The sequence below is a fragment of the Chryseobacterium daeguense DSM 19388 genome (genome assembly GCF_000430825.1).
GTDB lineage: Bacteria > Bacteroidota > Bacteroidia > Flavobacteriales > Weeksellaceae > Chryseobacterium > Chryseobacterium daeguense.
The window spans coordinates 114,574-345,259 of sequence record NZ_AUMT01000005.1 but is presented as its reverse complement, the minus strand read 5'-3'; the positions used below and the strand labels follow the sequence as shown (position 1 = coordinate 345,259).

Here is a 230,686-nt window from a genome sequence, read left to right as displayed (position 1 = left end):
TTTACGGGAGCAATGAATTATAAAATCAACAGGGAAAATGCGGTCTATGCCCGTTTTTCCAATGGTTTCAGGTCTCCGAACGAAGAAGCGTATTATAACAATATGAATAACCTGTCGGCCATAAAGCCGGTAACCACCAATCAGCTGGAAGTAGGATATAAATATTATTCAAGGACATTTGATGTGGCGGTAATTCCGTTCTATTCTACCCTGAATAATCTTTCATTTACAGATGTTTTCTCAGACGGAAGTTCGGAAAATAAATTCGCCAATACTACCAATTTCGGGGTGGAGTTGGAAGGTTACGCGAGATTGTTCAATAATATGCTGGAAATTACCTTCAACGGAACCGTTCAAAACCCAAAATATAAAGATTTTACGGGAAGAAATGCAGACGGATCCACATTCGATTATGATGGAAATACAGTAAGGAGAATGCCGAAGTTTTACTTTAATATTTCTCCGGCAGTGAATATCACCAAGCAATGGAGAGCTTATGTAAGCATGAATTATTATGGAAAACGTTTCCAGGATGAAAAAAATGCACAGACCCTGCCTTCATTTTCAGAAGTGGGAGCGGGAACGTCTTACCAGTTAGGAAAAATCCGTTTTGCGGTTGACGGAACCAATATCTTCAATACCATCGGAATTACAGAAGGTGATCCGAGAGCAGGATCTCCAACGGGCGACGGAATCATTATGGCCAGACCAATTATGGGTGCGGCGGTAAGAGCTTCCATTACTTTGGATTTCTAAATTTAATTTCTTCATAAAATTGATAAACCGCCGGATTTTTCTGGCGGTTTTTAATATCAATAGGGGCGGGCTTTAGCCCGCTTATTAAATTAATTATCCAAATGGGATTTAGCCAAAACCTGAATACATATCAATTTAAATCACCACACTCGAACCTTTTATTTAAAAAAAGGATTATACTCCTTTTCAAACCCAATCGTCGTAGGATTTCCATGTCCTGAAAAAACCTGCGTTTCACCATCAAGAACAAAAAGCTTGGATTTAATTCCTTCAATTAACTGTTCGTAGTTTCCTTTGTATAAATCGGTTCTTCCGATGCTTCCTTCAAACAAAACGTCACCGGAGATCATGAATTTCTGATTTTCGTTATGATAAACCACGCTTCCGGGAGAATGGCCGGGAACATGGTATATTTTGAATTTCTCACCGTCAAGCTCCAGTTCATCGCCCTCTTTAATATATTCAATATCCACTTGTACAGGATTAATCTGGAAGCCGAACCTCATTCCGCTGGCCTGAAGCATATCCAAAACCTCTTTATCATCCTGATGCATTGTAACTGGAACTTTAAATGTATCAAAAGCCCACTGCAGGCCGATTACATGATCAATATGGGCATGAGTCAGAAGGATTTTCTGAATTTTAAGGCCGTTTTCAGTAATGAAATTATGAATTGCCTTTGTTTCCTGATCATTCATATTTCCCGGATCAATAAGCCAGGCATTTTTATTTTCGTTATAAAGGATATAAGTATTTTCGCTCGCAAAATTGAATACGAAACCTTGAATCTGAAGCATACTCTGAATATTTTTATTGAGACAAATTTAACCACAAAAGTTGTGGTTTAAACAATTAAGTAATTTTTATCCTGAATAGTAAATCAATAGAGATGTAACACTGTTGAAAAGTCTCACCTTTGTGGCTAGTATTAGGGTTGTCATGCTGAGCGCGAAGCTGTCTCTAAAAATAATTACGAACTTGTCATGCAACAAGATCTCACATTTAGTCCTAATCAAAATAACTAAAACACAATTATCATATTAAAAATCCCAATTTTTCGTTATCTTCGTCATAATGAAAACTTTGCGAATACTTTTACTTTCTTTAGGCGGATTGGTTTTTGGACAGAACATCCAGAGCATCCAGTTATTTAATCCTCAGACGAATGACGAAACACCTGTTATTAATTTTAATCAGCAATTGGTTCTGAGTTTTGATGATCTTACCAATGCCAGCGAAATCTACAGGTATACCATCAAGCATTACAACAGAAACTGGGAAGATGATAATCTTTTCTTCACTGAGTTTGCTAATGGAAGCTTGAATGCGCTGTTGGATAAATTTCAATATTCCTTCAATACATTGCAGGCTTATACTCACTATAAACTGACTTTCCCTAATGAAAAGATGCAGCCCAAGATTTCAGGAAATTATGAAATCATTGTGTACAAAGATTCTGCGGAAAAACCATTGTTTAAAAGAAGATTTTATGTGGTGGAAGATGCAGCTACATTAGCTTTAAATATTTCAAGGATATCAGATGCAAGGAATCCTGATGCCAATCAGCGGGTAGAAGTAAAAGCGGTTCCTAAAGGCGGAGACCTTTCGGCTAACGTTAATTCTATGACGCTGAATGTGATGCAGAATAACAACCCGAATGTTACGATTAATAACCTCAAACCAAGCACTACATTAGGAAACCAGCTGCTCTTCCAGCAGATGTCGCTGGTTTTTCCCGGGAATAATGAATTTTATTATTTTGATAATAAAAACATGAATATGGCTGCAGATATGGTTCGTGCTACAGAGATTCTGGAAGGCGTAAACCAAACGTATCTTCATCCTGTCTGGGCATTTCCATTAAATTATCAGTACCAGCCGGATGTGAACGGAGCGTGGTATTACAGAAGAAATGATCTGGGAAGAGAAAGGGATGCGGAAAGGGAAGCGGATTATTCCTGGGTGTATTTTTCCCTGGATTCTGATCCTGTGGATAAAGATATTTATGTTTTGGGTGGTTTTAATAATTTCAAAGCAAGTAAGGAAAACCAGATGCAGTATGATGTTGCTGCAAAAAAGTATGTGGCAAAAATTTATCTGAAACAAGGGTTTTACAACTATATTCTTGCAACAAGACAAGGAAACGGCCCACTAAATTTCGGTGAAGTAAACGGTAATTTCTGGCAGACAGAAAATCTTTACCAGGCATTTTTATATTATGCTCCTTTCGGGCGTAATTATGACGGACTCATAGGATATGGGGAATTCAGAACGCCGGTAAGATAGATTAAATCAAAATAAAAAAACCTCCATCATCGGAGGTTTATATTTTTTTAAACAAGATAAAACTCATTAAGTTTCTCTTCACATAAAGTCTTTACAATCTCTATCCAGCGGTCTTCATCATTGAGGCAGGGGATATAATGGAAATTTTCTCCGCCTCCATGCAGAAACTGCTCCTTTCCTTCAACGGAAATTTCTTCCAGCGTTTCAAGGCAGTCTGAAACGAAGGCCGGACATACAATTGCAAGATTCTTGATGCCTTTCGCAGGGATAGTTTCCAGTGTTTCGTCGGTATAAGGTTCAATCCATTTATCTTTTCCTAATCTGGACTGGAAAGAAACAATAACTTTTTCCTTTGGTAAGCCCAGTTTTTCAATGACGGTTTCTGTTGTTTTAAAACATTGATGACGGTAGCAGAACTGATGGCTCGGATTGGTTTCTCTCGAACAGCAGTCATTTAAATTACACGTTTTTGTGGGATCGGTTTTATAAATATGCCTTTCCGGAACGCCGTGATAAGAGAACTGCAGCGCATCGAAATTTTCAGGAAGCTTTTCCCTGATGCTTTCTGCTAAACAATTAATGTAAATTTCCCTGTTATAAAACGGTTGAATATAATTGATCTTTACATCCGGGAATTTCTGTTTTCTTACCTCTTCTGCTTTTTCAATGACGGTTTCCGTTGTGCTCATCGCATATTGCGGATAGAGAGGGAAAAGAACAATCTCCGAAACACCTTTTTCCGTTAGCTTTCTGATTCCTGTTTCAATGCTCGGTTCCGCATATCTCATCCCGATTTCCACCGGAACATCCACCAGCTTCTGAAGTTTTTTCTGGATTTTTTCAGTAATGACAATTAGCGGCGATCCTTCATCTGTCCAAACCGTTTTGTATGCTTCGGCAGATTTTGGAGGTCTTGTTTTCAGAATAATTCCCTGCACAAGAAGCGCACGGAAAATCCATCGATAATCGATCACCCGCTCGTCCATCAAAAATTCGTCAAGATATTCCTTTACATCGTTTACTGCCGTAGACTTTGGCGAACCAAGATTTACTAATAAAATTCCTTTCATAAAATATAAGTAATGAGTAATTGGTAATGAGTAATTTTTAAAGCACATTACTCATTGCTCATGTTTTTATCCGTTTACAGCTTCCACTCTTTCTACAAGATCCGGAACGAATTGTTTTAAAATATTTTCAATACCGTTTTTCAGCGTAGCGGTGGAGCTCGGACAGCCTGAACATGCCCCCTGCAAAAGCATTTTTGCGGTTTTATTTTCCTGATCATATTCCATCAGGGAAATTTTTCCACCGTCATTTTCTACAGCCGGAGCAACGTATTCATTTAAAATGTCAGAAATTTTCTGTTCGTCTTCAGTATAATCTCTGTTGATGATTTTTTCTACGGGATTTTCGTGCTTTTGAGGCTCAAGGTTTGAGATATCGCCTCCGTTCTGAAGATATTCGGCGATCATTCCGCGTACAGCCATCATTACCTGATGCCATTCTACGGAATTATCTCTGGTAACCGCCACAAAATTATCAGAAATAAAAACTTCTTTAGCAAAATCAAATTCCTTGAAAACAGCTTCTGCTAAAGGAACTCCTTCTGCTGCATCTCTGGATTTTACTTCTACGAAACCGTCCAGTAATAATTTGCTTGAAACAAACTTCATTACATTAGGGTTGGGAGTCATCTCAGCATAGATCTGGTACATTTCTTTTTTCTTCTGAAGGTAAATTCTTGGATTGGCCAATAATTCATCCTCAATCACATTTTTCAGGCTTTCAGCTACATGTTCCCATTCTATGGTGTCCTGTTTGGCAACAGCTACAAAATTAGCCGTTATGAAAATTCTTTCCACAAAAGGATAATTAAACAGCTCCTGCGCCAAAGGAATTTCTGAAATATCTGAATCTCTGTCCAATTCCAACGATCCCGGGATTAGATTATAATCCGCAACAAATTTCATTACTTTCGGGTTTTCGGTTGGTTCTATAATTATGGTATGCATTTTTTCGTTAAATTTGAGATACAAAAATACGCAATTAGAAATTAGAAGCTGGAAATTAGCAGTTAGATTTTTGCTATCACTGTAATTTACAATTTGTGATTTCAAGGTTTAATTTCCAAATTAGCTCATTATCAAACTTTCAAATCAATAATATGGCACTTATAAAAGAACTTTTAGGAAAAGCCCCGCAAATAGGAGAGAATAGTTTTTTAGCTGAAACAGCGACTATCATAGGAGATGTAGTGATGGGAAAAGACTGCAGCATCTGGTATAATGCTGTGATCAGGGGGGATGTTCATTACATAAAAATGGGGGATAAGGTGAATGTTCAGGACAATGCAATGCTGCACTGTACGTACCAGAAGTATCCTTTAAATATAGGAAATAATGTATCCATAGGCCATAATGCCATTGTTCACGGATGTACTATTAAAGATAATGTTTTGATTGGGATGGGAGCTATTGTAATGGATGCCTGTCTGGTTGAAGAAAATTCTATTGTAGGTGCGGGTTCTGTAGTAACGCAGGGAACTCATATCAAATCCGGCGAAGTCTGGGGTGGTGTTCCGGCGAGAAAAATTAAAGATATTAATGCACAATTATTAGAAGGCGAGGTAAACAGAATTGCAGATAATTACGTAAAATATTCTTCCTGGTATAAGGAAAATGTGAATGCTCAATAGTGAATTTTGCTTAGTTGGTGAATCTTTCATTTTAAATGATTCATAACACAATTAATTGACTTGCGAGGCAAAATTCACTATTAACAATTCACATTCATAAAACAGTTTGGTCAGAAAATGGCCAAGCTGTTTTATGAATTGACAAGTTCAGCTTTTCCGTTTACACATTTAACGGAAGTCGGCGGCATGATCATCATACAGTCGGACACTACATTGTATTTTTTGTTGAAAGCTTTCACTTTTTCGGTGTAATCTTCTATTTTTGGAAGAATTTCGGCTTCCATTTTTTTAGGATAGGCGATATAGGATTGTGGTCCGCCACAAGCTTTCGAACCTATTGGAGCAAAGGTCCACTCGTTGGCGTCTGCACATTTTTCTTTTGCAATTTCAGATTCAATGGTGGCTTTTATTTTATCCAGCTGAGCCTGCTCGTATTTTTGACTGCTTTCATCGGCCGGCCTTTCAGAAATGTCTTTTGGAAGATTGGCCTCTGCATTTTTTGCTGAAGAGCATGAAGCCATTAAAACCGCTGTACTTACGGCTAAGAATAAGATTTTCATAAATTTTTTTCTCAAGTTACGTTCAAAATTTCTCAAAAGTTATGCCAAGGTACAGAATTAAATTTCATTTTCCGTAATTTTGACAGCGATGAACAATCATTTTTTTGACTTAATAGAACATACAAACCGAAGCGTTTTTTTAACGGGAAAAGCAGGGACAGGAAAGACTACTTTCCTCAATGATTTTGTAAAGCGGACACGCAAAAAACATATTGTTGTAGCGCCTACAGGGATAGCTGCGATCAATGCGGGAGGCGTTACCATTCACTCCATGTTTGGGCTTCCGCTGCGTACGTTTTTACCGACCACGGAGAGGATAGATACAAGTCTGGCCAATAATATTGCCGATCTGATGCCTCATTTCAAATACAGAAAAGATAAGCTTAAACTTCTTCGTGAGGTTGAGATTATCATTATTGATGAGGTTTCCATGCTGCGTGCCGATGTTCTGGATATGATGGATTTTTCCCTGCGTTTTATCAGAAGAAATAACCAGCGTTTCGGGGGAGTTCAGATGCTGTTCATCGGGGATCTTTACCAGCTTCCGCCGGTGGTGAGGGATGAGCATATTTTGAAAATGTATTACAATTCCCCGTTCTTTTTTGATAGTCTTGCGATTAAAGAAATTCCTTTGATTACAATTGAATTAACAAAAGTTTACCGCCAGACTGATCAGGGTTTTTTGGAAATATTAAATGCCATCCGTGACGGAGACATTGCGAATATCGACTTTAACCACCTGAATGAAAGATATGATCCGGACTTTGATATGGGTAAAGAACCCTACGTTTACCTTTGTTCGCACAACAAAATGGCGGACGAAATCAATCAGGAAAAATTAACTGAAATAAAAGTTGATGCAAAAACCTATGAAGCCAAGCTTTTCGGTGAATTCAAGGAAAACCAGTTTCCGAATGAGCAGTTTTTAGAACTAAAAATCGGGGCACAGGTAATGTTTATCCGAAACGATATCTCAGGAGAAAAAAAATATTTTAACGGGAAACTTGGCGAAATTTCTGCTTTAGACGAAAATGAAATAAAAGTAATCCTTGACGGAAGCGACCGGGAAATTACCGTAAAAAGGGAAGTCTGGGAACAGAAAAAATACTTTCTGGATACCGAAAAAAATATTAAAGAAGAGGTGTTGGGAAGCTTTGAGCAATTCCCGATTAAGCTGGCCTGGGCCGTAACGATTCATAAAAGTCAGGGATTAACGTTTGATAAAGTAATCATTGATGCCGGAAAAAGCTTTACAGCGGGGCAGGTGTATGTAGCTTTATCGCGTTGCAGGACATTGGAAGGAATTGTTTTAAAATCTAAAATCACTCCTGAAGTTATATTTAAAGACAACAGAATTCTGCATTTCCATATGGATACGGTGGCCAATGATCATGTTGAAAATATTTTAAATAAGGAAAAATATGACTACAGCATCAAAAAAGTTCTCAGAACCGTTGATTGCCAGTGGCTTTTGAATGAGCTGGAAGAATGGAATAAACTATCCCAGGTTACAAAAAGCATTGATATATTCAAGATCAATCAGCTGTATTCCCAATTAAAGCCGGAAATTGTAAATCTTGGTAAAATCTTTGAAAAATTAGACAGGATAATTTCTCAAAAGGTTAATAATTTTATCGAGCAAAAAGAAGAATGGTCCGAAATTGAAAGCAAAACAAAAGGTGCGGTTAATTTCTTTTTTATCGAAATAAGAGACAAAGTTTTCAGTCCGCTGAAAGACTTTTACGCTGAAATCAAAGGAGCGAAGGGATTAAAACAATACAATGAAGAATTCCGTGTCTGGCTGGAAGATATTGAAGAGTATCTGAACAGCTTAAAAGAAATTCATTTGCTGGAAACCAAGCTTCTGGATGAAAAAAACGACAAGGAAATCAGCATGAAAATAGCAAAAGTTCCGTCCCAGGTTCTTACTTTTCAATTATTTGAGCAGGGAAAAACCATTTCGGAAATTGCGCTGGAAAGGGGATTGGTAAAAGAAACGGTAATCGGTCACCTGGCGAAATTTGCAGAGCAGGGTCTGCTGGATATCTCAAGAGTAATTACTTCAGACAAAATCAAAGCTTTTGAAGAAGTTTTCTATAAAGACCCAAAAGAAACGCTTACGGAATGGAAAAACGTATTACCGAGCAATTTTGAATTTAATGAAATCCGGATTTTGATTAATCATTTTAATTATCTGAAGGAGAAAGCGAAATAAAATTTATTAAGGATATAATATCTGAACGATTGCAGAGTTTGTATTTAACCCAGTATTTATCGCATTTTTTAATGCTTCAAATTCGATGATAATGCATTCTGTTTCGTAAACTGATTCCATATAATATCCTTCTTGCTGTGAAATTTTAAGTTTTAAAATCTCATCTTCAAGTTTATTTTTAAGAGTTTCTATGGAAATTTTTGGTTTTTATACATTTGACAATTGTAAAGTATTTTTCATCAAGAATATTGAAATCAACTAATTTTAAATATTCCTCTATGCAATCGACATCAATCATAATTTTCCCACCTCCACACCAATTTCAATCTTTCATAAAGTCAGCTTTTATTTATGGCATCAAAATAAAGTTTTACATTATCCCAATCATTATCTCTTTTTGCATGATATCTAATAAATCTATTTTCACGATCTTCCAACTCATAAGGCATTTCAGCAAATTCACCTCCAATTTTATGAGTATCTTCTTCTTTTGCATAGAAAATTATTTCATACAAATTTTTGTGAAGAGTGATTCCAATAACTTTTATATCGGCAATTTTCATTATTTTTTGAATAATTTCGATCATTAAATTATGCAAATTTTGATCATCATTTTCAACATCATCAAATTTTTGCAACTCAACATACCAACACCAATTAAAATTAATTTTGGTTGGATCATCACTTAAACTTGTATTAATCAACAATTCAAAAGGATGATTATTTACATTGAAAACTTTTCTTGAGAAATTTACTTCTTCTTCCATCAATTTAGGATGTATTATTTTTTCAAATATAAGTTTTATTAGATTACCTTAAAAATTTCCAATAGTTTTTCCCTGAACTACACTATCAATCCTATGAATTACAAAAAGTAACTAATGTAATTTATTAGTCTTACATTTGTTTGGTTTTAAACCTAAAATTTAAAATATGAAGAATTTTGAAATATCAGTGCTTGATCTTGCGCCTGTAAAACAGGAGAAAAGCATTCATGATACGTATCAGGACAGTTTATCTTTAGCAAACCATACTGAAAATTTAAATTATAAAAGATTCTGGCTTGCAGAACATCACAATATGGAAAGTATTGCAAGCTCTGCAACTTCAGTTCTTATAGGCTTTATCGCCAATGGAACAAAAAAAATAAGAGTGGGATCGGGAGGGATTATGCTTCCCAATCACAGTTCACTGGTAATAGCCGAACAGTTCGGAACCCTGGAATCTCTTTTTCCGGGAAGAATTGACCTCGGTTTGGGGAGAGCACCGGGAACAGATGGATTGACGGCCCAGGCTTTGGGAAGAAATCCAGCCATTATCAACCAGCAGTTTCCAAGGCAAATTTTAGAACTTCAAAAATATTTTTCGAAAGAAAATCGTGATGCGCTGGTACGGGCCATACCGGGAGAAGGGTTGGATATTCCGCTGTATATTTTAGGATCAAGTACCGATAGTGCTTTTCTTCTTTTAATATTTACAGACAAAATTTTGAACCTTCAAAATATCTGGACCAGCCGTACATCATCGCTTGTGTAAATGGAGTAGCAGCCGAAACTTCGGAAGAAGCTCACAAAATTTCCACTACTTTATTTCAGGCATTTATTAATATTGTAAGAAATGACAGAAAGCCTTTTGCACCGCCTGTAGATGATATGGATGATATCTGGTCTCCTATGGAAAAGTCAATGGTTTTACAGAAATTGAAGTATACTTTAATCGGGAATCAAACCGAAATTGAGGAAAAGCTGAAAAGTTTTCAGGAAAAATTCAATGTTGATGAACTTATGATCAATTCTCATATTTACGATCATCAGAAAAGATTAGCGTCTTATGAAATTTTCAGAAACGCAAAAGACTCAATATTCAAAGCGTAACAAACCGTTTATATAAATTGGCAGATGCTTATTTTTATGAGTATCTTTGCACAAATTTAAAAAGTAAAAATGTCTGATATTAAATTAAATACTATTCCAGAGGCTATAGAAGACCTTAAAAATGGTAAAATAATCATAGTAGTAGATGATGAGGACAGAGAAAATGAAGGTGATTTTCTTTGTGCAGCAGAGCTTACAACACCTGAAATAATCAACTTTATGGCACTTCACGGAAGAGGGCTAATCTGTATGCCGCTTCCTGAAAAAAGATGTGATGAGCTTGGTCTTGAAGTAATGGTGAGCAGAAGCAGCGATCCGAAAGAGACAGCATTTACAGTATCTGTTGACCTTTTGGGGAATGGTACTTCTACCGGGATTTCTGCAGCAGACCGTGCCAAAACAATTTTAGCTTTGATGGATGAAAAATCGAAGCCTACTGACTTCATGAGGCCTGGGCACATTTTCCCGCTTCGCGCAAAAAAAGGAGGTGTTTTGAAAAGAGCAGGACATACTGAAGCGGCTATTGATCTTACTTGTCTGGCCGGTTTAAAAGAAGGTGGAGTTATTTGTGAGATCATGAACGAAGACGGAACCATGTCAAGACTTCCTGAATTGTATGCTTTCGCTCAGAAACATGATATGAAAATTGTTTCTATTGAAGATCTTATTCATTACCAGCTTAAAAAAGGAAATCTTATCGAAAGAATCGAAGAAAGAAAGGTAAAAACCGCTTATGGTGATTATGATTTCTTCGCCTTTAGAGAGACTTCAAATGACCAGATTCACTTTGCTTTAACGAAAGGCAGCTGGACGGTTGATGAGCCTGTTTTGGTAAGAGTTCAGTCTTCAGATTCTTATTTTGATGTTTTAACGAGATTAAATAACGGTGAAAAACCTTTACTGGAGAAAGTGACGAGCATGGTAAATGAAGCCGGAAAAGGTGCTATTATTTTCATTAATAACGTTTCAAATTCTGAAAATACATTAAGAAAGCTACAACAATTCCTGAATTATCAGGATGGCCAGGAACAACATCCAACATTGGCTTTCAACTACAGAGATTACGGAATCGGAACACAGATTTTAAAGAATCTTGGAATCAATAAGTTTAAAGTAATCACTCAGAATCCAAATATCAAACCTCAGGTTGGAGGATATGATGTTGAGGTGACGGAGATGGTGCAGCTATAAGAAGTGAATGGTCAATTGTGAATTAACTTCGTTGTCAATTTTGACATTTTTTTAAATTGACTTATTGACATTTCACAAAAAAATGGCTTGAGAGATCAAGCCATTTTTATTTCCTCAAAATTTCTGAACCCGTTCAGGAAATCTTTTACATTCATTCTTTTTTTACCCTCCAATTGTAATTCTGAAGGAAAATATATTCCGTCCCGGGTATAAATTTTAAATTCATTTTTTGAAATTTCTAAACTTCCAACAGGTTTTTTATGATCTGAAGGTTCAAATTTTCCTGCAAATATTTTTAGTCCTTTTTCCTCTTCCCCGATTTTCATTGTTGTAAAAGCAGCAGGATAAGGTGACATTCCCAGGATAAACTGATGAATATCTTTTGAATTTCCTGACCAGTTTATTCTTGTATCTTCTTTGAAAATTTTAAATGCATTTTTTGGATGTTCAACGTGCGGTTGAGGCTTTTCTGTGATTGAATTTTCTGCCAGTCCATCCAATGTTTTTACCACCAGTTTTGCTCCCATTTCCATGAGCCTGTTGTGAAGACTTCCTGCATTTTCATCCGGTAAAATCTCTAATTCTTCCTGAAGAAGAATATTTCCTTCATCTATTTTTTCATTGATAAAAAATGTAGTGGCACCAGTTTTTTCTTCCCCATTAATCACTGCGTAGTTGATGGGAGCAGCCCCTCTGTAATCGGGAAGCAGGGAAGCATGAAGGTTGAAGGTTCCCATTTTAGGCATTTCAAATAAAACTTTGGGCATCATTCTAAAAGCAACCACCACAAATACATCGGCATCCAATTTTTTCAATTCTTCCAGAAACTCCTGATTTCTTAATTTTTCGGGCTGAAAAACGGGAATGTTGTTTTCCACTGCAAAAATTTTAACAGGCGATTGGTTAATTTTCTGGCCGCGTCCGCTGGCTTTATCGGCCACCGTTACAACGCCTACTACTTCATGATTTGATTGATGAATGGCTTCAAGTGAAGTTTTTGCAAACTCCGGCGTGCCTAAAAAAACTACTTTCAATGATTTCATACTGCAAAGATAAGCCCTTTGATTTTAAGTTTAGAATTATGAATTATGAATTATGAATTATGAATTATGAAATTACCTATTGCTCATTACCCATCACCCATTACTCATGCAAGGCGTACGTCCTAAAATTCAGCATCTTTATTTTCCCTGAATCCAATAAGAATATCAGGTTTTCCAAGATGTTTTCTTTAGAATGATAGCTCATCTGCACAGAAAGCTCTTCAATAGTTGAAGGTTTTTTAGCTAATAAATTGATAATTTGATTAGAAATATTCTTTCCGAAAATGGATTGCTTATTTTTTTCACAAACCGAGCATTGGCCACAGTTTTTAGAATTTTTTTCTCCAAAATAAGCCAGGATTAATTTCATTTTACAATATTGCTGATCTTCAGTGTAAAATTTCATTTCCTCCCATTTCTGAATTTTATTTTTCTGGATGTGCTCAAAAAGCTTCCAGTAAACCGAGTTATTGACTCTTTCATCTCTTGGCTTTAGGAACTTAACGCTGGATAAAGCACCGTCGATATACTCTACATAGCCTTTTTGCTGGAGTTCCTTTAATCTTTCTTTAATCAGAAGAACACTCACCCCGATCTTATTGCTTACCTGCTGCTCACTGAACATCACTTTATGTGTAGTTATCCCAGAAACTGTACGAAGCATTAATTCAAGAAAATAAGCATCTTTCTGAGGAAGCTGGTCAATTTCATCTGCCTGCATCAGGAGCTGCAGTGATGAAAGGCTTTTGTTATCATTAAAATAAATAATTTCCTGATTATGCAGAAAACCTAAAACATTTTTTATCTTTGCGATAGATAGTTTTGTAAAGTTCTGAATGCCATTGATATTTAATTCGAAAACTTTCTCCGGTAATTCAAATTCGGCAACCTGAAAAATGGAATACAGATAGGTGATGATCTTTAAGAATTCAGTTTTACTGGGTATCTGATTTTTTAAAATCTGGTCAAAGTTTGATAATTCCTGCTTATCCCAAAGCAAAAAAGCGAAACTGTCTTTTCCGTCTCTTCCAGATCTTCCTATTTCTTGGTAATAATTTTCAATGGACGGAGAAGGCGAGTAGTGAATAACGAAGCGTACATTGTCTTTATCGATACCCATCCCGAATGCATTTGTTGAAACCAATACATTACTATCACTGTTATTCCAGATGGTCTGCTTGGCATTTTTCTCCTTTGTCGTTAATCCGGCGTGAAAGAAATCTACATTTGATAGCTGATTTTTTCTTAAAAATTCAGTAAGCAGTTCTGCCTCTTTCCTGGTTCTTACATAAATGATTCCTGACTCGTTAGTAAATTTCAGGATGTCAAAAATTCTTTGAAACTTATTGGAAACTTCTTCAGTGAAGATTTTTATATTTTCCCTTTTAAAACTTTTCTGAAAAACTTTTGGATCTTTCAGCTCTAGTTTTAGTTTAATTTCTTCTAATACTTTAGGAGTGGCGGTTGCTGTTAAAGCTAAACATGGAATTTTAGGATTGTTTTTCCTGAAATCTTTGATGTTCTGATAGCTTGGCCTGAAATCCTGCCCCCATTCTGAAATACAGTGAGCCTCATCCACAGCTATAAATGACAGCTGAATCTCTTCAATATTCTGTAAAAATTGCTTGTTTGTTAATCTTTCCGGTGAGATGTATAGCATCTTTGTTAACCCTTCCTTGCATCGGTCGTAGATAGTTTCTGCATCATACTCATCAAGCTCTGATGATAAATACTCGGCCTCAATTCCTCTTAATTTTAATTGATTCACCTGATCTTTCATCAGTGCAAGAAGTGGCGAAATAATGAGGCAGGTGCCTTCCTTTAATAAAGCAGGAAGCTGATAGCAAAGTGATTTTCCGGCTCCGGTGGGTAAAAGAACAAGAGTATCTTTTTCATTAATAACGGAATCAATAATCTCCTCCTGCGAATCACGGAAGCTGTCATATCCCCAGAAATATTTCAGGGTTTTGAATTTTAGCTCTTGAAAATCTTGTTGAGAAATCATAAGGTAAAATTAATAAATGTGTTTTTACGAAAAAAGTCACGCAATGCGTGACTTTGATATAATCTACTAATAAGTTTATTATTTAGCTTCAAAGTAAACTCTTCTGTTTGCTCTGTTTTTCCATTCAGGACATTTAGTAGCAGGGTCGCACTCAGGATATTTAAGGTCTTTTTCACCTCTACCGATTGCGTTAAGTTTACCAGACTGAACACCGTTTTGAATTAAATAATTTTTAACGTTGTTTGCTCTTCTTTCAGAAAGCTTTTGGTTGTAAGCATCAGAAGCTCTTGTATCTGTAGCTCCGATTACGTTATATTCGCCGCTTGAAGAGTTAATATAGTTAACTGCATTATTTAAGATAGGTGTATTAGAAGGTAAGATTCTGTCTGAGTTCAAGTCAAACTCGATACCGTCTAATTTAGTTTCTGTTTCAGTTACAGGTCCGGAAATAGGAGCTGTAGTTGTAGGACATCCTTGATTTTCTACAGGTCCAGGAACTGTTACACACTTATCATTTAAGTCGATAACACCGTCAAGGTCTGTATCAAGAGCAACACCAGCACCATCAACTCTTGCACCAGCAGGAGTATCAAGCTGTCTGTCCCAATCGTCACAAACACCATCATTATCAAGATCTCCTTTCTTACAAACTTCGATATCCTGGTTTTTGTTAGCCAATACATCTAATTTGTAATAGATTTCCTGAAGTGGGTCATGCCACATTAAGTGAGATTCGTGTTTCCCTAATTTTAAAGAGATGCCTAAAGTAGCGTTGAAGAAGTTATCAGAAACCTGCTCTTCACGTTGGTTGATATCGCTGTACTGGCTACCTCCACCATCGAATTCATCATCACCAGTCATTACATACATTACTCTACCTTCGATGTCTAACCTTCTGTTAACTTTGAATTTAAGACCAGCACCAGCCTGAGCGAACATAGATCCCAGTTTGAATGGCTTAATTTCAGTTACAAGTTTTTGCCCTGCAGCATTTTCCTGATAAGCTCTGTATGCTAAAGTACCAACACCCGCATATCCGTGTAAAGCCCATCTGAACGGAGAATGATTGTCAACTCTTCTTAATAGGTTCGAAAAATTAATATCCCCTAAGATTGAGATCGCATCATATTGAGTTCTGGCACCTACTTCCTGATATCCCGATCCGGCAGGAGCGGAATCCTTAGTATTGAACCATCCTTGTCTCGTTTCTCCTCTGTCATATTGCAAGTTTAATCCAAAAGCATGAGTAATAGCTTTATCAATACTTACATAAGCAGAATAACCAAAAAGGTTTTTACCGTTACCGTTTTTTATAGATGTTAAATCTGCAGATTGTACTAATGGTACACCAGCACCCACTGAGATTGACCAATCGTTGAATCTTTTTGATTTATTTGTAAAGGGGGAAACATTCGCAGAGCCTGAAGAAAATGTGTTTGGATATTCTCCATTTGAAACTACTGCAGTTGAGTCTTGTGCAAAGGCTACTGTCGGAACAGCTAACGCGAATGCAACAATTGCTAAACTTAATTTCATAATGTATTTTTTATTTAGTTAATTAAATGATTTTTATTTTGCTTGAAAGTAAACTCTTCTGTTTGCTTCGTTTTTTTCTTCAGAGCATTTAGAAGCCGGATCACATTCAGGGTATTTAAGGTCTGTTTTCCCTCTTCCCTCTGCAATAAGCATACCAGAAGCAACTCCTTTACTGTTAAGATATTTTACAACAGCATCAGCTCTTTTCTGAGATAATTTCATGTTATAAGCAGCAGAACCTCTTGCGTCAGTAGCTCCGATCACTAAAAATTTATCGTTAGAGTTTAAACTTTTAATTACGTCTGCAGCATGATCCAATTTACCATAAGATACGGGTCTGATTTTATCGCTGTTAAGCTCAAACTCAATACCTTCAAAGTTTTTATTGATTTCATCTACAGCAGTAGCAGGCGTTGAAACTGCAGCAGGCGTCGGAGGACAACCTTGGTTTTCTACAGGTCCCGGAACTGTTACACACTTATCGTATAAGTCAATAACACCATCAAGATCCATATCTAATGCAACACCGGCACCATCAACTCTTGCACCGGCAGGAGTATCAAGCTGTCTGTCCCAATCGTCACAAACACCGTCATTGTCATTATCACCTTTTTCGCAAACTACAAGTTCAGTTTGTTTATTTTCAAGAACGTTAGTTCTGTAATAAGCTTCCTGTAAAGGATCATGCCATGTAAGGTGGGATAGTTTATTACCCAACTTAAAGGTAAGTCCTAAATTTATAGTTAACATGTTATCAGATCTTCTCTTGTTGATCATGTTATACTTGGAAACTTTTGAAAGCGGATCATAGTCAGCAGGACCAGAGTATCCACCACCATCAAACTCATCATCACCACTGATAACATACATTGCTCTTGCTTCAATATCAATAAGTTTGGAAACATTATACTTCACCCCGGTACCAAATTGGTAATAGAATGAGCTGATGTCTAACTTTTGATTAATGAACAAAGGAACTCTTGCTGGAGAAGTACTCCATCTGAATTCATTATTATCATGTAAAGATGTGTTGAAGTTCATTAAACCGATACCAGCGTAACCATGTAATGCCCATCTATACGGAGAATGGTTATCCACTCTTCTCAAAAGATTTGAGAAGTTGATATCTCCCATTAAAGCAATTTGATTGTACTTAGTATTTGCTTCTGCAACTCCGGCAGCAATACCTGCAGCTCCTTCAAGCTGAGCTTTTTGTTTCGTTTCTCCTCTCTGGTAGATAAGGCTTAAGCCGAAAGCATGGCTGATTTGTTTGTCTAAACTCACGTAGGTGTTGTACCCCCAGTTAATCTTTTTGTCATAGATTGATCTAAGATCTGAGTGAACCATTAAAGCAGTACCACCACCGACTGAGATTGACCAGTCTCTAAATCTTCTAGCCTTGTTGTCGAAAGGTTGGACATTGGCGGAGCCTGATGAGAACGTATTCGGGTACTCGTTCGTTGAACTTACTGCGATACTGTCCTGAGCATAAGCTGCAATAGGCAATGTGGCCAATAATAATAAACCTAATTTCATACAATATGTTTTATGTTTTATTCAGATAACTCTTTTAATAATATTTTAGAAAATTCCCGTTCAAAAAGATGTTTTTTGTGAGGGATTTCTAATCTTTCTGAGACAAATTTCAAATCATCATATGTAACGATATCTATGTCTATAATTCTGTCTGCATACCCTGCAGTTTTCTTAGAGTCGTTAGTTCTGCCCATCTCAAATTCAATACTTTTAACAAAATCAAGCAGTTGAATAGGTGAAAGATTTGTAAATATTATTGATGCAATATTACAAAAAATATTGGAACTGACAAACTCTACGGGCTCAGATATCAAAAATTTACTTATTTGTAATATATCATTTCCCCCTTCTTTAATCTTTTCAAGGGCTGTTTCTAAATTTTTTTTTTGATCTCCAAGATTACTTCCGAGTAACAAAACTACCTTATGTTGCGACATATCGGGAAATGATTGATTTATGAAAAGTTTTTTTAAAAATGTACTGGCAAATATAGTGGCTATTGTCCTATTATGTGTCGTGTTTTTCTTCTTTTTCTTCATTATGCTTGTTTTTAGTGCAATGGGAAATGAGAAATCGGTAGTGGTGAAAAAGAATTCTATCCTTACGATTAATTTAAAAACAAATATTATAGACAGTCCTACAGAAGATCAGGGAGGATTGTTTAATCTTAATGATCAGACTAAAAATGTTTTGATCTACGATGCTATAGAAGCTATTAATAAAGCTAAAACTGATGATAATATTAAAGGTATAAGCATAGAAGCTGATGATTTGAATGCCGGAATTACCCAGATAGATGATATCAGAGCTGCAATCGCAGATTTTAAGAAAAGTGGAAAGTTTGTGTATGCATACGGAAATGGTGTTTCTCAGGGGGCTTATTATCTTGGATCCATTGCGGATCAGTACTTTCTTAATCCATCCGGTATGATTGAGCTTAAGGGTCTTGCAACCGAGGTTACTTTCTTTAAAGATTTTGCTGATAAATATGGAATAGGGATAGAAGTTATCCGTCACGGGAAATTTAAATCTGCGGTAGAGCCGTATTTAAGAAATGATATTTCACCGGAAAATAAAGAGCAGCTGGAAACACTGCTTAATGATATATGGAAAAATACTTCATCAAGAATTGCTGTTTCCAGAAAGATTGATACGGCACAGTTCAGAACGGTGGTGGATAGTCTGTATGGTATGATTCCTGAGTTGGGATTAAAGTATAAGCTTGCTGATAAATTAATTCAGAAAACAGAATATGACCAGCTGATTAAATCAAAATTAAGCCTGAAAGAAGATGAAAAATTAAATAAAATTTCTTTAGGAAAATATATTGCTTCTTATTCTGATGATGAAAAATCAGGAGATAAAGTGGCGGTGCTGTATGCTTCAGGTTCCATTACCGGTGGGAATGATTATAATGATATTCAATCAGAAAAGTATATTAAATACATTAAAGACCTTCAGGAAAATGATAAGGTAAAAGCTGTTGTATTCAGGGTTAATTCTCCGGGAGGAAGCGCTAATGCATCAGACGAAATTTTATTTGAGCTTAAGCAGCTAAAAAAGAAAAAGCCGCTTATTGTTTCTTTCGGGGATTATGCAGCTTCAGGAGGGTATTATATTGCGATGGCGGCGGATAAAATTTATTCGGAGCCGAATACAATTACAGGTTCTATCGGAGTTTTCGGGGTTATTCCTTACTTTAAAGATATCGCTAATAAAAATGGGATTCGTGGTGATATTGTTGCTACTAATGCTAACTCTATGTATTATTCTTCGTTAAACGGTGTTACACCATACGGGGTAAGTATGATTACAAGAAGCGTTGAGGGAACATACAAAAGATTCGTGCATTTCGTTACTCAAAACAGAAAGCAGACTTTCGAGCAGATTGATAATGTAGGCGGCGGAAGAGTTTGGAGTGGTGTGAGAGCTAAGCAGATTGGGCTTGTGGATGAATTGGGAACTTTAAATGATGCAGTGAAATTTGCAGCTCAGAAAGCAGGTCTAAAATCCTATGCAGTGTCTTCCTACCCGAAAAAAATGACTCCTTTTGAACAAATATTTAATGATCTGAATGAAGATGATATTTCAGCAAGAATCATTAAAAATAAAATAGGCAAGTCTAATTATGAAATCATGAATCAGATTGTGGAAAAAAGAAAATTACAGTCTGAGGTGAAAATGGAAATGCCTTACCAGATAAAAATCAACTAAACTAAATTATATTGTACAAAGAAACGGCGGATTTGAAATTTCAAATCCGCCGTTTTATTTATTTAAAATTATCAGGTATTTTTCCTTGTTGCCATACCGTAAATCCAGAGTATGATAAGTGCCCCGCCGATGGCTAAGATCCAGCTTCTGAAATTCCAGAAAGAATCCACATCACCCCAGTGAAGGACATACACCCCGATTGCTCCGCCAATAAAGGCTCCTAAAATCCCCAGAATAATTGTGATAAGCCAGCCGCCTCCCTGGTTTCCTGGCATAATCATTTTTGCGATTGCTCCGGCGATAAGCCCGAAGATAATCCATGTTAAAATTCCCATAGTTGCAAATTTTTTAAATTGTTAATATTTAATGAAGTTTGAGTATTGCTAAGTTTGGAAAATATGATTAATATCATCTTTTCTTGAAGAACGAATCTACAAATTCCGTACCATTGAATAATTGCAGATCCTGCATCTTTTCTCCGACACCAATATACTTTACAGGAATCTGGAACTGATCTGAAATACCGATCACCACGCCTCCTTTTGCGGTTCCGTCCAGTTTTGTAACTGCTAATGCATTCACTTCCGTGGCTGCCGTAAACTGTTTTGCCTGCTCAAAAGCATTTTGCCCTGTGGAGCCGTCAAGAACCAGTAAAATCTCATGAGGCGCATCAGGAATTACTTTCTGCATCACCCTTTTGATTTTGGATAGCTCATTCATCAGGTTTACTTTGTTGTGAAGTCGTCCGGCTGTATCTATAATAACAACATCTGCATTTTGTGCAACTGCACTCTGTACCGTATCAAAGGCCACGGATGCGGGATCAGAGCCCATATCCTGCTTTACGATAGGAACACCGACTCTTTCACTCCAGATGACTAATTGATCGACAGCTGCCGCTCTAAACGTGTCTGCTGCTCCCAAAATCACCTTTTTTCCTTCGGATTTAAACTGATGGGCAAGTTTTCCAATGGTTGTGGTTTTACCTACACCATTTACTCCTACAACCATGATTACATAAGGTTTTTTGGAAGTGTCAATATTTCCTGTTCCGGCATGTGGGTTTTCAAGAAGCAATCCTGAAATTTCGTCCCTGAGAATCTTATCCAGTTCGCTTACACCCACGTATTTGTCACGGGCAACACGTTCTTCAATTCTTTCTATAATTTTGATGGTGGTAGACGCGCCCACATCTGAAGCAATAAGTATTTCTTCCAGATCATCCAGAACTTCATCGTCTACTTTGCTTTTACCGACTACGGCTTTCGTCATTTTTTCGAAGAAACCCTGGCTGGATTTTTCCAGGCCTTTGTCTAAAGTTTCTTTCTCTTCTTTTTTAAAAATATTCTTAAACCAACTCATCTTATGAATTACGGAATTTTATGTTTAAATGATGGAAATTAGGAGCAGGAGCCTGAAGTTTACAATTTTATTTTTGTTTTAACTTTCAGCCTCCAGCTTCTGACTTCCAGCTAGATTAAAAGCAAAGATAACAAAAAAACTACCCAAAAAATGAGTAGTTTTTTATATTGTAAATAAAGTGTAGATTATTTTTTCAAATAACCGTCTACTTCGTCTGCATTCATTACTTTTTCTTCGAAAACGTAAGCTCCTGATTTAGAAGACTTCACCATTTTCACCACTTTAGTCATTTTTTTTGACTGTCCGCTTTGTAGGGTTGCTACTACTTTCTTTGCCATGGTAAATTATCTTTTATAAATTACTTAATTTCTTTGTGAACAGTTACCTTCTTAAGAACAGGATTGTACTTTTTCAATTCCAATCTTTCAGTTGTGTTCTTTTTATTTTTTGTAGAAATGTATCTTGACATTCCCGGCATACCGCTTTCTTTATGCTCTGTACATTCAAGGATTACTTGAACTCTGTTTCCTTTTTTTGCCATGATTTATTAATTCTTTTTAATCAATCCGTTTCTGGTAGCTCTTTCAATAGCTTCCTCGATTCCAATCTTGTTAATCACTCTCAATCCATGAGCTGATACTTTCAGTGTTACGTGCTTATCTTGCTCCGGAAGGTAAAACTTCTTCTCCAATAAGTTAATTTCAAAACGACGCTTCGTTTTGTTATTAGCGTGAGAAACGTTGTTACCAACCATTGCACGCTTTCCTGTTATTTGGCAAATTCTTGACATATCTCGATGTTCTTATTTGTACTATAATATTTGAGGTTGCAAAATAACGAAGAATTTTTTAGATAGACAAATCTTTTAGAAATTATTTGTAAATAACTTATTGATTCATAACAGCGATTTTCTTCCGAAACAACGCTTAACCGCCAAAGGCACTGATATGGAATGTTATCTGATAATTCTTTAAGCTTAAAAATAAATTTAAATATTATTTTCACAAAAGTTTCACAAAAGCCTTGTTTACTCTTTTAAGTAATTATTACAGTACTCATGCAACTCTTCCATCTTCGGCTTCATTCTTCCATTCCTTTTACGCCTTCTTTGTCTTATTCTGAAACCATTTAATTAATAAATAAAACAATAAAAACCCTAAAGCAAAAATCGAAAATCGGGAAAGCAGATCTCCGGCTCTCGTATAAAAAGTCATTTCATCATAAAGATTTATTCTTGCAAATAAAGCCGTTTGATCACCATAAAAAGTATCTGCAATTACTTCTCCTTTCGCATCAATATGAGCAGAAATTCCACTGTTTGCGGCACGGGCAATTTCTCTTCTGGTTTCAATGGCTCTTAATTTTGCGTAGGATAAAAGCTGTTTGTGGCCTTCTGTAACACCCCACCACGAGTCGTTGGTCATAATAGCGAGGAAGTTGGCTCCTTTTTTTACATAATCACCCGTAAACTCACCATAAATACTTTCATAGCAAATAATCGGAGCTATTTTTCCTTTATTATAAGGGTTCGAAAAAGCTACCCGTTCTTTATCTGTTCCCAATGAAGCCACCGTTCCTCCCAAATTAAGCATTGCATCGCCTAAAATAGGCTTTAAATAGTTCATATAAGGGAAAATTTCAACGCCCGGAACCAGTTTTCCTTTGTGGTAAACTTCCACTTTCTGATTTGGGATCACCTGAACGGCAGAATTAAAGCTTTCCACCCAAAGTCCCTGATTCAGCTGATAAGCTTCTTTGGGAAGATTTTCTTTGCTGGTGTAGAATTTATGAGAAGAAATTCCTGTTGAAAATACAGACCCCGGATGTTTTGAAAGGAAGTTTTTAAGATTATTCAAAATTACACTCTTTTCAAAAGCGGTTTCGGAGATGGAGCCTCTTCCGGGAAGCGCAGTTTCGGGAGCGATATAGTAATCTATCTTGCCTGCAGAATTTTTTTCTGCCAGATTTAAAAGATCATTTTCAATAACGATACTGTCTTTGGAATATTTTTCGGCGTAGGGGTCAAGATCCGGCTGAAGCAGCAATACATTGACCTGCCCGATTTGTTTCTCATTAAAATTGTTATATTTAATCAGGGAAATAACCATTGGAATAATGATTAAACCTGCAAGAATAGAAGAGTTTTTAATAAGATCCTTTCTTTTTCTTCCGGCTTCCCAGGTTCTCACTGTATAGAAAAATAATACATTCACCAATAAGATCCAGAAGCTTCCGCCTGTAGCACCTAAAGTATCATACCACTGAATAAATTTGGGATATTCTGAAAATACGTTTCCTAAATTAAGCCACGGCCATGTCAGTTCCCACCCCAGGTGAAATTTTTCAAAGCTCATCCATATAGCGATGAAAAAAGCCAGTCCCCAATAGGTTCCCTGAGCATTTTTGTACCAATGATAGCATTGAAAAACAAGGGAATATAGGAAAGAATTAACCAAAACAGGAAATACCACTGCCATCAGAGAATGGCTTCCATCCGGATTTTTGGATCCGTACAGCCATCCCGTTGTCACGATATTCCAAATCACAAAACACACGTAAGAAAGCCCGAAAACCACCCAGCTTTTTCTTTTGTAATCTGAAAATTTTGAAACCCCGTGCTCCATCATCAAAAGCGGAACAAGGGCAAAAAATATAAAAAAAGGAACCCCGTAGGTAGGCCATGATACAGACAGCAGCATCGCTGAAATGAGCGTAAGTAAGATGTATTTCATTAAATTTATTTAACATACAAATTTAATGTTTTTGAAATGAATAAATTTGCAATTGATGTTAAAGAAATTTTATAAAATTGTTATTGTTCCCTATACTTTATTTTTGCTCTACCTTCTGTTTCTGGGGATGGGCAGATTTCGGTATGATGATAACCTGCTGACCATTGAACCTATTGTTTCCACCATTAATTTTATCAAAGGTCCGGCCTCCTGGAAGGATATTGTGGTGATTGTGTTGGGAAACATTGTGATGTTTGTTCCTTTTGGGTTTTTAGGATGGGTTTTTCCGAAATTTAATGATCTGAAAAGTCTTCTTTTTGCCTTTATTTCAACGATTTTTATTGTTGAGGCGCTTCAGTATTTTACAAGAATGGGTATTTTTGAAATAGATGATGTTATTCTGAATACGTTTGGAGTGTATTTGGGATTTTTGATGAAAAAATTTATCGAAAGAAGATTTGATAATTGGATAGTCTGATAATAAAAAGAGATGCTTCGAGAGCCTCAGCATGACATTTCTAATACTATTCGCTTATAAATATGTTCCAATAAATTGTATAATATTAAAAACAGTTAGTATTTGCAATGTCATGCTGAGGCTCTCGAAGCACAAAAACTTATTTTTTCAATAAACTTTCGATTAATTTACTCTGGCTTTCCATCAATTTTGCCATTTGGTTTTGATTGTCCATTATTTGAGTAATTAATTCTGGAGACGTATAATTAATTGTATTGATTGTTGATTCAAAAATTAAACTTTGTGAATTTTCAAATTTTGCATTAGACATATCAATATTTGGAACTTGTGCTTGTAGTAAGTCTACAAAATCAACCTCAAAAACATCAGCTATTTTCTGTAGATTTTGTAAAGTTGGTTTCGCCTGTCCCGCTTCCCACTTATTATAAGCAGATTGGGAAATATCTAATTGATGAGCTACATCCATTTGTGACCAGCCTTTTTGTTCTCTTAGTTTGCGAAGTTTTGTTTCTAAACTCATAAAATATAGAATTTAGTGCTAAAGTAATACTTTTTAAAATGACAACCAACGGTTGTTGATTTTATAACTGTTGGTTGTTGTGGAATAAGTGAAGTGTAAATATCTTGGCGGTGTGAAATAAATATTTTATAACTTTAATTTTTAAAACAATGAAAAAATTTTTATTACTAGCAGCTTTCGGAGTTGCTGGATTTGTAAGTGCAAAAGGCAATTTTGAAACTAAAAATGTGAAGACTAAAAAAGCTACTGTAGTTTTTCAATTATGTGGAATTACCGTTACTTTTTATAACAGTCTAGGAGAAGTTACAGGTCAACAAATGTATACATCTGATCAGCCTAATCTTAATTCATGTATGGCTTATCAATCTGGTGTAATTGCAGGATTGAGGGCACAGGGTTATAGAGTCCAGCAGATGAGTAATGATGTAAATTAATTATTTATGAAGAAGTATCTTTTTATTTTTCTTATCTCTTTTTTTGGAATATTATCTTCTCAAAAAACAATTCATATACAGTATTTAAATGTACGTTCTCCCATTGCGAACGTTTATGAAGACCTTTACACAGATGGTGTAAATGTATTATCAAAACAGGATGGTAATATTATGTTTAGTGATGGTAGCGGGAAAAGTAAAGTACATAAAGATTTTTATTTTATTTCTAAAATAAGTTCTGAAAATAAAAATAGAGATTTTTTTTACACACAGTATATTGACAATGCTGATGATTATTTTATTCATGATAATGTTCCAAATATAAAATGGTCAATAGATTATAAGATTACTAAAAAGATACTTGGTTATGAATGCATCAAGGCAACTGCTATCTTCAGAGGCTCACCTATAACTGCATATTTTACGGAAGAAATTCCTTATTCAGTTGGCCCATTTAAGTTTTATGGTCTTCCAGGAGCAATTCTTGATGTGAGAGTAGATGGTAAAAATTATGATTTGTGGAAAGCTATTAAAGTAGATTATGACAATAAAACCAAAATTGATTATAATCCACAGTTTGATAATTTTACTAAAATCCAAATGAAAGATTATATTAAATTGAAAGATGATAAAGCTGCTAGCTATATGAATAAAGCTCAAGTAGCAGGAAGTACAGGTAAAATAGTCAGTTTGAGATTTGGAGTTGAAAAAACATTTGAATGGGAAAATGAATCATATGCTAAATAAGAATTTCCGCTATTCAGCGGAAATTTTAGTATAATAAATTCGATAAAGCATGTATCTACAAACTACCCATTCAATTCCTTCGCGCGTTTTTCAGCGTTCAGAATGCCGTTTTTCAAAATTTCTTTTAAATTATTTTCGTTAAAGGTTTTCAGTGCTGCTTCTGTGGTTCCGCCTTTTGAAGCAACGTCCTTGATGAGTTCTTCTAAATTTTTGTCAGAATTATTGATCAGATGATACGCGCCCAACATTGTTTGCTGTACAAAAAGTTTGGATAAATTTTCGTCGATTCCCATTTCCACACCAGCTTTGATCATTGCATCAATAATGTAATAGAAATATGCGGGCCCGCTTCCCGAAAGGGCTGTAACGCCATCCAGCAATTCTTCATTTTCCAGATAAACGGATCTTCCTGTGGAGTTCAGCAATCTTTCAATATTGATCAGCTGACTGAAAGAAATGCCTTCTGCAGAGGTGTAACCCGTAATTCCCATTCCTAAAAGGGTAGGAGAATTCGGCATCGCTCTTACAACCAGCGGATGCTGTAATAATTTTTGAATTTTCTCAATTTTAATTCCTGCCATAATGGACAGAACCATCTGGTTTTCTTTCAGCTTGCATTGGAAATTTTCCGCCACATGCTGGAAATCCTGTGGTTTTACAGCGATAATAATTAAGTCTGCATCCAATTCTTTCACCTCATCAAAAGTTGAAATTTTCGACTTTGGAAATTCTTCTGATATTTTTGAAAACTTAGTTTGATTTCTTGTAATTAAATGTAGATTTTCGGGCTTTATCAATTCATATTTAAGAAATGATTTCGAAAAAGACAAGCCCATATTTCCGGCTCCGAGAATAGTGATTTTCATACTGTGTTTTTATCTTTATGTGATTGTGAGAGTATTGATTAATTATTCAAACCTAACAGGTTTTTAAAACCTGTTAGGTTTACGCTGAACTTATTTTGCATAAACCTAGTAATAAATTGTAAGGCTTGTCATGAATGAAGTAAGAAAAATTTAAATGATATTCACCTCCCTCTCCAGCTCAATCCCGAATTTTTCTTTTACAGAATCAATAATCTGTGTTGAAAAATCGAAAATTTCCTTACCTGTTGCATTTCCTGTGGCATTGATAATAACCAGTGACTGCAATTTATGGGAAGCCACATTTCCAATCTGTTTTCCCTTCCATCCGCATTGCTCGATAAGCCATCCGGCGGGAACTTTTACAAAATCTCCATTCGGATATCCCTGGATATTTGGGAATTCCTGTTGCAGTTCTTCAAATTGAGTTAAAGTAATGGTAGGATTTTTAAAAAAGCTTCCTGCATTTCCGATTTCTTTCGGATCAGGTAATTTACTTTGTCTGATAGTGATGACGGCTTTTGAAATATCCTGAATGGTAGGTTTATCAACACCCATATTTTCCAATTCGGATTTTATGGCACCATATTCTGTTTTGATGTTGTGATTTTTTCTGGTTAATCTGAAGGTAACTTCCAGGATCACATATTTTCCTTTTCCTTCCTGCTTGAAAACGGAATCCCTGTACCCAAACTTACATTGTTCAAGGTTGAAGCTTTCCAGCTGAAGATTTTCAAGGTTTAAAACAGTACAGCTCACAAAAGTATCTTTAATTTCCGTGCCGTAAGCTCCGATATTCTGCATCGGTGAAGTTCCTACATTTCCCGGAATCAGGGAAAGGTTTTCCAGCCCGCCATAATTTTTTTCGAGGCAGAACAGTACAAATTCATGCCAGTTTTCACCTGATTTGGATGTCACCAATACTTCGTTCTCATCAATAAGATCTTCGTGGATTCCTTTTAAACTTAATTTAATAGCCAATCCTTCAAAGTCCTGTGTCAGCAAAATATTGCTTCCTCCACCCAGAAAAAGGAGAGGAAGATTTTCCGAGATTGAGAAGTTTAAAGCTTCTTTTAATTCTTCTACAGAGTGTATTTCGGTGAAGTATCTTGCTTTTGCATCCACTCCGAAAGTGTTGTAGGGCTTAAGTGAAAAATTTTCGTGCATCGGTTATTGGTATTCTTGAGGAAGAATATTTTGGATTTGATCTTTTAATTTTTGTAATTGCTTGTAATAGACCGTATCGGCAAAAGAATTTACGTAAGCGTGGTACTTTTTCCGTGTTCTGATCTGGAATGTTTCATCCATTCCGTCTACAGATTGTTTGCTGGGAGAGCTTTTGATTTTGTCTAAAGTTCCCACATCAATAGTTGATATTATCTGTTTCCAGGTTTGCGGTGCGATGGCAGATTTCCATTCTTTATGAATTTTATTCTGGGTAATTCCTGTTTCCAGATGAATAGAATCTTTAGTGACTTTTACGATTTTGTAATTTCCCAGCTCGCCTCCGATATCAGAGTAATTTACGGAAATAATTTCATTCGGACCGAAAGGTGCGGCCTCATTTTTCTTGCTGTCGCAGGAAAAAAATATCAGCAACAAAAATACCGGGAAAGATATTTTCAAACCTAGATTTTTTATTGCTGACATAGTAAGTTTTATTTTAAAATTAAAGTCCGAATTGAGATCTGTAAACTTCCAGAGCATCTCGCAAAATAGCGGCGCTTCTTCTCAGATCCTGCTCTTTTAAAACATAAGCAATTCTTACCTGCTTTTTACCTAATTCCGGATTGCTGTAAAAGCCTCCTGCCGGTGCTATCATAATTGTTTCTCCGTGGTTGGAATATACTTCCAGCAGCCACTGAGCAAATTTTTCTGTATCATCTACCGGAAGCTCTGCAACACAGTAGAAAGCTCCTTTCGGTTTCGGGCAGATAACACCCGGGATTTCGTTCAATAAATCAACTAGAACGTTTCTTCTGTGTGTATATTCTTCTCTTACGGATCTTATGTAGGCTCCGTCGTTCTGGTGAGCAGCAGTAGCGGCGATTTGTCCCAATAAAACAGGGCTCAGTCTTGCCTGTGCAAAAAGCATTGCCGCATCATGGATTTTTTTGGAACGGGTAATCATACACCCGATTCTCACCCCGCACATTGAGTAACGTTTTGATTCTGAATCTATAATGATGCAGTTTTCACTAAGCTCAGGGAAAGCAAGCATGGAAACCTGCTGTTTTCCGTCATAAACATATTCTCTGTATACCTCATCGGAGATTACTACAATGTCATGCTTCAGGGCTATATCGGCCAATTTTTGAAGCTCTTCGCGGGTGTAAAGATAACCTGTAGGGTTTCCCGGGTTACAGATAATAATAGCTCTCGTTTTATCCGTGATTTTTTTCTCGAATTCTTCAATCGGAGGAAGTGCAAATCCCGTATCTATTGTTGAAGGTACAGCAACTACATTCACATTGAAAGTACTTGTAAAACCGTTGTAATTTGCATAATAAGGTTCTGGAATAATTACCTCATCACCATCATCACATAATGTTGAGATGGCAAAGTTCAACGCTTCAGATCCACCGTTTGTAACAATGAAGTTATCCGGCGTAAGATCTGTAAAGTCCAGGGAGTGGTAATATTCCGTAAGTGCTTTTCTGTATTCAATATTTCCTTCAGAAAGAGCGTATTCCAATACTTTTAAATCAATATTTTTTAAAGCATTAAGGGCCGTTTCCGGAGTTTCAATATCAGGCTGCCCGATATTCAGGTGATATACTTTTATTCCTTTTTGTTTTGCTTTAAGGGCAAAAGGAACCAGTTTTCTTACCGGCGACGGCGGCATGTGTTGTGCTCTGTTTGAAATATTCGGCATTGTTCAAAAATTTGTATGGCAAAAATAAGATTTAATTTCCCAATATTAAAATTATGAATAGAGCGATATTTTTCGTTTTTAATTATTTTTAATTATTTGCCGTTTATGTATCGGTAAAATCCTTAATAACAGGTATTTTTTTATGATTAATTATTTCATGGAAAAGTGACTAAAAAGTATTTTATATAAAGTATTTTAAATTATTTTGAAAAAATTTTATTAAAATGCATTTTATCTTGTTTTTTTTATAAATTTACACCCATAACAACTAGTAAATATGAAATTAAAACTACTTTTTGGAACTTTTAATGCGATAGCTCTATTGACTGCCGGTTCAGTGGCAGCTCAAAATTTCCAGCAAATGCCTGTGAGTTCAGGTTTTTCAGCAGATGTGATTGCTAACGGAGTAGGGCCGCCCTTAATTCTACAACTACGGATGTAGACGGAGTTTCCTTTGCGTTTGTATCTACAGATTTCCAGGCAACGGCCGCCAGTACACCACTTACTTATGGTATTCCGAGTAATGGGATTATTAATTCTGCGCAGGCAACAACGCCCGGGTTGAGTTTCCAGTTGGGGAATTTAAGTGCAAATAACTCTTTGAGGTTAGCTGCTGCGAATGACTCAGGAACCCTTACTTTTACTACACCAAAAGCAGCTTTTTCGCTATACATGCTTTCTACAAGCGGTAGCGGAACTTCGGTTGTGAATGTTGTGGCTAATTTTACGGATGGTACTTCCCAGACATTCTCTAATATCAGCCTTTCGGATTGGTATGGGGGAACGAATTTCGCCATTCAGGGAATCGGAAGGATTAACAGGGATACTGATGTCCTAGAATCCGGAGGTGGAACAAACCCGAGATTGTATCAGTCTCAGCTGGCAATAGATGCTGCGAACCAGACGAAGCTTATCCAGAGTGTTACGGTAACGAAAGCAAGCGGTTCCGGAATTCCGAACGTTTTTGCTTTTTCTGTAGATGCTTATTCAGATTGTACGCCTCCTGTTTTACAGGCTCCGGCAAGTATTACGGCTAACTCTGCGTTGGTTTCATGGACAGCTTCGGCAAATGCAGTAAGTTATGATGTTTATCACAGTACTACCAATACGACACCAGCCAGCTCAGTAACTCCTACTTATTCTGGAGTATCGGGTACAAGCACAACGATAGGTGGTCTTAATTCCAATACAAATTATTATTACTGGGTAAGAAGCAACTGTAGTTCTGCAACGAGCCAAAGTATCTGGTCTTTTGCAGGAACATTCAAAACGGCTTGTTCTACATTTACTGTTCCATATACAGAAAATTTTGATACTACAAGTACAGGTTCTTCATCCAATAATAATGCACCAAGCTGTTGGTCTTATTTAGAAAGTGCATCATTTGCGGGGTATGGTTATGTAGCGGCATCAAATCCGTATTCATCTCCTAATTCTTATTACATGTATAATTCGTCTGCTTCTACAGGTAGCCAGATGTTGGTTTCACCTCCTACTATAAACCTTTCAGACGGTACTAAGCGTGTGAGATTCTACGCAAAATCAGGATCAAACGGTTATTCTGTGATAGTAGGTACTATATCAAACCCTACAGATCCTGCAACTTTTACACAAATAGGTTCTCCTATTACTTTAACAAATACTCAAACATTATATACAGTTAATATTCCAGCTGGTTCTGATGTTCAACTGGCATTCAAACATGGTATGGGAGGTACTTTCCGTAGTATTTATCTGGACGATATTACTGTTCAGCAAATTCCTAGCTGTTTAGAGCCGACTGCGGTTACATCATCCAATGTTACTGTAAACTCAGCAGCAATTGCATGGACAGCTCCTTCTTCAGTTCCTGCGAGCGGATATGAAGTATATTACAGCACAAGTAATACGGCTCCTACATCAGCTACTGTATTAGATGCTAGTAATTCTGTAACGTCTACTACTACATCCGCACCTTTAAGCGGCTTGGCAGCATCTACAACATATTATGTTTGGGTAAGATCTAACTGTACTGCTACGGATAAGAGTATCTGGAGTGCTGCTCCAGCGACATTTACCACGCTTTGTGTTCCGGTAAGCACTTTCCCTTGGACTGAAAACTTTGACGGAATGACAACTACGGGATCAGCAATAGTTCCAAATTGTTGGAAACAGACTCCAGGAGGAAGCTCTTCTAATTATAACTTTACGACAGGAAATGCTTCTCAGCAGACTTATAATGATCCTAAATCTGCACCGAATTATATAACGATTTATTATCCATATACCAATGCAGCATACCTTTGGACACCTACATTTGCTTTAACAGCAGGAAATTCCTATGAATTCTCATTCTACTGGGTAGGTGACGGCTATGCAGGATGGCAAAATGAAGTAATGGTGAATACGGATCAGGCAGCAGCAGGAGCTACGAGTTTAAATACGTTTATTACATCTGATCAGGTGGCAACAGGTGGTGGTAATAGCACAAACTATACTAAAGTAACTGTTACTTATGTACCGACAGCTACAGGAAGTTACACTTTTGGAATTAAAGCTTTCAATACAACAACAGATCCGTATTATATGGGATTTGATGATTTCTCTCTTACACAGACAGGTTTATCTACTGCAGAAACAGCTGTTAAGAAAAACGAGATCAAAGTATATCCAAACCCATTCAAAGATGTATTATACATTGCAGAAACTAAAGATGTGAAGTCTGTTTCTATCGCAGATATGTCTGGAAGAGTGGTGAAAACTATTGAAAATCCTGGAAAAGAATTGAATTTAAATGAATTAAATTCAGGAGTATATATGGTAATTGTTACTTTTAAAGATGGTTCTAAGTCAACAACTAAAGCTATTAAGAAATAATTTTTAGACTTAAATAATAATGAAGACGGCCATACAAAATGTATGGCTGTCTTTTTTTATCTTCATTTTTAGCGAAATCAAAAGCTCTTTTTCATCAAAATTTTGTTATTTTGAATAATCAATAAAAACTCAATCGAAATGCAGATTCAAGCTAGTTCCGTACAAGATTATATCTCTAAAATTCCGGAGGAAAGACAGGAGATATTCGAAAAAATATTCAATACGATTAATGATAATCTACCGGAAGGATTTCAGCAGGGGACCAGCTACGGCATGGTTGGCTGGAATGTTCCTTTGGAGACTTATCCTGCAGGTTACCATTGTACACCAAACACCCCGCTTCCTTTTATTTCACTGGCTTCACAGAAAAATTTTATCGCTTTTTATCACATGGGAATCTATGCAAAGCCGGAACTTTTGGACTGGTTTGTAGAAGAATTTCCGAAACATTCCAAAAGAAAGCTGGATATGGGGAAATCTTGTGTCCGTTTCAAGAAAATGGATGATATTCCTTTGGAATTATTGGCGGAAGTAAGTAAAAAAATGACGGTTCAGGACTGGATAGAATGTTATGAAAGTAATTTTAAAAAATAATTTTTTACTGAAACCTTTTGCGTTTGCATTATTTTTATGTTTGCTTTTACATTGCAAAAATTCTGCACTTTCTGATTTAAAAAATGGTGATCTCCTGTTTGTCACAGCAAAAGAAGCTGGGCTTTCGGGAGCAATTAATAATGTTACCCAAAAGCAAAAAAATGCATCTTTTGACCACATCGGTATTTTAGAAAAAACTGATAGAGGTTCATTTGTGCTGCATGCTGCACCGAAAGGCGGTTCTCAAAGACAATCTTTGAGGGATTTTATTAAAGATCAGTCAGATGAAGGTCAAAAAGTAATTATTTACCGTTTGAAACCTCAATATCAGCATTCGATACCAGAGGCATTGGAAAAAGCAGAGTCAATGTTGGGGAAGCCTTATAATTTCAATTATATTCTTGATGAAAATTCCTATTACTGTTCAGATTTTATAGAGAGGGCTTTTCGGAAGGAGCATATTTTCAGGTTGGAGCCGATGACTTTTATTGATCCTAAAACCGGAAAAATCAATGAATTCTGGGAGCAGTTTTATCAAAAGAAAAACCTTAAAGTTCCTGAAGGTGAATTAGGCTGTAATCCCAATGGCCTGGCAGCTTCCGACAAACTGGAACGGATAAAGGAATTAAAATAATATGTATTAAATATTATACTGACAGAACGGGCTTTAGCCCGTTTTTTTATTAAAAAATTCAACTGGTTTTAACCAAAGCTTATAAATGAAGAAAAAATAAATGTTAAAATTGAAAATTATTATCCTACTAATTTTATAGACTAATAAAATTTTATATTTTTGTCTAAGAATTAAATAAATGAGTTAATAACAAAAAAAGCGGACTAATGATTACACCAAATCCCAAACTCCAGGTTTTAGAAAGCAAGCTGAATCTGCCAAAAAAAGAATTGATAGTCGAAATAGAATTGAATGGCAAAATGAAATTTGAGCATTTGATGAATATCATTTACAATCAGTTTGGGATCTGCCACAGGGTGCTGTCGGCCAATGTGGAATACATGAACGGTCGCAGCTTTGGTTCTGTACAGCTTTACATCCATGTAAATTCAGAAGATTACAACCAATTGGAATCGTATCTGAATAATAATAAACTTTTGAATACAACTGTAGAGTATGTCTGCAGAAAATATTCGTAAGCGGTTCATATAGTTTTAATTACAAAAAAAGCGTTCAGTGAAAACCGAACGCTTTTGATTTATAATAATTAAAGGCAAAACTAACTTCTAACCTCTAATTTCTAACTTCTAGCTTTGTTAAATTAAATTCTCTCAATATCAGCCCCAATCGCTTTCAGCCTCCCGTCGATATTCTCATATCCTCTGTCGATCTGTTCGATATTATGGATGATTGATTTTCCTTCTGCAGAAAGTGCAGCGATAAGAAGCGCGTTTCCGGCTCTGATATCCGGCGAAACCATCGTTGTACCGCGTAAAGGTGCTTCCTGGTTTAGCCCGATTACTGTTGCTCTGTGAGGATCACACAAAATAATCTGTGCACCCATATCAATCAGTTTATCAACGAAGAATAGTCTGGATTCAAACATTTTCTGGTGAACCAAAAGACTTCCTTTCGCCTGAGTCGCCACGACCAGAATAATTGAAAGCAAATCCGGGGTGAAGCCAGGCCACGGTGCATCAGAAATAGTCAGGATAGATCCGTCAATAAACTTCTGTATCCTATAATTTTCCTGTGCCGGAATGAAAATATCATCATTGCTCTGCTCAAGCTCTATTCCCAGTTTTCTGAATGTATTCGGGATAACACCAAGCTGATTCCAGTTGACATTTTTTATTGTAATTTCAGATTTTGTCATGGCTGCAAGGCCTATCCATGAACCGATTTCCACCATATCAGGGAGCATCGTATGTTCTGTTCCGCGAAGATATTCCACCCCTTCAATGGTTACTAAATTAGATCCGATTCCGGAAATATTAGCCCCCATTCTGTTCAGCATTTTACACAATTGCTGAAGATAAGGTTCGCAGGCTGCGTTGTATATCCTTGTTTTTCCTTTTGCTAAAACGGCAGCCATGATAATATTGGCTGTTCCTGTTACGGATGCCTCTTCCAAAAGGATAAATTTCCCTTTAAGTTCTTTTGCTTTTAAAGAATAGAAATATTCATCCTCATCATAATTAAATTCTGCACCAAGCTCCACAAGGCCCTGGAAATGGGTATCCAGTCTTCTTCTACCGATTTTATCACCACCCGGAGTCGGCATATAAGCTTCACCGTATCTGGCAAGCATTGGTCCCATCAGCATGATAGAACCTCTCAGTTTTGCTCCGTCTTTTTTGAATTCGCTTGATTTTATATAATCAAAATTTACTTTATCAGCTTTGAAAGTAAAATCTCCCTGCCCGTTTTTGGTTACTTTTACTCCGAAATCTCCCAGAATTTCAATAAGCCTGTTTACGTCATGGATATCAGGAATATTTTTAATTCGGACTTCGTCGTCTGTTAATAAAACGGCACAAAGAATCTGTAGAGCTTCATTTTTTGCTCCTTGTGGCGTTATTTCACCATGCAATCTTTTTCCTCCTCGTATTTGAAATGTTCCACTCATTTTTACTTTCTGTTTTTATGATTATTATTGTTGTGTCTTTTTTTATTGTTCGACTGGTTTTTGTTATTTCTATTATTGTTGTTATTATTTCGGTTGTTGTTGGTGGTGTAATAGATCTTACTCTTTTCAAGGGTTTCAATACCGGTAAGATCCAGCCTGTTCTCCGAAAGTTCCTTCAGATGACGGAAAATTACATCATCCGTTACATGCTCTTTATTATATACATTGTAAGATTTCTTCATATTGTTGGCAATTACCTCTATCAGGGCTTCTTTTTCGTCGCCAGGCTCAAGTTCAATTGCTTTTTCTATTAACTGAAGAATACTTTTTCCGTAAAATTTAAAATCTCCCTGAAGTTTAGGGTATTCCATTCTTTTAGGCTTTTCCGCAAGCTGTTCTCTGGTAGGAAAAGGATATGGTGAATCTACATCAAGATCATAATTAGCCAAAATAAAAAGGTGATCCCAAAGTTTATGATTATAATTTTCTTCATCGCGAAGCTGGGGATTTCTCTGACCCATAAAATCGATGATTGCTGTTGCCATTTCGTTTCTTTCCTCTTTATTGGAAAGCTCTTTGCAACGCTCAACCAACTGTTGTATAATTCTGCCGTATTCCGGCATATGAAGCTGAGGTTTTTGGGTGTTATATTCCATAGTATGCAAATATATGGATTAATGGAAAAATTGTACCGAAAATCTTTAAAGTTTATACTTTTTTAATGAAAATTTAAATAATGCTATTTAATAGTTTGTTATTAAAAATGAAAAATATTTCACTGCGGAAAGAATTTAATTTAATAAAATTGTATTTTAGTTAATGGTTTAATAATTAAAACTTTCAATATGAAAAAAACACACTTTTTACTTTCTATGCTGGCTTTAGGGCTTGTAAGTTCCTGTCAGGACAATGATGAAATGACCATTGAAAATCCAAAAAAACAGGAAGTTCACAACAAAATTGTGAATGTCACCACGCATGACGGGCGGCCTTTCAGCACCGGAACTTCTTCTACTGCAAAATTTGTAGCGGGACCCGGAGGAAGCGTTCTTATGCAGGGATTTTATTGGGATGTTCCTGATGGCGGAAACTGGTGGAATACCGTAAAAGGAAAAATTACCGACTGGTCCAATGCCGGAATCGGTGCAGTCTGGCTGCCGCCGGCTTCAAAAGCTCAAAACGGGCCTTATTCAATGGGATATGATCCTACTGATTATTACGATTTCGGAAATTACAATCAAAATGGGAGCATTGAAACCCGATTCGGTTCCAGAACTGAGCTGGAAGCCTTAATTACAAAAGCTCATGCGGAAAATATGCAGGTGTATGCGGATATTGTGATCAACCACAACAGTGGCGGCCAGTCGGAAGCCAACCCGTATACAGGAACCAATACGTGGACAAACTTTTCTGGTGTGGCTTCAGGGAAATTTACCAGGAATTACAATGATTTCTACAAAAATTCCTATGGGAATAATGATGAAGGTGCTTTCGGAGGCTTTCCGGATCTTTGTCATGCCAATCCTTATGTGCAGAGCTGGCTGTGGGAAAGGGATGATTCTGTGGGGAAGTATTACAAAAATGTAATGAAATTTGACGGCTGGAGATTTGATTATGTAAAAGGTTTCGGACCATGGGTGGTGAATACATGGAATGCTAATGTGGGAGGCTTTTCCGTCGGTGAGCTATGGGATTCAAACGTAAATACACTGGAATGGTGGGCGAATAATGCCAACAGCTCCGTATTTGATTTCGCTGCGTATTATAAAATGGATGAAGCTTTCGATAACGGAAACCTGAACGCGCTTAACGATGACATGATGTGGAAAAGAAATCCTTATAAAGCAGTAACTTTTGTGGCAAATCATGATACGGATATTATCAATAATAAGATGCTTGCTTATGCCTATATTCTTACTCATGAGGGCTATCCTACGGTTTTCTACAGGGATTATGAAGAATGGCTGAATAAAGAAAGATTAAATAATCTCATCTGGATTCATAATAATAAAGCTACCGGAAATACATCTATTTTATATACTGATAATGATGAATATATTGCCAGAAGAAACGGCTACAACGGAAATCCGGGATTAGTAGTGTACATCAACAGCTCATCAAGCTGGCAGGAAAGATGGGTTCAAACCAACTGGACAAGCCAACAGATTAAAGATTTTACAGGACATTCCAGTTGGTATCCTACAACACAGGGGGACAAATGGGTGAAAATTCAGTGTCCGCCGAACAGCTATTCTGTCTGGTCTCTGAATCAATAGTATAAAATAATTTTAACAGAAAGATCTGTGTAAACCAGTGAATCTGTGATAATAAAAAAGACTGTTTCAATTTTGAAGCAGTCTTTATATTTTTATAATTAAAATTTCGAACAGTTTGTTAATTTCGTAAAAAATCTCAATGATGTGATTCGTTAGAATTAGTGAAATTCGTATTTAAATTAAATTAAACCTCAATAAATTTCGCTCTTTCATGAGGTGTCGGCAGGTAACATTTCTGATTGGCAAGTTTCATTCTGTTATTTGAAATAATATCATAAATCCGGTCACTTACGGCAGGAAACATCAGTTTTCCCAGCCAGCTTAATGCTTTGTAGCTTCCACCAAGGAGATTGGCTATTTTAAGAATGGCTTTTGATTTAATTAAATAATACTCATTAGGTTTCCAGAGGTACATTGTTTTAAAAACTTTTGTATCCAGGCCTCTTTCCGTTAAAAATTTCTGCCCAAAATCAGATTGAAGCGAAGCGAATAAAAACTGATCTTTTTTGTCCCTTTCCAAAATCCATTGTACCCAAAAATTACATACTCCACACTCTCCGTCGAAAAATACGATATACTTATTTTGCCAGTTTTCCTGCATAATTTTTAATTTTAAAATACCATTTTTCTTTCCGTTTCCTCTTTTTCTTTTTTGAAATAATTGATCAGGATTTTCCTTTGTTCATCTGTCAATTTAGCGCCCTGATGACCGATAAAGTATGATTCCAGAGGCATCTCTTTTTTCTCGATCATTTCTATACATTCATGCAATTTGTGTGCCTGTTGCTTAGGTTCATAAGTTGCAAAAGTGGAAAAGTTGAGATGCTTTCTTCCTTCGTTGATATGATTTTTCATGATCCATGAAGACGGAGCAAAGTTGGAATACCACGGATATTTTGTTTCATTAGAATGGCAGTCGTAGCATGATGTTGAAATGATTGTTGCAATTTCAGGTGGAGTTTTTTTAATTTTCAAAAAATCCATTCCGGGTGTAGGAGCGGGATTTGTCTTGTCAATAGGAAAAAACTGAATGATGATAAATGCTACAAGAATGACCGTCAATATTTTTTTCATACCTAAAATGTTCTTAAACAGATAAAGTTAATTAAAATTAAATAAATGGGAAACTCATATTTTATGAAATTGTTAATATTAAGTGGACTTGTTCTAAATATTTGATTTTAAATTTTAATTATATTTAATTTATTTTAAAAAATCACTAATTTAATTGGTTAATTTTATTTTTTTAAGCCAGATATTCAGGAATTAATAATTTCTTTTAATTATCGTTTTTAACTATGATAAAAATAATTCTAATAGATTGTGTTTATTATTAAACAATTGTAAGTTTGTGTTGCTTTTAACGAATAATTTGAACCGTAATCAATATAAAAATTTAAACTAAAAATGGAAAAAGATTTAAATGACATCAGTAAATGCCCATTTCATAATGGTACAATGAAAAAGCAGAACATCGCAGGCGGAGGTACTAAAAACCTCGACTGGTGGCCTGATCAGCTAAGGGTAGATATTCTCCGTCAGCACTCTTCAGTATCAAATCCTATGGATGAAGGCTTCAATTATGCCGAAGCTTTCAAAAGCCTCGATCTTGATGCTGTAAAAGCGGACCTTCATGCTTTAATGACGGATTCCCAAGACTGGTGGCCGGCAGATTTCGGTCATTACGGGCCATTATTCATCCGTATGGCGTGGCATAGTGCGGGAACTTACCGTGTGGGAGATGGTAGAGGTGGAGCCGGAGCGGGACAGCAGCGTTTTGCACCGTTGAACAGTTGGCCGGATAATGTGAATCTGGACAAGGCAAGAAGATTATTATGGCCTATCAAGCAAAAATATGGCAAGAAAATTTCCTGGGCAGACCTTTTGATCCTTACCGGAAATGTAGCTTTGGAATCTATGGGATTCAAAACATTTGGTTTTGCGGGTGGGCGTGAGGATGTCTGGGAGCCGGATATGGATGTATATTGGGGGTCTGAAAAAACATGGCTTGGCGGAGATCTTCGTTATGCCCACGGATCGCCGGGAGTTGTTGAAGATCATGCAGTGCTTCCAAGTGATGACGATGCAGATGGTGATATTCATTCCAGAAACCTTGAAAAACCTTTAGCAGCAGTACAGATGGGATTAATCTATGTAAACCCTGAAGGTCCGGACGGAAATCCTGATCCTATTGCAGCTGCAAAAGATATCCGTGATACTTTTGGAAGAATGGCTATGAATGATGAGGAAACCGTAGCGCTTATTGCCGGAGGTCATACTTTCGGGAAAACGCACGGAGCAGGGCCTGCAGATCATGTAGAAAGTGAGCCGGAAGGAGCTCCGGTAGAGCTTCAGGGATTAGGCTGGAAAAGTTCCTACAAATCAGGAAAAGCAGAAGATACTATTTCCAGTGGCTTAGAAGTAACCTGGACAGAAACGCCTACCCAATGGAGTAATTATTTCTTTAAAAACCTGTTCGAAAATGAATGGGAGCTTACAAAAAGCCCGGCAGGTGCTCATCAGTGGGTTGCAAAAAACGGTGCTGAAATTATTCCGGATGCATTCGATTCTAATAAAAAACATAAACCTACCATGCTTACTACGGACTTATCTTTAAGATTTGATCCTGTGTATGAAAAAATATCAAGAAGATTTTATGAAAATCCTGATGCTTTTGCAGATGCATTTGCCAGAGCATGGTTCAAGCTTACGCATAGAGACATGGGACCAAAAGCACGTTATCTGGGTCCGGAAGTTCCGCAGGAGGAGCTCATCTGGCAGGATCCGATACCTGCAGTTGATCACGTTTTAATTAACAATTCTGATATAGAAGCTTTAAAATCCCAAATTTTAAACTCCGGCCTTAAAACTTCTGAGCTGGTTTCTACAGCCTGGGCTTCTGCATCTACCTTCAGAAACAGCGATAAAAGAGGAGGTGCCAATGGAGCGAGGATCCGTTTGGCTCCACAAAGATATTGGGCGGTAAATAATCCTGCGCAGCTTCAGAATGTATTAAATACATTAGAAAGAATCCAGAAAGAATTTAACGAAACACAGACAGGAGGTAAAAAAGTTTCACTTGCAGACCTGATAGTTCTTGCAGGAAGTGCAGCTATTGAAAAAGCCGCAAAAGAGGCAGGACACACCCTTATTGTCCCTTTTGCACCAGGCAGAATGGATGCTTCTCAGGAGCAGACCGATGTAGAATCTATGGGGTATCTTGAGCCTGCAGCGGATGGATTCAGAAATTATTTAAAGAAAAAATTCTCTGTTTCTACAGAATCTCTATTAATTGATAAAGCACAGCTGCTGAACCTTACTGCTCCGGAATTAACAGTCCTTATTGGCGGAATGAGAGCTCTGGATACTAATTTTGACGGTTCAAAACATGGAATTTTTACTCAAAGGCCGGGAGTTTTAACCAATGATTTCTTCATCAATCTTCTGGATATGAATACTCAATGGAAATCTGCTTCCGTGGACAATGAAGTGTATGAGGGCACAGACCGTAAAACGGGAGAAAAGAAATGGACAGCGACTCGTGCTGATCTCGTTTTCGGATCAAATTCTGAATTAAGGGCTATTGCTGAGGTATATGCAAGCTCAGATGCTCAGGGAAAATTTATCAATGACTTTGTATCTGCCTGGGTGAAGGTGATGAATGCTGATAGATTTGATTTAATTTAATTTAATGCAATGACTTAACATAATAATTTAATAAGCAGTCGTAAGGGCTGCTTATTTTGTGTTAAATTAATAAAATAATGACTGAAATATTAGGATATATTCAAATAAAGTTTATTTTTGTTCAGAAAACATTTTTAAACACTTATGACAACAAAATTATTATTTCCTGCTTTTTTGCTGGCAGGCACATTTTCATTTGCACAGGTTGGTATTAATACGATGCTTCCAGGTGCTACGCTGGACGTTATGGGAAGTCCTGCAGATGCTAACAAATTAGATGGGATTATTGCGCCAAGATTATCCGGCGACGAGCTTAGATCAAAATCGTATACCTCTTCACAAACCGGGGCGCTGGTTTATGTAACAGCAGCGGATTCTTTACCAGCCGGGCAGACACAAGGTGTGACATCACCCGGATACTATCTTTTCAATGGCACGCCTTCCGTGAACAGATGGATCAAAATCATGTCTTCATCAGATCAAAAAACGAGAACGCTTAATTCAGGAACTGTAGCTGCAGATGATTATACGGTTCTTGCAGGGGGAAACATAGCTCTTCCTGTTGCCACTGCTACAAATCAGGGAAAAGTTTATAATGTATTGAACGATACCACCGGAAATATTACTATTTCGGGAACATTTCGTATGAATGGAAGTAATTTTACCAATTACGGGCTGAACAATAACGATATGGGAAGGGGTGTCGTAGTCCAAAGCACGGGCTCTGCATGGGCAGTGATTTCCAGATATTAACACGAGTATTAGATCATGGAAAAAGAAAAATTTAATTTCAGAAATTATATTATCAATAAAGGGTTTAAGGAAATAGATGATAAAACTTACAGTTTCAAAGTTTCTGCTGATCATGAAGTCCACCTGTATATCGACAGGGGAGACTGTATCATCCCTTTAAAGGATAATCATTTCAGAGAGCCATTTCCCGGTAATGAAAGACAGGCTGAAAAATTATTTGATAAAATCAGTGATTTTTTGGAAGTTATTTGAAATTAAAAATTAAAAAACAAGAGGCTGTTCCAGGTGGATAGCCTCTGTTTTAATATTGTAGTTTGTTAGTTATTAGACCAAATCAACATTGTTGATCTTGGTGTGTTTTTCTTTGGTTTCTACTGTGGATTGTGTCACAGATAGGAATGTATTCTTCAATTCCGTAAGTTTTGACATAAATTCTTCATTTTCCGTTTTTATCTCTTTTAAAAGCTCCATAATAGGGATTTCCTCTTCGCGCCTGAGATTTATAGTAAAATATAAATGTTGCATCAGTTTAATTTGTTGCTGCAAATCTGTAAGTTTTGATTCAATTGATTCGTTATTCATATTGTATTTTTAATTTATTAAATATACATCAATAAATGTATGTATTTGTTTATTTTATTTATGTTTAATTAGTTTAATTATGTTAAAGTTTGTTAATTTTTTTTATTCTCGAATTAGTGATTAAAAAAAATTGTATCATTGCTATCAGATTGCAATCACAAAAAATTAATAACTTAAAAAAACTAATTCAATGAAAAAAGTTCTTTTATTAGCAGCTTTCTCTGTAGCGGGAATAGCAAGCGCAAACATTCAGGAGTTACCATCTATTGTATCTACAACTGAAGCGTCACAGAGTGACTATCTTTTGAAAAAAATCAAAATTGATGAGTATATTACTGATACCAGTGGTACAACTTGGCACATCTACGGATGGGTTGACGTTTCAATAGGCTGGTCCGGACCAAGAATTAATAGCTATGATGTCCACATGGTAGGTGGAGGACACCATTACCATTTTGTTGGGAAAGTATCCAGAGAAAAAACGCCGGAAGGATCAGTAATCACCGGAATGGAAGGTAGTGTAACTGATGAAGACACAGGCGGAAATGTGGAAATCGATTCAAATATTAAAGCTCTTATTTTTGAATTGGATAATAACGTAACTGCCAACAATCCAGATTAATTTATTATTAAAAATTATTAGCGAGAATTTTATTCTCGCTAATTTAAATATTAAGTGTATGAGAAATGTTTTTTTTACAGTTGGAATGCTGATCTGTCTGTCTTTTGCAACGATACAGAAAAGTGAATTTCTAGGAAACTGGAATGTTGTTGATTCTTATAATATTGAACAAATCAGCATGAAGGATGTAGCTTTACATAAAATTGTTAAGAAAAAAATAGTAGATCAGAAAAGCCAGATAATTTTTACTGCAGACAGCATTATGATAAAGCAGAATGGCTCTATTTCAGACAGAAGTAAAGTTAAAGATTTAAAGAAAATCAATAAGGACAGCATTGTTTTTAAATTTGATGACCATATCGCTTCTTTTAAATTAAAAAATCACAAGAGTGGAATTCTAACGGTAGATAAAAAGGCAGTTTTTCATATTGAAAAATAGAATCTTTGCTGCTAAAAAAATAATTACCTCGGAAATTCCGGGTATTTTTATTTAATTAAAGTCACTATTGAATGAGATATTATATATTGTGAAATTAATAAATATTTATGATATATATTAAACAGGCCTCTTCCAAGAGGTTTTTTTATTTTCATATTTATGTATCATTACTTTAATAGATTTCTTTTAAAGGGAAGGGATGCTTGAAATTGAAGCTAGTCCATAGATATAAAAAATCACCCTATGGATAGGGTGATTCGTAGACTCACAGGGATTCGAACCCCAGATGACTGAACCAAAATCAGTAGTGTTACCGCTACACCATGAGTCTCTGTTTCTGTGGCGCGAAATTATAGAATTTATTTTAAATATAAAAACAATTATTTAAGTTTAATTATTATGAACAGATGTGAAAAGCTTTATTGGTTGATATCCAAAGAATTATTTTTGATGGAAATTATCAGAATGGATGCTGAAAGGTGAGACATCCAAGCTTTAATAATGATAAATCCAATATCATAATCAAGGAATAGGTTCCTGGTATTGCTTATTTCTATATTTGATCTATTCAAAATAGCAAATGGAATAAAAATCCTATCTTTGCAAAAAAATTGGGCTCCAAAAGTTGGAGAAACCCATTAATAACTTGTCCTGAACCAGTTGAAGGATTATTAAACATTTTTTATGTCGAATATTGTCGCAATCGTTGGGCGTCCCAACGTAGGAAAATCCACACTTTTTAACCGTTTACTTGAAAGAAGAGAAGCCATTGTAGATTCTACTGCAGGCGTTACGAGAGACCGTCACTACGGAAAATCAGATTGGAATGGGGTAGATTTCACAGTAATTGATACCGGAGGATATGATGTAGGAACGGATGATATCTTTGAAGAAGAGATCCGCAAGCAGGTGCAATTGGCTGTAGATGAGGCTACTTCCATTATTTTTATGATGAATGTAGAAGAAGGTCTTACGGATACAGATTATGAAATTTACAGACTTTTAAGAAGGTCAAATAAGCCTATTTATATTGTTATCAATAAAGTAGATTCTGCCAAGGAAGAGCTTCCGGCAACAGAATTTTACCAATTGGGAATCGATAAATATTATACATTATCATCCGCTACAGGCTCTGGAACAGGAGATTTGCTGGATGATATCGTAAAAGATTTCCCGACTACAGAATACAAAGATCCTTTTGAAGGACTTCCGAAAATTACTATCGCAGGTCGTCCCAACGTAGGAAAATCAACCTTAACGAATGCTTTGCTGGATGTTGAAAGAAACATCGTTACAGATATTGCAGGTACTACCAGAGACAGTATCCAGACACTTTATAATAAGTTCGGGCATGAGTTTGTACTGGTAGATACAGCCGGAATGAGAAGAAAATCAAAGGTTTCTGAAGATCTTGAATTCTATTCCGTAATGCGTTCTATCCGTTCCATTGAATATTCTGACGTGGTTATTATCATGGTAGATGCTACCCAGGGCTGGGAATCTCAGGATATGAATATTTTCGGGCTGGCTCAGAAAAACAGAAAAGGTATTGTAATTCTTGTCAATAAATGGGATTTGATCGAAGATAAGCAAACCAATACAATGCGTGATTTTGAAAAACAGATCAAAGACAAGATCGGTCAGTTTAATGACATTCCGATTTTATTTATTTCAGCATTAACGAAGCAAAGGATTTTAAAAGCCGTTGAGGTTGCTATGCAGGTTTATGAGGACCGTAAGAAGAAGATCAAAACTTCAAAACTGAATGAGGTAATGCTTCCTATCTTTGAAGGAACTCCGCCGCCGGCAAATAAAGGGAAATACATTAAAATCAAATATTGTGTACAGCTTCCGACACCGTCCCCACAATTTGTTTTCTTCTGTAACCTGCCACAATACGTGAAAGAACCCTATAAAAGATTTACTGAAAACCAGTTGAGAAAAGAATTCGGGTTTACCGGAGTTCCGATTGAGGTGTATTTTAGACAGAAATAAATTTATATTGTATTTGTCATTCTGAATGAAGCGAAAGCGTAATGAAGAATCTCTGCTGAGCTGAATTTTTTCTTTCAGAATGACAAATTACAATCTGTAAATATTTTATCATTATTAAATAGTATCAAAATAATGAACACAATAGTTTTATCAGAACAATTCTCCTTGGTTAATTCCTGGATTAACGAGCTCAGGAACATTCAAATCCAGCAGGACCGTATGAGATTCCGTAGAAATATGGAGAGAATCGGTGAAATTGCAGCTTTTGAAATCAGCAAAAGCCTGGAACAGAAAGAAATTGAAATTCAGACACCTTTGGACAGAATCCGAGTACGTGAAATTGCTGTTCAGCCTGTTATTACAACCATTTTAAGGGCGGGAGTTCCTTTATTTGAAGGGATTTTAAATTATTTTGATAAAGCAGACTGCGGTTTTGTTGCGGCTTACAGAAAGCATGATGCAAATGACTATTTTTCCATCAAGCAGGATTATCTTACCTGCCCGAATATTGAAGGCCGGCCTTTGATTGTCGCAGATCCGATGCTGGCAACTGGCGCTTCATTAATAGAAGCTATCAAGGATTTATTAACCAACGGAAATCCGTCACAGCTTCATATTGTTGCCGCCATTGCTTCTAAACAGGGTGTAGAAACCATCAGACAGGCATATCCCAATGCAAGAATATGGGTAGGAGCTATTGATGAAAATTTAACATCAAAAGGCTACATAACACCCGGATTGGGAGACGCCGGAGATTTAAGCTACGGCGAAAAATTACAGAGATAATTTACTTTATCAATTTTAAAATATAAGCTTCGTGTTCTAATAAGTGAAACGGCTTTGTGAACTTAAGAGCAAGTAGTAAAAAATCTTAGCGCTTTTTGTGTTAAAATAACTATGAAAGCCCACAAAAATCTTTAATTAAATTCAGCAATAAATCTGGTCTTACCTTATCCAAAGGATGCTTTGTGCCGGGAAGTACGGCCAATTTTGCATCGGGAAGATTTCTGTAAACTTCCATGCTTTCTTCAATAGTTACCATATTATCCTGATCTCCCACCATAATCTGAACCGGAAGATTAATCATCGATAAATTATCTTTTAAAGGAGGGTTTTTGCCCAGGGAAATCATCATTTCCGCAATAGCGGGCAGCAATTGTTTCCATTTTGTATCATGCTGTTTTTCCAGCAGTTCGGCATATTTCGGAACTTTTTCAGCTATAATTTCAGGGTTAAGCATTTTGCTTTCCTTTATTGCCTGTTCTTCTGTCCAATCGAATTTAGTTCCTAAAGTGATGATAGAGTTCAGATTTTCTGAGTGATGCAGGGCATAGCAAAGTGCAACATATCCTCCCATGCTGTGCCCGAAAATATAAACATCTTTCAGGTTTTCTTTATCAATAAACTGCTTTAGCTCTTCGGCATATCTTTCAATACTGATTCCACCTGCAGGAAGTTCCGTATTTCCATGACCTGAAAATAAAGGAGTATGGATCTTAAAATACTTTGAAAGCCCTTCTTTAAAAGGTTCAAAAATATCACTGTGTCCTAAAGCTCCGTGTAATAAAATAAGATTCAGCATAATCATTAGTTTGACCGAAAATTAAGAAAAAGATTTGAATGCCGGAAGATAGAAATCAGATGCCGAAATAAAAACTCATAACTCTATACGTCCACTGCCATCACCAAAACGCTTACTTTGTTGTCTCCGGCGTTCAGAATTTGCCATGCAATAGTTGCTAAAGTATTTCCGGTGGTAAAAACATCATCAATCAAAAGAATATGTTTTCCGGAAATATTTTTGGTGACAGAAAAAGTATTTTCCGTTTCAAGGCGATGCTGTTTGTCTTTCAAAGCCTGAGCTTTTGAATAATGATTTCTTTTAATTAAATCATGGTCAAAAGGGATATTGTAAAACAGAGATAGGGTTTCAGTAAATAAATGCAGCTGATTATAACCTCTTTCTTTCAGCTTTTTTGGATGCAGCGGCACGGTAACAAGTACATCGGGTTTTTCATTGTTGAAATCCAATTGTTCGATAGTCCATTCCGCCACAATTTTCCCGACTTTTTCCCTGCTTCTGTATTTCAGTTCGTGAATAATTTTACGGCTTAAATTTTCTTCTTCAAATTGCATTAAAGCAAAACTGTTTTCAATAGGAAAAAGCAGTTTACATTTCTCTTTTAAAGGATTGTCATCAAAATAATTAAAATGAGTAAAGTGAATATGGTCAAAACAAAGATTGCAAACCAGTAAATCCGCATCAATAATCCGGTTGCAGCCGAGACAGCGGTTGGGAAAGAAAATGTCTAAAATCATTTGTGTGTATTGTGGAGCGAAGATAGTTATTTTGGATGGAAGATGGAAGATTAATGATGGGAGATGGAATACGGAGCAGGAAGTTTTTTAAAATATTTCGTTAAAATATGCATAAAGTATTAACTTCTATCTCCATGCTTCCATCTTCCATCCAAAAATTGTTATTTTTGAGTAAATATTGAAGAAGATGAGTTTGATTTACGAAAAGAAAGTACAGGTTACGGAGGCACATATTGACGGGAATAAGCATGTAAATAATGTTCAGTATGTGCATTGGGTAGAAGAAATTGCAGGCGAGCATTGGAATTTCGTAAAACACAGGACTCAATATCCAAACGATATCTGGATGCTTCTGGATCATCATATTCAATACAAAAAACAAGTATATCTGGGAGATACTATTACCATAAAAACGTATCCGAAAGCACCCGAAGGAATCCGCCAGCCGAGAAAAGTTGAGTTTTACTGCAATGATCAGCTTGTTGTAGATTCTTTAACGCTTTGGGTTTTAATTGATAAGGAAACTCAGAAAATAAAAAGACTGGAAAGTGACTGGCTGGAAAAACTGTAATCTATTTATTTAAAATTTTCACAATTGCGTCGAATTTTGTTTCATCAACAATCCCGGTGATTTCTTTAATATTCCCATTTTTATCAATAATAAAAGTCATGGGATTGCGTAAAACATTAAAATAAGTGTTTAATTCCGGTAAAGAATCGGTAATATGCTGAAAATTAAATTCCCGTTTTGCTAAAAATTTTTCAACTTTATCTTTACTATCGTGGGTTATGGCAATGAAGTTTGCTTTTTCACCCAAAGTTTCTTTTAATTTATTCAGATAAGGAAGCTCTTTAATGCAGGGTTCGCAGGTTGTAGACCAAAAATTGATTAAGGCTGGCTTTCCATTTAAATAGTCCTGAGTGAATTTTTTTCCGTTTTCATTTTTGTAATTTTCAATAGGGAAATGCTGCCCGATTTTCTTTTCAAGATCGGGATAAGTCCGGAATTGTCTTTGTTGGGCAGATAATGACAAACTGATTATCATTATTAATAAGGTTATTGTTTTCATACTGAGTGAACGGATCATTTTAATTATTATTTTAAATAGATAATTTCATCACTCTAAAGAAATGACTAAAACAAACCAATTCCTTATCTTTGCACCATGATACGGATTACAAAAATTTTCACATTCGAGACGGCACATGTGCTGTACAATTACGATGGAAAATGTAAAAATATGCATGGACATTCCTATAAACTGTTTGTAACGGTGAAAGGAAAGCCTGTAAATGATTTGGAAAACCCGAAAAACGGGATGGTGGTGGATTTTGGAGACATTAAAACGATTGTAAAATCTGAGATTGTGGATGTTTGGGATCATGCAGTGATGATTAATGCACTTTCTCCACACAAAGAATTGGGAGAAGATCTTGAGCAGAAGGGGCATAAAGTGATTTATTGTACATTTCAGCCTACCTGCGAAAATATGTTGTATGCCATTGCATCAAAAATAAAATCTAGGCTTCCGGAAGGGATTTCACTGGCCTATCTAAAACTTCATGAAACCGAAAACTCCTACGGAGAATGGTTTGCAGAAGATAATCAGTAATTTATTCAATAAAAACTCAAAACGGTGTTAAAAACTACCATCAATTTAGAACCCGGTAAAAAGATGTATTTCGCTTCAGATCAGCATTTTGGTGCTCCTAATCAGAAGGAAAGCAAAGTGCGTGAACAGCGTTTTATACATTGGATGGATGAGATCAAGCATGATGCGCAGGTCTTGTTTTTGATGGGGGATTTATTTGATTTCTGGCATGAGTGGAAGCATGTAATCCCAAAAGGATATGTGCGTGTTTTAGGGAAAATTGCAGAATTAAAGGATCGGGGTATTCACATTTATTTTTTTGTGGGAAATCATGACCTTTGGATGAAGGATTATCTGGAAGAGGAAATAGGATGTACTGTTTTCTATAAAAAGCAATATTTCGAGATGGGTGGCAAGCAGTTTTTACTGGCCCACGGTGATGGCCTGGGACCGGGTGATAAGGGATATAAAAGAATGAAAAAAGTCTTTACTAATCCGGTGGCACAATGGTTTTTCAAATGGCTGCACCCGGATATTGCAATGAAAATTGCTTTATATATGTCCCAGAAAAATAAAATGATTTCCGGGGATGAGGATAAAGAATTCTTAGGAGAAGATAAAGAGTTTCTGATTATTTACTCAAAAGAAAAGCTTAAGACCCAGAATATTGATTATTTTATCTACGGCCACCGCCATCTCCCGATGGTTTTGGAGCTTGAGCAAAAAGCAAAATATATCAACTTGGGCGATTGGATTTCGTACTTCACGTATGGTGTTTTTGAACATGACTTTGAACTGAAAGTCTTTGAAGAAAAAACAAAAAAAATTACCCCATAAAGAGGTAATTCGGCGAATGAATCGAAATTCACTCTTGTTTTTAATCCATATTCCGCCTATTTCATTGCAATAACCTGACCAAAAAGCATTTTTATTTATTAAAAAAAACTTAAAAGTATTGCTTCTTTTTTTAACTTATTTAAAATGAGACAATAAGAATTTAAAATATTTTGAAGTGGAAAATATATTCGGCATACAGACAGAGCAGGACTTTTTGACTGCTTCATTGAAAACCTTCCGTTATCAATATGAAAATGTTGAGATCTACAGGCGCTTTGTCGATTATCTGAACATTGATCCCGGAAAAGTGGACACATTGACAAAAATTCCGTTTCTGCCAATTGAAATGTTTAAGAATCACCAGATTTTAGATAAAAATGTGACGGCTGATTTGTTTTTTCAAAGTTCAGGAACCACACAGATGAATTTGTCTAAACATTTCATTGCAGACGAAAATATCTATCAGGAAAGTATTTATAAAAGCTTTGAACAGTTTATCGGTAAGCCGGAAGACTTTATTTTTCTTGGACTCTTGCCGAGCTATCTGGAAAAACAGAATTCGTCCCTCATCTACATGGTGGATTATTTAATGAAAAAATCTGCCAAGCCGGAAAACGGATATTTCCTTTATAATCACTCAGATTTATTGGCATTATTGAATACTTTAAAAGATAAAAAGGTCATTCTTTTCGGAGTTTCTTTTGCCCTGTTGGATTTTATAGACTACTGCGAACACAGCTCGGTAGAATCTCTTAATTTCTTAATTTCTGAATCTTTTAATTTAACCGTAATAGAAACCGGCGGAATGAAGGGTAGAAAAGAGGAAATGACAAAAGATGAGTTGCTGAAAATTTTGCAGGAAGGTTTTAAAACTGATAAAATTTATTCAGAATATTCCATGACGGAACTGCTTTCTCAGGCCTATTCTTTAGGTAATAATGAATATCAATGCCCGAACTGGATGAAAATTATGGTGAGAAATGCAGAAGATCCTTTTAATTATGAAAAGGAAGGCAGAACAGGCGCTATTAATATTATTGACCTTGCAAATATACATTCCTGCTCTTTTATTGCAACACAGGATTTAGGAAAAATAACTGGAGATAAATTTCAGGTGTTGGGAAGAATTGACCATTCCGATATCCGGGGATGCAGTCTTTTGGTAAGTTAGAATGGTGGAGTTGTTGATTTTAAATATTGCTGTCATTTGCTGAGTGATAAAGCCTTTGCGGACAAAATATCCACAATTATTTAAAAATAAATCTTGCGAACCCTGCGTTAAAAAATTACATACGTTCAGTTTAAACCATGTTAAAAATAGAAGAATTAGTTCATGCATTCATCCATTCTCAGTGCGATTTTGAGAAGGAAATCGTTTTAACCAATCACTTTCAGGCAGATTGGGAGGCGGATTTGCTGATTATTGATTTTGATGGTTTTAGCCATGAAATTGAAATTAAACTTTCAAAAAGCGATTTTAAAAATGACTTTAAAAAATCCTATACTAACTCTACTACCGGCGAAAAATTTTTAAAGCACGACAAAATTTCCTGTGGAGATTATGTCTGCAATGCATTCAGTTTTTTACTTCCGATGGGAATGGTGGAACATCATGTAGTACCGGAGCATTGCGGGATTATTGAATTTTATCATAATGTTGATTCCTGGGAAACAGAGTTTTATCTTATCAGGAAGCCAAAACGTGTTCATGAAGACAATTACTGGAAGCTGAATGACAAGGATCTTTTCATAAGAAAAATGGCTGTGAATTTATTACAGCGGAAAATGGAGATCAAAGGAAAACATGAAGAACTGATTTTTAAAAATCCTTTTGATATTAAGAAGATCAGATAAACAAAAAAATCCCATCAAAACGACAGGATTTAAATTTTTTTATATTTGTCAAAAAGCTTATTCAGCAACAACATCAGAATCTCTTTGAAGCAGGAACTTGTAAATCAAGCCTCCTACAACACCTCCAAGAATAGGTGCTGCCCAGAACAGCCAAAGCTGGCTCATGGCATTACCTCCAACGAAAATAGCCTGAGAAAGTGATCTTGCAGGATTCACGGATGTATTGGTGATTGGGATTGAAATAAGGTGAATTAACGTCAAAGCCAGACCAATTGCTATACCTGCAAATTTTCCGTTGGCATATTTATCCGTTGCACCCATGATGATGATCAGGAAGAAAGCGGTTAAAAGAAATTCAGCTAAAAATGCTGCACCAAGAGAATATCCTTTTCCAAAGTAGACGGCATCACCATAAAAATTGGTGGCAAAAGCGCCGGGTCCTGAGAAATCTGGTGCTCCGGAACCACTCAGAATCATATACAAGGCTGCAGCAGCAGCAATGGCGCCTACACACTGAGCTACAATGTAAGGAACAAGATCTTTAGCAGGGAATCTGCCGCCAGCTAAAAGCCCGAAAGACACTGCAGGATTAAAATGTCCACCGGAAATGTGCCCCACAGCGTACGCCATGGTAAGTACCGTAAGACCGAATGCCAATGCAACGCCTATCAGGAGAATCCCTAATTGTCCATTGGAAGCGGGAGCGATCTGAGAAGCGAAGATAGCACTTCCGCAACCGCCGAAAACAAGCCAAAATGTGCCGAAAAATTCAGCAAAAAGTTTTTTTATCATGTTGTTTATTTTAAAATGCAAACCAAATTTAATATTAAAATCTTAAACTAAAAAGATAAATATTAAAATATTTATATAGACTACGATGGATAATTGTGAATTCGTTAATTTTAATTTGAATTTAATTAATGAAAAAATTCACACATACTGGTATTATTATTGATTTTAATAACATAAATCTTTATTTTTAGTTTATAAATTAAAATCCCGGTCAATGAAAAAGTGCTTGTGTGTGATTTTTGTGTCATTTTTATATTGTTCTCATTATTCTCAGGCGGCAAAAAAGGTATTTCCCTGCTATGATCTTACAGAAGTTTTGAAGGTAGAGCCCACTGCACTTTACAAGCCGCATCTGGATGCTTCCAGGAGTTTCGGGGTGAAAATTTTGAAAGATTCTAAAACTGTTCAGAAATATATCAACAGCGGAAAATTCCATAAAATTAAAAAAACAGGGAAAGGCTACAAAGTTCAAAAGCTGGACTACAGCAGAGCATGGATGGTTTCCAAAGGAAAACTGATGCTGGAAAGAATAGGCGCACGTTTCAGCAAGGAGACGAAAGGACACACATTTACGGTTTCATCCATTACAAGAACGCTGGAAGACCAGTGCAGATTAAGAAAAATGAATTCCAATGCGTCTTTAGGGGTCAGTTCACACAATTACGGCAACTCTTTCGATATTTCTTATGTACGCTTCAACGATGTTCTCAAGTACAATCCCAAAATGGAAGCAGCCCTGGAAAAAGTCCTGAAATATTACCATAACGCCGGCAGAATTTACTATATCAAAGAAAAACAGCAGAGCTGCTATCATATCACGGTAAGGAATTATTAACAAATTTTCAATAATCCGTGAGATACTTGCACAGGTAGTTTAGTTTATATAATTTTATGCGACTAAAATACCGTGAAAATATGAGAACAATATTCAACAGAGAGGAATACGACGTTGCAATCGAAGGATGGTCTATGAGCTGTGGAAGCTATTCGACAATCCAGAATCTTATCCCTACAAACTACGTTTTTAATCTTACTGCAGACCAGCTGGATTGGATAAAAGGGAAAAATCAATACAACAAATTTTGTGTAGAAATGGGTGTCTATGACGATCAGCTGATCATCATTCTGGCTCCTCTTGATAGCAATGGGCAGAAAATCCCTATGAATGAGTACAGCTACGCAACTCTCAGCGAATTGGAAACTGATCTTAGATTAGTAGAGACAGAGCAATACGTTTTGGTGAAAAATGCTGTCCTGTCCAGACAACTTACCAAAATTGATGATAATTCCAATATGTATTTCCCGATTGCCAACCAGCCCATGATGGAGCAGGACAAAGCCCTGGAAGCTATTGAGTCTTGGAGAAGCCAGGCAATGGTTTGGTTTTACAAAGAATGTGATGAATTTAACGGAGCAAGAATCTTCAGACAGTTTTTTGTGCCTTCACAAGACCTTATTCCTTCAAAACCGGGGCTTACACATATTGTATGTTCATTCGGGTTAAAATTTTCTGATATTTATCAAAGAATGCTTCCTACCCTGATCTTCATATCTTTCTATGCTGACCTTGAAAATACAGGAAGTATTCAGACCATCTCAAATACTTACGACTGGTCACAGCCTTGCCCGCCAATTTGTAATATCTAAAATTTAAATAATCATTAAATGGAGGATGCTTTTAAAGTAATACTTTATTTGAATAACGGTTTCCTTTTTATCTGTGCGCTTATCGGACTTATAAAATGGAAACAGCTAAAAAATATGGAAAAATGGTATGTTTATTATATCATTTTTCTTTTTTTCATAGAAGCTGCTATTAAAGTTTCTATCTATGTTTTGAAAATGAAGAACATAGACTTTCTGTATCCTCTCTATGTCTCGGGGGAGCTTTTCCTCTTGGGAAGCCTGTTTATAAGGAAATCCAATCTTTCAAAACTTTGGTATATCCCGATTTTTGTACTGATGGGCTGTTTCTTTTTTATAAATAATCCAGAGGTCAATGATTTTAAAAAAGTGATCTCTAATATTGTAGTAATCTGTTTTACAGGATATTCCCTTCTGATGGAGATCAGAAAAAGTAAGACTGATAATGACAGGTTTATCATTGCAGATGCATTTATATTCCTGTATTATGCCGTTTCGGTATTTATATTTTTCATGCTCCGGCAGCTGAAATCCTTATCGAGTGATGAGGTTTATCTTATCTGGAGCATGAATAATGTATTGTGTACATTCCTTTATTTATCAATTATTTACAGCTTTTTAAAATTAAAGAAATAACCTTAAATATCAATTTTTTCGTTACGCTGATTGTTGTTCTGGTGATCATCGTATCCTTTATTTTGCTGGCGTATAGAAGTTTTATTCAGAGAATTATAAAAGAAAAGAATGCCCAGCATGAAGCGGAAGTTTTACATCAGAAAAGATTGGTTTTAGAAAATATTAAAGCTCAGGAAGCTGAAAGAAAGAGAATTGCCGTCATGATTCATGATGATATCGGAAACCGGCTGAATATCCTTTCTCTATGGCTCAACAACCTGGATACAAAAGGCGACGAGATCATCAAGAAAAATATTTCCACGCAGATGTCTTCCCTTATTGATTCTGCCAGAAGTATTTCCCATTCCCTGTACCCGGTAAATCTGGAGTCGGTGGGTTTGGTTTTATATATTGAAGAGCTGATCGCCAACTTGTCAGGAAGGGTAAATATTTCACTCAATGTAAGCCCGAAATTCCAGAAAAAGGATATTTTCATAGAAGTACAGCTGTACAGGATTATTCAGGAGTTTACCACCAATGTTCTCAAACATTCGGAAGCATCGAGGGTCTGGATTTATATTAAAGACAACAAAAACAATCTTGCAGTCGTCATTTCAGACAACGGAGAAAGTTTTGAATATGATGAAGTGAAAAAAGGAATGGGTATAAAGAATATCGAATCCAGAATAAAATCAATGAACGCGGCCCACAAATGGAAAAATGTTCTGGGTACGGGCAGCCGCTTAATTATTAAAATTCCATACACCAATGAACTCGCAAATCAAAATAGCATTAATTGACGATGAACAGCTGATTCTGGAAGGAGTAAAAATGTTATTATCTTCCCAGCAGGGTATTTCAGTCGTTTTAACGGCCAATAACGGCCCTGATTTTTTAGAAACTTTAGAAAATACATCCAAAGAAGACTTTCCGGATATCGCTCTGGTAGATGTCCAGATGCAGCCCATGAACGGTTTTGAGCTGGTGGAGATCTTAAAAGAAAAATATCCAGATCTTAAAATCATTATTCTTTCTTCTCATTACAAAACAACCATTTTGGGGTATATGGTGAAGTTGGGCGTATCTGCTTTTTTGCCTAAAAACTCAAACAGGGAAGCCTTTATAGAAGCCATTACAATGGTTTATAAAAATGGGATTTTCTTCACGCCGGAAGATCATCAGATGATATTTTCCTACATGAACAGCCCCACAAAAAAAAGAACTCTTTTTGAAATGGACGACGAGCTTTCTGATCGTGAAAAAGATGTCGTAAAGCTGATCTGTCAGGAATTTACCAATAACGAAATCGCAGAGAAACTTTTTATAAGCCCGAGAACGGTTGAAAGCCACAGGCAGAGAATTGTAGAGAAAATAGGAGCCAAAAATACAGTCGGAATTGTGATTTATGCCATAATAAACAATATTCATCCGCTGGAAAGAATATGAATCCGTAGAAATACGGATTTTTTTATTTAGTACTTTTTACTCTATCATTCCTGTTTTTTTCATCGTTACTTTGGAGGGTTCATTCACTTTGTCGAAGTTGAAAAATCTTTGGCAAAGTTTAAATTAAAGTAAAACCACAAAGTGATATGAAAAACAACATAACCTCTGTTGGAATTTTTTTCGACGGAACCGGAAACAACGGGATGAACGCAACTTCTACCCGGAAGCCGCAAAAAAACAACGAAAGTTACTATAGCAATATTACCAATATTTATAAGCTGTTTGATTTATTTAATGGTGATGAAAAAATATATATCGAAGGAATAGGAACAAAAACAGGGTACGAAGACAGTGATTTTGCAATGGCGACATGCAAAAATCCTGCGGGATATTATGGATACTCTTCGGATGATAAGCTGGAAAAGGCTTTTTCTTTCATTAAAACTAAGATGAAGGATCCTTCCGTAGAATATCATTTTTACATTTATGGTTTCAGCAGGGGCTCCATGCTGGCCAGAAACTTTTGTTATGAAATATTGAAAAATCATTCTGAAATTTCAGGACTGGTCAAAATAAAATTTCTTGGAGTTTTTGATACCGTGGAATCTGCACCTTTTAATGATTATAATGTAACTGTTCTGCCGGAAACGGAAAGAACACTCCATATTTGCGCTATAAATGAATGCCGCTATTTTTTCCCCTTAACCGGTATTTTTGAAGACTCAAAATCAATGCAGGATACAAAATACGAAGCCGGAAATACAGTCTGGAAAGAGATTTTTGTTCCCGGAGCGCACGCAGATTTGGGTGGGGGATATCTGGAAGCCTCCCAGTCGGTCTATGTTTCCCCGAACTTTATCAAACATAAAGACCTTACAGCTTATATGGAAAATGTAAAAACAGCTTCCAAAGACGCACAAGGAAATGAAATCTGGAATTTTCTTCTGCAACATTATAAGCTGGATGTGGGAGAAGTTTTCTCACAGGCTTATGTGAGCCGTGACATGGTTTTTAACGAACTTTCAAAGGTTTATGGTAAACTGATGCTTACTGAAACCAACGCCCGTGAACCGATCTTTAAAACTGATTTTAATGAATCAGATTTTAAAATTGAGGCAACGGCTCATCCATATTTGGTTAAAGTATCAGAAGCCCTGGAAAAATACACCGAAAATCTTCTGCCTGCCCTGAAACCGGATTACAGCTATGAAAAATTGACAGATTACACCCATATTTCAGCCAATTTCGGGTTGTATCATCCGGCAATTCTTAAAAACTCAAAGGCTGAGGTGAATGCAGAATTTATTAATAACGGTTTGAACGTTCCAAGCAACTCAGATGATCAGTTCAGCGCGAACCAGTCAAAATTAAAATCAGAGATCCATCACGTAGAAGATTCTGTTGTGGATTACGCTTACGGAACAAATATTCCGAATAACGATAATTGGGACCGTACAATATTGATTAAAGAGAATTTTTATAATAAATGTTAGTACTTTTTCAGTTTTAAATTTAGGTGTTGAGCTGCCCTGGTTAGGCAGCTCTTTTCTTTTAAATTTTTAGGAACTTTATCCCGCTTTCCGCACTCGCTATTTTAAAGGTTTCGGGGGCGGCTTTGCAGCCCCCGAAACCTTTAAAATGAGCTCAGACAAATGCTGCAATCGGGGCTAGGGTTGCAGGCATCCATTTAAATATTCAGCAGATATCCAAAATGTTTGTCATTCTAAAAGAATCTAAGCATAATATTAGAAATAGATTGATAAATATAGAGTCAATTGATTTGATATTTAGAAACTTACGTAAAAATACTTAAGTCTAAATTTAGTGACTTATACTGTAGTTTTTATTTTCTGGTTGACGTTACTTTGTCTTGTTCTTAATGAAGCTTCAGGAACAATATCAATAACCATAATTAAATAAAATATTAAAGTCATGGAATACAGAGATAATGAAGTTTTCTTTGCAGTTACTTCAAATAATTTAACGAAAGGATCATTCACAGTAAATGAATTTTCCATCACGGATGGACAGGATCCTAATGGGCATATCTATAAGGGATTTACCGCAAGCTGCGGAAGCGACGGGAAGTTTATCTTCTCCATAGGAAGAAAAGGTTCAGAAAGCGTTGCAGAATGGTTTTCTGCAAGGGTTCCGGCCAACAGAACAACGTTCGACCATGATCCGGGAGAACTGAATTTTGCGATGATAGGCACATTGGTTCTGGAATTCGGAAACAGAACCTGCACATTTTATAATGTAGCTCTTGCTCAGGGACACAGCGGAGCCAGCAATAACTGGTGGTTTGGAGGGCAGCAGGCGATGTATAACGGCGGTGACACAGTAATAAACGGTGCTCTAAGCAACGGAATTATTGAGCTTGTAGAATTTATGAGAGGAGGAAACAGCGTAGATCAGGTAAAAATAACCCCGAAAACGTTTTAAATTAAGAAATAAACATAAATTCTTGATTTTGTGGATAAGCTGTTCATTGGAGCAGCTTTTTTTAATGTACGATCATTCATTTCTTTTCCGTATTTTTGCACCCGAAAATTCATTATTCACTATTAATCATTATTTAACATGCTTTCGGTTCAAGGTTTAGGATTACATCATTCAGGAACATATTTGTTTCAAAACGTGAATTTCACGATAAAAAAGGATGATAAAATAGGTTTGGTTGGTAAAAATGGAGCGGGGAAATCCACTTTATTGAAAATGCTTTCCGGAGAAATTAATTTCTACGAAGGAAACGTGGTGCCGGAAGGAAATATCACCATCGGTTTCCTGAAGCAGGACCTTGATTTCGTAAAAGGAAGAACGGTTTGGGATGAAACCATGCAGGCTTTTGAACAGATCAACGCATGGAAAAACGAGCTTAAAGATGTCAATCATCAGATGGCAACAAGAACCGACTATGAAAGCGATTCTTACTCAGATTTGATTAATAAAATGACCGAACTGAATGATCTTTTAATGAACCACGACGCCTACAATCTGGAAGGCGATATGGAGAAAGTTTTGTTTGGTCTTGGTTTTAAGGCAGATGATTTCCAGAAAATCACGGATGAATTTTCAGGGGGCTGGAGAATGAGGATAGAATTGGCAAAACTGCTTCTTCAGAAGAATGACATTATGCTTCTCGATGAGCCTACCAACCACCTGGATATGGAATCTATCATGTGGCTGGAAAACTTCCTGAAAGATTATCCGGGTGCCATTGTTTTGGTGAGTCACGATAAGCAGTTCATGACGGCTGTCTGTAACCGTACTTTTGATATCAATAATAAAAAAGTTGACGACTATAAAGCCAATTACTCCAAATATTTAATCATGCGTGAAGACCGCCGTGAAAAGCTGATTCAGGCTAAAAAGAATCAGGATGCGGAAATCAAGCAGATGGAAGACAATATTAATAAGTTCCGTGCAAGTGCTACAAAGGCTTCTTTTGCGCAATCGCTTATTAAAAAATTAGATAAGATTGAGCGTATTGAGGTGGATAATGAAGATGTTTCAAAGTTCAATATTCGTTTCGTTCAGTCGCAGGTTCCGGGGAAAATTATTTTCGAAGCAGAAAAGTTAGGAAAGGCTTACGGCGAAAAACAGATTTTTGATGACGTAGACTTTATCGTTCAGAGAGGTGACAGAATTGCGCTTCTTGGGCAGAACGGGCAGGGGAAAACAACGCTGGCTAAAATTCTTGCCGGAGATATCAAAGATTATTCAGGAACATGGAACCTTGGGCATAATGTAAACATCGGTTACTTTGTCCAGAATCAGGAGGAAGTTTTAACACCGAATAAAACCGTTCAGGAAGAAGCCGAAGATGCGGCAACAGAGGAAACAAGACCCAGAGTCCGTGATTTGCTAGGATCTTTCCTGTTCCAGGGTGAGGCGGTAAATAAAAAAACAAAGGTACTTTCCGGAGGTGAAAGAAACCGTCTGGCTCTTTGTAAATTGTTATTGCGTCCTTTCAATACGTTGATTATGGACGAACCTACGAACCACCTGGATATTCAGTCTAAAGAAATCATCAAGCTGGCTCTTCAGAAATTTGAAGGTACTTTAATTGTAATTTCTCACGACAGGGAGTTCCTGCAGGGGCTTTGTGATAAAATCTATGAGTTCCGTGACGGTAAAATGAAGGAATTCCTGGGAGATATTAATGAATATCTTGAATTCAGACAAAAAGAATCAATCAGGGAAATTTCTGCCGAAAAAGCAAAGCTTCACGGAGAAGAGGCTAAAGTTGAGGTGAAAGCTAAGAAAGAAGAAAAACCGGAAACGGAGAATCTGCAGCAATCAAATGTTATTGTAAGCAAGGAGCAGAAAAATATTCAAAATAAAATTAAAAAAGTAGAAGAAAAAATTACCGAGCTTGAAACAAAAGTAGAGGAATTTGAAGCTTCTTTTACTAAAGAAAATCCTTCTGAGGAAACGTTAGAAAATTATAACAAAACTAAAGAGGAATTAGAGCTTGCATTGCAGGAATGGGAATATTTGGGTTCCCAGTTGAATTAATTTATTTGACTTAAAATAAAGCTGTTGAGGTCCTTCGACTTCGCTCAGGATGACATTTCTAATGCTAACTGTTCTTTTATTAGAGGTTTATTTGTAGCGTTGTCATCCTGAGCGAAGTCGAAGCATCTCAAGCATAGTTTCTAAAAATAATTCACAATCTTTGTAACAAAATCACAACCATTTCTACATATTACTCAAAGTATTTAATAAAACTTTAATCCAAGTTTTTAAAATATTTTCATAATTTTGACGGATGATTTTTAAAGAAAGCAGAAATCTGAAAAGTTTTATTTCCAAATTATTGTTTGGGATATACTTTATTGCGCTGTTTTCTCAAAGTTTTCACCACCACGAATCTGTGGATGTTTTTAAGAACTTTCATCTTAAAAAAACAGACAATTCATTTACAAAAAATGTAGCTAAAGATAAAGCCGCCGATTGTTTGGCGTGTCATTTTCTTGCTAACGGACATACTTTAGTTCCTGAAGAATTCAGTTTTTCTTTTGAAAATTACACCCATGAGGTAAAGCAGATCATTGCTGTTCAGGAGGAAATCTGGTCTCAGACAAAATTTACTTTTCAGCTTCGGGGACCGCCCGCAATTTCTTAATTTATAGATTCTTATTGACTTTAATTTGGTTAGAGTTCAATGTCTCGACTTAATGTTTAAAATTTAAAGTTTAATGTTCAGGTTTTTTTAGAACGTAATTTTAGTTTTAAGATAGTACATTTCGTCGATCATTGATTCAGATTATTCAGTCATTATTTTAAAAAAACCTTTTCGAAAAAATGTACTTCAAAGAAAGTACGCAATCAATCTATTTAACAATGAAATTGATATATAGTTTAATGCTTATCCTTTGCGGATTTGCATTTACAAACGCACAGCAGACTTACACTGTAGAAGGAACTGTTCAGGATTTCCATGATAAAACGATGCTACAGGATGCAATCGTGAAAATTGGTGACTTTTCTACAAAAACCGATAAAGACGGAAAGTTTTCATTCGATCAAATTCCTGCGGGGAAATATTTACTCATTGCTAAACATCCTGATTGTAATGATTATACTGAAAATATAGGAGTTTCACAGGATTTACATTTAACGATTACCCTGGAACATCATATTCAGGATATTGAAACAGTCACAGTTCACGGAAGCCATAAGAATAATGGAAGCATGGTCGTAAAAACGATTGATAAATCAACGATTTCAAGGAATATTACCGAGAATCTCGGAAATCTTTTGACCAATATTTCTGGTGTAAATACTTTAAAAACCGGAAATAATATTGCAAAACCAATAATTCATGGGCTTTACGGAAGCCGTGTTGCTATTCTTAATGATGGGGTAAAGCTTGCAGAGCAGGAGTGGGGAGTAGAACACGCCCCAAATGTGGATACCAATAATTTTGAGCATATCGACGTAGTAAAAGGAGCTTCTGCATTGAAGTATGGGAGCGGTGCTGTTGGAGGAGTTGTTGTTTTGCAGCCTCAGGTATTGCCTAAAAAAGATACGATCATGGGTGCAGTTGCACTTTCGGGAATATCAAACGGGCGTGGTGCAGGTCTTAATGTAAAACTCGCCAAAACTTGGGAAGATGGCTGGGCTGTTAAAACCAATGGAAGTTTTAAAAAGCTGGGGGATCTCGACGCTCCGTCATATGGATTAATGAATTCGGGGCTGCAGAGCTACGGATTTAATTTCGGAGTGCAGAAGATGACGTTTAATAAAGGTTTTTCTTTTGATTACTATCTCACGAAAAGTTCTGTAGGAATTCTTAGAAGTTCCCATGTAGGTAACTCACAAGATTTATATCTTGCGCTTACTTCTCAGCAACCCATATATCAGAGAGATTTCAGCTACAGTATTGATAATCCGAGACAGGATATCGAGCATCATATTGCTAAAATTTCTGCTTACCGAAGATTTGAAAACTTTGGAAAAATTACTGCAACTTATAGTTTCCAATATAATCACAGGCAGGAATATGATATACGTCGCGGAGAAGAGCTTAGCAAAAAACCGGCGCTGGATCTTGAACTTATTACCAATGACCTGAATATCGACCACATTATCGAAAGAGGGAAATGGAATCTCGAATCGGGAATTAATGTTGGATATCAGAACAATTATTCCAGTACACAGACTGAAGCTAGACGTTTGGTTCCTAATTATGACAGGTATTATGCGGGAGTTTATTCTATTTTGAAATATAAAATTACCCCTGATTTGGATATAGAAGTTGGCGGAAGATACGATTTCGATCATTATGAAGTGACAAAATGGTATGACCTGAGCGATTGGAACAAGCTTTATGCTGCCGATTACTCAGATTTTGAAGTGAGGATAAACCAAAACAGAATCCTTACAAAACCATCATTAAGTTATCATAATATTTCTGCCAACGCGGGGATTGTTTATCGTCCTTTCGAGAATTTTGATCTCAAGTTCAATTATGCGAGAGTTTCAAGATCTCCCAATGTTGCCGAGTTGTTCTCGGATGGGCTGCATCATTCTGCAGCAATTATTGAAAGAGGAGATTTAAGGATTAAGAGTGAAACAGGAAATCAGTTTAATCTTGTGGCTGATATTAGAGCCAATGTTTTAAAAGGCTTGAATATTTCTATAAATCCTTATTTTTTTCAAACCAAAAATTTTATTAATGAAGTGCCTTCAGGGTACCAAAATACGCAATGGGGAGGAGCATTTGTAGTATATAAATATGAGCAGATTGATTCGAAAATGTACGGTGTAGATCTGGATGTTCAGCTGAAGATTACCGATAATCTTGCTTACAAAGGAAGTGCCGCATACGTTTACGGTCAGGATCTTACTCATGATGTACCTTTAATTATGATGATGCCTCCGAATTTTAATAATTCATTGGAATTCAGTAAAAAAGAATGGAAAAACTTTTACTTTAATGTAAGCAATAATACTTACCTGAAGCAGACAAGATTCCCGGTTTACAATATTCCGATCAGATTATTTGATTCAAATGGTAATGCATACAATCAGGAGGTGGATATTTCTACGCCTCCGCAAGGGTATTCACTCTGGAACTTTCAAACCGGAGTGGGACTGTCGAAAAATTTTGAAGTTGATTTTTCAGTCCGTAACCTATTTAATAAGTCTTATAGAGATTATCTCAACAGGCTTCGTTTCTTTGCCGACGACATGGGAAGAAATTTTATCTTAACTCTTAAATATAAATTTTAAATTACTTAAATCAAAAAAAATGAAAAATATTTTTAAAAATACGACACTTATCGCAGGACTATTATTTTTATCAGCTTCTTTAAGCATAACTTCTTGTAACAGAAGTGATGACGAAGCAGATGATCTTCCACAGGAAGAATTATCAGATGTTCTATTAAAAGTAACAGATACTTCTACAGGAAATTCTATAGTATACGATTATCAGGTGAATAGCACTACAAATCCTAATGTACAGCTTACCAACGGACATACTTACAATGTAGAAGTAATCTTCAAAAATGGTGACGAAGATGCCACTCAGGAAATCAAAGATGCGAAAGACGAACATTTCTTAGTGTATAACTTTCCTAATTCTGATATCACCCTTACACGTACAGATGATGCATCTTCTACAAGATCAGACGGTAACCATGTAGGTTTAAAAACGCAGTGGGTAGTAAATACAGCTGTTAAAAATTCATCTGCTCCAGCTCGTTTGGTTCTTACATTATTTCATGAGCCGGTAACTGTTACAGAAGCATCTTCAGTAAGTGGTAACGGTATTGTGTACGGAGCTCACACCGGAGGGGAAACTGATGCTGAGGCAAATTATAATATTATTAATTAATACATTATTAATTTTGATAATAAAAACCACTGGAAATTTCTAGTGGTTTTTTTTGGTAAGCATAAATCGATCAGTAAAATAATAAAAACGTCCATATATGAAGGTTTTTAGGAAATTTATTTATGTTTTTAGAATATGCCTGTATCAATTAATCATTTTATTTAAAAAAAAAGGACATTAAGGCATCCAAAAAGACCATTTGCTTCCATTATATACTGCCAGACGTTTTGCGCCTTCCTTGTTTACATAAACCATCATCCCCGCAGACGGGCTTGGGATACTCTGAACATCCTGCACCATAGGAAGAACCATTGCTTTGGTAGTGGATTCCAAAACCAAAATACCATTTGCTGAGCTTGACGGAGCCCCAATGATTACTTTTTCGCCGGCCGCTTCGCTTATTTGTGAGGTCGTAGGCTGCGTTGCAAGTGCCGCCGATACATCAGCATCCTGACCGCTTAGGTCGATCCAGGCGCCGTTATAATATTTTACGCGTGCTCTGGCCGGATCACTGGCATCAAGAACCAGAGTTCCTTCCGTAGGAGTCGTAGGAAGTGTTCTTACGTAAGGTAAAATAATTCCTTTATTCTGATTGGGTGCAAAATCCAGTAAAACAGAGGTTTTTACCGATGATGTACCTACGGCATCCCCCACGATTACCTGGCCATTTGAAAATGCTGCTATTGTTATAAATATTGCGGATATTATATTTTTCATTTTGTTTAAATTTTTTTAAGTAGAACTAATTTTATGGACAAGTAGGAGTACTGAAGCAGCTCCATGCAGTTCCGCTGTATATTTTTAAGCATTTTACACTGGTGTCATATACCATCATTCCTTCCTGTGGAGAGGTTATTGCGGTAATTTGCGCTGTTGTCATTCTTGAAATTACAAATCCTTTATTATTAGATTCCATAACAATATGTGCAGACTTTCTGCTGGCCGGCCAGCTTCCGTTATTCGGGGTTATTTTTTGCAAGTTAGAAAATCCTACCTTGCTGTCAATTCCTGCTGTGGATGTATTGGTGTCATTATAGCACACGCATCTTTGTATGAAATAATCATTGGTGGTGCCATAATAAGTATCTCCGTATATTGGTGATGATGTAGATACGAAATTATTTGTAGAGCCGTTTGTACCTTGTTGTTTGATCTCGAATTTAAAAGTTTCATTAGGCTCATAAGACGTATCATTTACAGAGGCAATATTCATTGCGATTCCGTCTTCATCATTGTTCGGGCTTGCATATCCCGGAGTTACGCCGGCATCATAGTTTCCGACAGGGATTGTAACTGTGTAAATGGTAGTTCCTGCAGTGTGGCTTACTACCGGAGTACCTCTGGAATTGGTAACACCAGTCACCGTAATATCGTTGTCTGAAGCAAATGCGGTTCCGTTATTTGGATTGATAAGCTGAAAGGCTACAGTAGTGGGTGTAGTGACAGCACCGCTTATCCTCATAAATAAAGTACCGTTGCTGGAGCCTTCACAAGAAGATAGAGCATTAGAAAACTTTAAATCAATAAGAGGATTCATGGTTATCCTGATATCATCAAGCAAGTTTCCTGCACCCGGGCTGGTAGTTGCCAATGCCCTGAATCCTACTCTGTAAACTCCGGAAGTACCCGTAAAAGTATAAGTTCCTGAAGTGGTAGACCATGCTGTGGTGCTGGATGGTAAAGCTGTGGCTTTTACTGTGGCAATAAGTGCTTCGTTCTGATCCTCAATAACCATTCCTGCTTGTTCTGTAGTGCTGGATCTGGCTCTGTGTTTGAAAGAATAGTTAATAATATCGCCGTTTGCCAGGTACATATTCTGATAGATCATTGAACTTACATAGGCGTTTAGCTCAACAAAATTTGTTCCCTGTGCAGCCGGAACGCCGCTGAATCCTGTTCCCCATACTTCGATCGGGTGGCAGGCACCAACAGTTCCGACCTGGCATGCATTAGCCTGGGCCGGATGCGAAGTGTACCAGGGCGAACTAACGGGCAGTCCTGCATCAAAAGTAGGTCCGAAACCAAAATTGGTATCTGTCTGTTGAACTGCTCCACTGGCAACCCCGAATTCAAGGCCGGGATTAACGATTACCCTCGTCTGGGCAAAACTTTTTTGCGAAATAATTAATAGTAATAAAATTACAGTACACCCAATCCCTCTTTTACAGGATAGGAATACTGAAATTTTAGTTGAATTTCTCATTTTGTATGTATTTATATTTATTAAATAGGTATTAAAAAGGGGATAGTTTTTGATTACTTTTAAACATTATATGTTATTCATAATAATCTGAAACTAAATGCATTATTTATTTGTAAGTCTTTAATTTTAAAAAATGTATTTGTAGAGATTGGAAAGTGAATAAAATAGTAAAAAATTTAAATTTTGATTACAAAAATAACTAAATAATTGATTTTTGATGATTATTTTATATTAAATTAATTAAAATACAGAATAAATATTCAGTTTTGTGGTATCTTTTTATAATTACAAAAAATAATGGTAACTGTTTTATCTTTTTTTACCTTTGAAAGCCTTACAATTCCTACTTTAGTGTGTACAATAATGAGATTGTAAATCTTTTAACAATATTTGGCTTTTTAAGTTGATTTTAAATGAGTGTTTTCATAATTTTTTTCATATTTTTGCAACCTAAAATTTTAATCAATAATGAAGGTTACCGCACAAAACCATGATGATGTAAGTGCATTGCTTACAGTGACATTGGAAAAATCTGACTACAAAGAAAAAGTAGAGAAGCAGTTGATTAATTATGCTAAAAATGCGCAAGTTCCTGGTTTCAGAAAAGGGAAAGTGCCTTTAAGTATGGTTAGAAAACAATATGAAGCAGGTATTGCTTTTGAAGAAATCAACAAGCAGGTTTCTGATGCTTTGAACAGCTATGTAAACGAAAACAAACTAAGATTAGTAGGTCAGCCTGTTCCTCAGCCAGTAAACGAATTCGATTACAATGCTGATCAATTGTCAGTTGCTTTTGAAGTAGGGTATGAGCCTGAATTCACTATAGATCTTGCTAAATATGAAGCGCCTCACTATAAAGTGGAAGCTTCTGAAAAAGAAATCAACAAGAGTATTGAAAACATGCAGAAGCGTTTCGCAGAGCAGGTTCCTCAAGATAAAATCACTAAAGATTCTTACATCGCTTTAGAAGTTTCTCAGGTTGTGGAAGAAGGTGCAGAAGGTGAGCACCACCACCATCCTAAGAACGTTACTATTACAGCAGAAAACAAAGAAGCTTTCAAACTGGTAAAAGGTTTGAAAATGGACGGTTCTGTAAAAGTAACTAAAGAAACTCTTGCGGGTGATGAAGAATTAGCTAAAGAATTAGGCTTCTCTAAAGAAGAGGTTGAGCATTTACACCACAATGAAATTGAGGTAAAAGTAAAAGATTTCTATTCTTTGAACCTTGCTGAGCTGAACCAGGAGCTTTTCGATAAGGTATATGGTGAAGGAAACATCAAGTCTGAAGAGGAATTGAAAGAGAAAGTAAAGTCTGAATTAGATGAATATTTCCAGCAAAATGCTGATGTTCACTTTGTGAATAAAGTATTGGAGCAGGTTTCTGAAAAAGAAGAAGTAAAACTTCCGGAAGAATTCCTTGTAAAATGGTTGGTGTTCTCAAACCAGAATATCCAGTCTGAAGATCAGGCTAAAGAAATTCTTGAAGCTGAGAAAAACCAGTTAAAATATCAGATTATTGAAGGAAAATTAATGACTGACAACGACATCCAGTTAGATTATGCAGACGTTTTAGGTCAGGCAGAGCAATTGGTAAGAAATCAGCTGGCTATCTACGGAATCCACCACTTAGGTGATGAGGAAATCCAGAAATATGCTGTTGAAATGTTGAAAGACCAGGAGCAGGTAAGACAAATCTCTTCTGAGGTTGCTATGACTAAGCTAAAAGATGTAATTCTTGAAAAAGCGACTAAAAAAGAAACTAAAATTTCTCACGACGAATTTTTAGAAGAACTTAAGAAATAATTTATTTTATTAATAAATATTTATAAAACCGCTGATTAAATTAGCGGTTTTTTTATTGGTTAAATCATAAAATTTTATTTTCAATATTCATATATTTACGGCACTAAACTTTATATATGAAAAAGATCATCATTCCGTTTTTCTGTGCTGTCATGCTGTCAACGTCAGTAGCTGCGCAACAGAAACCTGCCGCTTCCGCAAAGACGGAAGCCGTAAAATCGAAACTTACACCTAAAGAAGTTATTGATAATTATCTGAAAGCTTTAGGAGGAAAAGATAAGCTGGAAGGAGTTAAAACAACTCTTATCGAAAATACTCTGGGTGTTCAGGGTATGGAAATTAATATGGTTACAAAGAAAATGGGCAACAAATTCAAGTCTGAGCAATCTGTAATGGGGCAGAAAATGGTTCAGTTCTTTGATGGTGAAAAAGGCTATTTTGAACAAAGTGGCCAGAAAATGGATATCCCGGCCGATAAAATTGCAGAATTAAAGAAAAGCAAAGTAATAGACGCTTTAGCGTATGATCCTGCAAGCTTTTCAACGGTGGAAATTGAAAAGATAGACAACAAGGATTACAATGTTCTAAGCTCTGAGAAAGGGAAATTCTATTTCGATGCTTCTACAGGTTTGCTTTATAAATCTTCAGCAGCAGAAGGAAATGCTATTGTAAAAAGCTATATGACGGTTGACGGAATCAAATTCCCTGCTGAAATAGAAGCTGAAGGAAACGGACAAAAAGTAACAATTAAAACCACAAAAGTAACTATCAATTCAGGGGTTACAGATGCAGATTTTAAATAAAAAATACTGTATTTGCAGATCAAAGCCGGGTTTTGCCCGGCTTTTTTTATGAATTCAATATATATTTAACTTGAATTTAACTAAAATAATAATTGTCAGCTCGTTTGGAAATGACATTTTTGATCTCAAACATAAACAACAATTGAATGAATAAAATACGCCTGAAGACTTTCAATATCTTCAAATAATAAAATCCTCAATTTTTTATAAATGATTAATTGAAAAAATAATACAAGAGTTGTTTTTTCGCGTAAAATTTTCATCATTCGATTAAAAATATAAAAATTAACTCTATTTAACTCAATTTTAACTTTAAATAAGAAATAAACATTTCCTACCGTGGTGAATAATCAATACTTTTACGCTGAAAAAAATTAATAATCAAATTATATGAAGAAAATGCTATCTTCATTTGCAGTCTTGTTTTTATTGTCTGCAAATGGCTTTGCACAGAACATCCCTACGGATCCTGCTGTGAGAATCGGTACTCTTTCAAACGGAATGAAGTACTATATCAAGAAAAATAATTTACCGGAAAAGAAAGTGGATTTCAGGCTGGCCATTAATGCCGGATCTATTCTTGAAGATGATAACCAGAGAGGCCTAGCTCACTTTATGGAGCACATGAATTTCAATGGAACCAAAAATTTCCCGGATAATAAATTAGTAGACTTTTTACAGTCAATCGGTGTGAAATTCGGGCAGCACCTTAATGCTTATACAAGTTTCGACGAAACGGTTTATATGCTTCCCGTACCTTTAGACAAGCCCGGAAATCTTGATGCGGGCCTTAAAGTAATGGAAGACTGGGCTTTCAATGCTACGCTTTCTGATGAGCAGATCAATAAGGAAAGAGGTGTGGTGTTGGAAGAATTAAGATTAGGTTTGGGAGCAGACAAAAGAATGTCAGACAAATATCTTCCTAAGTTATTACACAATTCTCAGTACGCCAATAGGCTTCCGATCGGGAAAAAAGAAGTGCTTGAAAACTTTAAGCCGGAAGTGATCAGACAGTTCCATAAAGACTGGTACAGACCGGATCTTATGGCAATTGTAGTGGTAGGAGACATTAATGTGGATGATGTTGAAAAGAAAATTAAGGAAAATTTCAGTAAATATAAAAACCCTTCAAAGCCAAGAGAAAGAAAAACGTTTGACCTTCCTAATCACAAGGAAACTCTGGTAGCGGTGGAAACAGATCCTGATGCAACAAGCTCAATGGTTCAGTTCATCATGAAGGATTCTGAATCTTACAAACCTGATGTTACCGTAGAGCAGTACAACCAAAGCATCATAGAAGAGCTTACTTCCACAATGCTGAACAACAGGCTGAGAGAATTGGTAAATTCTAATAATCCTCCTTTCACTTACGGATCTGTTTATCATGGCGGAACTTATGCAAGAACCAAAGAAGCTTTTCAGGGATTTGCAATGGTAAAGGAAGGAAATCAGCTTAATGCTTTAAAAGTTCTTCTGGAAGAAGTGGAAAGAGCAAAAAGATACGGCTTTACACAGACGGAACTGGACAGAGCAAAATCTCAGATGATCTCCAACGTAGAAAGGATGTATAACAACCGGGACAAAACGGAAAGCGATGTTTTGGTAGATGAATATGTGAGAAACTTCCTGGAGCAGGAGCCAATTCCCGGAATTGCATGGGAATATGAAGATTATAAGGAATTTATACCATCTGTGACGCTGGCTCAGACTAATGGCATCATTAAAAAATTTGTAAAAGACGACAGCAGAGTAGTCGTAATTACAGGTCCGAAAAAAGACAATGTAACAATGCCTACGGAAGCAATGGTAATGAATACTTTCGAGGCTGTAAAAATGGCTGATATAAAGCCTTACCAGGAAAAAGAAACCATCAAGAATTTAGTAAAACCTTTCAAATCCGAAGGTAAAATTGCTAAAACTGAAACGGATGCTAAATTAGGAACAACAACCTGGACACTAAGCAACGGTGCTAAAGTAACATTCAAGAAAACAGACTTCAAAGATGATGAAATTGTGTTCTCAGCAAGAAGCATGGGTGGAAGCTCATTGATTCCTGATGCGGATTATAACAAGACCCAGTTTGCATTCCCGGCTTTATCGGAAGCAGGCGTAAATGGTTTCTCTAAATCTGATCTTACAAATTATTTAGCAGGAAAACAGGTAAGTGTTAATCCTTCCATCAGTACTTTATTTGAAGGGATTTCCGGAAGAACAACCCAAAAAGACCTGGGAACAGCAATGGAATTAATGTATGCTTATTTTACGGGATTAAATTACAGCCCTGATGCATTCAATGCTTATAAAACAAAACAGTCTGCAATGCTGGATAACCTGTTGTCTAATCCACAATTCTATTTTTCTAATGAACATGCAAAATTCATGAACCAGAAGAATCCAAGATTCATCGGAATTATTCCTATGGAAAAAGAGTGGGCCAATACGGATTATAAAAAAGCGTATGATATTTATAAAGAGAGATTTGCCAACGCAGGGAACTTCCAGTTTTATTTTGTAGGAAATATAGATGAAGCTACATTTAAAAATGAAGTGCTCCAATATATTGCAAGTCTGCCTTCTACAGGAAAATCCACGAATTATAAAGATACGGGATACAGACAATTAACCGGTGATTACACCAAAACTTACAAAAAAGGAAAGGATCCTAAAAGTATGGTAACTATCTCTTACTCAGGAGAAGCTCCTTACAATGAAAAAGAAGCAATGGCGTTAACGGCTCTTGGAGAAGTGGCAACCATTAAAGTGATCGAAAAATTAAGAGAAGACGAAAGCGGAATCTACGGAGGTGGAGCGAGAGGAGGTATGTACAAAGTACCTTACAGCAATTACAGCTTCAGCATCAATTTCCCTTGTGGGCCTGAAAATGCAGACAAGCTTACAAAAAGTGCTGTCACAGAGCTTCAAAAGCTAATTGATAATGGGCCTGAGCAAAAAGATCTTGATAAGTACAAGGAAGGGGAAATGAATGATTTCAAGACAAAAATGAAAGACAATATGTACTGGATGAATACGCTTACAAAAAATCAGCTTGATGGAAGTGATAAGTATGAAATCCTTAATTACGAACAAAAAGTAAAAGCCTTAACCGTAAAAGATCTTCAGGACGTTGCTAAAAAATACCTTACAAAAGGCAGAATCGTAGCTACTCTTATGCCGGAAGACGGTTGGGAAGCTGCTAAAAAAGAAGAAGCAAAACCAGCTGTGATAAAAACAGGAGCTGCTAACTAATTAATATTTTTAAAGTTAGATATAAAAACCGTCCCGTAAATTTTACGGGACGGTTTTGTTTATTATAGAAAAGTTGTTTAAACTAATTCTAAAATTAACCACAAAAGAAGCAAAAGAAATTTAGAATTTATATTATTAGTTATTCAAAGTTCTCAAAAGAATAAAAATCAAAGATTTTTAAAGACTTCTGTGTCCTTTTCTTCGTTTAATAATACAACTTTAAACGGAATATCAGAATCTTTTGTGTCTTTTGTGGTTAAATAAAAGTTTAAACAAGTTTAGAGTCAAAAACCATCCAGATTATCATTCTGTAGAATCTTGACGAAGCATTTATAATTTTATAAAATAGCTTACAATGGCGCTCTCAATACAATTTTTAAGCCTAAAAGACACTATAACACTGTCTCTTATCCAAACCCAATTAAGCACCATATTCCTTCTTCCACTCTTCAGCTGCACCGCTTAAAACGCCATAAAATTCTTCACCGTATTTTCTGATCAAAGGAGTTTTCAGGAATTTATAAACAGGAACCTGCAATTCTTTTCCCAAGGCGCAGGCATCACTGCAAACGCTCCATTCATGATAGTTTAAAGCGGTAAAAGAAGAATATTCCGTTACACGGATTGGGTAAAGGTGGCATGAAATAGGTTTTTGCCAGTCAACAGCTCCGTCTTCGTATGCCTTTTCAATTCCGCATTTTGTGATTCCTTTTTCATCGAAGGTTACGTAGGCGCATTCACGGTCTTCCACCATTGGGGTAACGTACATTCCGTCCATAGGATCGGTAGTCCAAGTGCCCTGTTCTTCGAGTGCTTTGATGCCTTCTTGTGTCAGATAAGGCTTAATTTTATCAAAAATACTGTCTAAAATTTCCAGTTCGTCTTTATCTAACGGAGCACCCACATCTCCTTCCACACAACATGCACCTTTACATTTCGTAAGGTTACAAACAAACTCTTCAGAAAAAATTTCTTCGGAGATCAATTTATCGTCTATCTGAATCATAATCTTTTAAAATAATTGGAAATAACTTCCGGCTTTAAAGCCTATCAAACTAAAAATAATCAACCATAAGCTCACTTCCTGCATCCAATATTTCGGTAAAAATCTCAACATACGGCTGATAATTATTGTTGAGGGAAATGCAAGAAGAAGTAAATATTCATAACTTTTATTCATATAAAGAATAATCGTCATAAGCTGTGCCACGGAAAAAACCAGTAAAAATGTGTATTTGTAACGGTTTATCGGGCTTTTTTTATTGTAATTTCTGAAATGGTCATATATGGCATAGATCAGCATCAGAACAATAGGAATGAGCGGAATAAGGTCATTATAGCTCTTCATCAGCCTCATCTTTCCGAAAGGGAAATATTCAATATTCCAAGTTGTAAAATTCATAAAGAACATCACAGAAAAATAGCTGAACGCAATTAAAACAAGTCCTAATAAAAATCTGAAAATATTCAGGCTTATCCTTTCCGAAGTTGCTACCACGTGGATAATCACAAAAACAGCCATTGGCCAGGTGGTAGGAAGGAAAATAAAATTCAATGCTACAATTGCTCCTACCAGAACGTACGATTTTTTCCTGATATCTTCATTAGTGCTTGTAAGAAGGAGCAAAAGGAAGGAATTGGTAAGCAGTGAAACGGCAACACCAATATCCATGTGCCCCGGATAAAGCCCAAAAACAAAAAATGTGTACAGGAAAAGAGGCAGATGGGTCTGATAAGTGAGCGCAATACTGTGGAAACAGAAATATCCCAAAGCAATTCCAAGAAAAGTAATTCCGGCGATAATTGCTTCGTAAGTATTGAAATTCAGTATGTTAAATATTATTACTATTAAAAGAAGAAAACCAATATAAACAGGAATTGAAAAAATATTGCTTTCTTTTGAAAGTAATTTAAACATTTTTTTTAAATTTGTACAAAGTTAATTTAAAAAAGGAAAATAATGACGTCTTTCTTTCTATTCTTAAGCAAAGTTTTCAAATGGTCTTTCGGTTTCTTTGATGCTTTCGGTAATGTTTTAAACTGGATTCTATTTATTGTTTGCTGCGTATTATTTACGTACTGGTGCTACGTTCTTGTAGTAACGCTGGGTGGCGATAAAGACAAAGAATATTATTCTCCAACGGAAGGTAAGCATCCTTACTACGACCCGAATATCTACAAAAAAGAAGGTTAATTAATTGGTTATATAGTAAAAAGCCGATCAACACTTATGTTTGGTCGGCTTTTTTATTATTAACGATTAAAATTTAATGTAAAATTATAAACAATTAGAAGATTAATCATGAATCGGAAGTACCAATACCGGTACAGTAGAATCTTTTGTGATGCCTTTCGTTAAGCTTCCTACGAAAACATCATAAATTCCGCTCCTTCCATGCGAACCCATAACGATGAAATCTGCATGTTTTGCATTTGCATATTCCAGGATAATATCTTTTGCAATTCCCTGTTTAAGAAGGTGTTCGCAGTCTACATCATGAGAAAGGATTCTCTGCTCGATTTTGTTCAGCTGAATGAGCTCTTCCCTGATTTCATTTTCTTCAACTTCCGGAAAATATTGAAATCCCATATCTCCGATAGCAAATCCAATATCAGAAGGCGCCACATGGATCAGGAAAATTTTCCCGTTTACCTGCTTTGCAAATTTCACGGCTCCATCGACAAGCTGTTCTGTTTTATCCCCAAAATCTACGGGTAATACAATATTTATCATAACCTCTAGTTTTGTTTACTAAAGATAGGAAAATTATGCCAAAACTTGTGTTAAATTACTTATAATATTCGGATATCAAGAATTTTTTCATCTTCCAGGTAAGCTTCCAGAATGTCATTTTCATCTATTTTTCCTACACCTTTTGGAGTTCCAGTGAAAATAAAATCACCGACTCTCAATGTAAAGTACTGTGAAACAAAAGCAATAATATCATCAATGGAATGCATCATGTCCTTTGTATTTCCGTCCTGCACCTTTTCTTTGTTTTTTAATAAGGAAAAATTAAGGGATTCAAGATTATACTTTTCTTTTTTAAAGAAATTTCCTACCACAGCAGAACCATCGAAACCTTTAGCAAGCTCCCAGGGTAATCCTTTTGATTTTAGCTCACTCTGAAGATCTCGCGCTGTAAAATCTATTCCCAGGCTGATTTCTTCGTAATGTTTGTGCGCTGTTTCTTTTTGGATATATTTTCCGCCTTTTGAAATTTTCACCACTACTTCCAGCTCATAATGAACGTCATCCGAAAATTCAGGAATATAAAAATCATTTCCCTTTAAAACCGCAGTGTCCGGTTTCATAAAAATTACAGGTTTTTCAGGAATTTCATTTCCCAGTTCTTTGGCGTGTTCGCTGTAATTTCTTCCTATGCAGATTATTTTCATACTATTTATTTATTATTTTTTTAGGAGCTATTTCCCGCTTTCCACTGTATCTTTTTGGTTACGGCTTCCACTTCGTTCCAGCCGCAACCAAAAAGGATGTCGTTTCAATCGGGGCTAGGGGTTGCAGCTTGTCATATCAGAAAATAGCCACAAAGTTTGTCATTCCGTAGGAATCCAGGATGAATCTTTTAAATTATTCTCTAATAGCTTTGTCTAGATCCTACGGAATGACAGATACCATGGAAATTCAGATCAAATAGATTCTTCACTCCATTTCATTTCGTTCAGAATGACAAAGTTTTCATTTAATTTTTAATGCATAAACTCATTCCCGCAATAATAACACACAAACTTATGGCTTGTAAGAATAGACACACCAAAAAAGCTTGTTGCGCTGTCGTCTCTGTAAATATGGTTGGAGCCGCATTTTGGGCATAGAAAATCAAAATCAGGGTTTTCTATGGTGTGTTCCACCTCCAGAGCAAATTCTTCATTCTCTTTATAATCCTGGAGAACCTGCTGTGCTTTTTCCAGATCATCTTCGAAAACCTGAAGCTGGATTCCCCCGACCGCCTGAGAAAGAAGCCAATCCGACTGGATCAGCTGTTCGTTCGCGATAAAGCTGTTGATTCCGCTTTCAGCAAGAATCTGCTTATCTCTGTTGGCCTGAAGAGCCGTTTCGTAAAACTTGAACTTAACTAATTCGCTCATATTTTAAAATCTACATGATAATTGGATTTTTGTGAACACTTTCTTTGTATATAGCGGGAATTCAGCATTTTGCAGCCACCCGAAATATCCAAGGTCTTTCTGGAAAACCACCTTTACGCATTGTCCTTTATACTTTCCGAAGTTAAAAACCTCTTCAGACTTTTCATTATACCCGATAAATCCTGCCAGATCCGCATGCTTATTATGGAAAGTGAATTCGCTCAAAGGTCCTATCTCGTTCGGAATATCTTCATATTTTCCCACCTGCGCATCCAGAACCTCGAAGGTAGCCATCACGTCAGCCTCGGCAGAATGGGCATTTTCCAATGTTTTTCCACAGTAAAACTGGTAAGCTGCGCTTAGATTTCTCGGTTCTTTTTTATGGTAGATAGTCTGTGCATCCACCAGCCTGAACTTGCTTAGATCAAAATCAATTCCCACTCTTAATAGTTCTTCCGCTAAAAGAGGAACATCAAAACGATTAGAATTAAAGCCTCCCAAATCACTTCCTGCCAGCATTTCCATGATTTTCGGGGCAATTTCCCTGAAAGTGGGGGCGTCTTTTACATCTTCATCATAAATTCCGTGGATGTCGCTGCATTCTTTTGGAATCGGCATTTCCGGATTTACACGCCAGGTTTTGCTTTCTCTGGAAGCATCCGGATTTACTTTTAAAATACAGATTTCAACAATCCTGTCTTTCCCGATATTGGTTCCTGTAGTTTCTAAATCAAAGACACAAAGGGGTTTATGGAGTTTTAAATTCATTTTTTTATAATTATGAGTTGAAGTTATAAATTATGAGCTAAAATGAGTTGAATATTTTTAAACTTATCACTAATAACTCAAAACTTATAACTTATGTAAGCTGTTTCTGAAAAATAATTGATATTAAAATATAATAAATAATAATTATCGGAATTCCAACAGCTTTAAAGACTGTTAAAATAATAATAGCCCCGATCAGCAGAGCTAGTTTCGGATAATTGTCCTTCAGTTTCATCGACTTGAATTTCATCGCAATCATTTTGATAGGGCTGATTAAAAGCCAGGATGAGATAATTGTCAGAATAATAAGATATATTTGGTTTTTAAAGAGAAATTCAAAGCTTCCGACTTCTTTATTAGCATAGTATAGCCCAAAAATTAATATGGTATTTGAGGGCGTATTTAAGCCTTTAAAATAATATTTCTGATCTTCATCCAAATTGAAAATTGCCAGTCTTAAACATGAAAAAAGAGTGATGAACAGTCCCAGATAAGGTACCCACAGATTGTTGCTTGCAAGTATTGATGCATAATTTATGGATTCTAAAGGATCCCTAAGGTCGATTCCTGTTAGTGCCACCACAATTGTCAGTCCCGGAACCAATCCGAAGCTCACCATATCAGCCAGAGAATCCAGCTGTACTCCCAAATTAGAATTCGCTTTCAAAGCTCTTGCCACAAAACCATCAAAAAAATCCAAAATCAGGGAAAGAATTATACAAATCGCAGTCGTTTGATAATCACCCGAAATAATATGGATTGCGCCCACACAACCGGAAAAAAGATTTCCCAGAGTAATTGCGTTGGCAAGATTATTTTTAATAAAATTCATAGGCACAAAATTAAAATAATAAATTAGTTTAACAATGTAGCAATTTAACAATGTTCCAATAATTGTTATACGGGTAGATTTTTAAATTACTTCATTAATTTTGATAAATTTGCGGCATGAAATTTTTTAAGGAATTTAGAAAACAGGAAGTTCTGGTGCTTTTGTACAGGATTTTATTAGCCTATTTTTTCTACCAGATAGCAAGGTTTTTGTTTTGGTTTTTCAATCGAAACCTGATAAAAGTGGAATCTGTATCAGATTATTTCAGTCTTTCGTATCACGGTATTGCGTTTGATACAACGGCGATTTTGTATGTAAATGCATTGTTCATATTGATGAGCCTTATTCCTATTATCATTAATACGAAAAAGACATATCAGAAAGTACTTTTCTGGATTTATTTCATTACCAACGGGATTGCTTATGCCATGAATTTCGGGGATTTTGTTTATTTCAAATTTTCCCAGATGAGACTTACTTCGGCCGCACTTCAGGTAGCACAGCATGAGAATAATATTTTCAAGGTTTTTACAGCTTCACTGATGCAGAATCCCTATGTTTTATTGTGGTTTATTGTATTAATGTGGCTCTGGATTTTTCTTTATAAAAGAGTGAATATAACAGAAAGAAAACCCGTAAAGCTGGTTCCTTATTTTATCTGGTCGGTTCTTACGCTTTGTGCAACGACGGTTTTGGCGGTTGGCGGAATCCGTGGAGATTTTAAGCATAGTACAAGGCCTATCAATTTGGTGGATGCCAATAGGTTTGTAAAGCTTCCTTCACAGGGAAATATGGTGCTGAACAGTACTTTTTCATTTTTCAGAACATTAAATACCAATAATTTTAAAGAAGTTCATTTCGTAGATGAAAAATTTATAGATGAAAATATTCAGCCGTATAAAATTTATGATCGAAAAGTTGCCAGTAAACCGAATATTGTCATTTTCATTGTAGAATCTTTCAGCAGGGAATATTCCGGGGCTTTTAATAAAGATAAAAATATTAAGGATTATGTTTCCTATACTCCATTTATCGACAGCCTGGCGAATGAAAGCCTGATTTTCCCGAATACTTTTGCCAACGGACGGCAGTCGATTCACGGAATGAGCTCTGTTTTAGCCGGAATTCCGAGTCTTACGGATGCATTTACGAGTTCGCCTTATTCTAATCAGAAAATTCAGTCGATTGTTTCTGTCTGCAATGAAATGGGTTACGATACCTCTTTCTATCACGGTGCTCCGAATGGTTCGATGGGCTTTCTTGGTTTTGGAAATATTTTAGGTTTTAAACATTATTTCGGAAAAACGGAATATAATAATGATAAAGATTTCGACGGGATGTGGGCGATTTGGGACGAGCCTTTTCTTCAATATTTTGCTAAAAATGTAGGGAAAAACCAGCCTTTCATGGCCACAGTTTTTACAGCTTCATCCCATCATCCATTTAAAATCCCTGAAAAATATAACGGTAAATTTAAAAAAGGCAAAAACCAGATGCATGAGCCTATTCAATATACGGATTATGCTATCAAAAAATATTTTGAAACGGCTAAAAAAGAGCCTTGGTTCAATAATACTATTTTTGTTTTCACCGGAGATCATACCAATGAAGTTTATTATTCAGAATATGAGAAAATTATGAATCGTTTTGCGGTTCCTATCATACTATATTCTCCTAATCCAGAATATAACTTAAAAGGGGTAAATAATGAAGTAGCCCAGCAGATTGATATTTATCCTACTTTGGCGGATTTAATTGGTTATAATAAAAAAATAAGAAGCTGGGGAAGAAGCCTTGTGAGCGAAAAGCAATATTCTCCTGTTATTGCTAATTCAGACGGTGCAGTGGAACAATTTATCATAGGAAATTATATTTATCGTTTTGATGGGAAAGAAGTAGTGGGAGTTTTTGACAAAACAGATTTAGGCCTGGAAAAAAATATCATGGATCAGCTGAAAGGAAATTCTGAAGTTGAAAAAGGTAAACTGATCGCTAAAGCCTGGTATCAGGATTATATGAACCGTGTGATCAACAGGAAAATGTATTAAGTACAAAGAAGGCAAATAGGCTTATCGGCTTCACATGCTTTGGCATCTCTATTGTAATATATGTTGTGGATAATAAATATATTTGTTTGTTTGAAATTAATTTATATTTTTAACAGTAATTAGACAACAAAAATATTTTATTAGAATTAAAACAATAAAAAATATGAAAAAATTATTAATGACAGTTGTGCTTTCACTTTTCGGTGTAATGTCATTTGCACAGATAGAAGGAAAATGGAAGACCATAGATGATGAAACAAAGCAGGCAAAATCTATTGTTGAAATCTATAAAAAGTCAGACGGTAAGTACTATGGGAAGGTTTCTCAATTATTGATAAAGCCAACAAATCCCAATTGTACAGAATGTAAGGACGACAGAAAAAATAAGCCGATTCTGGGAATGGAAATTATCAGAGGATTAAAAAAAGACGGTAACGAATTCACAGGAGGAACCATCACAGACCCGAAAACAGGCAAAACTTACAAGTGTACCATCACTAAAAGCGGAGATAACCTGAACGTGAGAGGCTACATCGGTTTATCATTGATCGGAAGAACACAGACCTGGCAAAAAGCTAATTAATCAGGTTAAATGATAATTAATAAACGGCATTTCCCTTAAAGAGATGTCGTTTTTGTTATGTAAATAATAAAAAAACACTATTTTTGTAGTCTAAATTTTTCAAAAAAATATGGCAGAATATACTTTTCGTGAGGTAATTGCACAGGCAATGAGCGAGGAAATGCGTAAAGATGAATCCATCTATTTAATGGGGGAGGAAGTTGCAGAATACAATGGTGCATATAAGGCCTCAAAAGGAATACTGGATGAATTTGGTGCTAAGAGAGTAATCGATACACCAATTGCTGAGCTTGGTTTCGCAGGGATTTCTGTGGGAGCTGCAATGAATGGAAACAGACCAATCGTAGAATTTATGACTTTCAATTTCTCATTGGTGGGGATTGATCAGATTATCAATAATGCTGCAAAAATCCGTCAGATGAGCGGTGGTCAGTGGAATTGTCCTATCGTTTTCCGTGGTCCTACTGCTTCCGCAGGTCAGCTGGGTGCTACGCACTCTCAGGCTTTCGAAAGCTGGTATGCCAACTGCCCGGGACTGAAAGTAGTGGTTCCTTCAAACCCTTATGACGCGAAAGGATTATTGAAAACAGCTATTCAGGATAATGACCCGGTAATTTTCATGGAATCTGAGCAGATGTATGGAGATAAAATGGAAATTCCTGAGGAAGAATATTATATCCCTATTGGAAAAGCAGATATCAAGAGAGAAGGAAGTGATGTAACATTGGTTTCTTTTGGAAAAATCATGAAGCTGGCTATCCAGGCTGCTGAAGATTTGGCTAAAGAAGGTATTTCAGTAGAGGTTATCGACCTTAGAACGGTTCGTCCGTTGGATTACGATACTGTTTTAGCTTCAGTTAAAAAAACAAACAGACTTGTAGTTTTAGAAGAAGCGTGGCCTTTCGGTTCTGTAGCATCTGAGATTACTTATATGGTTCAGCAGAAAGCATTTGACTATCTGGATGCACCTGTTAAGAGAATTACTACTCCTGATGCTCCGGCTCCTTATTCCGCTGCATTATTCGCAGAATGGTTCCCGAAACTTGAAAAAGTAAAAGAGGAAATCAAAAAAGCAATGTACGTAAAGTAATGATTATAGAGAAAAACTTCCGAAAGGAAGTTTTTTCATTTATTATATTCATGGATATTAATTCATGGAGATGTAAATTTGATTTAAATTTGCGCTTTTAAAATTAAATTAGCTGATATGGCAGAAGTTACAGAAGGCGGTCATCATTTTGACATTAAAAAGCTTTCTTTCATTGGAGTTTTGGTCTCTTTAGGAATTGTTTTCGGAGACATTGGTACTTCACCGCTTTACGTAATGAAAGCAATTGTAAATGCAAGAAATGAAGGGAGTACAATGCCTTTCAATGAGTATATAGAAGGTGCTCTGTCATGTATTATCTGGACCCTGACCCTGCAGACGACGGTAAAATATGTGATCATAGCTTTACGGGCTGATAACAAAGGGGAAGGTGGTATCTTAGCATTATTTTCTTTGGTTAAAAACCTTAAAAAGGGCTGGCTGTATCTTATTGCAATTGTAGGAGCGGCGGCATTGATTGCGGATGGGGTTATTACTCCTTCGCTTACGGTAATGTCTGCCATTGAAGGTCTTCAGATCTATAATCCTCATACGCCGGTGGTGCCTATTACCATAGCTATTTTGATTGTGATCTTTGTAGTGCAGCAGTTTGGAACAAGCTTTATAGGTAAGTTTTTCGGTCCGGTAATGGTCATCTGGTTTCTTGTGTTAGGAGGATTGGGATTATCTCATTTAAGCGAAAATCTTGAAATTTTAAGATCATTCAATCCATATTACGCTTATAAATTAATCGTTAATTCACCAAGTGCTATTATTATCTTAGGTGCTGTTTTCCTTTGTACTACGGGGGCAGAGGCACTTTATTCCGACCTTGGACACTGTGGTGCAAAAAACATCAGAATTAGCTGGGTATTTGTTAAGATTATGTTGATTTTAAATTATCTTGGACAAGGCGCTTGGCTTTTAACAAATTATGAAAAACCGGGATTTTCCGTAGTCAACCCTTTCTTCGGAATTATGGAAGAATGGATGATCGTTCCGGGAGTTATCATGGCAACGGCGGCGGCTATTATTGCCAGCCAGGCTTTGATTACAGGTTCGTTTACTATTTTTTCTGAAGCAATGTCTCTTAACTTATGGCCAAATCAAAAAATTGATTATCCGTCAGGGGTTAAAGGGCAGATGTATATTCCGAGAATCAACTGGGGACTTTTGCTGTTTTGCATTATTGTGGTTCTTCACTTTAAGGAGTCGGGTAAAATGGAGGCGGCTTATGGTCTTTCCATCACGGTTACCATGTTGATGACTACCATTTTGCTTGTTTTCTGGCTTTTAAAACACAGAATTAATAAACTTTTAATCCTTGTATTTGCATTGGTTTATTTAGCAATAGAATTAGGATTTTTCAGTGCAAACGTGATTAAATTCATGGAAGGCGGTTGGATTACTGTTGTATTGGGCGGATTCATCGGAATCTGTATGTATGCATGGTACAACGGAAGGTCTATTAAAACAAAGTTCATCAAATTCATTAAGCTTGATAAATATATTCCTATCATTAAAGATATGAAGCTGGATGAAACAATTCCTAAATATGCCACCAACCTTGCTTATCTGAGCAGAGCCAAAAGAAATGACGAAATAGAATCAAAAATCATTTATTCTATTATCAAAAAACAGCCGAAGCGTGCAGATCATTATTTTATCCTGAGCATTACCAATCAGGAAGATCCTTACACATTCAAATATGCTGTGGACGAAGTTCTTCCGGGTACGATTTATAAAATTAATTTCATGTTAGGATTTAAGATTGACAGGAGAATTAATGATTACTTCGATATGGTTTTAAGAGATCTTATGGCAGACGGAACCATTCCTTCCCGAAGCAGCCATCCTTCATTAAGAGCTCACAATATCCCGCCGGATTTGAAATATGTGATTATAGATAACACCTATATCAACGATATACTTTTGACGGTAAAAGAGAAAATTATCTTAAATATCTACAATTTTGTTAAATATATTGGCAGTGACGACTTCAAAGCATGGGGTATCACTTCACATAATGTAGTGGTGGAATCCGCGCCTATGACGGAAGACTGTGTAGGGAAGTCAAGAATTGAACAGTGTGAATTTATCAGGCACAACAGCTAAATTCTTTAACATACCCGTCCAATATTTATTTAAATAAAAATCAATAAATTTGTAGATAATTTTTTTGATGGATACTGTACAAAAAGAAAAAAATATTGCGTTAATTAAAGATGTTTTACGAAACTATTTATTAGAAAAAGGTTTCAGAAACACTCCGGAACGATATACGATATTGGAAGAAATATATAATATGGATCACCACTTTAATGTGGATGATCTGTATCTTCTGATGATGCAGAAAAAATATCACGTTTCCAAAGCTACGATCTACAATACTATTGAGATATTCCTTGATGCAGGGCTGATCCGTAAGCATCAGTTCGGTGAAAAAACGTTGACTTCTTCATCCTATGAAAAATCTTATTTTGATAAGCAGCATGATCATTTGGTGATTTACAAAAAAGATTCGGATAAGGAAATTGAGGAGATTATTGAGTTTTGCGACCCGAGAATTCAAGGGATTAAAGAAGCTATTGAGGAAGCATTTGGCGTAAAAATTGATTCTCATTCGCTGTATTTTTATGGCACTAAGAATGATTAATCAATCAATGAGGCTGTTTTTTGCTCTCTTAGTTTTTATTTCAACATTTACGGCTGCTCAGGTTACTCCGAAACCTTTGCAGAAAGACCCGTATTTTGCACCCGCAACAGCTCCCAAAAAAAATGCACCACCTGCAGAAAAGGTGAAGCACATTCATTCTGATAAGCTGATAAAAGATCCCAACAAGTATGACGGGAACAATTATTTTACAGGAAATGTACAATTTGAGCATCAGGGTTCCGTTCTTACGGCAGATGAGGTGATTGTATATGAAGGTGAAAACTTTGTAAAAGCCATTGGAAATGTAAAGCTTCAGAATGCAGACGGTTCTGTAATTACCGCTGAAGAAATGGAATATGACGGCAATACCCAAAGAGGAATTGCAAGGAAAAACGTAGTTCTTACGGACCCGAAACAAACCATCAGAACGGAAGTAATGTACTACGACAGGCTTTCCAATCAGGCGTATTTCAATACAGGAGGTACCATTACAGACGGGCAGAGCTCGATGTATACAAAGTCAGCAACCTATTTTCTCGATACCAAAATTGTAGATTTTACAGGAAGGGTAAAGATTGACAGCAAAGATTACATCATTGAAGGTGATAATATCAAGCAAAATCAGAATACAAAAGTAGCCGAGTTTTTCGGGCCTACAACAATAACACGCCGCGACAACCCGAAAAACCGTGTCTATACGGAAAGAGGAACCTATAATTCCAATACTAAAGAAGCTTTTTTAAAGAAAAACTCCAAGATTTTTTATAACGATAAAATTCTTACCGGGGATGATATGTACTACAATCAGCTCACGGGATTTGGAAAAGCAACAGGAAATGTTACGCTGGATGATCCTTTGGAAAGAAGATGGATAAAAGGCGGATACGGAGAGATCTTTGAGAAAAAAGATTCTGCGATGATTACTCAGAATCCGTATGCTGTAAAGGCTTTGGAGAAGGATTCAATGTATTTTGCAGCTGAAAAGATTATCTCTTTTCAAAAACCGGATGCTGCAGATATTACGGTCAAAAAGAGCTTTCTTCGAGCTTTCAGAAAAGCAAGAATGTATAAGTCTAATGCGCAGGGAAGGGCAGATTCTATTGCATTCAATGAAACAGATGGCGTACTCCACATGTTTAGGGATCCTATTTTATGGAGTAATGGAAAGCAGGTGACCGGTGATAAGGTAGAAGCTTATTTTGATACTAAAAAAGAAAGCATAGATTCTCTAAAGGTGATCGGGAATGCTTTTGCCATCAGCAAGGTGGACTCATTAAGCCTTAAAGATGAGTTTAACCAGGTGAAAGGCAAGCTGATGACCGTTTATTATGGTGAAGAAAACAATATTAAGGAGGCGAAGGTAATTGGAAATGCACAGGCCATTTCTTATTCTGATGATGTAAATAAAGAAACAAAGCAAAAGGAAAGAATCGGGATCTCGCTGACTTCATGCGGGATTATTGATGCACTGTTCGAAGAAAAAGCCTTATACATCGTAGAATGTAATATTGGTGCTACTTCAGACACTTATCCCATGAGCAAAATAGAACCTGCAAGACGGAAATTTCCGGACTTTAACTGGAATACGAAAGACCGGATCATGAAATGGCAGGATATTCTTGTAGACACGCCTAATTACCCTGAAATAAAGTATGAATTGGATGATGATCTGTATAATAAAGCTCAGGAAGTAATAGAAAAGGAAAAAGCTAAAGAAGAAGCCAAAAAGCCAAAAAGGGTAAGAAGATAATTCAAAAATTCTCCTTTAAAAATAAAATTCACCATTTTTTAGATAAGAATGGTGAATTATTTTTTATTAAAACTAGTGAAATAAGTAGTTTTGAGTGATTCTTATAGCCTTAAATCAAAAAATTTTATCTGAAATTATTCAATTAATAGTGAAGTGAAAATCCTTACTGGAATTGGTTTTTTGTTGATTTATATTTCAATTCGTTTTGAATTGATTTGTTTATTTTTATATATTTTCAATAATTTTTAAAGAATATGTACTTCAATTAAGAATTTTGTATATATTTATATCAGAATATTTGATAAATTTATATTAATATTTTGTGATTTGGTGGTTCGCTTCCGGTAATTCCGGGAGCGATTTTTTATTGTCCTTAATATTTCGATGTTTGAATAATGTTTTTTAGTTTTGCTAAAATTTCGGACAATGGAAATGCAAAAAGATTTTTTTATATATCAGGCTCAGACCACAAGATTTGCTGCGGGTTTTGAAGTGGAAAAAGCGGAAGGAAGCTATATTTACGGAACAGACGGGAAAAGATATCTGGATTTTGTTGCTGGGGTTTCTGCCAATACTTTGGGGCATTCTCATCCCAAAATAGTTGATGCCATTAAACAGCAGGCAGAAAAATACCTTCACGTAATGGTTTATGGTGAATATGCTCAGGAAAAGCCGGTCGCTTTGTGTAAATTATTGGCTGAATCAACACCTGATCCATTAGAAATTACGTATCTGGTTAACAGTGGGGCAGAAGCCATTGACGGAAGCCTAAAATTAGCCAAAAGATATACCGGTAGAGAGGAAATTATCTCTTTCAAAAATTCTTACCACGGAAATACCCACGGAGCTTTGAGTGTTTCAGGAAATGAAGTCCATAAAAGGGAATTCCGCCCGTTATTGCCAATGGTTTCTTTCATTGAATTTAATAACGAAAATGATCTCGAAAAGATTACTGAGAAAACCGCCTGCGTTATTATGGAAACCATTCAGGGAGCTGCAGGGTTTCTGGTTCCGAATGACGATTATTTAATCAAGCTTAAAAAAAGATGTGAAGAAGTCGGCGCTTTATTGATTCTTGACGAAATTCAGCCTGGTTTTGGAAGAACGGGAAAGCTTTTCTCTTTCGAGCATTACGGCATTGTTCCTGATATTCTGGTGATGGGCAAAGGCATGGGAGGCGGTGTTCCGGTAGGAGCTTTTATGAGTTCCGGAAAAATTATGGATTCATTATCACATTCTCCGAAATTGGGTCATATTACCACTTTTGGGGGGAATCCTTTGATTGCGGCTTCCAGCTATGCCACATTGAAAGAAGTTCTGGAAAGCGGATTAATGGATGAAGTGGATGAAAAAGAAAAATTATTTAGGGAGCTTTTAGTTCACCCTAAAATTAAAAATATCAACGGTAGAGGCCTGATGCTGGCTGTAAATCTGGGAAATCCGGAATATACCCTGGATGTTGCAAAAAAATGTATGGAAAAAGGCCTTATTGTTTTCTGGCAGCTGTACAGAAATGAATACATGAGAATTTCCCCGCCGCTTACAATTTCTAGGGAGGAAATCAGGGAAGGATGTAAGATTATTATTGATGTTTTAAACGAAAATTAATATAGAAATCTCCTCAGAAACGGGGAGATTTTTTATGTTGGAAATGTGGTAGATCGGGCAATGATTTTTTTTAAACACTTATTTAAATATCTCTGATAAATATCATGAAGATTATGTAAAAAAGTAAACACATTTTTGTGTAATAAAAAAATTAATTTATATATTGCGGGACGATAAAACAAAGATTATATGGCGAAACATAAAGTCCATTACGAATTTCCAATGCACTGTTTATCAGAGATTTTATATGAATATCTGGCGACTGCGGAGGGATTGTCTGAATGGTTTGCGGATGATGTTACAGAGAAAGGTGATGACTTCTTTTTCAGCTGGGGTGGAGGTCCTGCAGAGAAGGCGACTTTAATTAGGTATAAGCCAGAAGGTTTCGTGCGTTTCAGATGGGAAGAAGATGAAGGAACCAAGCATTTCTTTGAAATGACAATCGTAATTGATGATATTACAGAAGATCTTGCCCTGAACATTACAGACTTCTGCGAAGAAGGTGATGAAGATGAAAATGCAATGTATTGGGAAAACCTTATCGAAAACCTTAGAATAAAATTAGGTGCTGCTTAAGAAAAGCAGTGCTGAATGATAAAACTGATGAACGATTAATCGTTCATTATTTTTTTGTAAAAAAATCAGATTAAAAATTGGAAAATCAATATTTTATATCAGAAGAAACCAATGTGAGAAACAGGGCATTCCTTTTAGGGGATGCTGTAAAGGTTTCTTTTTTTGTGAGGGATGCTAAGCTGATCATGGATGAAGAATGTTATTTTTTCCTGATGGCTTCCATGAGAAAGATGAGGATGAATATTCCTTTGTCTTACACGCTTGAGTTTTTTCAAAACCTTTTCCAGAAAGAGGTAATTGAAGGGAAGGGAATTAATACTGCTATTATCAATTTCCAGGTTTTTAGAAATTCAGATGGAATTACTTTGTCTAAATCTTCAGTTTCTTATCTGTATGAAGTTACGGAAATGGATGATGTTCTTACTGTGCATCAAAGACCATTAGAATTAGATTTAATCAAGGAAATAAATGTTAATAATAATCTTTTAAGCAATATCAGGGTTCACTGTCCGGAAAATATTTACGGCGGAATTTATGCGCAGGAAAATGACCTTGATGACGTTATTTTGTTAAACCCGAACAAAAGAATTGCCCGCGCAACTTCAGGAAACTTACTGTTTCTGGAAGGAGATATTATAAAAGTCCCCAAGCAGACAGAGGGTGCTTACATTTCTCCGCTGATGGAAAATTTTGTTACTTTTTTACATAAAAATAATCTTGCAGATATTCAGGAACACGAAATTATTGCCTTCGAATCTCAGAAAGCTGAAGAGATTTTGCTGATCTCGGATGAAAAAGGCATGTTTTCTGTAGGTAAAATAAGGAATAAGACTTTCGGGAATACCCGGTTTTTGGAATTGACAGAAAGCTGGAAAGGGAGTTTTTAAAAATTGACAAACCCGGTAAACAACAAGTTCCAAAGTCCTTTACCGGGTTTTATTCTGAATATGTCAGAAATTGTATTTTTATCCGCAGAAATTTTCCACGAAAAAATAAACAAATTATTACTTTTTATGCTTAATGTAAATGGGTTGTAAAGTTGGAAATGATTTTGAAAACAGTTGTGACAATAGTACTTTTAATCCTTTCATTTTATAATGATTTTGGTTTAACAAATAACGTGAATTCTTTGCTTAAAATTGGTTAACGGATTCTTAAAGTTTGTTAAATTTTAATCACATTTATTCACTGTATAATGAATATTTTTCATCAGTTTAAAGAAATATCTTCAGGAGAATTAGCCCAAAGAAGATATTCCCCTCCAAGATTCTGCATGATGGATTTCCAAAGTGTTTGATCGTTTGGCAGAGTGTAATCAAGGTTATAAACGTCTACCACCGTCCATACCTTTCTCTGGACTTCCTCTTCAAGCTGCAGGGCAGACCACCCGGAATATCCTGAAAAAATTTTGATATCATCAATACTGATTTCTTTGCTGAGAACGGCACTGATAATATTTTCAATATCTTCTGTAATATAAAATTCGTCAGTGATCTGGGTGTAGGCTTCCGTAACAATTTTGCCTTTTACAATAAAGAAAACTTTGTCATTTTCCACAGGACCGCCATCATATACCTCTATTTTAAAATCGAAGAAATCCTTAAACTTGCTACTCATCTGGCTGTTTTTTTTATTCAATATTAAACCAAATGCACCGTGCTCGTTATGCTCAATAACCAAGACTACCGATCTGGAAAAAATATCCCCGGAAATGTCAGGTGTGGAAATTAATATTTTACCTTTGTATGAGTAATTCATACTCAAATTTAATAAAAAATATTTATGGAAAACCTGCACGACAAAAGAAAAGTGTATGAGAAGTCCCAACTTATTGAAAGTGAGATAAAACAAAATCCCATTGAACAATTCCGTGACTGGTTTCTGGAAGCAAGCGAGAATCCGGGCATTTCGGAAGCGAATGCAATGGCAATTTCTACCGTGGAAAATGATGGTTGTCCGCGTACAAGAATGGTTTTGCTAAAGGCTTACACGCATGAAGGCTTTATTTTTTATACCAATTACGACAGCAGAAAGGGAAAATCTATAGAAAAAACACATAAAGCCTGTCTCCACTTTTTTTGGCCGAATCTGGAAAGACAAATTATCATCAAAGCGGATTTAAAGCGGGTTGCAGAAAACCTGAGTGACGGGTATTTTCATTCCAGACCGAAAGGAAGTCAGATTGGAGCAGCAGTTTCCCCTCAAAGCCAGGAAATTCCAAACAGGGATTTTTTGGAAGAAAAGCTTAAAGAATTAGAAAAAGAATACGAAAACAAAGAGGTTCCAAGACCGGAAAACTGGGGCGGTTACATTGCAAAGCCTTATGAAATAGAATTTTGGCAGGGAAGACCAAACAGGCTTCATGACAGGATTGTATATGAGCTGATTGACGGACTGGACTGGAAGATTTCAAGACTGGCTCCGTAAAATAATAATGTGGCTTCCAGATTCTTAGCCGCTGCTTCGTGAAATAAACTTATTTTAAATCAATAAAAAGGTGGCTGAGGCTCTCTAAGCCACGGTGTACTACAATAAAAAAGGCTGTTTCAGTGAAACAGCCTCAAATTTTTTCTAATCTGAATGATTATTTTTTCTTAGCACCAGATACTGCGTTAGAAAGATCTGCTCCAGCTTTGAACTTAGCAACTTTCTTAGCAGCAATTTTGATTGGTTTTTTAGTCGCAGGGTTGATACCTTGTCTTGCAGCTCTCTCAGCTACTGAGAAAGTTCCGAAACCTACTAAAGAAACTTTTCCGTCTTTTTTCTTTAATGTAGAAGTTACGTTTCCAATGAAAGATTCTAAAGCAGCTTTAGCTGCAACTTTAGTGATACCTGCATCTTTTGCGATTGCGTCGATTAATTCAGACTTGTTCATAATTTTTAATATTAAAGTTAGTTCGTAATTATAGCAAATATAATACTATTTTCTAAATGTGCAATTTTTTTATAAAAATATGTAAAAATTTTTTGCTTTTCGGTGAAATTGGTTAAAATTTGATAATTCCACTTTTCACGAAAAATCTACGTTACACGACACTAAAATCATGCCAAATGCTTATGTGTATTGACTTTAGCAAAATGGATAATTTATTTTCTTGATTTATTAAATTCTAAATTTCGTATAAACTATTTAATACTTTTATCGATATGATTATAGATTCCGTAAGTAATTTCATGAAAAATTACTTTTAATAAAATTTTAATCCCTATCTATCTATTAGTTTTTAATTCATTTTAACTGCTTTTTTTTAATTATTATTAATAAATTTGCAGTATGTTAATAGAAGTTTTTAAGTCTAAGATTCACAGGGTAAGAGTTACGGCTTCAGACCTTAATTATATAGGAAGTATTACAATTGATGAAGATCTTATTGAAGCTGCCGGATTGGTAGTGGGAGAAAGGGTTTATATCGTAAATGTCAATAATGGAGAACGTTTTGACACCTACGTCATCAAAGGAAAAAGAAAATCCGGAGAAGTATGCCTTAATGGTCCTGCAGCCAGAAAGGTTCAGAAAGACGATATTATTATTATCATCGCTTATGCGCAGATGACACCCGAAGAGGCAAAAACATTCCAGCCGAAGATCGTTTTCCCGGATGAAAAAACAAATCTTTTGACGTAATTCGATGGCAAAAAAATCAACTAACCCTTTAAAATCGATACTTACAATAGTAATCTCGCTTGCTTTTGCAGGCTTTTTTTTATGGTTTGCCCTCAAAGGGCTGGATTTTAAGGTGATACAGAAGTCCTTAGCCAAAGCCAACTACTGGTGGGTGCTGCTTGCTGCTTGTTTCGGGATTTCTGCCTATTGGTTCAGGGCGATTCGCTGGAATCTGATGCTGGAACCGATGGGGCACAATATTTCAACGGCTAATTCACTTTGGTCCATTTCTTTTGGATATTTAATGAACCTTACCATTCCCAGAAGTGGAGAAGTGGCAAGGGCCACAGCTTTGTACGGTGTGGAAAAAGTACCGGTGGACAAATCTTTTGGAACAATTATTCTGGAAAGGGTAGTGGATCTGGTTTGTATGATTGCTTTTCTCGGGCTTACGTTGGTTTTTAAATATGATGCTATTCTTTCATTTTATGAAAATTCCGGGATCAATTTTAATCCAAATAAAATCCTGCTCATTCTTTCGGTTCTGGTGATAGGAACGGTTTTGTTTTTCTTATTTAAAAAACGACTTGCCAATATTTCTTTTTTAAACAAAATCATCAATTTTATTGACGGAATCTTCCAGGGATTGACTTCGATATTCAAATTAAAGGAAAAAGGAAAATTCATCCTTTATACTATAGGAATCTGGGGTTCTTATTATTTTGCAGCTTATCTGGTATGCTTTGCATTGCCGGAAACATCAGATTTTACTTTCGCAGATGGATTTTTAATCGTTGTGGTAGGTACTTTGGGAATGATGGTTCCTGCAAGTGGCGGGATCGGAGCGTTTAATCTTGCGATGAAATACGGCTTCATGGCTTTATTTATTTCAATGGGTAAAAATGGCGAGCAGGGCGGCGAGATCGGGCTCACTTATTCCTTCATTTCACTGCCGATGCAGATTGTAATTATGTTGATTATGGGGTTGATTTCAATTCCGATGCTGGCAAAAGCACGAAATAATATTGTAGTTGAAAAAGAAATTACAGAATAAAAAATATTGTTGACATTCTTTCAAAGATGACAAGCAATTGATAAATTATAAATCCGGTCAAAAAATGATCGGCTTTTTTATTTTTAAATAAAAGACATCTGCTTTTTGTGACAAAATATTTTGGAAAATTCCCAAAACAGCCATAACTTCGATGAAACATACATAAGCAGTATATTTATTATGGCAATTAATTTACAGAAAGGGCAAAGGATAGATTTAGGATTTACAAAAATGACCATTGGTCTCGGCTGGGATCCTAATGAAGGCAGAGGATATGATTTTGACCTTGATGCTTCGGCAATTATGATTGATTCAGGCAGAAAGCTTGTGAGCGAAGAATATTTCGTTTTTTACAATAATCTGCAGTCGCCGGATGGTGCGCTGCTTCACACCGGTGATGATCCGAGTGGAAAAAACAGTGATGGCGATGATGATGAAGCCATTGTGGTAGACCTTGAAAAAGTAAATGAAAGAGTAGAAGAAATTCTTTTTGTAGTTACTATTTCTGACTTCGAAAGAAGAAAGCAGAATTTCGGGCAGGTGAGAAATTCGTATATCAGAATTATCGATAATATAACGAATGAAGAAGTTGCAAAATATGAGCTAGATGAAGATTTTTCTATAGAAACAGGCGTGGAATTCGGCAGGCTTTACAGAAGAAACGGAAGCTGGAAATTTGAGGCTTCCGGAATCGGCTACAGGGCAGATCTTGCTTTTTTTCTTGAAAAATATTATAAAGGACAGATTATCAAATAGAAAAGTATGCCCGAAAAATATTAAGAATTTTTCAGCATGATAATTGAACCTTTGTAAAATTTGGTGCAATCATAAAGGTCAGTGAAATGGCTGTACATATTTTCCTGAGATAAGGCTTCAGCTTTTTTTAGATTAAATTCTATTTCTGCAAAATGATAAAGATTCTTATACTCGGATTTTAGAAAATCTGAAAGATAACTTTCTTTATTCTGCTCATCATTAATAAATCCTGTATAAAAAATCCCGTAAATAAGAAACTGATTAAAATTTTCAGCATCTACAGCATATTTCAATTTTTTCTGGGAATGTTTTTCGTAATCCGAAAGGATTTCCTGAAAGTAATTTGCATTTTCATCAAAAGGAATTTCGTAAAAAAGATCAATCCCATGTACGAAAAGCTCTGTTTTCATTTCCTCAGAACCTGATTTGCATTTGGCCTCAAACCAGTCAAACAGCTGAAGCAGCTCCTCCTTTGAAAGAGTATCAATATCCTCCTGTACTTTCTTTTTGATGATTTCCAAGCTGGTCTTTTTATTCTCGTCCAGAAATTCCAGTACACTTTCTTCCTCACGGCAGAGTTTATTGTACAAATTAATTTTTGCAGCAACGGGATTTGTTTTGATGAAATAAAGTGCTTCTGCCATTATGCCTTACATTAAATTTTTCTGATATAAAGTAAGTGAAAAATCTGCATTAATCATATAGCTTTTATAAAGTTATGGTATGCAAAAGCTATAAAAAACCGCCTCAATTTTTGAGACGGCTTTATTTTTATTTATTTTTTCTGTTTTTCCAGAATTTGTAAAATTTTATACGCTGTTTCCACCCTCGGAGGAATCGGATAATTTTTATTGGCTAAAATGACAATACCTGTTTTTTTAGAAGGGATGTACATGATATAAGATGCAAAACCATTTGTAGAGCCTGTTTTATTAATCAGGACATCAGCCTGGGGCTTTTGTGCGGGGGTAATCTCTTTTACGGGGTTAGGCTTAAGAATCATATCGCTGGAATTGCCTTTCAATAGCTGATCAAGATTCACAGGATATTTATATTGTTCCCAGATAAGATCCTGGGTCATTTCAGAGGTGTTAAAATATCCTGTATGTGTATTTTCCAAAGCTTTCAGTAATGTACTTTCTACATTCCCGATACCCATATTGGCGTCCACAAATTTAATCATATCCTGGGTGCTGGATTTTATTCCGTATGCCTCATCTGCAAGCATTGCGGGGTTTAATCGTACCGGCTCATCGGTTTTATTATAGCCCTGCGCATAGATTTCCATTTTATCGGCCGGAACGGTATAAAAAGTATTGCTCATGCCCAGCTTGTTAAAAACATGATCGGTCATTGCTTTTGTGAAAGGCTGTTTCATTGTTTTGCCGGCAATTACGCCAAGCAGACCTATGCTCGGATTGGAATAAACCCTTTGTGTATTGGGTGTATAAAGTGGTTTCCATGTTTTGTAGTAGTTAATAAGCTGTTCTTCATTGGTGATTTCATCTGGCAGCTGCAAAGGCAGTCCGCCTGCAGTATGTGTGCCTAAATTGTAAAGTTTAACCTTATCAAAAGCCGTATTTTTAAGCTCAGGAATATATTTGCTTACGGGATCATAAAAATTCAGGTTTCCGTTTGCCTCTGAAAGGCTAGCTAAAGTGACGGTGAACGTTTTGCTCACGGATCCGAGCTCAAAAAGAGTTTCATCAGTCACTTTTTTGTTGTTTTCTTTTGAAATAATTCCGTAGTTGAAAAATGAGTGCTTCCCATTGACTGTCACTGCAATACTGAGCCCGGGTATTTTATTTTCACTCATAAGAGGCTGTACTAAACTGTCTACATGGGCTTTAAGACCATCCGTTGTTTTATCTTTAGAGGTAGTGCAGGCCGAGAGGATAGCAAACAAGCAGATAATGACAGGAATAATTTTAAAATTTTTCATATAATATTTTGAGAGGTAATGCAGCTAAAAACATACCATAAAAAGGCATCTTTTTATGATTAAATTGATTATTTGCTACTTTAATTTATTGCTACTTTAATTTTTACATCAATAGTTAAGTATTTATTTAAATAATTCTATAAAACTATTTAAATGAAATTTTATTTTATTTTGAATATTTTGAAAAGAAAATCTCCTAAAAGGAGAGGATTGATATATTGGGCATTCTACTTTTTATTCTCTTTCTCCTGCATAGCGCGGATTAATCTTGCATTTCTTTTTTCGGCTCTTTCATTATTTAAAGATAGGACGGCCCAAATAGCAGCTGGAAGCCAGCCGATTAAAGTAATTTGTAATATAAAACAGATAACTCCAGTTAAAATTTTTCCACGGATAATGAAGGACAGGAATGGTAATAAAATCGCGATTAACATAATTTGGTTTTAAACCAAATATAAAAATTTAATGGGATTGAGGATCAAAATATGCCTTAAAAGTAAGCGGATCTTCTTTTTTATCCTCTGCAATTTCAAGATACTCGTGATATTCTTCCTGATGTTTTTCCATATAAACCATCACAATAGCAAGGTTGATATAAAGATTTTTGTCTTCTGAACCCAAGCTCAAAGCTGTTTTTAAATATTTCATTGCCTTTTGGTTTTCTCCCATATCGGAATAAATGGCTCCAATATTAATTAAAGCGGCTGTATTCTCAGGCTCGATCAATAAAATTTCATCCAGTTCTTTAATTAATAGATCATTCAGTTCATCCCAATGATCTTCGTTTTCCCATCTTTTGGCCTGGAGTTTTTTTACGTTTTGGAGTCTTTTTACTATTGTGTTCATTTGTTAATTACATCTTTAAATAAAAGAACGCAGTCATGATCTGTTATTTATTAAAACCTGCAAGTCCTTTTATTTCAGGTTTAAAATTAGTTCCCTGAATCGCTTTAACAATTGAAGCTCTTGCGATTGATAAAGGATGTTCAGGAAATTCGGCATCATATTTTTCCTGCTCGGATTTATTCATTGGAGTTCCTTCTTTGAAATCGGGGTCATAAGGATCTGCGAACCAGTCTTCTATGCCTTCTCCAAAGGTAACTTCACCGGATGCCAGCAATTGACTCAAGATCACCGAATCTCTCATTCCTGTTGTTCCAACTTCGGCAGCCTGAATTTTAACAACAAAACTGTAATTTTCAAAAGGAATTGTGACGGAAGCAAGATAGGTCATTCCGCTTTCGGGTTGCGGAACTTTAAAAATAGTTTTTACACTCGGAATATTATTTACTGTAAGAAGCGAGACTTCTATAAGTCCGCCATTTGATTCTGAAATGGAATTTCTATAAAAATTTTTCAATAACTCCAAATTTCTCACAGTTGGAATATCCGGTTGAAGATCAAAAAAATTCAAAGAGATCAAAGCACTTTCTTCAGGATTTACCCAAACAATCCTTGAAGCTGTGTCTTCCACTTTATTCCATCCGAAATTGGGAATAGAGATAGAATTGATATTGATTGAGTTTGTAGCCGCCGTTGCTTTTTCTGTGGATTTCTTTTTCTTAAAAAAATTGAACATGTTTATTCAGTTTTATGGTTATTATTATATTCTTAGAATGAAAATATTTTTACCTAATGTATTATTTCCCATTTATTTAAATGTATTTTTAATGGACCATGATTAACGGTTTGTCTATTTGTTTTTAGACTCGAACCATAATAGATTTTTAAATTATTTAGAAGTTCTTCACCTTTAACAATATAAAAATCTGGAGATATATTTTCTTCATTGAGGTACACAAAAATATAAATTGAATTAACTTTAATTCTTTTTGTATTTAGTGTGAAACAATTGGGCTTTTTCCTTAAAGTTTTAACTTCAATTTCAAATGTATTATTAGTTAATTGATTAGTTGCGAATAAATCGACACCTTTTGCATTTCCCAAACTCAATGCCACTTGATAATTTCTTTTTGCCAATTCTGCTGCAACGAAAAATTCTCCTGAAATACCTGTTAATTGTTTTTCCATGTTTTTTATCCAAACGCCCTTTTCAGCAAACTCTCAACCTTCGGCTCACTTCCTCTGAAGCTTTTATACAGTTCCATCGGGTCTTTTGTGCCTCCGGAAGAGAGAAGAACCTTGTATTTTGCAGCAATTTCAGGATTAAAAATTCCGTTTTCCTTAAAATATTGGAAAGCATCGGCATCCAGAACTTCTGCCCATTTGTAAGAATAATATCCCGCAGAATATCCGCCTTGGAAAATGTGCGAAAAGCTAGGGCTCATCGCTGTTTCCGGGTTCACAGGGTACAATTGGGTAGCCTTTGTGTATTCATCTTCAAACTCCTTCACGCTCTTATTACCCAGCTCTCCAACTTTTGTGTGGTAATTCATATCCAGTAATCCAAAACCGAGCTGTCTTAAGGTCTGGTAACCTTCCATAAAGTTTTTTGACTGTGCAATTTTTTCGATTTTCTCATCGGGAAGAATTTCGCCGGTTTTATAATGTTTAGCGAAAGTTTTTAAGAATTCCGGTTCGTAGCAGAAATTTTCAAGGAATTGGGAAGGCAGCTCCACAAAATCCCATTTCACAGAAGTTCCCGAAAGCGTTGGATATTGCGTATTCGCCAGCATTCCGTGAAGGGCGTGACCAAATTCGTGAAACAAAGTTGTTACCTCCTGAAACGTCAGTAAACTTGGTGTATCTTTGGTTGGCTTGCTGAAATTACATACGATGGAAATATGCGGACGAGAATTTTCGCCATCTTTTTGATACTGATTTTTGTAGCTCGTCATCCATGCTCCGGCCCTTTTGCCTTTTCTTGGGAAATAGTCTACGTAAAGCAGAGCTTTGTAACTGGTTGCTTGTTGCTTGTTTTCAGTCTGAGCTTGTAGAATTTCACTTCCATCTTCCTGCTTCCTACTTGCCGTCTCAAAAACCTCATACACTTTTACATCCTCATGATATTTTGGAATATCATTTCTTTCTTCAAAAGTTAATCCGAAAAGTTGATTGGCAAGTCCAAAAACTGCATCCTGAACCTGGTTTAAAGGAAAATAAGGCTTTAATTCTTCATCATTAAGGTCGAACTTTGCCTTACGGAGTTTTTCTGCATAAAAAGCATGGTCATAAGCTTGGATTTCATCAATTCCGTCGGCTTTTGCTAAAGTTTTTAGTTCTTCTATTTCTTTATCCGCATAAGGTTTTGCTTTGGTCAATAATTCATTTAAAAAGTCTAAAACTTTTACCGGAGATTTCGCCATTCTTTCTTCCAGCACATAATCTGCATAATTTTTATACCCTAATAATTCAGATTTCTGCTGTTTTAACTGTAAAAGTTCTTTGATTAAATTCTGGTTATCAAACTCTCCGCCGTCAAAGGATTTTTTACCATTGGCCAACGCTATTTCCTTTCTCAGATCACGGTTTTCCGCATAAGTCATGAACGGGATGTAGCTCGGATACTGCAGCGTCACCACCCAGCCTTCAAGATTTCTTTCTTTGGCCTCTTCCGCGTATTGATCAATAATTGCTTCCGGAATTCCTGCCAGATCCTCTTTATTAGTGATATGTTTGAAATAATTATTGGTAGAAGCTAATACATTCTGGCCAAACTGGAGAGATTTTAAAGATAAATCCATATTGATTTTCTTTAATTTTTCCTTGTCTGCTTCATTTAATAAAGCGCCGCTTCGCACAAATCCTTTGTAGGTCTCATTGAGAAGCATTTGCTGCTCTTCATTCAGGCTGTATTTCTCTTTTTGATCGTACACTTTTTTAATTTTATTAAATAAAGCTTCGTTCTGAGAGATTTTTGAAGAATATTCTGTTAAAACAGGAGAAACTTCCTGAGCGATCTGCTGTAATTCATCACTGGTTTCTGCTGAATTTAAATTGAAAAAAATATTGGAAACCACATCAAGCTGCTCGCCGGAGTACGCCAAAGCTTCGATAACATTTGAAAAAGATGGTTCTTCAGGATTATTTACAATGGCATCGATTTCTTGTTCAGACTGTTGGATTAATTCCTTAAAAGCGGGAACAAAATCTTCATTTTTAATAGAAGTAAACGGTGCGGAATGATATGGTGTGTTAAATTTTTCTGTTAAAATATTCATTTTTCAAATTTTAATTATTGTAAATGTAGGAAATCAGAGTGATTCGTGAGGTGACTGCTCAAAAATAATGCCTTAATGAAAAGATGTGACAAAATTGTTTATCTTTATTAATCTTGTCATATGCAAAGCCGGGATGAGTTGGGAATAGCTATTTTTGACAATCTATTTATTGACAGATTAAGACGTAATGATGTTAAAAAATTAATTCTAAAACATATAAATTATGAAAACTATTTTAAAAATTATCGGTGTAGTTATCCTTTTAATTGTTGCTTATGCTATTGTCGCAATGCTGGCTTTCAGCAAAGAATATCATTTCGAAAAATCTGTGGTAATCAATGCTCCGAAAGAAAAAGTGTGGCAGTATGTAGGCTCTACAAAAGCTTTTAACGTCTGGAATCCTTTTGCAAAAGCGGACTCGAATGTACAGATTACTTATTCCGGAACTCCGGGAACGGTAGGTGATTCTTATCACTGGAAAGGAAATGATCAGGTAGGAGAGGGAGAGCAGACGATAACTGAAGTTGTTCCGAACGAAAAGCTGTCCAGCGACCTCCATTTCATCAAACCTTGGGAAGGAATGGCAAAAGGAAGCTTTATTCTGACACCGGAAGGAAACGGAACAAAAGTAACCTGGACGATGGATAATGAACTTACAACTCCTATGAAAATTATGAAACCCATGATGGATATGCAGATGGGGAAAATGTTTGGTCAGGGACTGGACGAGCTGAAAAAGCTTTCTGAAAAATAAATATAAAGCCTTGTAATCAACTGCAGGGCTTTTTTATTGAGGATTGATTACAATATTTAAAAAAATATTATCTTTATATAAAGATTCGATTTATGGAGAAGATAGTATTTGTAAAAAATGACATAAGAAATTATGTAAAAACCGCAATTGCCGAAAAGATCGAAAAGCTGAAAAACTTTATCGAATTTACATTGGAAGCAAGCCGGGATATCAAAAAAACTCCGAAATATGACAGTATGAGGGAAGAAATGCAGGAGGAAATATATCAAATGCAGAAACAGCTTGCCGCCCTGAACGATATGAGGAGAAATATGGCAAAAGTACTCAATAAAACCACGGAAAGAGTTCAGCTGGGCTCATTGGTAATTACCAATAAAGCCCGTTTTTATATATCGGTTTCACTGGGTGAATTCTTTTTCGAAGGAGATCGCTTTTATGCTATTTCCCCCGAAAGCCCGATGGCAAAAAAAATGATGGGCATGAAATCAGGAGATGATTTTACTTTGAACAAAATTCATCAGGAAATTGTTGAGGTTTTGTAGAATTAGGAATTAGGAATTAGGAATTAGGATTTTTTTTTATTAAATATCTTTGTCATTCTGAATACAGAACATAGTTCAGAAGCGTATTGAAGAATCTTTTTATTATTGAATGCTGTGAGATTCTTCGCCAGAATGATAATTCAATTCGTAATTTTAACCCTTAACCCTAAACCCTAAATCCTAGGTCCTAAACATTAACCTCCAAATCTTAAAACAAATATTGTAATTTTGCTTTATGAACAAAGCAGAAGTTTTAAAAGAAATCATAGAGCAAAGAAGAAGTATTTTTCCAAAAGATTATTCAGAAACGGAAATTTCCCGGGAAATTATTGATGAAATCCTGAATTCTGCATCATTTGCTCCCAATCACAAACGCACAAAGCCCTGGCGTTTTAAAATATTCAAAGGAGAAGAAAAAGCTAACCTGGCTTCAGAAATGCAGGCGATCTACAAGGCTTCACAACCCGAGCAGCTTTTCCTGGAGAAAAAGTACAATGATATCGGCTTTAAAATCAACAAAGCAGATGCAGTAGTTTCCATAGTTGTTAATTTCAGCGGAATGGTTCCAGAATGGGAAGAGATCGCAGCCGTTTCAATGGCGGTTCAGAACATGTATCTTACGTGCACTGCAAACGGGATCGGCTGCTACTGGAGTTCCCCGAAAATTGTTGAACAGCTGAAAGAATCTTTAACGATCGAGGAAAACCAGAAATGTCTTGGCTTGTTCTACATGGGTAATGTGGACTAAATAGCCCTGATCGAGCGGCCTGTCTGAGCTCTTTTTCTTTGCAAAAAGAAAAAAGCGAGTAGCGAGAGCAGGTTCTCGGCTCCTGAAATAATAGAAAGTTTAAAAACTTTTACCCGTATCTTTTTACTTCAAACTTTTTTTGTATCTTTGCACTCTTAAATATTTAACTGGGACGAGTTCCCCTTAAAATCAAACATTATGTCAGTAAAAATCAGATTACAAAGACACGGTAAAAAAGGTAAGCCTTTCTTCCACATCGTGGTTGCAGATTCTAGAGCAAGAAGAGATGGTAGATTCATCGAAAAACTAGGAACTTACAACCCAATTACTAACCCTGCAATTATCGATTTGAACGTTGATTCTGCTGTAAAGTGGTTAAACAACGGTGCTCAGCCAACTGATACTGCAAGAGCAATTCTTTCTTACAAAGGTGCACTTTACAAAAAACACTTACAAGGTGGTGTTGCTAAAGGTGCTTTTGATGAGGCTGAAGCTGAAAAAAGATTCAATGCTTGGGTAGAAGCTAAAGATGCAAAAGTACAAGGTAAAGTAGAAGGTTTATCAAAAGCTCAGGCTGATGCTAAAAAAGCTGCTTTAGAAGCTGAAGCTAAAGTAAATGAAGCCAGAATCGCTGCTGCTGCACAGGCTGAAGCGGATGCTAAAGCTGCTGAAGAAGCTGCAAACGCACCTGCTGAAGAAACTACTGAGGCTGCAGAAGGAGAAGCTCCTGCTGCTGAAACTGAAGAAAACACAGAAGCTTAAGAAAAACCCTGTATGCGTAAAGAAGATTGCTATTTATTAGGAAAAATCACGCGCAGACACGGCCTTGCGGGAAACGTTATCCTTAAACTGGACACCGACCAACCCGAGCTTTACAATAAACTGGAATCAATATTCGTTGAAATCAACGGGCTATTGGTTCCTTTTTTTATTGAAAAATCTTCATGGAGCAAATCTGATGCTCTTAATATTGCTTTTAAAAATTCCTCTGAAGCGCTGGTAGACCAATCTCTGGGTAAAAATGTATATCTACCGCTGTCTACCTTACCAAAGCTTTCCGGGAAACAATTCTATTACCACGAAATTATCGGCTTCGAAATTTTTGATGAAAATGATAATAATTGCGGAGTTATCAGATCTGTGAACGATCAGACAGCACAAAATTATTTCGTGACAAATCTTGACGGGAAAGAAGTGGTAATCCCTATTATCAAAGACTGGATTCTTGAAGTAAACCGAGAAGAAAGGTTCATCAAAATGCAATTACCGGAAGGTCTTATTGATGTTTTTTTGGTTCCTTCTAAGAAAGACGAATAAGTCTTTTGAACCGAACGGTTTTTAAAGAAATCATTTTTACGTTTTATAAAACTCTTTTCCAAATTTGGCATTTTTAAATCTTCATCGTGCATAACTGTTCGGTAACGTTTTATTCTATTTTTTTCTTATCCTTAATTTAACTAAATCCTTATTATAATAATATAGCTGTTTTTTGTAACTTTGCACTCATTAATTTTTATACAAAAATTTATAATCAACAAATGAAAAAGCAGACAATTAAGGAAATCCTACAGGATTACAAGAAAGTATTACATCATGACATTACAGTTTACGGTTGGGTAAGAACTTTCCGTGCAAATCGCTTTATAGCACTTAATGATGGTTCTACGATTAATAATTTGCAAATTGTTGTTGATTTCGAAAATTTTGATGAAGAAACGATTAATAAAATCAGCACAGCATCATCTTTGAAGGTGGTGGGAGAAGTTGTGGAAAGCCAGGGAGCGGGACAAGCTGTGGAAATTATCGCAAAAAAAATTATCATTTTAGGAGATAACTTTACAGAAGAAAGAGATAAAACCATTCTTCAGCCTAAAAAGCATACTTTAGAAAAGCTGAGAGATCAGGCACACTTAAGATTCAGAACCAATTTATTTGGAGCAATCTTCAGAGTGCGTCATGCGGTGAGTTTTGCGGTGCATTCTTTCTTTAATCAAAACCAGTTTTTTTACATCAACACACCTGTTATTACAGGAGCTGATGCAGAAGGAGCGGGCGAAATGTTTGGGGTAACGAATTTTGATTTAAACAATATTCCAAGAGACGAGCAGGGTGATATAGATTTTGCCCAGGATTTCTTCGGTAAAAAAACAAACTTAACGGTTTCCGGACAGCTTGAAGGTGAAACTGCAGCAATGGGATTGGGAAGAATTTATACGTTCGGACCTACTTTCCGTGCAGAAAATTCTAATACAACGCGTCACCTTGCGGAATTCTGGATGATTGAGCCGGAAGTTGCCTTTAATAATCTTGAAGATAACATCGATTTGGCGGAAGATTTCCTGAAATATGTGATCCAGTATGTGTTGGATAACTGTAAAGATGATCTTGACTTCTTAGATAAGCGTTTTGCGGAAGAGCAAACAGGAAAAGCTGAAAAAGACAGAGCAAAAGAAGGTCTGATTGAAAAGCTTCAGAATGTTATCGCTAAGCGTTTCAAGCGTGTAAGCTATACGGAAGCAATTGAGATCTTAATGAACTCAAAAGAAAATAAAAAAGGGAAATTCCAGTATCCTGTTGAAAGCTGGGGAACTGATCTTCAGTCTGAGCACGAAAGATACCTTGTTGAAAAACATTTTGAAAGCCCGGTAGTTTTATTTGATTATCCTAAAGAGATCAAAGCATTCTACATGAAGCTGAATGAAGACAATAAAACTGTTGCCGCAATGGATGTACTTTTCCCTGGAATCGGAGAAATCATCGGAGGTTCTGAAAGAGAAGCAAGATTGGATGTTTTAAAACAGAAAATGGCAGAAATGCACGTAGATGAACATGAGCTTTGGTGGTATCTTGATACAAGAAAGTTTGGTTCTGTTCCACATGCGGGATTTGGTTTGGGATTGGAAAGACTGGTTCTTTTCGTAACGGGAATGACGAATATCAGAGATGTAATTCCTTTCCCGAGAACACCGAAAAACGCAGAATTTTAGAATATTTATTTTAATTATATCAAATCCTTTCAATTTAATTGGAAGGATTTTTTACTTATTTTATTTACTTTATTAGAAGCTATTTGACTACATCGAATTGAGTCTTATTGTTTTTAAGGAGCAATTTCCCGCTTTCCATTACAATCTTTTTTTTCAAAAAAGGATTTTCATTACAATCGGGGCTAGGGCTGCAGTCATTATTTAAACATTGGGAACATTATTAAATTTGTCATTCCGAAGGAATCCAGACACAAATCTTTCCATAATATTTTCTAATACAGTGCTTAGATCCTTACAGGATGACAAATTTGTATAAGAGTGAGGAAAAAAGTTTATATGGATCAGCGATTATATGAAGATTTACTACAATGCTTTAAAGCATGAAAAAAGCCTTAAACAGTACGTTTAAGGCTTTTATGTTTATTTTTAAATAGCTTATTATACCACAAGTAATGCAAAAATCGTGCTAAAAATTATTTTTCTCGAAATATTTTATTAAATTCGTAGAATATGTTATGTTAAAACACAAAGAGTAAATATGCTTAAACAACACTTACAACTCAAATTAGGACAGAAGCTGGCGCCTCAGCAGATCCAATTAATGAAGCTTATACAGCTTCACACGTTGGAATTTGAAGAGGAGCTGGAGAGGGAGTTAGAGGAAAACCCTGCTTTGGAAATTGTAAAAGAAGAGCCCAAAGATGATGAATTCTCATCTTTAGAGGACTCTTACCAGGATGAGGGCACAGAAAGCATTGAAACTGATTTTGATGTAGACCAGTATCTTTACGATGACGAGCCAAGCTATAAAACAGCCTCCAGCAACTATTCTCCTGACGATGAAGAGTTCGATAACGAAAGTCTTCTTACGGAAGGGCAGTCACTTTATGATTATCTCCTGGAGCAGATCCATTTGGTAAATATTGGTGATGAAGATGAAAAAATTGCAGAATATATCATCGGAAACCTTGATACAGACGGCTATTTAAGAAGAGAGATTAAATCTATCGTTGATGATCTCGCTTTCTCACAAGGGATTTATACTACAAAAGAAAAAGTAGAAGATATTCTTGAAAATTATGTTCAAAAGCTGGATCCGCCGGGTGTGGGAGCAAGAGGCCTGCAGGAATGCCTGCTGTTGCAGATTGAAAAGAAAGTGAGCTCTGATAAAGCAGTTTCTTTAGCTGCCAATATTCTAAGATATCAATTTGATGCTTTAACGAACAAGCATTACAACAAAATCATCCAGAAATATGATATTGAAGAGGATGATCTGAAGGATGCTTTAGATGAAATTTCTAAATTATCTCCAAAAGTTGGCGGAAACTTCGATACCCAGACCATCACAATTAATCAGGAGATTATTCCGGATTTTGTGATCCAGGTAAAAGACGGAATGGTTATTCCGATGCTGAACAGCAAAAATGCACCTACTTTAAGGGTTTCTGAAGAATATAAAGATATTTTAACCACTTATTCTCACGATAAAAACTCTTCTGAACACAAGCAGGCTGCTTTGTTTATTAAACAAAAGCTGGATGCGGCAAAATGGTATATTGATGCAATTAATCAACGTCAAAATACTCTTTTGCAGACGATCACAGCAATTGTAAAATTCCAGAAAGATTACTTTATCACCGGTGATGAAAAGTCATTAAGACCAATGATCTTAAAGGATATTGCGGATATTACAGGCTTTGATATTTCCACTATTTCAAGGGTGGTAAAAAGTAAATATGCCGATACACCAAACGGAATTGTTTACTTAAAAGATTTATTCTCAGACAGCTTAACGAATGATGATGGAGAAGAGGTTTCCACAAAAGAAATTAAAACCCATCTGCAGGAAGTTATCAGCAAGGAAAATAAGAGAAAACCACTTACGGATGATGCTCTTGTGGTGATTTTGAAAGAGCAGGGCTATAATATTGCAAGAAGAACGATTGCAAAATATCGTGAACAGCTCAATATTCCTGTGGCAAGATTAAGAAAAGAACTTTAAGAATAACAAAAAGAGACTGCCTTTTTAGACAGTCTCTTTTTTATTTTCAATTTACACACTTTGTCAAAGTTTAAACCTTTAACAAAGTTTTAGATTTTGTATTTAGGAAAATATAAACTTTAGCTTTGTAAATCAATCTCTTTCAATTGTTTCAGATTCCTGTCCAGTTTTTTGATGATGATTCCATAAACCAATTTGTAATAAAGCCAGATCAGGAGAACGCTCAGTATGGTGCTTACCAGAATTCCCACAACTACAATCGTAAGATCTGCACTTTTAGGCTCAATATTCTGTGTATTTAAGGCATAAAAGATAAATGCTGTAAAAACTGATGTAAAGGCTACCAGCAAAACAATACTGATTAAAATAAATGCATTTACCGTTTTCTTAAATTTGATAATTCTGGTAATTAAGCCTTTCAGGTTTTCTTCAATCCTGATTTTTCTATAATTCTGATAAAATTTATAAACAAAATAAGCTGTTATCAATAAGCTTAATATTTTTATAGCTAAATAAGTATTGTCGAAATAATTTTCAACTTCAGGGGTTTTTTGAGCTCCTAGTCTTTCTAAAACTTTGATAAGGCTGGTAGATTCTTCACCTTTAAAAAAGTAAAAGATTCCTAAAACAGAAAAGAATATAAACTCTGCCACACTGATCCAGAAGATATATTTCACATAGTTTCGTGATTTTCTATTCAGCATCTGAAGAATCTCAGTGTTATCATATTTCTGCTGAACAGGCTGTTCCTGCCATGTTTTCTTAAAGCTGTCTAAATCAAATTCAGGCATATTTTTCCATCTGTTCTTTAAGGGTTTTCTTTAATCTGTTCATTTTCACACGCGCATTCACTTCGGTAATCCCGAGGTTTTCTGCAATATCCTTGTAAGGCAAATCATCAAGGTACATCATTACAATCGCTCTTTCCACGTTGGGAAGCGTTTTTATTACCGTATACAAAAGTGAGACCTGTTGCTGTTTTTCATCGTCATCATCAATAAAATCTGCATGATTGATATCCAGCTCGTTTGTTGGCAGGCTTTTACTTTTTTTTCTGAAAAGGGTAATGGCTGTATTGAGGGCAACACGGTACATCCACGTAGAAATTTTAGAATTTCCTTTAAATGAGTCGTAGCTTCTCCATAATTGTAACACAATTTCCTGAAAAAGGTCTTCCTCATCCTCCAAAGAATTGGTATAAAGACGCGACACTTTAATAATCAGTCCCTGATTATCCTTGATAAGCTGCGCAAATTCTTTTTCCTTTGAAGCCAATGTCTATGTGTAATTTAGTTGCACGAAGATAGTAATAATGTGGGAATTGATGAATAGTTATAAGTTATTAATTATGAGTTATAAGTTCTTTGTAAAAGATTTTAAACACTCATAACTTATAACTTTCAACTCACAACTAATTTGTATCTTTGCACCCACGAGAAAGTCGGCTTGTTGATTCTTGCTTCGGTAAGGGTAGGAAAGTCCGGACACCGTAGAGCAGCAAAGCGGATAACATCCGTCACCCGCGAGGGTAGGACAAGTGCAACAGAAAGGATGTACAGTTCGGCTGTAGTGAAATCAGGTAAACTCTTTGTGGTGCAATGATAAGTATATCGGTTCTTTTCAGAAATGAAAATAGGAGTGGCTCGCTCTGAAAGCCGAGGGGTAATCAGCTAAAGTTTTGCAGCAATGTAAGACGCAGATAAATAACAGGCATCTCGTTCTGCGAGGTACAAAATCCGGCTTATAGATTTTCTCGTGGTTTCTTTAATTTAAAGGTTTTAAGTTTAATTCAAGATGTTATTTCTTGATTTTATTTAAATTTTACTTTTCACTCTCCAGCTGTTTTTTCGCTTCCTGCAATTCTGCTCGGTCTTTTTCCGATAAGGAAGGATACTGCAGATCCATTTTCTCCAGTGTATCAATAATGATCTGTATCGCAGCCACTCTTGCAAACCATTTATTATCCGCCGGAAGCACGTACCAGGGCGCATAATCTTTATTGGTTTCATTAATGGCCATTTCATAGCATTCCATATACTGATCAAATAATGCTCTCTCCGGAAGGTCGCCGGTGGAAAATTTCCAGTTTTTTTCCTGTTCGTTTATCCTGTCGAGAAGCCTTTTCTTTTGTTCGTCTTTGGATACGTTTAGAAATATTTTCACAATGGTAGTCCCGTTTTCGGAAAGGTGTTTTTCAAAATTTCTGATGCTTTCGTAGCGGTTTTCCCAGAATTTATTGTCAAAATCCTTTACAGATTTCCATGTTTTCTCGCTCAGATTATATTCAGGATGCACTTTGCAAACCAGCACGCTTTCATAATGTGAACGGTTAAAAATTCCGATCATCCCTTTTTGGGGTAAAGCCAGGTAGTGCCGCCACAAAAAATCATGGGAATACTCTCCTGAGCTTGGCGTTTTAAAGCTTGTTACGCTGCATCCCTGAGGATTCACGCCTCCGAAAACGTGTTCTATTAAGCTGTCTTTCCCCGCTGCATCCATGGCCTGAAGTACCACCAATAGAGATTTGCTTCCGTCGGCATATAATTTTTCCTGCAATTCACGAAGCTTTTCTTTTTCCTGAATTAATAATTGCCCTCCCTCTTCTTTGGTAAGTTTCCCTTCATATTTTGTCGAAGTCTTTTTTATCGAAAATTTTCCTTTAACTAAAAAGTCATCTGAGAAATTGATATCCATGTTTTTTATTTATTTAAAGATTAAAGATTAAAGATTAAAGATTAAAGATTAAAGATTAAAGATTAAAGATTAAAGATTAAAGATTATTTTCCCTAAACCCTAAACCCTAAACCCTAAACCCTAAACCCTAAACCCTAACCTCATATAAATGTAATAAAAAAACCGCCTCAATGGAGACGGTTCTTTTATTTTTTGTAGTAGAGATTACTTCACAGCAGCTACTTTTTTAGCAGCTTTAGCCGCTTTTTTATCAGCTTTAGCCTTAGCTTTAAGTTCTTCAGCTGTTAATGGTTTTGGTTCAGGAGCATTAGGATCTACGTTTCCTTTGATGTAGATTACGCTTCTGCTGTTTGCAGGGTCATTAGAGAATACTTCAATCATTTTGTTGAAACCTCCATTGATAGCAGTGTTGTATCCAACTTTGATCTGAGCAGTTTTCCCCGGCATGATAGGATCTGTCTTGAATTCAGGAGTTGTACATCCACAAGATGCTTTTACATTTGAAATTACAAGAGGCTTGTCACCAGTATTCGTTACTGTGAAAAATCTTGTACCGTCTGCATTTGGCTTGATTGTACCGTAGTCAAAAGTAGTTTTGTCAAAAGTAATAGTTTGTGCAGATGCCAAAGCAAATGTCCCGAATAATGCAATTCCTGCGATTAATTTTTTCATATTCTTGAATGTTAATATGTTTGTTAGATAAATTTTGAGAAACAAAGTTAAAAATTATTTTAATTAATGCTTAAAAATTTTTTTCTTTAGACTATTTTTGCAAATTGTAAATTAAAGAAACAGAATTTATGCAGATTTCAGAAAAGTACAATCCACAGGAAACAGAACAAAAGTGGTACAATTACTGGTTGGAAAACAAGTACTTCCATTCAGAACCTAATGAAAAGCCGCCTTACACTGTTGTAATTCCTCCCCCAAACGTTACGGGGATTTTACACATGGGGCACATGCTGAACAATACCATCCAAGATGTTCTGGTCCGCCGTGCAAGAATGCAGGGCTTCAATGCCTGCTGGATTCCGGGGACAGACCACGCTTCTATTGCTACGGAAGCGAAGGTGGTTGCTAAGCTGAAATCTGAAGGTATCAATAAATCAGATATTACCCGCGAAGAATTTTTAAAGCACGCCTGGGAATGGACCGATAAATACGGAGGAACCATCCTTGAACAACTGAAAAAACTGGGCTGTTCATGCGACTGGGACAGAACCCGTTTCACAATGGAACCGAAACTTTCCCAGCAGGTTATCAAATCTTTTGTTGATTTATACAATAAAGGATTGATCTACAGAGGATACAGAATGGTCAACTGGGATCCGGAAGCGAAAACCAATATTTCTGACGAAGAGGTAATTTTTAAAGAGCAAAACGGAAAATTATATTTCCTGAAATATAAAATTGATCCTTCGACAGGTTCAGGAGATGAGGAATATGTAACGGTAGCTACAACCCGTCCTGAAACAATTTTCGGGGATACTGCGGTTTGTATCAATCCTAATGATGAGCGATATGCTCATTTGAAAGGTAAAAAAGTGATTGTACCCATCGTAAACAGAGCCGTTCCGATCATTGAAGACGAATATGTAGACATCGAATTTGGGACGGGAGTGCTGAAAATTACGCCTGCCCACGATATCAATGACTATGAGATCGGGCAAAAGCATAATCTTCAAATGATTGATGCACTTGATGATGACGGAAACTTGAACGATTACGGCTTACATTACGCAGGTAAAAACAGATTTGATGTAAGAAAGCAGATCGCAAAAGAATTAGAAGAAAAAGATCTTTTGTTAAAAGCAGAAGATTATGTAAATAAAGTAGGAACTTCAGAAAGAACAGGTGCGGTTATAGAGCCTAAAGTTTCTGTTCAGTGGTTTTTGAAAATGTCAGAAATTGCAAAGCCGGCTTTGGACGTTGTAATGGATGATGAGGTTAAATTTTATCCTGAAAAATTCAAAAATACCTACAAACATTGGATGGAAAACATCCGCGACTGGAATATTTCCCGTCAGCTTTGGTGGGGGCAGCAAATTCCTGCGTTCTATTACGGGGACGGAGAAAATGATTTCGTAGTTGCTGAAAGCATCACTGATGCTCTTATTTTGGCTAAAGAAAAAACAGGAAACCAAGAATTAACTGCAGATAACCTAAAACAAGACGAAGACGCTCTTGATACCTGGTTCTCATCTTGGTTGTGGCCAATGTCTGTTTTCGACGGATTGCTTGATCCTGAAAATAAGGATATCAATTATTATTATCCGACTTCAGACCTGGTAACAGGACCGGATATTATCTTCTTCTGGGTAGCCAGAATGATCATGGCCGGATTGGAATACAGAAAAGAAGTTCCGTTCAAAAATGTTTATTTTACAGGGATTGTAAGGGATAAAATAGGCAGAAAGATGTCTAAATCTCTTGGAAATTCACCAGATCCATTAGACTTAATGGAACGTTACGGAGCAGATGCGGTGAGGGTTGGTATTATGATGAGCTCTGCTGCCGGAAACGATTTAAAATTTGATTCTGAGCAGATAGATGAAGAAGGCAATGTTTTAACCGAAAAGCAGATAAAACAAAGAATGGATGAAGGTATAGACCCTGTTTATACTTCGCCGCTTTGCGATTTGGGAAGAAACTTTGGAACAAAGATTTGGAATGCTTTCCGACTGATCAACATGTGGAATCATGAAGATAAGCCTGCAAACTTAACAGAACTTCAGACAATTGAATGGTTTGAAAATCAGTTAAACAAATCAATCTCTGAAATTAATAATCAATTCGATAAATTCAGAATTTCTGATGCTTTAAATTTAATTCAGAAACTAATTAAAGACGATTTCTGCGGATGGTATCTGGAAGCAATAAAGCCAAATTATGGTGAAGGAATCTCCAAAGAAGTTTACAGTAAAACTATTGAATTGTTTGAGGAATTAATGAAATTGCTGCATCCGTTCATGCCTTTCTTAACGGAAGAATTGTGGCAGTTAATTTCAGAAAGAAAAGCTGATGAAGCTTTGGTTATTGCTCAGCAGAAGAAAGCAGAAGCATTCGGTGAAGAAATTATTAGAAACTTTGAAACGGCATCTGAAGTAATTTCAGGAGTAAGAAATTATCGCCAGACAAAAGGAATTTCTCCAAGAGAAGCTACTGAAATTTATACAAACGCTTCAGGATTTGCGAATGAATCTGTTATTAAAAAACTAGCTAACGTTTCGGAAATTCATTTCGGAACAAAAACAGATAAGCCGAGCTTTACATTCTTGGTTGGTGCAACGGAAATTTCTATTCCTTTAAGTGAAAACTTAGATTTAGGGGAAGAAAAAACGAAAACAGAGGAAGAATTGAAATATTTAAAAGGATTCCTGATTTCTGTTGACAAAAAACTTTCAAACGAAAAATTTGTGGCCAATGCAAAGCCGGAAGTGGTAGAAGTGGAGCGTAAAAAACAAAAAGATGCTCTTGACAAGATTGCTATTTTGGAAGAGAAATTGAAAAGTTTGTAATTTATCCTAATAAAGGTAAATCTGTCGAAGTGTCAGGCTGAGCGGAGTCGAAGCCTTTTAGAAAATACAAATGAAAAATTATTTCACATATATTTTAAAATGTTCCGACAATTCCTATTATACAGGAGTAACAAATCTTTTGTGAATTTGATAGAATCGAACAAGCAATAGTGTTTGAAAGCAAGTCAAAGGCTGGAGCAGAAAAAAGAAAGAAGCAATTATTAATAAAAATTGGTTGAAATTAAAGAATTATCTATTTGTAAAAATGAAAGTCATTCTGATAATTTTAAACAAAATAAAGGCTTCGACTCCGCTCAGCCTGACACCGTAGAAAAAGTAGTAAAGAAAAAATGACACACCTAGAAAACATAAAAAAGCTATTCTCAAAAAACTTCGTGGAAAGTCCGGTACTGGAAAGCTTCGAAGTCGGGAAAATCTATCTGTCCAGTGGAAAGCTCGTCGCTTGCGATCCTTTGATCACCAATGACATGCAGCCTTTTACCACGGAATTTCCTAAAGGAGAATTTACCGTTTTGCTGCATAAAGAGAGAGAAAGTAATTGTGTGGCTTATGCCGAAATTATTTTTGCTAATTCTGAAATTTCTGACTGGAAGCTGGCGACTACAGCGGGTCAGAATATAAAGGACCTGTCTGAAGGAGAGGTTTTTGGATATCCTGTGGAAAGCGGAATGGGGTGTTTTATGGATGTGGATACCCAAACCAGTCTTAATGAGCTGGAACAAAAACTATATCAGAGAAAAGGAGGAGATTTTATGGGAATTTATGAAGAATTTTTCCATGATCATTTCTTTGATGAAAATGGAGCGATTGATCAGTATGCTTTTTTAAAGCCGTCAGAAAATCATCCCGGAACTATTTTTGCCTTTGAAACAGGCTATGGCGAGGGTTTTTATGCCAGCTACATAGGATATAATAAAAAAAACAGCCCTGTAAAAATAATTACTGAATTTATTGAAATAAGTTAATTAAAGTTAATTATATTTGAAACAGTCCATCCTTATTATAAATTTGTCCAAATCAACACAATATTAAAACTAATCAAAACACAATGAATTTCTCATCAGAACAGCCGAAAATCATCGTTGTAGGAAGCTCTTCCATCGATCTTGTCCTTGAAACGGAAAAAGTTCCATTTGTCAACGAAACTGTTATCGCCCGGAATTCTGAAAGCTATTTCGGAGGTAAAGGGGCCAATCAGGCCGTGGGAGCTGCCAGATTGGGAGCAAGTGTTTATTTTATAGGCTGCGTAGGTATGGATCCTCTGGGCCAGCAGATCATGAGAAACATGGTCAGTGAAAATGTAAATGTAGGCTTTGTTTTCGAAACCGATCAGGAAGCAACAGGAACAGCTTATGTAACCACGTCAGATGGAAGTGCGGCAATAGTGGTAGTTCCTGCCGCAAACAACTATTTAAGCATTGAGCATGTAGAAGCGGCCGACAAATATTTTCACACAGCAGATATGGTTCTTCTTCAGCTTGAAGTTTCAATGAAAGTGATAGAATATACCATTAAAAAAGCAAAAAAATATGGTAAAAAGGTAGGTCTTTATGCCTCACCAGCACAGCCGCTTGATCATGATATCCTGGAAGATGTGGATTTTATCATAGTAAAAAGCAGTGAGCTGGAAATAGTTTTTGGAGAAGAACAGCGGGAAGAAATTCTTAAAAAATATTTCAATAAAGTTTTTGTAAGGGATGATGTGAATTCTACCATTTATTTTGATGGGACAGAAATGAAATACTGCAGAAACGATAAAGATAAAACAGTCTACAAAATGGGGATGGGGGATGCCTTCACAGCCGGTTTTGCCATTGCGCTGTGCCATAAGAACCCAATCGAAGAATGTGTAAGATTCGGGAATGAAGTTTCGGCAAGGGTTTCCGGTAAAAAAGGATCTCAGACGGGTCTTCCGAGAGTTTCAGATTTCTTCTCATAAGCTATTTGCTACATATCGAAAGTATAAGAACGATACTTGAAATACAAACTAAAATTTCCACTTTTATAGTGGATTTTTTCTTTATTCATGGAAAAGCTGACCCTTATCAATCAAAGCGGCGTATCGATTACCGCTCATCTTTTTTCACCTGAAAAGAAGAATGATAAACTATTGCTCATCAATTCTGCCACTGGTGTAAAACAGCAGGTTTACTTTTCATTCGCCCGGTATTTTTCTGAAAACGGATTTACGGTCCTTACCTACGATTATCATGGAATAGGGCTTTCCAAACCCCAAAACAGGAAAAGCATCAATGCTTCCATGAGAAGCTGGGGCGCTGAGGATTATAAAGCTTTGACGGATTACATTAAAACAAATTTTGAGGATTATCAGAAGTTCTGTCTCGGCCATTCTGTGGGCGCCTTGATTTTAGGGATGAATAAAGATTCAGAAATGTTTCAGGAATTTGTATTTGTAGGAACCCAGAATGCTTTTGTAGGAAATTTAAAATTCAGAACAAAAATTGAAGCTTATTTAGGTTTCGGAATCGTTCAGCCGATAACTACCGGATTGTTAGGCTATTTCCCGGCAAATTGGTTTGGACTTGGAGAAAGTCTTCCAAAAAATTGTGCATTTGACTGGAGAACCTTAATTTTAAACAGGAAATCAACCAATGGCCTGCTTGAGAAAATTGATGATTATTCTAAAAATTTAACCCAAAAAGTATTTGTGATCCGGGCTGAAGATGATGTCTGGCTCACTGAAAAAGGAGTAAAAAGCCTTCTGAACGATACATACCCTAATCTTAAGCCTACTTACAGATTAATTAAAACATCAGAGTCGGAGAAGGGTGAAATAGGGCATATAAATTTTTTTAGAAGCTATAATAAGAAGCTCTGGAATATTATTTTAAATGAATTGATATAAATGAAGAATTTGATAAACAATACGGTAGAATTTGTAAAAGAAAAACTGGAAGGTGCAGAAGCGGGACACGATTGGTTCCATATCGAAAGAGTCTGGAAACTGTCAAAAAAAATCGCTGAAACAGAAGAATGTAATCAGGAAGTCGTAGAATTGGCGGCCCTGCTGCATGATATTGCAGATCCTAAATTTCATCATGGCGATGAAACCATTGCATTACAGGTTTCCCGTGACTTTTTAGAAAGCCAGGATGCTTCGGAAGAGCTAATTGAGCAGGTTTTGTTTATCATCAAAAATATTTCATTTAAAAACAGGGGAGAGGTGCCGGAAAACCTGCCCGTTGAGTTGAAAATCGTTCAGGATGCCGACAGGATTGACGCGATAGGAGCTATCGGTATCGGGAGAACCTTCAACTTTGGTGGCTACAAGAATAACCCGATGTATGACCCGAATATTGAGCCAAAACTCAATATGCCCAAAGAAGAATACAAGAAATCAAACGGAACCACCATCAACCATTTTTACGAGAAACTGTTGCTGCTTAAAGATCTTATGAATACCGAAAAAGGCAAAGAAATAGCAGGACAGAGACATGATTTTATGCTGAAATTTCTCGATCAGTTTTATAAAGAATGGAATGTTGATTAGCATCCCTGTAAAACTTTCTTAAAAACAGTATCTTTGCAACATGGTATTTGTGATTTTGCTTATTTTCTGGGCGTTGGTCTTTTCTCTTATTTTGTCTAAAATAAAAAAGGGAAAAGGTGCTGAATGGGCAAAAATATTCAGAATTATCACGCTGGTTTTTTCAATCTCATTTTTTACATATTGGTTTATTAAAAGAAGTGCGGTAGGTATTGTAGAAAATTCTGTTGCCTTGCAGGTGATTAATAAGCTTCCGCAGCCTTTGGATTTTTATGTGATTAATATTAACAATCCTGAAGCGAATAAAGCCATTGAAACTAAGCATATCGGAAAGATACGGCCGGAATACTACAGAATAGAATACCTAGCAATGGAAAAATCCGACGAATACTGGATTGTCGGTTATCTGGGTAAGAAAAATCTTGTCTATTTTTCACAGCATTCTGTTCCGAACAAAAATATTGATCAGATCATTGAAGTCCAAAATTATATTAACCAGAGTGTAAAGCTTTCTGATATTGCAAAAAAGCAGGTGGAAGCTTACAATTATGAAAATATAAAAGTAGGAATCTGGGTAACGCTGGATTTTCTGCTCCTGTTTCTCAATCTGGCCTTATTGATCAGAAAAAGAAGATAATCCCTACTTATTACCAATAGGGATTTTTACGGCTAATGAATAATTAAGGATAATCAAGAATAAGCATGATCCTTTCCTTAAATTCTTCCGGGCAGTTTCTGATAAGCTTGTCTTTATTTTGTTTGCTTATTTGCTTAGGTTCCAGCCATTCTGTAACATCAGAGCTAAGGCTGTTATTGTCATATACCCTTTTTATTTTATCATCTTCATAAAAAGTATATGCATCACCCAGCCAGCTGGAGGTGATACTGATGGTACAAATTTCCTTTTCCATTTCAGTGTTTTTTTGAGAGTTCAACATTTGTATAATATGATACTTTCTAATTTAACTAATTTTGGAATATAAAAGAAATATTGTGAGTATTTTTTTTTATTGGGTATAAAGGTGAATTATTTTTATTAAAATCGTATTTTTTATGATAATTTGATTTTATATTTAATTTATTGAGATAAAAATTTATTAACATTAAAATAATGTTCCCGTAACATCAGTTCCCATTTTAGGGATATGGATGTCGGTTTTCCACTCTTCGTTCATTTTTTTGATGAAATAAGCAGACAATAACGGAGATGCTTTTTCAATATTCTGATGTACAAAAAAGTAGATGTTTTGAAGGCCCTCGTCTTTCCATTTAGCGAGGCGCTCCATCCAGTCATCGAGACGGGCATAATCACTTTCTGCATTGGCTCCCACATATCGGATGAATGCATTGGGAGTTGTGAGGCGCATGTGAAGCATATCCCTTCTTCCTGCGGTATCTACAATGATATTTGTGATATTATGGGCTTCAAAAAGGTCACAGGTTGTGTTGAAAATATCTTCGTCCGTAAACCATTCCGTATTTCTGAGCTCAATAGCTAAAGGAACTTCTTTTGGCCAGTCTTTTACAAATTTTTCAAGCCTTTCGTAATCCTTTGGTTTAAAATTATCGTGAAGCTGCAGGAAAACCATTCCTAATTTTTGGTCAAAATTCAAAACGGCCGTTGCAAATTGAGTCACAACATCTTCAATATTCAAAAGCCTTCTGAAATGGGAGACTGTATTGGTTATTTTCGGGAAAAATTTAAAATCTGCCGGGGTTTTTTCCTTCCATGTCTGGACCTGCTCAGGAGTGGGCATTCCGTAGAAAGTAGCGTTCAGCTCAATGGAATTGAATTGTGTTGAATAATATGCCAGTTCGTCCTTCGTTCCCTTTGGGTAAAATCCTTTGAGGTCGGTTTTATTCCATTTTGCACATCCTATTGAGATATTTTCCAAGCCTTTTTTGTTCTGTTTTAAAATTTCTTTTGTTCTTGGATGATCTTTAGGTAATGTAAAATCTATTTTCGAGGGATCTTCTACTTGTCCGAATTTCATATTTGAAGTTTTTTAGGCATTAAACATTTAAACAAATATAAAAAAAACACGCTTTAAAAAGCGTGCTTTAATGAATATGTTGATGTTTATTATTTGGGAATCCTTAAGCTTCACAAGATGAGCAGGTAACAAAGTTTACCATCATTTCTTTAGAAACAGAAGAACTTCTTTGATAATAAAGGGTTTTTACTCCTTTTTTCCAGGCTTCTATGTAAAGGTAATTTACGTCTTTTACAGGCATTGTAGAAGGAATCTGCAGGTTTAATGACTGTGCCTGATCGATATACTGCTGTCTTTGGGCAGCCTGAGAAATAATCTCCATCGGAGAAATCTCTTTAAATGTTTTGAATACTGCTTTTTCTTCTTCGGTCAATTCTTTTAAGTGCTGTACAGAACCATGGTTCAGCATGATTGTTCTCCATGTTTCTTCATTGTCAAGACCTTTTTCCTCTAATAATTTTGCTAAGTATTTATTCTTACGCATAAAGTTTCCTTTTGCAAGACCAGCTTTATAGTAGTTAGAAGCAAACGGCTCGATTCCCGGAGAAGTCTGTCCCAAAATTGCAGAACTTGAAGTCGTAGGAGCGATAGCCATAGTCGTGGTATTTCTTAATCCATAACCTTTCAGCAATTCCGGTTCACCGTAGATATTGGCTAATTCTCTTGAAGCCTGTTCTGCCTGCTCTTTGATGTGTCTGAAAGCTCTCGCGTTGAATTGAGTGGCTTCAAAACTTTCAAACGGGATCATATTTTTCTGCAAATAAGAGTGATATCCTAAAACTCCCAGTCCAAGCGCTCTGTGACGCATGGCGAAGTTTCTTGCTCCCTGAAGGTAATAATTTCCTTCTGTTTTGTCAATAAATTCTGATAAAACGGCATCAAGGAAATAAATGGCTAATTTCACGGCACCGGTATCTTTCCATTCGTCATACAATTCCAGGTTCATAGATGATAAACAGCAGATGAAAGATTCTTCCATAGAAGAAGGAAGCATGATTTCAGAGCAAAGGTTACTTGCATTTACCGTTAAGCCTAAGTCTTTATAAACCTGTGGCTTATTTCTGTTTACGTTATCTGTGAAGAAAATATATGGAAGACCTTTTTGCTGACGGCTTTCCAAGACTCTTGCCCAGATTTTACGTTTTTCCATATCTCCGTCTATCATATCCTGCATCCAATAATCTGGAACGCAGATTCCTGTAAACAGGTTTTGGATCGGGCTTCCGATATCTTTAATGGATAAAAATTCTTCAATATCTCCGTGGTCGATATCAAGATAAGCTGCGAAAGCACCTCTTCTTACACCGCCCTGAGAAACAACGTCCATTGCTGTGTCAAACAATTTCATAAAAGAAACAGCTCCTGAAGATTTTCCGTTGTCTGTTACCGCTGTTCCTCTGTTACGAAGTTCCCCGAAATATCCTGAAGTTCCACCCCCGATTTTAGTCTGCATGATCACTTCACCCATTTTGTGGGTAATTCCCTCGATGCTGTCCGGAATGTGAACGTTAAAACAAGAAATAGGAAGACCTCTCTGAGTCCCCATATTGGCCCAAACCGGCGATGAGAAACTGATCCACCCTTTGGTAATCATTTCTTTAAAAGCAGGTTGAAGCTCTGGTTTGTAAAGTCTTTTTGCAGCGGCAGTGGTAATCCTGTCGATGGCTCCTTCTACAGTTTCCCCTTTCAGCAAATAGCCTCTGTTCAGCATTTGCTCAGACTCTTCATTGAGCCACCATATATTTGTATTTTGTTCGTCCATAGGTTTGTATATTTTCGAATTCCGGAGCGATTTTAAGGCTCAGGAATTTTGTTTGCATTTTTATTTGTAAGCTCCAAAAAGAACGTGTTTTTGTTATTGCAAATCATTATTGCAAATCAGGAATTTCATTTAGATAATCGAAAAGCTCTGATGTTATGGTGTCAATTTTTTTCTTTTGTTTTAACCAATTTTCACGATATCTTTTATTTCTTTTTTTATAATCATCATGCAATTCACCAGGAATATCTGCTTTAAAAATATCCGCATCCATCCATAGTGAAAGTAATTTATTACTCATTACTTTATCATTTTCTCTTAAATATGAAATTAAATTTAATAAAGTTTCTGAATAACTTTGTATAAAAGGATAAGACGGATTTAGTCTTTGAGATTCAATAATATCAAGATAAAAACGATTTAGTTGTTGTTTTGCGTATTCTAAATTATTCATAATTTAAAATAAATCATTCGCCGTAATACTCTTATCGTGCTTCGTGTAATCCACCGGTCTTTTTGCAAAGAAATCATCCATAGAATTCGCGAAAACCTCTTCCTCGAACCAAACCATTGGTCTGTATTGTTCAGGGCTTACGTTGTACCTTGTGTTCATGTTGATTTTCTTTAAACTGTCATCTACACGGTATTTCATGAAGTTTAATAAATCTTCTTTTGAGAAAACGCTTAGTTCGCCCAATTCAAAGATCCAGTCAAGGATTTCGCCTTCCAGCTCTACCGACTGGTCCACTAATGTATAGATATCTTCAATGTCAGAATCCGTTAATAATTCCGGCTGCTCTTCTCTGATTTTGTTGATTAAATAAATTCCGGCATTAGCGTGAATCTGTTCATCTACAGAAGTCCATGCAATGATATTAGAAACATTTTTCATGAATCCTTTAAACCTTGTGAAAGAAAGGATGATGGCAAACTGAGAGAAAAGTGAAACATTTTCAATCAGGATACTGAATAATAAAAGAGATGAAACGTACTCTTTCGGAGTAGCGGAATTTGCATGTTTAAGAACATTGGTAAGGAAATCGATTCTCTTTTTTACGGAAGGAATTTCTACAACGTGAGTAAATTCTTCGTTATAGCCCAACACCTCAAGTAAGCGGGAATATGCCTCTGAATGACGGAATTCACATTCTGCAAAAGTAGCTCCGAGACCGTTCAGTTCCGGCTTTGGCATGTGGTTATACAGGTTTCCCCAGAATGTCTTTACGGACACCTCAATCTGTGCAATCGCCAGGAGGGCATTTTTTACAGCATGTTTTTCGTGCGGTTCCAACTGTGAATGAAAATCCTGAACATCTGCAGTAAAGTCCACTTCAGAGTGCACCCAGAATGATTTGTTGATCGCTTCTACAAATTGAAGAACCTCAGGGTATTCAAATGGCTTATAACTTACTCTTTTATCAAAAATTCCCATATTAAAAATGTCTTAAAATTAAATAAATCGATCAATGTGGATAAAGTTCAAAAAATATTCAACAATCTGATTATTTGCAACTTATAAATAAAAGTTATCAACTGAGAAATGCTTCTTATTTTTTGTAATGTGCAAGTACAAAGTTAGAAAACAAGAACTGTATTTAAAAGGGTGAAACACTAAATGATTGAGTTTTAACCTTAAAAGTTTTCCACATTTACATGAAAACCGCTTAGATATTGACTTACACAGCATTATCATGTAAAAATAGATGTTATCAGTAATTTACAATTAAACACTTTTGTGTAAAGTACTATTAATTAGGTATAAAATAGTTAAACAATAATTTATTTAAAGAAATTTTTATTCTTGTAACAAATTGAAATTATCATCTACTTATTATTCATAAAACATACATCACTTAATGTTAGTAATTCAGGATTTACATAAATCGTACGATACGGGAAAAAGCAAGCTCCACGTTCTCAAGGGTATTAACCTTAATATCGCTGAAGGTGAATTTGTTTCAATCATGGGGAGTTCCGGTTCCGGAAAATCTACCCTCCTTAATATTATAGGTATTCTTGATGAAAAAGATTCCGGAATCTATGAGCTGGATAATGTTCCCATTGAGCATTTATCTGAAGTAAAGGCGGCGGAATACAGAAGTAAGTTTCTGGGATTTATTTTCCAGTCTTTTAATCTGATCGGGTATAAAACAGCCCTGGACAATGTGGCTCTTCCTTTATATTATCAAAATGTTCCAAGAAAAGAACGTAATCAGAAAGCGATGGAATACCTTGAAAAAGTAGGGCTTGCACAATGGGCAAACCATTTGCCGAACGAGCTTTCCGGGGGGCAGAAGCAGAGGGTGGCCATTGCAAGAGCTTTAATTACCGACCCGAAAGTGGTTTTAGCGGATGAGCCTACCGGAGCATTAGATTCTAAGACAACACACGATATTATGAAGCTTCTTCAGGATATCAATAACGAAGGCAAAACCATCATCGTTGTAACCCACGAGCCGGATGTAGCCGCACAAACGAAAAGAAACGTTGTTTTACGAGACGGAATCATTGAAAGTGATGAGTTTATTAAGCAGTTGGTTTTATAGGATGGAAGTTGGAAGATGGAGGCTGGAAGAATGAAGAAAAAGAAGATGAAGTTTTAATAATAAAAAATAAATCAGCGGAAAGATTGGAGACTTCCATCAGGCTTCCCGCTTCAAATCTAAATATATGTTCGACCTAGATCGCTGGCAGGAAATATTCAGTTCTATTCGCAGTAATGTATTGCGGACGGTGCTGTCAGGTTTTACCGTGGCTTTGGGCTTATTTATTTTCATTGTTCTTTTCGGGATCGGAACGGGGCTGCAGAATGCTTTCACACAAGGATTTGCAAGAGATGCCCAGAACCTTATCTCGATTGCAACAGGGAAAACAACCATTGCTTATAACGGGCTTCAGTCTGATCGGCAGATAACCATGAATAATTCCGATTATGATTTCTTAGTTAATATCGATAAAGAAAAAGTAGGAAGTTCCACACCAAGATATACCGCCAATTTATTGGTAAAATACGGCAAAGAAAGCGGAAATTACCAAATCAACGGCGTTCTGCCTGAAGAGCAGGTGATCGAAAACCGTAAAATCCTGGAAGGGCGATATCTGACACCTACTGATTTAGACAGAAAACAAAATGTGGCAGTAATCGGAAGGATGGTTCAGCGGGATTTGATTAAAAATGCAAGCCCGGTCGGTAAAGAACTGAATATCAACGGAACCATGTTCAAAGTGGTAGGTGTTTTTTCAGATGACGGGGGTGACTGGGACGAGAGGCATATTACCGTACCTATTTCAACGCTTCAGCAGATGAAAAAAGGTTCGGATACGGTGAGCATTAATTATATTGCTTACAATGACAAACTTACCCCGCAGGAGGCCATAAAATACGGAGACGAAATAAAAAGCAGGCTAAAGGCCCGGAAAAATGTAGCTCCTGATGACGAAAACGGAATCAGGGTCTGGAATAATGCCCAGAATATGAGCGATACTTTTACCTTCATGGCTGTTCTTACCGCAATTGTAGGATTTATCGGGATGGGAACTTTGCTGGCAGGAATTATCGGGATCAGCAATATCATGGTTTATATTGTAAAAGAAAGAACTAAAGAAATAGGGGTAAGAAAGGCCATTGGAGCTAAGCCGGGAAGCATTGTTGCCCTTATTGTTCAGGAAAGTGTTGTCATTACGGTGATTTCCGGGCTGATAGGAGTAGGATTGGGAGTTTTGGCTTTGTATCTAATCGGGGACAGTCTGGAAGACTATTTCATAAAAAGCCCAAGTGTAGGATGGGGGCAAATAATTGCAGCCTTTATTGCGCTTGTTTTTTCAGGATTGATTGCAGGATTTGTTCCGGCATACAGAGCCTCAAAAATTAAGCCTATTGAAGCATTGAGATCGGAGTAAGTTATGAGTTATAAATTGTGAGTTATGAGTTTTAGGAAAGTAATTTCTTAATTTTTCAATCTTTTAATCATTTAATAAAATACAGTGAACATAATATTTAAAAAAGATACTTGGCAGGAAATTTATTATTCTTTGAGGAATAATAAGCTTCGAACATTCCTTACCATGATTGGTGTGGGTTGGGGTATGTTTTTGTATGTAAGTTTGCTTGGAGCGGCAAAAGGTATGGAAAATGGTTTCGATAAATTATTTTCAGGATTTGCGACCAATTCTATCTTCCTTTGGGCACAGAATACGTCAATCCCTTACGAAGGATTTCCAAAAGGGCGCCAAATGCATCTTCATCTTTCTGATATAGAAATGCTGAAAAGAAAAATTCCTAATATCGACTATATTTCTCCTCAAAACTCAAGGGGAAGCTTTACCGGAACACCCGGAGAAGCCATGTCCAGAAACGGGAAAAACGGAACTTATTCTTTAACAGGGGATTATCCGGTAGGAAATAAAATTTCAGAGAAAAAATTAATTTTCGGGAGGTATATTAATGATGCCGATGTTTCCGGGAATAAAAACGTAGCCGTCATTGGTGAAGAAATATATAAGAACTTCTTTGATGCCAAAAAGAACGAAAATCCACTTGGGAAATCCATCAATATCAAAGGAATTTTCTTTAATGTAATCGGAGTTTTCAGAGTAAAAAAAGGGGGCGGTTTTGAGAATGACCAGACGGTTTTTATTCCGCTTTCCACCTATACGAAAATTTATAATGTTGCAGACCAGATCGATATGTTTGCTATTGTAAGCAAACCGAATGCGAACGTAAATGCCGTGGAAGAAACCGTAAAATTAGAATTAAAATCAAAAAATAAGGTCTCACCGGAAGATACCAACGCTTTTGGAAGTTTCAACCTTGGAAAAGAATTTAAAAAGCTGACAGGCTTTTTAACAGGAATGCAGCTTTTAACCATTATTGTAGGAACCCTGACGATTCTTGCAGGGGTAATTGCTATTTCCAATATCCTTTTAATCACCGTAAAAGAAAGAACAAAAGAAATAGGAATCAGGAGGGCTTTAGGCGCAAAACCTTCGGAAGTAAGAAACCAGATTTTGCTGGAAAGTGTGGTCATCACGCTCTCGTCCGGCTTACTGGGCTTTATGTCGGGGATTTTTGTCCTCATGATTTTAGATATGGCAACAAAGGGGCAGGATGCGTTTCCTTTCTATAACCCGACGGTGAACTACGGAAATGTTTTCTCAGCAATGGCAGTAATGGTGGTTTTAGGATTGATCATCGGGATGATTCCTGCGCAGAGAGCAGTGAAAATCAGGCCTATTGAAGCATTAAGAACGGAATAAGCTGTAAGTTATAAATTTAAAGTTATGAGTTATGAGTTTTGCGGCAAATAATTTTTAAATTTTTAAATCATTAAATCTTTTAATAAAAAAATAAACTATATATGAAAAAGAAATTCACTTGGAAAAAAGCCATTTATATTATTCTCGGGCTTTTATTTGCAGTGGCATTGTTCTCGGGAATCGGATATCTGGTAAAATCTAATTCTAAACAGAGCGAAGCTTTCCTTACCAGAAAACCTACGATCCAGAATATGGACGATAAGGTGATGGCAACAGGAAAAATTATCCCAAAAGAAGAAATTGAAATTAAACCAAATATAGCCGGTATTATTGACAAAATCCTTGTGGACGAAGGCGACAGAGTAACGGCAGGGCAATTAATTGCCACGGTAAGAATCGTCCCGAATATTGCTGAGGTTAATAATGCACAGCAGAGTGTTCAGAATTCTCAGCTGCAGATCAATAATGCAAAAATGAACGTGGAAAATGCCCGCAGCCAGTTTGCAATGCAGGAGAAACTGTACAAACAAGGCGTGATTTCCAAGCAGGAATACTTAAATGCCCAGCAGCAGCTCTACACTCAGCAGCAGGCTCTTAAAAATGCAAACCAGCAGTTGGTAACGGCTAAAAATGCTCTTTTAATCGCAAAAACAGGTGCTACTCCGGAATTGCAGGGGCTGGCAACAACTCAGATCCGATCTAAAGCGGCAGGAACTGTTCTTGAAGTTCCTGTAAAAGTGGGTAGCCAGGTAATTGAAGCGAACTCGTTCAATGCGGGAACTACCATCTGTTCTATTGCAGATCTTAATTCTTTGATTTTTCAGGGAGAAATTGATGAAGCGCAGGCTGGAAAACTGAAGCAGGGAATGAGCATGAATATCGTGATCGGTGCCCTTCAGAATAAAACGTTTCCGGGTAAGCTGACTATGATTGCTCCAAAAGGAAAAGATAATAACGGAACCATCAAATTCCCGGTAGAAGGTGATGTGTACAATCCAAACAATGAATATATCAGAGCCGGCTTCTCAGCCAACGGAGAAATTGTGCTGAACTCACAGAAAAATGCATTGCTTCTGGATGAATCTCTTGTTCAGTACGAAAAAAAGAACGGAAAAGATGTTCCTTTTGTTGAGGTAAAACAAAAAGACGGTAAATTCAAAAAAACGTATGTGAAGCTTGGTGCAAGCGATGGTATCAATGTTCAGATTTTGTCAGGACTTGATAAGAATGCAGATGTGAAAGTCTGGAATCCGTCTGATAAGGACAAAGAAGAGCTGAAAGAAAAAGCGAAAAAATAGTAAACTAACACTATAAATTTGAACTGTTGAATCCTGGGATATTATTTCTCAGGATTTTTATTTATGTTAAAAACAATGTAACAAAAACATCCTTCAAAATGTTTTAATTTTAGATATCAAAACCCAGCCATGAAAAAAAGCCATTTCATTCTTCTCTTTTTTGTCTTTGTAAAATTTATCCTTCAATATTCATTAATCAATCCGGAATATGAGCTCCACCGCGATGAATACCTGCACCTGGATCAGGGAAATCATCTGGCTTGGGGATATTTATCAGTTCCGCCGGTTAATTCCTGGTGGGCTTTTATTATTAAACTTTTAGGGAGCTCGGTATTTTGGGTTAAATTTTTCCCTGCCTTATTCGGAGCACTAACTATCGTTGTCGTCTGGAAGATGATAGAAGAGCTGAAAGGAAATCTTTATGCACAGATTTTAGCGGCCACGGGAGTTTTATTTTCTGTTTTGCTTCGGTTGAATATGCTTTTCCAGCCAACTTCTTTAGAGGTTTTGCTGTGGACTTTGCTGTATTTTATTTTGATTAAATATTTTAATTCCGAAAAAATAAAATGGCTTTATGCGGGTGCTGTAGTTCTGGGAATCGGCTTTTTGAACAAATATAACATAGCTTTTTCGATATTGGGAATAGTTCCGGCGATACTTTTAACAAAGCAAAGGGAAATTTTCCTTCAGAAGCACCTGTATTTTGCTGCAATATTAGCTTTAATAATTATCTCACCGAATATTATATGGCAGTATCAAAATGGTTTTCCGGTCATTCACCATATGAAGGAGCTGTCAGAAAGGCAGCTCGTAAATGTTGATCGCGCGGACTTTTTGAAATCTCAGGTTTTGTTTTTCTTAGGATCGGTGTTCGTAATTGGGGCAGGATTGTATGCCTTGATTTTTTATAAGCCATTTGAGAAATTCAGGGCTTTCTTTTTTGCTTACGTTTTTACCATGGCATTGTTTTTATATTTTAAGGCTAAAGATTATTATGCAATCGGTCTGTACCCGGCCTATATCGCTTTCGGCTCAGTTTTTCTGGCCCAGCTTTTTGAAAGAAGCAGATTGGCGAAAGTAATAAAAGTTGTATTCCTTTTAATTCCTGTTTTGCTCTTTATCCCTTTGTATGATGTGGCTTTTCCTAATAAAAGCCCGGAATACATCCTTAGCCATGAGGAAAAATACAAAAAATTCGGGTTGCTTCGCTGGGAAGATGGAAAAGACCATTCGCTCCCGCAGGATTTTGCTGATATGCAGGGCTGGAAAGAATTGGCGCAAAAAGTAGATGAAGAATATGCAAAGCTTTCAAAATCCGGTGAGACGCTGGTTCTTTGCGACAATTATGGACAGGCTGGGGCCGTTAATTTTTATTCTGTCAAAGGAATTCAGGCGGTTTCCTTTAATGCGGATTATATCAATTGGTTTGTTTTGAATAAAAAATATACTAATGTGATTAGAATCAAAGAATTTTCAGAAGCAGAAAATGAGCTGAAAGAAAGCGGTAAATATTTTCGGAATTCTAAAATTTCAGATTCAGTAACGAATAAATTTGCCAGAGAAAAAGGAACAACAATTTTCGTTTTTGAGGGTGCAAAAATAGACGTCAACAAAAGAATTCAGGACGAAATAACTGAAGTTAAAAACGAGTATTAATTAATAGTAACATTTTTAAACAGAACAATCTGCACAATATCCCGAAATAAATCCGTTGAAATTAACAGAAGTATAGCCTTGTGGCAACTTTATATCCATTTCGTTAGGAAGGCATTCTATTTTTCCGCACTTCAGGCATCTGAAGTGGAAGTGATTGTGCTGATGTTTTTTTTCTGAACAATTCATGCAGAAAGCAAAGTAAAACTTACCGTCGTCACTCATTATTTTATGGACAATCCCGTCTTCACAAAAGCTGTTCAGAACCCTGTAAATAGTTGCACGGTCTACGGATTCTCCAAGTTCTTTCTGTAAAATTTCCTGACTTACTGCAGTTTTTGAATTTTTTAATGAATCCAGGATCAGCTGTTTTGTAATGGTATTTCTCTTAGCCATACTGCAAATATAATAAATAAAATATTATTGCGATAATGTCGCATTAAAGAAAATTTGTCTTACATTTGCAACAAGCAACAAGCAACAAGCAACAAGCAACAAGCAACAAATACTAGTAATATGGAAAATAAGTTTGATGTCATCATAATAGGAGGAAGCTATGCCGGATTATCTGCGGGGATGGCTTTGGGAAGATCTTTAAGGAAGGTTTTAATCATAGACAGCGGAAAACCTTGCAACAGGCAGACGCCGCATTCACATAATTTTATTACCCACGACGGAAAAACGCCGAAGGAAATTTCTGATTTGGCTAAAGAACAGGTTTTACAGTACGAAACCGTAAAGTTTTATGACGGAACGGTTGTAAAAGCATCAAAAAACTCAGGAAATTTTGAAATTGAACTTGCAAATAATGAAAAATTTTATGCTAAAAAGCTGATTCTTGCTTCAGGTGTGAAAGATATAATGCCCGATATTGATGGGTTTTCAGAATGTTGGGGAATCACAGTGATTCATTGTCCGTATTGCCACGGATATGAAGTAAAGGGTGAAAAAACGGGTGTTCTTTCAAATGGTAACGGCGATTTACTTTTTGAATTTTCAAAGCTTGTTTATAATTTAACAAAAGATCTTACTTTGTTTACCAATGGTAAATCTACGTTAAATGATGATCAGGTTAAGAAATTATCGGAGAATAATATCAAAATAATAGAAGATGAAATTGAAAAGGTAGAGCATGAAAATGGTAAAATTAAAAAGCTCATCTTTAAAAACGGAAATGAAGCCCCATTACAGGCTTTGTATGCGAAAATTCCTTTTGAACAAAATATAAATACAGAAGATCTGCATCTGGAATTAACGGAGCATGGCTTTATAAAAACAGATCATTTTCATAAAACCAACGTAGAAGGTGTTTTTGCATGCGGAGATAATGTTACAATGATGAGGTCAGTGGCAAACGCTGTCTACCAGGGAAACTTTACGGGCGCTATTGTCAATAGAGAGCTTTCTGAAGAGGAGTTTTAATAATAAAAAATTAATTAACTTTCAATCCTTGCAAACTTTTTGTAAGGATTTTTTTGTCAGTAAATTTTAATATCGTAATATTGCGATACACTTTAAAAGTATGGGAACAACCAAAACAGATTTTTTTACAGACAAGCAAAATAAGCTGGCAACTATTGCAAAAGCGCTGGGTCACCCTGCAAGAATCGCTATTATTGAATATCTTTTAAAGGTAAATGAATGCATCTGCGGAGACATTGTAAATGAGCTTCCATTAGCACAGCCTACCGTTTCACAGCATTTAAAAGAACTGAAAAATGCGGGACTTATCAAAGGGAATATTGAGGGCAATTCTATCTGCTACTGTATTGATGAAAAGGCTTTCGAAGTATTAAATGTATTTTTCTCCAACGTAATTTCTGTTGTAAAAAAACAAAATTGCTGTTAAAAAAATTTGCTTATCTATATCGCAATATTGCATTATAACAATTAAAAAATTAAAATATGAAACTATCAGAAACCATTTATGGTTCGTGAAATCCTAAAAAAAAAATTAAATATGACACTTGAACAAATTAAATCTATTCTGCCTGCCCTGGAAAATGTGGAGTTTGCATTGGAAAGCGGACAGTTTGTACCGGAGCATTTTCATGTAACGGAAATCGGCATGGTCACCAAAAACTTTATAGACTGCGGCGGAACCATCAGAAAAGAAGAAAGGGTAAACTTCCAGCTTTGGGATGCCAATGATTTTGAACACCGTCTGAAGCCGGGAAAATTATTAAACATTATCAAACTTTCCGAAGAAAAGCTGGGAATCGGTGATTTTGAAATCGAGGTGGAGTATCAGTCTGAAACTATTGGTAAGTATGATCTTGATTTTAATGGAAAACATTTTGTTCTGAAGAATAAAATGACTGCTTGTCTTGCTACTGATGCCTGTGGAATACCTCCGCAAAAGGAAAAGCTTAATTTAAGTGAATTGCAGCAACAAAAAGGAAGTTGTGCACCGGGTTCGGGCTGCTGCTAAAAAGATGGTAACTACACTTAAAAAATACAAGAAACCTGTAATAATTACCGCTTCAGTAATTATTCTGCAGCTTATTTTCGGGTTTGATCCTAAGTTTTGTATCATTAATATTATTTGGTTATTTGTTTAAATATGAAAAAAATTTTAGTGCTTTGTACAGGAAACAGCTGTAGAAGCCAGATTGCAGAGGGATATCTGAAATATTTTGCGAACGGTAAAGCGATGGTTTACAGTGCAGGAATTGAAACCCACGGCGTAAATCCCAATGCAGTTGCCATAATGGAAGAAGATGGTATTGATATTTCAGACCAGACTTCCAATAACATCAGCGAATATGAAAATATTGATTTCGATTATGTGATTACCGTTTGTGATAATGCAAAAGAAAATTGTCCGTATTTTCCAACGAAAGCTAAAAAATTCCACTATAATTTCCCTGATCCGGCGAAAGCTGTGGGAACTGTAGAAGAAATCAGGCAGCAGTTTAGAAATGTAAGGGAAGAAATTAAAAAATACTGCGAGATTTTCATTAAAGAAAATGTATAATTGAACAATTGATGAGATTTTAAAACTAAAAATCATAATTCCTGATGCTGAAATCTCAACATAAATTTCGTACTTTTGGGGTGAAAAATTTCAAAAACTAAAAGTAAAATGGACATTATTTTCGACCTGATTGAAAAAGAAAGACAAAGACAATCTCACGGATTAGAGCTTATTGCGTCAGAGAATTTCGTTTCTGAAAACGTGATGAAAGCTATGGGAAGTGTGCTTACGAACAAATATGCTGAAGGATATCCCGGAAAAAGATATTACGGAGGTTGTGAAGTGGTAGATGAGGTTGAAACACTGGCTATCAACAGAGCTAAGGAACTTTTCGGTGTAGATTACGTTAATGTACAGCCGCATTCCGGTTCTCAGGCCAACGCAGCTATTTATCTTGCAGTTTTGAAGCCGGGCGACAAAATTATGGGGATGGACCTTTCTATGGGAGGACACCTTACGCATGGTTCGGCAGTGAATTTTTCAGGAATTCAGTATAATGTGGTTTCCTACGGTGTTCAGCAGGAAACTGGCCTTATAGATTATGACCAGATGAGAGAAGTGGCTTTAAGAGAAAAGCCAAAGATGCTTATTGCTGGTTTCTCGGCGTATTCAAGAGATTTGGATTATGCAAAATTCCGTGAAGTGGCAGATGAAATCGGGGCTACACTTTGGGCGGATATCGCTCACCCGGCAGGTTTGGTGGCAAAAGGATTATTAAATTCTCCATTTGAGCACTGCCATGTAGTAACCACTACAACACACAAAACGTTAAGAGGTCCAAGAGGTGGTATGATTATGATGGGGAAAGATTTTGAAAATACGTACGGACACAAAACACCGAAAGGAGAGATCAAAATGATGAGCCAGGTGCTGGACGGAGCTGTTTTCCCTGGTATTCAGGGTGGTCCGCTGGAGCATGTGATCGCAGGAAAAGCGGTAGCTTTCGGGGAAGCATTGGACGGGCAGTTTGAAACGTATGCAAAGCAGGTGAAGGCTAATGCTCAGGCATTATCAAAAGCGATGACCGACAGAGGCTTCGATATTGTAAGCGGCGGTACGGATAACCATTTAATGCTTGTAGACCTTAGAAATAAAAATGTAAACGGAAAAGAGACTGAAAAAGCATTAGTTCTTGCCGATATTACGTGTAACAAAAATATGGTTCCATTTGATGATAAGTCACCATTTACAACCTCAGGTATCAGACTGGGAACTGCTGCTATTACAACCAGAGGATTGAAAGAAAATGATATGGATACTATTGCAGGATTAATTTCTGAAGTGGTGGATAATATTAAAAATGAAGAAGTTATCGGTTCTGTAAGAAAGAAAGTAAATGAATTAATGGAAGGTAAGGCATTATTCAACTATTAATTGTATATCTTTAATAAAATATAAAGAATGGGCATTTTGCTCATTCTTTTTTATGTAATATATGGAAAAAAAGTCTTTCACTTTTGATGAAATAAAGCTGAAACTGGTCAACTATTGTGTTTACCAGGACCGTTGTCATTATGAAGTTGAACAGAAAATGAAGGAGTTTCTTTTAATAGATGAAGCAAAAGAAGACATAATGCTGTATCTTTTAAAGGAAAATTATTTAAATGAAGAACGATTTACCAGAAGCTATATTCGCGGTAAATTTTATATTAAACACTGGGGAAGGAATAAAATCCGGATCAATCTTAAGCAAAAACAAATTTCCGAGAAATTAATCAGCAAATGTTTTGATGAGATCGATGAGCAGGATTATGAGAAAACCATCCGTAAAATCTACGAAGATTATTACTCAAAGCAAAAAGGATTGAAAGAATATCAGAGAAAATCAAAAACTATAAAATATTTAATAAGCAGAGGTTTTGAATATGACAAAATAAATGATATTTTTGAATAAACATAAATGATAACATACACAAGTTTGAAAGAGAAAAGAATCTGGCTTTCTCCTCCGCATATGGGTGGAAATGAGCTTACATACATACGGCAGGCATTTGATACCAACTGGATTTCCCAATACGGTGCCAATATAGATGAATTCGAGAAAAGTCTTGAAATTTATTTAGGTGAAAACCTGTCTGTTACGGCTTTGTCATCCGGTACGGCGGCCATTCATCTTGCTCTTCGGTTATTGAACGTGCAGGAAGATGATTTTGTGATTTGCCAGTCTTTTACATTTGTAGCTTCTGCTAATCCTATTCTTTATCTCAGGGCGGTACCTGTTTTTGTAGACAGCGAGAAAGATACCTGGAACCTGTGTCCGAATGCTCTTGAAGATGCTGTTAAATACTGTTTGAAACAAGGCAAAAAACCAAAAGCAATTATTGCTGTTTCTTTATACGGAATGCCTTTTAAGGTGGATGAAATTCTCGAGATTTCCAGAAAATACGAAATTCCTGTTATCGAAGACAGCGCAGAAGCATTAGGAAGTAAATATAAAAACAGGCTGTGCGGAACTTTTGGAGATTTATCTGTTATAAGCTTTAACGGTAATAAAATTATTACTACATCAGGAGGAGGAGCTTTAATTTCAAAAAATAAAAAAGATAAAGAAAGGACCCTTTATCTGGCTACGCAGGCAAAGGAAGACAAGCCTTATTACAGTCATTCTGAAATCGGATATAATTATCGTTTAAGTAATATTTCTGCAGGAATTGGGAGAGGTCAGATGGAAGTTTTGGAGGATAGAATTCTTAAAAGAAGGGGAAATCATGAATTTTATAATAATATTTTGTTAAATATTGATGGTATTGAACTTTTTTCGGCCCCAAATGATGATTTTTTTTCTAATTATTGGCTGAATACTATTATTATTGATAAGAATAAATTTTCAAAAGAAAAAATAAAGACAGTTTTTGAAGAAACAAATATAGAAACCAGATACTTATGGAAACCTATGCATCTGCAGCCTTTGTATAAAGATTACAAATTCTTTGGCGGAGATATTTGTGGTATGCTTTTTGAAACTGGATTATGCCTTCCCTCGGGAAGTAATTTAACTAACGCTTGTAAGGCAAGAATTTCTGAAATTTTATCTATTTTTAAGAATTAAATTTAATTTTAAACTATAGATGGAATTTTATTTTAATTTTGCAATGATAAACGGATCAGGTTTTATACCTAATTATATAGATGGGCACAAATAATGACAATGTACGAATCTCTTAGGAGGAAAATTTTTGGCGGAGATAATGTTGTCAATCTCTCGGATGTAAGATATCTTCCCAGATGGATAATTCTTGTAATAGATATTATTATTCTGGTTATATCACTATTCCTTTCAACCTACATTATAGAAAAAATCACTCAGCGGGAATTTATCTACCATGAAGACAAAAGTGTGGTCTTTGCTTCCATCATTTTTGTGAATGTTGTTTTCATGTATATTTTCAAAACCTATGCCGGAATTATCAGGCATTCTACTTTTATAGATTTATTTAAGCTGTTGGTATCATGTTTCTGCACCATGTTTGTGGTAGGAACTATTAATATAGTCTATTTCTGGACAACAGGCGGGAAATTCATCCTTACGCCTTATTTAATTCTTTATTTTATTATTTCCTTTATGGGGCTTTTCCTTTTCAGATTATATGTAAAGGAGTTTTTCCATATTGTAAGGGAGTACAGAAGAAGTACCCTTAAAAAAAGGATTCTTGTTTTGGGTATCGATGAGCAGTCTATTGCCATTGCCAGAGCCATTCTGGACAATCCCAGCCTTCCTTATCATGTCGTAGGTTTTCTAACACAGAGAACAGACTCAAAAAGAGCATCATTACTGGGCAAACCCATTTTTTCCAAAGAAAAGATCGAGAAAAATACAAAAGATGAACTTGTCATTGACGGGGTAATTATCGTTAAAGAAATGATGTCCAAAGATGAAATGAATTCCTGGGTAAATTTATTTCTGGAAAAGGATCTTAGTGTTTTCAAAGCACCGTCTGTACAAAAATTAAGAGACAGTGACCTGGGAGGTTCTATCAGGAATCTTCAGATAGAGGATTTATTGAATAGAAAACCTATCAAAATAGAAAATGAAGAGGTAAAAAGCAGACACTTTAATAAAAATATTCTTGTAACCGGAGGAGCAGGATCTATCGGAAGCGAAATTGTAAGGCAGGTTGCACAATTTAGCCCTTCTTTAATCGTTGTATTGGATCAGGCAGAAACGCCTTTGTATGATATAGAGCTGGAAATGAGGGAGAAATTTCCCAATATCAGGTTTAAATTTGTTTTAGCAGATGTATCCAACAGGCATAGAGTAGAACCATTGTTCCAGATGTATAATTTCTCAATGGTTTATCACGCTGCAGCTTATAAGCATGTGCCTTTGGTTGAAGAAAATCCTCATGAAGGAATATTGGTGAATGTTTTGGGATCAAAAATTATTTCAACACTTTCAAGCAAATATAATGTAAACAGGTTTGTAATGGTTTCTACTGATAAAGCTGTAAACCCTACTAACGTTATGGGAGCCTCAAAAAGAGCAGCGGAATTGTTTGTACAGTCTTTACAAAATGTAGAAGGAAATACTACCAAGTTCATTACGACTAGATTCGGAAATGTTTTGGGGTCAAACGGCTCTGTAATTCCTCATTTTAAAAGACAGATCGAAGCGGGCGGGCCGGTAACCATTACCCATCCTGATATTGTAAGATATTTTATGACGATCCCTGAAGCTTGCGAACTGGTTTTGCAGGCAGGAACTATGGGAACAGGCGGGGAAATATTTGTATTTGATATGGGTGAGCCGGTAAAAATCTTGGATCTTGCCAACAGAATGATAAAGCTTTCGGGCTTTGAACCTAATATTGACATTAAGATAATTTATACAGGCTTAAGACCCGGTGAAAAATTATACGAAGAATTGCTGAGTGATGATGCTAAAACACTTCCTACTCACAATGAAAAAATAATGGTTTCAAAAGATCCTACCATGCAGTTTTCAGAAATAGAAACATTGGTAAACCACATTACTAAAGCTTCTTTGAAGCGTGATAAGGTGGAAGTAGTACGTCTTTTGAAAATAATAGTACCTGAATTTAGAAGTAATAATTCTATCTATGAGGTGCTGGATAAGTAGAAAAATATAAATGTATATTTGCACAATTTTTAAAATATGATGAAAGGTAAAATACTGGTTGTAATATCAGCTTTTTTAATAGTTTCCTGTAAAACTAATCCAAATACCCAAAACGACCTGAACTATATGCAAAATATAGAAAAGGTTGCAATTGATGCTTCTGCCAAAAACTCAAATAATACAATCCAATCTGGAGACCAGTTAGTAATTTTAGTTACGGCCAAGGATATGGATGTGGTAAAGCCATTCAACCAAAATTATTCTTCATCTGAGCTTGTTCAGACCAACTCCATTGCAGGTGGAAATACTCCCAACCAAGGAATGGTAACGGTTTCCGGACCTACTTATATTGTAGATTCTAATGGTGATATTGATTTTCCTGTTTTAGGAAAAATAAATACATCCAATAAGACTTTAGTAGAATTTAAAGAGGAACTTAGGGACAAAATGACAAGATATGTCATTAACCCCACCATCAATGTAAGACTTGTTAATTTTAAAGTGACGGTTTTAGGTGAAGTAAACAGACAGGGGGATTATACTATTGCTAATGGGCAGGGCACAATCCTGAATGCTCTTGGTATGGCTGGAGATCTTACCATGTATGGGAAAAGAGACGATATATTGGTTATTAGAACAGAAAACGGCCAGGTTACTCATGGAAAAGTAAACCTTCAGGATGCTAATTTGATCAATTCTCCTTACTACAATCTTAAACAGGGAGATGCTATTATCGTTGCATCTAATAATTCCAGAGATCTCGCTGCAAAGCAAAATCCTAATACAGGGCTTTACTTAACTGCAATTTCAATCGGTGTTACAGCTATTGCCGTAGTCGTAAGTTTATTCAAGAAATAAAAAATTAATGGACAACCAATCTTCGCAACTTCCAGAAGTAGACAATAACTCGAATACAATTGATATCAACGAAATTATAAGACCATATCTTAGAAAATGGCCATGGTTTATTATAAGTGCTATAGCTGCACTGATTATAGGCTACATTTCTTTAAAATTTATGGTTCCCGTATATGAGATTCAGTCTACCGTACTTATAAAAGACGCTAAAAATTCATCATCTCCTGTAGGAAGTGATCTTGGTGTACTCCCTGACTTAACCAGTTTCGGAGGTTTAAAAACCAATAGTATTGCTAACGAAATTGAAATTTTGAAGTCAAAAAAAATGATGCGTGAAGTAGTCATTAATCAAAATCTTCAAACAAATATTGTAGCAAAAGGAAAGATAACTTCCGTAGAATTATACAAAGAAACTTCTCCAATAGAAGTAAAAATAATTTCTGAAAAACCCAATAATGGCATTAGCAATGTATTAAAACTTACAATAAAGGGTGAAAAACTAACTTTAAGCTCAGAAAAATTTCAGAAAGAAATTGTAACAACTTATAATAAAACGATAGGTCTTCCATTTGCGAATATAATTATTACCAAAAATGCTAAATTTAATCCAGCAGCCGCAAAAGGAATTGATACAAGTACATTAGAACTGCAGGTATCGTCATTAGAAGCTAAGGTTAGTAGTTTGCAATCTGCTCTTAGTGTTTCATTAGTTACAAAGGACGCTACAGTACTTAAGCTTGGATTTAAATATCCTCAGGTAGCCAAAGCACAGGATATTCTTAACAATCTGGTTATTGCATATAATAATGATGCTATTTTGGATAAAAATGTAGAGTCCAAAAAGACCCTTAATTTCATTGAAGACAGGATTAAAAAACTTTCCGGTGAATTAGGCGAGGTAGAAGATCAAAAAGAAAACTTTAAAGCCAAAAATAATCTTACAGATCTCGAAACAGAAGCAAAAATAAATCTTGAAAGTTCTGCTGCAGCAAGAGCAAAACAGCTGGATATTGATGCTCAGCTGGAACTGACAAATTCTTTAATTGGTTTCGTTTCAAACCAAGGCCAGTATCAGGTTTTACCGGCAAACGTAGGACTCAATAATCCTGAAGCAACAGCTGGAATCTCTGTCTATAATCAATTGATTTTACAAAGAAACAGATTGTTGGAATCTGCAACGACTGAAAACCCAACCGTGGTAGATGTTACAAAGCAGATTAACTCTATGAGGGGATCTATTATGCAGAGTCTTCAAAGAAACAGAACAGGGCTTGAACTTGCGAGAAACGAATATTTGGGTGAGCAAAGCAAGGTTTCAGGAAAGATCTCTAAACTGCCTTCTATTGAAAAAATGTTCAGAAGTATTGAAAGACAGCAGCAGATCAAAGAGAATTTATATCTTCTTTTATTACAAAAAAGAGAAGAAACAGCTATTGCTCAATCTATTTCTGCACCAAAGGCAAGAGTGATTGATACGGCGTATGCTTCTACTATTCCGGTTTCACCTAAAAGAAATGTGGTCTTGCTTGTAGCTTTAGCTATAGGCTTATTAATACCTTTCATCATTATATATCTTACAGAACTGCTTAATAATAAAATTGAGACTAAGCATGATCTGGAAAAACTAATTCATGCACCAGTAATTGCAGAATTGCCAAGTCTTGAAAAAGGAGATTCAGAAATTGTAAAAGTTAATGATATTACTCCAATGGCCGAAGCATTCAGGATTCTTATTACAAATATGAATTTTATGCTTCCTAAAGACGGTAAAGGAAAGGTAGTATTTGTAACTTCTACAGTGAAAGGAGAGGGGAAAACATTTACTTCGGTAAATTTAGCTTTAACACTTGCCACTCCTAAAAAGAAAGCAATTATTATTGGCTCCGATATCAGAAATCCGCAGCTGCAGAGATACAATCCTGCAAGGAAGGGGCTGGCAGGTCTTACGGAATATCTTTACTCAGATCAGACGAAGCTGGAAGATGTCATTCATATTTCATCATTTAATCCTAATCTTGATGTAATTTATTCAGGAATGATTCCTCCAAACCCAACTGAGCTTCTGTCAAACGGAAGATATGAAAACCTTTTAGAAGAGTTAAAGGCAAGATATGATTACATTATTTTGGATACTGCACCATTGCTTCTGGTTACGGATACTTTCCTTATTGCGGAGCTGGCAGATGTTACCATTTATGTAGCAAGATCAAAATATACAGAAAAAGCTTTACTTGAATTTGCTAACAATAATATTGATCAAAAGAAAATTAAAAATGTTGGTTTTGTTCTAAATGATGTTAACAGAGAAAATTTAGGATACAGTAACAAATATGGTTACGGATACAATAGCCATCATGAGCAAACGTGGTTTGAGAAACTTAAAAATAAACTTAGTTAATGATGAAAAAATATAAGATAGCTGTTATTGGGCAAGGCTATGTAGGTCTGCCACTGTCTTTGGAATTTGCTACCCATTATCCTGTTTTAGGATTTGATATTAATACTCAACGAGTAGATCAGCTTAATCAGGGACAGGATATTACACTGGAAGCAGATATTGAAAAGCTTAATAAAGGCTTAAAAAAATACATTGAAACTGACGGGGCTTTCGGGTATAAGGCTACAAGTCAGCTGTCTGATATAGCAGAATCCAATATTTATATCGTAACTGTTCCCACTCCTATAGATAAATATAATGCTCCGGATCTTAACCCTCTTATTTCTGCATCAAAAATGCTGGGCGGAATTATTAAAAATGGAGATATTGTTATCTATGAATCTACTGTTTTCCCTGGCTGTACAGAAGAAGAATGTGTGCCTGTTCTTGAAAAATATTCAGGTTTAAAATATAATGAAGATTTTTTCGTAGGATATTCTCCGGAAAGAATCAATCCGGGGGATAAAGTAAATACACTCACCAGTGTAAAAAAAGTAACCTCAGGTTCTACAGAGGAGATTGCTGAAGAGGTAGACAGTCTTTATAGAAAAATCATTACTGCCGGAACGCATAAAGCATCAAGCCTTAAAGTAGCCGAAGCTTCAAAAGCTATTGAAAATGCTCAGCGAGATGTTAATATTTCTTTCGTTAATGAACTTGCTTTAATTTTTGACAGGATCGGAATTGATACGAATGATGTTTTGGAAGCTGCGGGAACAAAATATAATTTCCTGAAATATAAACCGGGATTGGTAGGAGGACACTGCATCTCTGTAGATCCTTATTATCTGGCTCACAAAGCAGAACAGCTTGGTTATCATCCGGATGTAATTCTATCAGGGCGTAGAGTTAATGATTCTATCGCAAAATTCATTGCTTCGAAAGTGGTAAAGCTTCTTATTGCAAAAGGCGGAGTTATCAAAGATTCTGAAACTTTGATTTTAGGCGTTACATTCAAAGAAAATTGTCCTGATGTAAGGAATACGAAAGTTGTGGATATTTATACGGAACTTAAGGACTATGGTGTAAAGGTGGATATTTATGATCCGTGGGCAAGTAAAGAAGAAGTAAAGCACGAATACGGAATTGATATTTTAGACCAATTAATTGAAGGGAAAAAATATGATTCTATGATTGTTGCTGTTTCTCATAATGAGTTTTTAGAAATGAATCTTGATGAACTAAAGAAGGATAACGCAGTGGTTTTTGATACCAAAGCATGTTTGGACAGAAACTTAGTGGACGCAAGATTATAAAAACTTTTTAAAAAAATATGCTTCTGAATATTTATTGTTTATATTCAGAAGTTTCAATATAATTTATATTATGAAAAGAGCAATTGCTAACTTATTTTTTGCATTTATTTTAAATATTTTCAAAAATGTAAAGTGCAACTTTAATGTTAGCATGTCTCATAATGTATTTTTTTATTTGATTAAAAATAAATTTAAAGATATTGAGCTTAGAGATGCCATTCTGGGTACAGGCATTAGTTTTAGTAATGGTGTACGATTGTTTAATAAACCAGAAATTTTCGGAAAAGTAAAAATAGGAAAATATACAAGTATAAACGGTCCTGCAACAAGGATTTGCGGAGAGATTTCGGATGTTGTAATTGGTGCTTACTGTTCCATTGCATCAAGTGTTGTAATTCAGGAATTTTATCATAATTATAATATGGTTACCACTTATAATATTAACTCAAATATAATTGGAGAACCTTTAGAAAATGAAAAAATATCGAAGGGACCTATTATTATTGAAGATGATGTATGGATAGGATCTAATTCTGTAATATTGTCAGGAGTAAAGATAGGGAGAGGGGCTATTATAGGAGCCGGTTCTGTTATTACGAAAGATGTGGAAGCTTATTCTATTGTTGCAGGAAATCCTGCAAAACTCTTAAGAAAAAGATTTGATCAACAGACAATAGAGAAACTTGAAGAATCGAAATGGTGGCTTTGGGATAAAGAAGAAATAATTAAGAATAAGAAATTTTTCAAGCATGAAATTGTATAATTCAAAATCGTTATATTTTTATGCAGGAAGTGGTTTAGCTCAGGTTGTAACAATTATTACTACTTTTTATATTATTAAAAAATTTACTCCCGAAGCATTCGGCCAGTTTAGTTATTATTTTTCAATAGGCTCTATTATCGGTTCTTTTGCAACATTAAAGTATGAGTTGTCTATTCCTTTATCTAAAAATTCAAGAGATGCAATTGATAAGAGTAATCTTACCATACTTGTAAGTTTGATTTTTAATCTGATATTTTCATTTATTGGTCTTTTTACTACATTTTATCAATTTAATATTTTCTTTCTTTATATTTTGTTATTGTCTGGTACAGTTTCTATTAATGCCTGTTTTCAACAGTTTTTAGTCTATAAGGAACAACATTTTTTAAACGGGTTTACCCCTTTGTTATTTGCTATTCTTAATTTAGGCATTTTATTGTTTTTAACAAAGAACAATGGAGAAGTTATACTTTCTTCTTATATTATTTCAAATATTATCTTATTAATAATTTATATTATTTGTGTCCAAAAGAATGGATATGATATTTTCTTTAAAAAAATAAGTTTTTATAAGAAGTTATTTATTGAACATTTGGATTTTCCGAAATATGTACTTCCAAGTTCGATTGCCAATATATTACTTGCTTACTGTAATCCTATTTTTATAGGATATCTTTTTGATAAAAATAATGTGGGATTGTTTTCATTTTCATTAAGGATACTCATGTTACCATCTATTGTCATAGGTTCGGTAGCTTCATCAATATACAGAACACAAATTGCAAAACTTTATTTCGAAAATAATTTAGAAGGAATAAAGGCGCAGACTAAAAGGCTTTTTTTAATACTTACTTTACTTACCATTTTCTGTTTTCCCATTCTTATTTTGGTTATCAAATATATTCCTTTGGTAATAGATATGAGTAAATGGCAGGGAGTATTGCCTATTGCTATTTTTCTTGTTCCTTTTGCAATCAGCCAGTTATTTTTTCAACCATTTAGTAATTTAGCTCTTGTTTTTAAAAAGAATAAGATTCTTTTGTCACAAAATATTTTGCAGCTTGTATCTACTTTACTGGTTTATATTATTGCATTTATTTTTAAAATACAATTTGAAATTTTTGTAAATATTTTGTCATTCACCTTAATTTTAGTGAGCTTTTTTTCTTGCTATAAATTTTATCAAATACTAAAAACAGAAAAATGAAGAATATAATTTATATTATTATTTATTCATTAATTTATCAGTTCATACATATTAATTTTTTGTATGATATTTTTTGGTATTCTGGTTATATGAGTGAAGGATTTAGTGCGGTATCATTTATTCAGACATTTATATTTATTTGCATACCCCTCGGGGTAAAAAAAGACTTGGAAAATGTATTTTTTTTAGAAGTTCTATATACAATTTTTTATCTGCTATTGTATGTTCCTATAATGATAACGTTTTTAAATCATTATGGTACAGAATGGAAAATATTTATTAATCAGCTGCCCTTTTTACTCGCTTTTTTGATCATGTTTAAAATAGCGGGAATGAAAAGAATTAAAATAAGAAAGCTAAATCTTAAACCTCCAAGGCGGGAGATACTATACGCTTTTACTATATTTATTGTAGTGGTCTTATTTGCAGAATTCCGTTCTACATATAGTTTCGTATCATTTGAAGATGTGTATACACAGAGAGAAAAGGGTTCAGGTGCTTCTGTTATTGGAGGGTATTTTACACTTTGGCTTACCTATTTTGTGGGACCACTGTTAGTTGCGATCGGGCTTGTGAATAAAAATAAAAAGATTGTTATATTCGGAACACTCTCTGTAATTTTTGTATATGGAATAAATGCAAGTAAAATTGCTTTATTTATACCTTTTTTGCTAATGTTTTTGTATTATATAAAAAGTAGAGGAAAAGATATTTTTAAAGCATTAACAATAGTTTTTTCTTCGGTCTGTGTAGTGGCTTATTATCTTCCTATGCAGTATTTTATGATTTCCGCAGTGATATTAATGAGAACATTTGGAATTGCAGGATTGCTCACGTATCAGTATAATGAATTTTTTAAAGAAAATCCATATACTTATTACTCACATATAAATATTGTAAATTTTATTACGGGTAATTATCCCTATGATCAGGATTTAGGGTTCGTAGTGAGTTCCTATTTTTTTGAATCGGATAACAATGCCAATGCAAATTTCCTTGCAACAGATGGTATTGCGAGTTTGGGAATGGTGGGAGTGATCATTATTTCATTTATTTTTGGGATTTATTTGCTGTATACAAAATCTTTACTGGATAATAAAAATGCAACATTGGTAGGGCTTGTTTTTATTTCATTTGCTTTTATCATACTTAATGTTGGTTTATTTACAAGTTTACTAAGTGGAGGTTTTCTTTTTTTAAATATTTATTTATATTTATACAAATCTTCATGATGAAAAAAATTGCAATTGTAACCAACGTAATACCATCTTACAGGGAGGGTTTTTACGATAAGATTCTGGCAGATAGGGATATACAGGTCACTATTTATTGCCAGAGCAATATTCCAAATACAAAGCTTAAAACAATTCATCAGAAATATCCGGATAATGTAGTGGTCGTTAAATTTATTGATTTTTTTAATGAAAAGGCCAATATACAGCTTTTACCGTTTTTTAAGATTTTAAATAAATATGATACTGTTTTCATAGACGGAAATCCGCGTTATATATCACATTATGTTCTTGCCAATATCTTTAAGTTATTTAAACCCAATAAGGTAGTTTTGTGGAGTATGATACACTCTTACAAAGCAAATTCTTTCACAGAAAATATCCGATTAAATTGGACGAAAAAATTTAAAAGGGTCTTTGCTTATAATGATAAAGAAGCTGGAGTCTTTAAAAAAGAAGGCTTTAAAGGAGTGTGTATAGGAATGAATAATGGCCTTGATCAGGAAAAGATAGAAAGAATAATAACAAAATGGTCTACAGAAAAACTACAAATCTGGCAGAAAGAAAAGTGTATAGACAATGAAATCATTATTTCATGTACAAGACTTATCCAGAAAAATGAATTAGATAAACTTTTAATCCGTTTTCAAAAAATCCTTGAAATAAAAACGGAGATAAAATGGTACATTATCGGAGACGGAGATCAAAGGCAGGATTTGGAAAGAATTGTTCATGAAAAGCGTCTTGAAAATAATGTATTCTTCTTAGGAGAAATATATGATGAAGAAAAGCTTGCTCCATGGTTCCTTACAGCCTCTCTGATGGTTCATCCTGCAGCTATAGGATTAAGTATTTTACATGCTTTCGGATATGGTTTACCTGTGATTACGCATGATGATGAAAGATATCATGGCCCGGAATTCAGTGCGCTTATTAATGAACATAATTCTTTAACATATCAGAAAGACAACTATGATGATTTGATAGAAAAAGTAATTTTCTCTGTTAATAACAAAAGTTTTGTAAAAGAAATTGGAAAGAATGCCCGAATCACTGTGCAGAAGACCTTTAATGTAAGCAAGATGGCGGAAAGATTTAAAATTATTTCGCAAACTCCGGTATAGAACTGATTAATATAAAACACAATGAAAGTATTACAAATAAGCAGTGAAGTTAATATAGGCTCTGTCGGAAGAATAGCTGAGCAGATAGGCGAAAATATTATAAATGAAGGATGGGAGAGCTATATTGCATACGGAAGAGAAAATTTGCCAAGCAAATCCATTGCTTTTCCTATCGGAAATAAAATGGATGTAATCAAACATGTTTTATATACGAGACTTACGGACAGACATGGGTATGGATCTAAAAAGAGCACTACACTACTTATTGAGAAAATCAAGGAAATTGATCCTGATATTATCCATTTACAGCATCTGCATGGTTATTACATTAATATTGAACTATTATTTAATTTTTTAGCAAATTCTAGAGCCAAAGTGGTGTGGACGTTCCATGATTGCTGGTCTTTCACAGGGCATTGTGCTTATTATGATCTGGTAGGATGCAATAAATGGCAGACCCAATGTTTCGAATGTCCCCAATTAGCAGAATATCCCCAATCATTATATATAGATAACTCAAGAAAAAATTATATAGACAAGAAGAAAATATTTACTTCATTAGATAAAATGACAATTGTTCCTGTGTCCAACTGGCTGCAGGGAGAGGTTAAAAAATCCTTTCTTAAAAATTATGATGTCAGAACAATCCATAACGGAATAGATATTTATCAGTTCAGCTATAAAAATAATACAATTAAAAAAGATTATTCTATCGAGAGTAAATTTTTAATTTTAGGCGTTGCCAACCCCTGGGATAAAAGAAAAGGGCTAAAATATTTTATAGAATTATCAGAAAAACTACCGGAAGATTATAAAATTTTACTTGTAGGACTTACTAAAAAACAAATTGACAACCTGCCCCAAAATATAATAGGACTTGAGCGTACTAAAAACGTTGAGGAGCTTGCAGCACTCTATTCTGCAGCAGACGTTTTTGTAAACCCAACCCTGGAAGATACATTTCCTACCACCAACCTGGAAGCCCAATCTTGTGGCACACCTGTAATTACCTTTGAAACCGGAGGATCTCCTGAAGCACTAGATAAATCTACGGGAATAATTGTAGAAAAAGGAAATATTGAAAAGCTGATGCAAGCTATCAACGAGATCAAAAGAAATACAAAATCTTTTTATTCGGAAAACTGTAGAACAAGAGTATTAAATCTTTTTGATAAAAAGAATGCATTCAGAAATTATATACAATTATACAAAGAATTGCTTAATTAATAATTTTTACTTTTGCTTACAAATAGTTAAATCGTAGTTATTTAACTAAAAAAAATATAAAGTTCAACAATGAAAAGTATCCTTATAATAACAATTTTCCTATCTGTTTTTTCTCTCGCACAGTCTAAAGATACACTATATGTTACGATTGAAAAATCAAATGATGATACGAAAACATTTCAAAACGCATTAAATCAAAAGGGAGGAAAAGTTTTAAAAATCACGGTGAAAAAAGCCAGCTATTCTGTTAATAATGTATTGAATACATCAAGACCACATACTTATATTTCCTTTGAAAAAGGAAGCACTATAAACTTTACTAATAATAAAAATACAGGATTTTTAATTAATCATGATAATTTTACCTTAAAAAATGCCTATTTAAAAGGAATTGGTAAAAGTGCTGCTGACTTTTACACCGGTTATGGACTATTATTATACGGTGTAGATAATTGTAATATTATAAATAATACTTTCGACGCAATTGGTGGAAATGGTATACTCATTTACCCATCTTCGAAAAAAGGTTGTAGTAATACATCAGTTAAAGGCAATAAGTTTATTAACCACGTGTTCAATATTTCGAAAGACGGAGACGAATCTGCAATAATGATGGGATATTCCGGTAAGAATTATGAGCATAATAGCAATGTGATAGAGGATAATACGATACTTGGAAATGATATTTTGAAAGTAGGAATCGGTTTTATTGGACATGGAAACAATAATATTATAAGGAATAATAAAATATCTAATTGTATTGCATACGGAATTGTAAGCTATGAGTCCGACGTAGTGGGTAATACCATGAACGGTACTCAGATACTGGATAATGAAATACGGAATATTGGTGAAGTAGGTACAGCCAAAACTGTAAAAGGTATGGGGATCTATTTAATGACTTCTAATAATGCTAAAATTGCAGGCAATAAAATATATAACGCTTTAAGAAACTCAGACAGAACAGAAACATTAAGCCAGGGGGGAATATCCGTAAGCCTTTCCCCGGGAACGATCGTCTCAGATAACCTCATAGATGGTTCTGAAATGTACGGAATAGTAAGTGATTACAGTTTCGGATCAAGCTTTCTGAATAACACACTTCAAAATGTTAAAAAGTCCGGTGCTTATTTTTTAAATATGAACGATGTGAAAATATCAGGCAACATTTTTAAAAATATCGGAGAAGTAGTTATCAAAGGGTATTTTGAAAACACCTCATTACCAAGGATTAAAGAGCAATTACGTAATGATAAGTATAAAAATATAGATACGGGAAATAATTTTACTGTTACCAATAATAAATTTTATTCAAATAAGGATATTCTCTATTTCGAGGCTACCGGAAGAGATTTGTCTCAAAAGTATCAGGGTAATAAAATGAATAATAATATTGTTGAAAATAATGAAATTATTGGCAATATAAAAAACCAAAATGAACTTGTTCATTTCAGACAAGAAACTTCAGGTAAAAATTTTATTCAAAAAAATAAGATCATAAAATAATTTATTCAAAAAAAGCAAAAATCAGGAAATAAAAAGAATGAATATAGTGATCTCAAAAAATAAATAAACAACAAAACGTGTGGTTTAACTTTTGTATATTAGCAAAACTAAAATTCAAAGATGGATAATTCGAAAAAACCTGTTCAAATCTGTGTTAATTGTATCATGGATACCACAGACGAGACCATAATATTCGACGACAAGGGAGTGTGCGACTATTGTGGCAACTATTACAATAATATTTTGCCGAACTGGCATCCTAATGAGCAGGGCGAGAAAGAGATTCAAAAAGTCATTGATAAAATAAAAGCTGAAGGTAAAGGAAAAGATTATGACTGTATCATAGGAATTTCCGGAGGGCTTGACAGCTCATATCTAGTGTATCTTGCAGTAGAAAAATGGGGGCTAAGGCCAATGCTGTATCATGTAGATGCAGGGTGGAACTCCGACGTCTCTACTAATAATATTAAAAATCTTGTAGATGGCTTAGGCTTAGATCTTTACACAGATGTAATTAACTGGGAAGAAATGAAAGATCTTCAGAGAGCTTTTATCAAATCACAGGTTCCTGATATTGATACGCCTCAGGATTTGGTATTTTTCTCCTCCCTTTATAATTATTGTGCAAAAAACGGGATTAAATATATATTAACAGGAGGAAATTTCTCTACAGAATGTGTTCGCGAGCCACTTCATTGGGGAGCATACTACCAGACAGATATGAAATATGTAAATGATATTCATAAAAAATTTGGTGAGAGAAAATTGAAAACCTTCCCAAGATGTGATATTTTCAAATATAAAATTCAATATAGATTAATAAACGGAGTAAGGGTAGTAAAACCTTTAGACCATGTAAGATTTATCAAAAAAGAAGCTGAAGATCTTTTAGAGCAAAAATTTGGATGGCAAAGATATCAGCACAAGCATCATGAATCAAGATTTACAAGATTCTATGAAGCTTTCTGGCTGCCAAGAAAATTTGGGTTTGATAAAAGAAAGAACCACCTTTCCAGTCTTGTGCTTACAGGGCAAATGACCAGAGAGCAGGCGTTAGACAGGGTATCAAGACCTGAGCTTCCTGAAGATGAATTAATGAAAGAATTTGAGTATGTAGCCAAGAAATTAGGTTTTACTGTAGATGAACTTTGGGAATATTTCAACGGGCCAAATAAAACATTCCGCGATTATAAAAACAATTATAAGCTGATACAGCTCGGAACCAAAATCATGCAGATTCTCGGATTAGAAAAAAGAGCATTTAAATAATATGGTTACTATTATAGATTACGGAGTAGGAAACATCAATGCTTTCTTAAATATTTATAAACAGCTTAATATTCCTGCTACCACAGCAAAAACTGCTGCAGACCTTGAAAATGCTACCAAACTTATCCTTCCTGGAGTAGGGCATTTCGATTATGCAATGCAAAGATTTAATGAATCCGGAATGTCGGATAAAGTGAATGATCTTGTTTTGAAACATAAAGTTCCGGTAGTGGGAGTTTGTGTAGGAATGCAGATGATGGCTAAAGGAAGTGATGAAGGCAGTCTTCCCGGATTGGGCTGGATAGATGCGCATGTCCACAAATTTGATGCATCACAGGTTTCTACAAAGCTGCCTTTACCCCACATGGGATGGAATGATATTGAAATTGTAAAGGATACTCCGCTTCTAAAAGATTTAGAAAAAAGCCCTAGATATTATTTTTTACACAGCTATTATTTCAAATGCAGTAATCAGCAGGATTCTATTGCTGAAACTAATTATGGGATAAATTTTACAAGCGCAGTAAACCACGAAAATATTTTTGGTGCACAATTTCATCCTGAAAAAAGCCACCATTTTGGAATCCAACTATTAAAGAACTTCGCTGAAAGATGTTAAGACCTAGAATTATACCCTGCCTTTTAGTTCACGATAAAGGATTAGTAAAAACCGAACATTTCAAAAATCCAAGATATTTGGGTGATCCCATGAATGCAGTAAGGATTTTTAATGAAAAAGAAGTGGATGAGCTTATTATTCTGGATATTGATGCTACTGCTGAAGGTAGAGGCCCAGATTTTCAGATGATTGAACACTGGGCTGAAGAATGCAGAATGCCGCTCTGTTACGGAGGAGGGGTTACTACTGTAGAGCAGGCACAAAGAATATTTGCTCTGGGTGTAGAAAAAATAGCATTCAGTGCAGGAGCTATAAATAATCCTGATCTCATAAGGGAAATATCCGAGAAAGTAGGCAGCCAGAGTGTTGTAGTGGTTCTGGATGTGAAGAAAAAGCTATTCGGAGGCTATGAAGTTTACACTCATAATGGTAAGAAAGCAACTGGAAAATCACCTCTCGAACTTATCAAAAAGTTTGAAGATTTTGGTGCTGGAGAAATTGTTGTAAATTCCATTGATAAAGATGGTGAAATGAAGGGGTATGACATCAAGCTGATCGAAGCAGCAAGAAAAGAAACTACTTTACCTCTTACAGCAATTGGAGGAGCCGGTAAAATAGAAGACATAGGAGAACTCATAAACAAATTCGGAATAATAGGTGCTGCAGCAGGAAGTTTATTTGTATATAAAGGAAAATTAAAAGCAGTTTTGATAAACTATCCCAATTTTTCAGATAAAGAAAATCTTATTAAGCAGTATTTTTAGTTCATGTGCGGGATTGCAGGTTTAATATATAAAAGTTCGGCTTTAGTAGAAGCTCAGACTTTAAAAAGTATGACAGATAAAATGTCACACAGAGGTCCCGACGCAGAAGGTTTTTATGTACACAAGAATTTAGGGCTTGGCCACAGACGTTTATCAATTATAGATATCAGTGCATCGGCCAATCAACCTTTTTTTTGGAAAGATAAGCATGTATTGATATTTAATGGTGCTATCTACAATTATGTTGAGATAAGAGAGGAACTGGGACAAAACGGATATTCTTTTGCCACCACTTCTGATACAGAAATTTTGCTGGCTGCTTACGATTTTTGGGGAGAAGACTGTGTTTCTAAATTTAATGGAATGTGGTCTTTTGCTATTTTTGATAAACAAAAGAACAAACTTTTTTGCTCACGAGACAGATTTGGGATTAAGCCTTTTTATTATTATACAGATAAAGACAAATTTATTTTTGCCTCAGAAATAAAACCAATTCTAGAAATAGAAAAAATTGAAAAAGTAAATCTCCAGGTACTTCTCCAGTATTTAATTATCAATATCTCAGATCAGACAAACGAAACTTTTTTTGAAAATATTTTAAAACTTCCGGGCTCTCATAATCTTGTATATGACCTTAATAACCACGAGTTTACTATTTATAAATATTACGATATCAGCTTTAGGGAAGATATCAATAAACTAAGCCTGGAAGAGTCCATTAGCCTTTTTGAAGAAGAATTCGAAAATTCAATAAAGCTAAGACTTAGATCAGATGTAAAGATTGGTTCGGCTTTGAGCGGCGGCACGGATAGTTCATATGTAGTATCGGTTGCTTCAAAATTTTTGAAAGAATCAGGCACTGATGTGGATAAATTTACAGCTATTACAGTAGGATCGGTAGACAAAAGTATTGATGAAAGCTGTTTAGCGGCAATTACTACAAAAGTTTTGGGTGTAAATCATGATATTATTATGCCTAAACAAGATGAATTTAAAGATACATTTGAAGAGGTAATTTTTAAACATGAAGAACCTTTTGGGGGAATTGCAATCTATATGCAAAAGTTTCTTATGAAAGAAACGCATAAATTGGGAATTAAGGTTATGCTGGACGGTCAGGGAGCAGATGAAATTTTATTAGGTTACAACAGATATACAGCGGCATATCTTAGAAATCACAGTTTTCTTAGTAATATGAGATTTTTAAGCAATGTCAGAAGCCATTATAATATTTCTGTCCTGCAAGGTATAAAGCTATATTATTATTTTTCGAATTTTTCTATTAGAAAATTCTGGCTCAAAAAAAGAGGGAAGATTTTAAAAAACAAATATTTTGATTCAATTGATTTTTCACATACAAAAAAACTTACCAAATCTTACAAAAAAATATTTGATCTGCAAAAAAATGAAATTTTTTGCTGTCAATTGCCCGAGCTTTTAAAATGGGAGGATAAAAACTCTATGAGCTATTCTGTTGAATCAAGGCTCCCTTATTTGGATTATAATTTTGTAGAAACATGTCTTTCCATTAATAATCATTATAAAATTAAAAAGGGCTGGTCTAAATATTTATTAAGAAGAAATCTTGAAAAATATTTACCTGATGAGATTACTTATAATAGAACAAAAATAGGTTTTAATGCACCTGTTGATAACTGGTGGCCAAGATCAGAAAAAATTCTTGAAACCATTAATAATTCAAAAATAATACAGGAAATTTCAAAAAAGAAATATACCTTTATAGACGATCGGGATCTGGAATGGCGCCTATACAACATTGCAGTCTGGGAAAAGCTTTATAACATGAAACTATAATATCAAAAACACATAATGCAGATTAAAAATAAAACACTTCTTATTACTGGCGGAACAGGTTCTTTCGGAACTGCTGTTCTCAGAAAGTTTATAAATACCGATCACTTCAAAGAAATCCGGATATTTTCACGTGACGAAAAAAAACAGGATGATATGAGAAATCAGTTTAAGAATGATAAACTGAAATTCTATATCGGAGATGTAAGAGATTACAACAGCATAGAGCCGGCAATGAGAGGTGTAGATTATGTCTTTCATGCAGCAGCGCTGAAACAGGTACCTTCCTGTGAATTTTTCCCGATGCAGGCAGTAAAGACGAATGTAGAAGGAACGCAGAATGTAATAGATGCCGCTTCCCGAAACAATGTAAAAAAAGTTATTTGTTTAAGCACAGATAAAGCAGCATATCCCATCAATGCAATGGGTATTTCCAAAGCCATGATGGAAAAAGTAGCCGTGGCTGCTTCCAGAAATTTAAACGAAACAGTAGTTTGCCTTACCAGATATGGAAATGTAATGGCCTCGAGGGGTTCTGTAATTCCGCTTTTTGTAAAACAGATCAAAAATGGTGATCCAATTACCATTACGGATCCAGGTATGACGCGATTTTTAATGTCTCTGGAAGAAGCTGTTGATTTGGTTTTATTTGCTTTTGAACACGGAAATCCGGGAGATTTATTTGTGAATAAGGCCCCGGCTGGTACGATCGGAGATCTGGCTCAGGCTCTGAAAGAATTGTTCAAAGCCGATAATCCTGTAAAAATAATAGGAACCAGACACGGCGAGAAATTATACGAAACTTTGTGCACCCGGGAAGAAATGATAAAGGCAGAAGATATGGGTGATTTCTACAGAATCCCTGCAGATAACAGGGATCTAAACTATGCTCAGTATTTTTCTGAAGGGATTAAGGACATCTCTAAAATTGAAGATTATCATTCTCATAATACAGAACAGCAGGGTGTAGAAGGTATGAAAGAGCTTTTAATGAAGCTTCCTTTGATCAGAAAGGAAGTGTTGGGAGAAGATATTATGCAGTATCCTGATTAAATCAATTCCTATGAAAACGCCTACAATTATTGAAGGGAGAAAATATTCCGATGAAAGAGGGAATCTTTTTTTTAATAATGATTTTAATGCTTCGGGAATTAAAAGAATCTACTGCATAGAAAATTTAGATATAAACTATGTAAGAGGCTGGACGGGGCATAAAATTGAGCAAAGATGGTTTTCTGCACTAATGGGTAAATTTACCATCAGGCTCATAAAAATTGATGATTGGGAAAAACCTGCTAAAAATTCAGAAATTTTAAAATTTGAATTAAATTCTGACACTTTAAACGTTTTTCATGTCCCTAGTGGATATGCGACTGCTATTCAGGCAATTGAAGAAAAATCAAAATTATTGGTGATGGCAGATTATGCTTTGGGAGAAATTACAGATGATTATCGTTTTCCAATAGACTATTTTGAAAATTTAATATGATAAAAAAAGTTGGAGTTACCGGTCAAAATGGTTTTGTCGGTTCACATTTATATAATACTTTAGGTCTTCAGCCTGAAAAATTTGAAAGAATTCATTTTGAAAAGGAATTTTTTGATGATCAGGAAAAGCTTGAGAATTTCGTGGCACAGTGTGATGTGATCGTACATCTTGCAGCAATGAACCGCCATCCGGATCCGGAAGTTATTTATAATAACAATGTCGAGCTTGTCAGCAAACTGGTTTCAGCTTTAGAAAAAACAAATTCTAAGGCTCATGTTCTTTTTTCATCATCTTCTCAGGAAGAAAAGGACAACCTGTACGGAAAATCAAAGAAAGAAGGAAGAGAGCTTTTAGCCGGATGGGCAGAAAAAGCAGGCGGAAAATTTACCGGAATGGTTATTCCCAATGTTTTCGGGCCGTTTGGGAAACCAAATTATAATTCTTTCATTGCAACTTTTTCCTATAAGCTTACTCATGGTGAAAATCCTGTGATTGATAACGACGGGGAAGTAAAGCTGATCTATGTGGGTGAGCTGGTTCAGGAAATTATTCATGAAATAGAATCCGGAGAAACAAAAAAATTATACGAAGTTCCGCATACATCGGTAAATAAAGTTTCTGAGGTTCTTCAAAAGCTGGAAAATTATAAAACGTTATATTTTGATAACGGAGAAATTCCTGTTTTGGAAAATAAATTTGATTTAAATCTTTTTAATACATTCCGTTGTTATTTTGATATTAAAAATCACTATCCGGTTAAATTTACACAGCATACTGATCCCAGAGGAGCCTTTGTGGAGGTGATAAGGCTGGGAATCGGCGGCCAATGCTCGTTTTCCACTACGGTTCCGGGAATTACCAGAGGGAATCACTTTCACACAAGAAAAATAGAAAGATTTGCTGTTATTAAAGGAAAAGCATTAATACAGTTAAGAAAAACAGATACGGACGAAGTCTTGGATTTTTATCTGGATGGCAGTGAGCCGGCATATGTAGACATGCCCATCTGGTACACGCATAATATTAAAAATATCGGAGAAGAGGAATTGTACACTATTTTCTGGATTAATGAACCTTTTAACCCTGAAGATGCAGATACGTATTTTCTGGAAGTATAGGTGAATGGAACAAGTAAGCCATATAAAAAAATTAATTATCAAAGATCAGGAAGTTTACTTTTTGATGGCTGTCTTATTTGGATATATTTTGGCTTATATTGATCCTTATAATTATACTACTATTCCAAGGTTAATTAATGTATTTATCAGAGGATCCCTATTTTTGGGATCAATTTATTTTATCGTAAGGAATTTTGAAATTATTAAAAGAAGAAAAGCCGTAATACTTACTTTTATCCTGTTTTTTTTATTTTATTTCTTTAAATTAAATCTTACTTTTTCAAGTTTTTCTTTATCTGAAGAAGCTTTTCATGCCCTGAGGAGTTCTGTTTATTATTATGGGGTTATTGTAACTTTTGTTCCGGTTATTGCGCTTTTAAGCTTACAATATGAAAAAATTGATTTTAAGAAATTTTTCAACTGTATTTTCTGGTTTTTGCTGATACTTCTTGGAATAAATTTTTTGCACACCAATTTTATATTTGAAGATTATCAAAGCAATGGCAGAGGTGGGATTTTCAGACTATATTATATTACAGTTGGTCATTTAGGGTTAAGTTTGGTTATTATGTCTTTGTATGGCATTTTCATTTTGAAAATTAAAAAATATTATTGGATACTAGGAATATTACTGGGTTTATTCCCAATCTATGTTTCTGCTGCAAGAAGTCCTGTTTTGGCACTTTTAGTCATCCTGTTTATTTTTTTGATTTTAATTAATAAAAAAAAGTACTGGATATTTTTTAGCATAATGATTATTGTTTCTCTGATTTTACTTTTTGTAATGTATCAGACGGGCTTCGGAAACAAATTTATTTTTTTTGAAAGGATAAACGCTGCTATATTTGAAAGAAATGCTTCCGGAAGGTCCTTTTATTTAAATAAAGGAATAGAAATCTTTATCAATCATCCAATAACGGGAGGTAAGGCTTTATTTGAGGATGGAATGTATCCGCACAATATATTTGTAGAAGTTTTAATGTCGACTGGTATGTTGGGTATGGCTCTGTTTATAAATTATTATAAATTTGTAGCGCAAAGTTTTATTAAGGTTTTAAAACATATTGATAAGTATAAAGAAAGTGGAGTTATCATATTTTTCTTTCTGCAGTATTTTATTTTATCACAGACTTCCGGAAATATTTACTCATCATTTGAATGCTGGTATTTTGGAGCTGTAGTAATAGGTTTAGGATATATAAATTTTACAAATGAAGAAATTAAAAGTAATGACAGTCGTGGGCACACGGCCGGAAATCATTAGATTATCAAGAGTATTATCGGCTTTGGATGCCTCTCAAGCTGTAGAGCATATTATCGTCCATACCGGACAGAATTACGATTATGAGCTTAACCAAATTTTCTTTGAAGATCTTGGATTGCGCAGACCGGACTATTTTCTTGAAGCAGCAGGAAAAACAGCAACTGAAACCGTAGGAAATATTTTAATTAAAATTGATCCGCTCCTGGAAGAACTAAAACCAGATGCTTTTTTAGTACTTGGAGATACTAACTCCTGTCTTTGTGCCATTCCGGCGAAAAAAAGACAGATCCCTATTTTTCACATGGAAGCAGGAAACAGATGCTTCGACCAGAGAGTTCCTGAGGAAACAAACAGAAAAATCGTAGATCATACTGCAGATATTAATCTTACTTATTCCGATATTGCCAGAGAATACTTATTAAGAGAGGGGCTTCCCGCGGACAGAATCATTAAAACGGGTTCTCCGATGTTTGAAGTTTTGACACATTATCTTCCTCAAATTGAAAGTTCTGATGTCTTAACCAGATTGAATCTTGAAGAAGGAAAATATTTCGTGGTTTCATCACACAGAGAAGAAAATATTAATTCTGAGAAAAATTTTAATGGATTAATTGAAAGTCTGAACGCTATTGCGGAAAAATTTGGTTTCCCGATTATTGTGTCTACACATCCAAGGACAAGAAATATGATTGATAAAATGAAGGTAAATGTAAGACCGGAAGTTCAATTTCTAAAGCCTCTGGGTTTTCATGATTACAATGCTTTACAGATGAGAAGTTATGCTGTTTTGTCAGATTCGGGAACTATTTCGGAAGAATCTTCAATCCTTAATTTCAGAGCATTAAACATCCGGGATGCCCACGAAAGACCGGAAGCAATGGAAGAGGCTTCGGTAATGATGGTGGGGCTGTCTCCAGAAAGAATTTTGCAGGGGCTGGTTCAGCTTCAGCAGCAAAAAACAGGAAAAGAAAGAAACTACAGACCGGTTTCAGATTATTCTATGCCGAATGTATCTGAAAAAATGGTGAGAATTATCTTGAGCTATACGGATTATGTTAACAGAGTAGTTTGGAGCAAAAAATAATGGAAAAACTTTGGATAGCAACCGAATTATTTTATCCGGAAGAAACTTCAACATCTTTTATTCTTACCAAAATTGCAAACAGGCTTTCGGAAAAGTATGATATAAAAGTAGTTTGTGGAGCTCCTGTATATGACAAAAAAGCAAATGCGGGTAATTATTTTACCCTGAACCCCAATATATTTGTACATAGAATCAAAGGGTTTGAGGGTGACAAGAATAGCTTGATAAGCAGATTGCTACGGTTTGTTTTTCTTAGTTTTTCAATATTTTTTTATTTATTTAAAAATGTTAAAAAAGGAGAGAAGGTTTTTATTGTTACTAACCCCGCTCCCTTAGTGCTGCTGATTTCTCTTCTTAAAGCTTTAAAAAAAATTGAATTAATTATTCTGGTACATGATGTATTTCCTGAAAATACAATTCCAGCCGGGATAATAAAATCACAAAATTCATTTGTATATAAAATTCTTAAAAATATTTTTGACAAAGCTTATTCAAAGGCGGATAAGTTAATAGTTCTGGGACGGGATATGCATGAAGTGATTAAAAATAAGATTAAGAAGTATAGTAATGAATCAAAAATATATATAATTGAAAACTGGGGTGATATTAAGGGCATCTTTCCCATTCCAAAAGATAGTGTTTTTAAGGAGGAAACTCCCTTAAAAGCTAAAACGATATTTCAATACGCCGGAAATATTGGTCGTGTACAAGGCCTTTTGGAGCTTTTGGAAATTATAAAAGATGTGAGCAATGATAAGCTGGCATTTTATTTTGTAGGTGAGGGCGCAGTAAAAAAAACAATGATAGATTATGTTGAAAAAAATAATCTCAAAAATGTTTATTTTGATGGCGCTTATTCAAGGGAAGAACAGCTTTCCGTATTAAATAAAGCAGATGTGGCTTTCATAAGCCTGGCAAAAGGGATGTTCGGGCTTGGTGTACCTTCCAAGACGTATAATATTCTGGCAGCCGGAAAACCGGTTTTGTATATTGGTGAGGAAAATAGTGAAGTAGATCTGCTGATTAAGGAAAAAAATATCGGATATACTTTTACACACAGCCAGAAGAATGAGCTTTTGAATTTTTTTAATTCATTTGATGAAAGTTCTGCTGCTGATCTGGAAATAAAAAAACACAATGCACGAGTTGTTTCCGAAGAAGATTTTTCTGAGGAGATAATTTTGAATAAATTTTATAACATTATTTGATGAAAATATTATTTACAGGAGCAAACGGGTTTCTGGGAAAAAATGTAATTCCTTTACTTCAGAAAGAAAATTTTGAAGTAAAAACTTTTGGTACCCATCATGCAGATTATGTCTTTGATATATCAAATGAATTTCCATTATTTGAAGAAAAATTTGATATTATCTTTCATGCTGCCGGAAAAGCCCACTCCGTTCCAAAAACAGAAGAAGAAGAAAAAAAGTTTTTTAATGTAAATTTCGAAGGAACGAAAAATCTTTGTTCGGCATTAGAGAAAAACTCTCCGCAGATATTTATATTCATAAGCACAGTAGCGGTATATGGAAGAGATTATGGTGAAAATATTACTGAACAATTTCCTTTAGAAGGAGATACTTCTTATGCCAAGAGCAAAATTATGGCGGAAGAATTCCTTCAGGAATGGTGTAATCGTAACAGCGTGAAATTATTTATCCTACGTCCTTCATTGATTGCAGGCCCTAACCCTCCAGGAAACCTGGGTGATATGATTAAAGCTGTAAAAAATGGGAAATACTTTAATATTGCTGGTGGAAAAGCAAAAAAAAGTGTATTTTGGGTAGAAGATTTTGCAGAAATTGTGGCTTTATCTGTTTTAGGTAAAGGTGGTATTTACAATGTTTGTGATAATAACAATCCGGATTTTAAAGAAATTTCAGAAAAGATTTCACAAATTTTACAAAAAAAGTCTCCTGCAAGTATTCCACTTTTTGCAGCAAAAGTACTGGCTAAGATCGGTGATTTAATGGGAAATAAAGCGCCTATAAATTCACTTAGATTAAAGAAAATGACGGATTCTCTTACATTTTCAAATAGTAAAATAAAAGAAGAATTAGGTTTTTCACCGTCAAATGTTATTGAAAAATTTCAACTTTAGCTTATGGAATTTTTAGCAGTTATTATTTTACTTTTTATTGCTATTTTGATATACTTCAAGATAGCAGATAAATATAATATTATTGATAAGCCCAACCATAGAAGTGCACACACACAGATAACACTGCGTGGAGGCGGAATTATTTTTCCTGTAGCTTTTATTATTTTTTGTATATTAAACCTTAAACAATTTATTAATAGCTATTGGGTTTTTGGATTGGGACTGCTGGCTATTTGCTTTATAAGCTTTATTGATGACATTAGGAATTTATCAAATAAAATAAGAATTTCCGTTCATTTTATTTCTGTAGTACTTTTGTTGTATTTTACCGGGATGTTCAGCTTGTTGCCGTTTTGGGTATGGCCTATTTTCTTTGTAATGATTATAGGGACTTTAAATGCCTATAATTTTATGGACGGTATCAACGGAATGACAGGAATTTACAGTTTAGTAACCTTAGCATCATTACTTTATATAAATAACGAAAATACAATTTTCACTGACGATAATTTTATTATTTATCCTATTTTAGCATGCCTTGTATTTCTCTTTTTTAACTTTAGAAAGAAGGCGAAATGCTTTGCAGGAGATGTCGGAAGTATGGGAATCGGTTTTTGGGTTATAGCACTTATAACCTTGCTGATTATGAAGACTCAGGAATATAAATACGTTTTGTTATTATCCATTTATGGTATGGAAGTCGTTCTTACCATTGTTGAAAGATTAATTCTGAAAGAAAATATTTTCGAAGCACACAGAAGACACCTGTATCAGCTTTTTGCTAATGAAAAAAAAGTGTCACATTTAGTAATCAGCAGTGTTTATGCTGTTTCTCAGCTTATAATTAATATATTCTTAATACATTTCCAATTTCCCCTTTGGGCTTGCCTTTTAATTATTTTTATTCCATTCGGCGGAATATATTTAGGTTTAAAATTAAGCTTAAAAAAGAAATATAATTTATAATTGATTAAATTTAAATATGAAAATCAAAGAAACCCCTTTAAAAGACTGCTACATCATAGAACCTACCATTTTTGAAGATGACAGAGGTTATTTTTTTGAAAAGTTTAATGAAAAAAAATTTGAAGAGCTTACCGGAATGAATGGCCATTTTGTGCAGGATAATATCTCAAAATCATCTTATGGTGTTTTAAGAGGTATTCACCTGCAGAAAGGTGAGCATGCACAGGCAAAGTTAGTTTCTTGCCTTGAGGGAAAGGTTTGGGATATAGCTGTAGATCTTAGGGAAGATTCACCTACGTTTGGAAAATGGTTCGGGATAGAGCTTACAGAAGAGAATAAATTACAATTGTACGTTCCGAGAGGTTTCGGGCATGGTTTTTCTGTTTTGAGTGATACTGCTGTTTTTGCTTATAAATGTGATAACTTTTACAATAAAGAATCTGAGGGCAGCATAAAATACAATGATCCAGATCTTAATATAGATTGGAAAATTACTGAAAATGATGCCGTTCTTTCTGAGAAAGACCAGACGGCGCCAAGCTTTAAAGAAAAGAACTTTTAATTATTATAATGGAAATCACTTTATTGAAGTGGTTTTTATTTTTTAATTCATACTCTTCAATATTTTGTATCTTTGCAAACTCAAAATCAAAAAGATGCGCACAAAATCTGTAGGTAAGAAGAAAATTAATGTTGTAACGCTTGGCTGCTCCAAGAATGTATATGACTCTGAAGTTTTGATGAGCCAGTTGAAAGCCAATGGGAAAGAAGTGGTTCATGAAGATAAAGGAGATATTGTGGTAATCAATACCTGCGGATTCATTGATAATGCAAAGGAAGAATCCATTAATACTATTCTTGATTATGTGGAGGCAAAAAACAGAGGCGAAGTAGAGAAAGTTTTTGTTACTGGATGTCTTTCGGAAAGATATAAGCCGGATTTGATAAGAGAAATTCCGGATGTGGATCAGTATTTCGGAACCAGAGATCTTCCGATTTTATTAAAGCATCTGGGTGCAGATTACAAGCACGAGCTTGTAGGAGAGAGGCTTACCACCACCCCGAAGCATTATGCTTATCTTAAAATTTCTGAAGGCTGTGATAGACCCTGTTCTTTCTGTGCCATTCCTTTAATGAGAGGCGGTCACCTTTCTACCCCTATTGAAAAACTGGTTTTAGAAGCACAAAAATTAGCCAAAAAGGGAACAAAAGAATTGATTTTGATTGCACAGGACCTTACTTACTACGGTTTAGATTTATATAAAAAACGTGCACTTGGGGATCTTTTAAAAGAACTTGTAAAAGTGGAGGGAATAGAGTGGATTCGTCTGCATTATGCTTTTCCAAGCGGTTTCCCGGAAGATGTTTTGGATATAATCCGTGAAGAGCCAAAGGTCTGTAATTATATAGATATTCCTCTTCAGCATATCAATTCAGATTTATTGAAATCAATGAAAAGAGGAACTACGCATGAGAAAACAGATGCACTGCTGGCGAAATTCAGAGAAAAAGTTCCTGACATGGCTATCAGAACCACTCTTATTGTTGGTTATCCGGGAGAAACTGAAGAAAGATTTCAGGAATTAAAAAGCTGGGTAAAGGAGCAGAAGTTTGACAGGCTGGGCTGTTTTACTTATTCTCATGAAGAAAATACTTCAGCTTATGTTTTGGAAGATGACATTCCACAGGAGGTAAAAGAAGCAAGGGTGGAAGAAATAATGGAGGTGCAGTCTCAAATTTCATGGGAAAAGAATCAGGGAAAAATTGGTAATATATATAAATGTATTTTTGACAGAAAAGAAGGGAATTATTTTATTGGAAGAACAGAATACGATTCTCCGGATGTAGATAATACAGTACTAGTTTCTGCAGAAGATACCTATATATCTATCGGAGACTTTGCTGAGGTAAGAATAACTTCTGCTGAAGAATTCGACCTTTATGGAGAGTTGATTTAAATTATTCCCAATTAATTGAATTTTGTTTAATAAAATTAGCTAATAATTGTCTTTAAATGAGTCATTTTAAAAAGTTAATAAAAATTAACATAAATTAATTAATCTTAGCATTTAATATAATTGACTGATTTTCAATAATTTAATTGTATTGTAAAATAGATTACCTTTTTTTTTTAATTTTATATTATGTAATTTAAATAATAAGTATTAACTTTGCCCACATGAATAGATTATGAGTTCTGTTCATTGAGTGTTAGATATTTATAAAAAAAAATACAAACTAATAAATTAAAATGTAATCGGTTTAAATTTTTTAGTTTAAATTTAGCGAGCACAAGTTGAGATGAATATCTCATTTGAATATAGATATCATTGATGAAAAATGTAATTTAAAATCTTTAAAAACTTATGAAAAAAATTTTATTAACAGCGACTATGTTAGTCGGCTTTGCGGCGTTATCTCAGGCACAGCAAGGACGCGTGGGTATTAACACATCTACTCCCGCGGCTACTTTAGATGTTGTAGCAAACACTACTGATGCTACTAGACCTGACGCGCTATTGGTCCCTCGATTGACAAGAGCTCAATTAGCTGCTAAGGATGCAGCTTATACCGCCCCTCAAAACGGTGCTCTTGCGTTTGTCAACACTTTAGATGGTACAAATGCTGGTAAAACAGTAAACGTTACTGCTACTGGATTCTATTACTATGATGCTCCAAACGCTGTTTGGGTTGCAGTAGGTGGTGGTGCTTCTGGTCCGGACATTAGCATATATAGTCAGGATGGTACATTAGCTGGTACAAGAGTTGTTACCCAAAATAATAATAACTTGACTTTTACTACTGGTAAAGCAAGAACTATAATTAATGGTAACTTTGAAACTCAAGGAGCAGTGTATATGAGAACCCGCGCTGTTGTGGGTGACTTGACAGCTGCTACTTGGCAAGCAAATGATTATAGTATTGTCTTATCAGGAACAAGTAATAATATTTCTCTGCCGGATGCTACGGCAAATCCAGGAAGGGTAATTTCTCTTACTAACCAGACTGGGGGTAATAGAACTTTTGTTTCTGGGGCTGCTTTCAAACCTCAAAATATTGCTGCTATGCAAGGAGGTAAAGGTATGATCTTTATTAGCGATGGAACAACTTGGCAAACCCTAGGTGGATACTTATAATATATTTAATTAATTAATTAAGAATTTAAAATGAAAAAGATTTTATTATCCCTAATAGTTGGTTTGTCAGCAGCTTCTGTTAATGCACAAATCAATATTCCTTCAGTACCTCAAGAAACAATAGTTGGTGAAAATGCATTTATGGATGCTTCACCTTATTCAGCAACTAATGGTTGGACAGCATCTGAGTCAAAAGGTCTAGTATTTCCTGAAACTGATCTCTCATTATTTAGGTTTAAAACAGATAACATTAATCCTTCAACCTTTGCTACAGGATTTAACGGTATGATTGTTTATAATACTAATGATGGTGGAACTACTGCAGATCCAGCAATTACAACTCAAACTCCAAATTTAGCTCGTGGTCTTTATTACTTTGATAATCCAACAGGATCAAGTACTTTTACTGTTACTGATGGGATTTGGAAGCCGGTAGGAGGTAATCCGAGAGTAAATGTAACTACTGCTGAAACAGTTACTAACACTTTAGTTAATGGTAATCAGGTATATGCTAAGAGAGGTACATTTACAACTAATGGAACTTCTACAGCTCCAACAGCATATTCAAACCAAGCAGCAATTGCAGCTCCAGGAAGCCTTTATAGAATTACAATTTATCAATCTGGAACGAATAATGTATATTCTAATAGTGTATATTCTTATGCACCCGATGGTTCTTTTATAACAGGTTCTCCTAGTATGTCTGTAGTTTATCCTGCAGGAATTTATAATTATACGGTGGAATATACTAAAACCAACAATTAATTTAATTTTATAATTAATATATTAAACCGGTGAGATTTCTCATCGGTTTTTTTATTTTAGTTTGAAATGCATTAATTATTTTATAGAATAGTTTAAGGTATGAAAATCCAACTAATATCTAGTCTTTAATTTATCTTAAAATAATTTTAACGTATAGATAATAAAAAGGTTAGTATGTTAAAAATTCAAAAAATATAGTTTTTAGTTAAATTTGTTAACTTTTAACATCTTATTTTAACACTTTTTAACAATAGGTTATAAATATCCTATTTATAATAAGTTACGATAAAATTTAAGACAATATTTGGTTTTAGTTAACGTTTGTTAACAAACAGAATAGGTTCGTCAGATGATTACTTATACATTTGCCCTGTCAAACCAATAAAAGTTCAAAGTGATGAAGAGATTTATTCTTGTAATCATAATGATGATTTCAACACTTGGTATTTATTCGTTCAAGAATAATGCCATAGATGCGAAAAAGACAAGCTATGCATCGTACTACCACGATAAGTTTAATGGTAGAAAAACTGCAAGCGGAGAGATCTTTGATAACGCAAAGTTTACCGCTGCAAACAGAACGCTTCCTTTTGGAACTAACATTAAGGTAACAAACCTGAACAATGGTAAAGAGGTAATTGTAAGAGTAAATGATAGGGGCCCTTTCCATTCGTCTAGATCTTTAGACATGTCTAAAGCTGCGTTCGATGAAATCGGAGATACCAATAGAGGTACAATTCCGGTGGAATATGAAATTGTCGATTAATTTTATGATTTAAATTAAAAAAAGCCAACTGCTAAAGTTGGCTTTTTCTTTTGATCTATACTTCTAATTCTACTAATGCAGGGCAATGGTCGGAATGAACGGCTTCCTTTAAAATAACAGCTCTTGTAAGCTTGTCTTTGAGTGCGTAAGATGTAAAGTTATAATCCAAGCGCCACCCTTTATTTTTTGCTCTTGAATTTTGCCTGTAGCTCCACCATGTGTAATTGTCCGGTTCATTATTAAAAAACCTGAAGCTGTCTATCAGTTCACATTCATTAATAAAATTAGTCATCCATTCTCTTTCCATAGGAAGAAATCCGGAAACATTTTTCAGACGCACCGGATCATGAATATCAATAGCCTGATGGCAGATGTTAAAATCACCGGAAATAATGAGATTAGGTATTTCGTTTTTCAGATTTTTGATGTATTCTAAAAAATCATGGCAAAACTGCATTTTGAAATCAAGTCTCTCAATATTTGATGCCGAAGGAACGTAGACAGAAATAGCGGAAAAACCATCGAAATCTGCGCGTATAATCCTTCCTTCATTGTCATAACTTTCAATACCGCAACCGAATTCTACATGATTTGGTTTTATTTTGGAAGCAATACCGACTCCACTGTAGCCTTTCCTTACTGCAGAATGCCAATAGCTGTAATAGCCCATCTTTTCAAGACTTTCAATATCAATTTGATCATTTCCTGCTTTACTTTCCTGAATGCAGATGATATCCGGATCGGCAGTTTTCAGCCAGCCCAAAAAATCTTTCGTGAAAGCGGCCCGGATGCCGTTAACGTTGTATGTAATAAGTTTCATAAGTCAAAAATATTAATAAAAAAGAAGCGGAAAAAATCTAAAGATTTTTTCCGCCCCCTATTACCCAAGTTAAACTATGAAAAAAACTATTTGGGCTCTAATATGCTGATGGGGATAATACATTCTTCCAATGAAATTCCCCCGTGCTGATAAGTTTCTTTGTAATAATTCACAAAGTGATTGTAATTCTTAGGATAAGCCAAAAAGATATTATTTTTCGCGAAAATATATTTTGAACTTAAATTACCTTTCGGCAGAAACAGTTTTTCAGGGTTTGTAATTGCCCATACATCGCTGTCATCATAAGTTAAGCTTTTTCCTGTTTTGTAACGGATATTGGTGGAAGTTTCCCTGTCTCCGACTACTTTGCTCGGCTTTTTAACATAAACTGTTCCGTGATCTGTTGTAATCACCAGCTTGAATCCGTTTTCAGCCGCCACTTTGATGATTTTCATTAATGATGAATTTTCAAACCAGTTAAGCGTTAAAGACCTGAACGTTTTATCATCCCGGATCAGCTGATCCACAATATGATTGTCTGTTTTAGCATGAGAAAGAATATCAATAAAATTATAAACAATCACCAAAAGATCATTATTCTTATGTTGGTTGAAGTCGTCATAGATTTTTCTTTCAAAGTCGGCATTCAGAACCTTTAAATATTTCATTGATTTTGATCCTAAACCTATTCTTTTCATCTGATCTTCAAGGAAATCACGTTCGAATTCGTTTTTGTTTCCTTCTTCGTTGTCATTAAACCATTTGTCCGGGAAACGTTTTTCAATCTCAGACGGCATTAGGCCAGCAAAGAATGAGTTTCTGGCGTATTGCGTTGCTGTTGGCAGAATACTGTAATAGTAATCTTCCGAAATTTTGCTGTAATGTTTTGTAAATAAAGGCTCAATAACTTTCCACTGATCATAACGAAGATTATCGATCATCAGTAAAAGTACCTTTTCTTTTTCAACCTCCGGCTTTACTTTTTCTTTGAAAAGTGTGTGGCTCATGATGGGTTTATCATTCTCTGTAAGCCAGCCTTCGTAATTATTTTCTATGAATTTTGCGAACTGGATGTTGGCTTCCTCTTTTTGAGACTGCAAAAGGTCGGCAAATTCATTATCCGTTACCTTATCGAATTTTATTTCCCAGTTTAGGATTTTCTTGTAATACTCTGCCCATTCCTGGTAGGTTCTGAGGTAAGACAGCTCCATGGAAAGGTTCCTGAATTCCTGCTGATACTGCAGAATGGTTTTCTGCTCTACAAGATTATCTTCCTGCAGGTTTTTCTTTAATGATAATAGTATCTGATTGGGGTTTACAGGCTTTAGAATATAGTCGGCAATCTGAGATCCGATTGCTTCTTCCATAATATGTTCTTCCTCGCTTTTCGTTACCATTACTATTTTTAAAGCATTGTCTTTTTCTTTAATCATAGGGATGGCTTCAAGCCCCGAAATTCCGGGCATATTTTCATCAATAAGTGTTAATGCGAATTTCTCTGAATCCATTAATTCCAACGCCTCATTCACATTGTTTACAGGGGTTACCTGGTAGCCTTTCTTTTCGAGAAATACAATATGAGGTTTAAGTAAATCTATTTCATCATCTATCCATAATATCTTTTCCGACATAATTTATTTTTTTACATGGTTACTGTATCAAATTGTTGACCAATTCTTTATAAAATATAACAAATTAAACTGATAAAAGGTTAAATATTAGTTAAAACCAATTTTACGGTTTACCAATTAATCCGACTATGAATGTACTGCTTTTAAGTGATTTTAGAAAGAGCTTTTTAATAAATTGATGTGGAATAAAACAAAACCAATTGCAGGAGTGCAATTGGCCTGTTTATAAGATTTATAATATTTCAAGAATTTCTTCCATGATGTCGAAACCCTTGTTTATATCGTAGTATGTATGAAGGTCTTTCAGGAACATTTCTCTTGAATAGTTTTCAGGGTCTTTCCTAAATTTTGCAAACAACTGAAGACCATGCTTCGTTCTAGGCCCCCAATGCGTCAGGATGTTACAATCTTCATCTAAAAAAATAACGATGGGAACTGCTTCGTTTCCATTGGTAAGAAACAGCTGCATGAGATCAGGGTTTTCATTCCGGTAAAGAATCTTTACAGGATTTTTATGTTTAAAAAACTGCCTTATAACTGGAATAGACTGGCTGCAATCGCCACACCAGCCTTCTGCTATGATAAGAATATTTCCATTAAAATCTGCCTCCAAATACTTTTCTTCCTGTTCAGCATTAGATTTATAGCTGCTAATGATCTTTTCTGCACGTTCAATGGACAGCTGGTATTTTTGAAGCATATCCTGAGTACTGCCATCCTGCACTTTTACGGTTTCACGGATTCTTCCGAGATGGGATTCAAAAGAAATTCCTTTGTCCCAATAGGCTTTTAACATGACTTGTGTTTTTTGAGGTTAATTCACTTTTCTCTTATAATATACAATTCCAAAAGGATTTGTTCCTGTGCTGAAAGAAGATGCCCCGGATAAAGTTCCTCCGGAACTGATATTATAAACGGAAACAGTACTTCCTGCCCCGGACTGTGTTACAAACATTTTATCTCCATTGGCAGTTACCGTAATATTATGCGGTGTATTTTCTGCAGAAGGAATCGATAAAATCTGGTCACCTGAAGTAGCATTGACGGAATACAGCTGATTTCCGGTTATATTACTCATGAAAATTTTACTCTGATCAGGAGAAGCAAAAATCCCATGAGCTCCGGCATAATCTTTTTCTTCGAGAATGTTCATTGTGCCTGCATTTACCATAAAAAGCTTCCCGGATTGGCAGGGAATATACAATGTATTGCTGTTCTGAAGATGGAACAGGTGAGGTTCTTTTCCTACGCTTACTTCACCGGTTTTGGTATGGCTAGCAGTAGAGTATTTATAGACTTTGTCTGTTGCAGGGCTTCCTGTGAGCACCGAAACAAAGGCTGTGGTTCCATCTTTAGTTAAAAACACATCATGAGGTTTCTGGTCTACAGTGATGGTATTTGAAACTGTATTTGTAGTAAGATTAATAACCGAAATTGTATTATCAATATCGTTCGTTACCCACAGTTCTTTTCCCTGGCCGTCTGCCCACATGTGAAAAACGCCGTTTCCTACATCTATGGAATTTTCAACCTGCTGGTTTTTAGAATTTACAATGTGAATTTTTTTTCCGGCTCTGTCGCCTACATAAAGCTTGTCATTCTGAGGGACATAAACCACGTACATGGGTTCGGAATTTGGAATTGACAAAGTTTTTGATACGCTATTACTGGCTGCATCTATAAAGCTGATGCTCCCCGCACCGCGATTCGCCACCACTACTTTTTCTTCAAAAGTTTCAGGTAAGTTCTGTATATCATTATCACTGCACGATACAGTAGTAATAAAAGCAGCAGCACACAACGACAACCTTAAAGGCTTACTCATCAAATGATTTTTCATAACATTTTTGTTTTAATTCGACTTAATATATCAGCATCTGAATAGTCAGATGTAATTTGAAATTAAAGTCATCCCTTAAAATTAAAGTCGTATGTGAAATGAAATCCTGACAATAAATGTATGAAAAATATTAAAAATTTTATTATTTAATTGTAAATCAGTGGTTTGTGATTTTATTTTTATTTGCCTGTCCTGATGTATTCCAATGCTCTTTCCAGAATTTCATCTTTTCCTTCTTGAATTCCTTTGATGGTCGGTTTTATAGCTATATCAGGAATTATTCCTATCCTCTGGGTTTCTTTTCCGTCAGGATAATAGGCTCCCAGACCTGTAAAGCTCGTTTCTATACCTGCAATATTGAAGCGTATCACATCGCCGTTTGCACCGGAAGTATTGCTGCCGATGATTTTCGCCCTCGGATGCTGTTTGAACATCATGGTGGTGGTTTCGGCCTGGCTTTGTGTATTTTCATCCACCAGGACTATTACATTTCCTTTATAATAATCAGGATTGTGTCTTCCGATACTGTTTTTACGGCTGTAAAATTTTCCTGGGTAGCTTGTTTCAGGAAAATTAAACTGGTAATAAATGGTATTTTCTGGCAGAATAAGCCTGCTTAAAGGTAAAATTGTCTGTTTTGGATAATTTCTTAAATCGAAAATAATAGATTCAGCAGATTGAAGATTTCTGTACATTTCATCCAAATCCTTTTTCTCGATGATTCCCATGTTTACATATCCGGTTTTCTTTTCATTATCAAGGAACGTCCATTTTTCAGGTGTAGCAGGTTTTTCTGTAATGATATCTTTTAAAAAATAATTCTTGACTTTTAAAGCTAATTTTTGCCCATTCCTCTCAATTTTCAGATTTGTTGAGTCATTATTGGTCATCAGCAGAAGGCCTTTTGCCTTTTTAATTTTCCCCCAGGAATTAGAAGCCGGAAGATATTTTCCGAATGCATTGATCTTTTGGGATATGGTCATCCCATTTATATCATAAATAACATCACCTGTTTTCAACGGATTTTCTTCGTTAAATTTCGTCGGATTTATCTTAGTAATTATCAGTTGCCCCTCAGCGTAAGCATATTCTGCCGGAACGCTTTTCCTTCCATACTGGTTTAGGCTGATTAATCTGGAAAATAAAAAAGCATGCGAGTCATCAGTTTTTGTGACAAGTTCTGCCAATGTCAGTTGATAATTTTCATCATTATCTACAGCCAGAAACTTAGGAATCATTTCCGTTAGAACAGCGTTCCAGTTTTGGTCTGTTTTATATTTATAAGGAAAAAAATATTCTACATAATTCCAATATCTGAACAATTCCAGAATAGCGGTTTCAGAGGATGTGAATGTAGAGCCGTATGAATTTTCATTCCTAAAATAGATTTTCCTTCCACCTTTTCCGATATAATAATTTTCATCAATATTTCTGTTGTCCTTTATAAAATTTAATTTCTGAATATTGTTTTGTGAAAATATTTGTTGGTCATTAATCCACTTAAGGTCAAAATTCTTTAGAAAATAGACTTTATTTTCGATTTTTGAGCATTGCTTGCATTCATTTACTTTTCCAAGACTGTCGATCCATGTTGAATATAATTCATTCAATTGCTCTTTATTGTTGATGTTTTTAATTTCCTTGATTTTCTGAAATAATTGGTTATCCCAATTAAAGCTTCCTCTGGCGACATTAGGATGGTAGTACTTCAAAAATCCCCAAACTTTACACAGGGATACCAGTTTTTGAGTTTCTGATAAAGTCTGCGCCGAAAATTGTAAGCTGAAAAATAACAGGAGGAAGATTGAGAATTTTCTCATTGAATGGTTGTTACTCGGGATTTTTTTAATCGAGATGATTTTTAAACAAAAATAGTATAAATATTTGTTCAGTGAAAATATCCATTCATTTGTCATTCCCTAGGTATATAAGCTAACATATTTTTAATCTTGTAATTCGTAAAATGTCATTTTGTATTTAAATAAGAATTTTTTAATTCAAATTTAATCACCTTTAAAATTAAAAATCCCTAAATTTGTTTACTAATACTGACGTTTCCAATGCAGAATAAGCTAAAAATCATCAATGATCCGGTTCACGGTTTTATCAGGATTCCCCACGAAATTTTATTTGATATCATTGAGCATCCTTACTTTCAGAGACTGAGAAGAATAGGGCAGACCGGTCTATTGAATCTGATATTTCCAGGGGCTACCCATACAAGATTTCACCATGCTTTAGGCGCGATGCATTTGATGTTTACCGCTTTGGAAACCCTGAAACAGAAAGGTATAAAAATTTCCGAGGAAGAAGAAAAAGGCGCCATGCTGGCTATACTGATGCACGATATCGGTCACGGGCCGTTTTCTCATGCACTGGAAAGCATGCTGATGGACGACTGGCATCATGAAAATCTTTCACTGTTATTAATGAACAGGTTAAATGATGAGTTTAAAGGGGAATTGTCGGTTGCTATTGAAATGTTTCAGGGGAAATACCATAGAAAATTTTTCAACCAGCTTATTTCTTCACAGCTGGATGTCGACAGACTTGATTATTTGAAGCGAGACAGTTTTTTCACGGGTGTTTCGGAAGGAAATATTAATACACAGAGAATTATTTCCATGATGAATGTATGTGAGGAAGGTGAATTGGTAGTTGATGCCAAAGGAATTTATTCCATCGAAAACTTTCTTGCAGCAAGGATGTTCATGTATTGGCAGGTCTATTACCATAAAACTTCGGCTTTGGCAGAATTTCTCCTGGTTAAAATCTTAGAAAGAGCAAAATATCTTGTTTCACAGGGGCATGACCTTCCTGCAACAGAAAATTTAAATTATTTTCTTCACCGCGGAAAAAGTGTGGCTACAGACGAAGACGTGGAAAGGTTTACCCAGCTGGATGATAATGATGTAATTCAGGCGATGAAAAACTGGCAGAATTCTGATGACTTTGTTTTGTCTTACTGGTGTAAATGTGTGACCCAGAGAAACTTGCCGAAAACAATTATTTCCTCGCATGCTTTTGATCCCAGGTTTATTGAAGAAAAAATAAAAAATACCAACGATTTTTTTGGAATTAATAATGGCAGCGAGCTTGTGCACGAAATAAAACGAAAACTGCTGCCTTATAATACTGAAAAACAGCCTATTTACCTTCTACAGAAAAACGGTGAAAAAATCAGGCTTGAAGATTCTCAGGATCAGCTTTTATCAGGGCTTATTGTAAATAAAACCACAAGATTTATTCTTACTTTTCCAAGGGATATTTCACAGGTATTTTCTTAAAGTATATTAAAATTGACTTTCGAAAACTAAAAAATGTTTGCGAATTATAGAATTTCTTATCTTTGCAGAATATGGAATTTACAGCTTCGCAAATTGCAAGTTTTATTGACGGAAAAATAATAGGTGACGAAAATGCACTTATTACTGGAGTTTCACCAATTGAGCATGGGGAATCGGGACATCTTTCTTTTATAGCACAAGATCGGTTTTCGCATTATTTGGATACTTCAAGATGCTCAGTAATCATCGTTTCAGAAAATCTTATTACAAAAGATACTTATAGTCCTACTATTATTGCAGTAAAGGATGCTTACCTTTCTTTTCAGGTATTGATGAATCTTTATCAGGAAATGCAGGGGAGAAAAGATGGAATAGAAGACGGATCTTCAATCCATGAGACTGCTGTGATTGGCGAAGGAGTGTATATCGGAGCATTTACATATGTTTCTGAGAAAGCAAAAATAGGGGAAGGAACTCAGATTTATCCACAAGTTTATATAGGAAAAGGAGTGAAAATAGGTAAAAACTGTAAAATTGACAGTGGTGCCAGAATTTACGACTATTGTATTATCGGCGATAATTGCGTGGTGCATTCCAACACGGTTATTGGTGGCGACGGATTTGGTTTCCAGCCTACAGCAGACGGATTTAAAAAAATTCCTCAGCTGGGTAATGTCATCATTGAAGATGATGTGGAGATAGGTTCCAACTGCAGTATTGACAGAGCTACCATAGGTTCTACCGTAATTGGGAAAGGAACCAAGATTGATAACCTGATCCAGATTGCACACAATGTAAAAATTGGACAAAATAATGTGATTGCGGCGCAGGCCGGAATTGCTGGCTCTACAACGATCGGCGACTGGAACCAGATCGGCGGTCAGGTAGGAATCGTAGGTCATATTAAAATAGGAAATCAGGTAAGGATTCAGGCCCAGAGTGGTGTGAATTCCAGCGTAAATGATAAAGAAACCCTATACGGATCACCGGCCATCAGCTACAATGAGTATCTGAGAAACTATGTTCATTTCAGAAATTTTACTGAAATTGTAAACAGAATAAATAATCTTGAGAATAACTCAAAAGATAATACTAATGAGTGATATGCAAAAAACGCTTCAGGAAGAAGTAACGCTTTCCGGAATCGGACTTCACACAGGTAAAGAAGTAAAACTTACCATTAAGCCAGCTAAAGAAAATACAGGTTTCGTATTTGTAAGAACCGATTTGGAAGGCCATCCTCAGGTTGAGGCTGATGTTAATTATGTAGTAGCTACAGAAAGAGGAACGACATTAGAGAAATTAGGGGTAAAAATCACCACCTGTGAGCACCTTTTGGCGGCGCTTGTGGGCTGCGATATAGATAATGCCATCATGGAAATGGATGCTTCTGAACCTCCTATTTTAGACGGATCATCGAAGTTTTTTGTTGAGGCTATCGAAAGTGTGGGAGTGGTAGATCAGAGTGTTGCCAGAGAATATCTTGTTGTAAAAGAGGTTCTTACCTACAGCGATCCGGCTACAGGGTCAGAAATCACCATTATCCCTTCGGATACTTACGAAATTACTACAATGGTAGATTTTGGGACTAAAGTTTTAGGAACCCAGAACGCTACATTAAAAAATATTTCAGAATTTAAAGAAGAAATCTCATCTGCAAGAACATTCAGCTTCCTACATGAGCTGGAAATGCTTCTGGATCATGGTTTGATCAAAGGTGGAGATATTTCAAATGCGATTGTATATGTAGATAAGGATCTTACGCCTGAAACTACAGAAAAATTAAAGAAAGCCTTTGGAAAAGACAATGTATCAATAAGACCAAACGGAATTCTTGATAATCTGAACTTAAACTATCCTAATGAAGCGGCAAGACACAAACTACTTGATGTGATTGGTGACTTAGCTTTGGCAGGAGTGAAAATAAAAGGAAAAGTAATTGCCAACAAACCGGGGCATTACGTTAATACTCAATTTGCAAAAAAACTGAACCGTCAGTGGAAGCTGCAGAAAAAGAAAAACGTTCCGGATTTCGATTTAACAAAAGAACCTGTTTTTGATATCAACGGAATTATGAGGTTAATGCCTCACAGACCGCCGTTTTTATTGATTGATAAAATTCTTGAGCTTTCGGATTCTCATGTGGTAGGATTGAAAAATGTAACAATGAACGAGCCTTTCTTCGTTGGACATTTCCCGAAAGAGCCTGTAATGCCGGGCGTTCTGCAGGTAGAAGCTTTGGCGCAGACGGGAGGAATCCTTGTGTTGGCAAGTGTTCCGGATCCGGAAAATTACTCTACCTATTTCATTAAAATTGATAAAGTAAAATTCAAAAGAAAAGTAGTTCCTGGTGATACTATTATTTTCAAAATTGAATTGATTGAGCCAATCAGAAGAGGTATCGTTCATATGCAGGGATACGGATATGTGGGAGACAGCATAGCGGTAGAAGCAGAATTAATGGCTCAAGTTGCAAAAAATAAAGTTGATTAAATGGTTCATCAATTAGCAGCCGTAGATAAGCGTGCGAAAATCAGCAAAAATGTAATCGTAGAACCTTTTACTACTATTGCAGGGGATGTGGAAATCGGGGAAGGAACCTGGATTGGCCCCAATGTTACCATCATGGATGGAGCAAGAATAGGCAAAAATTGCAGAATTTTTCCCGGAACGGTTATTTCAGCAATCCCGCAGGATTTAAAATTTGATGGTGAAGATACCCAGGTAATTATCGGTGATGATACTACGATCAGAGAGTGTGTAACGGTAAACAGAGGTACCAAAGCTCTCGGTTTTACAAAAATCGGTAAAAACTGCCTGATTATGGCAACTTCACACATTGCGCACGACTGCGTGATCGGAGATCACGTAATTATCGTAAATGGGTGTGGTATTGCAGGGCATGTGGAAATCGGCGATTATACGGTAATGGGAGGTTTATCTGCTGTACACCAGTTTGGTAAAATCGGGAAGCATGTGATGATTTCCGGTGGTACATTGGTAAGAAAAGATATTCCACCTTACGTAAAAGTAGCGAGAGAGCCTATGTCTTATGCAGGAATCAATTCCGTAGGTTTGAGAAGAAGAGGTTTTACCAATGAAAAAATCTTCGAAATTCAAAAAATCTACAGAGTGATTTTCCAAATGAAAATGAACGTTTCGCAGGCAATTTCACATATCGAAAAAGAAATGCTTCCGACAGCTGAAAGAGATGAGATCCTGCAGTTTATTCAAAACTCTCCAAGAGGTATCGTTAAAGGATACGGCACCGGAAAGGACAGAGAATAATTTTAAAACAGTGATACAGATGAAAAGTTTAATTTTAGTTATAGCGTTTTCTGCCGCATCTTCGCTGTCTGCACAGCAGTCGGAAGGAATAAAAACTGAAAAAACAACCAGTACTTCCATCATGGAAAGAAAAATTCCTGTGAAGTCTAATGGCAGTATTGCTAAAAGTAATTTAAATGATATTCTGAAACAAAAGAATTCCGGAAGCTCCATCTTAGGAACGGCTAATCCGTACAGTTCTGAAGTTCAGACGAATGTAAACAGGCTGCAGAATAATGTGAATACATTCAATAATAATACATTTAACAGGATGATGCCTCAGGGTCAGGGGATTGAAATTAAAAAAAGAAAATAAACATATACAAAATTAATGGCAACAAGTAACGATATCAGAAAAGGACTTTGCATTGAGTACAGCAATGATATTTATAAAGTAATCGAGTTTCTTCACGTAAAACCGGGTAAAGGTCCGGCTTTCGTAAGAACAAAACTAAAATCAGTAACCAACGGAAAAGTTATCGATAATACTTTCTCTGCAGGTCACAAGATCGATGAAGTAAAAGTGATCACCAGAAAATACCAATATCTGTATGATGATGAAAACGGATTCCACTTCATGAATAATGATGACTTCTCTCAGTTATATTTAAATAAAGAAATGATTGAAAACTCAAACCTGATGAAAGCAGGCGAAGAAGTTACAATTATCCTGAAAGAAGCAGATGAAACTCCGCTTTCTGCAGAATTACCACAGTCTGTTTATCTGGAAGTTGTAGAAGCTGATCCGGGAGTGAAAGGAAATACGGCTACCAACGCTCTTAAAAATGCAATCGTGGAAACAGGTGCAAGAGTGATGGTTCCCCTGTTTATTGAGCCGGGAGACAAAATCAAAGTGAGTACGGAAGATGGTTCTTACCTTGAAAGAGTAAAAGAATAATTTAAATAAAATTTACAAAATTCGGTTTGCGCTTGCACTCCGAATTTTGTTTTAAAATAACCTTGTCAAGGTTCAAAACCTTGACAAGGTTGATAAAATTTAAACATCATTTAAAAATATGACGTTTCATTCTCCACAAAAACTGAAAACTATTGCCGAAATTATCAGTGCAAAATTTGTAGGTCCCGAAGACTTTGAAGTATTGGGAACCAATGAAATCCACATGGTAAGACCCGGTGATATAGTTTTCGTAAATCATCCTAAATACTACGATAAAGCCTTAAATTCTGCGGCTACAATTATTTTAATTGATAAGGAGGTAGATTGCCCGGAAGGAAAAGCGCTTTTGATTTCAGATGATCCTTTCAGAGATTTTAATAAGATCAATACACATTTTACCAGAATATACAATTTCAGGGAAGAGCTTCATGATGCAGAAATAGGAGAGGGAACGCACATCCACCATTCTGCGGTTATTGGAAACAATGTGAAAATCGGAAAAAACACCCTTATTTTCCCAAATGTGGTAATTGGTGACAGAACGGTTATTGGTGATAATGTTGTCATCCAGGCGAATACGGTGTTGGGCGGCGACGCATTTTATTACAGAAAATTAAATGGAAATTTTGATCGTTTGATTTCGGTGGGAAATGTGGTTATCGAAAACAATGTGGAAATCGGAAACGGCTGTACTATTGACCGTGGTGTTACGGATTCTACCGTCATAGGAGAAGGTTCCGTTTTGGATAACCAGATACAGATCGGCCATGATACGGTTATTGGAAAAAAATGTCTTATTGCTTCTCAGGTGGGAATAGCAGGATGCTGCGTAATCGGTGATGAAGTAACGCTTTGGGGCCAGGTGGGTATCGCTTCAGGAAATAAAATAGAAAAGGGATCTGTGATTTTAGGAAAAACCGGTGTCAACAGAGACCTTGAAAAAGGTACCTATATCGGCATGTTTGCAGAAGATTTTAAAACGTATCTGAAAAAAGAAGTAAAGCTGAGAAATCTCAAATAAACAAATTGAAAGTTTTGTCCGAAATCAAAGAAAAATAAGTAAATTTGTGAGCATTAATAAAATAAAAAAATAAATTAAAACATAATAAAATGTCAATTTTAGTAAACAAAGATTCTAAAGTAATTGTACAAGGATTTACAGGGAACGAAGGTACTTTCCACGCAGGCCAGATGATTGAATACGGAACAAACGTAGTAGGCGGTGTTACTCCCGGAAAAGGAGGAAGCGAGCATTTAGGGAAGCCTGTATTCAATACTGTAGCGGATGCTGTAGAAAAAGCTGGGGCTAATGTAAGTATCATTTTCGTACCGCCTGCATTTGCTGCAGACGCTATTATGGAAGCTGCTGAAGCGGGTATCAAAGTAATCGTTTGTATTACTGAAGGTATTCCTGTAGCGGATATGGTGAAAGTAAAATCTTATATTGCTGACAGAGACTGCAGATTAATCGGTCCTAACTGCCCTGGAATCATTACTTCTGAAGAAGCTAAAATTGGTATTATGCCAGGTTTCGTTTTCAAAAAAGGAAAAGTAGGTATCGTTTCAAAATCAGGAACTCTTACTTATGAAGCTGCAGATCAGGTTGTAAAAGCTGGTTTCGGTGTTTCTACAGCAATCGGTATCGGTGGAGACCCAATTATTGGAACTACTACCAGAGAAGCTTTGGAATTATTCATTAATGACCCGGAAACTGAAGCGGTTGTAATGATCGGAGAAATCGGTGGTGGTCTTGAAGCTGAAGCGGCAAGATGGTATAAAGCAAGTGGTTCTACGAAGCCAGTTGTAGGTTTCATCGCAGGTCAGACTGCTCCTAAAGGAAGAACTATGGGACACGCCGGAGCTATCATAGGTGGTGATGAAGATACGGCTCAGGCTAAGATGGAAATCATGAGAGAAAACGGAATTAACGTGGTAGACTCTCCTGCTGACATCGGTGCAACTGTTGCAAAAGTCTTAGGATAATTTTTAAAAACAAACAATATGAAAAAAATTTTATTAGCCTCTGCTATGGCCCTTTCTACCATGTCATTCGCACAGATTGATTTTAGTAACACAAGATTCGGTATCACTGCAGGAGGTAACTATTCAGGGGTTAAAAATGCTCACAATCCCTCAGGAAAAAGGCTGACAATGCAAGCCGGAGTATTGGCTTTAATTCCTATCGGTAGTGAAAACCAGTTTTTTCTTCAGCCTGAAGTAACGTATTTCGGGGCAGGAGAAACAGGAAAGAATAAAGATTCTAAAGGTGCAGACGGTTATGATGCTGTTTATGCAAACAATTATCTGAGTGTGCCGATTAATTTTAAAGCTTACTTTTCTGAAGCAGAATCAGAGTTCTTTGGATTGGCAGGACCCAGGTTTAATTTCTTGTTAAGTCAAAAAGTTAAAAATGCTCCTATATCAAGACCATATTATGATCCGGATTATGTAGTTGCTGATAATCCTGAACTTACGGGAAAATCAGCCAGCTTCAATTTTGGAATCGGCCTGGGAGTAGGATACAGCTATAAAAGACAGCTGGAAATCACTGCAAAGTATGATTTCGGTCTTTCCAATACGTATCCAGGGTTGAAACATGAACCAAAAGGTACTTCAAAGAGTAAATCTGAGCAGGTTATTAGTTTAACGCTTAGTTATATCTTTAAATAAGAATGTTTTAACAATCATTTAAATAAAAATAAATCCTGGGATAATTTCTCGGGATTTATTTTTTTTCGTAAATACTTTTTTATACTAAATTAAATTTTATCCCCTGATCCATTTCCAGAGCTCCTTCAATGTAGCTTTATTTCCATACATTAAAATTCCTACCCTGTAAATCTTTCCGGCTAAGAAAATCATAAAAATAGTTGTTCCCAAAAGCAAAGCAATGGAAAGGGCAATCTGCCATGCCGGAACTCCGAAAGGTATTCTCGCAATCATGGCAACAGGCGAGGTAAATGGAATGATAGACAGCCAGAATCCCAGCGGTCCGTCAGGATTGTTCATGAAAGAAAAGCTTCCGTACATACCCAGCATCAGCGGAAGGATAGCAAATAAAGTGAATTGCTGTGTTTCCGTCTCATTATCTACCGCAGAGCCGATGGCTGCATAAATAGAGCTGTAAAAGAGATATCCCAGAAGGAAAAATATGATGAAAACGAAAATAATTAAAGGGAAATTTAATTCTAACAAACTGTGGGAAACCTGAGTTGCAATTTGGGTTATATCAAATTTGCTGGCAAGTTCTTCATTGCCGCCCGGAATATTCTTTTGAAGTGATGAAAACCCTGTGTTTAAAACCAAAGCTCCGATAACAGACATTGTGATCCAAACCACAAACTGTGTTAAAGCAACCAGTGTTACTCCTAGAATTTTTCCCATCATCAGCTCAAAAGGTTTTACAGAAGAAATGATAATCTCTACAACACGGTTGTTTTTTTCCTCTAAAACACTTCTCATCACACGAACGCCATAAATGATAATGAACATAAATGTAACGTACATTAAAAGGATGCTTAAGCCGCTTTTCACTCCGAAAGCAAGATCGGAATCCTCCTTATTGTTTTCTGATACATTGATTGTTTTTAAAGTGAAGGTTTTATCAAGATTGTCCAGTTGAGTTTCTGCGATACCTAATTGCTTGATCTTCTCTTTTTTAAGAACTTCATTAATTCCGGAAATCATTTTCTGTCTGGTATCAAAACCAATTTTATTGTTGATAACGAGTCTGGTATTTTGCTGAAGCTCATCAAAATTCTGATTTTTCAGTTCGGGTAAAATTAAAATTCCGTCTAAAGATTCATTATCTTTTAAATTATTGATCTTTGCTTTTTCATCTGCTGCGGAAACAAAAACATAATTCAGCTGATCATCAGACTTCAGTTGATTTTTAAATAAACCGCTTTTGTCTACCACTTCAATAACGCTGTGGGATTCATTAGCCTTAAACATCAAACCGATTACGGCTCCAAAAGCAATCAGCATAATAGGAGCCAAAAGAGTTAATATAATGAAGGATTTTTTCTTAACCTGAGTAAGAAATTCCCTTTTTGTAATTAAAAAAATATTATTCATAATTAAGAGTTATCGCTTACAGCATTAATAAACACTTCATTCATACTTGGGATTTTTTCGTCAAATGAGCGCACCTTTCCTACATTCACAAGATCCAGAAGGATATGATTCTGATCCTTTTCATTTTTTAAATCAAAAGAAATAAGGTTGTTCTCATTTTTCAGATTAAAGATTTCATATTTGTTGCTGAAACTTTCCATTTGAATATCATTTACATCAGAAAGTGTAATTCCAAAAATATTTTTCTTGAATTTTTCTCTTACATCGAAAACTCTTCCGTCGATAATTTTTTTTGAATTATTGATTAAAGCTACATAATCACACATCTCCTCCACACTTTCCATTCTGTGTGTGGAAAGGATGATGGTAGTTCCGTTATTTTTTAATTCAATAATCTGATCTTTAATGAGATTTGCATTTACAGGATCAAAACCGGAAAACGGCTCATCAAGGATCAGTAAATGCGGCCTGTGAAGCACGGTTACCACAAACTGGATCTTCTGCGCCATTCCTTTTGAAAGCTCAGACAGCTTTTTCTTCCACCATTGGTCAATATGAAGCTTGTCGAACCATTTTTTGGCTTCCTGCAAAGCATCGTTTTTGCTCATGCCTTTCAGCTCACCGAAATAAAGAAGCTGGTCTCCCACGGTCATATTCTTATACAGCCCACGCTCTTCCGGCATATAGCCAATATCTTTAATATGATCGGGATTAAGCTTTTTGCCGTTGATCTGGATTTCCCCGGAATCAGCCTGTGTAATTTGATTGATGATACGGATGAAAGAGGTTTTTCCCGCTCCGTTCGGGCCTAAAAGACCGTAGATACTTCCTTTCGGAACATGGATGCTGAAGTCATCCAGAGCCACCTTTTTACCGGCGTTGTAAGTCTTTCTAATATGTTCTGCTTTTAGCATTAATCTGTTTTTATAATTAGTATAAAAATGTTCCGAAAGTTACGGAATAATTAAGCTAAAAGAAAAAATCCTGATGATTATCAGGATTTAAATTATTGTTTCACAATCTGGGTAACTTTCATTGTGTTGTCGCTCAAAATATAGCGGATGAGATATTTTCCAGGTTTTAATCTTTCGATATTAATCTCCCCGGAATTCATGTTCACCGAATACGTTGCGACCTGCGTTCCCAAAATTGAATAAAAGATCACACTTTTGATTCTTAAATTAGAATCTTTTGCCTTAACGATCAGAAAGTCCTTTGCAGGATTCGGATAGGCAACAAGCACCCCATCGTCAGACTTCTGAGAGAAGGAGCTCGGCTCTTTAATCTGTGCCTTTAAATTGTTGGAAATCCCAACGAAAGCGCCTAAAAAGATAATTAAAAGTAAAAGTTTTTTCATCAAGTTATAATTTCTCTATGTATTTCTAAGCAAAAGTAAATAATTCTACAATTCTATGCAATAGTTTTTTGTATAACTTATGCTAAATTTGCATTAAAAATTATTCAAAAAGTATTCCAAAAAATGATACATTCAAGAAACAGAAGGCTGAGAGTAAATGATTCTATCCGAAGTCTGGTAAGAGAATGCACTCTTACAACGAGTGATTTTGTAATGCCGATCTTCGTAATGGAGGGCGAAAACAAGCAGGAACCCATCCCGTCTATGCCGGGGATTTTCAGGAGGAGTATAGATCTTACGGTGAAAGAGTGTAAGGAATTATTTTCTTTGGGAATAAAGGCTGTCAATCTGTACATGAAAGTATCAGAAGACCTGAAAGACAATACAGGGAAAGAAGCCTGGAACAAAAACGGGCTGATGCAGAACACGATAAGAGCGATTAAAGATGCCGTTCCGGAAATGATTATAATGCCCGATGTGGCATTGGATCCTTATTCAATCTACGGTCATGACGGCATTATTGAAAACGGTAAGGTTATGAACGATGCTACCAATGATGCATTGGCCAGAATGTCCGTTTCCCATGCTGAGGCCGGAGCTGATATTGTGGCGCCAAGTGATATGATGGATGGCCGGGTTCAGGTGATCCGCGAGGCTTTGGAAGAAAGCGGATTTACTGATGTGGGAATTCTAAGCTATGCCGCAAAATATGCAAGTTCTTTTTACGGGCCATTCAGAAGTGCTTTAGACAGTGCTCCGAAAGATAATATGGAAATTCCTAAGGATAAAAAGACCTATCAGATGGACTTTCATAATTCCAGAGAAGCATTAAATGAAGTTTTCAAGGATATAGACGAAGGTGCTGATATCATCATGATCAAACCGGGACTTCCTTATCTGGATATTGTTTCGAAAGTTCGTGAGGCTATTGATCTTCCGATTGCAGTTTATAACGTGAGCGGAGAATATGCAATGGTAAAAGCGGCTGCCCAGAACGGCTGGCTGGATAATGATAAAACTATTATCGAAAGCTTAACCTGCTTCAAAAGGGCAGGAGCAGATATGATTTTCACATATTTTGCAAAAGAGGCGGCGATGATTTTAAACAAGTAGTTTTTAGAGTTTTGAGTTAAGAGTTATGAATTATGAGTTTAATTGCTCTGCAAATTTTGTAGCGTGGCCAACGTATAATTCATAACTCTTAACTCAAAACTCATTTAAGAAATATCAAAATCCTTTCCCTTGGTAAACTTCGCAGCAAAAGGAGCCTGGTTTCCTGTATATTTAAGGATGAAATTTTTCTTTGTATCCGTATCTACATTTGCTTTAACTTCCACATTCTGAGTCTGGAAAACAACGTCCAGATCCACTCCGGATTCTTTCTCCAGGTTGATTTCAACGCTTTCCGCATAGAAAAGAGATGTGCTCAAAAAATTAAACTTCACATTTTTACGGTACGTTCTGGATTCATTCTGAGTAAATTCGGAATATTTTCTTAAAATTTCAACTCCCGGAGAATCTATATTGGTAATTCTTGATTTTGTAACGCCGTTTACCCTTACTGAAAAGTCTTTTGCATTATTAATATCCCCCGTTAAGCCGATATTGAAAAGAGAAGGCAGTGAAAGCCCGAACTCAATCATATTATCTTTCGTGAACTCAAAATCAGGAATAAGGGCCGGAAATTTCTGAACATTTATCAGTTGATTTTTAAAAATATTCAGTTGTTCGCCGGAAAAAAGATAGCCTATCAGGTTATTGTTAGTCGTGCGCCAGTTTCTTCCGTTCCACTCATAGATTTCGCAGAGTAAAGTGTCTGCGGAAGAATGGGGAAGGAGATCCATATCCTGCCATTTGAACACTTCTTTTGCGTAAGGTCTTCTGTTGACAATGGTAATTCCCAGATCTAGAGCCAGAAGGTCCGTCAGTTGTTGATTATTTTCCATAATGATTTGATGTGTTGATTACTGTAAAATTATGGAAATAAAATCGATTTTTTTTAAATTCATATTAAATTATAACCAACCTTTTTTACCATAAACATAAGTGTCATCAAACTGCTTATCACTCATGAAAAGGTATAAAATCCCCTCAATAAAAGGAATAATAGAAGCCGCTCCAACTGTGATGATATTCAAAACCAATTGAATAACTCCTTCTTTTGTATATCTAAATAAAATTTGTTCAAAGCCAGCCATCCAACAAGAATTCCCAACAAGGCAGCCGGAATTTTTTTCTCAGAACGATACGTTGCACTGTTTTGCTGATTTTGATTATTTTCTGTTTTTGTGTACCCGTAATTTTCCATTTTAAATATTTTTTTGATGTTTTAAATTGTTTTTAATGAGTAGTTATTAAACGTAAAATGTTACTTATTAATTGTCGTAAATTAAATTTGAGAATCCTTCGACTTCGCTCAGGATGACAAACGCTAATACTATTTGGTCAAAAATATACAACATTGGTATCGTTCTTAACATGAAGCAGTCGAAGTATGTATTAGGCCATTATCATTATATTAAAAATTCATAAAACTTTCACCATCACTTTTTAATCTAAAAATTGAATTCAAAAAAACTTTATCTTTGCCTTTATGATTTTACGCGGAGAAAACTTAATCAAAGAATACGGTCCTAAAAAAGTTGTAAAAGGCGTTTCTGTACAGGTTCAGCAGGGAGAAATTGTTGGTTTGCTTGGTCCGAACGGGGCAGGAAAAACCACTTCATTTTACATGATTGTAGGATTGGTTAAACCTACTTCAGGTAAAATTTTCCTGGACAAACAGGAAATCACCACAGACGCTATGTACCGCAGGGCACAAAAAGGAATTGGCTATCTTGCCCAGGAAGCATCCGTTTTCAGAAAACTTTCCGTGGAAGAAAATATCATGGGAGTTTTACAATTGACAAAACTTTCGAAGCGTGAGCAGCAGATCAAATGTGATGAGCTGATTGAAGAATTCTCACTACAGCACGTTCGTAAAAACAGGGGAGACCTTTTGTCCGGAGGAGAAAGACGTAGAACGGAGATCGCACGCTGTCTGGCAACAAGCCCGAATTTTATCCTTCTGGATGAGCCTTTTGCCGGGGTAGACCCCATTGCTGTGGAAGATATTCAGAAAATTGTAAGAAGTCTGGTTGATAAAAATATCGGGATTCTGATCACGGATCACAACGTTCAGCAGACGTTGGCGATTACCAATAAAACCTACATCATGTTTGAAGGAAGGATTTTGAAAGAAGGCCTTCCGGAAGATCTGGCGAATGATCCTCAGGTAAGGGAAGCTTATCTTGGTGAAAACTTCGTTTATCAGAGTATTTTAGACAAACCGAAAAAGAAAAGATACGCATACAATATCTGGGCAGGAAATTTTGATTCAAAGTCACAGCTTCAGGGGTTTGTAGATGAAAACTTCTCTCAATATGATGACCTGAGGCTAATGTACGGTTTTGAAGATATCAGCTTTGCATCGTTGGCCAATTCGGAGATTGAGCATATTTTTAATGATGTTGTAGATAAAAACGCCAATAATTCTTTCGTGTTTCAACGTAAGGAAATTAATTCACAATACTCCATGGAGCAGGCTGAAGCAGAATCGAAGGAAGCAAGCAAGCCGGAACTTCATTATCTTACGACTTATATATACGAAGGATAATGAGCGATCATTCAGATATTTATAAAGATTTTATTCCCGGGACTAAAGTTTTTTTAGAGAATGAATATGGCGGTATCATTGATTTTAAAGCAGATAAACTCTCAACAATTATTCGTTGGGATACTCCAAAAGAAGATGATATTGAAGATTGGTTTTCTATGCGGGGAAGTTTTTTTGATTTAGGAGGAAGAATTATAAATCAAGATTATAAATTTAAGTACATAAATGATGATGGGAGTCTAAAAGATATTTAATCTAAAATCATTTGCTGAAAAATAGAATAAAACGTACCTTTTCTCTTGTAAAACGGTGCGTTTTTTTAGTTAAAACAATTCCCTATGGCAAAACCTTTCAACAGAACAGTCACCTTATTCGGAATTTACAAACAGCTGATCCCGTTCATCAGACCTTACCGGCTGATGATTTACGGAACTTTATTCCTTACATTTTTAGGAGCTTTGGCGGCGCAGGTGAATCCACTGGTTTTAAAATATACGGTGGATGAGGTGACAAAATTGACGCATCTTCCACATCCGATGTCCGAGGGAATTCATATCCTGGTGGTGATAACCATTATTCTATTGGGGAAAGAATTGTTAAATATCTTCATCAATTTTGGGCAGAAATTTTATGGTGAAAAAATCAGAATCAATGTAAGCTCGGTGCTTGCACAATCTGCAATCGACAAGATTTTAACGTATCGCGTGGCTTATTTTAATGATGAAAACCATGAATCGGGAAAGCTTCAGATCAGGATCGACAGGGGGATTGAAAGCTTAACAAGGCTTGTGCAAAATTTTTTCATAGATATGCTTCCACTGTTTTCCAATTCTATTATCGCGTTGGTTATCATGTATATGCAGAATGTGTATGTAGGAATTGTTTCTACCATTATTGTCCCGATTTATTTTTGGATAAGCTCATTACAGGCAAAAAAACTTGGCGGAGTAAGGAGAACCCTGAGAAATCAGCGTGAACAGAAAACTTCCGGGCTTTTGAATTTAATTAATTCCATTATGGTTATTAAAAGTTTTGTCCGGGAAAAATTTGAAGGAAAAAAACAATACGATCTCCAGATGCAGTTGATGGAAAGCCAGATGTTCACCAGAAAAACGAATTTTATTTATGATGGTTTAAAGACTTTCATTGAGCAGTTTGGGGTGGTTTTAATTATTCTTCTGACGGTTTATCTGGTGCTGGACCAGCAAATGACAATCGGTGCTATCATGCTTCACATCATGCTTTTCAATAATGTTTCGTCTCCTATCCGCCAGCTTCACAGGATTTATGATGATATGAATGATGCGATGATCTACGCAGAGGGTTATTTTGATATTTTAAATGCTGAAAATGAAAAAGAGCCCAACGGAAATTTTGTGGAAAAAGATATCAAAGGAAATTTTGAACTAAAGAATGTCAATTTTACTTATCCCAACGGAACTAAGGCATTGCATGATGTTTCCATGAAAATAGAAAATGGTAAAACGACCGCTCTGGTCGGCCTGAGTGGTGCCGGAAAATCAACAGTAATCAATCTTTTGTGTAAATTTTACCTTCCTGATTCCGGGGAAATCCTGCTGGACGGAGTTAATTTAAATAATTTTGAAAATACTTTTTTAAGGGATGATTTAGGATTGGTGCTTCAGAAAAACCACATTTTTCAGGGGAGTATCGAAGATAATATACGCTACGGAAATATGAACGCTACTTTTGAAGAAATTGAAGCAGCAGCAAAAAAAGTATATCTCCACGATCAGATCTTAGACCTTCCGGACGGCTATAATCACGATGCTACCCAGCTTTCCGGAGGTCAGCAGCAGAGAATTGCCATTGCAAGATTATTCTTAAAAGATCCGCCAATCATTTTCCTGGATGAGCCTACTGCAAGTCTGGATGCCATCGCCACTGAGCAGATCAAAAATTCTTTGGATGCCATAAAAGCAGGAAGAACCGTGATTATTATTTCTCATTCTCTTTCGCAGATTTTGGATTCTGATAAAATTTATGTGATGAAAAAAGGAAGGGTGGTAGAAAGTGGAACTCATGATGAATTGGTACAAATCAACGGAATATATCGCGAAATTTTTGATGCATCGGCAAGAAGCTTAAATTTGGATAAACTGATGAATACTTTTAAGGAGAATTAGATATTTAGAAATTAGAAATTAGAAATTAGAAATTAATTTTGCTAAACCCTAAACCCAGAACACCTTCCAACCCCAATGAACGACCATTACCTTAAAAAACTCGACCGTGTCACAGCCATTCTCACACAGCTGCAATCCAAACCGATTGTGAGAGCGCAGGATTTGGCGGCAAAATTTGATGTCAGCATTCGGACGATTTACCGTGATGTAAAAACATTGGAAAATGCCGGAATTCCTATTGTTGGTGAGGCGGGAAGCGGATATTCTCTAATGGAAGGTTATAAGCTTCCGCCGGTAATGTTTACTAAAGAAGAAGTTTTGAGTTTTATTACCGCTGAAAAATTAATGCAGAAATTTTTACATCAAAGCTTGGGTAATCACTATCAAACGGCCATGGAAAAAGTGCGTTCCGTATTAAAATATTCAGATAAAAATTTAATTGAAAATATTGAAAAGCAGATTGATATCTATAATCATCACCCTAAAACGGAAGACAATATCAAAAATGTCATTCCTATTATCCTTGAGAGCATTGCAGAAAAGAAGCAGCTAACCATTGAATACAAAACAATTGACTCCAAAGTATCTACCCGGACGATTGAGGCGGTTGGTGTCTTTTTCGAGTTTAATTATTGGTATATTATGGCTTTTTGTACACTGAGAAATGATTTCAGGCAGTTCCGGGTAGACAGGATTTTGCAGATCATTAAGACTCAGAATCCATTTTTGCAGGAATACGGGCAGATTAACGATTACAGAAAAAACTCCAACGGCAATAAAACCAAAGTCAGGCTTTTGGTTGAAAAAAGAATTATAGGACATCTGGTAAATTCAAAAAAATATTACGGTTTAATCGAAGAAATCGAAAGGGAAGACTGCTTCGAACTCATCTTTGAAACCGACTGGATAGATGAAGGCTTTCCGCGCTGGCTGATTACTTTTGCGGACTTTGCCACCGTTTTGGAGCCTGAAATCCTTCAGACAAAGCTAAACGAGTTATTGGTGAAAATTTCCAGTAAGCATGCATAAAAAACTCCGGCAAAATTCTTGTCGGAGTAAGGCAATTTAATTTGAGAATGATTATTTATAACAAATTATGAATGATGATTTTTCATATTTGCTTTGATGAGGTTTTTAAGTTTAAATAAAGGCATCAAAGAGCTTAAAATCTCTCCCAAAAAAAAGGCGGCTCGATTCCTAAAGCTCTTAAATAAACATACCCCTGTCCGCGGTGATGAATTTCATTATCAACGAAATACAAAATATTCTGGTAAACCGGAAATTCATACTGCCCGAATAAATTGAAAGTTTCCTGGAAACGCTCTTCAGAAATTTGTGCAAAATATTGGTTGATAACCTCTGTTTCTTCGTCCCATTTTTTCAAAATATCTTCTTTGGTTTTCGGGTTGAAGCCTTCTTCGTTGTAAGCTTCCATGTTTTTGTTGATGATTCCTTTCAAAGCAGGACCTCCGATGCTGATCAGTTCTACGGCCAGTTTTGCAAAAGGTCTCATTCCTGCCACAGAAAATTCAAATAATTCTTTTTCCGGGAATGCTTCTATTACTCTTCTTGTAAGATTTCTGTGCCCTTGCCAGTGCTCTAATAATTGTTCAGAAGTCATAAATTGTTTTGTGATGGTTGCTGTAGTTGTCATAATTTTTAATATTGTTTGTTATTGTTGATACAAAGATAAAACAGGGTGATGACAACAGTTTGTCAGTAGTAATTTGAGATTTTAAAAAAGTTTTTCTTTATCAAATAAAGTTCGGGACTTTCCGTTAAAGGCTTATACTTATGACATTGTTAGGTAGATAAATAATTTGAAAGTGGTCGGTCTTTTGGGATCGATCATTTTTTATACAAAAAGATTAATAAAGCAGTTAGTATTAAGCATTGTCATCCTGAGCGTGTCGAAGGATCTATTCAATAATAAAAACATTTTCAACAAATTCATTAGAAGCTATTCCAGCTTTCCACTATATCTTTTGGGTTACGGTCTCCTGAACTACGTTCGTAAACCTCCAGTTTATGCTCCGCCCTCAACCCAAAAGGATGCCGTTGCAATCTGGGCTATGGCGGTTGTCGGAATTAGAAATTTAATGGCATTCAAAATCAAAATTTGTAAACCTTATGAGAAAAAAGTAATTTAGTCCTATGAAAATTTATACGAAAACAGGAGATAAAGGTCAAACGGCTTTGTATGGCGGGACCAGGGTTTCAAAAGCAAGTGCAAGAGTAGACAGCTATGGGAATATAGATGAGCTCAATTCTTTCATCGGGATCGCAAAAAGTCATATTGAAGATGAGGAAGTTTTACAGCAGTTAAAAAAAATACAGTTTGATTTATTTACAGTAGGTTCAGAAGCTGCAACACCGGTGGATAAATTGATGCTGGCCAATGGAAAATCCCGTTTACCATTGATTATTTCCGATACTGAAATCGAAGAACTGGAAAACTGGATGGACGCTTTTGAAGAGAAATTAGAACCACTTCAATATTTTATTCTTCCCGGCGGAGGAAAATCGGCTACATTTTTACATGCGGCGCGAACAATTTGCAGAAGAGCCGAACGTTCTTTGGTTTTCTTAAATGAATCCGAAGAAGTTCGTCCGGAATTAATTAAATATTTAAACCGACTTTCAGATTATCTTTTTGTTTTGGCAAGATACATCTCAAAAATCAATAACGAACCAGAAGAATACTGGAATCCAAATGAAAGATAAAACATTACTTTTCATCAATGGAGATGCTCCAAAATCCTTTCCCAGTCTTGAAAAATATGATTTAATAGCATGTACAGACGGCGCTTTTCATTATCTGAAAGGCCTTGGTTTCCCTTTGGAAAAGCTGGATTTCATTTCCGGTGATTTTGATTCGCATTCCGGAAAAGATGAAAATATTTATGAAGAAAAATTCATATATACTCCTGATCAGGATAAAACAGATTTTCATAAAGCGCTGGAAATTATTTTAGCAAAAGGTTTTACGGCTGTTGATGTTCTGGGCGGAAGCGGAGGTGAGCAGGATCATTTTTTGGGAAATCTTACTGCTGCTTTCGGTTTTAAGGAAAAATTAAACATAAAATTTTATGATGAGTTTTCCGAATATTATTTCATTGCTAAAAATTTTTCTGTAAAAGATGTAAGAGATAAAATAATTTCATTGTATCCCTTTCCTATAGCTGAAAATATTACAACAAGAGGATTGAATTGGCCCTTGACCAACGGGAGCTTAAGCATCACCTCAAGAATTGGCACAAGAAATTTTGCCGTTGATGATGAGGTTTTCGTTGAATATGAAAAAGGTGATGTGTTGATTTTTATTGGAAAAAAATATCTGTAGCCTTTTGTTCAAATTCTACTTAGATTAATTTCAAAATCTGTGGTAAAAAATAAAAAAAACTATTGATATTGAAATCAACAAAAAACAGGGTTTAATAGATACTAATATTCAAAAGGTTCCATGTAATTAAGAGAAAAAAGAAGACTAATATCTTCAAAAGCTTACATATTGATAATCAGCACGAAAGTTTTAGTGTCAGCTGCCTGAAAATTTATAATAAATTTAACGCGAAAAAATCAAACTTTTTTAGCAATTTTGCAGTTCTTAATTCACCTGTTTAGAAATGAAAATAAAATACTCGGAACTTATTGATCAGACGCTGTATTTCCCTACTGAGGAATTCAATGTTTCTGAGAACAATTTGTTGTTTCACGACATTCCGTTAATGGAAGTTGTTGAAAAGTTTGGCACTCCGCTAAAGATTAGCTACCTGCCGAGAATTTCTCAAAATATCCAGAAAGCCAAGAGCTGGTTTAGGGAAGCCTTTGAGAAAACCGAATATAAGAAGAATTATACCTATTGTTACTGTACAAAATCAAGTCATTTCAAGTTTGTACTTGAAGAAGCACTTAAAAATGATATTTCCATAGAAACTTCTTCCGCTTATGATATGGATATCGTAAAATCTCTTTACGAAAACGGAAAAGTGGATAAAAATATTGAAGTAATCTGCAATGGATTCAAAACGGATGATTATCTGGCGAAAATTTCGGATATGATCAACAACGGTTTTGAAAATATTACCCCGATTTTGGATAATTACCGTGAACTGGATAAGCTTACAGAAAGCATAGACACTACGTTTGATATCGGAATCAGGATCGCTTCTGAGGAAGAGCCGAAATTCGAATTTTATACCTCAAGATTAGGAATAGGATATAAGGATATTATCCCTTACTACAGCCAGAAAATCGCTGAACACCCGAATGCAAGACTAAAAATGCTTCACTTCTTCATTAATACCGGGATCAAAGACACTGCTTATTACTGGAATGAATTATATAAATGTCTTCGTGTGTATGCACGTTTGAAAAAAATTGCTCCGGAAGTTGATTCCTTGAACATCGGTGGTGGTTTCCCTATCAAAACTTCTTTGAATTTCGATTACGATTACCAGTATATGGTTGAGGAAATTGTTTCCCAGATCAAAAAATTCTGTGAGGAAGAAGGTGTTGAAGAGCCTAATATTTATACTGAGTTCGGAAGCTTTACGGTTGGAGAAAGTGGGGCCAATATTTATAAAATCATTTCCCAAAAACGTCAGAACGACAGAGAAAAATGGAACATGATCGATTCCTCTTTCATGACAACGCTTCCCGATACGTGGGCTATTTCAAGACACTTTATCATGCTTCCGCTGAACAGGTGGGAAGATACCTATGAAAGGGTTTTTCTGGGCGGATTGACTTGTGATTCAGATGATTACTATAATTCCGAACAGCATACCAACGCGATTTATCTGCCGGTTTTCAGTGATACCAAACCTTTGTATATCGGATTTTTCCATACAGGTGCTTATCAGGAAACCATCAGCGGATTTGGGGGAATTCACCACTGCCTGATGCCACAGCCGAGACACGTTCTGATCCAGAAAGATGAAAATGGGGAATTGCAGTACGAGGTTTTCCGTGAAAAACAGGAGCCGGAAGATGTATTGAAAATTCTTGGTTATAAATAATCTCATCAATAGGGGCGGGCTTTAGCCCGTTTCACAAAAACATAATATCAATTGGCTTTAGCCAAAATTTATAAAAACAAAGCTCTCAGAAATGAGAGCTTTTATATTTAAAAATATTTTGAGATTTTATTAAGTTCCAGTTCTTCGTAATCTGAAACCACAGTATCTGCCAATGTATAATCCTGGTTTTTAGAATGTGGGCTTCTGTATGCTGCACAGAAAATTTTCGCCCGGTGTGCCGCCAGAATCCCGTTGGTAGAATCTTCTATCACCATACAGTTTTCCACCGGCTCGCCTGCCATTTCCGCAGCTAGCAAAAAAACTTCGGGATGAGGTTTTGACTCTTTTAAATCTGCACCGCTTATTTTTCCGCTGAAATATTTTTCCAGCTCAAATTTTTCAAAAACCATATTAATTGTAGTCATGGTGGCTGAAGAAGCCAGAATTAATTTGACTCCGTTTTCACAGTAGTGCTGAATAAGTTCTCTCACACCCGGAATTAAATCAAATTCATCATCATTGTAAAAATAATCCTTGAAATAATCTCTTTTGCTTTTAGCAATTTCTTCGTGAGTTTGATTTAGATTAAATTTATTAATCAATGTTTCGCAAACCCTTTTTGTTGAAGCTCCTGTAAAAGAGGTATATAATTCTTCGGAAACCGCAATTTCCAAATCATCAAAGGTTTTAAAATAGGCTTTTCTGTGCAATGGTTCTGTATCCACGATTACGCCATCCATATCGAATAGCACAGCTTTTAATGACATAAAATTAAATTTTTAACAAAAATAACTTTTAAAATTTAAACATTAAAAAAGAGAAAGTTAAAAATTCATCACTCATCACTCATAATGTATAACTCGGAGACTATTTTGTATCTTTGCCGAAATCATTTAATTTTTAAATAAAACATGAAAACATACGCAGGAATTCCTGAAGAAAATGCTTCATTAGAGAACTCGAAAGTAATGCTGGTAACAGTACCTTATGACGGAACTTCAACTTGGGGAAAAGGTGCTGACAAAGGCCCGGAATTGTTCCTGAATGCTTCCGAAAACATGGAGCTCTATGACATAGAAACTCAGACTGAACCTTATTTAGAGGGAGTTTATCTGGCTGGAGAGGTTTCTGAAAATTCTACACCTGAAGCCATGACAGAAGCGGTTTACCAAAAAACAAAAGAGCTTTTGAACAATGATGGAAAATTATTCACCCTTTTCGGTGGAGAGCATTCTGTTTCTATCGGTTCGATTCGTGCAGTGGGTGAGAAATTCGAGAACTTAACGGTTCTTCAGTTGGATGCTCATACAGATCTTCGTCCGGAATTCCACGGTTCTACCTCTAATCATGCGTGTGCGGTTTTTGAAGCGAATCAGAAGCATAATTTAGTTCAAGTCGGAATCCGCTCTATGGATATTGAAGAAGCAGAATATTTGCCGGAAGGAAGAGTGTTTTTTGCTCACGAAATTGCCAACAACGAAAACTGGGTGAATGATGTATTGGAAAAAGTTTCGGGAAATGTATATATCACAATTGACCTTGATGCCTTTGATCCTTCACTTTGCCCGTCAACAGGAACTCCTGAGCCAGGCGGTTTACAATGGTATCCAACTTTGGAATTATTAAGAAAAGTATTTGAAAAATGTAACGTTGTCGCGTTTGACATTGTTGAATTAATGGATTCTCCGATGGCAAAACCAAGTGCTTTCTTGGCAGCGAAATTATATTACAAAATGCTTGCTTATTATCATATTTATAACAACAACTAAATTTCGCAAGAATCGGATTTTTTCTGCCCTATATTCTTCGGAAATTTGTGAGGTAAATTCAATGTTATGTCCACACAAAATCAGATCGATTACGAAAGAATTGCGAAAGCGATAGAGTATATCCGAAGCAATTTTAAGCTTCAGCCCAATTTGGATGAAGTGGCGGAGAAAGTTCATTTAAGTCCGGCTCATTTTCAGAAAATGTTTTCTGAATGGGCAGGAACTAGCCCGAAGAAGTTTTTGCAGTTCATCAGCCTGGAACATGCTAAAAATCTACTGAAAGAAGAAAAAGCGAGTTTATTTGATACAGCTTATGAGACGGGGCTTTCGAGTACCAGCAGACTGCATGATCTGTTTGTAAAAATCGAAGGTATGTCTCCGGCAGAATATAAAAACGGCGGAAAAAGCCTTAATATCAATTATAGCTTTTCCGAAAGTCCTTTTGGGAAAGTAATTACAGCTTCCACAGAAAAAGGAATCTGTTATATGGCTTTTGAAAATGATAAAATTAAAGCATTGGGAGATTTACAGCTTAAATTTCCCAATGCTTCTTTTTTTGAAAAAAAGGATGAATTTCAGGTAAATGCACTGTCTATATTCAATAAAGACTGGACCAAGCTTAATACCATTAAATTACATCTCAAAGGCACCGATTTCCAGTTGAAAGTCTGGGAAAGCCTGCTTACCATTCCGATGGGAAAATTGTCTACGTATGGTAATTTAGCCGAAAAAATTGGTCATTCTAAAGCTTCAAGGGCGGTTGGTACAGCAATTGGAAGCAATCCTGTAGCATTTTTGATTCCCTGTCACCGTGTGATTCAATCGTCCGGAAATCTGGGTGGTTACCGATGGGGGAGTGATAGGAAACAGATGATTGTGGGTTGGGAGAGTTCGAGAATTTATTCTGGTTCTTAAACACAAATTGCACAAATTTTTTTCACAAATAAACACGAATAACATTAAAAACGTAAAATATTTTATCAATAGAAACGGGCTTTAGCCCGTTTAAAAGATGTCTAAATCGAAATTGGCTTTAGCCAAAACTTATAGATTCCGACGTAAGTAATCAACATCATCTTTGTCATTCTGTAGGAATCTAGGTTTATTTATTAAATTTTAAAAATATTTTGCTTAGATTCCTACGGAATGACAAAAACATCAAACATCAAACTTTAAAATTTATGTTAAACTTATTCGAAGATATATCGGATTATCCTTTAAATCTCCTCCCCAACGACGGAACTGTACACTATTACGGCAAAGTTTTCTCCAAAGAAAAGTCGGATTTTTACTTTGATTATTTATTCAATAAGATTCCCTGGGAAAATGATGAAGCGCTCATTTTTGGAAAATTAATTTTAACCAAAAGAAAAGTAGCGTGGTTTGGTGAAAAGCCATTTGAATACACCTATTCAAAGCGAACTAAATATGCAAAGTTCTGGACTCACGAATTATTAGAATTAAAACAAAAATGCGAAGAAGTGACAGGGGAAACGTACAATTCCTGCCTGTTGAATCTGTATCACGACGGAAGTGAAGGAATGGCTTACCACAGTGATGCCGAAAAGGATTTGAAAAAACACGGAGCCATTGCATCATTAACCTTCGGCGCGGAAAGAAAGTTTTTGTTTAAACATAAAACGACAAAAGAAAAAGTGGAAATATTTTTAGAAAACGGAAGTTTATTGGTTATGAAAGGAACGACTCAGGATCATTGGCTCCATCGTCTTCCACCGACAACGAAAGTGAAAACACCAAGAGTGAACCTGACGTTCAGAACGATTGAGGAGTGAGATCCCAAAACAAAATGGTGGCTTCGAGAACCTCAGCCACCATCGTTATTTTATTTCAAAACTTCTACTTCAATCGCACTGTCATCAAAAACTTCGATAAATACTTTCGTATAGTCTTCCTTCGTTGCAAAATTCGGATTATCTAAGAATTTCTGTGGATTGATGGCAAATAGCGGGAACCAGGTTGAAGAAATCTGTATTTGGATTTTATGTCCCTTTTTAAAAGTATGAACCACATCCTGCAGTCTGAAATTCACAGCTGTTTTCTGATTCGGAACCAAAGCTTCTGCCTTTTCTCTTGAATTTCTGAATCTCGCAGGCATGATTTCACTTCTTACCATCTGGTGATAATTCCCGTAAATCACGCCTTCCTTTTTTTCTGCAGGTTTGAAATCTTCGGGATAAACATCAATTAATTTCACTGCAAAATCCGCATCGCTGGAAGTGGAAGCAATATTTAATTTAGCCAAAATTTCTCCTGCAAAAGTCATATCTTCAGTCAAAACATCGGTTGTAAAAGTCAAAACATCAGGTCTTCCTACTGCAAATCTCTGGTCCTCCGACATATAATTTTTAGGTGTGAAGCCATTAAAATCTTTCAGGTTATCAGAACTTAAAACCGGATTATTTGGGTCGCTGTAATATTCAGAAAAGCCTTGCCCGGCTGCGTTTTTTAATGTTCCGTCTGATAAGTAAAAATTAATTTTCTTTGATTCTTTTGGAGGATAGGTGGCGAATTCTCTCCATTGTTTCGCTCCTGTATCATACATCAGCGCTTCCGGTAAGCCGGCGTCCTGTTTTGTATTTCCTTTTAAATAATGATTAAAAAATTTCGTTTCAATATTTTTCTGGTAATACGTTGCAATGCTGTCCCCGAAATAAATCTGGTTGTGGAAATGCTTTCCCTGTTCCTGTGCCCAGGCTCCGTGTGAAAACGGTCCCATCACGATGGTGTTTTTAGCCTTCGGGCTTGTTTTTTCTATTGTTTTGTAAATATTTAAAGGTCCTGAAAGATCTTCAGCATCAAACCAGCCGCCGACAGTCATTACCGCATGATTTACATTTTTAAGATGGGGTAGTAGATTTCTTTTTTGCCAGAATTCATCGTAATTGGGATGGTTCATAATTTCCGTCATAAAGAAATTATCCTTATAATATTTTTCGTAACCGTCTTTCAGGGTTCCCATGTCTCTGTAGAACTTCAGACCGTCTTCAGAAGTAGTTTTGATCATAGAATCAGTATACCATGCTTTATTTTCGGGCTTTGTTTTCTGCACTCCGAAAACCGGGAAAGTTCTGAAATAGGCCAGCATAAATCTTCCGTTGTGAAGAAAATCATCATTCCAGAAATCCGAAATCGGGGCCTGCGGAGATGAGGCCACTAATGCCGGATGCTGTGCTAAAATGCCTACAGCAGTATAAAATCCAGGGTAAGAAATTCCATATTGGCCTACTTTTCCGTTATTGTCTTTAATATTCTTTAAAAGATATTCAATGGTGTCGTAGGTATCTGTACTTTCATCAATATCTTTCTTTGTTTTGCGGTCCACCTGCGGTGTCATATTGGTGAACGTGCCTTCGCTCATATACCTTCCGCGAACATTCTGAAAAATAAAAATATACTTATCTTTCATTAAATATGGATTCGGGCCAAGCTTGTTTCTGTATTCGTTTTCACCGTACGGAGCAATGCTGTAGCAGGTTCTCTGCATCAGAAACGGGTATTTATTTTTATTGGAAATATCTTTTGGAATATAGGCAATCGTGAAAAGCTTTACTCCGTCACGCATGGTGATGTAAAATTCTTTCTTTGTGAAATTATCTTTTACAAATGAGTCTGTTGGTTGTTGATTATTCTGCGAATTCCCAAAAATGAATAACAAAATAAATACAATTGAAAACTGAATCTTCATACTTAAAATTTGTCGCTAATTTAATCATAAAATGTTTTTAATTAAATCCATGTTTAAGATTAAATTTAAAAATTAACAAATAATATTTTATCAATAAATAGTTATTGCGCAGGAATCTAAGCCGTAGTTTTATTTTTCCCTAATTGTGCCTGAATTCCTGCGGAATGACAAACTTGTGTTCATAAACTACATTTTTCGTCCGCCGAATTTATTCAGCTTAAAGGTGAGAGAAAACATTACATAACGTCTTAGAATCAGGTCTTCACGGTCTTCCGCATACGATGCAGTTATTGTTCTTCTTACACTTTGGTTCTGGTTCAGAATGTCGTAAACCCTTACCCTCGCAGTCAACTGTTTTTTGTAGAATGTATATCCTACACTTGTATTCCAGAAATAGAAATCTTTTTTGAAACCGGGCGTAATATTGGAGCTTGTATTGTATTCAAAATCATTTTCGAAGATAAGATTTGTTTTTAAAAAGTAATTTGTAAGTTCCAGCCCGAAAGTCTGATAGGTATTATTAATGCTTTCAACACTGTAGTTTTTATAGTTTGAAAAAGTATAATTTACGTTATAAGAAGGTTTTATATTGATTTTATCCTTTTTGTCATAAATGAGACTGATTCCCGGTGTAAATGTGTATGAGTTCCCCGTAAATTCCTGCCCGTTGATGTAGCCCTTATTGTATCTGTAGTTTAAGTTTGCTTTAGGTCTTATTGTTAATTTACTGTCATTCCATTTATAGGTTTTTCCTAAGCTTCCTCCAAGGCTTACCGTTTTGTTTCCACTGATATTTCTGTAAGTGACAAACTGTTTACCGGATTCGTCATAAAATGAGAAATTCGTAATATCATTGTTGTTATAAGTGAAACTTATATTGGCATTATAATTAAAACTCTTTTTTACATTAAAATTATTAAAGTAGACACTTGTTCTGTTGCTCCATGCATTTTTAAGGTCAGGATTTCCTTCATAGGTGATCAGCGGGTTGGATTCATCCACGTACGGGATCACTTTTTCCGGAGTTGGAACCGTATAGCTTGCCGAATTATAAATACTTAGTTTTGAGTTTTCAGAAATACGGTACTGGAATCCGGCAGAATAATCCGGCAAAGCAAAATTCCGCTGAAGCTCATAATATTGTCCGTTGAAAATTGCATTATAATTCAGATCCGAAAAATTTACGTTGGTAGAGGCCCAGAGATTAAATTTTTTCTTGTTGAGCTCTATGTTGATTTCAGGTGAAAGCTGACTGTTCTTTTGATCTGAGCTATTGGATAAAAGAATATTGTTGAGTGAGTATTGACCTGTATTTTCATCAAAATCATTAACGTTTCTCATGTTTGATAAGTTTTCTGAATTATAACTTAAACCTAAGCTTACCGTTAAAGAATCAGAAATGGGTTCAGCATATTTTGCATTGAAAGCATAGTTGTTGGTTTGGTTTTTACTTTGTGATATTTGATCCCGGACATCATCCGGATCGGTGCTTTGATAGAATTTTGTGCTGGATTTCACCAGGTTATCACTTTTTGATTCGGAAATTGTGGTGTTCAGGCTTGCATAAAAGCTGCGTCCTTTCTTTTTAAACTTTTTTGAATAATGAAGATTTGGACTGAAACTATTATTTTCAGAATTTGTGTTGGTAGCAGATTCACTTTCATTTGCGAGTACATCATCTTTGTAGGTGACAGATTTTGTTGTTCTAAAGCCCGTGGTCTTGGAAAGCGAAAGTGTCGGAGAAAAATACACAGTGCTCAAAGAATCGGGACTTATTTTCACAGATGAATTAAAATTATACTGTTCTGTATTGTTATCAGCATGATTTTCTGAATCGGTTTTCAGGGTAGAATCAGGAAGGAATGTTGTTCTTGAGACTTTGGATGCTGTTTCAAGATTTGTTTCCGTACGGGTGGCTCCTAAGGATTCAAGATCCACATTTTGGCTCAGCTGATCACTGTAATTTACGCCAACGGTTGTCGATTTCTGAATTCCCTTCATATTACTTCCGGCCCGTGATCCGGCGTTTCCGCCTAAATTTTGCGCTTCATCATTGGTAAAACCTTTGGTGTTTATATTATTGGATGAACCAAGCAGACTGATTTTCGTTTTATTTTTAAAATAGCTTAAAAATCCGCTGGCCTCATATCTTTTGTCTGTTCCGTATCCACCAGTCAGTCGTGAAATAAATCCCTGGTTTTTCTTTTCATCAATGGAAAAATTAATGGTTGATTTTTCAGATTTGGGCGTTTTTCCGGTAAGTTCTTCTTCTTTGGTTTTTGTAGAAGTTACCTGGATTTTTTTAATAATATCGGCCGGGATGTTTTCTAAGGCGATTTTCCCTTTGGTATCAAAAAAAGGCTTCCCGTTGATCATAATCTGGTCTACCTCTTTTCCGTTTACTGTAATTTTTCCGTCGGTATCCACTTCCACACCGTCAATATTTTTTAAAAGCTCTTTGATATTACTGTCGGGACGTACCTTGATGGCATTTGCGTTATATTCAATCGTATCTTTTTTGATTTTAACGGGAGAAGCGGTGATCACAACCTCTTCAATATTGGAAATGTTGTCTTTGTCAAGTTTTATTTCATCTAAAGCTAATGAGCGGGTTATTTTGTCAAAATTTTTAGAATAAGATACTAGCTTGGCCGCATCAATTTTTAAGGTTGATGGCTCATTGATTTCATTTATTGTTAATGAAAATTTACCCTCTTTATTGGTGGAAGATGATTTTATAACGGAAGAATCTTTTTGTTTAATAAGATAAACGGCTGCATTTTCTACGGGCTTGTTTTCAAAATCTGAAACCTTCCCGTTGATGGTAAGACTTTGCCCATTCAGAACCAAAAAACCGAATGAAAATAAAAGCAGCCATAAAATTTTCTTCATTAAACTAAATTTTCTTTAACGGGCTAAAATATAAAAAACATCCCTGAATCGGGATGTTTATTTTGAAATTTATATTAAATTCTTATTAATTTAAGCTCTTAAATATCTTGAGTATGCATATCCTTCCTGTCCGTCGTCGGTTTTTACCTTCCACCAGTCATCTGAAGTCTGCTCGATCAATGTAACTGATGAACCTTTTGCAGCCTTACCCACAACAGCAGCATCTGTAGAAGGCTCCTGTCTGATGTTAAGATTGGATTCATCTGTAGAAACTGTAAGGGAAGCACCTGCAGAAAGGCCTGCCACCTGTACATCTATATTAATATCTGATGCAGAATAAGAAGAATCAATGGCTCCTAAAGCATTCCATACGGCGTCTTTTGCAGCTGTATTGGATGCATTTCCGGAAACATAAAGAATTCCGTCCTGTTCCTGAACTTGTAGATTAGAGATTCCTGCAGACTGAGCAGCTGAAACCACGCTTGAATATTTATCTTGTAATGTGCTCATTTTTAATTATTTTACAGTGTAGTTATAGTTTACTTTTCCAACTTTCAAAGCATCTACCGATTCTTTGATTTTTCTTGCATCAGCAGAAGATACTGTTCCTGTAAGGGTTAATTCCCCGTTTACAGTTTCTACTTTTACGGAAGGGAAATCTTTCACCGCATCCTGTACTTTTTGCTGAACGGCAGGGTCTACAGCAGATTGAGTCTCAACCGGCGCAGCTGCCTGTGCAGCAGGAGCTACAGTAGCCATGTCATGAACACCAGTGATCCCTTTGATTGCTTTTAGCTGGGCGATCATTGCGTCTTTAGCTTCCTGAGTTTCGAATGTTCCGCTTAGATGGGCCTCACCTTTTTTTACTTCCACAGAAGCGCTTGGGTTAGAGGTAACTACAGTGGTAGCCTGGGTTTGAAGATCAGCATCTGAAACTTTCTTTTTACAAGAAACCGCCCCGAATGATACGGCTACAGCCAATGCAGCCATTGCGATAGTTTTTTTCATAGTTGTATATTTTAAATGTTGTTAATACAATCAAATGTAACAATAAAATTTATACCAAAAGGATAAAAATCAGTTAAATATTGTAAACTTTCTTATAATATTTTATGAATCAGTTTATTTAAATTACAGCCGGCTTTTGCAGATTAATTAATCTTGTTATCTTGAGCTTGGCGCCAATTGTAAAAATATTATATTTGCTGAACTTGAAATTAATTTATGAAAGGACAGAATAAACTATTTATAACAATTGTTATCGCGCTTATTTTAGGTGTAGGAATTGGAGGTTTTGTACATATACAGTATCCGGAAAGTGCAGAGCCTTTTTCCAAAAATATCAAACTTCTGGGGACGGTTTTCATCCGTTTGGTTCAGATGATCATTGCTCCGCTAGTGTTCACTACTTTGGTGGTGGGAATTGCTAAGATGAGCGATATCAAAATGATCGGAAGGGTAGGTACAAAGGCTATGCTATGGTTTATTTCTGCGTCTCTTATTTCTCTATTTATAGGTTTGGTGCTTGTCAACTGGCTGGAGCCGGGACACGTTACCAAGCTGCCGATTCAGGATGCTGCGTCAGCGGAAGAATTACTGAAGAGCAGTAAAGGTTTCTCCATGGAAGACTTTGTGAAACACGTTATCCCTAAAAGTATTTTTGAGGCTTTTGCTACCAATGAAGTATTGCAGATCGTGGTTTTCTCCATTATGTTTGGAGTTGCCCTGGCCAATATGGGTGAAGAATATTCACAGCCTGTCATCAAATTATTTGATATTATCGCACACGGAATCCTGAAAATGGTAGGTTATATCATGTGGTTTGCACCGCTGGGAGTTTTGGGAGCCATTGCAGCGGTAGTTGCAACTAATGGTTTTGAAATTTTTAAAGTGTATGCAATCTATTTACGAGACTTTTTCTTTGCACTTGCTATTCTTTGGCTGGTTCTTTTATTGGTAGGATATCTTATCCTCGGAAACCGTCTTTTTGAATTATTAAGAAGAATCAAAGAGCCTTTGCTGATTGCTTTTTCCACAACGAGCTCGGAAGCGGTTTTCCCAAAGCTGGTGGAAGAGTTGGAGAGATTTGGGTGTAACAACAGGGTGGTTTCATTTATTCTGCCTTTGGGGTATTCATTCAACCTGGATGGGAGCATGATGTACATGACGTTTGCATCCATTTTCATTGCCCAGATTTACGGAATTGAAATGTCGATAGGTCAGCAGGTTACCATGCTTTTGGTTTTAATGCTTACTTCAAAAGGAATTGCAGGCGTTCCGAGAGCATCTCTGGTAATCATCGTTGCCACGTGTTCTATGTTTGGAATCCCGCCGGAAGGGATCGCTTTAATTTTACCGATCGACCATTTTTGCGATATGGGAAGAAGTATGACGAACGTTTTAGGAAATGCCCTAGCTACCTCTGCTGTCTCGAAATGGGAAGGACAGCTTGAAAATCACGGAGGGAAAATGTAAGGTGAATTAGCTTGCGCTAGTGAATGGTCAATAGTGAATTTTTTCTTCATTGTTGACCATTTATTTTTTATTTGAAGCTATTTCCCGCTTTCCATTACAATCTTTTTTTGCAAAGGATTTTCATTGCAATCGGGGCTAGGATGTCAGGACTGGTGGCTTCGAGAACCTCAGCACCATTGAATGGCAGCCTTTTTCATTCCAAGGAAATATTTATAAGAATTTCCTTTATGGATGAAAACATTTATGGAGATCCTTCGACTTCGCTCAGGATGACACCGAAAAACTATTTATGCTGCTCGTTTAATAACGATTAGTATTAGAGATGTCATCTTGAGCGAAGTCGAAGGATTTCTAAAGCAGATAAACAGTAAAAAATAAACCTTCCGAAAAATCGAAAGGTTTTTATATTTAATTCTAAATTTATTTATTTCACAGAAATCTCATCAATAAAAATATAAGCTTCGCCGCCCGCACCCTGATGCCACTCCGGTAATTTCCCGAAATGGTAGGCTTTCACTTTAATGTATCGTGCTTCGGTTGGAAGAATATCCGTGGAAAAATCTTTTACCTGAACTGTTTCGTTTTTCGGATCTACTGTATTGTCTACGGTTTTCAGGAGGATATAATCTTTACCGTTCATTGATGCGTAATATTCTACCTTTTTCGGCATCAAAATCCATGCTTTGCTGTCCTGAAGATAGGTTGAAGATAAATTTTTGATCTGCTGAGGGGATTTCATATCAATAATAGCCTCAAATGTCTGTCCCTGATAGCCCAGCCATTCACCTTTTCTCCAGTTTACATCACCGTTTATACCGTCAATTAGATCCAGATTTCCACTTGCCATATATTGAGGATTTACTTTTGCGTTTACTGTTATGCCCCAGTTGTTTGGTCTTCTGTTGAAGTTGGCAACCGTAACAGAGCTTTTCTCACCATTTCTTTCCGCATAAGCAGAAACCTGGGTTGTTTTTAAAATCGTGAAAGGACCTTTATAAGGTGTGAAAGTCTTTCTTACGTTCGCATCACCTTCGTCCAAAGTCATATAATATATTTTATCGTTTGGATTCAGGGCTGTGATTTCCACTTTTGTATTTAAATCAAAAATTCTTGCCGCAGAAATTACAGGAGATGCAGTAAGTTCGTCATATTTATAATCTTTAAAAGATTTTGCGTTTTCGAAACCTAACTTTCTAAGCTCTTCTCTGCCTGTATTTTTTGTGATCACTTTTGTAGTTCCGTCTTCTAAATGAATTTTTACCTCATCAAAATAGGGCTTCGTAGTCTGCCATTCCGGAAGTCCGGGAGTTACAGAATAAATTCCCATTGTGCTTAGGATGTACCATGCGCTCATCTGTCCGCAGTCTTCATTTCCAATAAGGCCGTCCGGAGCATTTTTATAGTAGTTATCTAAAATGTATTTAATTTTTGCATCCGTTTTTTCCGGTTTCCCTACATAATTGTAAAGATAAGCGATGTGGTGGCTCGGTTCATTTCCCTGTGCGTATTGACCCATCAACCCTGTAATATCCACCTGTTCTCTGCCGGTAGTTTTATCAGGAGCAGCAAAAATAGCATCAATAAACTGTTCAAATTTTTCTTTTCCTCCATGAGCTGCAATTAACCCCGGAATATCCTGCTGAACAGAATAGGAGTAATGCCATGAGTTTCCTTCCGTATAATTATTGTTAACTTCCCTTGGTTCGAACGGTTCATACCAGTTTCCGTTTTTTCTTGGCTGCATGAATCCGTTCTTTGGATTGTAGAGATTTTTCCAGTTTTGGGAACGCTTCATGAAATACTGATAATCTTCTTTTTTGCCTAAAATTTTAGCCATCTGGGCAATACACCAGTCGTCATAAGCGTATTCTACTGTTTTTGAAACACTTTCGTGCTCATCATCAATAGAGATATAATTGTTTTGTTTGTAAGCATTTAAACCAAAAATATCCAGCATTGCAGAGTTTTTCGAAGCCTGGAATGCCTTTTCATAATCAAAGCCTGTAATTCCTTTTGCCATCGCGTCTGCGATTACAGAAACGGCGTGGTAACCGATCATGCATTCCGTTTCGTTGGAAGCCAGCTCCCAAACCGGAAGCTTTCCGCCCTGTTCGTATTGTTTGATGAAAGTATTGATGAAATCTGCCGTTCTTTTTCTGTCAATTAAAGTCATTAAAGGATGCGCTCCCCTGAAAGTATCCCAAAGTGAAAAAACCGAGTAATAATCGAAGCCTTTGGCCATGTAAAACTTGTTGTCGCGGCCTCTGTATTTTCCGTCCACGTCCATATTGATGTTCGGTTGGGTGAAAACGTGATACATCGCTGTGTAGAAAACGGTCAGTTTATCTTTATCGGAAGATTTTACCTCAATTTTTGATAATTCTTTATCCCAGTCCGCAACAGCCTGCTTTTGAATTTCAGAGAAATTATTAGATTTTCCTTCGGCCAGCATATTTTTTCCTGCACCTTCATATCCGGTGGGAGAAATCGCTACTTTTACATTGATCTTTTCTCCTTTTTTTACATTTGATGAAAATGCCAGAGCCAGTATTGTTCCTGTGAAAAGGGTCTTTTCATCTTTTCCGTTTACATTTTTCTTTGAAATTTTCATTGGTTTTGAAAACTCAATTCTTGCATAAATGTATTGGTTAGTCGCCCAGGCTTCACTTCTACGGAAAACTTCGATGGTTTTGTCGTCGATAATTTTTACCTCACCTTCAAGTAGTTTATCTCTATGATTTAAGTCTAAAATGATATTGGCGTTCCCTGCATTATTAAAGGTGTATTCATGATAACCAACTCTTTTTGTAGTCGTCAAGCGTACGTCTATATTGTTCTTATCAAGCTTAACAGAATAAAATCCAGCCGAAGCTTTTTCGTTTTTATGGGAAAATTTTGATGAATATTCTTTATTATCTAAGCTCGGATTTCCCATAGTGGGCATCAGCATTATGTCTCCATAATCTGAAACTCCGGTTCCGTTGAGGTGTGTGTGAGAAAAGCCATAGATTACAGAATCTGAGTAGTGATACCCGCTGCAACCGTCCCAGCTTCCGTCTACCCTTGTATCCGGAGAAAGCTGTACCATGCCGAAAGGAACGATGGCGCCCGGAAATGTGTGTCCGTGTCCGCCGGTTCCTATGAAAGGATTTACATATTGCGAATAATTTTGTGAAAATAAATTATGAGCAACAATTCCTAAAAGAACGACTATTATTTTTTTCATCATGTAAAAAATTAAAATTCCCCTAAAGTACTATAAATTTTGGTTTCACAAAAGAAAATATCTATCATTGAGTTTACTTATTCTAAATAGGTAAAAATTCCGTAAATTTGTAAACAATTTATTTAGTTTATGTTGACGAAAGAAAAGGTTCAGAATTTCCTTAAAGAGATAGAAGTTGATGACCTGGTAAGTAACTTCCAGGTTATGGGCAACGATGTATATATTGATATGACTGCACATTCCCCTGCAATGCACGAAAAGAAAAAGCTGGAGGCGGCAATGAAGCAGGCTTTTGCAAGTGAATTCGGAGAAGAAATTACATTAAAACTTAAAATAGTTTCTCCGGAGCCCAGTGAAATTCAGCAGAGTCAGATCAAGGGAAAACAGATTCCCGGGATTCAAAATATTATCGCCATCGCTTCTGGAAAGGGAGGAGTTGGTAAGTCTACGGTTTCTGCCAATATGGCGGTTACTTTAGCAAAAATGGGCTTCAAAGTAGGTTTATTGGATGCCGATATCTATGGCCCGTCTGTTCCTACCATGTTTGATACAGAAGGCGAAAAGCCGATTTCTGTAGATGTAGATGGAAAAAGCAAGATGAAACCTGTAGAAAATTATGGTGTGAAAATGCTTTCGATAGGATATTTCTCTGGTGCCAATCAGGCAGTAGTGTGGAGAGGCCCGATGGCTTCAAAAGCATTAAACCAGATGATCAGAGATGCAGCATGGGGAGAACTAGACTTTTTACTGATCGACCTTCCTCCGGGCACGGGTGACATTCACTTATCAATCATCCAGGAAGTTCCTGTAACGGGTGCAGTGATTGTAAGTACGCCCCAGCATGTGGCTCTTGCAGATGTAAGAAAGGGTATTGCCATGTTCCAGATGGAAAGTATTAACATTCCTGTTCTTGGATTAATAGAAAATATGGCGTATTTTACACCGGAAGAATTGCCGGAGAATAAATATTATATCTTTGGAAGACAGGGGGCGCAATATCTTGCTGAAGATCTTGGAATTCCTGTGCTGGGAGAGATTCCATTGATCCAGAGTATCAGAGAGGCAGGAGATGTAGGAAGACCGGCGGCTTTGCAGGAGGGATCTAAAATTGAAGAAATTTACACGGAAACTGCCCGCAAAATGGTAGAAAGCCTGGTAGAAAGAAATAAAAGCCTTCCTCCGACTGAAGCGGTAAAAATCACAACAATGGCAGGATGCTCGCCGAAAGCAAAATAAATATTTTTCAAAAAATTTTGAAAAAAACCGAATTGAACTGAAAAAAATATGGAAACAAATATAACACACGAAGATACTGTAACAAGGGTAATGGAAGCTCTGGAAAGCATCCGTCCGTTTTTGAATAAAGACGGTGGAGATATTGAGCTTATTGATGTGAAGGATAATCTGGTTTATGTAAAACTTTTAGGAAACTGCTCCGGGTGTTCTCTTAATTTTTCAACATTGAAATTAGGGGTAGAAAATACCATCAAGCAGCACGCTCCTGAAATCGAAAAAGTAATAAGCGTAGAGTAGTATTAGAAAAATATATTTTATAAAGACAGGCTTTTGGTCTGTCTTTTTGTTTTTATGGGTGAAATTTCCAGTCAGATATTGAATTAAAATCATGGGATTGAGACTTATATTTTATTAAAAATTAATTTTAATTTTATTTTAATGTCAATTTTTTATTAAATATTCTTAAATGTAACCTTTTGATTAATAGAATAAAGGATTCAATAAAGCCCATATTTTTACTTTTAAGAAAATCTTAGAAGAAATTATGAAATTTTTATAGTAATAATTCTACATCTATGTGAATATTATATGTATTATTTTTGTAGAATAATTTACAATGCTATATGGGGATGTGTAGTTGTAAAATACTTTTCATTTTCACACTTTTAACATTTAGTATTTTTTAAAGTGCTTACACAAAATTATAGATTCTGAAATTTTTTTCAGAATGATACTGCTTGTGCGCGAGTGGTCTGTAAGTGCTTTAAACAAAGAATTTTATTTAAAAAGCGGGATCATATTTGGTCTATAACTTGTATTGCAATTTGTAAAAAAGAAAAAAAGTTATTTTTCCATAAATTAATTAATTCTTATGGAAATTATTATCAAAACTAAACACTATGAAAAATATACTTATTGCAGATGGTCATTATGTTGTCAGGACTGGTACGGCTTTGCTGTTGGAATCAAAACTTCAATATCCATGTAAAATAGATTTTGCCGAAACATATCACGAAACGAAAGAAAAGGTCACTAAACAGCTGTATGATCTTTTAATCCTTGATATTGATATACCGGAAAGTATTTTTAAGGCGATGATAAAAGACCTGAAAAAGAGACAAAAGCAGCTAAAGATTCTTATTTTTTCCGCGTATGACGAAAATATAGGCATTCAGTATATTGAAGAAGGTGCAGCGGGCTACCTGAACAAAGGTGCATCGGAGTTTGAAATTCTTACCAGCGTTTCTGCAATATTTGAAGAGGGGTATCATTATACGGTAAATATGATGAAAAAACTGGTGACCCATTCTAGCGACAGCCATTCTGTGGAAAGGCTTTCCAAAAGGGAATTCCAGATATTCAAGCTTCTTGCAGAAGGTAACGGGAATATAGAAATTTCCAACATCCTGAATTTAAAAATGTCCACAATAAGTACTTATAAGAAAAAGATTTTCGAAAAACTACAGGTCAAAAATGTGGTGGATCTTGTGAGGATCTATGATGATATGCATTAAAGATATAAACCCCTGTGAAACCGTTCACCGGGGTGTTTTATCTCAAAAAAAATAAATCGAAAAAGCCCCGAATAAAATCCGGAGCTTTTCAATCAACTAATTACTATTTCTACTTTACAATCACTCTTTTTAAGTGTCCTTCTGAAGTTTTTACAAGATAAACTCCTGTAGAAAGCTTTGAAGTGTCTATTGTTAAAGCATTTTTTTCTTTTCCGATTAATTTTCCGGACATATCGTATAATTCATAATCCTGCGCTCTGTTGAAATAAAGCGGGCTGCCTTTTGTTACAGGATTCGGGAATACGTTAAAGGTAGCTTTTTCGGCTTTTACTTCACCGGCTGCCAATGTTGTATTAAGGATCTCGTACATGGATAATGTTCCGCTGATCTCGTTGGCAATAATTACGTAGCCTTTTCCTGTAGTTGTATTTTCAGGTGCTACATAGATGATTCCTTCCGGACCGTTGTCTCCACCGAAAGCGGAGGTCATTCTGGAATGCTTATAATCCGTGAAAGTAGGATTGTTCGGGTCTGTAATATTATAAACCATTACACCTCCGGTTCTTTCAAGGGTAATGAAAGCATACGTTTGTCCGTTCACTGTTCCCAAAGCAACACCCTCAGGTTCTGGGCCTTTTGCGCGGCTTCTGTTTTTTGCGCCGTTTGCTTCGTTGTCAGCATTGAAGATCAATGGATGGCTTGCTGCAATATATCTTTCGAACCTGTCGCCGCTGTCATATACAATTTGTTTTGTATCTGCATTGAAAATAGAGAAAGAACGGGCTCCTAAAGCTGCTATTTCCTCAAATTCCGCATCTCCGTCCGTATTTCCTGTGGCATTTGAAACCCTGAATCTTCCTAAGTTATAAGACGCTTTTAATATTGCTGATTGAGGAAAAATAGCGGAGTCCAAAGTATAGCCATTCGCTCCCACCGTAGTTCTTTCACTGAATCCAGAAAGGTCTTTTTCATCTCCTTCATTAGCTGTTACGATATAATTTGTATTCCCTACCTTATAATTCTGAATAGCATCCGGCAGGTAATAGGCTTTTACAGGCCAGTTGGCGATTAATACTTCACCATTGTTATCAGAAGCATCGAATCCGTTTCCGGGAAGGCTCATATCTTTTTTGCCTAATCCCCAGATTCCTGTGATCGTTTTTGTATTTAAATTAATTTCTGCAACGGCATTATTTTCCTGAAGTGTGACCCATGCTTTCTGGCTGTCTGAGCTTATGGTAATATACTCAGGCTCAAGATCCTGGGAAAGGGTATTGTTGGTTCTTACTTTTCTTAAACCAGTGGCTGTTAATGCAGCAACCTGAGAATCAAAAGCGTTGAAATTAAGTGTAGTTACGTTCGTTTGGGTCAGATTATTTACTCCTCCTGAAATATCAATAATGCTGATGGTTCCTTCCGGGTCTACGGTGTAGGCATCATTGGGTTCGCCTTCATTGGCCGTGATCACTTTTGTACCGTCCGGCGAGAAAGTTACCATATCTGGCAATGCTCCTACTGTTACCTGCTTCAGGAAGTTTCCGTTGATGTCAAAGAAAACCACTGAGCCGTTTTGCTGAGGATTGGTATTCGGAGAAGCGGCAGCGATGATTCCGTTTTTAATGGCGATGCTTGTAATCCCGCCGTATGGAGACATGTCTACAGTGCTGATGACCGTTGGTGAATTAGGATTGCTGAAATTGATGATATCAAAAACATCTGTAATAGAACTGATAGTAAATAACCTCTGTGTTGCAGGATCATGAACTACAATTTCCGTAGAGCTGTTATTATTTCCCGAAGGGTCAAAACTTCCGATATAATTTAATGAAATCTGATGGGAAGGAACCGGGGCCGGCTTATCATTATCTACAATATAAACTGTCGCATTATTATCACCAGAAATGGTTGCTCCTGCAGGATTTTCAAGGCTTACAACAAAATATTCTGCGTGCTGCTCTTCTGCAGTGTCATCCACGATAGGGATGTTTACGGTATAAGATGTTGTTCCCGGGACAATGTTTATGGTCTGGCTGGTCAAGGTAAAATCACTGCTGTCTGCCGTACTGAACGGGGCAGGTTTTACTACAAGATTTACTGTTGCAGCAGCTGGATTGGTAACATTAATCTTAAATGCTAAAGTTCCCACATTTTCATTTACTTTAATAAAGTTTTTATCTAAAGCAATAGAAGTTCCTGCCGTTGTAAATGTAGTGGAAGTAACTGTGCTGACTCCATTATCGCTTGTATCCTCCACCATATTCGGTTTTAATGCCAGATAATACGTCTGGTTCGGAGTCATACCGGAAGTGGGGATTACGGTAATCTTATTATTAGCGAAAGTGGTTGTAAAGGGAACCTGAGCTCCTGAAGCATTTCCAAGACGGAAATCTACAAGATTTTGTGCATTAGAATCGTTGATCGTTGAGTTGTCCGTCAGCCTTACATTTTCATTAAAAGAAATGGTAGGGTTTACAGTGGTAGAGGCATTATTTGTGTTGTTTGCAGGGAGGTAGGTTACAGTAGGCGGAGTAGTGTCGGCTCCTCCTGCAGGATCTGCATCTACGGTAAAGTTGTCAAAGCGGTTGTTTCCTACGGTTCCGCCTGTTCCTGCAGAAAATTCAACTTTTAATTTAAAATTAGGATTGTTGGAAACCCCTGAAATAGAAGAAAAATCAAACGTAATCAGCTGCGGATTTGCGTCCAGTGGAGCAACCGTCTGGTAAGGTACGAAGGTAGTTCCGTCCAGGGAATAAGACCAGCTTTGTGTCCCCGCTCCGGAACCGGATCTTCTTGTTGTAAATTTTACCACTACATTGTTGTAGCCTGTGGTAGGCAAATTGAACTGCAGATTACCATTAATAGGAAAATTGTATCTCAAATGTGTTCCTGAAGCGTCTCCGTTTCTGGCATTAAGATTTTCGATATTAAAATTCTGTCCGGTTCCGCCCGCAAAATCCACCACGGTAGTTCCGTTGGTTACGGCAGCCATTGATCCGCCTGCCAAAGTAGAAGTAGGTGCGGTAATGGAAGCTTCGGATGCATTGTTATTGAAATTCCAGTAATGGATAAGAGAGGTTTGCCCGAAAACAGCACCCTGAAGAAAGAATGCGGCTGCTACAGAACCTTTTAACAAGTAGTTATTAATCATTTTTTACTTACTTTAATGTAGTGCAAAAATGATGTTTCTACTCTGTAAACATTTTAAGATAATTTTAATAAATGTTTAATAAATAGGTAATTTTCGGGCAAATTGATTAATTATTAAAAGAGAAGATGTAAATCGCAAAAAAATATAAGCCAATTTAAACAATTAGCTATACGTGATGCATTTTGAAGTATTGCTTTTATATCATCCGTTATTTTGAAGCTTTACCGGAAAAGTTCAGGACTTTGGTAGATTTATTTCCTTCCATGGGATGTTTCTGCATATAAAAAAAACCGGAAATAGCCGTAAGCACCAGTAATATAAAAGCAACCAGAAAAATTCTTTTAATCATTTCTTTCATATCGCTAAATTTTTAATGTCGTTAATTTCTAAAGTTGATGTTGGGTATCCTTTCTGAACGGCATTGATCATTGCTTTTCCCACTTCATGTAAAGTTAATGATTTTGAGGGAATTACAATAGGAAAAAGTAAAATAATAGGTTTAAAGAACCATTTTACATTTTGCTGGCCTTCCACAGGTTTCATAAATCCGGGACGAAAATTATACACCGCCCTGAAGCCCACCTTTCGTAAAGCATTTTCTGTTCTGCCTTTTACCCTCGCCCACATTACTTTTCCGCTTTCGGTTTTATCGGTATAAGCTCCTGAAACATAATTGAAGACCATGCCTGGATTTTTGTTTACCACGGCTTTTGCGAAATGTAAAGTAGTATCGTAAGTGATTTTGGTGTATTCTTCCTCATTCATTCCTACGCTGCTGATTCCGGCACAGAAGAAGACGGCATCATAACCTTTAAAGTTTTCATCATTTTCATCAATTTTTAGAAAATCCGGGATGATATATTCTTTCAGTTTAGCATGTTTTTTTCCGGAAGGTTTCCGGCTTACACTGAGGATTTCTGAAACATTGGGATTGTCGAGGCATTCCATTAAAACGCCTTCACCTACCATTCCTGTTGCTCCTGTGAGTATTATTTTGATTGGGTTCATTTTTTTAATGTTGTTATTCTTAATGACGTTTTATATTTTATTTTTACTTTATGTGGCAGTAAAATTTACCTATTTTTTTGAGGTCATTGCATGGAGTGAGGCCAGCTTGTAAATGAAGGCTTTTAAAACAGTGTCGAAATCGGAAGCCTTGTCAAGGTTTAAACCTTGACAAGGCTCTGGCCATTTAAATAACTTCTAAATAAAAAAACCGATCAAGTGACCGGTTTTCAAAGTTTATAATTAAAATTATTTTTTATCATTTAATTTACTGTAAATATTATGGATCAGACCGTCTGCAACGGAGATTTTCGGAACAAAAATCCTGTTTATGTCAGACCATGACATCACGTTGTTGTAGATCTTCAAGGCATGTACCAATACATCGGCTCTGTCTTCTCGCATATTGTATTTGGTCATTCTTTCTTCCACGGAAAGGTCGTCGAATTCTTTGTAGACTTTTTTGAGGTGGGCAAGGGTCATTGGCCTGCCGTCTTTAGTTTTGCTCATGGAAAACACTTTATTGATGTTTCCACCGGAACCTATAGCTACAATGGGCTTTTTGCTCACAATATGGGTTTGGATTTCCTCCTTCATTTCCTTCCAGTTGTCCGGAGAGACAAGATTGTTCAGAAGACGGATTGTCCCGATATTGAAAGATTTTTCATACTTCATTTTTCCGTTTTCGTAGAAAGTAAGCTCTGTGGAACCGCCGCCAACATCTACATACAGGTAGGCAAATTCTTTGTCCAGGCCTTCTGCTACATGGTTTTCGAAGACCAGCGTTGCTTCCTCATCTCCGGAAATGATTTCTATATCTATTCCTGATGTTTTCTTTACCTCATCTATGATTTTCTGACCGTTTTCTGCATCCCGCATCGCACTGGTAGCGCAGGCCCGGTAGTGTTCTACTTTGTAAATTTTCATCAGATCGCTGAAAATTTTCATAGAATCTACCACCATTTTTTCTCTTTCTTCCCCGATTTTACCTAAAGTAAAAACGTCCATTCCCAATCTTAAAGGTATCCTCAAAAGATTAAGCTTAATAAATTCCGGTTCTTTGTTATTGATCTTTACTTCATTTATCAGGAGCCTGGCTGCATTACTACCGATGTCTATGGCTGCGATCTTCATTTTTTACTGGTTTTTTCTTTTAAATATTTGTATGTTTCAATCTGTGAGCGACATTCCTTCTTATCGTTTCTTATGTACTCGTTGCTCAATTTTTTGTCTAAAATACGAGCTTTTACGTTATCACTCAACTGTATGTCCAAAATATCCTTCAATTCTTTCTTGAGATTTTTGTCTGTGATCTTTGCGGCTGCTTCTATCCTGTAGTCGAGGTTTCTTGTCATCCAGTCTGCGGAAGAGATGTAAAGGTCTTCAGCGCCTTTGTTATAGAAATACATTACTCTGGCATGTTCCAGGTATTCATCTACAATGCTGATTGCTTTTATTTTTTCTTTAAAATCTTTCTGGTTTACAGCGCAGTAGATTCCTCTTACAATCATCCTGATCACTACTCCGGCTTTTGCGGCGTCATATAACTTTTCGATTAAAGCTCTGTCACTCAGTGAGTTTGCTTTGATGATCATTTCCGCTTTTCTCCCGGCTTTTGCCTCTTCTATTTCTTTATCAATATGGTGAACAATTTTTTCACGCATAAACTGGGGGCAGACCAGTAAATTTTTACATGTTTTTAAAACAGGAAGATAATCATCTTTCGGTTTTTTCAGAACGCTGAATACCTTATTAATATCAGCCATTATTCCTCTGTCTGCAGTCATCAGCAAATGATCTCCGTAGATTCTTGCCGTTTTTTCATTAAAGTTTCCGGTGCTTACAAAACCGTATTGAATGGTTTTATTGTGTGATCTTTTCTTAATGACACAAAGTTTTGCATGCACTTTCTTGTTGGGAATCCCAACCAGTACGGTGATGCCTTCCGGCTCCAGCATTTCTTTCCATTCCAGATTGGATTCCTCATCGAATCTTGCCTGAAGCTCGAGCATTACGGTCACTTCTTTGCCGTTTCTCGCTGCATAAATCAAAGCATTAATGATCTTCGAGCTGCTCGCCAGTCGGTAGGCTGTTATCTGTATTGATTTCACTTCAGGATCCATTGCGGCTTCACGAAGAAGGTCAATTACGGGATTATATTTATGATAAGGGAAGGTAAGAAATACATCATGCTTCATAATTACTTCAGTTACCCGTTCTCCATGTTCAAAGGCGGGATGGGTAAAGGAAGTTCTTTCGGCTGGCCTTTCGTATTTTTCAAAAACATCAGGAAAATCCATAAAATGTTTAAAATTATGAATCTTTCCGCCCGGGATAATGCTGTCTTTTTTGGTAAGGTTTAGTTTTCGGATCAGCATTTCAAGGAGTGCTTTATCCATATCTTTATCAAAAACAAAACGTGTGGGCTTTCCTTTTCTTCTGTTTTTTAACCCCTTTTCTATTTTTTCTGCAAAATTGGTCCTTATATCGTTATCTAGATCAAGCTCTGCATCTTTTGTTACTTTAAAAGCATTAGCAGAAAACTCATCATACCCAAAATAAGAGAAAATATGGGGCAGGTTGAAAGTAATTACATCCTCCAGAAGCATTACATTTTTTTCTTCCGGATCATCTGTCGGGAGCAGGACAAATCTTCCTACAAAGCGGGAAGGAATTTCTATAATGGCATAATTGCTGGAATACTGCCAGTCTTTTTTTCTCATTGCAATACCCAGATAAAGGCTTTTATCCCTCATATAAGGCATTGGTGTGTTTTCATGAAGAAGGATCGGGATCACATTAGATTCCACTACTTCATCGAAATATCTTCTGACAAATTCTTTCTGCTTGGCGCTCAGATTTTTTGAAGTTTTAATGAAAACCTTCTGCTCAGCCATTTCGGCTTGTATTTTTTTCCAGGTTTTATCAAAATTCTGCTGATGTTTTATGACAAGATCATTGATCTTCTGCAGGATTTTGGAAGGCGGCTGATAAAAGGATTCCGCGATTACTTTTTCCTTAAAATCCATGGCACGCTTTAATCCGGCAACACGTACTCTGAAAAATTCATCTAAATTATTTGAAAAAATCCCAAGAAAACGGATTCTGAGGTGCAAAGGTACTTTTTCGTCCATAGCTTCCTGAAGCACCCTTTCGTTGAAGGCAAGCCATGTAATATCTCTCGGATTAAAATGTAATGACATTCTCTAGTTTATATTTTATCAAAAATAATAATTCGGCGTGTTACTATAGATATGAAGTAGGTTAAACTTTAATTAATTTTAAAATTTGAACTAAAATATATAAAGATGACAGAATAAGTCATTTCAGCAAAAAATATTCAAAAGAATTAGTTATTAAAAATAAAATTTCACAAAATCAACCATGTCATTGAAGTATTCATTGATTTCGAATAGAAGTGTTGCTTTGCCTTTTATTATCAGTCATATTTGCTGCGTAATTCTTACAATAATGAAAAATTATTTACTTCTCGCAGCAATGGCATTGTCTGCAAATGTTTTCGCACAAAGAACATGTGGTGCAGAACAAAAAAGAAAAGACTTTTATGCTAAACACCCGGAAGCTTTGGCCAGAAGGGCAGATTTACAAAATTATCTTTCCGGTAAAAACAATATTACCACCACTAAAAAAACAGTAATTACCATACCTATTGTAGTGCACGTTTTATACAGAAATGCTACGGAAAATATCTCCGATGCGCAGATTGCATCCCAGATTACCGTACTTAATCAGGATTATAGAAAGCTTAATGCGGATTTTAATACAGTGGTTCCTGATGCCTTCAAGCCAAATGGTGCAGATCTGGAAATTATGTTCTGTATGGCTACAAAAGACCCTGCCGGAAATCCTACAAACGGTATCGAGAGAAAAGCCGTACCTGCTAACTTTAATTATACGGATAATTATTATACAGTTTCAGGGCTCGCAGCTTGGGATACTACCAAATATTTAAACATATGGATAGGAAATCCTGAAGGTGCATTAGGTTTTGCAAGCGGACCGGAAGAAGCCGGACAGCCTGACGATGGTATGGTAATAGGCTACTATTGCTACGGAACTACGGGGGCAGTTAATAGTACTAATAATAAAGGAAGAACCGCCACCCATGAAATAGGGCACTACTTCGGTCTGCAGCATATTTGGGGTGAAGATGACAGTGTTTGTGGCGCGCCGGACAATACGGATTATTGTGCAGATACTCCGGCTACCAATCATGCATATTACGGCTCTCCCACATTCCCTAATAACCAGTATACCTGCGTAAATAGTGCAATTGGAGCCATGTTTATGAATTATATGGACTATGTAGATGATGCTTATATGGCCATGTTTACCAATGACCAGAAAACAATAGTCCAGAATGCATTGGCGGGTCCACGGGCAAGTCTACTGAATTCTAACGGATGCAGCACTGTTCTTGGAATTGATGAAGCAGAAAAATCAAATGCAATTAATGTATTCCCCAATCCTACAGCACAGTATATCTCAATAGCATCGCCATTAGTAAAAATCAATGAAGTAGAGATTTACAATGCAGAAGGCCGATTAGTGAAAAATGCTTTTATTAAAAATGAAACTGATAAAATAGACGTAAAAGATTTTCAAAACGGAGTATATTTCATCAGAACTTATGCTGACAAGCGTTTCGTAAAATCTATGAAGTTTATCAAAAAATAAGTAAATATTTCCAGATAATATTCTCAAAACCTCGATTTTATCGAGGTTTTATTTTTATCGTGTCATTTTGTCATAAAAAGTTGAATGGTATAAATATTGAGAAATACTGAGTGTAAATTAAAATTAAAAATTAGAAAAAATATAAATATTATGAGTAAAATAATTGGAATTGACTTAGGAACAACCAACTCTTGTGTTGCTGTAATGGAGGGTAAAGACCCTGTTGTAATTCCTAATGCAGAAGGTAAAAGAACTACGCCTTCTATCGTAGCATTTACAGAAGACGGAGAAAGAAAAGTAGGGGATCCTGCAAAAAGACAGGCTGTAACAAATCCAAAGAAAACTGTATACTCTATCAAAAGATTTATCGGTACTCATTTTAAAGATGACGGAAGCGAAATCGCAAGAGTTCCTTACGAAGTGGTAAAAGGCCCAAACGATACAGTAAAAGTAAAAATAGACGATAGAGAATATACTCCACAGGAAATCTCTGCTATGACCCTTCAGAAAATGAAGAAAACAGCTGAAGATTATCTTGGCCAGGAAGTTACAAGAGCGGTTATCACTGTTCCTGCATACTTCAATGATGCACAGAGACAGGCTACTAAAGAAGCCGGAGAAATCGCTGGTCTTAAAGTAGAAAGAATTATCAACGAACCAACTGCTGCAGCATTAGCTTACGGTCTTGATAAAAACCATAAAGATCAAAAAATCGCTGTCTATGACCTTGGTGGTGGTACTTTCGATATCTCAATCCTTGATTTGGGTGACGGTGTATTCGAAGTATTGTCTACAAATGGTGATACGCACTTAGGAGGGGATGATTTTGATGATGTGATTATCAACTGGATGGCAGATGAGTTCAAAGCTGAAGAAGGTGTTGACTTAAAATCTGACGCTATCGCATTACAAAGATTAAAAGAGGCGGCTGAAAAAGCAAAAATCGAATTATCTTCTTCTCCACAAACAGAAATTAACCTTCCATATATTACAGCTACGGCTACAGGTCCTAAACACTTGGTTAAATCTTTAACTAAAGCTAAATTCGAGCAGTTAGCTGCTGATTTGGTAAAAAGATCTATGGATCCTGTTGCTAAAGCATTGAAAGATGCAGGTTTATCAACTTCTGATATCGATGAGGTAATCCTTGTAGGTGGTTCTACAAGAATCCCGATCATTCAGGAAGAAGTAGAAAAATTCTTCGGGAAAAAACCTTCAAAAGGAGTAAACCCGGATGAGGTTGTAGCCATTGGTGCAGCTATCCAGGGAGGTGTATTGACAGGTGATGTGAAAGACGTTCTTTTATTAGACGTTACTCCGCTTTCTTTAGGTATCGAAACTATGGGTTCTGTTTTCACTAAATTAATTGAAGCGAACACTACGATCCCAACCAAAAAGTCTGAAGTATTCTCTACAGCTTCTGATAACCAGCCGGCTGTAAGCATCAGAGTAGGACAGGGAGAAAGACCAATGTTCAATGACAACAAAGAGATCGGTAGATTTGATCTTACAGATATTCCACCGGCACCAAGAGGGGTTCCTCAGATCGAAGTTACTTTCGATATCGATGCCAACGGTATCTTAAGTGTTTCTGCTAAAGATAAAGGTACAGGTAAGGAACAGACAATCAAAATCCAGGCTTCTTCAGGTCTTTCTGACGAAGAAATCGAAAGAATGAAAAAAGAAGCTCAGGAAAACTCAGCAGCTGATGCTAAGAGAAAAGAAGAGGTTGAAATTTTCAATAAGGCAGACGGATTGATTTTCCAGACTGAAAAGCAGCTAAAAGAGTTTGGTGATAAATTATCAGCAGACAAAAAAGCAGCAATTGAAGCAGCTCACGGAGAACTGAAAACAGCTTTCGAAGCTAAAAATGCAGACGATGTAAAAGCTAAAACAGAAGCATTAGATGCAGCTTGGATGGCAGCTTCAGAAGAATTGTATGCAGCAGGACAACAGGCTCAGGGCGCTGATGCAGGAGCTCAGAACGCCGGAGGAGGTAACAATGCAGGCGGAGAAGATGTACAAGATGCTGATTTTGAAGAAGTGAAATAATTAAAATTCAATTTAATTTTAATCAATATAGATCCTCAAGTTAAAACTTGGGGATTTTTTATGTTAAAATTCTGAATGTTATTCTGTTTTTGGAAATGTCTAAGGTTTTGTACCTTAAAAAGGGATAAGTTTGCAACTTAATAATTCACACCAATTCGAAATAACATTAACAATGAAAAAAAATTATTTTATTCTCATTCTCTTTTTTTGTGCACATACATTTTTCTCGCAGCAATACAAAATGCCGGTTGCATTTGTGAGTTCATTACAGCCCGCACAGCCCGGAGAAGAAGCCGGCAGATGTAATGATAACAATCTCAATACCCTTTATCATTCCCGTTACAACTTAAGCACAGCTTTACCTGACCAGCTGAGCTTCAATTTTTCAAACAGGGTAAAAAGCATCAGCAAATTAATATATAAACCAAGACCAACCGGATTAAACGGTATCTGGACCAGCGTAAAAGTTTCCTATTCTACCCAAATGAATCCTGCGGTTTTCCAGGATGCAACAAACGTAATCAGTTGGGTTGCAGATAATACTGCCAAAACAATAGATTTGCCCGCCACTATTATAAAGCCTGCAGTCATTAAAATTGATATTTTAACGGCAAAAAATAATTATTCCACCTGCGCAGAAATGGAATTTTATTCTTCCGAACAAATGGATCCCGTTTCCGTAGACTGTGCACTTCCTACAGGTGAATTTTCTGCTTATACAGATATTCCGGTGATGCCGCAGGTTGCAGGGTCTTCCGCATCCAGCTTTGAACCGGGAGAAAATATTGAAAAGTCTTTTGATGGCGATGTAAGCACATTGTACCACTCCGACTGGAACGGGACTGCCGCGATTTTTCCGGTAAATTTAATTTATAAATTTGACGGACAGACCCCTATTAATTATTTGATCTACACCCCAAGACAGGACGGCGGGCCAAACGGCTTCTTCGGAAATATAAAAGTGAGTTACAATACGGTTTCCAACCCTGTTTATACTGAAATAACGACACAGAATTTTGGACAGACGGGAAATATCAAAACTCTGGTATTTCCTTCCGCAATTACTCCTTTGAATATTAAAATTGAAGTTTTGGACGGTAAAAATAATTTTGCAAGCTGTGCAGAAATGGAATTTTTCCAGGCTAATCCGAACAGTTTTAATTCTTCTGTATATTCCAATATATTTAATGATACCATTTTCAGTGAGCTTAAACCCGGAATTACCCAGCAGGATATTGACGGTATTGCTTCACCATTTATCAAAGGGCTGGCCCAGTGTTTATTTAATAATACATATAATAAAAAATACAGGGTACAGAATTACAAGGCTTATAAAACATTGGAAGCCATAAATAACCAATACAAAATAGGCAATTACAATGCTTTCGAAAATCCTACAGGAATTGTATTTCAGGCCAATACAACTGCAATTCTTTTTGCAAAAGATATTACAGCCGCCAATAAAGTGTATCTGAAAGTTCGTGATTTTGCCACAGAAGGTTCTTCCCCCGAAAAGTCCTACGAATTAAAAAACGGAATTAATATTCTCAATATTTCCAATAAAGGACTTGGGTATATCTCTTATTTTACGGATGATACAGGTGCAGCTCCAATTTCTGTAAATATCACGGCAGGAATTATCAACGGCTTTTTCAAAAAAGGAACTCCCACCACAGAATGGACGGAAATGCTTACCAATGATGTTTACCCAAAGATTGATATGGAAGGCATTTATACCAAATTAATAATAGATAAGGCCGCTGTAAGCAGTTTCCACTTTACAGATCCTCAGGTTTTGATTGATAAATATGACATGATCACAAAATCTGAAAGAGAAATGATGGGGTTCTTTAAATTTAATAAAAATCTGGCAAACAGGCAGTTGGTTTACACAGAGTCTACCGGAGGCTGGTTTGCAGGAGGTCTGGGTGTTCATTTGGATCTTACATGGGGACTTTCTAATGCATCTTCGGCGGCAGGACTTGATATATGGGGTGTTGCACATGAGTTAGGACACGTAAACCAGGTAAGGCCTGGTGCAAAATGGATAGGAACAGCTGAAATTACCAATAACCTGTATTCTTTATGGGCTTATTACAATCTCTATACTCCTACAGGCAATAACAGATTTACCAGGCTGGAAGGGGAGATTGCTGCCAAAACAGCATTCCCGAAAGTGGCTGGAAACAGATTCGGGGAATTTATTATTCAGACCCAGATTAACGGGCAAAGCTATGCGCAGCAGTTCAGTACAGCATTTTCAAATCCTGCAGACCAGCATTTCAGGACATTGGTTCCGTTTTGGCAGTTGGAATTATATTATCAGCTGGCTGGTGCCTGTAAAGGTTTCCCTGCATTACCTTTTGATACGAATATGACAGATGACAGCAGCGGCCCGGTTCCGTCTCCTACGCCGGCTGTAGATTATCCCCACTGGTTTGCTTATGTGGTAAATAAGGTTGTAAATACAGATGAATCTCAGCTTACAAACGGGCAGCTGGCCATGAATTTTATTAAAAATACCTGCGATGCCGTTCAGGAAGATCTTACTGATTTTTTTATCAATACTGGCTTTTTGAAACCCATAAATATTGCAATAGATGATTATGGAGTAGAGCAGCTTACCATTACCCAGGCAATGATAGATGATGTTATGGCTTATGTAGTATCAAAAGGTTACGCCAAACCGGTTTCCCCAGTAATTAATTATCTTTCCGCCAACAGTATTAATGCTTTTAAAAACCTCGCTCCGGTAACAGGAGTTACGGGTGTGGGAGCACAGGTTACAACCACGTCGCAGGGACAGTTTTTACTGGTGGATAATTCACAATGGAATAATGCGGTAGCTTTCGAAACTTATAATGCGAATAATCAGTTGATCAGTGTTTCTATTGTAGGGACGGGCGATACATCGTTGGCAAATACGTATGTTGATTTTCCTGCAAATGCTCAAAAAGTATATGCTGTAGGATATAACGGGCAGAAAATATTGGTTTATCCGGCCGCTGTATTGGGAACTTCAGAAGCTTCAGAAAATAATCAGTTTATAGTTTATCCTAATCCTGTAAAGAACGGTCAGAAAGTTTCGATTCATATAAAAAATGCTAAAGGAATATATGAGTCAAAAATATACAGTATTTCAGGACTGCTTATGGGTGAATCTAAAGGTACAATTGAAGAAATTAATCAAAAAATTAATGCTCAATTCAGAAAATTACAGCAAGGAATGTACATCATCACGCTTTCTAATGGCAATGAAAAATACACGGCTAAATTGATTAAAGAATAATATTTAAAACCGCTATTATATTAAAAGTAATCTATTTGAGATATAAAACATTCCCCGGAACTAATTCTGGGGAATTTATTAATGGTACAAAGTATTATGAAAATGTGATTAAATTATGGATTATTTAAATTTTCGTTAAAAATTTACTGTTATTCGAGTTATTTTAAGCAATTTTTTGACAATATTTAAAATTAAAGAATGATTATTTTGAATATTTTATTTTGATCAATATTTTTGGGCTTCATATAAATCTACAATAAATGAAAAAATTATTACAAAACTTGAGGGTTTTTCCTCTGCCTGAACCGGATATTATGGCTTCAGATGTAGGAAAAGATCCAAAAGAGAATGCTGTTTTTAAGCATTTAAAAGCTAAAAAACTAATTGCGGGTTTTCTCTTATTTTCCGTAACACTGGTATTTTCCCAGCAGTATTACAAAATGAATGTAGCAAATGTTACTTCCCTGCAGCCGGCGCAGCTGAGCTATGAAGCTCCATTTTCTGCGGACAATAATATAGGGACCCTTTACCATTCCAAATTTGGTTTTGTTAATGCGATACCCGACCAGCTGAATTTTGAATTTTCAAGTAAGGTAAAAAGTATCAAAAGACTGGTTTATAATCCCAGAACAAGCGGCTATAACGGAATTTGGACGCAAATAAGCGTTTCCTATTCTACAAGAACTAACCCTTCAGTTTTTACACAAATTCTGGGACCAACATCTCTTGCTTCTAATAATACGGCGAAAGTCTTGGAACTGCCTTCTTCCATTCAGGATCCGGCCGTGGTAAGGGTTGATGTGCTGAGTGCTGTCGGAAATTTTTCCAGCTGTGCTGAAATGGAGTTCTATTCCCTGGAGCAGATGCCTCCTGTTCAGACGGAATGTATTTTACCTGCAAATGATCTTGTTAATTATGATAAGGTACAGCCTGTAGGGTCTTCTGCTTCCAGTGCCGAAAACGGAAGCGGGATTAATCTTACTACAGATAATAACAATTCTACAATATATCATTCTCAATGGTCCGGGAGCGGTACTGCTTTTCCGGTTGTCCTTACCTACAGTTTTAATGGACAGACGCCTATAGATTACCTCCTTTATACTCCAAGGCAGGATGGTAACGAAAATGGCTATTTCGGAAACGTAAAAATTAGCTACAATACCAGCTCTAATTCAAATTATGTTCAAATAGCTGCACTTGATTTCGGACAGGATGCAGGATTGGAAAAGGTAGATTTTCCGAGCACTATTACTCCTCTGAATATCAAAATTGAAGTCTATGATGGCAAGAATAATTTTGCCAGCTGTGCAGAAATGGGCTTTTACACCAAAAAAGCCGCTAATTTTTCACCATTTGCAGAAAGTGTGAAGATATATCCGAGCACCTCAGGAAATTCAGCTTCAAATGCTCAAAACGGGTATGGAATAGATTTAACAATAGATAATAATACTTCTACGTTATATCATTCATCCTGGTCTCCTACGGCTACAACTTTTCCGGTTTCTTTGGTGTATAGATTTAATGGGCAGACTTCAATGAACCAGTTACGATATACTCCAAGACAAGATGGCAGTGTGAATGGCTTCTTTGGAAACGTGAAGATAAGTTATAATACTGCCTCTAATCCAAATTATGTTCCTTTACTTACACAAAATTTCGGACAGGACGGTACCGTTAAAACAGTGGATTTCCCTGTTACCATTACTCCCCTGAATATTAAAATAGAGGTGCTTGACGGTAAAAATAATTTTGCAAGCTGCGGAGAAATGGAGTTCTTTAAAACCAACAGTGATCCGGGTACTCCTGTTTATCCTCAAGTGTCAGAAGCATCTGCGTCTAGTGTTCAAAGCGGATATCCTGTGAGTAACTCTCTGGATGGCAATCTTTCATCCATATACCATTCTCAGTGGTCTCCGGGCGCTACAAGTTTTCCGGTTACCCTGGTTTATAAGTTCTCCGGGCAGGCCCGTGTGGATTATCTTAAATATATCCCAAGACAGGATGGTAACGAAAATGGCAATTTCGGAAATGTAAAAATAAGCTATAATACTTCTTCCAATTCTACCTATACACAGTTACTTACCTATAATTTTGGACAGGACGGAATGACGAAAACCATAACTTTCCCCTCATCCATTACTCCTTTAAACATCAAAATAGAAGTACTGGACGGGAAAAATAATTTTGCGAGCTGCGCAGAAATGCAGTTTTTTACAAAAAATACGATGAGTGTTTTTAAGGATGATTTGTTTAGTGAACTGAAAAGTACGGTAACGCAGGCTGATATCAATTCTGTGTCATCACCTTTCTTAAAAGGCCTAGCGCAATGTCTTTATAACAATACATATAATAAAAAATACAGGGTAAAAACATATTATCCTTATAAAAAGCTTGAAACCATTAGCAGCCAATATAAAATAGCTACTTATAATAATTTTGAAAACCCTACGGGCATAGTTTTTCAGGCAAATACTACGGTGGTAATCTTTGCAAAAGATATAAGTGCTGCCAATAAAGTGTATTTAAGGGTGACAGACTTTGCCGATGAAAGCACTTGGACCGATAAACAGTATGAACTGGAGAACGGACTGAATATTCTTCAAATTTCAAATAACGGTCTTGGTTATATTTCTTATTTTACAGATGATCCATTAGCTAAACCTGTCTCTCTTAATATTACCGGAGGGATTGTCAACGGAATTTATGACAGAAATACTCTTTCCCAGGAATGGAAAGATATACTTACCAATGATGTCTATCCGAAAGTGGATATAGAAGGCTATTACGCTAAGCTGGTAATGGATAAGTTTGCAGTGAAAACCTATCATTATGACAGTGCGCAAGCTCTGATTGATAAATATGACGCTATGGTAAAGGCTCAAAGAGAGGTAATGGGATTCTATAAATACAATATTAATTTTAAAAACAGACAATTTGCCTATACGGAGTCCAAAGGAGGATGGTATGCAGGAGGTTTAGGAGCTCACTTTGACCTTACATGGGGAACGGCACAGCTGGCCTCTGCAAACAATCTCAGTTATTGGGGATTGCTCATGAATTCGGGCATACCAATCAGGTAAGACCGGGGCTGAAATGGGTAGGCCTTGGAGAGGTTACAAATAATATTCATTCCACATGGTCATTTTATAACCTTGAATCTCAGACGGGACATAAACGTACCCGACTGGAAGAAGAAGATATTGCAGGATATACTACCAACTTTCCGGCTGTACAGGGAAACAGGTTTGGAGAATTTATTAAACAGACGTATGTAAATAAAGAAAGCTATGCAGCAGGTTTTGTAGTAGGAAATGCACATCCGGAGGACAATAATTTCAGAGCTCTTATTCCTTTTTGGCAGCTGGAATTATACTATCAGCTGGCAGGAGCATCAAAAGGAGCGCCTACTTTGGCTTTTGATGCCGATATGTCTGATGAAACAACCGCTGTACCTGCGCCTCCCGCACCCGGAGTAGATTATGCACACTGGCATGCTTTTGTGGTAAACAGGGTATTGAATACTAATGAGACTTCCCTTACCAATGGCCAGCTGGCAATGAATTTCGTGAAAAATGTGTGTGATGCCGTACAGGAAAACCTTTTAGACTTTTTTACCAACACAGGTTTTTTAACCCCTATCAATGCTACAATTAATGATTACAGCAATGCACAGCTTACCATTACCCAGGCTATGATAGATGAGGTTAAAAATTATGTAACTGCAAAAGGATATGCCAAACCGGCCTCTCCGGTGATGCATTATATTTCGTCTAACAGTGTGGATATTTTCAAAAACCGTTTGCCTCTTTCCGGTGTTACGGGAGTAGGAGCACAGGTTATGAGTAATTCACAAGGTCGTTTTCTGGAGGTAGACAACTCCAAGTGGAATAACGCTGTAGCCTTTGAAACTTATGATGCAAATAATAAGCTTATCACGGTATCCATTGTGGGAACCGGAGATATTTCACTTGTGAATACGTATGTACATTTCCCTACCGGAGCCGCTAAAGTGTACGCAGTAGGGTATGACGGACAGAAAATACTGGTATATCCTGCAGCGGCAAAAGCTGAGATGAAAGGAGTTTCTACAGAAGAAGTTTCTACAGTACAGGATCATGATTCTTTCATAATTTATCCTAATCCGGTACATGACGGACAGAATATTTCCATCCGGATAAAGAATGCCAGCGGAAATTATCAGTCAAAAATCTATAATATTGCTGGAATGATTTATGGGTGAATCCGAAGGAACAATTCAGGAAATTAATCAAAAAGTCAATGCTCAGTTCAAAAACCTGCAAAAAGGTGTATATATCATCACACTTTCCAATGGTAATGAAAAATATACAGCCAAGCTGATTAAAGACTGATATTAAATTCGATGACACTATAAATTTTCACGAATTAAACAGTAAAAAAATCCCTGAACAGCCAATGTTCAGGGATTTATAATTTAGATTAATTTTTACCAAAGAAAATTTTGTCCTGCTTTCGCTGATCATTGTAAATGACCTGGAAGCTCACCGGCATATACTGATAAAGCAGTTTCCAGTGCTGGATTTTTGCATGCTTTTTAAAGCTTTCGAATGATCTTACGAAAAGATTTTCAATCATTGTTCTTACATAGGAATTCCCGTTTCTGTAGATCCAGTCCATCAGCTTGATGTGATGAGCGATGAGATTGATCTGGGACTCCTGTAGCAGGTCTTTCAGATAATTTATGGTCGCCTGAATAATCCCTGCGAAATTGTCTTTTA

Annotated in this window: 218 protein-coding genes, 1 tRNA gene, 1 other RNA gene and 2 pseudogenes (2 of these 222 running past the window's edge); 140 read left to right on the top strand and 82 right to left on the bottom strand. The window is 36.0% G+C overall.

What is annotated here, in order from left to right; translation table 11 throughout:
• Window positions 1–756, top strand: partial view of a TonB-dependent receptor gene (locus tag H560_RS0110260; protein ID WP_027379968.1) — the 3' portion only. The gene continues 1,689 nt to the left of window position 1, outside the view; 756 of the gene's 2,445 nt are visible here — the last part of the coding sequence; its start codon lies off the left edge, out of view; its stop codon occupies window positions 754–756.
• Window positions 757–914: 158 nt separating this feature from the next.
• Here H560_RS0110260 and H560_RS0110255 read toward each other — a convergent pair whose 3' ends face one another.
• The gene (locus tag H560_RS0110255; RefSeq protein WP_027379967.1) at window positions 915–1,553 is read right to left on the bottom strand and encodes an MBL fold metallo-hydrolase; all 639 of its coding nucleotides are present in this window, start codon (window positions 1,551–1,553) and stop codon (window positions 915–917) included.
• A gap of 277 nt (window positions 1,554–1,830) precedes the next feature.
• Between H560_RS0110255 and H560_RS0110250 the strand changes: the two genes are divergently transcribed.
• Window positions 1,831–3,042 (top strand): type IX secretion system plug protein, encoded by a 1,212-nt coding sequence (locus H560_RS0110250; protein WP_027379966.1) that lies wholly within the window; start codon window positions 1,831–1,833, stop codon window positions 3,040–3,042.
• 47 nt (window positions 3,043–3,089) lie between these two features.
• Here the strand turns inward: H560_RS0110250 and hemH are convergent, their stop codons facing one another.
• Together hemH and H560_RS0110240 are read right to left on the bottom strand one after the other, a co-directional pair.
• Complete coding sequence (hemH, locus tag H560_RS0110245; RefSeq protein ID WP_027379965.1) at window positions 3,090–4,112, bottom strand: ferrochelatase; 1,023 nt, start codon at window positions 4,110–4,112, stop codon at window positions 3,090–3,092.
• 66 nt (window positions 4,113–4,178) lie between these two features.
• Window positions 4,179–5,057 carry an iron-sulfur cluster biogenesis protein NfuA gene (locus H560_RS0110240; protein WP_027379964.1) on the bottom strand — a complete coding sequence of 293 codons (879 nt, stop codon included), beginning with the start codon at window positions 5,055–5,057 and terminating at the stop codon, window positions 4,179–4,181.
• 152 nt (window positions 5,058–5,209) lie between these two features.
• Here H560_RS0110240 and H560_RS0110235 point away from each other — a divergent pair, with 152 nt between their 5' ends.
• The gene (locus tag H560_RS0110235) at window positions 5,210–5,740 is read left to right on the top strand and encodes a gamma carbonic anhydrase family protein (protein WP_027379963.1); all 531 of its coding nucleotides are present in this window, start codon (window positions 5,210–5,212) and stop codon (window positions 5,738–5,740) included.
• A 131-nt stretch (window positions 5,741–5,871) separates the two neighbouring features.
• Here H560_RS0110235 and H560_RS0110230 read toward each other — a convergent pair whose 3' ends face one another.
• The gene (locus H560_RS0110230; protein WP_228372456.1) at window positions 5,872–6,300 is read right to left on the bottom strand and encodes a hypothetical protein; all 429 of its coding nucleotides are present in this window, start codon (window positions 6,298–6,300) and stop codon (window positions 5,872–5,874) included.
• Between the two features lie 88 nt (window positions 6,301–6,388).
• Here H560_RS0110230 and H560_RS0110225 point away from each other — a divergent pair, with 88 nt between their 5' ends.
• Entirely contained in the window at window positions 6,389–8,515 is a 2,127-nt protein-coding gene (locus tag H560_RS0110225) for a helix-turn-helix domain-containing protein (protein WP_027379961.1), read from the top strand.
• Between the two features lie 338 nt (window positions 8,516–8,853).
• Here the strand turns inward: H560_RS0110225 and H560_RS0110215 are convergent, their stop codons facing one another.
• Window positions 8,854–9,282, bottom strand: a complete 429-nt coding sequence (locus H560_RS0110215; RefSeq protein ID WP_027379960.1) for a hypothetical protein — start codon at window positions 9,280–9,282, stop codon at window positions 8,854–8,856.
• Window positions 9,283–9,448: 166 nt separating this feature from the next.
• Between H560_RS0110215 and H560_RS21390 the strand changes: the two are divergent.
• Window positions 9,449–10,389: pseudogene (locus H560_RS21390) on the top strand (LLM class flavin-dependent oxidoreductase).
• 69 nt (window positions 10,390–10,458) lie between these two features.
• The gene (gene ribB / locus H560_RS0110205; RefSeq protein WP_027379959.1) at window positions 10,459–11,580 is read left to right on the top strand and encodes a 3,4-dihydroxy-2-butanone-4-phosphate synthase; all 1,122 of its coding nucleotides are present in this window, start codon (window positions 10,459–10,461) and stop codon (window positions 11,578–11,580) included.
• Window positions 11,581–11,675: 95 nt separating this feature from the next.
• On the opposite strand, the gene fmt is transcribed toward ribB, so the two are convergent.
• The 5 genes from fmt to folK form a co-directional block, all read right to left on the bottom strand.
• Window positions 11,676–12,623 carry a methionyl-tRNA formyltransferase gene (gene fmt / locus H560_RS0110200; RefSeq protein WP_027379958.1) on the bottom strand — a complete coding sequence of 316 codons (948 nt, stop codon included), beginning with the start codon at window positions 12,621–12,623 and terminating at the stop codon, window positions 11,676–11,678.
• 100 nt (window positions 12,624–12,723) lie between these two features.
• Window positions 12,724–14,628, bottom strand: coding sequence for a RecQ family ATP-dependent DNA helicase (locus H560_RS0110195; RefSeq protein ID WP_027379957.1), 1,905 nt, complete (start codon window positions 14,626–14,628; stop codon window positions 12,724–12,726).
• A gap of 78 nt (window positions 14,629–14,706) precedes the next feature.
• Window positions 14,707–16,164, bottom strand: coding sequence for an OmpA family protein (locus tag H560_RS0110190; RefSeq protein ID WP_027379956.1), 1,458 nt, complete (start codon window positions 16,162–16,164; stop codon window positions 14,707–14,709).
• Between the two features lie 33 nt (window positions 16,165–16,197).
• Window positions 16,198–17,700: an OmpA family protein gene (locus tag H560_RS0110185; protein ID WP_027379955.1), complete on the bottom strand. Its 1,503-nt coding sequence runs from the start codon at window positions 17,698–17,700 to the stop codon at window positions 16,198–16,200.
• A gap of 17 nt (window positions 17,701–17,717) precedes the next feature.
• Complete coding sequence (gene folK, locus H560_RS0110180) at window positions 17,718–18,137, bottom strand: 2-amino-4-hydroxy-6-hydroxymethyldihydropteridine diphosphokinase (RefSeq protein WP_027379954.1); 420 nt, start codon at window positions 18,135–18,137, stop codon at window positions 17,718–17,720.
• A 19-nt stretch (window positions 18,138–18,156) separates the two neighbouring features.
• On the opposite strand from folK, the gene sppA reads away from it, so the two are divergent.
• Window positions 18,157–19,914, top strand: coding sequence for a signal peptide peptidase SppA (gene sppA, locus H560_RS0110175; protein WP_027379953.1), 1,758 nt, complete (start codon window positions 18,157–18,159; stop codon window positions 19,912–19,914).
• A gap of 71 nt (window positions 19,915–19,985) precedes the next feature.
• Here the strand turns inward: sppA and H560_RS0110170 are convergent, their stop codons facing one another.
• The 6 genes from H560_RS0110170 to lnt form a co-directional block, all read right to left on the bottom strand.
• Window positions 19,986–20,249, bottom strand: coding sequence for a GlsB/YeaQ/YmgE family stress response membrane protein (locus tag H560_RS0110170; protein ID WP_027379952.1), 264 nt, complete (start codon window positions 20,247–20,249; stop codon window positions 19,986–19,988).
• Window positions 20,250–20,322: 73 nt separating this feature from the next.
• Complete coding sequence (ftsY, locus tag H560_RS0110165; protein ID WP_027379951.1) at window positions 20,323–21,276, bottom strand: signal recognition particle-docking protein FtsY; 954 nt, start codon at window positions 21,274–21,276, stop codon at window positions 20,323–20,325.
• A 185-nt stretch (window positions 21,277–21,461) separates the two neighbouring features.
• Window positions 21,462–21,614 carry a DUF4295 domain-containing protein gene (locus H560_RS22690; protein WP_002976755.1) on the bottom strand — a complete coding sequence of 51 codons (153 nt, stop codon included), beginning with the start codon at window positions 21,612–21,614 and terminating at the stop codon, window positions 21,462–21,464.
• A gap of 20 nt (window positions 21,615–21,634) precedes the next feature.
• Window positions 21,635–21,817, bottom strand: a complete 183-nt coding sequence (gene rpmG / locus H560_RS0110155; RefSeq protein ID WP_027379950.1) for a 50S ribosomal protein L33 — start codon at window positions 21,815–21,817, stop codon at window positions 21,635–21,637.
• Window positions 21,818–21,823: 6 nt separating this feature from the next.
• The gene (rpmB, locus tag H560_RS0110150) at window positions 21,824–22,066 is read right to left on the bottom strand and encodes a 50S ribosomal protein L28 (RefSeq protein WP_002976757.1); all 243 of its coding nucleotides are present in this window, start codon (window positions 22,064–22,066) and stop codon (window positions 21,824–21,826) included.
• A 307-nt stretch (window positions 22,067–22,373) separates the two neighbouring features.
• Window positions 22,374–24,008, bottom strand: coding sequence for an apolipoprotein N-acyltransferase (gene lnt, locus H560_RS0110145; RefSeq protein ID WP_027379949.1), 1,635 nt, complete (start codon window positions 24,006–24,008; stop codon window positions 22,374–22,376).
• Between the two features lie 55 nt (window positions 24,009–24,063).
• Here lnt and H560_RS0110140 point away from each other — a divergent pair, with 55 nt between their 5' ends.
• Window positions 24,064–24,486 carry a VanZ family protein gene (locus H560_RS0110140; RefSeq protein ID WP_027379948.1) on the top strand — a complete coding sequence of 141 codons (423 nt, stop codon included), beginning with the start codon at window positions 24,064–24,066 and terminating at the stop codon, window positions 24,484–24,486.
• A 139-nt stretch (window positions 24,487–24,625) separates the two neighbouring features.
• Here H560_RS0110140 and H560_RS0110135 read toward each other — a convergent pair whose 3' ends face one another.
• Window positions 24,626–25,006 (bottom strand): helix-turn-helix domain-containing protein, encoded by a 381-nt coding sequence (locus tag H560_RS0110135; RefSeq protein ID WP_027379947.1) that lies wholly within the window; start codon window positions 25,004–25,006, stop codon window positions 24,626–24,628.
• 149 nt (window positions 25,007–25,155) lie between these two features.
• On the opposite strand from H560_RS0110135, the gene H560_RS0110130 reads away from it, so the two are divergent.
• Both H560_RS0110130 and H560_RS0110125 read left to right on the top strand, forming a co-directional pair.
• The gene (locus tag H560_RS0110130; RefSeq protein WP_228372455.1) at window positions 25,156–25,440 is read left to right on the top strand and encodes a hypothetical protein; all 285 of its coding nucleotides are present in this window, start codon (window positions 25,156–25,158) and stop codon (window positions 25,438–25,440) included.
• A 6-nt stretch (window positions 25,441–25,446) separates the two neighbouring features.
• Window positions 25,447–26,187 carry a GLPGLI family protein gene (locus H560_RS0110125; RefSeq protein ID WP_027379945.1) on the top strand — a complete coding sequence of 247 codons (741 nt, stop codon included), beginning with the start codon at window positions 25,447–25,449 and terminating at the stop codon, window positions 26,185–26,187.
• Between the two features lie 62 nt (window positions 26,188–26,249).
• Here H560_RS0110125 and proC read toward each other — a convergent pair whose 3' ends face one another.
• The 4 genes from proC to H560_RS0110105 form a co-directional block, all read right to left on the bottom strand.
• Window positions 26,250–27,053, bottom strand: coding sequence for a pyrroline-5-carboxylate reductase (gene proC, locus H560_RS0110120; RefSeq protein ID WP_027379944.1), 804 nt, complete (start codon window positions 27,051–27,053; stop codon window positions 26,250–26,252).
• A 150-nt stretch (window positions 27,054–27,203) separates the two neighbouring features.
• Window positions 27,204–28,217 carry a UDP-N-acetylmuramate dehydrogenase gene (gene murB, locus H560_RS0110115; protein ID WP_027379943.1) on the bottom strand — a complete coding sequence of 338 codons (1,014 nt, stop codon included), beginning with the start codon at window positions 28,215–28,217 and terminating at the stop codon, window positions 27,204–27,206.
• Window positions 28,218–28,220: 3 nt separating this feature from the next.
• Window positions 28,221–28,700, bottom strand: coding sequence for a hypothetical protein (locus H560_RS0110110; protein ID WP_027379942.1), 480 nt, complete (start codon window positions 28,698–28,700; stop codon window positions 28,221–28,223).
• Between the two features lie 19 nt (window positions 28,701–28,719).
• Window positions 28,720–29,925 carry a pyridoxal phosphate-dependent aminotransferase gene (locus H560_RS0110105; protein ID WP_027379941.1) on the bottom strand — a complete coding sequence of 402 codons (1,206 nt, stop codon included), beginning with the start codon at window positions 29,923–29,925 and terminating at the stop codon, window positions 28,720–28,722.
• Window positions 29,926–30,202: 277 nt separating this feature from the next.
• Here H560_RS0110105 and H560_RS23105 point away from each other — a divergent pair, with 277 nt between their 5' ends.
• The 5 genes from H560_RS23105 (at window position 30,203) to H560_RS0110075 (ending at window position 34,527) form a co-directional block, all read left to right on the top strand.
• Entirely contained in the window at window positions 30,203–30,367 is a 165-nt protein-coding gene (locus H560_RS23105; RefSeq protein WP_162143859.1) for a hypothetical protein, read from the top strand.
• 119 nt (window positions 30,368–30,486) lie between these two features.
• Complete coding sequence (locus tag H560_RS0110090) at window positions 30,487–32,781, top strand: fibronectin type III domain-containing protein (RefSeq protein ID WP_155844989.1); 2,295 nt, start codon at window positions 30,487–30,489, stop codon at window positions 32,779–32,781.
• A 138-nt stretch (window positions 32,782–32,919) separates the two neighbouring features.
• The gene (locus H560_RS0110085) at window positions 32,920–33,375 is read left to right on the top strand and encodes a DUF1801 domain-containing protein (protein ID WP_027379939.1); all 456 of its coding nucleotides are present in this window, start codon (window positions 32,920–32,922) and stop codon (window positions 33,373–33,375) included.
• Window positions 33,353–34,009 (top strand): YiiX/YebB-like N1pC/P60 family cysteine hydrolase, encoded by a 657-nt coding sequence (locus H560_RS0110080; RefSeq protein WP_081413959.1) that lies wholly within the window; start codon window positions 33,353–33,355, stop codon window positions 34,007–34,009. The genes H560_RS0110085 and H560_RS0110080 overlap by 23 nt, the downstream gene beginning before the upstream one ends.
• Before the next feature lie 206 nt (window positions 34,010–34,215).
• Window positions 34,216–34,527, top strand: a complete 312-nt coding sequence (locus tag H560_RS0110075) for an NIL domain-containing protein (RefSeq protein WP_027379937.1) — start codon at window positions 34,216–34,218, stop codon at window positions 34,525–34,527.
• 122 nt (window positions 34,528–34,649) lie between these two features.
• Here H560_RS0110075 and murA read toward each other — a convergent pair whose 3' ends face one another.
• Together murA and H560_RS0110065 are read right to left on the bottom strand one after the other, a co-directional pair.
• On the bottom strand, window positions 34,650–35,957 hold the full coding sequence (gene murA, locus H560_RS0110070; protein WP_027379936.1) for a UDP-N-acetylglucosamine 1-carboxyvinyltransferase: 1,308 nt from the start codon (window positions 35,955–35,957) through the stop codon (window positions 34,650–34,652).
• 2 nt (window positions 35,958–35,959) lie between these two features.
• Window positions 35,960–36,613, bottom strand: coding sequence for a DUF4290 domain-containing protein (locus H560_RS0110065; protein ID WP_027379935.1), 654 nt, complete (start codon window positions 36,611–36,613; stop codon window positions 35,960–35,962).
• A gap of 189 nt (window positions 36,614–36,802) precedes the next feature.
• Here H560_RS0110065 and H560_RS0110060 point away from each other — a divergent pair, with 189 nt between their 5' ends.
• Window positions 36,803–38,233, top strand: coding sequence for an alpha-amylase (locus H560_RS0110060; RefSeq protein ID WP_027379934.1), 1,431 nt, complete (start codon window positions 36,803–36,805; stop codon window positions 38,231–38,233).
• Between the two features lie 184 nt (window positions 38,234–38,417).
• On the opposite strand, the gene H560_RS0110055 is transcribed toward H560_RS0110060, so the two are convergent.
• Both H560_RS0110055 and H560_RS0110050 read right to left on the bottom strand, forming a co-directional pair.
• Complete coding sequence (locus H560_RS0110055) at window positions 38,418–38,834, bottom strand: thiol-disulfide oxidoreductase DCC family protein (RefSeq protein WP_027379933.1); 417 nt, start codon at window positions 38,832–38,834, stop codon at window positions 38,418–38,420.
• A gap of 11 nt (window positions 38,835–38,845) precedes the next feature.
• Complete coding sequence (locus tag H560_RS0110050) at window positions 38,846–39,307, bottom strand: heme-binding domain-containing protein (RefSeq protein WP_027379932.1); 462 nt, start codon at window positions 39,305–39,307, stop codon at window positions 38,846–38,848.
• Between the two features lie 333 nt (window positions 39,308–39,640).
• Between H560_RS0110050 and katG the strand changes: the two genes are divergently transcribed.
• The 3 genes from katG to H560_RS0110035 all read left to right on the top strand — a co-directional run bounded on the left by katG (window position 39,641) and on the right by H560_RS0110035 (window position 42,925).
• Window positions 39,641–41,920, top strand: coding sequence for a catalase/peroxidase HPI (gene katG / locus H560_RS0110045; RefSeq protein WP_027379931.1), 2,280 nt, complete (start codon window positions 39,641–39,643; stop codon window positions 41,918–41,920).
• A gap of 144 nt (window positions 41,921–42,064) precedes the next feature.
• Window positions 42,065–42,673 (top strand): hypothetical protein, encoded by a 609-nt coding sequence (locus H560_RS0110040; protein ID WP_027379930.1) that lies wholly within the window; start codon window positions 42,065–42,067, stop codon window positions 42,671–42,673.
• Between the two features lie 15 nt (window positions 42,674–42,688).
• Window positions 42,689–42,925 carry a hypothetical protein gene (locus tag H560_RS0110035; protein ID WP_027379929.1) on the top strand — a complete coding sequence of 79 codons (237 nt, stop codon included), beginning with the start codon at window positions 42,689–42,691 and terminating at the stop codon, window positions 42,923–42,925.
• A 72-nt stretch (window positions 42,926–42,997) separates the two neighbouring features.
• On the opposite strand, the gene H560_RS0110030 is transcribed toward H560_RS0110035, so the two are convergent.
• Window positions 42,998–43,255 carry a hypothetical protein gene (locus H560_RS0110030; protein ID WP_027379928.1) on the bottom strand — a complete coding sequence of 86 codons (258 nt, stop codon included), beginning with the start codon at window positions 43,253–43,255 and terminating at the stop codon, window positions 42,998–43,000.
• Window positions 43,256–43,445: 190 nt separating this feature from the next.
• Here H560_RS0110030 and H560_RS0110025 point away from each other — a divergent pair, with 190 nt between their 5' ends.
• Window positions 43,446–43,877, top strand: coding sequence for a hypothetical protein (locus H560_RS0110025; RefSeq protein WP_027379927.1), 432 nt, complete (start codon window positions 43,446–43,448; stop codon window positions 43,875–43,877).
• A gap of 58 nt (window positions 43,878–43,935) precedes the next feature.
• On the top strand, window positions 43,936–44,316 hold the full coding sequence (locus H560_RS0110020) for a hypothetical protein (RefSeq protein WP_027379926.1): 381 nt from the start codon (window positions 43,936–43,938) through the stop codon (window positions 44,314–44,316).
• 260 nt (window positions 44,317–44,576) lie between these two features.
• Here the strand turns inward: H560_RS0110020 and H560_RS0110015 are convergent.
• A tRNA-Gln gene (locus tag H560_RS0110015) sits at window positions 44,577–44,647 on the bottom strand.
• A gap of 353 nt (window positions 44,648–45,000) precedes the next feature.
• Between H560_RS0110015 and der the strand changes: the two genes are divergently transcribed.
• Together der and upp are read left to right on the top strand one after the other, a co-directional pair.
• Window positions 45,001–46,311 (top strand): ribosome biogenesis GTPase Der, encoded by a 1,311-nt coding sequence (der, locus tag H560_RS0110005; protein WP_027379925.1) that lies wholly within the window; start codon window positions 45,001–45,003, stop codon window positions 46,309–46,311.
• A 132-nt stretch (window positions 46,312–46,443) separates the two neighbouring features.
• Window positions 46,444–47,097: a uracil phosphoribosyltransferase gene (gene upp, locus H560_RS0109995; RefSeq protein ID WP_034752525.1), complete on the top strand. Its 654-nt coding sequence runs from the start codon at window positions 46,444–46,446 to the stop codon at window positions 47,095–47,097.
• 109 nt (window positions 47,098–47,206) lie between these two features.
• On the opposite strand, the gene H560_RS0109990 is transcribed toward upp, so the two are convergent.
• Both H560_RS0109990 and H560_RS0109985 read right to left on the bottom strand, forming a co-directional pair.
• A complete protein-coding gene (locus tag H560_RS0109990) occupies window positions 47,207–47,893 on the bottom strand; it encodes an alpha/beta fold hydrolase (RefSeq protein ID WP_027379923.1) in 687 nt (228 codons plus the stop codon).
• 83 nt (window positions 47,894–47,976) lie between these two features.
• Window positions 47,977–48,630: a ComF family protein gene (locus tag H560_RS0109985; protein ID WP_027379922.1), complete on the bottom strand. Its 654-nt coding sequence runs from the start codon at window positions 48,628–48,630 to the stop codon at window positions 47,977–47,979.
• A 187-nt stretch (window positions 48,631–48,817) separates the two neighbouring features.
• On the opposite strand from H560_RS0109985, the gene H560_RS0109975 reads away from it, so the two are divergent.
• The gene (locus tag H560_RS0109975; RefSeq protein WP_027379921.1) at window positions 48,818–49,201 is read left to right on the top strand and encodes an acyl-CoA thioesterase; all 384 of its coding nucleotides are present in this window, start codon (window positions 48,818–48,820) and stop codon (window positions 49,199–49,201) included.
• Between the two features lies 1 nt (window position 49,202).
• On the opposite strand, the gene H560_RS22340 is transcribed toward H560_RS0109975, so the two are convergent.
• A complete protein-coding gene (locus H560_RS22340; protein WP_162143858.1) occupies window positions 49,203–49,676 on the bottom strand; it encodes a TlpA family protein disulfide reductase in 474 nt (157 codons plus the stop codon).
• Window positions 49,677–49,796: 120 nt separating this feature from the next.
• Between H560_RS22340 and H560_RS0109965 the strand changes: the two genes are divergently transcribed.
• The 4 genes from H560_RS0109965 (at window position 49,797) to H560_RS0109950 (ending at window position 52,913) form a co-directional block, all read left to right on the top strand.
• Window positions 49,797–50,243 (top strand): 6-pyruvoyl trahydropterin synthase family protein, encoded by a 447-nt coding sequence (locus tag H560_RS0109965; RefSeq protein ID WP_027379920.1) that lies wholly within the window; start codon window positions 49,797–49,799, stop codon window positions 50,241–50,243.
• A gap of 63 nt (window positions 50,244–50,306) precedes the next feature.
• Window positions 50,307–51,059, top strand: coding sequence for a UDP-2,3-diacylglucosamine diphosphatase (locus H560_RS0109960; protein WP_034752570.1), 753 nt, complete (start codon window positions 50,307–50,309; stop codon window positions 51,057–51,059).
• A gap of 175 nt (window positions 51,060–51,234) precedes the next feature.
• Window positions 51,235–52,230: a LuxE/PaaK family acyltransferase gene (locus tag H560_RS0109955; protein WP_027379918.1), complete on the top strand. Its 996-nt coding sequence runs from the start codon at window positions 51,235–51,237 to the stop codon at window positions 52,228–52,230.
• A gap of 137 nt (window positions 52,231–52,367) precedes the next feature.
• Window positions 52,368–52,913: a hypothetical protein gene (locus tag H560_RS0109950; RefSeq protein WP_027379917.1), complete on the top strand. Its 546-nt coding sequence runs from the start codon at window positions 52,368–52,370 to the stop codon at window positions 52,911–52,913.
• Between the two features lie 57 nt (window positions 52,914–52,970).
• Here H560_RS0109950 and aqpZ read toward each other — a convergent pair whose 3' ends face one another.
• Window positions 52,971–53,702 (bottom strand): aquaporin Z, encoded by a 732-nt coding sequence (gene aqpZ / locus H560_RS0109945; protein ID WP_027379916.1) that lies wholly within the window; start codon window positions 53,700–53,702, stop codon window positions 52,971–52,973.
• Window positions 53,703–53,919: 217 nt separating this feature from the next.
• On the opposite strand from aqpZ, the gene H560_RS0109940 reads away from it, so the two are divergent.
• The 11 genes from H560_RS0109940 (at window position 53,920) to H560_RS0109885 (ending at window position 65,757) form a co-directional block, all read left to right on the top strand.
• Window positions 53,920–54,540: a DUF5715 family protein gene (locus H560_RS0109940; RefSeq protein WP_051289262.1), complete on the top strand. Its 621-nt coding sequence runs from the start codon at window positions 53,920–53,922 to the stop codon at window positions 54,538–54,540.
• A gap of 80 nt (window positions 54,541–54,620) precedes the next feature.
• Window positions 54,621–55,352 carry a hypothetical protein gene (locus H560_RS0109935; protein ID WP_034752522.1) on the top strand — a complete coding sequence of 244 codons (732 nt, stop codon included), beginning with the start codon at window positions 54,621–54,623 and terminating at the stop codon, window positions 55,350–55,352.
• Between the two features lie 18 nt (window positions 55,353–55,370).
• Window positions 55,371–55,985 (top strand): hypothetical protein, encoded by a 615-nt coding sequence (locus H560_RS0109930; protein WP_027379913.1) that lies wholly within the window; start codon window positions 55,371–55,373, stop codon window positions 55,983–55,985.
• Complete coding sequence (locus H560_RS0109925) at window positions 55,931–56,764, top strand: sensor histidine kinase (RefSeq protein WP_228372454.1); 834 nt, start codon at window positions 55,931–55,933, stop codon at window positions 56,762–56,764. Before H560_RS0109930 ends, H560_RS0109925 begins: the two co-directional genes overlap by 55 nt.
• On the top strand, window positions 56,733–57,410 hold the full coding sequence (locus H560_RS0109920) for a response regulator transcription factor (RefSeq protein ID WP_027379911.1): 678 nt from the start codon (window positions 56,733–56,735) through the stop codon (window positions 57,408–57,410). The genes H560_RS0109925 and H560_RS0109920 overlap by 32 nt, the downstream gene beginning before the upstream one ends.
• Before the next feature lie 146 nt (window positions 57,411–57,556).
• Complete coding sequence (locus H560_RS0109915) at window positions 57,557–58,903, top strand: T6SS phospholipase effector Tle1-like catalytic domain-containing protein (protein ID WP_027379910.1); 1,347 nt, start codon at window positions 57,557–57,559, stop codon at window positions 58,901–58,903.
• A 439-nt stretch (window positions 58,904–59,342) separates the two neighbouring features.
• Window positions 59,343–59,852 (top strand): hypothetical protein, encoded by a 510-nt coding sequence (locus tag H560_RS0109910; RefSeq protein WP_027379909.1) that lies wholly within the window; start codon window positions 59,343–59,345, stop codon window positions 59,850–59,852.
• A gap of 138 nt (window positions 59,853–59,990) precedes the next feature.
• Window positions 59,991–61,928, top strand: coding sequence for a ribosomal protection-like ABC-F family protein (abc-f, locus tag H560_RS0109900; protein WP_027379908.1), 1,938 nt, complete (start codon window positions 59,991–59,993; stop codon window positions 61,926–61,928).
• Between the two features lie 253 nt (window positions 61,929–62,181).
• Window positions 62,182–62,538, top strand: coding sequence for a hypothetical protein (locus H560_RS0109895; RefSeq protein WP_034752519.1), 357 nt, complete (start codon window positions 62,182–62,184; stop codon window positions 62,536–62,538).
• Window positions 62,539–62,756: 218 nt separating this feature from the next.
• Window positions 62,757–65,150, top strand: coding sequence for a TonB-dependent receptor (locus tag H560_RS0109890; RefSeq protein WP_027379906.1), 2,394 nt, complete (start codon window positions 62,757–62,759; stop codon window positions 65,148–65,150).
• Window positions 65,151–65,169: 19 nt separating this feature from the next.
• Entirely contained in the window at window positions 65,170–65,757 is a 588-nt protein-coding gene (locus H560_RS0109885; RefSeq protein WP_027379905.1) for a hypothetical protein, read from the top strand.
• A gap of 177 nt (window positions 65,758–65,934) precedes the next feature.
• On the opposite strand, the gene H560_RS0109880 is transcribed toward H560_RS0109885, so the two are convergent.
• The gene (locus tag H560_RS0109880; RefSeq protein ID WP_027379904.1) at window positions 65,935–66,474 is read right to left on the bottom strand and encodes a hypothetical protein; all 540 of its coding nucleotides are present in this window, start codon (window positions 66,472–66,474) and stop codon (window positions 65,935–65,937) included.
• Window positions 66,475–66,505: 31 nt separating this feature from the next.
• A complete protein-coding gene (locus H560_RS0109875; RefSeq protein ID WP_027379903.1) occupies window positions 66,506–67,960 on the bottom strand; it encodes a hypothetical protein in 1,455 nt (484 codons plus the stop codon).
• 468 nt (window positions 67,961–68,428) lie between these two features.
• On the opposite strand from H560_RS0109875, the gene H560_RS0109870 reads away from it, so the two are divergent.
• From H560_RS0109870 to H560_RS0109855, 3 genes are all read left to right on the top strand, one after another.
• A complete protein-coding gene (locus H560_RS0109870) occupies window positions 68,429–69,763 on the top strand; it encodes a trigger factor (RefSeq protein ID WP_027379902.1) in 1,335 nt (444 codons plus the stop codon).
• Between the two features lie 116 nt (window positions 69,764–69,879).
• Window positions 69,880–70,566: a hypothetical protein gene (locus H560_RS0109865; RefSeq protein ID WP_027379901.1), complete on the top strand. Its 687-nt coding sequence runs from the start codon at window positions 69,880–69,882 to the stop codon at window positions 70,564–70,566.
• 390 nt (window positions 70,567–70,956) lie between these two features.
• Window positions 70,957–73,812, top strand: a complete 2,856-nt coding sequence (locus H560_RS0109855; protein ID WP_027379900.1) for a M16 family metallopeptidase — start codon at window positions 70,957–70,959, stop codon at window positions 73,810–73,812.
• A 421-nt stretch (window positions 73,813–74,233) separates the two neighbouring features.
• Here H560_RS0109855 and H560_RS0109850 read toward each other — a convergent pair whose 3' ends face one another.
• Window positions 74,234–74,818 (bottom strand): DUF3109 family protein, encoded by a 585-nt coding sequence (locus tag H560_RS0109850; RefSeq protein WP_027379899.1) that lies wholly within the window; start codon window positions 74,816–74,818, stop codon window positions 74,234–74,236.
• A gap of 6 nt (window positions 74,819–74,824) precedes the next feature.
• A complete protein-coding gene (locus tag H560_RS0109845) occupies window positions 74,825–75,730 on the bottom strand; it encodes a DUF6427 family protein (protein WP_027379898.1) in 906 nt (301 codons plus the stop codon).
• Window positions 75,731–75,772: 42 nt separating this feature from the next.
• On the opposite strand from H560_RS0109845, the gene H560_RS0109840 reads away from it, so the two are divergent.
• Entirely contained in the window at window positions 75,773–76,006 is a 234-nt protein-coding gene (locus tag H560_RS0109840) for a DUF6341 family protein (protein ID WP_027379897.1), read from the top strand.
• A gap of 102 nt (window positions 76,007–76,108) precedes the next feature.
• Here the strand turns inward: H560_RS0109840 and H560_RS0109835 are convergent, their stop codons facing one another.
• From H560_RS0109835 to H560_RS0109815, 5 genes are all read right to left on the bottom strand, one after another.
• Entirely contained in the window at window positions 76,109–76,546 is a 438-nt protein-coding gene (locus H560_RS0109835; protein ID WP_027379896.1) for a universal stress protein, read from the bottom strand.
• Between the two features lie 59 nt (window positions 76,547–76,605).
• Window positions 76,606–77,211 carry a fumarylacetoacetate hydrolase family protein gene (locus H560_RS0109830; RefSeq protein WP_027379895.1) on the bottom strand — a complete coding sequence of 202 codons (606 nt, stop codon included), beginning with the start codon at window positions 77,209–77,211 and terminating at the stop codon, window positions 76,606–76,608.
• Between the two features lie 312 nt (window positions 77,212–77,523).
• Window positions 77,524–77,922 carry a putative signal transducing protein gene (locus H560_RS0109825; RefSeq protein WP_027379894.1) on the bottom strand — a complete coding sequence of 133 codons (399 nt, stop codon included), beginning with the start codon at window positions 77,920–77,922 and terminating at the stop codon, window positions 77,524–77,526.
• A 3-nt stretch (window positions 77,923–77,925) separates the two neighbouring features.
• A complete protein-coding gene (locus H560_RS0109820) occupies window positions 77,926–78,690 on the bottom strand; it encodes a 3'-5' exonuclease (RefSeq protein ID WP_027379893.1) in 765 nt (254 codons plus the stop codon).
• Between the two features lie 91 nt (window positions 78,691–78,781).
• Window positions 78,782–79,522: a CDP-alcohol phosphatidyltransferase family protein gene (locus tag H560_RS0109815; RefSeq protein WP_027379892.1), complete on the bottom strand. Its 741-nt coding sequence runs from the start codon at window positions 79,520–79,522 to the stop codon at window positions 78,782–78,784.
• Between the two features lie 116 nt (window positions 79,523–79,638).
• Between H560_RS0109815 and H560_RS0109810 the strand changes: the two genes are divergently transcribed.
• The 9 genes from H560_RS0109810 (at window position 79,639) to H560_RS0109770 (ending at window position 90,717) form a co-directional block, all read left to right on the top strand.
• Window positions 79,639–81,570, top strand: coding sequence for an LTA synthase family protein (locus H560_RS0109810; RefSeq protein ID WP_027379891.1), 1,932 nt, complete (start codon window positions 79,639–79,641; stop codon window positions 81,568–81,570).
• 163 nt (window positions 81,571–81,733) lie between these two features.
• On the top strand, window positions 81,734–82,153 hold the full coding sequence (locus tag H560_RS0109805) for a DUF2147 domain-containing protein (protein ID WP_027379890.1): 420 nt from the start codon (window positions 81,734–81,736) through the stop codon (window positions 82,151–82,153).
• A 109-nt stretch (window positions 82,154–82,262) separates the two neighbouring features.
• Window positions 82,263–83,243 (top strand): pyruvate dehydrogenase complex E1 component subunit beta, encoded by a 981-nt coding sequence (locus tag H560_RS0109800; protein WP_027379889.1) that lies wholly within the window; start codon window positions 82,263–82,265, stop codon window positions 83,241–83,243.
• 117 nt (window positions 83,244–83,360) lie between these two features.
• The gene (locus H560_RS0109795) at window positions 83,361–85,355 is read left to right on the top strand and encodes a KUP/HAK/KT family potassium transporter (RefSeq protein WP_027379888.1); all 1,995 of its coding nucleotides are present in this window, start codon (window positions 83,361–83,363) and stop codon (window positions 85,353–85,355) included.
• Window positions 85,356–85,422: 67 nt separating this feature from the next.
• Window positions 85,423–85,896 (top strand): Fur family transcriptional regulator, encoded by a 474-nt coding sequence (locus H560_RS0109790; protein ID WP_027374694.1) that lies wholly within the window; start codon window positions 85,423–85,425, stop codon window positions 85,894–85,896.
• Window positions 85,897–85,903: 7 nt separating this feature from the next.
• Entirely contained in the window at window positions 85,904–87,646 is a 1,743-nt protein-coding gene (locus H560_RS0109785; protein ID WP_027379886.1) for an OstA-like protein, read from the top strand.
• Between the two features lie 432 nt (window positions 87,647–88,078).
• Window positions 88,079–89,254 (top strand): aspartate aminotransferase family protein, encoded by a 1,176-nt coding sequence (locus H560_RS0109780; RefSeq protein WP_027379885.1) that lies wholly within the window; start codon window positions 88,079–88,081, stop codon window positions 89,252–89,254.
• Between the two features lie 189 nt (window positions 89,255–89,443).
• Window positions 89,444–89,830, top strand: coding sequence for an START-like domain-containing protein (locus H560_RS0109775; RefSeq protein ID WP_027379884.1), 387 nt, complete (start codon window positions 89,444–89,446; stop codon window positions 89,828–89,830).
• Between the two features lie 77 nt (window positions 89,831–89,907).
• On the top strand, window positions 89,908–90,717 hold the full coding sequence (locus H560_RS0109770; RefSeq protein WP_027379883.1) for an aminotransferase class IV: 810 nt from the start codon (window positions 89,908–89,910) through the stop codon (window positions 90,715–90,717).
• A 322-nt stretch (window positions 90,718–91,039) separates the two neighbouring features.
• Here H560_RS0109770 and H560_RS0109760 read toward each other — a convergent pair whose 3' ends face one another.
• Window positions 91,040–91,588 (bottom strand): YqgE/AlgH family protein, encoded by a 549-nt coding sequence (locus tag H560_RS0109760; RefSeq protein WP_027379882.1) that lies wholly within the window; start codon window positions 91,586–91,588, stop codon window positions 91,040–91,042.
• Between the two features lie 24 nt (window positions 91,589–91,612).
• Here H560_RS0109760 and pdxH point away from each other — a divergent pair, with 24 nt between their 5' ends.
• Window positions 91,613–92,257, top strand: a complete 645-nt coding sequence (gene pdxH / locus H560_RS0109755) for a pyridoxamine 5'-phosphate oxidase (protein WP_027379881.1) — start codon at window positions 91,613–91,615, stop codon at window positions 92,255–92,257.
• A 157-nt stretch (window positions 92,258–92,414) separates the two neighbouring features.
• Here the strand turns inward: pdxH and H560_RS0109750 are convergent, their stop codons facing one another.
• Complete coding sequence (locus H560_RS0109750) at window positions 92,415–92,705, bottom strand: HU family DNA-binding protein (protein WP_027379880.1); 291 nt, start codon at window positions 92,703–92,705, stop codon at window positions 92,415–92,417.
• 399 nt (window positions 92,706–93,104) lie between these two features.
• Here H560_RS0109750 and panD point away from each other — a divergent pair, with 399 nt between their 5' ends.
• The 3 genes from panD to H560_RS0109735 all read left to right on the top strand — a co-directional run bounded on the left by panD (window position 93,105) and on the right by H560_RS0109735 (window position 95,244).
• Window positions 93,105–93,455 carry an aspartate 1-decarboxylase gene (panD, locus tag H560_RS0109745; RefSeq protein WP_027379879.1) on the top strand — a complete coding sequence of 117 codons (351 nt, stop codon included), beginning with the start codon at window positions 93,105–93,107 and terminating at the stop codon, window positions 93,453–93,455.
• A gap of 4 nt (window positions 93,456–93,459) precedes the next feature.
• Window positions 93,460–94,488, top strand: a complete 1,029-nt coding sequence (locus tag H560_RS0109740; RefSeq protein WP_027379878.1) for a lysylphosphatidylglycerol synthase transmembrane domain-containing protein — start codon at window positions 93,460–93,462, stop codon at window positions 94,486–94,488.
• 180 nt (window positions 94,489–94,668) lie between these two features.
• A complete protein-coding gene (locus H560_RS0109735; RefSeq protein ID WP_027379877.1) occupies window positions 94,669–95,244 on the top strand; it encodes a TerD family protein in 576 nt (191 codons plus the stop codon).
• Between the two features lie 20 nt (window positions 95,245–95,264).
• On the opposite strand, the gene H560_RS0109730 is transcribed toward H560_RS0109735, so the two are convergent.
• The 7 genes from H560_RS0109730 to H560_RS0109700 form a co-directional block, all read right to left on the bottom strand.
• Complete coding sequence (locus tag H560_RS0109730) at window positions 95,265–95,888, bottom strand: hypothetical protein (RefSeq protein ID WP_027379876.1); 624 nt, start codon at window positions 95,886–95,888, stop codon at window positions 95,265–95,267.
• Between the two features lie 131 nt (window positions 95,889–96,019).
• Window positions 96,020–97,186 carry a class C beta-lactamase gene (ampC, locus tag H560_RS0109725; RefSeq protein ID WP_034752514.1) on the bottom strand — a complete coding sequence of 389 codons (1,167 nt, stop codon included), beginning with the start codon at window positions 97,184–97,186 and terminating at the stop codon, window positions 96,020–96,022.
• A gap of 227 nt (window positions 97,187–97,413) precedes the next feature.
• Window positions 97,414–97,620 carry a YqaE/Pmp3 family membrane protein gene (locus tag H560_RS0109720; RefSeq protein WP_228372453.1) on the bottom strand — a complete coding sequence of 69 codons (207 nt, stop codon included), beginning with the start codon at window positions 97,618–97,620 and terminating at the stop codon, window positions 97,414–97,416.
• Window positions 97,621–97,648: 28 nt separating this feature from the next.
• Window positions 97,649–98,032 carry a tetratricopeptide repeat protein gene (locus H560_RS0109715; protein WP_027379873.1) on the bottom strand — a complete coding sequence of 128 codons (384 nt, stop codon included), beginning with the start codon at window positions 98,030–98,032 and terminating at the stop codon, window positions 97,649–97,651.
• Window positions 98,033–98,075: 43 nt separating this feature from the next.
• Window positions 98,076–98,765 (bottom strand): hypothetical protein, encoded by a 690-nt coding sequence (locus H560_RS0109710; RefSeq protein WP_027379872.1) that lies wholly within the window; start codon window positions 98,763–98,765, stop codon window positions 98,076–98,078.
• Window positions 98,766–98,818: 53 nt separating this feature from the next.
• Complete coding sequence (locus H560_RS0109705; protein ID WP_027379871.1) at window positions 98,819–99,217, bottom strand: hypothetical protein; 399 nt, start codon at window positions 99,215–99,217, stop codon at window positions 98,819–98,821.
• A 5-nt stretch (window positions 99,218–99,222) separates the two neighbouring features.
• Window positions 99,223–101,307, bottom strand: a complete 2,085-nt coding sequence (locus H560_RS0109700; RefSeq protein ID WP_027379870.1) for a M3 family metallopeptidase — start codon at window positions 101,305–101,307, stop codon at window positions 99,223–99,225.
• A 223-nt stretch (window positions 101,308–101,530) separates the two neighbouring features.
• Here H560_RS0109700 and H560_RS0109695 point away from each other — a divergent pair, with 223 nt between their 5' ends.
• The 7 genes from H560_RS0109695 to rpoN all read left to right on the top strand — a co-directional run bounded on the left by H560_RS0109695 (window position 101,531) and on the right by rpoN (window position 108,340).
• Window positions 101,531–102,061 (top strand): SRPBCC family protein, encoded by a 531-nt coding sequence (locus H560_RS0109695; RefSeq protein ID WP_027379869.1) that lies wholly within the window; start codon window positions 101,531–101,533, stop codon window positions 102,059–102,061.
• A 92-nt stretch (window positions 102,062–102,153) separates the two neighbouring features.
• On the top strand, window positions 102,154–102,603 hold the full coding sequence (locus tag H560_RS0109690; protein WP_027379868.1) for a GreA/GreB family elongation factor: 450 nt from the start codon (window positions 102,154–102,156) through the stop codon (window positions 102,601–102,603).
• Between the two features lie 235 nt (window positions 102,604–102,838).
• Window positions 102,839–103,351 carry a nitroreductase family protein gene (locus H560_RS0109685; protein ID WP_027379867.1) on the top strand — a complete coding sequence of 171 codons (513 nt, stop codon included), beginning with the start codon at window positions 102,839–102,841 and terminating at the stop codon, window positions 103,349–103,351.
• A 198-nt stretch (window positions 103,352–103,549) separates the two neighbouring features.
• Window positions 103,550–104,113 carry a 30S ribosomal protein S16 gene (locus H560_RS0109680; RefSeq protein WP_027379866.1) on the top strand — a complete coding sequence of 188 codons (564 nt, stop codon included), beginning with the start codon at window positions 103,550–103,552 and terminating at the stop codon, window positions 104,111–104,113.
• Between the two features lie 12 nt (window positions 104,114–104,125).
• On the top strand, window positions 104,126–104,668 hold the full coding sequence (gene rimM, locus H560_RS0109675) for a ribosome maturation factor RimM (protein WP_027379865.1): 543 nt from the start codon (window positions 104,126–104,128) through the stop codon (window positions 104,666–104,668).
• A gap of 221 nt (window positions 104,669–104,889) precedes the next feature.
• Window positions 104,890–106,338, top strand: coding sequence for an asparagine--tRNA ligase (gene asnS, locus H560_RS0109670; RefSeq protein ID WP_027379864.1), 1,449 nt, complete (start codon window positions 104,890–104,892; stop codon window positions 106,336–106,338).
• A 538-nt stretch (window positions 106,339–106,876) separates the two neighbouring features.
• On the top strand, window positions 106,877–108,340 hold the full coding sequence (rpoN, locus tag H560_RS0109665; protein ID WP_027379863.1) for an RNA polymerase factor sigma-54: 1,464 nt from the start codon (window positions 106,877–106,879) through the stop codon (window positions 108,338–108,340).
• A gap of 119 nt (window positions 108,341–108,459) precedes the next feature.
• On the opposite strand, the gene H560_RS0109660 is transcribed toward rpoN, so the two are convergent.
• Together H560_RS0109660 and H560_RS0109655 are read right to left on the bottom strand one after the other, a co-directional pair.
• Window positions 108,460–109,131, bottom strand: coding sequence for a hypothetical protein (locus H560_RS0109660; protein ID WP_027379862.1), 672 nt, complete (start codon window positions 109,129–109,131; stop codon window positions 108,460–108,462).
• The gene (locus H560_RS0109655) at window positions 109,124–109,615 is read right to left on the bottom strand and encodes an RNA polymerase sigma factor (protein ID WP_027379861.1); all 492 of its coding nucleotides are present in this window, start codon (window positions 109,613–109,615) and stop codon (window positions 109,124–109,126) included. Before H560_RS0109655 ends, H560_RS0109660 begins: the two co-directional genes overlap by 8 nt.
• A gap of 158 nt (window positions 109,616–109,773) precedes the next feature.
• Between H560_RS0109655 and rnpB the strand changes: the two genes are divergently transcribed.
• An RNA gene (rnpB, locus tag H560_RS22355) (RNase P RNA component class A) lies at window positions 109,774–110,100 on the top strand.
• A 61-nt stretch (window positions 110,101–110,161) separates the two neighbouring features.
• Here the strand turns inward: rnpB and H560_RS0109650 are convergent.
• Both H560_RS0109650 and H560_RS0109645 read right to left on the bottom strand, forming a co-directional pair.
• The gene (locus H560_RS0109650; RefSeq protein ID WP_027379860.1) at window positions 110,162–111,034 is read right to left on the bottom strand and encodes a PPK2 family polyphosphate kinase; all 873 of its coding nucleotides are present in this window, start codon (window positions 111,032–111,034) and stop codon (window positions 110,162–110,164) included.
• Window positions 111,035–111,238: 204 nt separating this feature from the next.
• Window positions 111,239–111,706: a DUF1573 domain-containing protein gene (locus tag H560_RS0109645; RefSeq protein ID WP_027379859.1), complete on the bottom strand. Its 468-nt coding sequence runs from the start codon at window positions 111,704–111,706 to the stop codon at window positions 111,239–111,241.
• 128 nt (window positions 111,707–111,834) lie between these two features.
• Here H560_RS0109645 and H560_RS0109640 point away from each other — a divergent pair, with 128 nt between their 5' ends.
• The 6 genes from H560_RS0109640 to H560_RS0109615 all read left to right on the top strand — a co-directional run bounded on the left by H560_RS0109640 (window position 111,835) and on the right by H560_RS0109615 (window position 118,718).
• The gene (locus H560_RS0109640) at window positions 111,835–114,552 is read left to right on the top strand and encodes a valine--tRNA ligase (RefSeq protein WP_027379858.1); all 2,718 of its coding nucleotides are present in this window, start codon (window positions 111,835–111,837) and stop codon (window positions 114,550–114,552) included.
• A 350-nt stretch (window positions 114,553–114,902) separates the two neighbouring features.
• On the top strand, window positions 114,903–115,538 hold the full coding sequence (locus tag H560_RS0109635) for a DUF4241 domain-containing protein (RefSeq protein ID WP_027379857.1): 636 nt from the start codon (window positions 114,903–114,905) through the stop codon (window positions 115,536–115,538).
• An 83-nt stretch (window positions 115,539–115,621) separates the two neighbouring features.
• A complete protein-coding gene (locus tag H560_RS0109630; RefSeq protein ID WP_027379856.1) occupies window positions 115,622–116,512 on the top strand; it encodes a ribokinase in 891 nt (296 codons plus the stop codon).
• A gap of 87 nt (window positions 116,513–116,599) precedes the next feature.
• Complete coding sequence (locus H560_RS0109625; RefSeq protein WP_027379855.1) at window positions 116,600–117,439, top strand: alpha/beta hydrolase family protein; 840 nt, start codon at window positions 116,600–116,602, stop codon at window positions 117,437–117,439.
• The gene (locus H560_RS0109620; protein ID WP_027379854.1) at window positions 117,440–118,084 is read left to right on the top strand and encodes an HD domain-containing protein; all 645 of its coding nucleotides are present in this window, start codon (window positions 117,440–117,442) and stop codon (window positions 118,082–118,084) included.
• A gap of 40 nt (window positions 118,085–118,124) precedes the next feature.
• The gene (locus H560_RS0109615; RefSeq protein ID WP_027379853.1) at window positions 118,125–118,718 is read left to right on the top strand and encodes a hypothetical protein; all 594 of its coding nucleotides are present in this window, start codon (window positions 118,125–118,127) and stop codon (window positions 118,716–118,718) included.
• A gap of 43 nt (window positions 118,719–118,761) precedes the next feature.
• On the opposite strand, the gene H560_RS0109610 is transcribed toward H560_RS0109615, so the two are convergent.
• From H560_RS0109610 to H560_RS0109590, 5 genes are all read right to left on the bottom strand, one after another.
• A complete protein-coding gene (locus H560_RS0109610) occupies window positions 118,762–118,992 on the bottom strand; it encodes a hypothetical protein (RefSeq protein ID WP_027379852.1) in 231 nt (76 codons plus the stop codon).
• 192 nt (window positions 118,993–119,184) lie between these two features.
• Window positions 119,185–120,075: a DUF72 domain-containing protein gene (locus tag H560_RS0109605; protein WP_027379851.1), complete on the bottom strand. Its 891-nt coding sequence runs from the start codon at window positions 120,073–120,075 to the stop codon at window positions 119,185–119,187.
• Window positions 120,076–120,178: 103 nt separating this feature from the next.
• Window positions 120,179–121,849 carry a ribonucleoside-diphosphate reductase subunit alpha gene (locus tag H560_RS0109600; protein WP_262486269.1) on the bottom strand — a complete coding sequence of 557 codons (1,671 nt, stop codon included), beginning with the start codon at window positions 121,847–121,849 and terminating at the stop codon, window positions 120,179–120,181.
• Between the two features lie 94 nt (window positions 121,850–121,943).
• Window positions 121,944–122,288, bottom strand: a complete 345-nt coding sequence (locus H560_RS0109595; protein WP_027379849.1) for a hypothetical protein — start codon at window positions 122,286–122,288, stop codon at window positions 121,944–121,946.
• A 3-nt stretch (window positions 122,289–122,291) separates the two neighbouring features.
• Window positions 122,292–123,266, bottom strand: coding sequence for a ribonucleotide-diphosphate reductase subunit beta (locus tag H560_RS0109590; RefSeq protein ID WP_027379848.1), 975 nt, complete (start codon window positions 123,264–123,266; stop codon window positions 122,292–122,294).
• 424 nt (window positions 123,267–123,690) lie between these two features.
• On the opposite strand from H560_RS0109590, the gene H560_RS0109585 reads away from it, so the two are divergent.
• From H560_RS0109585 to H560_RS0109560, 5 genes are all read left to right on the top strand, one after another.
• Entirely contained in the window at window positions 123,691–124,380 is a 690-nt protein-coding gene (locus H560_RS0109585) for an ABC transporter ATP-binding protein (protein ID WP_027379847.1), read from the top strand.
• A gap of 124 nt (window positions 124,381–124,504) precedes the next feature.
• Window positions 124,505–125,734: an ABC transporter permease gene (locus H560_RS0109575; RefSeq protein WP_027379846.1), complete on the top strand. Its 1,230-nt coding sequence runs from the start codon at window positions 124,505–124,507 to the stop codon at window positions 125,732–125,734.
• 84 nt (window positions 125,735–125,818) lie between these two features.
• Entirely contained in the window at window positions 125,819–127,090 is a 1,272-nt protein-coding gene (locus H560_RS0109570; protein WP_027379845.1) for an ABC transporter permease, read from the top strand.
• 101 nt (window positions 127,091–127,191) lie between these two features.
• Window positions 127,192–128,388: an efflux RND transporter periplasmic adaptor subunit gene (locus H560_RS0109565; RefSeq protein ID WP_027379844.1), complete on the top strand. Its 1,197-nt coding sequence runs from the start codon at window positions 127,192–127,194 to the stop codon at window positions 128,386–128,388.
• A 129-nt stretch (window positions 128,389–128,517) separates the two neighbouring features.
• Window positions 128,518–130,044 carry a glycosyltransferase family 39 protein gene (locus H560_RS0109560; protein WP_027379843.1) on the top strand — a complete coding sequence of 509 codons (1,527 nt, stop codon included), beginning with the start codon at window positions 128,518–128,520 and terminating at the stop codon, window positions 130,042–130,044.
• A 15-nt stretch (window positions 130,045–130,059) separates the two neighbouring features.
• Here H560_RS0109560 and H560_RS0109555 read toward each other — a convergent pair whose 3' ends face one another.
• The gene (locus H560_RS0109555; RefSeq protein ID WP_027379842.1) at window positions 130,060–130,437 is read right to left on the bottom strand and encodes a Fur family transcriptional regulator; all 378 of its coding nucleotides are present in this window, start codon (window positions 130,435–130,437) and stop codon (window positions 130,060–130,062) included.
• A 120-nt stretch (window positions 130,438–130,557) separates the two neighbouring features.
• Here H560_RS0109555 and H560_RS0109550 point away from each other — a divergent pair, with 120 nt between their 5' ends.
• The 34 genes from H560_RS0109550 to H560_RS0109385 all read left to right on the top strand — a co-directional run bounded on the left by H560_RS0109550 (window position 130,558) and on the right by H560_RS0109385 (window position 166,859).
• Window positions 130,558–131,463 carry an NAD(P)/FAD-dependent oxidoreductase gene (locus tag H560_RS0109550; protein ID WP_027379841.1) on the top strand — a complete coding sequence of 302 codons (906 nt, stop codon included), beginning with the start codon at window positions 130,558–130,560 and terminating at the stop codon, window positions 131,461–131,463.
• A gap of 100 nt (window positions 131,464–131,563) precedes the next feature.
• Complete coding sequence (locus H560_RS0109545; protein WP_027379840.1) at window positions 131,564–131,890, top strand: ArsR/SmtB family transcription factor; 327 nt, start codon at window positions 131,564–131,566, stop codon at window positions 131,888–131,890.
• 111 nt (window positions 131,891–132,001) lie between these two features.
• Window positions 132,002–132,472, top strand: a complete 471-nt coding sequence (locus tag H560_RS0109540) for a DUF6428 family protein (RefSeq protein ID WP_027379839.1) — start codon at window positions 132,002–132,004, stop codon at window positions 132,470–132,472.
• A 132-nt stretch (window positions 132,473–132,604) separates the two neighbouring features.
• Window positions 132,605–133,018 (top strand): arsenate reductase ArsC, encoded by a 414-nt coding sequence (locus tag H560_RS0109535; RefSeq protein ID WP_027379838.1) that lies wholly within the window; start codon window positions 132,605–132,607, stop codon window positions 133,016–133,018.
• Between the two features lie 108 nt (window positions 133,019–133,126).
• Window positions 133,127–134,392: a serine hydroxymethyltransferase gene (glyA, locus tag H560_RS0109530; protein WP_027379837.1), complete on the top strand. Its 1,266-nt coding sequence runs from the start codon at window positions 133,127–133,129 to the stop codon at window positions 134,390–134,392.
• Between the two features lie 61 nt (window positions 134,393–134,453).
• The gene (locus tag H560_RS0109525) at window positions 134,454–134,912 is read left to right on the top strand and encodes a regulatory protein RecX (RefSeq protein ID WP_027379836.1); all 459 of its coding nucleotides are present in this window, start codon (window positions 134,454–134,456) and stop codon (window positions 134,910–134,912) included.
• 6 nt (window positions 134,913–134,918) lie between these two features.
• Complete coding sequence (locus H560_RS0109520) at window positions 134,919–136,067, top strand: DegT/DnrJ/EryC1/StrS family aminotransferase (protein WP_155844988.1); 1,149 nt, start codon at window positions 134,919–134,921, stop codon at window positions 136,065–136,067.
• A gap of 99 nt (window positions 136,068–136,166) precedes the next feature.
• Complete coding sequence (locus H560_RS0109515; RefSeq protein WP_394330257.1) at window positions 136,167–138,095, top strand: polysaccharide biosynthesis protein; 1,929 nt, start codon at window positions 136,167–136,169, stop codon at window positions 138,093–138,095.
• 36 nt (window positions 138,096–138,131) lie between these two features.
• Window positions 138,132–138,953: a polysaccharide biosynthesis/export family protein gene (locus H560_RS0109510; protein WP_228372452.1), complete on the top strand. Its 822-nt coding sequence runs from the start codon at window positions 138,132–138,134 to the stop codon at window positions 138,951–138,953.
• A gap of 7 nt (window positions 138,954–138,960) precedes the next feature.
• The gene (locus H560_RS0109505; protein WP_027379832.1) at window positions 138,961–141,351 is read left to right on the top strand and encodes a GumC family protein; all 2,391 of its coding nucleotides are present in this window, start codon (window positions 138,961–138,963) and stop codon (window positions 141,349–141,351) included.
• Window positions 141,351–142,646: a nucleotide sugar dehydrogenase gene (locus H560_RS0109500; protein ID WP_027379831.1), complete on the top strand. Its 1,296-nt coding sequence runs from the start codon at window positions 141,351–141,353 to the stop codon at window positions 142,644–142,646. The genes H560_RS0109505 and H560_RS0109500 overlap by 1 nt, the downstream gene beginning before the upstream one ends.
• Before the next feature lie 70 nt (window positions 142,647–142,716).
• Window positions 142,717–143,409, top strand: a complete 693-nt coding sequence (locus tag H560_RS21380; RefSeq protein ID WP_051289260.1) for a CatB-related O-acetyltransferase — start codon at window positions 142,717–142,719, stop codon at window positions 143,407–143,409.
• Window positions 143,396–144,616, top strand: coding sequence for a lipopolysaccharide biosynthesis protein (locus H560_RS0109490; RefSeq protein WP_027379830.1), 1,221 nt, complete (start codon window positions 143,396–143,398; stop codon window positions 144,614–144,616). The genes H560_RS21380 and H560_RS0109490 overlap by 14 nt, the downstream gene beginning before the upstream one ends.
• A gap of 332 nt (window positions 144,617–144,948) precedes the next feature.
• Window positions 144,949–145,848 carry a hypothetical protein gene (locus H560_RS0109485; protein WP_155844987.1) on the top strand — a complete coding sequence of 300 codons (900 nt, stop codon included), beginning with the start codon at window positions 144,949–144,951 and terminating at the stop codon, window positions 145,846–145,848.
• Window positions 145,845–146,972 carry a glycosyltransferase family 4 protein gene (locus H560_RS0109480; protein ID WP_027379828.1) on the top strand — a complete coding sequence of 376 codons (1,128 nt, stop codon included), beginning with the start codon at window positions 145,845–145,847 and terminating at the stop codon, window positions 146,970–146,972. Before H560_RS0109485 ends, H560_RS0109480 begins: the two co-directional genes overlap by 4 nt.
• A 21-nt stretch (window positions 146,973–146,993) precedes the next feature.
• Entirely contained in the window at window positions 146,994–148,199 is a 1,206-nt protein-coding gene (locus H560_RS0109475) for a glycosyltransferase (RefSeq protein WP_027379827.1), read from the top strand.
• A 69-nt stretch (window positions 148,200–148,268) separates the two neighbouring features.
• Entirely contained in the window at window positions 148,269–149,705 is a 1,437-nt protein-coding gene (locus H560_RS0109470) for a right-handed parallel beta-helix repeat-containing protein (RefSeq protein ID WP_027379826.1), read from the top strand.
• A 120-nt stretch (window positions 149,706–149,825) separates the two neighbouring features.
• Window positions 149,826–150,974 (top strand): N-acetyl sugar amidotransferase, encoded by a 1,149-nt coding sequence (locus H560_RS0109465; RefSeq protein WP_027379825.1) that lies wholly within the window; start codon window positions 149,826–149,828, stop codon window positions 150,972–150,974.
• A gap of 1 nt (window position 150,975) precedes the next feature.
• Entirely contained in the window at window positions 150,976–151,593 is a 618-nt protein-coding gene (gene hisH, locus H560_RS0109460) for an imidazole glycerol phosphate synthase subunit HisH (protein ID WP_027379824.1), read from the top strand.
• Window positions 151,587–152,357 (top strand): AglZ/HisF2 family acetamidino modification protein, encoded by a 771-nt coding sequence (locus H560_RS0109455; RefSeq protein WP_027379823.1) that lies wholly within the window; start codon window positions 151,587–151,589, stop codon window positions 152,355–152,357. The genes hisH and H560_RS0109455 overlap by 7 nt, the downstream gene beginning before the upstream one ends.
• A gap of 3 nt (window positions 152,358–152,360) precedes the next feature.
• Window positions 152,361–154,172: an asparagine synthase (glutamine-hydrolyzing) gene (gene asnB, locus H560_RS21375; protein ID WP_051289258.1), complete on the top strand. Its 1,812-nt coding sequence runs from the start codon at window positions 152,361–152,363 to the stop codon at window positions 154,170–154,172.
• A 15-nt stretch (window positions 154,173–154,187) separates the two neighbouring features.
• Window positions 154,188–155,222 (top strand): polysaccharide biosynthesis protein, encoded by a 1,035-nt coding sequence (locus H560_RS0109445; protein ID WP_027379822.1) that lies wholly within the window; start codon window positions 154,188–154,190, stop codon window positions 155,220–155,222.
• 10 nt (window positions 155,223–155,232) lie between these two features.
• Complete coding sequence (locus H560_RS0109440) at window positions 155,233–155,658, top strand: WxcM-like domain-containing protein (RefSeq protein ID WP_027379821.1); 426 nt, start codon at window positions 155,233–155,235, stop codon at window positions 155,656–155,658.
• Window positions 155,658–156,776 (top strand): polysaccharide biosynthesis C-terminal domain-containing protein, encoded by a 1,119-nt coding sequence (locus H560_RS0109435; RefSeq protein ID WP_027379820.1) that lies wholly within the window; start codon window positions 155,658–155,660, stop codon window positions 156,774–156,776. Before H560_RS0109440 ends, H560_RS0109435 begins: the two co-directional genes overlap by 1 nt.
• Window positions 156,777–157,368: 592 nt before the next feature.
• Window positions 157,369–158,040, top strand: a complete 672-nt coding sequence (locus tag H560_RS23100) for an O-antigen ligase family protein (protein ID WP_162143857.1) — start codon at window positions 157,369–157,371, stop codon at window positions 158,038–158,040.
• Window positions 157,988–159,124, top strand: coding sequence for a non-hydrolyzing UDP-N-acetylglucosamine 2-epimerase (gene wecB, locus H560_RS0109425; protein ID WP_027379818.1), 1,137 nt, complete (start codon window positions 157,988–157,990; stop codon window positions 159,122–159,124). The genes H560_RS23100 and wecB overlap by 53 nt, the downstream gene beginning before the upstream one ends.
• Window positions 159,124–160,332: a glycosyltransferase family 4 protein gene (locus tag H560_RS0109420; RefSeq protein ID WP_027379817.1), complete on the top strand. Its 1,209-nt coding sequence runs from the start codon at window positions 159,124–159,126 to the stop codon at window positions 160,330–160,332. The genes wecB and H560_RS0109420 overlap by 1 nt, the downstream gene beginning before the upstream one ends.
• On the top strand, window positions 160,332–161,225 hold the full coding sequence (locus H560_RS0109415; protein ID WP_027379816.1) for an NAD-dependent epimerase/dehydratase family protein: 894 nt from the start codon (window positions 160,332–160,334) through the stop codon (window positions 161,223–161,225). The genes H560_RS0109420 and H560_RS0109415 overlap by 1 nt, the downstream gene beginning before the upstream one ends.
• A gap of 3 nt (window positions 161,226–161,228) precedes the next feature.
• Complete coding sequence (locus H560_RS0109410) at window positions 161,229–162,191, top strand: MraY family glycosyltransferase (protein ID WP_027379815.1); 963 nt, start codon at window positions 161,229–161,231, stop codon at window positions 162,189–162,191.
• A 16-nt stretch (window positions 162,192–162,207) separates the two neighbouring features.
• Window positions 162,208–162,753, top strand: a complete 546-nt coding sequence (gene rfbC, locus H560_RS0109405; protein WP_027379814.1) for a dTDP-4-dehydrorhamnose 3,5-epimerase — start codon at window positions 162,208–162,210, stop codon at window positions 162,751–162,753.
• Between the two features lie 94 nt (window positions 162,754–162,847).
• Window positions 162,848–164,149, top strand: a complete 1,302-nt coding sequence (rimO, locus tag H560_RS0109400) for a 30S ribosomal protein S12 methylthiotransferase RimO (RefSeq protein ID WP_027379813.1) — start codon at window positions 162,848–162,850, stop codon at window positions 164,147–164,149.
• Window positions 164,150–164,557: 408 nt separating this feature from the next.
• The gene (locus tag H560_RS0109395; protein WP_027379812.1) at window positions 164,558–165,328 is read left to right on the top strand and encodes a hypothetical protein; all 771 of its coding nucleotides are present in this window, start codon (window positions 164,558–164,560) and stop codon (window positions 165,326–165,328) included.
• A gap of 30 nt (window positions 165,329–165,358) precedes the next feature.
• Complete coding sequence (locus H560_RS0109390; protein WP_027379811.1) at window positions 165,359–166,093, top strand: hypothetical protein; 735 nt, start codon at window positions 165,359–165,361, stop codon at window positions 166,091–166,093.
• Between the two features lie 394 nt (window positions 166,094–166,487).
• Complete coding sequence (locus H560_RS0109385) at window positions 166,488–166,859, top strand: septal ring lytic transglycosylase RlpA family protein (RefSeq protein ID WP_027379810.1); 372 nt, start codon at window positions 166,488–166,490, stop codon at window positions 166,857–166,859.
• Between the two features lie 55 nt (window positions 166,860–166,914).
• Here the strand turns inward: H560_RS0109385 and H560_RS0109380 are convergent, their stop codons facing one another.
• The 5 genes from H560_RS0109380 to H560_RS0109360 all read right to left on the bottom strand — a co-directional run bounded on the left by H560_RS0109380 (window position 166,915) and on the right by H560_RS0109360 (window position 172,970).
• Window positions 166,915–167,679, bottom strand: coding sequence for an exodeoxyribonuclease III (locus H560_RS0109380; protein WP_027379809.1), 765 nt, complete (start codon window positions 167,677–167,679; stop codon window positions 166,915–166,917).
• An 86-nt stretch (window positions 167,680–167,765) separates the two neighbouring features.
• Window positions 167,766–169,310, bottom strand: a complete 1,545-nt coding sequence (porX, locus tag H560_RS0109375; protein ID WP_027379808.1) for a T9SS response regulator signal transducer PorX — start codon at window positions 169,308–169,310, stop codon at window positions 167,766–167,768.
• Between the two features lie 232 nt (window positions 169,311–169,542).
• A complete protein-coding gene (locus H560_RS0109370) occupies window positions 169,543–170,106 on the bottom strand; it encodes a thioredoxin family protein (protein WP_027379807.1) in 564 nt (187 codons plus the stop codon).
• Window positions 170,107–170,124: 18 nt separating this feature from the next.
• Entirely contained in the window at window positions 170,125–171,150 is a 1,026-nt protein-coding gene (locus H560_RS0109365; protein WP_027379806.1) for a YncE family protein, read from the bottom strand.
• A 179-nt stretch (window positions 171,151–171,329) separates the two neighbouring features.
• Entirely contained in the window at window positions 171,330–172,970 is a 1,641-nt protein-coding gene (locus tag H560_RS0109360) for a S41 family peptidase (RefSeq protein WP_162143856.1), read from the bottom strand.
• Between the two features lie 240 nt (window positions 172,971–173,210).
• On the opposite strand from H560_RS0109360, the gene H560_RS0109355 reads away from it, so the two are divergent.
• From H560_RS0109355 to H560_RS0109315, 9 genes are all read left to right on the top strand, one after another.
• A complete protein-coding gene (locus H560_RS0109355) occupies window positions 173,211–174,437 on the top strand; it encodes an HD domain-containing protein (RefSeq protein WP_027379804.1) in 1,227 nt (408 codons plus the stop codon).
• A gap of 71 nt (window positions 174,438–174,508) precedes the next feature.
• Window positions 174,509–175,540 (top strand): UDP-3-O-(3-hydroxymyristoyl)glucosamine N-acyltransferase, encoded by a 1,032-nt coding sequence (lpxD, locus tag H560_RS0109350; RefSeq protein ID WP_027379803.1) that lies wholly within the window; start codon window positions 174,509–174,511, stop codon window positions 175,538–175,540.
• Window positions 175,533–176,930, top strand: coding sequence for a bifunctional UDP-3-O-[3-hydroxymyristoyl] N-acetylglucosamine deacetylase/3-hydroxyacyl-ACP dehydratase (locus H560_RS0109345; RefSeq protein ID WP_027379802.1), 1,398 nt, complete (start codon window positions 175,533–175,535; stop codon window positions 176,928–176,930). The genes lpxD and H560_RS0109345 overlap by 8 nt, the downstream gene beginning before the upstream one ends.
• Complete coding sequence (gene lpxA, locus H560_RS0109340) at window positions 176,931–177,725, top strand: acyl-ACP--UDP-N-acetylglucosamine O-acyltransferase (protein WP_027379801.1); 795 nt, start codon at window positions 176,931–176,933, stop codon at window positions 177,723–177,725.
• 19 nt (window positions 177,726–177,744) lie between these two features.
• Window positions 177,745–178,080, top strand: a complete 336-nt coding sequence (locus H560_RS0109335) for a hypothetical protein (protein WP_051289255.1) — start codon at window positions 177,745–177,747, stop codon at window positions 178,078–178,080.
• 15 nt (window positions 178,081–178,095) lie between these two features.
• Window positions 178,096–178,662: an elongation factor P gene (gene efp, locus H560_RS0109330; RefSeq protein WP_027379799.1), complete on the top strand. Its 567-nt coding sequence runs from the start codon at window positions 178,096–178,098 to the stop codon at window positions 178,660–178,662.
• Between the two features lie 118 nt (window positions 178,663–178,780).
• Complete coding sequence (locus H560_RS0109325) at window positions 178,781–179,683, top strand: UDP-3-O-(3-hydroxymyristoyl)glucosamine N-acyltransferase (protein WP_027379798.1); 903 nt, start codon at window positions 178,781–178,783, stop codon at window positions 179,681–179,683.
• A gap of 89 nt (window positions 179,684–179,772) precedes the next feature.
• The gene (sucD, locus tag H560_RS0109320) at window positions 179,773–180,645 is read left to right on the top strand and encodes a succinate--CoA ligase subunit alpha (protein ID WP_027379797.1); all 873 of its coding nucleotides are present in this window, start codon (window positions 179,773–179,775) and stop codon (window positions 180,643–180,645) included.
• An 18-nt stretch (window positions 180,646–180,663) separates the two neighbouring features.
• Entirely contained in the window at window positions 180,664–181,332 is a 669-nt protein-coding gene (locus tag H560_RS0109315; protein ID WP_027379796.1) for a porin family protein, read from the top strand.
• A 96-nt stretch (window positions 181,333–181,428) separates the two neighbouring features.
• On the opposite strand, the gene H560_RS0109310 is transcribed toward H560_RS0109315, so the two are convergent.
• From H560_RS0109310 to H560_RS0109300, 3 genes are all read right to left on the bottom strand, one after another.
• Window positions 181,429–182,739, bottom strand: coding sequence for an ABC transporter permease (locus H560_RS0109310; protein ID WP_027379795.1), 1,311 nt, complete (start codon window positions 182,737–182,739; stop codon window positions 181,429–181,431).
• 2 nt (window positions 182,740–182,741) lie between these two features.
• Entirely contained in the window at window positions 182,742–183,653 is a 912-nt protein-coding gene (locus tag H560_RS0109305; RefSeq protein ID WP_027379794.1) for an ABC transporter ATP-binding protein, read from the bottom strand.
• Window positions 183,654–183,745: 92 nt separating this feature from the next.
• Complete coding sequence (locus H560_RS0109300) at window positions 183,746–184,096, bottom strand: T9SS type A sorting domain-containing protein (protein WP_027379793.1); 351 nt, start codon at window positions 184,094–184,096, stop codon at window positions 183,746–183,748.
• A gap of 123 nt (window positions 184,097–184,219) precedes the next feature.
• Between H560_RS0109300 and hemB the strand changes: the two genes are divergently transcribed.
• Window positions 184,220–185,209, top strand: a complete 990-nt coding sequence (gene hemB, locus H560_RS0109295) for a porphobilinogen synthase (RefSeq protein WP_027379792.1) — start codon at window positions 184,220–184,222, stop codon at window positions 185,207–185,209.
• A 104-nt stretch (window positions 185,210–185,313) separates the two neighbouring features.
• Here hemB and H560_RS0109290 read toward each other — a convergent pair whose 3' ends face one another.
• Both H560_RS0109290 and H560_RS23690 read right to left on the bottom strand, forming a co-directional pair.
• Window positions 185,314–186,042 carry a hypothetical protein gene (locus H560_RS0109290; protein WP_027379791.1) on the bottom strand — a complete coding sequence of 243 codons (729 nt, stop codon included), beginning with the start codon at window positions 186,040–186,042 and terminating at the stop codon, window positions 185,314–185,316.
• 69 nt (window positions 186,043–186,111) lie between these two features.
• Window positions 186,112–186,294, bottom strand: coding sequence for a TM2 domain-containing protein (locus H560_RS23690; RefSeq protein WP_316929360.1), 183 nt, complete (start codon window positions 186,292–186,294; stop codon window positions 186,112–186,114).
• Window positions 186,295–186,689: 395 nt separating this feature from the next.
• On the opposite strand from H560_RS23690, the pseudogene lptB reads away from it, so the two are divergent.
• The 4 genes and pseudogenes from lptB to H560_RS0109265 all read left to right on the top strand — a co-directional run.
• Window positions 186,690–187,415, top strand: a pseudogene (gene lptB, locus H560_RS21365) (LPS export ABC transporter ATP-binding protein); the annotation flags it as partial.
• 335 nt (window positions 187,416–187,750) lie between these two features.
• Window positions 187,751–188,005, top strand: a complete 255-nt coding sequence (locus H560_RS0109275; RefSeq protein WP_228372451.1) for a hypothetical protein — start codon at window positions 187,751–187,753, stop codon at window positions 188,003–188,005.
• A gap of 165 nt (window positions 188,006–188,170) precedes the next feature.
• Complete coding sequence (locus H560_RS0109270) at window positions 188,171–189,898, top strand: ABC transporter ATP-binding protein (protein WP_051289271.1); 1,728 nt, start codon at window positions 188,171–188,173, stop codon at window positions 189,896–189,898.
• Between the two features lie 75 nt (window positions 189,899–189,973).
• A complete protein-coding gene (locus tag H560_RS0109265) occupies window positions 189,974–190,927 on the top strand; it encodes a helix-turn-helix transcriptional regulator (RefSeq protein WP_027379788.1) in 954 nt (317 codons plus the stop codon).
• 133 nt (window positions 190,928–191,060) lie between these two features.
• Here the strand turns inward: H560_RS0109265 and H560_RS0109260 are convergent, their stop codons facing one another.
• Window positions 191,061–191,552, bottom strand: a complete 492-nt coding sequence (locus H560_RS0109260; RefSeq protein WP_027379787.1) for a DinB family protein — start codon at window positions 191,550–191,552, stop codon at window positions 191,061–191,063.
• A 184-nt stretch (window positions 191,553–191,736) separates the two neighbouring features.
• On the opposite strand from H560_RS0109260, the gene H560_RS0109255 reads away from it, so the two are divergent.
• From H560_RS0109255 to H560_RS0109240, 4 genes are all read left to right on the top strand, one after another.
• Window positions 191,737–192,048 (top strand): hypothetical protein, encoded by a 312-nt coding sequence (locus H560_RS0109255; protein WP_027379786.1) that lies wholly within the window; start codon window positions 191,737–191,739, stop codon window positions 192,046–192,048.
• 4 nt (window positions 192,049–192,052) lie between these two features.
• Window positions 192,053–192,622 carry a cob(I)yrinic acid a,c-diamide adenosyltransferase gene (locus H560_RS0109250; protein ID WP_027379785.1) on the top strand — a complete coding sequence of 190 codons (570 nt, stop codon included), beginning with the start codon at window positions 192,053–192,055 and terminating at the stop codon, window positions 192,620–192,622.
• Window positions 192,612–193,241, top strand: a complete 630-nt coding sequence (locus H560_RS0109245; RefSeq protein ID WP_027379784.1) for a thiamine diphosphokinase — start codon at window positions 192,612–192,614, stop codon at window positions 193,239–193,241. The genes H560_RS0109250 and H560_RS0109245 overlap by 11 nt, the downstream gene beginning before the upstream one ends.
• Before the next feature lie 283 nt (window positions 193,242–193,524).
• Window positions 193,525–194,919, top strand: a complete 1,395-nt coding sequence (locus H560_RS0109240) for a type III PLP-dependent enzyme domain-containing protein (RefSeq protein WP_027379783.1) — start codon at window positions 193,525–193,527, stop codon at window positions 194,917–194,919.
• Window positions 194,920–195,026: 107 nt separating this feature from the next.
• Here the strand turns inward: H560_RS0109240 and H560_RS0109235 are convergent, their stop codons facing one another.
• Entirely contained in the window at window positions 195,027–195,686 is a 660-nt protein-coding gene (locus tag H560_RS0109235) for an HAD family hydrolase (protein ID WP_027379782.1), read from the bottom strand.
• 144 nt (window positions 195,687–195,830) lie between these two features.
• Between H560_RS0109235 and speB the strand changes: the two genes are divergently transcribed.
• The 3 genes from speB to H560_RS0109220 all read left to right on the top strand — a co-directional run bounded on the left by speB (window position 195,831) and on the right by H560_RS0109220 (window position 198,481).
• Complete coding sequence (gene speB / locus H560_RS0109230; RefSeq protein WP_027379781.1) at window positions 195,831–196,688, top strand: agmatinase; 858 nt, start codon at window positions 195,831–195,833, stop codon at window positions 196,686–196,688.
• A gap of 66 nt (window positions 196,689–196,754) precedes the next feature.
• Window positions 196,755–197,603 (top strand): bifunctional helix-turn-helix domain-containing protein/methylated-DNA--[protein]-cysteine S-methyltransferase, encoded by an 849-nt coding sequence (locus H560_RS0109225; protein ID WP_027379780.1) that lies wholly within the window; start codon window positions 196,755–196,757, stop codon window positions 197,601–197,603.
• A gap of 266 nt (window positions 197,604–197,869) precedes the next feature.
• Entirely contained in the window at window positions 197,870–198,481 is a 612-nt protein-coding gene (locus H560_RS0109220) for an alpha-ketoglutarate-dependent dioxygenase AlkB family protein (RefSeq protein WP_027379779.1), read from the top strand.
• A 50-nt stretch (window positions 198,482–198,531) separates the two neighbouring features.
• Here the strand turns inward: H560_RS0109220 and H560_RS0109215 are convergent, their stop codons facing one another.
• From H560_RS0109215 to H560_RS0109200, 4 genes are all read right to left on the bottom strand, one after another.
• Window positions 198,532–200,394, bottom strand: a complete 1,863-nt coding sequence (locus H560_RS0109215; RefSeq protein WP_027379778.1) for a CocE/NonD family hydrolase — start codon at window positions 200,392–200,394, stop codon at window positions 198,532–198,534.
• 186 nt (window positions 200,395–200,580) lie between these two features.
• A complete protein-coding gene (locus H560_RS0109210; protein ID WP_027379777.1) occupies window positions 200,581–203,286 on the bottom strand; it encodes a TonB-dependent receptor in 2,706 nt (901 codons plus the stop codon).
• Between the two features lie 90 nt (window positions 203,287–203,376).
• Window positions 203,377–203,796, bottom strand: coding sequence for an SH3 domain-containing protein (locus tag H560_RS0109205; RefSeq protein ID WP_027379776.1), 420 nt, complete (start codon window positions 203,794–203,796; stop codon window positions 203,377–203,379).
• Between the two features lie 6 nt (window positions 203,797–203,802).
• Window positions 203,803–204,294 (bottom strand): BON domain-containing protein, encoded by a 492-nt coding sequence (locus H560_RS0109200; protein WP_027379775.1) that lies wholly within the window; start codon window positions 204,292–204,294, stop codon window positions 203,803–203,805.
• A 216-nt stretch (window positions 204,295–204,510) separates the two neighbouring features.
• Between H560_RS0109200 and H560_RS0109195 the strand changes: the two genes are divergently transcribed.
• A complete protein-coding gene (locus tag H560_RS0109195; RefSeq protein ID WP_027379774.1) occupies window positions 204,511–205,761 on the top strand; it encodes a dicarboxylate/amino acid:cation symporter in 1,251 nt (416 codons plus the stop codon).
• Window positions 205,762–206,185: 424 nt separating this feature from the next.
• Here H560_RS0109195 and H560_RS0109185 read toward each other — a convergent pair whose 3' ends face one another.
• The gene (locus H560_RS0109185; protein ID WP_027379773.1) at window positions 206,186–208,987 is read right to left on the bottom strand and encodes a GH92 family glycosyl hydrolase; all 2,802 of its coding nucleotides are present in this window, start codon (window positions 208,985–208,987) and stop codon (window positions 206,186–206,188) included.
• Between the two features lie 129 nt (window positions 208,988–209,116).
• Between H560_RS0109185 and H560_RS0109180 the strand changes: the two genes are divergently transcribed.
• From H560_RS0109180 to H560_RS0109170, 3 genes are all read left to right on the top strand, one after another.
• Window positions 209,117–210,223 (top strand): Mrp/NBP35 family ATP-binding protein, encoded by a 1,107-nt coding sequence (locus H560_RS0109180; protein ID WP_027379772.1) that lies wholly within the window; start codon window positions 209,117–209,119, stop codon window positions 210,221–210,223.
• A 48-nt stretch (window positions 210,224–210,271) separates the two neighbouring features.
• Entirely contained in the window at window positions 210,272–210,520 is a 249-nt protein-coding gene (locus H560_RS0109175; protein WP_051289253.1) for a NifU family protein, read from the top strand.
• A gap of 602 nt (window positions 210,521–211,122) precedes the next feature.
• On the top strand, window positions 211,123–211,737 hold the full coding sequence (locus H560_RS0109170) for a response regulator transcription factor (protein ID WP_027379770.1): 615 nt from the start codon (window positions 211,123–211,125) through the stop codon (window positions 211,735–211,737).
• Between the two features lie 109 nt (window positions 211,738–211,846).
• Here H560_RS0109170 and H560_RS0109165 read toward each other — a convergent pair whose 3' ends face one another.
• From H560_RS0109165 to ppk1, 5 genes are all read right to left on the bottom strand, one after another.
• Window positions 211,847–214,885, bottom strand: a complete 3,039-nt coding sequence (locus H560_RS0109165) for a choice-of-anchor I family protein (protein ID WP_027379769.1) — start codon at window positions 214,883–214,885, stop codon at window positions 211,847–211,849.
• Between the two features lie 208 nt (window positions 214,886–215,093).
• A complete protein-coding gene (locus tag H560_RS22945) occupies window positions 215,094–215,243 on the bottom strand; it encodes a hypothetical protein (protein ID WP_155844986.1) in 150 nt (49 codons plus the stop codon).
• Window positions 215,240–215,893 carry an NAD-dependent epimerase/dehydratase family protein gene (locus tag H560_RS0109155; RefSeq protein ID WP_034752502.1) on the bottom strand — a complete coding sequence of 218 codons (654 nt, stop codon included), beginning with the start codon at window positions 215,891–215,893 and terminating at the stop codon, window positions 215,240–215,242. The genes H560_RS22945 and H560_RS0109155 overlap by 4 nt, the downstream gene beginning before the upstream one ends.
• A gap of 246 nt (window positions 215,894–216,139) precedes the next feature.
• Entirely contained in the window at window positions 216,140–217,024 is an 885-nt protein-coding gene (locus H560_RS0109150; protein ID WP_027379767.1) for a Ppx/GppA phosphatase family protein, read from the bottom strand.
• Entirely contained in the window at window positions 217,021–219,093 is a 2,073-nt protein-coding gene (ppk1, locus tag H560_RS0109145; protein ID WP_027379766.1) for a polyphosphate kinase 1, read from the bottom strand. Before ppk1 ends, H560_RS0109150 begins: the two co-directional genes overlap by 4 nt.
• 268 nt (window positions 219,094–219,361) lie before the next feature.
• Here ppk1 and H560_RS21360 point away from each other — a divergent pair, with 268 nt between their 5' ends.
• The 6 genes from H560_RS21360 (at window position 219,362) to H560_RS22685 (ending at window position 230,299) form a co-directional block, all read left to right on the top strand.
• Window positions 219,362–220,588 carry a M43 family zinc metalloprotease gene (locus H560_RS21360; protein WP_051289251.1) on the top strand — a complete coding sequence of 409 codons (1,227 nt, stop codon included), beginning with the start codon at window positions 219,362–219,364 and terminating at the stop codon, window positions 220,586–220,588.
• A 150-nt stretch (window positions 220,589–220,738) separates the two neighbouring features.
• The gene (dnaK, locus tag H560_RS0109135) at window positions 220,739–222,640 is read left to right on the top strand and encodes a molecular chaperone DnaK (RefSeq protein WP_027379765.1); all 1,902 of its coding nucleotides are present in this window, start codon (window positions 220,739–220,741) and stop codon (window positions 222,638–222,640) included.
• 172 nt (window positions 222,641–222,812) lie between these two features.
• On the top strand, window positions 222,813–225,929 hold the full coding sequence (locus H560_RS0109130) for a M60 family metallopeptidase (protein WP_081413955.1): 3,117 nt from the start codon (window positions 222,813–222,815) through the stop codon (window positions 225,927–225,929).
• 260 nt (window positions 225,930–226,189) lie between these two features.
• Complete coding sequence (locus H560_RS23570) at window positions 226,190–229,009, top strand: discoidin domain-containing protein (RefSeq protein WP_027379763.1); 2,820 nt, start codon at window positions 226,190–226,192, stop codon at window positions 229,007–229,009.
• Complete coding sequence (locus H560_RS23565) at window positions 228,928–230,169, top strand: M60 family metallopeptidase (RefSeq protein WP_081413954.1); 1,242 nt, start codon at window positions 228,928–228,930, stop codon at window positions 230,167–230,169. Before H560_RS23570 ends, H560_RS23565 begins: the two co-directional genes overlap by 82 nt.
• Window positions 230,162–230,299 carry a T9SS type A sorting domain-containing protein gene (locus H560_RS22685; protein ID WP_081413953.1) on the top strand — a complete coding sequence of 46 codons (138 nt, stop codon included), beginning with the start codon at window positions 230,162–230,164 and terminating at the stop codon, window positions 230,297–230,299. Before H560_RS23565 ends, H560_RS22685 begins: the two co-directional genes overlap by 8 nt.
• An 88-nt stretch (window positions 230,300–230,387) precedes the next feature.
• Here H560_RS22685 and H560_RS0109110 read toward each other — a convergent pair whose 3' ends face one another.
• Window positions 230,388–230,686 carry the 3' portion of a DUF7674 family protein gene (locus H560_RS0109110; RefSeq protein ID WP_027379761.1) on the bottom strand. 100 nt of this gene lie beyond the right edge of the window, so 299 of the gene's 399 nt are visible here — the last part of the coding sequence; the start codon falls outside the window, past its right edge — the gene reads right to left on this strand; the stop codon is at window positions 230,388–230,390.

Excerpts from the sequence above, each read along its gene's own strand:
- H560_RS0110255 (WP_027379967.1), bottom strand. The coding sequence starts at position 1,553 with ATGCTTCAGATTCAAGGTTTCGTATTCAATTTTGCGAGCGAAAATACT.
- H560_RS0110250 (WP_027379966.1), top strand. The coding sequence starts at position 1,831 with ATGAAAACTTTGCGAATACTTTTACTTTCTTTAGGCGGATTGGTTTTT.
- hemH (WP_027379965.1), bottom strand. The coding sequence starts at position 4,112 with ATGAAAGGAATTTTATTAGTAAATCTTGGTTCGCCAAAGTCTACGGCA.
- H560_RS0110240 (WP_027379964.1), bottom strand. The coding sequence starts at position 5,057 with ATGCATACCATAATTATAGAACCAACCGAAAACCCGAAAGTAATGAAA.
- H560_RS0110235 (WP_027379963.1), top strand. The coding sequence starts at position 5,210 with ATGGCACTTATAAAAGAACTTTTAGGAAAAGCCCCGCAAATAGGAGAG.
- H560_RS0110230 (WP_228372456.1), bottom strand. The coding sequence starts at position 6,300 with ATGAAAATCTTATTCTTAGCCGTAAGTACAGCGGTTTTAATGGCTTCA.
- H560_RS0110225 (WP_027379961.1), top strand. The coding sequence starts at position 6,389 with ATGAACAATCATTTTTTTGACTTAATAGAACATACAAACCGAAGCGTT.
- H560_RS0110215 (WP_027379960.1), bottom strand. The coding sequence starts at position 9,282 with ATGGAAGAAGAAGTAAATTTCTCAAGAAAAGTTTTCAATGTAAATAAT.
- ribB (WP_027379959.1), top strand. The coding sequence starts at position 10,459 with ATGTCTGATATTAAATTAAATACTATTCCAGAGGCTATAGAAGACCTT.
- fmt (WP_027379958.1), bottom strand. The coding sequence starts at position 12,623 with ATGAAATCATTGAAAGTAGTTTTTTTAGGCACGCCGGAGTTTGCAAAA.
- H560_RS0110195 (WP_027379957.1), bottom strand. The coding sequence starts at position 14,628 with ATGATTTCTCAACAAGATTTTCAAGAGCTAAAATTCAAAACCCTGAAA.
- H560_RS0110190 (WP_027379956.1), bottom strand. The coding sequence starts at position 16,164 with ATGAAATTAAGTTTAGCAATTGTTGCATTCGCGTTAGCTGTTCCGACA.
- H560_RS0110185 (WP_027379955.1), bottom strand. The coding sequence starts at position 17,700 with ATGAAATTAGGTTTATTATTATTGGCCACATTGCCTATTGCAGCTTAT.
- folK (WP_027379954.1), bottom strand. The coding sequence starts at position 18,137 with ATGTCGCAACATAAGGTAGTTTTGTTACTCGGAAGTAATCTTGGAGAT.
- sppA (WP_027379953.1), top strand. The coding sequence starts at position 18,157 with ATGAAAAGTTTTTTTAAAAATGTACTGGCAAATATAGTGGCTATTGTC.
- H560_RS0110170 (WP_027379952.1), bottom strand. The coding sequence starts at position 20,249 with ATGGGAATTTTAACATGGATTATCTTCGGGCTTATCGCCGGAGCAATC.
- ftsY (WP_027379951.1), bottom strand. The coding sequence starts at position 21,276 with ATGAGTTGGTTTAAGAATATTTTTAAAAAAGAAGAGAAAGAAACTTTA.
- H560_RS22690 (WP_002976755.1), bottom strand. The coding sequence starts at position 21,614 with ATGGCAAAGAAAGTAGTAGCAACCCTACAAAGCGGACAGTCAAAAAAA.
- rpmG (WP_027379950.1), bottom strand. The coding sequence starts at position 21,817 with ATGGCAAAAAAAGGAAACAGAGTTCAAGTAATCCTTGAATGTACAGAG.
- rpmB (WP_002976757.1), bottom strand. The coding sequence starts at position 22,066 with ATGTCAAGAATTTGCCAAATAACAGGAAAGCGTGCAATGGTTGGTAAC.
- lnt (WP_027379949.1), bottom strand. The coding sequence starts at position 24,008 with ATGAAATACATCTTACTTACGCTCATTTCAGCGATGCTGCTGTCTGTA.
- H560_RS0110140 (WP_027379948.1), top strand. The coding sequence starts at position 24,064 with ATGTTAAAGAAATTTTATAAAATTGTTATTGTTCCCTATACTTTATTT.
- H560_RS0110135 (WP_027379947.1), bottom strand. The coding sequence starts at position 25,006 with ATGAGTTTAGAAACAAAACTTCGCAAACTAAGAGAACAAAAAGGCTGG.
- H560_RS0110130 (WP_228372455.1), top strand. The coding sequence starts at position 25,156 with ATGAAAAAATTTTTATTACTAGCAGCTTTCGGAGTTGCTGGATTTGTA.
- H560_RS0110125 (WP_027379945.1), top strand. The coding sequence starts at position 25,447 with ATGAAGAAGTATCTTTTTATTTTTCTTATCTCTTTTTTTGGAATATTA.
- proC (WP_027379944.1), bottom strand. The coding sequence starts at position 27,053 with ATGAAAATCACTATTCTCGGAGCCGGAAATATGGGCTTGTCTTTTTCG.
- murB (WP_027379943.1), bottom strand. The coding sequence starts at position 28,217 with ATGCACGAAAATTTTTCACTTAAGCCCTACAACACTTTCGGAGTGGAT.
- H560_RS0110110 (WP_027379942.1), bottom strand. The coding sequence starts at position 28,700 with ATGTCAGCAATAAAAAATCTAGGTTTGAAAATATCTTTCCCGGTATTT.
- H560_RS0110105 (WP_027379941.1), bottom strand. The coding sequence starts at position 29,925 with ATGCCGAATATTTCAAACAGAGCACAACACATGCCGCCGTCGCCGGTA.
- H560_RS23105 (WP_162143859.1), top strand. The coding sequence starts at position 30,203 with ATGAAATTAAAACTACTTTTTGGAACTTTTAATGCGATAGCTCTATTG.
- H560_RS0110085 (WP_027379939.1), top strand. The coding sequence starts at position 32,920 with ATGCAGATTCAAGCTAGTTCCGTACAAGATTATATCTCTAAAATTCCG.
- H560_RS0110080 (WP_081413959.1), top strand. The coding sequence starts at position 33,353 with ATGAAAGTAATTTTAAAAAATAATTTTTTACTGAAACCTTTTGCGTTT.
- H560_RS0110075 (WP_027379937.1), top strand. The coding sequence starts at position 34,216 with ATGATTACACCAAATCCCAAACTCCAGGTTTTAGAAAGCAAGCTGAAT.
- murA (WP_027379936.1), bottom strand. The coding sequence starts at position 35,957 with ATGAGTGGAACATTTCAAATACGAGGAGGAAAAAGATTGCATGGTGAA.
- H560_RS0110065 (WP_027379935.1), bottom strand. The coding sequence starts at position 36,613 with ATGGAATATAACACCCAAAAACCTCAGCTTCATATGCCGGAATACGGC.
- H560_RS0110060 (WP_027379934.1), top strand. The coding sequence starts at position 36,803 with ATGAAAAAAACACACTTTTTACTTTCTATGCTGGCTTTAGGGCTTGTA.
- H560_RS0110055 (WP_027379933.1), bottom strand. The coding sequence starts at position 38,834 with ATGCAGGAAAACTGGCAAAATAAGTATATCGTATTTTTCGACGGAGAG.
- H560_RS0110050 (WP_027379932.1), bottom strand. The coding sequence starts at position 39,307 with ATGAAAAAAATATTGACGGTCATTCTTGTAGCATTTATCATCATTCAG.
- katG (WP_027379931.1), top strand. The coding sequence starts at position 39,641 with ATGGAAAAAGATTTAAATGACATCAGTAAATGCCCATTTCATAATGGT.
- H560_RS0110040 (WP_027379930.1), top strand. The coding sequence starts at position 42,065 with ATGACAACAAAATTATTATTTCCTGCTTTTTTGCTGGCAGGCACATTT.
- H560_RS0110035 (WP_027379929.1), top strand. The coding sequence starts at position 42,689 with ATGGAAAAAGAAAAATTTAATTTCAGAAATTATATTATCAATAAAGGG.
- H560_RS0110030 (WP_027379928.1), bottom strand. The coding sequence starts at position 43,255 with ATGAATAACGAATCAATTGAATCAAAACTTACAGATTTGCAGCAACAA.
- H560_RS0110025 (WP_027379927.1), top strand. The coding sequence starts at position 43,446 with ATGAAAAAAGTTCTTTTATTAGCAGCTTTCTCTGTAGCGGGAATAGCA.
- H560_RS0110020 (WP_027379926.1), top strand. The coding sequence starts at position 43,936 with ATGAGAAATGTTTTTTTTACAGTTGGAATGCTGATCTGTCTGTCTTTT.
- der (WP_027379925.1), top strand. The coding sequence starts at position 45,001 with ATGTCGAATATTGTCGCAATCGTTGGGCGTCCCAACGTAGGAAAATCC.
- upp (WP_034752525.1), top strand. The coding sequence starts at position 46,444 with ATGAACACAATAGTTTTATCAGAACAATTCTCCTTGGTTAATTCCTGG.
- H560_RS0109990 (WP_027379923.1), bottom strand. The coding sequence starts at position 47,893 with ATGCTGAATCTTATTTTATTACACGGAGCTTTAGGACACAGTGATATT.
- H560_RS0109985 (WP_027379922.1), bottom strand. The coding sequence starts at position 48,630 with ATGATTTTAGACATTTTCTTTCCCAACCGCTGTCTCGGCTGCAACCGG.
- H560_RS0109975 (WP_027379921.1), top strand. The coding sequence starts at position 48,818 with ATGAGTTTGATTTACGAAAAGAAAGTACAGGTTACGGAGGCACATATT.
- H560_RS22340 (WP_162143858.1), bottom strand. The coding sequence starts at position 49,676 with ATGATAATCAGTTTGTCATTATCTGCCCAACAAAGACAATTCCGGACT.
- H560_RS0109965 (WP_027379920.1), top strand. The coding sequence starts at position 49,797 with ATGATACGGATTACAAAAATTTTCACATTCGAGACGGCACATGTGCTG.
- H560_RS0109960 (WP_034752570.1), top strand. The coding sequence starts at position 50,307 with ATGTATTTCGCTTCAGATCAGCATTTTGGTGCTCCTAATCAGAAGGAA.
- H560_RS0109950 (WP_027379917.1), top strand. The coding sequence starts at position 52,368 with ATGTTAAAAATAGAAGAATTAGTTCATGCATTCATCCATTCTCAGTGC.
- H560_RS0109940 (WP_051289262.1), top strand. The coding sequence starts at position 53,920 with ATGAAAAAGTGCTTGTGTGTGATTTTTGTGTCATTTTTATATTGTTCT.
- H560_RS0109935 (WP_034752522.1), top strand. The coding sequence starts at position 54,621 with ATGAGAACAATATTCAACAGAGAGGAATACGACGTTGCAATCGAAGGA.
- H560_RS0109930 (WP_027379913.1), top strand. The coding sequence starts at position 55,371 with ATGGAGGATGCTTTTAAAGTAATACTTTATTTGAATAACGGTTTCCTT.
- H560_RS0109920 (WP_027379911.1), top strand. The coding sequence starts at position 56,733 with ATGAACTCGCAAATCAAAATAGCATTAATTGACGATGAACAGCTGATT.
- H560_RS0109915 (WP_027379910.1), top strand. The coding sequence starts at position 57,557 with ATGAAAAACAACATAACCTCTGTTGGAATTTTTTTCGACGGAACCGGA.
- H560_RS0109910 (WP_027379909.1), top strand. The coding sequence starts at position 59,343 with ATGGAATACAGAGATAATGAAGTTTTCTTTGCAGTTACTTCAAATAAT.
- abc-f (WP_027379908.1), top strand. The coding sequence starts at position 59,991 with ATGCTTTCGGTTCAAGGTTTAGGATTACATCATTCAGGAACATATTTG.
- H560_RS0109895 (WP_034752519.1), top strand. The coding sequence starts at position 62,182 with ATGATTTTTAAAGAAAGCAGAAATCTGAAAAGTTTTATTTCCAAATTA.
- H560_RS0109890 (WP_027379906.1), top strand. The coding sequence starts at position 62,757 with ATGAAATTGATATATAGTTTAATGCTTATCCTTTGCGGATTTGCATTT.
- H560_RS0109885 (WP_027379905.1), top strand. The coding sequence starts at position 65,170 with ATGAAAAATATTTTTAAAAATACGACACTTATCGCAGGACTATTATTT.
- H560_RS0109880 (WP_027379904.1), bottom strand. The coding sequence starts at position 66,474 with ATGAAAAATATAATATCCGCAATATTTATAACAATAGCAGCATTTTCA.
- H560_RS0109875 (WP_027379903.1), bottom strand. The coding sequence starts at position 67,960 with ATGAGAAATTCAACTAAAATTTCAGTATTCCTATCCTGTAAAAGAGGG.
- H560_RS0109870 (WP_027379902.1), top strand. The coding sequence starts at position 68,429 with ATGAAGGTTACCGCACAAAACCATGATGATGTAAGTGCATTGCTTACA.
- H560_RS0109865 (WP_027379901.1), top strand. The coding sequence starts at position 69,880 with ATGAAAAAGATCATCATTCCGTTTTTCTGTGCTGTCATGCTGTCAACG.
- H560_RS0109855 (WP_027379900.1), top strand. The coding sequence starts at position 70,957 with ATGAAGAAAATGCTATCTTCATTTGCAGTCTTGTTTTTATTGTCTGCA.
- H560_RS0109850 (WP_027379899.1), bottom strand. The coding sequence starts at position 74,818 with ATGATTCAGATAGACGATAAATTGATCTCCGAAGAAATTTTTTCTGAA.
- H560_RS0109845 (WP_027379898.1), bottom strand. The coding sequence starts at position 75,730 with ATGTTTAAATTACTTTCAAAAGAAAGCAATATTTTTTCAATTCCTGTT.
- H560_RS0109840 (WP_027379897.1), top strand. The coding sequence starts at position 75,773 with ATGACGTCTTTCTTTCTATTCTTAAGCAAAGTTTTCAAATGGTCTTTC.
- H560_RS0109835 (WP_027379896.1), bottom strand. The coding sequence starts at position 76,546 with ATGATAAATATTGTATTACCCGTAGATTTTGGGGATAAAACAGAACAG.
- H560_RS0109830 (WP_027379895.1), bottom strand. The coding sequence starts at position 77,211 with ATGAAAATAATCTGCATAGGAAGAAATTACAGCGAACACGCCAAAGAA.
- H560_RS0109825 (WP_027379894.1), bottom strand. The coding sequence starts at position 77,922 with ATGAGCGAATTAGTTAAGTTCAAGTTTTACGAAACGGCTCTTCAGGCC.
- H560_RS0109820 (WP_027379893.1), bottom strand. The coding sequence starts at position 78,690 with ATGAATTTAAAACTCCATAAACCCCTTTGTGTCTTTGATTTAGAAACT.
- H560_RS0109815 (WP_027379892.1), bottom strand. The coding sequence starts at position 79,522 with ATGAATTTTATTAAAAATAATCTTGCCAACGCAATTACTCTGGGAAAT.
- H560_RS0109810 (WP_027379891.1), top strand. The coding sequence starts at position 79,639 with ATGAAATTTTTTAAGGAATTTAGAAAACAGGAAGTTCTGGTGCTTTTG.
- H560_RS0109805 (WP_027379890.1), top strand. The coding sequence starts at position 81,734 with ATGAAAAAATTATTAATGACAGTTGTGCTTTCACTTTTCGGTGTAATG.
- H560_RS0109800 (WP_027379889.1), top strand. The coding sequence starts at position 82,263 with ATGGCAGAATATACTTTTCGTGAGGTAATTGCACAGGCAATGAGCGAG.
- H560_RS0109795 (WP_027379888.1), top strand. The coding sequence starts at position 83,361 with ATGGCAGAAGTTACAGAAGGCGGTCATCATTTTGACATTAAAAAGCTT.
- H560_RS0109790 (WP_027374694.1), top strand. The coding sequence starts at position 85,423 with ATGGATACTGTACAAAAAGAAAAAAATATTGCGTTAATTAAAGATGTT.
- H560_RS0109785 (WP_027379886.1), top strand. The coding sequence starts at position 85,904 with ATGAGGCTGTTTTTTGCTCTCTTAGTTTTTATTTCAACATTTACGGCT.
- H560_RS0109780 (WP_027379885.1), top strand. The coding sequence starts at position 88,079 with ATGCAAAAAGATTTTTTTATATATCAGGCTCAGACCACAAGATTTGCT.
- H560_RS0109775 (WP_027379884.1), top strand. The coding sequence starts at position 89,444 with ATGGCGAAACATAAAGTCCATTACGAATTTCCAATGCACTGTTTATCA.
- H560_RS0109760 (WP_027379882.1), bottom strand. The coding sequence starts at position 91,588 with ATGAATTACTCATACAAAGGTAAAATATTAATTTCCACACCTGACATT.
- pdxH (WP_027379881.1), top strand. The coding sequence starts at position 91,613 with ATGGAAAACCTGCACGACAAAAGAAAAGTGTATGAGAAGTCCCAACTT.
- H560_RS0109750 (WP_027379880.1), bottom strand. The coding sequence starts at position 92,705 with ATGAACAAGTCTGAATTAATCGACGCAATCGCAAAAGATGCAGGTATC.
- panD (WP_027379879.1), top strand. The coding sequence starts at position 93,105 with ATGTTAATAGAAGTTTTTAAGTCTAAGATTCACAGGGTAAGAGTTACG.
- H560_RS0109740 (WP_027379878.1), top strand. The coding sequence starts at position 93,460 with ATGGCAAAAAAATCAACTAACCCTTTAAAATCGATACTTACAATAGTA.
- H560_RS0109735 (WP_027379877.1), top strand. The coding sequence starts at position 94,669 with ATGGCAATTAATTTACAGAAAGGGCAAAGGATAGATTTAGGATTTACA.
- H560_RS0109730 (WP_027379876.1), bottom strand. The coding sequence starts at position 95,888 with ATGGCAGAAGCACTTTATTTCATCAAAACAAATCCCGTTGCTGCAAAA.
- ampC (WP_034752514.1), bottom strand. The coding sequence starts at position 97,186 with ATGAAAAATTTTAAAATTATTCCTGTCATTATCTGCTTGTTTGCTATC.
- H560_RS0109720 (WP_228372453.1), bottom strand. The coding sequence starts at position 97,620 with ATGTTAATCGCGATTTTATTACCATTCCTGTCCTTCATTATCCGTGGA.
- H560_RS0109715 (WP_027379873.1), bottom strand. The coding sequence starts at position 98,032 with ATGAACACAATAGTAAAAAGACTCCAAAACGTAAAAAAACTCCAGGCC.
- H560_RS0109710 (WP_027379872.1), bottom strand. The coding sequence starts at position 98,765 with ATGTTCAATTTTTTTAAGAAAAAGAAATCCACAGAAAAAGCAACGGCG.
- H560_RS0109705 (WP_027379871.1), bottom strand. The coding sequence starts at position 99,217 with ATGGAAAAACAATTAACAGGTATTTCAGGAGAATTTTTCGTTGCAGCA.
- H560_RS0109700 (WP_027379870.1), bottom strand. The coding sequence starts at position 101,307 with ATGAATATTTTAACAGAAAAATTTAACACACCATATCATTCCGCACCG.
- H560_RS0109695 (WP_027379869.1), top strand. The coding sequence starts at position 101,531 with ATGAAAACTATTTTAAAAATTATCGGTGTAGTTATCCTTTTAATTGTT.
- H560_RS0109690 (WP_027379868.1), top strand. The coding sequence starts at position 102,154 with ATGGAGAAGATAGTATTTGTAAAAAATGACATAAGAAATTATGTAAAA.
- H560_RS0109685 (WP_027379867.1), top strand. The coding sequence starts at position 102,839 with ATGAACAAAGCAGAAGTTTTAAAAGAAATCATAGAGCAAAGAAGAAGT.
- H560_RS0109680 (WP_027379866.1), top strand. The coding sequence starts at position 103,550 with ATGTCAGTAAAAATCAGATTACAAAGACACGGTAAAAAAGGTAAGCCT.
- rimM (WP_027379865.1), top strand. The coding sequence starts at position 104,126 with ATGCGTAAAGAAGATTGCTATTTATTAGGAAAAATCACGCGCAGACAC.
- asnS (WP_027379864.1), top strand. The coding sequence starts at position 104,890 with ATGAAAAAGCAGACAATTAAGGAAATCCTACAGGATTACAAGAAAGTA.
- rpoN (WP_027379863.1), top strand. The coding sequence starts at position 106,877 with ATGCTTAAACAACACTTACAACTCAAATTAGGACAGAAGCTGGCGCCT.
- H560_RS0109660 (WP_027379862.1), bottom strand. The coding sequence starts at position 109,131 with ATGCCTGAATTTGATTTAGACAGCTTTAAGAAAACATGGCAGGAACAG.
- H560_RS0109650 (WP_027379860.1), bottom strand. The coding sequence starts at position 111,034 with ATGGATATCAATTTCTCAGATGACTTTTTAGTTAAAGGAAAATTTTCG.
- H560_RS0109645 (WP_027379859.1), bottom strand. The coding sequence starts at position 111,706 with ATGAAAAAATTAATCGCAGGAATTGCATTATTCGGGACATTTGCTTTG.
- H560_RS0109640 (WP_027379858.1), top strand. The coding sequence starts at position 111,835 with ATGCAGATTTCAGAAAAGTACAATCCACAGGAAACAGAACAAAAGTGG.
- H560_RS0109635 (WP_027379857.1), top strand. The coding sequence starts at position 114,903 with ATGACACACCTAGAAAACATAAAAAAGCTATTCTCAAAAAACTTCGTG.
- H560_RS0109630 (WP_027379856.1), top strand. The coding sequence starts at position 115,622 with ATGAATTTCTCATCAGAACAGCCGAAAATCATCGTTGTAGGAAGCTCT.
- H560_RS0109625 (WP_027379855.1), top strand. The coding sequence starts at position 116,600 with ATGGAAAAGCTGACCCTTATCAATCAAAGCGGCGTATCGATTACCGCT.
- H560_RS0109620 (WP_027379854.1), top strand. The coding sequence starts at position 117,440 with ATGAAGAATTTGATAAACAATACGGTAGAATTTGTAAAAGAAAAACTG.
- H560_RS0109615 (WP_027379853.1), top strand. The coding sequence starts at position 118,125 with ATGGTATTTGTGATTTTGCTTATTTTCTGGGCGTTGGTCTTTTCTCTT.
- H560_RS0109610 (WP_027379852.1), bottom strand. The coding sequence starts at position 118,992 with ATGGAAAAGGAAATTTGTACCATCAGTATCACCTCCAGCTGGCTGGGT.
- H560_RS0109605 (WP_027379851.1), bottom strand. The coding sequence starts at position 120,075 with ATGAAATTCGGACAAGTAGAAGATCCCTCGAAAATAGATTTTACATTA.
- H560_RS0109595 (WP_027379849.1), bottom strand. The coding sequence starts at position 122,288 with ATGAATAATTTAGAATACGCAAAACAACAACTAAATCGTTTTTATCTT.
- H560_RS0109590 (WP_027379848.1), bottom strand. The coding sequence starts at position 123,266 with ATGGGAATTTTTGATAAAAGAGTAAGTTATAAGCCATTTGAATACCCT.
- H560_RS0109585 (WP_027379847.1), top strand. The coding sequence starts at position 123,691 with ATGTTAGTAATTCAGGATTTACATAAATCGTACGATACGGGAAAAAGC.
- H560_RS0109575 (WP_027379846.1), top strand. The coding sequence starts at position 124,505 with ATGTTCGACCTAGATCGCTGGCAGGAAATATTCAGTTCTATTCGCAGT.
- H560_RS0109565 (WP_027379844.1), top strand. The coding sequence starts at position 127,192 with ATGAAAAAGAAATTCACTTGGAAAAAAGCCATTTATATTATTCTCGGG.
- H560_RS0109560 (WP_027379843.1), top strand. The coding sequence starts at position 128,518 with ATGAAAAAAAGCCATTTCATTCTTCTCTTTTTTGTCTTTGTAAAATTT.
- H560_RS0109555 (WP_027379842.1), bottom strand. The coding sequence starts at position 130,437 with ATGGCTAAGAGAAATACCATTACAAAACAGCTGATCCTGGATTCATTA.
- H560_RS0109550 (WP_027379841.1), top strand. The coding sequence starts at position 130,558 with ATGGAAAATAAGTTTGATGTCATCATAATAGGAGGAAGCTATGCCGGA.
- H560_RS0109545 (WP_027379840.1), top strand. The coding sequence starts at position 131,564 with ATGGGAACAACCAAAACAGATTTTTTTACAGACAAGCAAAATAAGCTG.
- H560_RS0109540 (WP_027379839.1), top strand. The coding sequence starts at position 132,002 with ATGACACTTGAACAAATTAAATCTATTCTGCCTGCCCTGGAAAATGTG.
- H560_RS0109535 (WP_027379838.1), top strand. The coding sequence starts at position 132,605 with ATGAAAAAAATTTTAGTGCTTTGTACAGGAAACAGCTGTAGAAGCCAG.
- glyA (WP_027379837.1), top strand. The coding sequence starts at position 133,127 with ATGGACATTATTTTCGACCTGATTGAAAAAGAAAGACAAAGACAATCT.
- H560_RS0109525 (WP_027379836.1), top strand. The coding sequence starts at position 134,454 with ATGGAAAAAAAGTCTTTCACTTTTGATGAAATAAAGCTGAAACTGGTC.
- H560_RS0109520 (WP_155844988.1), top strand. The coding sequence starts at position 134,919 with ATGATAACATACACAAGTTTGAAAGAGAAAAGAATCTGGCTTTCTCCT.
- H560_RS0109515 (WP_394330257.1), top strand. The coding sequence starts at position 136,167 with ATGTACGAATCTCTTAGGAGGAAAATTTTTGGCGGAGATAATGTTGTC.
- H560_RS0109510 (WP_228372452.1), top strand. The coding sequence starts at position 138,132 with ATGATGAAAGGTAAAATACTGGTTGTAATATCAGCTTTTTTAATAGTT.
- H560_RS0109505 (WP_027379832.1), top strand. The coding sequence starts at position 138,961 with ATGGACAACCAATCTTCGCAACTTCCAGAAGTAGACAATAACTCGAAT.
- H560_RS0109500 (WP_027379831.1), top strand. The coding sequence starts at position 141,351 with ATGATGAAAAAATATAAGATAGCTGTTATTGGGCAAGGCTATGTAGGT.
- H560_RS21380 (WP_051289260.1), top strand. The coding sequence starts at position 142,717 with ATGAAAAGAGCAATTGCTAACTTATTTTTTGCATTTATTTTAAATATT.
- H560_RS0109490 (WP_027379830.1), top strand. The coding sequence starts at position 143,396 with ATGAAATTGTATAATTCAAAATCGTTATATTTTTATGCAGGAAGTGGT.
- H560_RS0109485 (WP_155844987.1), top strand. The coding sequence starts at position 144,949 with ATGAAAAGAATTAAAATAAGAAAGCTAAATCTTAAACCTCCAAGGCGG.
- H560_RS0109480 (WP_027379828.1), top strand. The coding sequence starts at position 145,845 with ATGATGAAAAAAATTGCAATTGTAACCAACGTAATACCATCTTACAGG.
- H560_RS0109475 (WP_027379827.1), top strand. The coding sequence starts at position 146,994 with ATGAAAGTATTACAAATAAGCAGTGAAGTTAATATAGGCTCTGTCGGA.
- H560_RS0109470 (WP_027379826.1), top strand. The coding sequence starts at position 148,269 with ATGAAAAGTATCCTTATAATAACAATTTTCCTATCTGTTTTTTCTCTC.
- H560_RS0109465 (WP_027379825.1), top strand. The coding sequence starts at position 149,826 with ATGGATAATTCGAAAAAACCTGTTCAAATCTGTGTTAATTGTATCATG.
- hisH (WP_027379824.1), top strand. The coding sequence starts at position 150,976 with ATGGTTACTATTATAGATTACGGAGTAGGAAACATCAATGCTTTCTTA.
- H560_RS0109455 (WP_027379823.1), top strand. The coding sequence starts at position 151,587 with ATGTTAAGACCTAGAATTATACCCTGCCTTTTAGTTCACGATAAAGGA.
- asnB (WP_051289258.1), top strand. The coding sequence starts at position 152,361 with ATGTGCGGGATTGCAGGTTTAATATATAAAAGTTCGGCTTTAGTAGAA.
- H560_RS0109445 (WP_027379822.1), top strand. The coding sequence starts at position 154,188 with ATGCAGATTAAAAATAAAACACTTCTTATTACTGGCGGAACAGGTTCT.
- H560_RS0109440 (WP_027379821.1), top strand. The coding sequence starts at position 155,233 with ATGAAAACGCCTACAATTATTGAAGGGAGAAAATATTCCGATGAAAGA.
- wecB (WP_027379818.1), top strand. The coding sequence starts at position 157,988 with ATGAAGAAATTAAAAGTAATGACAGTCGTGGGCACACGGCCGGAAATC.
- H560_RS0109420 (WP_027379817.1), top strand. The coding sequence starts at position 159,124 with ATGGAAAAACTTTGGATAGCAACCGAATTATTTTATCCGGAAGAAACT.
- H560_RS0109415 (WP_027379816.1), top strand. The coding sequence starts at position 160,332 with ATGAAAATATTATTTACAGGAGCAAACGGGTTTCTGGGAAAAAATGTA.
- H560_RS0109410 (WP_027379815.1), top strand. The coding sequence starts at position 161,229 with ATGGAATTTTTAGCAGTTATTATTTTACTTTTTATTGCTATTTTGATA.
- rfbC (WP_027379814.1), top strand. The coding sequence starts at position 162,208 with ATGAAAATCAAAGAAACCCCTTTAAAAGACTGCTACATCATAGAACCT.
- rimO (WP_027379813.1), top strand. The coding sequence starts at position 162,848 with ATGCGCACAAAATCTGTAGGTAAGAAGAAAATTAATGTTGTAACGCTT.
- H560_RS0109395 (WP_027379812.1), top strand. The coding sequence starts at position 164,558 with ATGAAAAAAATTTTATTAACAGCGACTATGTTAGTCGGCTTTGCGGCG.
- H560_RS0109390 (WP_027379811.1), top strand. The coding sequence starts at position 165,359 with ATGAAAAAGATTTTATTATCCCTAATAGTTGGTTTGTCAGCAGCTTCT.
- H560_RS0109380 (WP_027379809.1), bottom strand. The coding sequence starts at position 167,679 with ATGAAACTTATTACATACAACGTTAACGGCATCCGGGCCGCTTTCACG.
- porX (WP_027379808.1), bottom strand. The coding sequence starts at position 169,310 with ATGTCGGAAAAGATATTATGGATAGATGATGAAATAGATTTACTTAAA.
- H560_RS0109370 (WP_027379807.1), bottom strand. The coding sequence starts at position 170,106 with ATGTTAAAAGCCTATTGGGACAAAGGAATTTCTTTTGAATCCCATCTC.
- H560_RS0109365 (WP_027379806.1), bottom strand. The coding sequence starts at position 171,150 with ATGAAAAATCATTTGATGAGTAAGCCTTTAAGGTTGTCGTTGTGTGCT.
- H560_RS0109360 (WP_162143856.1), bottom strand. The coding sequence starts at position 172,970 with ATGAGAAAATTCTCAATCTTCCTCCTGTTATTTTTCAGCTTACAATTT.
- H560_RS0109355 (WP_027379804.1), top strand. The coding sequence starts at position 173,211 with ATGCAGAATAAGCTAAAAATCATCAATGATCCGGTTCACGGTTTTATC.
- lpxD (WP_027379803.1), top strand. The coding sequence starts at position 174,509 with ATGGAATTTACAGCTTCGCAAATTGCAAGTTTTATTGACGGAAAAATA.
- H560_RS0109345 (WP_027379802.1), top strand. The coding sequence starts at position 175,533 with ATGAGTGATATGCAAAAAACGCTTCAGGAAGAAGTAACGCTTTCCGGA.
- lpxA (WP_027379801.1), top strand. The coding sequence starts at position 176,931 with ATGGTTCATCAATTAGCAGCCGTAGATAAGCGTGCGAAAATCAGCAAA.
- H560_RS0109335 (WP_051289255.1), top strand. The coding sequence starts at position 177,745 with ATGAAAAGTTTAATTTTAGTTATAGCGTTTTCTGCCGCATCTTCGCTG.
- efp (WP_027379799.1), top strand. The coding sequence starts at position 178,096 with ATGGCAACAAGTAACGATATCAGAAAAGGACTTTGCATTGAGTACAGC.
- H560_RS0109325 (WP_027379798.1), top strand. The coding sequence starts at position 178,781 with ATGACGTTTCATTCTCCACAAAAACTGAAAACTATTGCCGAAATTATC.
- sucD (WP_027379797.1), top strand. The coding sequence starts at position 179,773 with ATGTCAATTTTAGTAAACAAAGATTCTAAAGTAATTGTACAAGGATTT.
- H560_RS0109315 (WP_027379796.1), top strand. The coding sequence starts at position 180,664 with ATGAAAAAAATTTTATTAGCCTCTGCTATGGCCCTTTCTACCATGTCA.
- H560_RS0109310 (WP_027379795.1), bottom strand. The coding sequence starts at position 182,739 with ATGAATAATATTTTTTTAATTACAAAAAGGGAATTTCTTACTCAGGTT.
- H560_RS0109305 (WP_027379794.1), bottom strand. The coding sequence starts at position 183,653 with ATGCTAAAAGCAGAACATATTAGAAAGACTTACAACGCCGGTAAAAAG.
- H560_RS0109300 (WP_027379793.1), bottom strand. The coding sequence starts at position 184,096 with ATGAAAAAACTTTTACTTTTAATTATCTTTTTAGGCGCTTTCGTTGGG.
- hemB (WP_027379792.1), top strand. The coding sequence starts at position 184,220 with ATGATACATTCAAGAAACAGAAGGCTGAGAGTAAATGATTCTATCCGA.
- H560_RS0109290 (WP_027379791.1), bottom strand. The coding sequence starts at position 186,042 with ATGGAAAATAATCAACAACTGACGGACCTTCTGGCTCTAGATCTGGGA.
- H560_RS23690 (WP_316929360.1), bottom strand. The coding sequence starts at position 186,294 with ATGGCTGGCTTTGAACAAATTTTATTTAGATATACAAAAGAAGGAGTT.
- H560_RS0109275 (WP_228372451.1), top strand. The coding sequence starts at position 187,751 with ATGAGCGATCATTCAGATATTTATAAAGATTTTATTCCCGGGACTAAA.
- H560_RS0109270 (WP_051289271.1), top strand. The coding sequence starts at position 188,171 with ATGATTTACGGAACTTTATTCCTTACATTTTTAGGAGCTTTGGCGGCG.
- H560_RS0109265 (WP_027379788.1), top strand. The coding sequence starts at position 189,974 with ATGAACGACCATTACCTTAAAAAACTCGACCGTGTCACAGCCATTCTC.
- H560_RS0109260 (WP_027379787.1), bottom strand. The coding sequence starts at position 191,552 with ATGACAACTACAGCAACCATCACAAAACAATTTATGACTTCTGAACAA.
- H560_RS0109250 (WP_027379785.1), top strand. The coding sequence starts at position 192,053 with ATGAAAATTTATACGAAAACAGGAGATAAAGGTCAAACGGCTTTGTAT.
- H560_RS0109245 (WP_027379784.1), top strand. The coding sequence starts at position 192,612 with ATGAAAGATAAAACATTACTTTTCATCAATGGAGATGCTCCAAAATCC.
- H560_RS0109240 (WP_027379783.1), top strand. The coding sequence starts at position 193,525 with ATGAAAATAAAATACTCGGAACTTATTGATCAGACGCTGTATTTCCCT.
- H560_RS0109235 (WP_027379782.1), bottom strand. The coding sequence starts at position 195,686 with ATGTCATTAAAAGCTGTGCTATTCGATATGGATGGCGTAATCGTGGAT.
- speB (WP_027379781.1), top strand. The coding sequence starts at position 195,831 with ATGAAAACATACGCAGGAATTCCTGAAGAAAATGCTTCATTAGAGAAC.
- H560_RS0109225 (WP_027379780.1), top strand. The coding sequence starts at position 196,755 with ATGTCCACACAAAATCAGATCGATTACGAAAGAATTGCGAAAGCGATA.
- H560_RS0109220 (WP_027379779.1), top strand. The coding sequence starts at position 197,870 with ATGTTAAACTTATTCGAAGATATATCGGATTATCCTTTAAATCTCCTC.
- H560_RS0109215 (WP_027379778.1), bottom strand. The coding sequence starts at position 200,394 with ATGAAGATTCAGTTTTCAATTGTATTTATTTTGTTATTCATTTTTGGG.
- H560_RS0109210 (WP_027379777.1), bottom strand. The coding sequence starts at position 203,286 with ATGAAGAAAATTTTATGGCTGCTTTTATTTTCATTCGGTTTTTTGGTT.
- H560_RS0109205 (WP_027379776.1), bottom strand. The coding sequence starts at position 203,796 with ATGAGCACATTACAAGATAAATATTCAAGCGTGGTTTCAGCTGCTCAG.
- H560_RS0109200 (WP_027379775.1), bottom strand. The coding sequence starts at position 204,294 with ATGAAAAAAACTATCGCAATGGCTGCATTGGCTGTAGCCGTATCATTC.
- H560_RS0109195 (WP_027379774.1), top strand. The coding sequence starts at position 204,511 with ATGAAAGGACAGAATAAACTATTTATAACAATTGTTATCGCGCTTATT.
- H560_RS0109185 (WP_027379773.1), bottom strand. The coding sequence starts at position 208,987 with ATGAAAAAAATAATAGTCGTTCTTTTAGGAATTGTTGCTCATAATTTA.
- H560_RS0109180 (WP_027379772.1), top strand. The coding sequence starts at position 209,117 with ATGTTGACGAAAGAAAAGGTTCAGAATTTCCTTAAAGAGATAGAAGTT.
- H560_RS0109175 (WP_051289253.1), top strand. The coding sequence starts at position 210,272 with ATGGAAACAAATATAACACACGAAGATACTGTAACAAGGGTAATGGAA.
- H560_RS0109170 (WP_027379770.1), top strand. The coding sequence starts at position 211,123 with ATGAAAAATATACTTATTGCAGATGGTCATTATGTTGTCAGGACTGGT.
- H560_RS0109165 (WP_027379769.1), bottom strand. The coding sequence starts at position 214,885 with ATGATTAATAACTACTTGTTAAAAGGTTCTGTAGCAGCCGCATTCTTT.
- H560_RS22945 (WP_155844986.1), bottom strand. The coding sequence starts at position 215,243 with ATGAAAGAAATGATTAAAAGAATTTTTCTGGTTGCTTTTATATTACTG.
- H560_RS0109155 (WP_034752502.1), bottom strand. The coding sequence starts at position 215,893 with ATGAACCCAATCAAAATAATACTCACAGGAGCAACAGGAATGGTAGGT.
- H560_RS0109150 (WP_027379767.1), bottom strand. The coding sequence starts at position 217,024 with ATGAAGATCGCAGCCATAGACATCGGTAGTAATGCAGCCAGGCTCCTG.
- ppk1 (WP_027379766.1), bottom strand. The coding sequence starts at position 219,093 with ATGTCATTACATTTTAATCCGAGAGATATTACATGGCTTGCCTTCAAC.
- H560_RS21360 (WP_051289251.1), top strand. The coding sequence starts at position 219,362 with ATGAAAAATTATTTACTTCTCGCAGCAATGGCATTGTCTGCAAATGTT.
- dnaK (WP_027379765.1), top strand. The coding sequence starts at position 220,739 with ATGAGTAAAATAATTGGAATTGACTTAGGAACAACCAACTCTTGTGTT.
- H560_RS0109130 (WP_081413955.1), top strand. The coding sequence starts at position 222,813 with ATGAAAAAAAATTATTTTATTCTCATTCTCTTTTTTTGTGCACATACA.
- H560_RS23570 (WP_027379763.1), top strand. The coding sequence starts at position 226,190 with ATGAAAAAATTATTACAAAACTTGAGGGTTTTTCCTCTGCCTGAACCG.
- H560_RS23565 (WP_081413954.1), top strand. The coding sequence starts at position 228,928 with ATGGGGAACGGCACAGCTGGCCTCTGCAAACAATCTCAGTTATTGGGG.
- H560_RS22685 (WP_081413953.1), top strand. The coding sequence starts at position 230,162 with ATGGGTGAATCCGAAGGAACAATTCAGGAAATTAATCAAAAAGTCAAT.